Below are 206023 nucleotides of genomic sequence, written 5' to 3' on the forward strand. Positions count from 1 at the left end.
TACACGAAATAGTTCGTTTCTATGCATTCGTTTAGTTCACTTTATTTTCTCTGGTTCTTCAGTATTTAATTATTATCTAATTTATTACTAAATCCTTTTACAAATCTAAAGGCATTCGTGGCAATTTAAAACAACTCTTATTAGCAGTATTCAATTTATCGAAGATAAATCCTGAGCTTATCCTTTAATAAGCAACTTCCATTTTTACTTTTTTACCTTTCAGTTTTTCATTCTGAAGCTTTTTCAAAACAGTATTCACCTTATTTCTGGCAACCGCAACATAGGAAGTAGTGTCTTTTACTTCAATAGTACCTACATCTTCTTTTTGTAGTTCTCCTTTTTTAAGCAGATACCCTACGATATCAACTTTATTTACTTTATCTTTTTTTCCTGCGCTGATATAAATAGTCTGGAAAGGTGTTTTTTGCGGAACCTGGGTGAATCCGGCAACACTTTCTTCAGGCGTATCATTTTTGATGAACGGGAAATTTTCCTCTTCCGTCATAATCAGGTAGACAAAACCTTTAGCATTCATTCTGGCAGTACGTCCGTTTCTGTGGATGAAAGCATCTTCTTTTGGAGGAAGCTGATAATGTACGATAGATTCCACTTCAGGAATATCCAGCCCACGGGCAGCTAAATCTGTTGTGATAAGGATTCTTGCGGAATCGTTTCTGAATTTCAGTAATGCACGTTCTCTTTCATCCTGTTCCATACCGCCATGGAAGGTTTCTCTGTCAATACCCATTTGATTGAGAAGTTCAGAGATACGGTCAACAGCATCACGGTGATTACAGAAAATCAGAGTTCTTTTGTTTCCGATTTTACAAACCAGATTGAAGAGAGTATCCAGTTTTTCTTCAGAAATAGTCATTACTTTTCTTAACTGAATATCCGGTTTTACTTCATTCTCTTTAAGGAAGCTGATGATTTTTTCATCTTTCAAGCCTGTAAATGCAGGAATTTCATCCATTGCTGTTGCAGACGTTAAAATTCTTTGAGAAAGTCCTTTTAAAGAATTACAGATAAATTCCATATCATCATGGAAACCTAGCTCCAATGCCTTGTCAAATTCATCCAGAACCAATGTTTTGATCGTTTTAGGATCAAAATTATTATTTCTTACGTGATAAGTAACTCTACCCGGAGTTCCGATTAAAACAGCCGGAGCTTCAATTAAATTATTGACTTCAATTTTTTTATCATGTCCACCATAGCAAACGGAAACTTTAAAATCTGTTCCCATCGATTTGAAAACCTGTTCAATCTGTAATGCCAGTTCTCTGGCAGGAACTAATATCAATGCCTGAACTCCCTGAACATCTTTTTTCAGATTTCTGAGAACCGGAAATAGAAAAGCAAGGGTTTTTCCTGATCCGGTAGGAGAGAGCAGTACAATATCAGTATTGTTTTCAGACGCTTTATAAGTAGATTTCTGCATCTGATTCATATCCTGAATCTGCAGCTTTTGATAAATTGATTGTAGTTCCATGGCGCAAAGATAATGAATTTTAGAGTTTGAGAATGTTAGAGTTTGAGTGTTTTAGGCTGATAGAGTCATAGTCTGTGCTTCTGTCATTCTGAATGGAATGTAACGCAGTGAAGAATCTCAAAAGTAATAATGGTCTGCAACATCATCTATACTTATTGAATTATTAAGACTTTTTTCTTTCAATTATAGATGCTTCAACTTCGTTCAGCATCACAGCTCTAATGCGATGATGTTTAATTATACATTGTCAGGCTGAGCGGAGTCGAAGCCTTTTAATATAGAGGTAACAGATTTTTAAATAATAGACAATCCGCTGACTGAATAATAGACAATTCACTTGCGAAGCAAAAATTCACTATTGACGTTTTATGGGAAACCGTAACTGTTTAAGTTTTAGAGGGGATAAATTTGAAGCAACAAAACTTACTGCTATGAAACTCTATCAAACCTTAGAAAATCAAATTAAGAAAGAACCTAACTACGTTTCCGATAACGGAGAAATAAAAAAATGGGTGGTACTCAACAAAGCACAAAACTTCGATGAAGAACTGATTGGATTGTTATTAGAAGACGCAGACTTAAAGGAGAAATTTTTCGTACAAATAAAAGAGGTCTGGGTATTTAAACAAAATCTTTTCATCCAGTTTCTTGAACAGAAAAATTATCTCAACGACAGTTATACCCAGTTTAAAAATAAAGTAGGATTAACCATTGATGGCAAGCATCTGAAACAACGTAACGAAGTATCATTGGTCTGGCCATTTAAAGACTGTATTCTGGAGGGTGGTCAAAGCCGTGAAGAAGATAAAAGAGAAGAAATTTTCTTTAATGAAACTCTCGCACAGGATGAAATTACCGAATTACTGGATCCAAAAGTATTGACGAATGCCAAACGGTTTGATAAAGACGGGGAACATTCTTTTGATCAATTCAATAGAAATGAAAGTGGGATCATTACAGATAACCTGATCATCAAAGGAAACAATCTTTTGGCACTGCATTCTTTGAAAAAAGAGTTTGCGGGAAAGGTGAAGCTGATTTATATAGATCCGCCTTATAATACAGGGAATGATGGGTTTAAGTATAATGATAGTTTTAATCATTCTACTTGGTTGAGCTTTATGAAAAATAGACTTAGTATTGCACGAGAATTATTAAGAAATGATGGGCTTATTTTTATTCAGTGTGATGATAATGAACAAGCATATTTGAAAGTATTAATGGACGAAATTTTTATAAGAGAAAATTTTGTGAGTAATATTGTTTGGAAAGGTAGAGGTGGAAGGCAGGATAGCAAATTTATTGCACAGATCCATGAAACAATTATTTGCTTTTCAAAAAATATTTCTGAATTAGAACTGTTTAAAAATACTGTCGAAGATACATCTAGTTATTCATTGAAAGATGAGAAAGGTAATTATAAAATCCAATTAATTAGAAAATGGGGAAGTAATAGTAGAAGAATTGATAGACCTAACTTATATTATGGAGTTGAATTTAAAAATGAAGTTGTTTTTCCAATTATGCCTGATGGAACCGATGGTTGTTGGAGGTGGAGCCATACTAAGCTTAAAAAATCAATTGAAGATGATAATGTAATATTAATTGAAAAAGAAGGAAGAAAAGAGTTATATGAAAAAATATATGAAAAAGATGGTACAAAGCAAGTTGTCTTTAATTCTTGGATTGATGAATCATTTTCTGGACAAGGTGCAAAAACTCTTAAAGATATTTTTAGGACTAAAATATTTGATTATCCTAAACCTGAACAATTAATAGCTAAATTAATTGAAATATCTACTTTAGAAAACGACATCATTCTCGACTACCATCTCGGAAGTGGTACAACAGCATCCACAGCTCATAAAATGAACCGCCAATACATCGGAATAGAGCAGATGGATTATATAGAAACTGTCGCTGTAGAACGCTTGAAAAAAGTTATTGATGGTGAGCAAGGCGGAATTTCCAAATCCGTAAACTGGCAAGGCGGTGGCTCTTTCATCTACCTCGAACTCAAAAAATACAATCAAACCTTCATTGAAAAAATAGAAGAAGCAAAAGATGAAGAAACGCTTCTTCAGGTTTGGGAGGAAATGAAAGCAAAATCTTTTCTGAACTATAATGTAGACATTCAAAAACAGGAACAATGTATTGAAGATTTTAAATCATTAACCCTACAGGAACAGAAACAACATCTTTGCGAGCTGCTCGACAAAAATCAATTGTATGTCAATCTTTCTTCCCTTAATGATGGAGATTTTGAATGTACACCGGAAGAGCAGAGTGTAACCAGAGAATTTTATCAACTTAAAAACTAAGCAGATGGCATTTTTACACGAAATATTCAATAATCCGTTTGCCCGTAAGGCTTTGGCAGATGTTGTTTTGCCTAATGTGATTGCTGATAATCTGAAATTTGGGATTCGTCCTTATCAGGAAGAAGCCTTCAGACGTTATTTATATACCGAAAGGGAAGATTTTGATGGCAAACCTAAGAAGCCCCTGCATCTCCTTTACAATATGGCGACAGGAAGTGGGAAAACAATGGTGATGGGTGGTTTAATGCTTCATCTGTATGAAAAAGGATATCGTAATTTTCTGTTTTTTGTCAACAGTAATAATATCATTCAGAAAACGAAAGATAATTTTCTTAATCCACATACGTCCAAATATTTATTTAAGGAGAAGATTGTCGTCAATGGGAAAGAAGTTTTTTTGAAACAGATCGATAATTTTGACGAGTCAGACCATGAAAACATCAATATCAAATTTACCACAATCCAGCAGCTTCATATTGATTTAAACAATACCAAAGAAAACAGTGTGACCTATGAAGATTTCCAGGATAAAAAGATCGTTCTGATAGCTGATGAGGCCCATCATCTGAACAGTGGGACAAAGAGCGGAAACCTATTTGGAAGCTGGGAAGAGACCGTTCTGGAGATTCTGCGGCAGAATTTTGAAAATATCCTTTTGGAATTTACTGCCACCTTAGATTATGAAAGCCGGGAAATTGTGGAGAAATACAAGGATAAAGTCATTTATAAATATGATCTTGCCCAGTTCAGAACTGATAAGTTTTCCAAGGAAATTAATCTTGTTCGCTCCATGTATGATGAACAGGAAAGAATTATTCAGGCATTGATTTTAAATTTGTACCGTCAGGAATTGGCGGCCATTCATCATATTAATCTAAAGCCCGTTATTCTTTTCAAAGCTAAAAAAACGATCAAAGAATCGGAACAGAATAAAGAAAATTTCCATAAGCTGATTGATGATTTTTCTGAAAAACTGATAGAAAAGATCAGAAAAACTTCCACAGTTTCTATTATTCAAAAGGCTTTTGATTTTTTTGAAGCCAGAAATATTTCGAAACATGATATTGTAAAAAGGATACAGGCTAACTTCAGAGAAGAAAATTGTCTGAGTGCCAATAATGATTCAGAAGCAGAGAAAAACCAGATTTTACTCAATACGCTGGAAGAAGAAAATAACCCGATTCGTGCCGTATTTGCGGTCCATAAGCTCAATGAGGGCTGGGATGTTCTTAATTTATTTGATATTGTAAGATTGTATGAAGACCGCGACGGGAAAGATGGAAAGCCTGGAAAAACAACCCTTTCCGAGGCTCAGTTAATTGGTCGTGGAGCAAGATATTATCCGTTTGCTGTGGAAGAAGGAGAAGATAGATTTGTACGGAAATATGATGACGATATTTCAAATGATCTGAAGATTTTAGAGGAACTGTATTACCACACCAAAGAAGACAGCCGTTATATTTCAGAACTTAAAAAGGCATTGGTAGACTCAGGAATATACGAAGATGAGACCAATCTTGAGACAAAACAGCTAAAATTGAAACCTCTATTTAAAACCTCAGAATTATATAAAAACGGAGTGGTATTCTCTAATAGAAAAATTCCCAAAAATTTTAATCAGATAAAGTCCTTTAAGGATCTGGGAATTATTAAACCCAGGTTTAGTCATCAGTTATCTTCAGGAAGTGGAAGAACATCCAATGTCTTTTTTGAATTAGAGAAACCAGTTCCTTCTGATGAGGGAATAAAGTCTGAAGGAATCAAAATTCAGGATATTCAGAAGCATGTAGTCAGATATGCCTTAAGCCGGAATCCTTTTTACTACTTTGATCATCTTTCGCGTTATTTTCCCAATATAACATCTATCTGGGATTTTATAGTGGATGAAAAATATTTGGGCGGAATGGAAATCATATTCTATGGAACTCAAAACCGTCTCCAGGAAATTTCACATTTTGATTACCTGCAGGCACTGAACGGATTGTTGCAGAATATAGAAGCGGATATTAAGCATAATGCTCCGGATTATGAAGGGTCTTCATTCCAGGCACAGCCTATTCATGAAGTTTTCAGAGATAAAGAAATCAGGGTTAAAAAAGATAGTGAAAGAGCAAAAGGGCAGGAAAGTGTGGTTTTGGATGAACCTTGGTATGCCTATAACGCGAATTATGGAACCAATGAAGAAAAAAGATTTGTAGAATTATTTGCCAGACGCTTCAAAGGTCTAAACCAAAAGTTTCAGGATATTCATCTGATCCGTAATGAAAGGGAAGTTAAGATCTTTGATAAGTCAGGACGTGCTTTTGAACCGGACTTTATTCTGTTTTGCAGTCAGAAGAAAGATAAGCAGCTTACTTATCAGGTTTTTATAGAGCCTAAAGGGACTCATTTAATTGATTATGACAGGTGGAAAGATGATTTTTTGAAAGAAATGGGAGATGAAAAAAACACCATTACCATTCATACTGATCATTATTTAATTACCGCTGTACCATTTTACAACCATGAAACTGAAAGAGAGTTTGAACAGGCTTTGGAAAAAATATTTATGTAATCTCTGAATGTTCTTTTATTATTAAATATTGACAATCAATTGTTTGTAGAGTAAATTAGTGAATTTGAAAATATTGTTTATCTCAAATAAAATTTCTATCTTTGCACCCACTTTTGTGGCGAAAAGGTTTGAAAGGTAAATTACTTACAATTAATTACTTCCGTATTTTTTAATCCTCATTTATTCAAACCGTTAAAAAAGAAGGGATACAAATTTTATTAGAAAATGTCAAAAGAGACAAATTCAGCAGAGGTTTTATTAAACCACAACGTAGCACCAGAACAATTTGATTGGGATTCTTTCGAATCAGGTCTTGATGCAGATGCGAGAAAAGAAAAAAGCGATTTAGAAGAAATCTATAACGGATCTCTTAACAGCCTAAACGATAATGACGTTTTAGTTGGTAGAGTTGTAAGATTAACTGATAAAGAAGCTATCGTAGACATCAACTTCAAATCTGAAGGTGTTATTTCTCTTAACGAATTCCGTTACAACCAAGGCCTAAAAGTAGGTGACGAGGTAGAAGTAATGGTTGACAAAAGAGAAGACAAAACTGGTCAGTTACAATTATCTCACAGAAAAGCTAGAACGCTTAAAGCTTGGGATAAAGTAAACGAACTTCACGAAACTGGAGAAATCGTTAACGGTTTTGTTAAATCAAGAACTAAAGGTGGTATGATCGTTGACGTTCACGGAATCGAAGCATTCTTACCAGGTTCTCAAATTGACGTTAAGCCAATTAAAGATTACGATCAGTTCGTAGGAAAAACTATGGAGTTCAAAGTTGTGAAAATCAACCCTGAGTTCAAAAACGTAGTTGTATCTCACAAAGCATTGATCGAAGCAGATATCGAAGGTCAGAAAAAAGAAATCATCGCTCAGCTTGAAAAAGGTCAGGTTCTTGAAGGAACTGTTAAGAACATTACTTCTTACGGTGTATTCATTGACTTAGGAGGTGTTGATGGATTGATCCACATTACAGACCTTTCTTGGTCTAGAGTGAACCACCCATCTGAAATCCTTGAGGACGGACAAACTGTAAAAGTTGTAATCCTTGATTTCGATGATGAGAAAACAAGAATCCAGTTAGGTATGAAGCAATTAGAAGCTCATCCTTGGGATGCTCTTTCTGCTGACATGAAAGTTGGTGACAAAGTAAAAGGAAAAGTAGTAGTTCTTGCTGACTATGGTGCATTTGTAGAAATCGCTCCAGGTGTTGAAGGATTAATCCACGTTTCTGAAATGTCTTGGTCTACTCACTTAAGATCTGCTGGAGATTTCGTAAAAGTAGGTGATGAAGTAGAAGCTGAAGTATTAACTTTAGATAGAGAAGACAGAAAAATTTCTCTTGGTATCAAGCAGTTGTCTAAAGATCCATGGGAAAACATCGAAGCTAAGTATCCACTAGGATCTAAGCATGTAGGAACTGTAAGAAACTTCACTAACTTTGGTGTATTCGTAGAGTTAGAAGAAGGTATCGACGGATTAATCTACATCTCTGATCTTTCTTGGACTAAGAAAATCAAGCACCCATCTGAGTTCTGTGCAGTAGGTGATAAATTAGATGTTGTAGTTCTTGAATTAGATATCCAAGCTAGAAGATTATCTCTAGGTCACAAGCAATTGACTGAAAACCCATGGGATAAATTCGAAACTAAATATGCTGAAGGAACTATCCACGCTGGTAAAGCAGTAGAAGTTCACGATAAAGGAGCTTCTGTACAATTCGAAGATGCTGAGGTTGAAGCTTTCTGCCCTTCAAGATTATTAGAGAAAGAAGATGGATCTAAAATCAAGAAAGGTGAAGATGCTCAATTCAAAGTAATTGAATTCAACAAAGAATTCAAGAGAGTTGTAGTTTCTCATACAGGGATCTTCAGAGACGAAGAAAAGAAAAACGTTAAAGAATCTTCTTCTAGAAACGTATCTTCTTCTTCAAACAACGAAGAAAGATCTACTCTTGGAGACATCGATGCATTAGCAGAGTTGAAAAGAAAAATGGAAGAAGGTAAATAATCTTTGAACCATTTATAAATAAGGAGCCGCTCATTTGAGCGGCTTTTTTTGTGCTGTATTTTCAGGAGCTGTTTCCCGCTATCCACTCATACTCCTCGCTCCTTATCTCTCCAACGCATGCTGTGGGGTAACCGTTGCTATCGGGGCTAGGAAGAGGCCGGGTAGTGGGTGTTTGTTATTTTATATATTTACTTTGCTTTTTATTTATATTTTTCTGTTTATTATTTAATTATGTTAAAATATTTCACTAAATAAAGAAAAAGTGTTATTTTCATTACACTAAATTTAAAACTTTAACTATGAAAAAAACATGTTTATTTTTCTTCATGATATTTCTGATGTCATGGAGTAATCTTAGCGCACAGCGTGACTATATCATTATGGTGGATAATGGAGGTTCGATCAATAAACAGGATTATGTTCTAATGAGGCGCGGTGTTATTAAGTTAATAGAGCAGCTTTTAGCCTGTAATCCAGAAAACAGAGTAGCGGTAGTGCAATATGGAACCGGTATATTGGATAATGATACCGGAATATATAAGCCCTTAATTTATATTGAGTCTGATTTTACCAACGATTTTTTTACTGCACAGAATTTTGAACGCCGTTTGGATTTTGGAGATTATTTTCAGCAATCTCTGGGGTTGATTAGAAATGCTATGTTGGGGATTTCGAACCCTGATATTGTAAGCCCTCAAAAAACACTGAATATAGAAAAGGACCCTAATTTTATTGTATTTACTGATGCAGAGAGGGCGTCAGGTGGTCTCAGTTCTTATCTTGTAGATCCTGCTTATGCATCCAATTATGGTTCTTATGATGCATTTGCTGATGTGATGGATTTTAAAAAAGGACTTTCTGTAGCTTTTCCGATGAGATTTACTGTAATTCATGCGAATGTAAACAATGATGCCATTAAGGCTGCAGCATCTATTGCAGACGGTGACGGGCCGTATTCTGGCCCTCTTGAAGCGGTTCCTGGAGATCCAAGTAATGGTCATTCAAGATTGTATTTTAATAGGGATAATGGGTTTCATATGGTGCCAAGTGAAATTAATTATTGGAAGAATATTGCGGAAAAGATATGTCATTCTGGTAATATTGGAGCCTTAGATTTTCTTTACGAACCAGGGCATTGTATATACCAGGCTGGTACTATTGTTGGAAGCTATTATCTTCTGTCTGGTGCTACTTTGCAAGAGCTTAAGGTTGATATGATCAATTTGGAAACTGGTGAAGTGTATCCTGTAGATTCTCATCCTGTGTTTGAAGCGGGAAATCATTTTAAATTTTATTTGAATCTTAATAGTTTTGACAAGGCGGTAATTGCAGGTGCAACAGGCTGGTATAAGCTCAGGCTGACGATGATTTCCAATGCTTCCACTTCTCCAATATATAGCTGGAATAGATATCCGTACTTCTTTTATGATGTTGATATGGATTTAGGTATGGATTGTCCGGGACCTATGGTAGCAAAATCTTTATCAGAAGAAAAGCTCTTCAAGCTGACTCCTAATCCTACCAATGGAATAGTTAAAGTAATCCTGAATAAAGAAGTTAAATCAGGAACATTGGAAATCAGAGATCTGGTAGGAAATACAGTTTATAACAAGATATTGCGTGATGAAAAAGAAATAGAAGTAGATCTGAGCTCTCGAAAAGAAGGAGTTTATATTGTTAATGTAACAACAGGTAAAAACGAAATCTACTCAGAAAAGATCATCAAGAAATAATTAAAATTAAAACTGTCTCTCGAGGCAGTTTTAATTTTAATAAAGCAATTTATTGTAAAAATTAAATTAATTTCAATAATTATGTAAAAATTTTAAATCATTTCAATAAAATTAAATTTAAAACTTTTAACTATGAAAAAAACAATTTTATTTTTCTTCATGACATTGATGATGTCGTGGAGTACTCTTAGTGCGAAGGCTGACTATATCATTATGTTGGATAATGGAGGTTCTACAACTAAACAAGAATATATCAAAATGAGAAGAGGTGCTATTAAGTTAATAGAACAGCTTTTAGCTTGTAATCCTGAAAATAGAGTAGCGGTGGTGCAATATGGAACCGGAGTTTTTGATAATGATACCGGGGTGTATAAACCTTTGATTTATATTGAATCTGATTTTACTAACAATTTTTTTACCGCCCAGAATTTTGAACGGCGTTTGGATTTTGGAGATCATTTGCATCAGTCTTTAGGGTTGGTCAAAAATGCAATAATGGAAGTTCCGGATCCTGATATTATAAGTCCTCAAAAAACACTCAATGGGAATAATATTGAAAGGATTATAGTGTTTACTGATGCAGAGAGGGCTTCAGCTGGTCTTGATTCTTATCTTGTAGATCCTGTTTATGCATCAAATTATAATTCCTATGAGGCATTTGCCAATGTAATGGAGTTTAAAACGAATACGACAATGGGTGGCTCAATAAGATTTACTGTAATTCATTCAAATACAAATAATGATGCTATTGAGGCTGCAGCAGCTATTGCGAGCCCTGATGGGCCCTATTCCGGGCCACTTGAAACGGTTCCTGGAGATCCAAGTAATGGTTATTCAAGATCTTATTATAATAGGACTGTCGGATTTGGTTTGCGTGATTATGAAATAAATTATTGGAAAGATTTGGCTGCATATATATGTTATTCCAATAGTAGAGGAACTTTGGATTTTCTTTATGAGCCAGGGTGGTGTACATATCAAGCTTCTAATCTTATTGGGAAATATAATCTTGCGGCTGGAGTTACACTGCAGGAGCTTAAGTTGGAGTTAATCAATTTACAGACTGGTGAAATATATCCTGTGGAATCTGATCCTGTGTTTGGAGCTGGAAATTCGTTTACTTTTAATTTCTCTCCCTATAGCTTTTCTCATGTATTGAATGCAGGATCAACAGGTTTGCATAAGTTCAGGGTAACGATGGTATCCAATTCTTTAAATGGCCCTGAAGCATATAGTTGGAATGGATATCCGTATTTTGACTATGATATTAATATGGATTGTCCAGAACCAATAGGCAGAAAGTCTTTAGCAGAAGAAAAGATCTTTAAACTTACCCCTAATCCTACAAGTGGTTTGTTTAAGGTAATGTTCAATAAAGAAGTTAAATCAGGAATTATGGAGATCAGGGATTTAGTTGGAAATACAGTATGTAACAAAGTGCTTCGTGGAGAAAAAGAAATAGAAGTAGATTTGAGTTCCCACAAAGAAGGAGTGTATATAGTGAATGTAAGAACAGACAAAAACGAAACCTACTCAGAAAAAATCATCAAAAAATAAATAAAAAATTAAACTGTCCATCCGGGCAGTTTTTTTCTGAATTTATTAATGAAAAAAATAGTAATTCTCGCAAATAAGGTTGGAGAGCATGATAGCAGAATCGAATTCTCTACTTTGAGAAAAAAATAAATTATTAATTAATTTTTTTTATGCTTTGTTTATTTATTTTCAAATTTTAACATAAAATATTTGTAGATTAGCGCTTTTAATAATGGATATGAAAAATAAAACTCTACCTCTTCTGTTTGCGGTGTTTTCTGTATTTCCGGCTATTGCTTTCGGACAAGATAATGAAAAACTAATTAAGGATTATATTTCTCAGAATAAAATGAGAGAATATAAGAAGTCTGATCTTAATAACTTTATTGTTGATAATGTAGATTCGTCAAAATCATTAAATGGTAATGTTGTGAAGTTTATACAGACTTATAACGGCTTACCGGTATACAGTTCAGTAGGAACGGCACTTATTAAGGATAATAAAGTGGCATATTATACAGATAACTTTATCAAAGACTATGTGACGGTTTCTGCTAAAAATGCATCAATAAGTGAGAAAGCGGCACTTCAGAATATTGCAGCTGATCTGGAGAATAATAAAATTTCAGACCTTCCAATCATAGGTTTCTTTGAAAAAAGTGAAGCTAAATTACTTTCAGCAAAGCAAAGACTTGTCTACATCAGTAATGAAAATAAAGAGCTTCGTTTAGCCTATGAATTTGTTTTTAAAGAACCGAATGCTGTTAATTCATGGGATATCCTGATAGATGCCAATACTGGGAAGATCATCAGTAAAATGAACCTGAATCTTTCATGTAACTTCCACGACGATGCTTATGGGCATGACCATAGTAACAGTCAGGTGAATATGATGCCGCAACTGCAGGATTTTTATATCCATGATAATATCCAGAAAAAGAATATGATGTTTCTTGCTCCGGATAATGCATCATACAACGTCTTTGCCTTACCGTTGGAATCACCCACTTTTGGCTCGCGTTCTTTAGTTAATAATCCTTGGAATCTGGCTTCTTCTCCTGAAGGCTGGCATTCTAACGGAACTACTCATTATACGATTACAAGAGGTAATAACGTATATGCTTACGATGATAAAGATAATAATGAATCTACTTTCGGAACTTCACCTGATGGAGGAGCCACAAGAAATTTTAATTTTACATATGATGCCAATGCGCTAACGTATAATAATTTGCCGGCAGCAACCACCAATTTATTCTATATCAGTAATATGGTACATGATATTTTTTATAAATTCGGGTTTACGGAGTCTGCAAGAAATTTCCAAAGTAATAATTTTGGTAATGGAGGGCTAGATGATGATGAGGTTTTTGCTCAATCCCAAGATGGAGGAGGTTTTAATAATGCAAATTTTGCAACTTATATGGATAGTTATAATCCGATAATGCAAATGTACCTTTGGTTAGGTTCTAATAGAAAACTTTGGTATAATGCTCCTTCAGATGCTACTGCCAGAGTTGTAAATGCCGGAATAGCACAGTTTGGTTCTCAGCTTAATGATATAGGAATTACAGGTGATGTTAAATTATCAAGTGTTTTAGAAGGCTGTACAAGTATTCCTGCAGGTGAATTAACCGGTAAGATCGCTTTAATTCAAAGAGGAACATGTGGCTTTGCTATTAAAGTTAAAAATGCTGAGAATGCAGGAGCTATAGGAACTATTATTTATAACAATGCTGCAAACGGTGCTACAATTGGTAATATGGCAGGAGATGGAGTGGTTTCTCCAACTGTTACAATACCTTCTATATTAATTACTGAGGCTGAAGGATTGTTTATGAAAGGTAAACTTGATGCCAATACAGTAGTAAATACTACGTTGAGAGCCGATACAAAATACGATGGAAGCTTTGATAATGGTATTGTTACGCATGAATATGGTCATGGAATATCCAACAGGTTAACAGGAGATGGCTATACCTGCTTAAATGCAAGACCTTATGGTACAAATACAACCTATTCTACAGAACAAATGGGTGAAGGATGGTCTGACTTCTTTGCTTTGATGCTGACCAATAAACCAGGAGATAACTCTACTGTTGCCAGAGGGATAGGAACGTATCCAATGGGACAACCAATAACAGGTAACGGGATCAGACCTGCAAAATATTCTCCGGATTTTACTGTGAATGATTTTACTTACGGTGATACTAACGGAATGGAGTATTCTGATAATGGGACAATGGTTCCGGATTCACACTCTATTGGCTTTATCTGGGCATCTATGTTATGGGATCTTCATTGGAAGTATGTTGAGAAATATGGGTACTCATCTGATGTAATGGCGAATGCTACAAACGGAAGTTCAAGAGTATTACAATTGATTCTTAACGGACTTAAACTGCAAACTTGTGATCCTAGTTTTATTGAAGGTAGAAATGCAATATTAGCAGCTGAATTGGCAGCAACAGAAGGTCAGGATAAATGTATGATCTGGAAGGTTTTTGCAAAAAGAGGATTAGGGGTAAATGCATCAGCAGGACTTAAAACGAATATCAACGATCAGGTGCAAAACTTTGATGTACCTTCAGACTGTGCTTCACTGGGTACAGATGAGCTTACTTCAATTAAAGATAATAAGATTTCTGTTTATCCAAACCCTGCAAAAGATGAGTTTTATATTAATTTCCCAAGCAAAACCCTTGGAAAAGTAAGTGTAGAACTGTATGATATGTCTGGTAAACTGGTTTCTTCTGAAGATAAAATTTCACCTGAAAACAAAAAGGCAATCTCTACAAGCAGTTTGGTTAATGGAACTTATATTGTAAAAGTAAAAGGACTTGGTTTTGAAGCCAATTCTAAAGTGATTGTAAAAAAATAACCAATTTATATAATCAATATAATAGATCGCCGCAAGCAAAGCTTGCGGCGATCTTATTTATATATCATGATAAGACTTCAAAGTACTTTAATTTATATGTCGTAACTTTGCAGGCTGTTAAAAAAATTATGAAGAAGAAAAATATACTAAAAGGTGTTTTATTTGTAGGGATTGGTGCTAGTATATACGGTATGTTAGCCACTTTTGTGAAAATGGCTTATCATGATGGTTTTACAACGTCTGAAGTAACAACATCCCAATTTGTACTAGGTTTAACCGGACTTTTGATCCTGAATCTTATTCAAACCCTGACATCAAAAAAGAAATTATCAATGCCCAGTTCCAAAGAGGTCAGAATGCTGATGCTTGCCGGAACGTCATTGGGAGGAACAAGTTTGTTTTATTATATAGCGGTTCAGTATATCAATGTTTCCATTGCTATCGTATTGCTGATGCAGTCGGTTTGGTTTAGTGTAGTAGTAGAAAGTATTATTACCAAAAAGTTTCCGAATGCAAGGAAAATTGTTGCTGTAATGATCGTATTGCTGGGAACGGTTTTAGCGACCAATCTTATCAATATGGAAATCGATCTTGATTGGCATGGAGTCTTCTGGGGACTGATGGCGGCAGCTTCATATACATTAACGATGTTTACTTCTAATACATTGGCTACCCATTTACCTGTTTTCAGAAAAAGTATTATTATGTTGGCAGGAGGTTCCATTGTGGTTTTTGCATTCCTGTTTTTTGCACAGATAGGACCCATGTATTTTGATGGATTAAAAGCTTTTTATCTGAATTTTACAGAAAATACAGAGCATATCCACTCTTTCAATTATTCGATATTTTTAACATATGGTTTTGTTCTGGCTTTATTCGGAACTATTATTCCCCCAATTCTGTTCAATGTTGGTTTCCCGAATGCAGGATTAGGTCTGGGAAGTATTGTTTCTTCCTTGGAACTTCCGGTTTCCGTAACCATGGCCTTTGTTCTGTTAGGAGAACAAGTGTTTTTAATACAATGGGTAGGGATTGCGCTAATTCTTTTTGCAATTGTTTTAATGAATCTTCCATCCAAAAAAGAAAAAGAAGTTTCTATGGCAGAAGTATCTTAAAAGATAATATTTAACTAAAAATAACAGTTGAAAACCGTTCCTTTTGGAGCGGTTTTTTTAATTTTAAAAGCTTAAAATAAAGTACCATGAGATATTTCAGAAATATAGCCTCAGCAATAATATTCGTAGCCGGATCAGGATTATTGTTTTCACAAATAAGACCGTTGGATGCGATGCTGTCTGATTATCAATATCCTTACGAAGTTCATTTTTTAGAGTTAAAATCCCAGGATAACAATCTGAAGATGGCCTATATGGACGTAAAGCCACAAAAGGCTAATGGAAAGACAATCCTCCTTCTTCACGGAAAAAATTTTAATGGCGCTTATTGGGAGAAGACCGCCAAAGACCTTTCGGAGAAGGGATTCAGGGTGATTATTCCGGATCAGATCGGGTTTGGGAAATCATCGAAGCCTCACAGTTACCAGTTTTCCTTTTCACAATTGGCAGAAAATACAAAAGCAGTTCTGGATCAGTTGGGAATTGATAAAACCATTGTTCTGGGACATTCAATGGGAGGAATGGTGGCTGCAAGGTTTACTTTGCTTTATCCTGAAAAAGTTCAGAAGCTGATCCTTGAAAATCCTATCGGACTTGAAGACTATAAAGTATTTGCTGCTTATCAGACTATAGATCAGGTCTACCAGTCTGAGCTTAAAAATACTGCTGAAACCTATAAAAACTATCAGCTGAAATTCTATTATGACAACAAGTGGAAAGAAGAGTACCAGCCCTGGCTTGATCTTATTGCAGGATGGACTGTTCATAAAGATTATCCGCAGGTAGCTTGGGATGCAGCCCTTACTTCCGATATGATCTATAACCAACCAGTCTGTTATGAATTTAAAAATATAAAAACTCCCACCTTACTTATTATAGGAACCAGAGACAGAACAGCGATTGGAAAAGACAGAGCTCCAAAGGAACTCCAATCTAAAATGGGACAGTATCAGGAGCTGGGAAAGAAGACACAACGTGAAATTCCCGGGTCCAAACTGGTGGAAATTGAAAATGTAGGCCATCTTCCCCATATTGAAGTGTATCCCAGGTTTTTTGAAGCTTTGTATGATTTTATAAAATAATCTGATGAATCTGAAATATATCAAACGAATGATGGTTGGGAGCAGGAGTTTATTATAGGAATATACCTTTTCAAATAGAATATTGGTATAATGGCAGAGAAAAATAGATGAAGAAAATTTTTTAACTTGTAACAATGATGAAACTTGTTTTTTGTACTGTATTATTTTTTGGTTCTATCAATAGTGATGCTCAGAAGCCGCATAAAATAATAGAATATCAAAAAAATGGGCTGCAGTTTGATTTGAAATATGAGCATGCTGATTGTTCATATGAAATTTTAATCAATGATATGCCTGTGATTACTTATTTTGGTATGGGAGGAAGATCCGGGCAGACAATAGATCTTAATCCTTATATCCTGCAGCCGGGGAAGCAGGATATAACGATAAGAATGTCCCCCTCAAAAAAAGAAGAAAATGCTTTTGCTCCATTCCTCACTACAAATTCTTTTGTGAAGATAGAGCTTTCAAAAAATAAAAAGCCAATGTCTATGCTTGATCAGCTCAATGCAAAAGATAAAGGAGAGCAGTATAAATGGATGTTGCTGTCGTACCAAACGCCAGCATTGAAAAAAAATGCCTCTTATGCTGAATACAAAACCTCATTTGAAGTAGAAGCTAAAGATATTAATTGGAAAATAATAGGATGGAGTGAAAGTAAGGACCTGAAAAACGATTCGGATATAAAAAAAGAAGTTGATGCTTTTTATGAAGATTTCAAGAAAACCCTGGAAACCGGAGATGGGTCCAAATACCTTTCTATGTTGAAAAATAACATCTATGAAGAGGCTGCATCTGTTCCCTGGGATAAAACTGCTGAATCACAGATAGTTCAAAATAAGGCTGAGTACGCCGTAGAAAAAAGGAATTTCATTTATCCGTGCAGACAAACAGAGTTAAAGTTTTTTGGAAATGGAAAAGTGGTTACCCTGGTATGTACGGACAGCCTTACCTTCGGGTACTCTCCATTGATATCGAAGACATCTAAGAATATGATGCCTAAAGTACATACTTTCTATCTGCATAAACCCAAAGGAAGTGATCAATTAGAAATTATCCGATGATAAAAGATTATTTTTTTATCTCAATCTAATTTGCAAAATTCATATTCCAGGTAATATCATAAAAAACGAGTTCATTTTGAAATTACCAGAAAATAAATTTGTCGGGACAATAGGTTCCTTTACTCCGGTATTTAAATATATTGGAATTGTTTTCACGTGGATCAGTCTGATCAATGAAACAGACACTCAACCCTTTCTTACGGTTTTTGAAAAAAAGATAGGATTGGAAATATTTCTCTTATCCGCCAGTTTCTTCCTGATTGGTCTGGGACAAAATACCACTAGAAAAAAAGATGCTGCAGACTTTAAAATGTATGTTGTTCTTTTCTCTTTATTTACAATAGGTTCTGTGATTGCGGTTGGGGACAATATTCAATTATTATTATCTGTTCTTATCATTATGGTGTCTAATTTCTTAGGTTTTATAAGCCGGTCAGGTGAATATGGGGTATCTGCCAATGATATATTCATCAGTGGAAGAGGGGCTGTCTTCTGTTTTGTTTTGGCTGTAATCTATGGAATTCCTGTCGGACTGATGCTGAAACATTTTAATATATCGGGAAATACAGTTATTTTAGGAGCTGCAGTTATCGGATATTATGTGATCCTCTTATTTTTTGAAATCCGGTTTTTACTGAAATCAAGGTGATAAATAATTAAAATCTAATAATTGACGTATGTTTTATAAGTTCTCTTTAAATGATTCTTTTCTTGTTATTGAAAATACCTTTCTTTCGGAAAAAATAGATATCAACTCAATTGATGATATTGTCATTTCTAATGAATTTCCTGCCAAAAAGTATTCTTTATATATGTTTTTCACCAAGCCAATACAATATGAACCGAAGAAAGGATGGCTGAATAAAATGATCTTTTTAATCTCTAATAACAATAGTAATCCCTATGAAATCAAGAGAACCTATTATGATCATGAAATTGAACCCCTGCTTATATTGATAAAAAAAGGAGTGCCGGATGCCGATCTTCCAGAACTGAAAAATAGCTTGTTTTGGAGAACAGATGACGGAATAAATGTATTTTCCAAAATGAAAGTGATGTACAGTAGAGAAAAACGTTCTTTGACCGATATCTTTAAAAAACATGGAATGATGATGGAGTAAGTAATTGGGCTTATTCTATGAATACGGAAAATTTGTTACCTCCGGAACAAAATGAATTTACAGAGTATATCTTAAATATTATATCCATGTATTATTCAGAAGACAGGACTGTTTATAGTTAAACAGTCTTATCTTTTGAATGAAATACCAGCAAAGTCAGGACCCCAATTCCTGAAAAAATTAAACATGAGATCCCCAGATTCTGAATAAATCCTATAGTTGCCAATCCGGTTCCTATCAGTATATAGTAAATGAGACCCAACAAAGCTCCGGCACTTCCTGTTTCGTTTTTATAATGAATCAATGCAGTGCTCAGAATATTAGGAATAGCCATGCTGAAGGCCATGACGATAAAGAAGTAAGGGATCAGAAAATAAATTCCATAACCGATTAGCATCCACACAAAAACAGAAGCTATAAATGCACCTATTACACTTGAAGTCACTAAAATCTTAGGTGTAATATTCTTTAAAAGCAGAAATCTGTTAAGTTTAGCTCCTGCAAAAGTTCCGGCAGCCAGTATAATGCTGCTGTATCCGAAAATATAAGATGAATATTGCTGTTGCTTGAAAATAAAAGGAGCCAGTGAATAATAAGAAAATAAGAGCACATTAAAGCTCATGATCAATAAACAGCATCTGATGATTTCCCAGTCTTTTAGCATTCGTTTTAATAAACCGGTCAGTATTTGGAAGTTGATTTCTTTTACCGAATGATGAGTTTCAGAAATGTTTCTCCTGGAAAGAATATAAAATACAGCTGCCAGCAGATACAAAGTAATAAAAACTCCCTGGTGACCTGTTAAAGATGCCAGTACTGAGCCGGTAGTCATGCCAATGACCGGACTGATGGATAAGCCAATTCCGATCCATGAAAAGACCTTGCTGATATGGTCTTTGTCATAAGTGTCACGCAAAATAGTCTGGGTGACAATGGATCCTACGGCAATTCCAAAAGCCGAAATAATTCTGGTAGCAATCAAAACCATGAAACTAGGAGCGAAAACCGCCGCAAAAGTTCCGATTCCATACGTAATCAACCCATATTCCAGAGACTTCTTTCTTCCGATTCTGTCACATTGTATACCCCAAAATGCTACGCCTAGAGCGAAAGCAATAAAATACATACTTATCGTTAAAGTAGCAGATTCTTCATTTACCCCAAATTTTTCCTGAACCATTGGCAAAACAGGACTGTAAATGGTTTCCACAAACTGAGGAAGCATTACAAGTAACGTCAACAGCCAAAGAGGATTTGTCTTTTTCATTTTTTTCTGCAAAGGTTTGAAAAAATAAGAGTATATTTATAATGATATAAAAACAAAAAACATCAAAAATAAGACATGGCGATATTAAAACAGAATGATGAGTTTAATGCAGATGCTCTTAAAGAAAAAATTATTGGAATAGCCTCCGATATGGTTATGCATGATTCCGGATTTCATGACCATAAATTCAAGGCGCAATTGCTGTATGCACCTTCCGGTTGTATGACGGTAACTACTTCTGACAGACAGTTTGTACTACCGCCATTCAGAATGTTGTGGATACCAGCTAACGAGATTCACCGGGTGAATTTCAGGAATATTGTAGCCTACAGATCTGTTTATTTTGACAATGAATATGCTGAAAAATACATGGACTCAAGCCTTAAGGTTTTGCATGTCAACTCTTTATTGAAAGAAATTATCGAAAGAATCTGCTTCTGGGAATGGACTGCTTTGAATACTGCTCAAAAGAGTCTTTTAAACGTTTTCTGGGACGAAATAAAACAAGCTCCTGAAGAAAAATTGAAACTTAGAATGCCCACTGATAGACGTTTTAAGAGGATTGTGGAAGAGTGGACAATCCGAACTTCCATACCTCCCATGCTGAAAAATCTGGCAGAAAAAACCGGAGCTGTTGAAAAAACGATTACCCGAATTTTCAAAAAGGAAACGGGTCTTTCTTATCAGGAATGGAGGCAGCAATGGCGTCTTCAGCGGTCAATAGAACTTTTGGTAGATGGAAACTCAATAGGAGAGGTGTCCCATATCTTAGATTTCTCCTCAGACAGTGCCTTTATTGAATTTTTTAAAAAACATACCGGATCTACACCACTACAATATCTCATGAAAAACGAATAAATCTGCAAATTATTCCCAATATCCCAATTGAAGACGTAATCATTCTCCTCCGCTGGAGGGGTGTCAAAAATTCTTTGAATTTTTGACGGGGTGGTTAACTTATTGCCTTCATCCCATTTCTTACCCTATGCAAAGTCCTCTGAGAAATAATTTCCATAAAATTGTATACACCAACCAAAATAGATAATATGGAAAATTACACCAATACAATAGAAGTAAAATCTACTGCAGATAAAGCATACGAAGCTTTAACTCATCAGGTTCCGCTTTGGTGGACTGAAATGTTTGAGGGATCTTCCGTACAAACAGGAGATGTATTCACGATAAGATTTGGAGCTGCTATTCACAAAACGATGCGGGTGAAGGAATCAATCCCCAAATCAAAGATGATCTGGTATGTTGAAGATTCACTCATTGCTCTTCCTGAATTAAAGAACCAGACAGAATGGATTGGAACAGGAATCGTTTGGGAAATAACACAAATAGAAGAAAATACTCGGATAACAGTTATACATATCGGCTTGAGCCCGGAAATTGAATGTTACGATATATGCTCCAATGGCTGGATACAATTTCTGGCCAGTCTGAAACTCTTCCTGGAAACCGGAAAAGGGACTCCATACAAAGAATAATGAGTATTCAAAAATGATAATAAGCCATACTTTGAACACTTAGGATACAAAACTCCATATATAGAATATTACTGATTACTCATGTCATTAACCACAGATGACATAAATTTTCACAGATGTTTGAGAATAGAAGTAAACTGGTTCTTTAATTGACCTAGGAATTAGGAGCGTTAAGAAAATTTGAATGTAATCCGTTAAGAAATTTCCACTGTCTGAGCATGGTCTTCAATTTTGAATCAAAGCAGTATCAACTGATCCATGCGAGTTTGGAAATTTTAGGAGTACATTTGAATTTTTAGCGGATAATTCCAGTCTTGAACTTTTGTATACTTTTGTTTCAATACAAAAGTATAAGTGAGATAAAAAGAAAAATATTGTACATTAAAGGTATGACAAAACTTGTAGGAAATACAAAACCTATATATAGAATATTGCTCCTTACAGATTACCCAAAAAAAAGAAGCCGTTTACATGTAAACAGCTTCTTTTTGCATTTATTGTTGTCTGAATTATTTCTTCTTGTAAGCAGCGTCTTTAATTCTCGCTTTTTTACCTCTAAGATCTCTGAAGTAATAGATTCTAGCTCTTCTAACTCTACCTCTTCTGTCAACCTCGATTTTTTGAAGTGCAGGTAAGTTGATAGGGAATACTCTTTCTACACCTACATCACCAGACATTTTTCTGATCGTGAAAGTTTTTGTAGAACCAGTACCTCTTAATTGGATAACTGTTCCTTTGAAGAACTGAGTTCTAGTCTTTTGTCCTTCTTTAATTTCGTAATACACAGTAATTGTATCACCTGCTTTGAATTCAGGGAATTCTTTTTTCGCAATGTACTTGTCTTGAACGTACTTTAATAAATCCATTATTAATAAAATAAAATGTTAAAGCTAAGCAACTTACACGCTTATCGTCAGAGGTTGAATAACAGGTTGCAAATGTACAAAATAGTTTTTGAATACACCAAATATTTAATGTGCTAAAAACTATAATTTTTTCATTCAGGTTTTGACGAAAAATTAACAGATTCTTTAAGATTCCATCAGATTGAGTTTATACTGGAATTATACTTTTGCCCAAAGTAAAAATTCAATAAACGTTTTTCACTTATTTTTGAATTAATTATTTGTTACTTTGTGTTTAACTACTTAAAATTTAATTATATATGAAACATTATTTCTTCTTTTTTTGTTTCGCGGTCCAGATGGCATTCGGGCAGGTTTTGTTCCCATATCTGCAAAACCCGACTCAGAGTTCCATGATCGTCAATTGGAAGACAGCTTCCGATAACGAAACTACCGTAATCTACGGTGATTCCCCAACCAATCTGAATGTGACGGTAACCGGTACTACAAACATCTTTTCAGATACAGGATACAACAACAACTACTATTATCACACGGCAAAAATTGGCAACCTGCAGCCGAATACCAAATACTATTATAAGATAAAGACCGGAACTAATGAATCTGCTGTATATAATTTCAGAACGCTTCCTTTACCGGGACAGCCTGTAACAGCCAATGGAAAGATCCGTTTCCTGATCATGGGAGATAACCAGATCAAAGCAGAACCGAGATATGACAGTCTTACTTTGAATGCTTTTAAAAAATTAAAAGAAAAATTCGGAGCGACCTCAGATCCATCGGATAATATTGCCCTTACTTTCATGGTTGGAGACCAGGTGGATGTAGGAACATTGGACCATTATGAGAATGTTCACTTCAAAAAGAACATCAAATTATCACCTTACCTGCCCATCCAGACCACTGTAGGAAACCATGAGACGTATGGAACTCTTGGAATGAATTCTTACTATGCACATTTCTATATCGATGAGATTAAGTATAAAGGAATAACTTCAGGAAATGAGAATTATTATGCTCAGCAGGCAGGTAATGTACTTTTTATCAGCTTAAGTTCTGAGCATACAGGGGCTGCTCAGCAGACCTGGCTGCAACAGGTTTTAAACGAAGCCAATAATGATTCTACAGTAGACTGGATCATCTCATTAAGCCACAGACCTTATCAGGCTGAACAATATGTAGGGGATATTTCCACTTGGGTAAGAAACAATGCAGTTCCACTTTTGGTAACGTCTAACAAATACCTGATGCACGTTGGAGCCCACCATCACTTGTACCACAGGGGACAGTTGAAAAACACGCCGAATTACCAGATTATTTCAGGAGGAACAGCCTGGGATCAGTATTGGGGAATGTCTAATGAACAGGATTTTGACGATGTTCAGAAAACCCTTACAGATTGGACCTATCAGATCGTTGAAGTAGATATTCCAACCGGAAAAGTAGATATAGAATGTTACTCTATTGGTGGAAAATATACCAAGAAAAATAATGAACTGGTGGATTCATTCCACAGGTATAAAAATCAGCCAAAGCCTGCAAAACCATCTATTACCAATACATTTTCAGGTCCAACCACGTTGCCTTTAACATTGGATGGGAGTGCTTTCTCCTCATCTAATGGAGAACTTTTAAATACAACGCAGTTTCTGATCAGTAAAGCAGCCGATTTTTCTGTGATTGAAAAGGAATTCTACCGCGATTTTGAAAACTGGTTCGGAAAAGATGGAAACGGAAATCCGGATAAAGCCAAGAATTTAAATGAAGGCGTAGATATTACCAAGGCAAGTTTAGCCGCAAACTCAATTCCGAACGGAATTTATTACGTGAAAATCCGCTATAGAGACAGAAACCTGGAGTGGAGCGACTGGAGTGAGGTAAAGCAGTTTGAAATTACAGGAAGCGTGGTTTCAAACCCTACCTTTACTTTAGATAAAACGGAATATACCCCAAATGAACCTATTGTTGCTACTTATACAGGAGGTCCTGGAAATCAGCAGGATTGGGTAGGTATCTATAAAAAAGGACAGACACCAGGAGGTTCTACCACTTCACAGACCTACGTTTACACGAACGGACAAACCGCTGGAACAGCTACTTTCAATAATGGTTTGCCTAATAAAGGTCAGTATTTTGCAGGGTTTTTTGCCAACAACGGATATACAGATATTACTTCAAGAAAAAGTTTCTATGTAGGTCCGAAAGTACAATTACAGGCTACAGCAGATACCTATCCGGTGGGTGGAACAGTAACGATCAACTTTACGAATGCTCCGAGCCTTCAAAAAGACTGGATCGGAATTTATAAAATGGGACAGACTCCGGGAACAACTACTTCCATAAAATGGAGTTATGTAACTACAGCATCGGGAACTCTTAATTTTACAGGTCTTCCAAAAGGATATTATTATGCTCAGTACTTACTGGAAGATGGCTATAACGGAATTGGAGAAAAAGTATTCTTTAAAGTAGGGGATATCGCTACTGAGTTATGGATCAACAAACCTGTATATTCATTGGGAGAGAACATCACTGCTTCATGGACAGATTCTCCGGGAATTATTAAAGACTGGTTAGGAATCTATCCTCAGAACATTCAGACACCTGATGATAACTTTGTTTCATATACTTATTTTGATGGAGTAACACAAGGAACCAAAGCGATTACAGGAAATGTAAATGGCGTACCAACTACCCCAGGAAACTATTATATGGTGATGTTTACCAACGATTCTTATACTGAAGTTTCAAACAGAGTACAGTTTCAGGTAAGCTCAGGGTCTTTAGGAGTGGAAGAGGCGAAAAGTACAGAGAAAAACGTTACCCTCTATCCGAACCCTACAAAACCGGGTGAACCCACCTTTATTAAGAGTGATTATCCAATCGAAAAAATAGAACTGGTATCAGCAGCAGGAGAATTATTATATGAATCAAAAAATATTCATAACCAACGGTTCTCTTTAGTGAATGAAAGCCTTCCGAAAGGATTGTATTTTGTAAAAGTTCACGCAAGAAAACTATTTACTTTAAAACTGATTATCCAATAACAGAATAAAAATAACCATGAAGTAAACAGGCTGTCAGAAATGATAGCCTGTTTTTTTTCTTGTATTAAATTTCCCACAGATTACACAGATTTAAAATGTTACATTTAAAGCATAAAAGCTTTACGTTTGAGCCTTGTCAAGGTTTTAAAGCTTGACAAGGCTGCACCATCTGCAAAATCTACATCATCTGCGAGAACAAAATAAAAAAGCAGTTTCGAAAACTGAAACTGCTTTTTGATATTATCAAATGATCCTATTATTATTCAAAATCACTGTACAAATTATCTTCCTGAATGACAGTGTCGCTATCAGAAGAGAAGTATCCATCTCCGGTATCCATCAAAATTTTAGAATCCTGAATCAGTTTTCCCTCTATGTTATATATCTTTAACAAGATCCATTTACCACTACGTTCAAGCTCTTTTGTTCCGTTGTAGGTTTTTATTCTGATTTTTCCACTTTGAAGAATACCTTCTTTTACAGAAGATTTGTTGGTAGGTTTCCCTTTTACATACTGTACAATCTGCGCAGTGAAAGCGTAATCATCTTCACTTACTGGTTGGTTATAAGTGTATAAAATACCTCCTTTATTATCGTAGATTGTTGCATCATAAGCATTTTGTTTAGTGTTTAATTTCTTCTCAAACTTTAGCTTGTTCTCTTCATGAAATTTTCTGGTATTAATCAAAACTCCGTTTTTATAATGCATTTCGTCAAGACCATCATAGGAAATACCGTTATAAGGACTGTCTTCCTGGTAAGTTAACGTAGATTTTAGCTTTCCATCCGGAGCATAATATTTAATCTCCTGAATTGCTTCATCCTTTAGAGTTTTCTCTGTAGAAAGTTTTCCTTCTTCGTTAAATTCTTTATTCAGGATAACTGAACCATTTTTATAAACATCTATGGTTGAAATATGAGTGTAATCATAACTAAGCTGATAATCTTCACCATCCATTGGCTTATACATATCATTTTCTTTATCATATTGATAAATCAAATGGGCAATTTTCTTTCCGGATTCATCATAAGTGGTTTTGAAACCGTCCTTTTTTCCTCTCTTCTGTTCCTGTAAAAGATTGCCGTTTTTAGCATAGATAACACCTTCCTTGATGGTACCATCGCTCTTATACTTTTCAATTTTGGAAACCCTCATAGGGTTATAGTAATATTCTACCTGAATACCTTCACTGTTACCCTCTGAACTTACACTGCCAATAAATTTACCTTTATCACCATAGTATTTGTTTTCGTAGCTGCCGTTTTTACCGGTAACACTTTCTGTTCTGATTCCTTTGATATCCTCATCATAAATAATCGTCTGAGAAGGGCTGGAGTTTTCATATACGGTGATTGAGTTATAGTAATACTCGCTTTCCGGATCTTTATAAGTAAACATTTTTCCGGAAAAAGTACCATCAGCTTTATAAACCATATCTTCCATCAATCTGCCTGTAGTATCGTAAGACTGAGAGACTCCAACCTGTTTTCCGTTAGAATAAGTAACAACACTCATTGTCTTTCCTTCAGGAGTGTACCATGTTACTTTCCCATCAAAAACCTCATTGCTCGGAGTGGTATCAGAAGCAAGCCCCTCCATTTGAAGTTTCCCGTTTTTATAAAAATCTTTGATTAGGATAAGTTTACCTTTTGGGGACGTTTCACGGTAATATTCCATGTTTTCTTTGGTCGTCTTTTCCCAGTTTTCATCAAAATAAGTTTTTTCCTGTGCACATACGTTGATGCTGAGTACCAGTGCAAGCAACGCTGATATAAATAATTTTTTCATGTTTTATATTAAGTTCTGATTTTAAGTTTGTGATGATTTGCTTTTGTATACCAATAGGGTGAAAGGAAAAGGTAAAAGCGTTGAAGAGACAGCAGCTAGACTGTCAGAAATAATTTTACATTAAGATTGTGTTTATATCAATTATATCCGAAGATTAAATAATATGTGGTTTTTTTGAATTTAAGCCCCAAATATAAATCAATTTTACGAGATTTATAGAAAAAATGAACCGGTTTGTTCACTTTTAGCTGTAAAAATCTGACTATAAAAATCTTAATACATAAAATCAGGTATTCAGAATAGGATAGGCATCAGGATCTTTTTCCAGCCATAGCAGATACGATAAATTTTTATTAAATTTAGCCAACAGAAAAATCTAATATTTCATGATAGATAAAAGAGTAAAAAATGCAAAGGAAGCCATCGAAGGAATTAAAGATGGAATGACGCTGATGCTAGGCGGATTTGGACTTTGCGGAATCCCTGAAAATTCAATCAACGCCTTAGTGGAAAGTGATGTAAAAGATCTTACCTGTATTTCAAACAATGCCGGTGTAGATGATTTCGGATTAGGATTACTGCTTCACAAAAGACAAATCAAGAAGATGATCTCTTCCTATGTAGGGGAAAATGCCGAGTTTGAAAGACAAATGCTTTCAGGAGAACTGGACGTTGAACTTACTCCACAGGGAACATTAGCTGAAAAATGCAGAGCTGCTCAGGCAGGAATCCCGGCTTTTTACACCCCTGCAGGATATGGAACAGAGGTGGCGGAAGGAAAAGAAGTGAAAGAATTCCACGGAAAACCTCACATTCTGGAACATGCCTTTGAAGCAGATTTCTCAATTGTAAAAGCATGGAAAGGAGATCATGCCGGAAACCTTATTTTCAAAGGATCTGCAAGAAACTTCAATCATCCGATGGCTGGAGCAGGAAAAATTACTGTTGCTGAGGTAGAAGAACTGGTAGAACCGGGAGAGTTAGACCCCAACCAAATCCATATTCCGGGCATCATGATTCAGAGAATTTTCCAGGGTGAAAAATTTGAAAAGAGAATTGAACAAAGAACAGTAAGAACTAAAGAATAATTTCTGAAGAGATACGATTAACCATAAAAAATAAAGCGCTGAATATATTTTCAGCGCTTTATTTATTTTTATGATGGTAAAACTGTTGTTTTTCTTTCTCCGATCTGCTGTCTCCACATGGCGTAATACAGACCTTTTTCGGCAATCAGATGATCGTGGGAACCTGTTTCTACAATTTGCCCGCGTTCCAATACATAGATTTTATCTGCATGCATGATTGTACTTAATCGGTGGGCGATAAGAACTGTAATTTGCTCTCTTTCCTCTGAAATACTCTTGATTGTAGAGGTGATTTCTTCTTCGGTGATGCTGTCCAGTGCAGAAGTGGCTTCATCAAAAATCAGTAAATGAGGTTGTCTTAAAAGTGCCCTTGCAATAGCGATTCTCTGTTTTTCTCCACCACTAAGCTTCAGTCCGCCTTCACCAATGACGGTTTCTATTCCTTTTTCTGCTCTTTCCAGCAATGCAGTACAGCTCGATTTCTGTAATGCAATTCTGAGCTCCTCTTCAGTAGCGTTAGGATTCACAAAGAGAAGGTTTTCTTTGATGGTTCCTGCAAAAAGCTGAGTATCCTGTGTGACAAAGCCAATCTGATTTCTCAGCTCATCAAAATCAAATTCCTTTCCATTAATTTCATTGTAAAAAATATTCCCTTCTTGAGGTCTGTAAAGTCCAACCAATAACTTTACCAGTGTACTTTTTCCGGAACCACTCGGACCGACAAAAGCAATGGTTTCTCCATTTTTAACATCAAAAGAAATATTATTCAATGCTTTATACTGAGCCGATTGATGTTTGAAAGAAACATGTTTGAATTCCAATTCTTCAATCGCACCAATCTGTTTAGGATGAAGCGGTTTTTCTTCCACATCTTTTTTCATTAAACGGTGGAAATTCTGAAGGGATGCTTCTGCTTCTCTATAGGAAATAATAATGTTTCCTATCTCCTGCATAGGCCCGAAAATAAAGAACCCATAAAACATCAGCGAAAGGTATTGTCCCGGAGTTACAACATTTTTAAAAATTAAATACAGAAGAGTCAGGGTAATCATCTGTTGAAGAAAATTAACCATCGTCCCCTGAATAAAGCTTAAAGAGCGGATGCTTTTTACCTTTCTCAATTCAAGCCCCAGAATCTTATAAGTATTGTTGTTCAAACGGATGACTTCCTGATTCGTTAACCCTAAACTCTTAACGATTTCTATATTTCTAAGGCTTTCCGTAGTACTTCCTGCCAATGCTGTAGTTTCCGAAACAATATTCTTCTGAATACCTTTTATTCTTTTACTCAATAAATTAGTAATAAAAGCAATCAGGAAAATTCCACAGATATATACCGGCATAATAGACCAGTGCAGTCGGATAGCATACACCGAAACGAAAATAATACTTACTAAAATCCCAAAGAAAATATTAATGAAATTGGTTATAAACTTAACCGAATCCTCTCTTACTTTAGTTAAAATAGATAAGGTTTCACCACTTCTCTGATCTTCAAACTCCTGATAAGGTAAAGCCATTGAATGCTTTAAACCATCTGTGAAGATTTTAGCCCCAAATTTTTGAGTAATAACACTCACTACATAATCCTGAAAAGCTTTGGCTATTCTGCTTATCATAGCAGTTCCGATAAGTAAACCTAAGAAGTAGAAAGCGCCATGATACACTGAAGTTCCGTAAAGATATTCATCAATATCTCTTGGTAAAAGTTTTTCCTTATCGAAAAAATTGGGGTGAGTGACCAGCTGGTCCAGGATATTCCCTGTGATAGCCGGAGCAAATAAAGAGAAAACCTGATTAACGGTTGCCAGCAGTAAAGAAATGACAATCAGCCATTGGTAAGGTTTAAGATATCTTAAAAGTATTTTCATTCTGTTAAATAATGATGCAAAATTAATGATATTATTTTTACTAACGATGTTAATTATTAATGACAATGATCTGCAGTTGAGGAAGATTGGAAACCATATCCGGATATAAAGCATATGAGTAATATTAGGGTAGTATAGTCGTTCTTAGACTAAAACTCACTCCCAGCTTCCTTTTTCCAGCTCCACCTCTTAGAAATCCCTTTTGTATTCGACTGAAAATAATTAAATTGCAGTCTAAGTTTTTATTATGCTTACAAAAGAACAAATTGCCAAAAGAATTTCAAAAGAACTGAGAGACCGTTATTATGTAAACCTGGGAATCGGAATTCCTACTTTGGTTGCCAACTATGTACCGGAAGGTATTTCCGTAGAATTCCAGAGTGAAAATGGAGTACTGGGAATGGGACCTTTCCCTTTCGAAGGTGAAGAAGATGCGGATGTTATCAATGCCGGGAAGCAAACGATTACTATTTTAGATGGAGGTTCATTCTTCGATTCTGCCTTTAGTTTCGGGATGATCCGCGGACAGAAAGTAGATCTTACCATCCTTGGAGCTATGGAGGTTTCAGAAAACGGAGATATTGCCAACTGGAAGATTCCGGGAAAAATGGTAAAAGGAATGGGTGGAGCTATGGATTTAGTAGCTTCTGCAGAAAATATCATCGTTGCCATGATGCATGTGAACAAAGCAGGAGAAAGTAAGATCCTTAAAAAATGTACCCTTCCTCTGACTGGAGTAAACTGTGTGAAAAAAGTGGTTACCGAATTAGCTGTACTGGAAGTAACTCCAAAAGGATTCAAACTTCTGGAAAGAGCACCGGGAGTTTCAGTAGAAGACATCATCAAAGCAACGGAAGCAGACCTTATCATTGAAGGTGAAATTCCTGAAATGCAATTCTAAATACAATACAAACCTTGCCATCCGCAAGGTTTTTTTATTTCAATTCCCATCCTGTTCCAGGAATAAAAGAGAATTTGAATCAGGAATATTTCTGTCATTATGAATGAAGCAATGCGGAATGAAGAATCTCTTAAAACCACATTTTGATCTCGCAGATTTTTAATGCCACGAATGCACGAATAACCTTATTCTATGTGGCTATGTGGTGAAAAAAATTAAACAGCATAGGCTTGTAAAGTATCTGTAATTATTTTATTCGTGCATTGGTGGCCAAAGAAATCAAAACAGAAAAAGGTTGCTTCACCCCTGAAACAACCTTTTATATTTTATCTAAACCTGGTTTTTAATCTATCTATTCCCATCCTGAGCTCCGAAAACCTTCTGCAAGATGCTTGTAGTTCTCATTGCCGGACTATTTCTGATTCCACTTTCCTTATCAGCTACCATTTTAAATACTCCGTTAATGGTTTCTGTAGTCACATATTCATTAAGATCTGTGGTTACAGCTTGGCCTGTAAAGGTGTTGTATTTTGAAATCAGATTTTTCCAAACTGCATCAGCGCCTACTTTTCCTAGAGAAGCCTTTACTTTTGGCTGAAAGGCTGTAAATAGCTGAGATTGTGTTTTACCCTGTAAATAACTTGTTGCCGCATTATTGCTCCCTAACAGGATATTTTTAGCATCCGTGATCGTCATGGAAGTAATAGCATTGGTAAAAATTGGTGCGGCTTCAGTCACTGCATCTTCAGCAGCTCTGTTTAATAATTTTACCCCTTCATCAGCAAGGCTGCCTAATCCTACAGAACGTAATGTTGCATCAACCTTTCTTAATTTTTCAGGCATTAGGATTTTTACCGCTTCATTTTTCAAAAAACCGTCTGTTAATGCCAGTTTCTTCACTCCATCCGTTACTCCGATACTTAAAGCTTCCTTTAATCCGGAAGAAATCTGTGTTGAGGTAAGACTTCCAACATTGAGAGGAGTTGTTTTCGTCGAGGTTGGAGTCGTGGTAGTGGCAGTAGTTGTTGCTGTTGCCGTGGAACCTTTAGTTGCCTGTGGATTATTAAGATCAATTCCTGTTTTATCTTTAACTGTTGATTTTAAAATATCAAGAAGTTGTGCCTGTGTAGAAATTGAAAGGAATAATCCGGCTGCTATAAAAATGCTTTTTCTCATTGTATTTTTTAGAAATTTAGATGTTTAATCTTTTAAGTGATGTAAGCTTATCAAAAAATAAACCATATTTTTTTTTGAATTTAAAAAAGATGATATTGTAGGCTTAAGTATTTGATTTTTAATTTTATGTAAAGTTAAATAAATATTGTGCATTCATTGAGTTATTTCTGGATATTAATAAACTTTCAAAAAAATAAAATATCCTTTTTACGCAATTAAAACAATATTTTTTTATATGGTTGCAAGATAGATTCTGGATTACTTAAAAGTTTTGAAAAATAAGTATATTAGTATCAACTTAATCTGATTCCATGACCCGTATTTTATTGACTCTGCTACTGGTAATTTCGAATATTGTTTTATCTCAAAATAAATTGAATTTGATTCCTTACCCTCAAAATGTACAGCTTAGTGAAGGAAGCTTTATAATTCCTGATATCTTAAAACTTGATGCTAACTTGCCTAAAAATGAGACTGGATATTTTAAAAAGCGGTTAAATTCTACATTAAAGTTCCAGGATTCAAAGCAAAGTGAAGCCGAGTTGGTGTATGTACCGCTATCCAAAGCTCAAACGGAAAATAAAGAATTTTATAGCCTTACTATTAATTCAAAGCAGATTCTGATCCAATCGCATACTCAGCAGGGATATTTCCTTGCGCTTCAGACTTTGATCCAGTTGTTTGAAGAATATAAAGAAGTTGGGAAAATTCCTGCGATGAAGATCGAGGATCATCCAAAATTTGCCTGGCGCGGAATGCATTTGGATGTTTGCCGTCACTTCTTTACAGTAGATGAGGTGAAACAATACATTGACTATCTGGCGATGTATAAACTGAATACTTTTCACTGGCACTTAACCGATGATCAGGGGTGGAGAATTGAAATCAAAAAATATCCGAAGCTTACGCAGATTGGTTCAAAACGTAAAGAATCCATGATTGGAGCTTATGTGGATAATACCTTTGATGGAAAACCTTATGGACCGTATTTTTATACTCAGGAACAGATTAAAGATGTGGTGAAATATGCTCAGGAAAGACATATAACAGTAGTTCCGGAGATCGAAATGCCGGGGCATGCTTTGGCAGCATTATCTGCTTATCCCGAATTAGCCTGTACCAAAGGACCTTTTGAATCTGCTACCAAATGGGGTGTTTTTGATGATGTCTTCTGTCCTAAAGACGAAACATTTAAGTTTCTTGAAAATGTGCTGGATGAGGTTGTGCAGTTGTTTCCGTCTCAGTATATTCATATTGGAGGAGATGAGTGCCCTAAAACAAGATGGAAAGAATGCGCCCATTGTCAGGAATTAATCAAAAAGAATAACTTAAAGGATGAACATGGGCTGCAAAGCTATTTTATTCAAAGAATTGAAAAATATATCAATGGTAAGGGGCGTAAAATTATCGGTTGGGACGAGATTCTGGAAGGCGGATTGGCTCCTAATGCTGCTGTAATGAGCTGGACAGGGGTAAACGGAGGAATTGAAGCCGCAAAAGCGAAACATTTTGCTGTAATGACACCGGGAGCATATTGTTATTTTGACCATTATCAGGGCGATCCACAGTCTGAACCCAATGCATTCGGAGGGTTTACTCCATTGGATAAAGTGTATTCTTATAATCCGATTCCTGCTGAGTTGAATGCTGAACAAGCACAATATATCCTTGGTGTTCAGGCTAATTTATGGACAGAATATATCCTGGATTTCAAGCAGGTGCAGTATATGATTTTTCCAAGATTGATGGCACTTTCTGAAGTAGGCTGGGGAACTTCGGATCCTAAAAATTATAAAGATTTTGAAAACAGGGTCATCAGCCATTTCAAAATTCTGGACAAAATGAATGTTAATTACGCGAAAAGCATTTACAATATTTCAGGAAAAGTAATTCCTTCAAACAACGGGATTGCCTACGAACTTTCTACTTCTCAGAATCCAAACGGAATTCGGTATACACTGGATGGAAGCACTCCAACAATAAATTCAGAGATCTATCAGAATCCTGTTTCTATACCTAGCTCATTAACGATTCGATCTGCTTATTTTGAAGCGGGACAGTTGAAAAGTGCTGTTTCTTCACAGCAGTTTACCATATCAAAAACAACCGGAAAAAAAATTACCCTTGAGCAGCAGCCCAGTGAAAATTATTCATTTGGAGGAGCTTTTACGTTGGTAGACGGAATTATCGGAAACGTAAAGCAATTGGGTAAAACATGGTTGGGTTTTCAGGGAAAAGATGTAACAGCAACAATAGATCTCGGACAGAAAACCGACTTTTCAGAAGTCTATTTTAATACACTGGAAAACAAAGGAAGCTGGATTCATCTCGCAAAATCTGCAAAAATTTTTGTTTCTGATGATAATAAAGATTTTAAAATGATCAAAGAAACAGGAAAGGAGGAAATTCAAAATGCCAAAGGAAAAATAAAATTGAATCTGGGAAAAAAAAATGCAAGATACCTGAAAGTTATTATTGAAAATGCAGGAATTATCCCAGCAGGAAATCCCGGTGCAGATTCTAAAGCGTGGCTGTTTGTTGATGAAATTGGCGTAAATTAGCCCTATTCAATGTAACAAAATGCAGGATACAATACTTTCTACCGAATTCTCCTCTTCACCGGATCTGGTTGAAAAATTATACCAGTACGGAATCACTAAGAATTATCATGAGGGAGATATTATTTTAGATGAAAATGCTTCTATACGCTCTATTCCTATTGTGATGAAAGGAATGCTGAAGGTCATCAGAACAGAGGAGGATGGGCGTGAAATTCTATTGTACTATATCAAGGCAGGAGAAAGCTGCATCATGTCTTTTCTGGGCGGGATGCATAACGAAAAAAGTATTGTAAAAGCAGAAATAGAAGAAGATGCTGAGATTCTTTTCCTTCCCGTAGACAAAGTTTCTTTATTCATTAAAGAACATCCGGAATGGCTGGATTATATTTTCAGGCTTTATCATAAACGATTCGAAGAATTACTGGATATTATCAATGCAATCGCTTTCAAAAAAGTAGACGAAAGACTATTGAATCTTCTCCAGAAAAAATCAGAACTTACAGAATCTGATCTGATTACGATCACTCACGAACAGCTTGCTAACGAATTGGGAACTGCCAGAGTAGTGGTATCTAGACTTTTAAAACAATTGGAAGAAGACGGAAAGGTAAAGCTTGGAAGAAACAAAATCACCCTCCTGAAAACTACAAATTAATTCAATTTCTCCTTCTATTCAATAAAAAACGCTCATATTCCCATCCTCCGGAGGGGTGGCGAAAATTCAAAGAATTTTTGACGGGGTGGTTTAACATAAACTAAAACCACAAAAGGTTCATAATACTTAAGTGAACTAAGTGTTAGAAAAAAAACTTTTGTGATTAAAAAATAGGTAAGCATTAGCATTAAAATTCTGTTATGTAACAAAAGTAGCTGTAGTTCTGCCTAAACATTTCCATTTTTGCATCATAATAATTTGAATAATGGAAATCATAGGATATATAGCATCTGTTTTAATCGGTATTTCTTTAGGATTAATAGGCGGTGGCGGAAGTATTCTGACTGTTCCGGTATTGGTGTATCTTTTTGGGATTGATGCTTTGCTGGCAACAGAATACTCTCTTTTTATTGTTGGAGTGAGCAGCGCAGTGGGCTCAGTAACCTATTTTAAAAAAGACCTGGTTGATTTTAAAATGGCTTTGATTTTTGGAGTTCCCTCTATTATTTCAATCCTTTTAACCCGAGTCTATTTGCTGCCGTTAATTCCGGAAGAACTTCTTAAAATAAAAAACTTTACAGTTACAAAAAATATTTTTTTACTGTTGATTTTTGCTGCTTTGATGATTCTCGCTTCTTATAAGATGATTAAAAATCAGACTTCAGAAAATACAGATAGAAATGAACTGAACAGAAATAAAGCTTTGCTGGCTGCCGGAGAAGGAACGGTAATAGGTGTTTTAACCGGATTGGTAGGTGCGGGAGGAGGTTTTATGATTATTCCGGCTTTGGTAAATCTTTTAAAAGTTCCGGTAAAAAGGGCCATAGGAACTTCACTGGTCATTATTTCCTTCAACTCCCTGATCGGTTTTTCCTCTTCCATCAACAATATAAAAATAGAATGGAACCTGCTCGTTTCTATTGCGGCAATTGCCGTAGTTGGAATTATCATAGGCTCTCAAATTTCAAAAAAGATTGAGGGTAAAAAACTAAAACCTGCCTTTGGATGGTTTATTCTTGTGATGGGAATTTATATCATCACCCGGGAAATATTCCTCTAGGTTTTTATAGTAAGGTAGAAATTATGAGATAACACTTAAGTAATGATAAGTTATTATGTATGCTGTTGAAAAGGACATTTCAGTTTTTATGAAAATCTTTGATTTTCATCTTCTGTGAACTCTTCTGCAGTAATTTTTTAACTTTCTAAGTGAACTAAAGTGTTATAAAAAATAAACTTTTGTGCCTTTTGTGGTTAAAAAAAAGTAAACATTAACAATGTCTACACTCACAATGCTGTTATGTAACAAAAGTAGCGGTAGGGGAAAATAGAAATCAGGAAATTTGTATAAGAAAATCAAAAATAAATAAAATGAAAATAGAACAAATATATACAGGGTGTTTAGCCCAAGGTGCTTATTATATTACTTCAGCAGGAGAAGCTGCTATTATTGATCCTTTACGCGAAACCCAGCCTTATGTGGAAAGGTTAAAAAGAGATGGAGTACAATTAAAATATATTTTTGAAACCCATTTTCATGCTGATTTCGTCAGTGGACATGTTGACTTAAGCAAAAAAACAAATGCTCCAATTGTTTATGGACCAACTGCAAATCCTGAATTTGCTGCGATTATTGCTGAAGACAATCAGATATTTGAAGTAGGAGATATTAAAATAAAAGTTCTTCATACACCAGGGCATACCTTGGAGAGCTCATGTTATCTGTTGATTGATGAGCAGGGAAATGAAAAAGCATTATTTAGTGGAGATACTTTATTTCTGGGAGATGTTGGCCGTCCGGACCTTGCGCAGAAATCAGCTGATATGACACAGGAAGAGCTGGCAGGGTTACTGTATGATAGTTTATACAATAAAATTTTACCTTTAAATGACAGTGTTATTGTATATCCGGCCCATGGAGCAGGTTCAGCCTGTGGCAAAAATATGCAGAAGGAAACGGTTGATACATTAGGGAACCAAAAGAAAACAAATTATGCGCTTAATCAGAACGGTAAGGAAAGTTTTATTCAGGCTGTAACAGAAGGTCTTTTACCGCCGCCGGCATACTTTGGAATGAATGTAATGATGAATAAAAAGGGGAATCACAGTTTTGATGAAATATTATCAAGAGGGCTACAGGCTCTTACCCCTAAACAGTTTGAAGAGGCAGCAGAAATTTCCGGAGCTTTGATATTGGATGTGAGAAACAATAGTGAATTTGCCAAAGGATTCATTCCACAATCAGTCAATATAGGATTGGACGGTGATTTCGCGCCTTGGGTCGGCACCTTGATTGCAGATGTGAGCCAGTCCATTCTATTGGTAGCAGAACCAGAAGATGAAGAAGAAGCGGTAACCCGGTTAAGTAGGGTAGGATTCGATCATATTCTGGGGTTTTTACAAGGAGGTTTTGAAGTCTGGAAGAACAGTGGAAAGGAAACCGATTCCGTCAACCGTATTTCTGCCGGAGAGTTTGAAAAAGAAATAGAAGACAGGGAAGTTAAAATTATAGATGTAAGGAAAGAAAGTGAATATGCTGCAGAGCATGTAAATGAAGCTTACAGCAAACCTCTGGCTTATATTAATGAATGGATGGATGAGATCCTTCCGGATGAGCATTTCTATCTGCATTGTGCAGGTGGTTATAGAAGTATGATGGCTGCCAGTATCCTTCAGGCAAGAGGATACAGAAACTTCACTGAGATTGAAGGTGGTTTTAAAGCTATTATTTCTACAGAGGTTTCCAAAAGTGATTTCGTATGTCAGACTAAAATTTTAAAATAAATTAATAAAAATAGATATGTTGGAGATTATAAAACAACCGTGGCCATGGTATATAGCGGGACCTTTGATTGGATTAACTGTCCCTGCTTTGCTGATCATGGGAAATAAATCCTTTGGAATCAGTTCTTCACTGAGGCATATTTGTGCAGCCTGTATCCCCGCTAATGTTAACTTTTTTAAATATGACTGGAAAAAGGAAGCCTGGAACCTGTTTTTTGTATTGGGTATTTTCTTCGGTGGAATGATTGCTGTTCATTTGTTGCTTAATCCAGCTGAAATAACGATTAATCCCAATCTGAAAGCCGAATTGGCAGGGTATGGAATTACAGATTATTCTAACCTTGTTCCCACTCAGCTTATGAACTTTGAAAGTCTTTTGACCCTAAGAGGATTCATCATGATGGTTGTAGGTGGATTTCTGGTAGGCTTTGGAACCCGATATGCCGGTGGATGCACCAGCGGACATGCGATCATGGGGCTTTCCAATCTGCAATGGCCTTCTTTGGTGGCTACTATTTGCTTCATGATCGGTGGATTTTTAATGGCTAATGTTATCCTGCCTATGATCCTTTCCCTGTAAGTCTAATTTTTTTAAGAATCAAATCAATGATAAAAGAACAAGAAGAAAATGTAGTTTGTATCAATGAAACTAACCCGGCGCATCCATGGTATTACAATTTAAAATATCTGGCAGCAGGAATCATATTTGGAATCATCTTTGTGAAAGCTGAGGTTATCAGTTGGTTCAGAATTCAGGAAATGTTCCGTTTGCAATCATTTCATATGTACGGAATTATCGGGAGTGCAGTTTTGGTAGGGATGATTTCAGTGTGGCTGATTAAGAAATTCAATATCAGGACAATCTATGGTGAACCCATAACATTAACACCCAAAAAATTCAATAAAGGCCAGATTTATGGAGGATTGATTTTCGGTTTTGGCTGGGCCATTACCGGAGCCTGTCCCGGACCATTGTTTGCTCAGATAGGAACAGGAGCTTTGGCTGTATCTGTCACTCTTTTAAGTGCTGTTGCCGGAACCTGGGTGTATGGATATTTCAGAGATAAACTCCCACATTAAGGCTAATTTAACTGAATAAATAAAGACTGTTGATGATATTTCAGCAGTCTTTATTGAGTATAAAATTATGAAAATATGAAGTCTTTTGCACCCAGAGCCATATAAAGGTTGATGCGTTCCATTTTGTCCTGAAGCTCCAGATTGATGAGGTTCATTTCATTTTTAAGAAGATCCCGTTGCTTCCGGATCAGCACAAAACTGTTATTGGTTCCTACTTTAATTTGTTTTTGAGTAAGATTAATATTATTTTTCAGTTCATTGATGGCCTTACGGTTAAAATCGCTCTGCTTTTCAATAGAGTTCAGATTCGCTAATGATGATTCCACTTCATTCAACGCATTCAAAACTGCCTTTGAATATTCTTCTACAACCTGCTTTTGCTGAGAAGTTTTTATTTCTACATTCTTTTTCAGTTTTCCGTTATTGAAAATAGGAGAGACCAATCCACCACCGACTCTGAGCAGAGGATTGGAAAATATAGAATTGATAGATTCTACATTACTGCCTGCTGTCCCTAAGGAAGAGTTTATAGTTAGAGAGGGAAGCCTCGCTGCCTTGGCCTGCTGTACTTCATAAAAAGCTTTTTCTATCTGAAAATGATAAGCCTGTATATCCGCTCTGCTTTCCAAAAGCTCTAATGGAAAAGAAGAAGGAATAGTATGATGTACAGGATTGAAAAAGTTTTGGGTCGTCAGCTTTCCTTCAGGATATTTTCCGGTGAGAAGCTCAAGAGATCTTCTGGATTGAGTATTGGCATTTCTGATCTTTTCAAGATAACCCTCCAAAGAAATAATTTCAGCAGCAATATTAGATAAATCCAGAGCATTGGCTGTTCCTACTTTTTTCTGAACAGCATATATTTTCTCAAGCTCCTTTGTCTTCTGAATATACCCTTTAATCATATCTTCCTGAATGTTTCCGGTAATATTGAGATAATACGCCTTTGCAATCATAGCAGCTATGGATTGATGCAACAGTATGTTTTGATGTTTAGCCGAAAAATAATCGCTGGTGCTGGCCATCTGTGCTGATTTATTTTTACCCCACAAATCAATTTCCCAATTGGCTTTCAATGCAAGACGGCGAATCTGGCTTTCACTCACCAGATTATTGGATGTATTGGCAACAGCACTCACACTCGGATAAAGATTGCTTCCTGCAATTTCCATAGCCAGCTCAATCTGATTGAGCTTTTCTTTAGCGATAATAATATCTGCATTATATTGCATCCCTTCATTAATAAGAGCTTCCAGCTGAGGCGTTTTAAGATCTGTAACCCAGTCATAAGAAAGCGATCTTGCATTAGCATTCCGGTCAAAAATCCAATCATCTGGAATGGTAATGTGAGATGCCACTTCACTATTTTCCTTTAATTGGGCTATATTTTCTTTGGTAGGTTCTTTGTAGCCTATGCATGAGCTTACACTTAAAACAAGAATTCCTGCCATGATGAATCTTTTATACATATTAATGAAGTTTTGGAATCAGGAAGTTAATTTTACTGTTGATGCGTACCATTACTTTTCGGATAAGATGTAAAGGTTTAATATGATCCGAGTAAATAACAGCCGTTCCTCTGGCTCCAACAGTTAATTGTTTTTGATTGTCCTCCAGTATAAACTTGGCAATCAGTTTTCCGTCTGTTTCCGGTAATTGTCTGGCAGTATCAGGAAGTCCTGCAGTAGAGCCATTTCCTCCAAGCATTCCTCCGGCATTGTTCATGATTCCCTGGCTGGTAGCGTCAATAACGTATTCTAGTTTAGCCTTAACCACTTTTCCCGGTTCCGTTTTAAGAGCCAGCTCTACTTCATCTCCGTCTTTTACAGCTTCAAGTTCATTTTGTGCAAAGAAACCAATTACAGACTGTTGTTTCTGAATCAAAACAAAGGCAGATTTAAAAGGGGCCATTATTGCTCCTTCATTAAGCTGAACATTGGGAATAACACCATCTGTAGGAGCTAAAACAACCGTTTGCGACAGATTCCATTTTGCCTGATCCAGTTTTGCCTGAATTTCAGATACTGAAGAGTTTTCTCCATTGTAAGAGGCATTAGACTTTGTTTCAAGAGACTGTTGCTGAGACTGTGCAGCACTGATACGGGATTGTAAATCCTGAACATTGGTCATTGCCTGTTCAAGATCAAATTTGTTGGCAGCACCAGCTTCCACCAATTCTTTATATTGGCTGACTCTTTTATTAGCCAGGTCAAGCTGTGACTGCAAACCCGTAATGTTTTTTCTGGAAGCAGAAATATCTGTATTGTAAGAGCTCACCGTAGCTTTCATATTGCTGAGTTTCGCTTCCAGTGATTTAATTTCTTGAATATAAGGTTCTCTGTCCAGTACAAATAAGGTATCACCTTTCTTTACTTCCTGATTGGTCTTTACATATACCTTTTTTACCTTTCCCAGAACCTGGGTAGTAATATCTACACTTCTGTTTCCTACTTTCACATCGGAAGTGATGGGACAGTAGTAGTTAAGACTTAATATTAAAGCTATAGACCCAAAAATTGGAAGAGAGTATACCACAACCTGAGTGGTAAACGTCCATGGAATTAATTTTAATTTTTTGATAAGAAGCCAGCAAATCCCGGCATATATGGCAATGAGTAGTTCTAGCATATCGGTTAATTTTCAATTGTGTTTAGTTCTTTTTCTTCTTCAGGAATGTCAGGGTCATTTTTGGATTGCTTTTGATTGTCATAATCATAATTGGCCCAGATTAAAGCAACCGGCCATAAAAGGCCTCCAAAAACAAGGGAAAGGAGGCACATACTTTTTATGGCGTTGAGCTGAGGGTGATTCTTTTTTTCGGCTACTTTCTCCGGATAAATGTGAACTTTCCAGAAAAGATAGATCCCGGCAAAAGGTAAAACAAGTAGAATGAGCCAGGATGCACCATCAGCTATATGGTCTTCTATGCCGCCTGTAGAGGCCTGAACAAAATTGCATGAAAGTAACAGGCAGAGAAGGATGAATATTCTTTGCATAATATAATTGTATAAGGTATAATGAAATGTAAAACATGGTAACCGAGCCGTTAATCAATATCAGCCGGCTAGCTTAAAGTCCTCGTAATGTTTCTATAATAGGTAATGTTTTGTAAATGATATCTTTCTCATTTTGCTTTTAATGATTTGTGTAACAGTATTTTGAGTAAGCAAAAATAGATTGAATAAAGTGAGAAAAAGTATTCCTAAGTTATTTTTTTCTTTCGTTCCTTTTTTTATGAACCCTTGCAGTCATCCTTGAAAGTGAGTTGGGAGTAATGCCCAGAAAATTAGCAATATACTTTCTGTTGGCATTTTGAGAAGTGAAAGGACGGGTTTCCAGAAAATCTTCATATCGTGAATGAGGAGAGGTAGAGCAAAGCTGCTCGGTGCGTACCTTTAATGTGTTGATGATCTGTTTTAAAGATTTTAGATAAGCATTATAAATTCCCCTGTGTTGGAATGCCAATTCTTCAAATTCAGTTTTGTTAAATAAAAAGATCTGAGATTCTATAACAGCTTCAATCGTATATTTTCTTTCACTTTCTCCCGAAAAGGATTCCGGACTCTCCATAATGGCAACTTCTTTTTCTGAGGGTAAAAAAAGGTTAGTTTCAATACCGTTTTCGTCATCAAAGAAAAATCTCAGTAATCCGTTGGAAAGGATAAATAAGTGATTAAAAGACTGCCCGGGCTCTGCCAGTTTTTCTTTTTTTTGAAGAAGTCTGGGAGTGCTGATGCTGATCAAAACATTAATTTCCTCATCAGATAATTCCTGAAAGAAAACAATATTTCTGAAAGTCTTAAATAGGTCCATTACAGCAGTAAAGATAATTAAAAATTGAATACAGATATTCGTTAAGCCATACCAAGGTTTTCAAAGAAGTTTTTTTTAGATTTGTTGATACTATAATTTTGATATACAATGAACAATAACCGAAGAAGTTTTATCAAAAAACTGGGAATCGCAACCGCAGCATTGGCTGTAAATCCATTGGATTTAATGGCGAAAGAATTACCTGAAAACAATACAGTTGCCAATCAACCCATCGTTCTTTCTACCTGGAATTTTGGAATCAAAGCGAATGAAGAAGCCTGGACGGTCCTTGGACAAGGAGGAAAAGCTCTGGATGCTGTTGAAAAAGGAGTCCGTTTGGTAGAATTAGACCCCAAAGAAAGGAGTGTTGGTTATGGCGGACGCCCAGACAGGGATGGCAGGGTGACATTGGATGCCTGTATTATGGATGATAATTACAATATCGGTTCAGTGGCATGTCTGGAGCATATCAAAAATCCGATTTCCGTAGCCAGAGCAGTGATGGAAAAAACGCCTCACGTCATGTTGGTAGGAGACGGAGCATTACAGTTTGCCCTTTCACAAGGTTTTAAAAAAGAAAATTTATTGACTCAGGAATCCGAAAAAGAATGGAAAGAATGGCTGAAAACAAGTCAATATAAACCCATTGCCAATATCGAAAATCATGATACTATAGGAATGATCGCTCTTGACGCCCATGGAAATCTTTCCGGAGCCTGCACCACCAGCGGAATGGCTTTCAAAATGCATGGGAGAGTAGGAGATTCTCCTATTATTGGAGCTGGTTTATTTGTTGATAATGAAGTAGGAGCGGCAACAGCAACCGGACATGGTGAAGAGGTCATAAGAACCGTGGGAACACATCTTGTGGTAGAACTGATGAGACAGGGAAGAAATCCGCAGCAGGCCTGTAAGGAAGCGGTAGACAGAATTGTGAAGATCAATCAGAGAAGAAATAAAAACCTTAAGGACATTCAGGTAGGTTTTATTGCCATCAATAAAAAAGGAGAATATGGTGCTTATTGCATTCAGGACGGATTTAACTTTGCGGTATACGACCAGAAAGGAAACCGTCTTGAAACTCCAGAATTTGCAGTGAAATAATACGCAATTTTCTTATGGCCACGAATGCACTAATGAATTTATTCGTGCATTCGTGGCTGAAAAAAACAGGAAATCTTTGATTTACCTGCACCTTTATACAAACCAATAAATTGAAACTAAATATAGGTGGCACCGCCAAAAAAATAGACAGATAGAATATGAAAAGAACGATTATCGCTTCCCTGTTTTTAATAATAGGATGTAAAGAAGAAAAGAAAGAAGCAGCAACCCAACCGGAACCGGAAGTAAAGGAAAATGTAGTTCAGGAAACTAAGCCTCAGGTCAATGAAGCAGAAGAAGCGAAAAAATGGGTAGAAAAAAGTATTGAAGAGTATTTTAAATCAGATCTTGGCAATCTGGATAAGAATATGCAAAAAATAACAACCAAGGAATATTACGATTATAAAGGTGATGCCATGAGTGTTGATATGGATGTTGACGGAAGCCTTACACAAAAAGAATTCAATGATAAATGGAAAGGAAAGTTCGATACTCAAAAAGCGGGTGTAGGCGTTGGATTCTTAATCGCGGGACAGGACTGGGATAAAGTACAGGTAACCAAATGTCAGTTGATTTCTGAAAATGAAAACAATTATTTGTTTGATGTTGTTCTTAATGATAAAGCATTAAAAGCTGTATATCCTGTCAAAGTTAGGGTGAGTAAGGAAAATAACACCTTCCTGATTGCCGATGTACTGCAAGATACTCCTGAATTTAATTAAAAGATAAAAAAAGACCATGTCAAAAATAGAAATAGCATGCTTTAATCCTGAATCAGCGATCATTGCTTTTGAAAATGGAGCTGACAGAATAGAATTATGTTCCGGATTGAGCGAAGGAGGAACAACTCCTGATTTTGAATCTACAAAAAGCTTAAGAGAGAAAATAAATATTCCAATATTTGTGATGATCCGCCCAAGAGGAGGTGATTTTACCTATTCAGATACTGAATTTGAGCAGATGAAAACCGACTTAACTGCATTGAAATTATTAAATGTTGATGGTTTTGTATTCGGTATTCTGGATGAAAATGATGAGGTGAATAAAGCGCAGAATAAAATTCTCATAGAATTGGCATCCCCGCTTCCCTGTACATTCCATCGTGCCTTCGACAGAGCAAATGGTTTGGAAGAATCTTTAGAAAAAGTAATTGAGTGCGGTTTTACAACCATTCTCACATCAGGCCAGAAACCCAATGTTTCAGAGGGGAAAGAGAACCTGAAAAAATTAGTTGCTCTTTCCAATGGAAGAATTGAAATTCTTGTAGGCGGTGGTCTTCGTTCCTCAAATATTGAAGGAATCAGAGAAGCTACAAAAGCTGGATATTTCCATTCTTCAGCAATTACAGATGGCGGGTCTTTTGCAAATCCTGATGAGGTGGTAGCATTGAAGAATAAATAATCATTATATAGTTAATTTGTCATTCTGAATGGAGCAAAACTGAATGAAGAACCTCAAAACATTGCAGAGATCCCTTGTTCCTCAGAATAACAAACTTCTATTATCTTCTTTTGAAGACTAAATGGTATTAGAATTAATTTAAACGCAAAGTTTTATTGGGTATATCATTATATCTTTAAGGAAGCAAAGTAATGTGGCAATGCCGCTGAATAAGCTGTGGATAACATTCGCTTCATCATAATCGATTGCAAATCGATTCCTTCTTTGCTCACTTAAAATAATGCATTCTCAAAATAAAAACTTTGCGTTTAATAAAACACACACAAATGACCGAAAACGAATTATCTTACAAAATAATAGGTGCAGCTATAGAGGTTCATAAAAATTTAGGAGTTGGATTATTAGAAAGCGCATATGAAACAGCTTTGGCTTACGAATTAAGAACTTTAAACCTTAATGTAAAACAACAAGTTGTTTTGCCATTACAATACAAAGAAATAGCAATAGAAAATGCATATAAAATTGATCTTATTGTAGAAGACAAAGTAATTGTTGAAGTTAAATCTGTATTGGAATTACATCCAATTTTCAATGCTCAGGTATTAACTTATTTAAGGCAGACTGATCTTAAACTCGGACTTCTTATTAATTTTAACAGTGAACTCATTAAATATGGAATCCATCGAATTGTAAATAAAATCATTAATGCATAAAACTCTATTTTTTGCCTTTCTTCTCATTCAGAATGTTCTTTTTGCACAGTATGCTGAAAGAAGTCTGTCTTCTGAAAAGTGGCAGTTCAGAAATTCAAAAGATAAAAACTGGCTTCCAGCGACGATCCCGGGAACGGTACATCTGGATCTGATGAATAATAAGCTTATTCCGGATCCTTTCAAAGACGAAAATGAAAAGAAAGTTCAATGGGTGGAGAATGAAGACTGGGATTATCAGACTCATTTTGATATTTTATCCAAAGAATTTGATTTTACAAATATTGATCTTGTTTTTAACGGGTTGGATACATTTTCAGAAATCTATCTTAATGGCAAACTGCTGAAGAAAACAGATAATATGTTCAGAAAGTGGGAGATCCCGGTGAAAGAATATGTAAAGCTGGGAGATAATCTGCTACAGGTAAAGTTTAAGTCTGCTGTTCATGAAGGTAAAGAGCTGGCAAAAAAAGTTCCGTTTACGATGCCTGAATCACCACGAAGTTTTGTAAGAAAAGCTCAATATCAGTTTGGATGGGATTGGGGACCAAGATTGGTAACAGCTGGAATCTGGAAAGATGTAAAGCTGGAATTCTGGGGAAATGCAAAGGTTAAGAACATTCAGGTTCAGCAAAAATCTCTCACCAGTACATTGGCTGAGATATCATTTAATATGAACATTTTTGCTGAAGAAGAAGGCGAATATTTTACGTGGTTTAACTTAAATAGAGGAATGCATAAATTCCACCTTAATAAAGGATTTAATACCATCAAACTTCCTTATAGTATTAAGGATCCAAAGAGATGGCAGCCTAATGGAAGGGGGAAGCCTCACCAATATGCAACAAAAATTACTTTGTATAAGAAAGGAGGTCGAATTATTCGTGAGATTAAAGTTACTTATGGGCTTAAGGATATTGAACTTGTTCAGAAAAAAGACGAAAAAGGAAAATCATTCTCTTTTAAAGTCAATGGAGACCCTTTATACATCAAAGGTACAAATTGGATCCCTGCAGACAGTTTTTCTCCAAGAATCACGAAGGAAAAATACCAGCAACTGATTAAAGCAGCCAAAGAAGCCAATATGAACATGATCCGGATCTGGGGTGGTGGTATTTATGAAGACGAAGAGTTTTATAGAGCCTGCGATGAAAACGGAATTCTGGTGTGGCAGGATTTTATGTTTGCAGGAAGCTTTTATCCGGCAGACAATGAGTTTCTGGAGAATGTAAAAGAAGAAGTAAAAGATCAGGTCAACAGACTTCAGAATCATCCCTCTATCGCGCTATGGTGCGGCAATAATGAAATTGATGAAGCCATCGTCAATTGGGGATACCAGAAGCAGTTTAAATATTCAAAAGCAGATTCGCTACAGGTCTGGAAAGATTATAAAAAATTATTTCATGAAGTTATTCCCAATACATTGAAAGAAAATCTTAGTCCGGATAAAAATATATATTGGCCAAGCTCTCCGTCAATAGGATGGGGGCATAAAGAAAGTCTTACAGAAGGAGATTCCCACTATTGGGGGGTCTGGTGGGGAGAACAACCCTTTGAAATTTATAATGAAAAAGTAGGCCGTTTTATGTCTGAGTATGGTTTTCAGGGAATGCCCACTCTGGAAACTACAAAATCAATGTTTTCGGGTGTTCCGGATCTGAGCCTTAAGAACTCAACCATTAAAGCTCATGAAAAACATGCAAGAGGCTGGGAGATCATCAATAAATACATGGAAAGGGACTATAAAACCCCAGCCGATTTTGTAAAATACAACTACGTTTCCCAATTATTGCAGGCGAGAGGAATGCAGACTGCAATAGAAGCGCACCGCCGGGCAAAACCTTATAATATGGGAACTTTATATTGGCAGCTCAACGATTGCTGGCCCGTGGTTTCATGGTCTTCGGTTGATTATTCAGGAAACTGGAAGGCATTTCACTATCAGGCAAAAAGAAGTTACGAGCCTGTGTTACCATCAGTAGTAGAAACAGAGGGAACTTATGATATCTACTTTATTAATGACCTTATTGAAGAGTATGAAGGCGTTTCCGGAGCCGAATTATTTGACTTTAATGGTAAATTTCTGTGGGGAATAGATGCTCTTGACAAATTGCCAGCCAATTCGAGCGAGAAACATTTTGATATTTCGAAAAGAGAGTTTTCAGAATTCGATTTGTCAAAAACTGTATTAAAGGTTTATTTCAATAACAATTCAGCAAAGCACGAAAAGTTGTTTTTCTTTAAGAGTCCAAAAGATTTGAAACTTTCAAAACCTCAAATCACAATTAAAGAGGTATCCCCAACGGAAATTGAAGTTTCTACAGATGTTCTGGCAAAAGACGTATACCTGATTGGCGACACTCATTTCAGTGATAATTTCTTTGATCTGTTACCGGGAACATCCAAAAGAATTACCCTTTCGAAATTTTTAGATAAAGTTGAGGTAATGAGTTTATTTGATACTTTGTAAAGAAGAGAGTAAAACAAATTACCCAAAATTGGTAAATTCAATACCACGAAAGTTACCAAATTTTGATAAATTTGATGTATTAAATTTAAAATCAGAATATTATGGGGCGTAATACATCTGTTTCTTTGGGAGATTATTTTGAAGATTTTGTAGATCATAAAATTTCTGAAGGTAGGTATAAGAATGTGAGTGAGGTTATTCGTGCTGGGTTACGATTATTGGAAGAGGAAGAAATTAAACTTCAACTTCTTAAAAATGCAATTGAGGAAGGAGTTGAAAGTAGTATTTTAAAAGATTTTAACCACGAAATGTATCTTGAGCTTCTAAAGTCTAAAATGAAAAAATAAAATGAATATTTTATATATGAATTTTGGTCAGAGAAATAGGTAGATAAATACTATAGCAAATAGAATAGGATGCAATGAATGGAACTTGTGATCAAAAAGTGACACTTTTCCATTCTCACCTCAAAAATCAGCCGTAAATTTGCATCATATTTCGTTATAGTTATGGTAAATTTTGTTCTGATTGCAGTGTGCATTATTGCAGGAATGATATTCAAAGCAACAAAATCTATCCACCCGGATGCCCATAAGGGGATCAATACCTGGATTCTTTATCTTGCTCTGCCGGCAGTTTCATTTAAATACCTGCCCAAAGTACAATGGACAACGGAAATGCTTTTTCCGATTGCTGCCACCTTTTTAATTTCTGTATTCTGTTTCTTTTATGTAATGTTTTACAGTAAAAGCCGGGGATATTCAAGGCGCTCTAGGAGTACTTTGGAATTAGCCAGTGGATATAGTAATACCTCTTTCATCGGATTTCCATTAATCAGTGCTTTTTATGGTGAAGGACTTTTAAGTATCGCTATTATTTGTGACCAAACTATGTTTTTTGCCCTTTCAACATTAGGAATTATCGCTGCTGTAAAAGGTGGAAGTAAGTCCGGAAAGGTGAGTGCAGTATTTATCCTTAAGCGTTTGATTACATTTCCACCATTAATAGGCTGTATCTCTGCATTGGTGTTGTCTCAATTTATAGATTTAACTTTTGCTGAACCCCTTTTTGATAAACTGGCAGCTACCGTAAGTCCACTCGCATTGTTTTCAGTAGGATTACAGCTGAAGTTCAACGGATGGAAAAAACTGATACCTCAGATGTCTGCTTCCATGTTATATAAACTGATTCTGGCTCCTGCTATCGTTTTAGGAATGGCTTTATTATTCGGAATAAAAGGAGATGTGGCTAAAATCACAGTTTTTGAAGCAGCAATGCCAACGTTGGTGACTTCCAGTATCATTGCAGAACAGTTCAGGCTCAATACAAAGCTAACCAACCTGATTATTGGTGTCAGCATTATTGTAGGATTTTTTACCTCTGCGATGTGGTACGAGATTACGCAAATTCTATTTTAATCCTGCAATACGAAATCATACAGGAAAATGGAATCAATATTATTTTGCCATTGTTCTAAAGAAATAGCATTATTGACAACGGGTATAATAGATGTTGATGAGTATAAAGGACTTCCTTTTAATCTTATTTTAGCTTTAAAGGTCATCTTTTTACCTGTTTTCTGTATTGTTTTAAGAATGAAATACGGGGTATTCATCATTTGTGCCTCTGAAAAAATAAATTCAATGCTATTATCAGTAGTGCTATCCTTCTTAAAGTTTTTTAACAGATCCATCATATCCACTTTATCAGTAATGCTTTGTTCATCTGTAATTTCAAAATTTACTATTTTATTACCTTCTGTTTGAGGGTTCAGCATTACTTTTTTGCCAATAGGAATGGTTATTTCATTTTTCTTTATCATTATTTTTTCCTGAGCCTTAACAAAAAATGCTAAAAATAATGAGAAGATGAACAATAGCTTTTTCATGGTAGTTTAATTGTAATTGGAAAATTCCTGCTTTTCAAGGAGGGATAAAGATATAAATTTTTGCAGTTCTCTAAAGAAAAATCTAATTTTACACTTTAAATATTTCCCTTGCAATACGCTCAAATTGTTTTACCGCTGAATTTAAAAGGATCCTTTACCTATAAGGTTCCACAAGAACTGATCTCTGAAATTCAGCCGGGAATGCGGGTTCTGGTTCCATTTGGAGGAAAAAAGATCTATACCGGAATCGTTTTGGAACTTCACAATAATGCTCCGGATGATTTTGTAGCAAAGGAAGTGATCAGTATGTTGGATGAAAAGCCTATTCTTCCTGAAGAGCAGATTCGATTCTGGAACTGGCTTTCCGATTATTATCTGTGTAATCTTGGAGAAATTTACAGGTTAGCTTTTCCGTCTTCTTTAAAGCTGGAGAGTGAAACCTATTTGAAATTAAAACCGGGGATAACTGTTGATTTTGAAAATCTGGATGTCAATGAAATGTATCTTATCCAGGCACTGGAAGTAAGACAGCTGGTAAATCTTACAGATATTGAAGCCTTTATTCCCAAAAAAGAAATTATTAAAACCATCAATTCATTAATTGATCTTCAATATATAGAGATTGATGAAAAAATTGCAGAAAAATATAAGGCTAAAGAGGTAGCTTATGTAAGAATCAATGGTGAGGTTTTAAGCAATCAGAATCTTACAGAAATTCTTTTAAAATTAAATAAAGCTCCTAAACAGAAAGATCTGTTCCTTCTCATTTTGGAGAAACAAACGGAAAAACCTGATCTTCATATTAAAAAAGCCGAATTGTTTGAAGATGGCTATTTTGGAAGCTCTCATTTCAAGGCATTGGCAGACAAAGGTCTTGTGGAGGAGTATTATATGCAGAAAGACAGGATTGAAAGTTACGAAGGGGAGATTGAAGAGATTGAAGAACTTTCCGAAGAGCAGAAAATAGCAAAATCCGAAATAGATGAAGCATTTGAAGAAGGGAAAAATGTACTGCTTCATGGCGTAACATCATCGGGAAAAACCCATATTTATTTAGAGAAAATTGAAGAATGCATCAGAAACGGAAAAAACGTACTGTTTTTGCTTCCTGAAATTTCACTGACCAAACAGATTACCCAAAGACTGGAAAAAAAATATGGCAGGCAGCTAGGTTTTTATCATCAGAAACTTACAGATTTTGAAAGAGTTGAAGTATGGCGGAGAATTAAGCAGAATGATATTAGTATCCTGGTGGGAACCAGAAATGCTTTGTTTTTGCCGTATAAGAATCTGGGATTGATCGTAGTGGATGAAGAACATGATTCAGCCTATAAGCCACGAGAGGTAACCCCTTATTTTAATGCTAAAGATGCTGCACTGGTTTTGGGAGGTTTGTATAAAGCTGGAGTGATTTTGGGATCTGCAACACCTTCAGTTGACAGTTATTACCGGGCCCGAAAAGATAAAATGAAATATATTTTCCTGAATGAAAGGTTCGGGAATGTAAATCTACCTGAATATGAGTTGATTAATTTCAAAGAAGCTCAGGAATCTAAAAACGTATCCGGAAACTTTTCTTTGAAACTTATTGATGAGATCAAGAAAACAATTGATGAAAAGAAGCAGGCGATTGTTCTTCATAACAGACGTGGCTATGCCAATGTTATAGAATGTGAAACCTGTGGCTATGTTAATTATTGTTCCAATTGTGATGTGGTAATGACGTATCATAAGGCTGCCAATGAAATGAAATGCCATTACTGTGGTCAGAGAGCTTCAAAACCGAGAACCTGTCCGAAATGTAATTCTGAGAACCTGAACGAAAGAGGAGTAGGCGTAGAGCAGATTCATGAAGAAGTTTCCAAGCTGTTTCCGGAAAATGAGGTAGACAGAATGGATGTGGATTCCATGCGTAAGAAATTTGCCTACGAAAAGCTGTATGAAAAAATTGAAGATGGAGAAACTGATATTGTGGTAGGTACACAGATGATCTCCAAAGGGCTAGATTTCGATCATATAGAACTGGTAGCTATTCCTAAAGCTGATTCCTTATTATATGTACAGGATTTCAGAGCGGAAGAACGGGCATATCAATTAATTACTCAGGTTTCAGGAAGAGCAGGAAGAGTTTCCGGGAAAGGGAAAATCCTGATTCAGACCTATAATCCAGATCATTCTGTTTTCCAGTTGATTAAAATGAATAATCCGGCAAAAATCTATAAATATATCCTTACCGAACGTCAGAAATTCCACTATCCGCCGTTTACCAAGCTTATTATGATCGAACTGAAACACCGGAGGGATGATAAGGTAGACCGTGCCTCTCAGTTTCTGGGTTCAATCCTGAGAAAATATCTTCCTGAAGAATGTATTTTAGGACCGGAAAGAGCTCAGATTGCCAGGCTGAATAATTTATATCAGTTCCAGATTTTATTGAAGTTACCCCGTGGGAAAAACTATGAAAAGTTTAAAAGCCTGGTTTTAATAAGTTTGAAGGAATTTGATGAAATTACTGCTTATCAAAGCATTAAAAAAGATGTTTTTGTTGATTTTTAACAATTTTTAACAAACTTTACGGTCTTTTATAAGACGTCTGTGATCCGTTTTATAACAATAATTTCTACTTTTGGTCGTTGATTAAGTGTTTGGCTTTTTAATTGAATGATTTAACTTATCATTTTTTATAGGCTCAAACTATAGAACAAAAAAAGGATAGATGGTAAATTTCAGAAAATATATTTCAAGTGCAGCGGTGTTGGCTTCCGGTTTCTTCCTGGCTCAATCTACCGTTTCTACTGTTCTTTACTCTCAGAATTACGACAATCAGAAAAACAGCTTAAACCTTCCGTCGCCTGCAGGCTCGATGGAAAGAAGCGTTTTGTCGGCTAAAGAACTTGTAGACATTAATGTAAACACAATGATGGCGGATCCTGTGCTGAAAAATGCAACATGGGGATTCGTAGTGTATGACCCGAAAACGAAGAAAGTAATCTCTTCGTACAATGAAAGCTCGCCGTTGGTTCCAGCTTCCACTACAAAATTACTGACCACAGAAACCGCATTGAATCTACTGGGAGAAAACTACCGCTGGATCACTCAGCTGGAGTATGCCGGATCTGTAGATGAAAACGGAACGTTAAATGGTAACCTGTATGTGGTTGGAAGTGGAGATCCATCTCTGGGAACAAACAAAGCAGGAGCAGGATCTTACAGGGATATTATTTCAGACTTCATAGGTGGGCTTTCACGTGAGGGAATCCGAAAGGTAAATGGTGATATTATCATTCAGACAGCGCTTTTCAAAGGCAATATTGCAATGCTTCCGGAAAATGTTGTATGGTTAGAGAACAATAATTATTATTTGCCAGCTGGAACCACTCGTGCAATTAACCCGGCCAATGAAAAGCTGATCGTAAAGAAATCCGGTTTTTCTACAGAAAAGAAGTTTTTCTATGTTTCACCATATGCCCACCAAATGGTATATGCAGAAAAGTATGACGGAGATGGGATCTTAACAACCAAACTTCCGGAGGCACCAGCGTATCTTGCAAATTCTTTCAGAACGACGATGGTGAAAAGCGGAATTTCTGTTACCGGAAAAGTAGTCGCAAAAATGACAGATCCGACTCCGGAGAACAGAAAAATGATATCTGCCTATAAATCTCCTACATTGGCTGATATTATATATTATACCAATCAGCATAGTGATAACTCTTTAGCAGAAGCTTTATTAAGAACAGTTGGATTCCAGAGACTGGGAGATCAAACATCGGAATCCGGAAGAATTGTAGTGACAGATCACTTAAAGGATGCCGGTTTTGATATGTTAGGCCTTAACTATATAGATGGAAGCGGACTTTCAAGAAGTAATAATGTAACTCCAATTTCTCAGGTGAAGTTTCTGACTTCTTTAATGGATGAAAAATATTACAGATCTTATTTAACGTCTTTACCTATTGGCGGACAGTCCGGAACATTAAAAAGAATGTTTCTGGGAACTGGAAACGGGCAGGTTTTTGCAAAAACAGGAACTTTAAATAAGGTGAAAACATTAGCAGGATATCTGAAAACAAATTCAGGAAAAACCTTAGTTTTCTCTCTGATGGTAAATAATTATTCAGGATCAGTAGATATGGTTAAGAAAAGAATGGAAAAGATTCTTGAGCCGGCTCTGGATCTTTAAAAATAGTTTATTTTATATATTATAAAAACCTTTTAATCAATGATTAAGAGGTTTTTTTTATATTTGGGAAATACAATATCACGGCATATGAGAAAATTTTACTTTCTGATAATGAGTTTTTTGATTGTTCAGCAGCTTTACAGCCAAAAAAAGATTTCTAATATCGACATGAAAGGTCTTACCGAAAAAGAAATGAAGTCCTTCACAAAGAAAATGGGTATCGGAAGTGTGAATCCCAATACTCTGAATTACGATTTGCAGTATCAGAGAATGGATCTCAGTATAGATCCGGCATTCCATAATGTTTCGGGATCAGTGACTTCACATTTTAAGCCTAATCAGGCCATGGGAAGTATCTACTTTGATCTTACTAATCTTCTTACGGTTTCCCAGGTACAGTATCATGGGAACAGTATCCCTTTCCAGCAACTGTCTGCCAACGAAATTAAAATAGATTTTCCAGCTTCTGTTCCAGCCAATACTTTGGATTCATTAACGATTCATTATTCCGGTTCACCTGCTAACAGTACAGTTGTTGCAGGAACTCAGGGGCCCGGTATACCTGCTATTTCTACCTTAAGTGAGCCGTACGGTGCACAGGATTGGTTTCCTACCAAGCAAAGTCTTAATGATAAGATTGAAAAGTTTGATTTTAAAATTACTACCCCACCACAATATAGTGTAGCCGCCAACGGGAAATTGATGTCTGAAATAATATCACCCGTTACAGGACAAAAGCTTACTTTTTGGAGAACTATGTATCCTACTGCGGCCTATCTTATTGCATTGTCCATTACAAATTTTGCTAAACATCTTACAACCATCGGAAATCCTCCGTTCCCATTTGTAAATTATGTCTATCCCTCTACAGCGGGAGATGCTTCTTTAATATCTAATATAGAATGGACGAAAGAGGTGATGGATGTTTATGAAATCTACTTTGGAGCTTATCCTTTCCGTAATGAGAAATATGGACACATGGAATACCTTAATACCGGTGGAATGGAACATCAGACGATGTCTTCCATGAGAGGGTGGAGCAAACCGCTTATTGCCCATGAACTTGCTCACCAATGGTTTGGAGATAAAGTAACCTGTGGCGTATGGAATGATATCTGGCTGAATGAAGGTTTTGCCACCTTTGGAGAACATGTCGCCAATGAAAAACTGATTATGAACAATGCTGAGTTTATGGATTACCTTTCCGGGCAGATAGATTATATTACCAGTAGTGCAGGAGGGAGCATTTATGTTCCTGATTCAGGATTGAACAATATCTATAGAATTTTTGACAGCAGGCTGACCTATGCCAAAGGAGGCTATACTTTAAGAATGATAAAATGGATTTTAGGAGACAATGCATTTTATCAGGCACTTAAGGAATATCATGCAAGGCCTGCACTTGCTTATAATTATGTGAGAACGGCAGATTTTAAGGCCTCATTACTTCAGTCTACAGGAAAAGACTTTACAGAGTTTTTAAATGATTGGGTGTATGGAGAAGGATATCCTACCTATATGATAAAATGGAAACAGACAGGTAGTCAGTTGGTTTTTAATGTATCCCAGACACAAAGCAGTCCTGCGGTAAGCTTTTTTGAAATGCCCTTACCCGTAAAAGTTACCGGAACCGGTGGCCAGACTGCTTATTTAGTATTGAATAACAGTTTCAATAACCAATATTTTACTGAAAATATATCGTTTCCTGTAGCCAATGTCCAGTTTAATTATGAATATCAGATTCTGGAAAAGAACTCCACTGTTATGCAGGATAATACTTTAAGTGTAGCTTCTGTAGAGAAAGAGGTGTTTGATTTATATCCTAATCCTGCCAAAAATGAACTTTATTTAAAAGGAGTAGATAAGACAACAGAATTTTCTATTCATGCTATAGATGGAAAATTGGTGAGAAAGGCTGTTTATCATCCGGGAAAAGCTATACAGATTGGAGAACTAGTTCCCGGGACCTACATTTTTACACTGAAAGAAAAGAAGATTAAATTCATGAAACATTAAATAACGACTTATTTATTTACTATAAAAGCTTTCAAATCAGAAAGCTTTTTTGTTTTCTGAAAGCTTTTGCTCCTCTTTTTCTTGCTGCTCTTACCTTGTATCTGAACCATTTTTCTTTAAAGATATTTCGCATAATGTTATCAAAATTTCTTGTAATGACCAAATTCTTAAAACCACGCCATTTTTCAAGGAGACTTGAAGGCAGCGCTCTGACCGACACAGAATATCCGCCGGTTTCATATTGTATATAATGCCACCATCCGGACGGAATATAAAGTGTTTCACCCGGATGAAGGATAGCTTCATACCCTTTTAGATACAGCAGGGCAGGGTATTGGCTGTAATCAGGGGTCTTTATATTAGGCAGGCTGTGGAAATTAAAAGGAAATTTATACATAAGATCAGACTGCTCCCAGGGGAATAGCCAGATCCGTTTAATTCCCTCAAACTGGGTAATGAATACATGGGACATATCAATGTCAATATGATTTCGGGTCGCAGAACCCTGGCCCCCGAAAAACATAAAAGGTAGCCATTTTAATAGTTTGCCGTTGGTAACATCATTATAGATAATATCATTTTTCAGTTCAGGTTGTATACTCAGTAAATTAAATAAGAAAAGCCGATGTTCAGTAGGAGTGGAGTCTATAAGGTCGAGATACTCTGAGAAAGTGCTCTGTGCAATGGGCTGGCTTGCTACTCGATCCATAGAATCCAGTTCACTGCCATAGATGTCTACCTTCTGATTTCCTGCTATTTCTTTGAAATATTCATAATTCCATTTCTGAAATGCGGGGCTTTCAGCGTCTACAAAATCTTCGATAATAATAGGGATTCGAGGTTTCATGTGGTTGGCTATAAAGTTTCTTGAAATAAGTTTCTTCGTTTTCTTTACCGGGATCAATTGCATATTCAGAAATTTTAAACAAATATAAATATTATCCTACTAAATCTATAGACTAATAGCGTTAAAAATGAATCTAAAGGTCAAATTTTAGAATTAAGCTTATAAAAGGTTTTATTTTACTGCCTTTTTATTAAATTAGCACATCTAAAAAATTACTAAAAATGATTTCTGAAAAATACCTTCAACATTTACAGAACGAACTTCAAAATATTGAGAATGACGGACTTTTCAAAAGAGAAAGAATCATCACATCTCAGCAAAGTGCAGAAATTGAAGCCAACGGGAAAAAGCTTTTGAACTTCTGTGCCAATAATTACCTTGGATTATCAAACAATCCGGAGGTAATGAAAGCTTCTCAGGAAATGATCCAGTCTCATGGATATGGAATGTCTTCCGTACGTTTTATATGTGGAACTCAGGATATTCACAAAGAATTAGAGAAAAAAATTGCTGATTTCTTAGGACTTGAAGATACGATCCTTTATGCAGCTGCTTTTGATGCGAACGGGGGAGTTTTTGAACCTCTGTTCACTGAAGAGGATGCAATTATTTCTGATGAACTGAACCATGCTTCTATTATTGATGGTGTACGTCTTTGTAAAGCGGCAAGATACCGTTATAAGAACAACAATATGGCGGATCTTGAAGCACAGTTGATTGCTGCTTCAGAAAAAAATCACCGTTTCAAAATTATCGTTACCGATGGAGTATTCTCAATGGATGGTATTGTAGCAGACCTGAAAGGAGTTTGTGACCTCGCTGATAAATATGATGCGTTGGTAATGGTTGACGACTCTCATGCAACAGGATTTATCGGAAAAACAGGAAGAGGAACTCATGAAGCTAATGAAGTAATGGGTAGAGTAGATATTATTACTTCTACACTAGGAAAGGCTTTAGGTGGAGCTTTAGGAGGATTTACATCCGGTAAAAAAGAAATCATCGATATGCTGAGACAGCGTTCACGCCCTTACTTATTCTCCAATTCATTAGCGCCAGGAATTGTAGGTGCTGCTTTAAGAGTATTGGATATGATTTCTGATGATACTTCTCTTCGTGATAAAGTAATGGAAAATGCAGAATATTTCAGAACAGAAATGAAAGCTAAAGGCTTTGATATTCCGGAAGGAGATGCTGCAATTGTTCCGGTAATGCTTTATGATGCACCGCTTTCTCAGAAAATGGCGGAAAAACTGATGGACGAAGGAATCTACGTAATTGGATTCTTCTATCCGGTAGTACCAAAAGGAAAAGCAAGAATCAGAGTTCAGCTATCTGCTGCTCACACGAAAGAACATTTGGATAAAGCCATTGCTGCTTTCGAAAAGGTAGGAAAAGAATTGGGAGTGATCTCTTAATTTCTGAGTTGATTAAGATCAATGAAAATATAATCTTCGGCTCGGGGCGGCAAAGCCGCCCCGAGCCGAAGTGTTTTTATGTATACATCATGTGATAAATGTTTGAAAACAGTTAAAAGATTTATAGTTTGTAAACATTTTTGTCCATTTGTTATTTACATTATCTTTTCCCAATCAAAAGAAAATTATTTTTAAAAATTATATAATAAGCTTATCTTTGCTGTTAATTTTTTCTGAATGCTTTATACAATCATCAAAGCGCTGCACATCATTTTTATGGTAAGCTATTTTGCGGGAATTTTTTATCTCGTGAGGCTCTTCGTTTACTATAAGGATACCGATGAATTTCCTGAAGAAAAAAAGAAAATTCTGAGGGAGCAGTATACATTTATGGCCAGAAGGCTATGGAATATTATTACCGTTCCTGCCGGAGTGATCATGGCAGTATGCGGGTTGGTTATGATCTTTTTGAATCCCGGACTGATGAAGATGGGGTGGTTCCATTTAAAACTTACATTTCTGATCGGACTTGCCATTTATCATTACTGGTGCTGGAAAAAAGTGCTTAAACTGAAAGCATTAAACGGAAATACACTGGAAACGGCCAACATCAAACTTAGACAGGCCAACGAAATCGCTACGTTTATTTTATTTCTGGTCGTATTTACCGTAATTCTGAAATCTATGGCACTTGAATATTGGTGGCAATTAATTGCAGGATTTTTCGTTCTTGTATTTCTGATCATGATGACCGTAAAACTTGTTAATAAGAATAAAAAAAAGAAATAATGGTTGAAGTAGAAGGATATCATCATACTCCTTTACTCTCTACATTTTACTAAAAAACTATGATTGCAATTTTAAAGAAAGAACTTTGGAGTTACTTTGGAAACTGGAGTGCATGGGTAATCATTGCTGCTTTCAGTTTGATAGGAACCCTTTTCCTGTTCTTTTTCAACAACGATTCAAATATTTTTGAGATCGGAGCAGCTTCGCTGCAGAGCTATTTTGTGTTGGTTCCATGGCTTCTAATGTTTATTATTCCTGCACTTTCCATGAAAACTTTTGCTGAAGAGCAACAAACGGGAACATTAAATTGGTTGTTTTCACAGCCGTTAAAGGTTTCAGAATTGGTAGGAGGGAAATTTCTGTCAGTCTGGATTGTTGGGATTTTATGCCTGATACCATCATTAATTTACCTTTACACAGTGTATGTTCTTGGAGTTCCTGAAGGAAATGTTGACCTTGGGATGACCTTGGGAAGCTATATCGGACTGGTTATTTTAATCGCTGCTTTCTCAGGCGTAGGAATTTTAGCTTCTTCATTATCACAGAATCAGATCATGGCTTATCTGCTAGGTGTTTTCATGTGTTTCATCATGTATTTTGGAATCGAACAGCTGGCAAGCTATAAATTACTGGGCGGAGCAGATTTTATTCTTCAGAATATAGGTTTCTATCAGCATTTCCTGGGCTTTACAAGAGGTCTTATAGATCTGAAAGATGTTGCCTATTTTATTCTGGTGATCAGTGCGTCATTAGTATTGTCTAATCATTTTATTAACAAAAAGAAGTAGATTATGAAGAAGATCAATGCTAAATCCCCACTGGGAATTTTCTTAATGGTAATTATCCCTTTGGTAATTATCCTTATCTATTCAGGAATCAGACTGGACCTAACCAAAGAAAAAAGATACACTCTTTCAGAAAGCACTGTTAAAGTGTTGGAATCCGTTAAAAAACCTCTGACAGTAGAAGTTTATCTTGAAGGTGATTTCCCGGCGAGCTTTAAACAGCTTCAGGGGGAAACAAAGTTCATGCTGGAGGAATTCAGAAAAATTAACCCGAAGATCGATTTTAAATTCATCGACCCTATTAAAACAAAGATGTCTCAGGATACCTTGATGGCAATGGGAATGCAGCCTTCGGTTCTTCCAGATATAAAGGATGGAAAAATTTCACAGATTACCCTTTTCCCATATGCTGTTATAAAATATGATAAAGATGGAGTTTCTATTCCGTTGGTTGTACAGCAAGCAGGTATTGATGCAGACCAGCAGCTGACCAGATCCATTGAAGGACTTGAATATAATCTGGTTTCGAACATTAAGAATATTTCAGCTGCTAAAAGAAAAAAAATTGGGATCTTGGTCAATCAGGATGAACTGAGTCCAGATGAATTCCAGGGATTTGTACATCTTGCTATGGAAAATTATGACGCAGGGCCTATTATTCCTAAAAATCAGACTGAACTTAGCGCAGCAGATGTTCCATTATTAAAACAAATGAGTGCTCTCGTGATTGCAAAGCCAAGAAAAGCTTTTACAGACAACGAAAAGGTAATTCTTGACCAATATATTATGAATGGCGGGAAAACGCTCTGGATGATTGATGCAGTAAATGCTGAAATGGATACACTGACAAGATCTAAAAAAGTAATGCCTTTCCCTGTGGATATCAATATGACTGATTTTTTCTTCAACTACGGATTAAGAATCAATAATGCACTGGTAAAAGATGTGAAGAAATTTGCTTTATTAAGACTGGTAACAGGAGAAGTAAGCGGAAACCCACAGTATACAAGCTTACCATGGCCTTATTTCCCTCTTGGAATTGCTGAAAATAATAATCCAATCACTAAAAATATCAATCCTGTAAAATTCGAATTTCCTACTTCTATTGATACATTAGGGGGAAGAAAGAATATCAAAACAAAAGTTCTTTTCGAATCCAGTGAAAGAACATTACTGAAACAGGTTCCAAATTATGTTGATCTGAAAGAGATCGCCACTGTAGACAGTCTTGGACAAATGGAGAAACCAAGCACTCCGAAGATTTTCGCAGTAGCACTTGAAGGTAAATTTAATTCTGCTTATGCCTCAAGGATTGAAAGAAAATCTTATCCTGGATTTAAAGCAGAAAGTCCTGAGAATAAAATGATAGTGATTGCAGACGGAGATATAGGACGAAATAAAGTCATCAAAGGAAAACCGCTTCCATTGGGAGTAGATATGCTCACGAATGAACAGTTCGGAAATGAACAGTTCCTGAGAAACGCCTTGGATTATCTATTGGATGACAGCAATCTGATGGAATTGAGAAACAGAAACATTGAAGAAAGACTTCTCGACAGACATAGAATAGAAGACGAAAGAACCACTTGGCAATGGCTGAATTTATTGCTCCCATTGGTAATTATCGGTCTTATCGGAGGATTGTTCTTCTGGCTGAGAAAGAAGAAATTTGGATAATATAAAAGAGAAGCTTTTTAGCTTCTCTTTTATATTTGAAAATGATTGTTTATTTAGATTTCAATTTTTTATTTTCTTCTTTCAACGCTTCTACTTGTTCTTCCAGAATCTTAATATAACTCTGTAAATTTTCTATGATAGAATTAGGAATACTATGGAAGTGGTTAAAGTAACTACCGGCATTATCATTGAAAGTAGTATTGTCATGGTTGTTATGAACGATTGCTGTTTTCCTTTCTTCTTTTATCTCTTCTACAGGAACATCAAGTGCTTTTGCAAGCTTTTCCCATTCATCATCATATATTCTTACTTCGTCATTCTCTTTTCGAGAGTAGTTTGAAACATCTGTCGAGATGACTTTAGACATATATTCCTGTGTGTAACCTCTTTGCTTTCTTAGACTTTTTAGCTTTTCCATAACGACCTTTTTATTTGTGTCTTTATACAAATATAAAAAAATGGAGTAGAACTTTAAAATCTATTTACTGAATGCACTTTGATATTTTTCCAATACATTCCATATTCCATAAAAAGCATCATTCCCTTTCTTATCCGAGAAATTGGTATTGAAGATCATAATTCTTCCCAGATTATTCTTAGGATCAAAAAATAGCATAGACATTACGCCCGGATCTCCACCCGTATGGCCAATATAGCCTGTATAGCCAAATCCCATAAATATTCCCACATTATAAGATTCACTGTAAGGATTTTGAGTATTTCTTTCTGTAAAATTAGTAGCAGAAAGTTGTGGAGTGAAGTATTCCTTATAGCTTTTCCAGTTCAGAATTGTTCCTTTTCCGTTATATCCTTTAATCAGTTCAGTTAAATATTTACTAAGATCATTAATACTGGTAATAAATCCTCCATCAGGATAGGTTGCTGAAAGGTAATAGGGAAGAACAGTAGAAGGATTTTCGTAAAGCCTGGAGAATTTTGAAAACTGAATGTCTTCAAATTTCCACCCTGAGTCTTTCATCCGCAAAGGTTTCAGAATGTATTCTTTTGTAAATGTACTGAACTCCTGCCCGGTTGCCTGTTCAATAATAAATGCAGCTAAAGCAGTTCCCACATTGGAATATTTATATATTGTTCCTGGCTTATGCAATGAAAAACTATTCTTATTCCACTTTCCGTTTTCTGCCAGAACATTTTTAAGGAATGCAGCCATGGTGATGATCGAATCAGAAGTATTAAATACCTGCTCGTCATCAAAGTTAAGCTTTGCTCCATTTAGATTTTGGTTTGGTTTCAGGAAATAGTTTTTAGATAAATAAAATTCATTATCCAGAATAGAAGAAGTATGATTGGCTAGTTGACGTATAGTAATGGGTGTTTCTGGAAATTTTGGATTGATAACTTTAAATGGTAAATATTTCTGTATTGGATCATCCAAATTCAATTTTCCCAGTTCCTGAGCTTTCAGAAGAGCAATTCCAACCAATGTTTTAGAAACAGAAGCAATATTTTGAATGGTATTGATGGTGTAGGGTTTCTTTTCTTTTATATCTGAAAAGCCAAATCCTTTTTGATAAAGCGTTGTCTCATCATTAACAATAGAAACGGAAAAACCGTTAAAATTCCCCTGCTGATATATTTTATTGATATCCAGATCTAAAGAATCACTTATCTTACGGGAAGCAGAAGAGGAATTGATTTTCAAGGTTTGGCATGAAATCAACAAAAGGGGAGTCATAAAAAAGAGGAGACATTTTTTCATAAGCTTTTAATAATAAGACATTTGATAGCTGTGTTTCATTACAATATTATTAAAAAAATAATGAAAGAAATTAAGAAATTTTTCGGTCTTCCAATCAGAATTTGGTAAAATACCTGAGATGTAGAACAGTAATTTATACACCATAAAGGGATTAATTCTGTCTGACTGATTTTGTTTCAAAGATCCAATCATTGATTTGATCAACAAAAAAGAGAAGTGTAAACTTCTCTTTTTTATTGATGCGACTTTATTTATTCTTTAATAAACTTAGAACTTAAATCTCCAATTTTGTAAATATAAAGACCCTTTGCAAGATTCTGTACATTCAAAGTAATAAGGTTATCCTGACTGGTAAAAGACTGGTTGATGACCAGATTTCCTGTTGTATCAAAAACTTCTACTTTATGAGCATTGTTTTGAGGATTGCTGATTTTTAATGTAGTTTTTGCAGGAATAGGAAAAGCTGCTAATTTATTCTTTACACTCATAATCTCTTTATTGGCAAGAGTGGAAGTAGGTAGTGAATAAATTTCTGTTTGCATGGTTGTATGGTTAAGAACCTTGATCTTATTAGTGTTGTCTATTGGATCATGATAAATTTTGGTGTATTCAAACCTGTAGGTTCCCGGGAAATCTTTGATGATAGTACCGTCCTCATCAATAATTTGTAGTTTAGAAGCCTGAGTGCCACTTTTGTGGAAATATACTATAAACTCCAGTTTATCATTGGTATTGAATATGTTTTTAGAAGCCTGATAATCCAGATCAGTCATAAAAGTCATCCATTCATATCCAACAGGAATTGTCATATTAAGGGTTTTGACATAAGTGTAGCTTTGGTCGTAAATTTTAATGATAGGTTGATCCATCACTTGTGTACAATATATTAGTTGGTTACCATTGCTGTATATTGCAGCATCTTCATTAACCGGAAAAGTATGTACTAAGTTTATTTGTCCAAAGGCAAATCCTGTCGCTAACATAGCGATCGAGAATAAAATTTTTTTCATGATTAAGAATTTAATAAATATTGAAATTAATTTGTTTTGAGTTGTGTAGAATTGTAACGTAAGTAAAGATCTTTCATGATTTTAGTTTTTGCTAAAATAATAAAATAATTGGAAATTATATTAGAGTAGTAATGTCAAATAAGCTTAATGTAATTCAATTTGAGAACCTTAAATTTTTAGAAAGTAGAAAAGAAAAAATAAATAAAAAAAGAGAAACATTACAGTTCCTCTTTTTTTTCGTAGTGAAGTTGTACTCCTTCTTATTAATTGTTTTCCAGTACAGGGATAATATGTCCCCAATTCAGCTGTTTTGCATAATCCAATGCCGTTTTTCCGGTTTTGGATTGAAGGCTTTTATCAGCGCCAGCTTCCAATGCAGCCTGTACTGTGGTTAAGTTTCCGGCAATGGTTTCCCGGTGAAGAAGAGTCTGGCCGTTTTCATCTACAAGTTTAATCTCATCAGGATATTCTTGCAAAAATTTCACAAAATCTTCTTTCATATTTCTGCTCATGGGATGCTCTACAAGATTTTCAGGCTCCTCGTTCTGGTTGTTAACCAAAAGAATATCGTTGAAATCTCCGAAATCCAGCTGCCAGGCATTGTCATGATCATTTCTTTCCGGTGCTGACATGTCTGAACGCATTTTTTGAATGGTAAATCCACCGTAAGCTTTTGGAAGCGGATCTGCTGATGAAGAGAATAATTTCGAAAGACCTTTAGGTTTCTTTACATGGGGAGTAATCGCAAAAAGCCAGTCACTGATTTCAGTAAGAGGAATGTCGATATAATCACCCACCTGAACATTGCCAAGGGTATTGGGTTCATTGATCAGGTATCCGGTTACACGGTCACCATCAAAATTAACATCATTGATCCACATATGTTCAACATTGTTTTCTCCTGTTTCTGTTTCTTCCGAAAACATTACTTTTACGCATGAGACATTAAGCCCGGGGATAATTCTTCTGTATTCCCAGGATTGTTCACGCCAGAAATATTTAAAAGTTTCCTGTGCTTTCTTATAGGCTTCGATCATTTGCGGATCATCTCCATCCGCCCAAAATATAGGATTGTCTTCCATAGAATAAATTGTGGTTTGTTTGATGTATTGTAAAAATATTTCTAATCCTGATAGGCTTCTTTCGGAAGTAATGCAGCTGTTTTATAATAGGAAATATCTGTGGGAAAATGATCCTGAAGCTCATGGAATGTTTCGTAGTCATAGTGAGCCCAGTTCTGTTCATTATCAGGATCTGAAGTTTTATCAATAGCGAGTTCCAGTTTTCCGTCTTCCTGATAGCTGCACTCTATAGCTGCATATTTTTCTCCATTTTCATCAGTTGTATACCAGCATTTTACAGTTCTTTCAAGCTGGGGTTCCTGCGTTTCATTGTCAATAACCTGAGAGCATATGAAATTTTCAGGATCATCAGCTTTAAAAACAGTTTTGGAAACCAGAGGCAGATCGTCTACAGACAGTGAATAGAGTTTATTGGTGGAAATAATAAATCCGTCAGCAATTTCCTTTTTTTCGATGTCAAAGAAATCTGATTTTTCTTTTAGATATTCCAAAGTTTTCTCTTCATTGTCGCCTTCATGTAAGAAATAATTAATATTGTATATACTGTCTTCGTTGATGAATTCAATCTCTTTCAGTATATCAGAATCACTTTCGTAATAATACAGGTGATATTCGTTGAGCTTCATAGCTTTACTTTTGGAGATAACTTCTCCAAAAATGTTTTTGTACACTTTTCTCATTTTTAATCATGTTTAGTTTCATTATTAGTTTAAGTGGTATAAAGCAAAGATAGTTTTCCTTTTTATCTTGACCTAAAGTGTAAAACGGTATTTATTTCGTAATTATTTCATATGTCCTTTATAAAATCCTCATACTCGTAATAAAACCTTTCAAATCCATCCATTTTATCTACGAAGAATTCAAAAATTTCCTGCCATGTATTTCTGTTGAAAATTGAAACACCATTTTTTTCCACCCAAATCCTGCTGATGACTTTCCCATTTTCCAATGCGAAATATTCGTCTTTCTGAAAATCTCCGATGAAGTCTTTTAAAATATCTTCCAAAGACCATATTTTCTCATAATAAGCATTACGGAACACCTCGTCTTTCATTTCTATATCAAAAGAAACCTCTACTTTTTTGTTATCTGCAGAGAATTTAAATGCCATATCCTTTACCTTAGTGTCATAAAGGATCCATTTTCTTGGAAAGGATTTTCCAAAAGCTGTCCAAAATTCCTTTTTTATTTGTTGCGCTTCTTGTTTACTGAACATAGGGCAAACATAATGATTTAATAGGAAAAAGGCAAAACTGTAGAGCTGTAAAAAGGTGAAAATAAAAGTCGGTTATTAGTCTTTTTGCAATTTTGCCTTTTACCTTAAACATATTAAACAATTTTCTTATTTTTGCTGTGATGCTATCAAAAAAATCTCAATATGCGTTTAAGGCTCTTTCATATCTTGTAGAAAAAAGAAATGAAGGCCCAATTCTTATTTCCGAAATTGCGGAACACAAAAAAATACCTTTAAAGTTTTTAGAAAATATTCTGCTTGAACTGAAAAAAGCGGAGATCCTTGACAGTAAAAAAGGAAAAGGGGGTGGATATTTCCTTAAAGAAAACCCTGAGAATGTGAAACTGGCTAAAATCATCCGTCTTGTGAATGGACCCATTGCCATGCTTCCATGTGTAAGTCTGAACTTTTATGAAAAATGTGAAGACTGTAACGAAGATCACTGTGGCTTGCATGATGTACTGATTGAAGTTCGGGACGCTTCACTGAATATCCTGGAGAGTAAAACTTTAATGGATCTGGTCGATTGACCTGGTCCTTTTTTTTGAATAATTAGTCTACTTGTTTTGTAGGATAGTATTTTTATTGGATATTTGCATCACTTCAAAAGAATAAACTATGATTCCAAAAGAAGATGCAGATAATATGGAGCCATTGATGGCAGGAGGGATGCTGAGTAATACAATTATTCTGATCACCGATATAGGAAGTATTAAAGAATATAAATTTAAAATTCCGGAACTATGGTGATTTCAAGAAAGATTCAGATAAGACTCAATGTATTGTTTGTTACACTTGCTATTGTATCGGTTGCTGTTTTTTCCCTGTATGAATTGGGCTACTTTGATGAGCTGCAACAGATTCTGGCGAAAGATCATTATATTTTTTACTGGATGCTTCTTGTAGGTGTTTTTGCAGAAATTGTAGCTGGGTCAATGGGAATGGGATATGGAGTGATCTGTACAACCACACTGCTGCTCCTGAATATTCCGCCTCATATTGTAAGTGCAAGTATTCACTCCGCAGAAAGCTTTACTACAGCTGCGGGAAGCGTAAGTCATATTAAACTTAAGAATGTAAGCAAAAGCCTGGTCAAGAAATTGGCTGTTCCTGCGGTTATTGGAGCTGTTATCGGAGCGGTGAGTCTTACTTATCTCGGAGAGTACTATGCAAAAATCACCAAAACAGGTATTGCTTTCTATACTCTATATCTTGGATTTCAAATTCTTTCCAATGCTTTTAAAGAAAAACAGAGTAAAGCCCTTAAAAGAAAGACCAACCTGACAAGGCTGGGAGTGATCGGAGGATTTATAGACTCTTTTGCAGGTGGAGGATGGGGACCTTTAGTGACCGGAACCCTTATTAAAAATGCCTTTACCCCAAGATTTGCAGTAGGAAGTTCAACTGTTGCGAAGTTTATTCTGACCGTTACAGCTGCTGTTACCTTTTTCCTAACCCTTGGAATCCAGCACTGGAATATTATTCTCGGGCTTCTGATTGGAGGAATTATAACAGCTCCTTTTTCAGCCATGCTTACCGCAAAGCTTCCGGTGAAGAAAATGTTTCTTGTGATTGGAGTATTGGTAATCATGATGAGCTCTATAACTATTTATAAATCAGTGTTCAGCTAAAAATATGCTTTAATAGGTGAAAATAAAAGGGCCAAAAATAAATTTGATTTTGAAAATATTTTACTTTTACATCAATAAATATTAGAATATGAACTTACATATCATTGCACTTTTTAAGTTTAATGAAAATTATCTGATGGAAGCGGTGGAGCTTTTTCAAAACCTGGTAAAGGAAACGAGAAAAGAAGAAGGCTGCCTGCAGTACGACCTTGTTGAAGATAAAGATAACAAAGGAACATTCTTCCTGATCGAACTTTGGGAAAGTGTGGAACACCACAACAGACACAACGGGCAGGATCACCTGCTGGATTTCCGCAAGGATGCTTCCAGAATTATGGAAAGTGGAGTAGAGGTTTACAAAGGCTTTAAAATATATTAAGTAATATGAATTTGTTTAGTTTAAAGTTGGAAGCCGGAAGAAAGAGGCTGGAAGTTACTTTTAGTCATATAACTACCGATTGTCATTAAGACTTCTTAAAAAGAGGAAATCAATAGGCAGTTCTTTGTTTAAAGCCTTAGATTTCTTTAGTTTAGCTTTATACTTGGCAAAATCATGAATTTTTACCTGATCTCAGATAGAATATACAATAAAAGGCGGTTTCAGTATTCTGAAACCGCCTTTTTATTAGAAAAAATAGAAAGTATTTGAGTAAAATATTATTTCACAATAAGTTTTTTCGTTTCCGAAGTTCCTCCGTAGGTAATTTTTACCATATAATTTCCTGAAGGAAGGTGAGACAGATTCAGGTCTTCTCTGTAAAATCCGGTTTGATTGCTTAATTCAGCAGAATGTACCTTTTTTCCGGTAAGGTCATATACTTCTACACTCCCTTTATTGTTTGCCTTTTCTTTTACATCAAACAGCACGGTTACTCTTTTATCTGCCGTTGTCGGGTTAGGATAAATCCCAAAAGATGCTTTTTTGCTTACTTCAGTAATCCCTAACGTTCCTGTGATTTTTTTGTATTTGAAATACATATTTCCGGTTTGCATACCTTCATTGGAAGTGAAATACATTCTGTAGTAATCTGATCCCTGCTTAATATAGTAAACTGCATCCGTATAAACCCCGGAAGTTGGCTTCCATGAGTGTCCGATGGTTGTAATATTGCTAGAGAACGTAGCAGGTAAAGTTCCTGTTGCCACTGCCTGTGTTTCCGGTCTTACTTTTGCCACTGAAATAGTAGGGCTTTGAATGACACCAGCCATTCTGTATTTCATGGTTTGTGGATTTCCCTGTGGGTCTGTATAAGGATAATCTGTAAAATATCTGGTGAACATTAGATCCCATGAGTTTCTTGAAGGCTCCATATCAGGAACTTTTGCCCCGGAATCAAATGAGAAATAATTGAAGTAAGAATCGTCTGTCCCATTAGCTAAGGTTCTTGTTTCAGTAGGCCCCCATGCTGTACCGTTCCACTTTGAATATTTAAAAGTATACCCCATATAGGCATCTTCAATGGCAAACTTAATATAAGTTCCTGTAGCATATTTCAGAACGAAAATTGCTTTTCCTATGATATGATGCGTCAGTGGATTGTAAACTCCCCATCCTGTAGACGGAATATTAGGATTAGGAGCGGTTATAGGTCCCTGTTCAAGAGCACCAATACTCCAGTCAGTAGTCTGGTCAGGGTTATAAAGCGGCTCTCCCCATGAAGCTTCATTGCTGATGCTGATATTATCCCATTCAGCTAAGCTGGTGGCAGCTGTATATACTTCGATGTTTTTCGCATCATTAATTCTTGTTCCTGCAGTGTAAATAGAATTTCTGAAGAAAGCTATATCCCATGAATTTGCTGGTTGAGAAACGATATTCCCATTTGAAAAAGTAAAGAATGTACGGTTCTGGTATCCATTCCCCATCGTCATATTTGCCTGCGTATATCCTAATGCATCTGTCTGTGCCAAAACGGTCTGTTGAACGGTAAGAGCAAACATTAATAGTTTTGTTTTCATAATTTATTTTTTAAATTATTATTTAGAATTATTCCACAAAAGTATATAATTATTTTTAATCATTCTAAATAAAAACATGATTTTTATCTTGTTTATTTTGTAGCCGTGTAGGAGAGAGGAAATAAGGAATGCTTTAAAAATACCATGAATACTGGATTTTATATTGAATGTTGTCATTTTTTTAACTTCATCTTTTTATTTTACTTTTAGAATTGTTTTTTTGGAAAAGACAGACTAATAATTTGCTGTAAGTCCTTTCAATACTGGGATGTTTAATACAAGTATCAATTTTACTCAGCTATTTTTATTTAGAATTATTCCACTAAGTGATATATTTATTTTTACTTGTTCTAAATAAAGCTTTATATTTGTCGAAAATTTTTTACCCTTATGAAGAAGAAAGTGCTTTCCATTCTGTCATTATCCGCCGTGTTTTGGATGAATGCGCAAAAAAAGGATTCTCTTAATCAAAAGAATGTTGAAGAAGTTGTTATTACAGGACAGTATAAACAACAGGCTATCAATAAGTCTATCTACAAAGTAGATGTCATAGACGCCATACAGATCAAAAATATGGCAGCTACCAATGTTGCTGATGTTTTAAATCAAAGTCTTAACATTCAGGTTACTCCAGATTCCCGTTCAGGGAATTCTACAGCCAATATCATGGGACTTAATGGAGACTATGTGAAAGTTCTGATAGACAATATTCCGGTAGTAGGAGATACTGGACTGGGAAGTAATATTGACCTTACCAAAATTGCTCTAAGTAATATTGAGCGTATTGAAATTGTGAAGGGAAGTATGGGAGTAGAATACGGAAATGGAGCCGTAGCAGGGGTAATCAATATTATTACAAAGAAAAATAATACAAAAAAGGTTAGTGTAAGAGGCTCCCTTCAGGAAGAAACAGTAAGGGACAATTATGATCTTAAGAAAAAAGGACAAGGAAGACATATTCAGAATCTTAATGTTGATTATAATATTAATAATGAATGGTTTGCCAATGTGAATTTCAATCATAACCAATTCATGGGTTATGAAGGAAACAGTGAAGGGTATAAATATTTCGGACAGGATAATAGAAGAGGTTACGAGTGGAATCCGAAAGATCAGTACGAATCTTCTGCCCTGGTAAGATATTCCAAGAATAAAACATCATTTTTCTATAAAGTGTCTTATTTGAAAGAAAACTTCAATTTTTATAATCCAGAGGTAAACAGACGACCACTGAATGATGGATTAGGTGGAGTAGAATATGAAAGTAGGGATAGAAAATATAATACAGACCGTTGGCTTCATCAGTTCAATATACAGACAAATCTGGGACATATCCGGTATATGGGGGATTTCTCCTTCCAAAACCAGGACAGAAAATACTTTGACTACAATTATGATATTCCGAACAGAACAATCAAGAGTCAGCAGGACGAAAAATCATATTATAAAACAGATGTGATCTACTCAAGAGGAATGTTTAGTAATTTCCTGGATAGTAAAACCTTTGATTTCCAGCTTGGCTATGAATTGGATTATACCAGCGGGTATGCAGCACTGATTGCCGGAGATTTCTTTGGTGAGGCTGTAAAAAGAAAAATATTTACCTATTCCAATTTCCTTTCTGCAGAATGGAATATTTCAGACCGGTTTTCTGTGAGACCGGGGCTAAGGCTTTCTTTGAGTGAAAACTTTGATAATCAGTACAACTATTCCCTTTCTGCCAGATATAAAACTTCCGAAAATTCAAATTTGAGGGCTGTTGTAGGTTCTGCCAACCGTTTTCCTAAATATGATGAGCTGTATACCTATTTTGTAAATCTTAATCATGATATTCAGGGAAATCCAGATTTAAAACCGGAAACAGGGTTTTCAATAGGAGCATTTTGGGATCAGACCTTTAGAACGGCTAATGACTGGCGAATTGGTTATAGTGTAGATGCATTATACCTTGATGTACGTGACAGAATCGATATGATGGTCATCAAGCAACCTTCTACTTATCAATACATGAATGTCAATAAGTATAAGAATATGTTGTTATCTGCCAATGTAGACTTCAGAAAAGATCAGTTTGCTTTTTCCATAAGAGGAGCTGTGAATGGGAGATCCATCACGTTGAATGAAGTAGTAACGAATGATTCTTCGGATAAGTTCCAATACATTGTGCAGGCAGGTGCTTCTGCAACTTATAAACTTAAAAAGACAGACACCAACTTCTCACTTTACTATAAATATACCGGAGAGGATAGACTTTATGTTGCTGATACAGCAGGAGGTGTCCGTTTAGGGATAACAGACGCATTCCATATGATGGATTTTATTGTAAGTCAGCCATTCTGGAATAATCATTTTGAGATTTCTGCAGGAGTTAAAAACATTTTTGATGTGACAAGTGTAAAATCTAGTGCTGTTGCAGGTTCAGCTCATACTGCAGCCTCCGGAACAGTTAATTTATACTATGGCAGAAGCTATTTTGCAAGACTAATGTTTCAATTTTAAATAAGACTATTATGAAGTATTTAAAAATATTATCTCTCCTTTCTATTATGACAGCCACGCAGTCATGCCTTTCTGCTGATGATGATCCGGTGGCCGTTCGCCCTATGACAGGATCAGAAGTGAATGTAACACTGGGAGGCGCTACAGAACCTAACCAGGTTTGGATTGATTTAAGTGAACATGAGAATCCTAATATTAATAAAAGAACAGACTGGGACCTTGGATTTTATTCAGGAGATGATTTCAGAGTAAGTATTAACGGTTCTCTTGCGATGACCGTCATTAAAATTCCCAATGCTACAGACCTTAATAAAGTAAAGGCAAACAATGTAGAAAGTTTAAAAGAGATTGCTCAGGTAGGAACTTTCGATGCCGAAAACCTGAAGTATATTGACAATCCGAATGGTGATTTCCTGAAACAGACTACAGGAATTGATGCTATCAAGGCCAACGATGCAGATAATCCGATCTACCTGGTGAATATGGGCAGAGAAATACCGGCTGGAGGGAATGTAGCTGCAGGAACTGTTTCATTATCAGGAGATGAGAGAGGTTGGAAGAAAATGCAGATCCTGAGAGCCCCGAATGGGTACAAAATCCGTTATGCTGATCTCAATGCAGAGAACGAAAATATCAAAGAATATATTATTACCAAAGATCCTGAATATAATTTTACATTCTTTAATCTTAAAACAGGAACTCCGGTAAAAATACAACCTAAAAAGAAAAAATGGGATCTGGCGTTTACTACCTTCACCAATGAAGTATTTATGGGGGCAAACAGTGCCGGAAGTTATTTCTATGCAGACTTTATTGTAACCAATACTCTTAATGGAGTAGGAGCCTATCAGGTAAATGCTACTGGAAGTTTGGATGAAGCCTACAGTACGTTCAAACTAAAAGATGTAGATCCTTCTAAATTTGTTTTCAATGACCACAGAGCTATTGGAGATAAATGGAGAACTACTACCGGAACATCAACGAATCCTACAGCCTTTGTATACTCAGACCGTTTCTTTGTATTGAAAGATGCAGAAGGTTTCTATTTTAAGCTGAGATTCAATACAATGAAAAATAGCAAATCAGGCGAACGTGGTTTCACCAATTTTGAATTTGATCCCTTATAACAAATTCAGATAATTGTATCAGAATTAGAAAAAATAAAATATCTATCTATGAAGAAATTTATCCTTGCAGCTTCTGTTCTTGTCGCAGTGTACTCCTGCAAAAAAGAAGAAGGTGCAAAAAAAGAAAATACAACAGAAGCTTCTTCTGAAGCTCCAAAAAGCAATAATAAAATTGTAACACTAAACAGTGGAATTACAGAAATCGTAAGTGCTTTAGGGCACGAAAAAGAAATTGTAGGAACAGATGTTACCAGTACTTATCCTGCAAGCTTAAAAACGACAGCTGAAAACCTTGGACATGTAAGATCTATAACGATTGAGCCGATTATGGCAGTAAATCCTACTTTAATTCTGGCTTCAGATAAGGATATCAATCCAGAACTAATGGGGAAAATCAAATCATCCGGGATCAAAGTAGATATCTTTAAGCATGAATATACTGCCGATGGTACTAAAAAACTGATTGAAGAGGTAGCAAAAGCAATTGGAAATACAGATTTTAAGAAATTAACTGATAAAATAGATGAAGACCTGAAGCAGGTTCAGCCAATGGCTAAAAAACCTAAAGTATTATTCATCTATGCAAGAGGAAATATGCTGATGGTAGCAGGTAAAAATACCCCAATGGCATCATTGATTAATCTGGCAGGTGGAGAAAATGCAGTGAATGAATTTGAAGATTTCAAACCGTTGACGCCGGAAGCCGTGGTAAAAGCTAATCCTGATGTACTGTTCTTCTTTGAAACAGGATTACAGGGAGCAGGAGGAAACGAAGGTGCTCTTAAGATGCCGGGAGTTTCCCAGACAAACGCCGGAAAAAATAAGAAGATCATCGCAATGGATGGAGGATTAGTTTCAGGTTTTGGACCGAGACTAGGAGAAGCAGTAGTTGGATTAAACAAACTTTTAATTGAGAACACAAAGTAAATTATACTTTTACATGACAATAAGTACCATATTGCTTGTTATCATAGCAGTATGGTCTATTAATACTGGGGTTTACGATTTTGGTGGTAAATCTGCATTTAATGTTTTAGGAAAAGTAATACAGGGAGATTCTGATTTATCATTGAGTGATAAATATGTAGTTTTGGATGTAAGAGCAGCCAGAATTGTTATGGCTATTTTAATTGGAGGAATGCTTTCAGTTTCTGGAACAAGCTTGCAGGGGCTTTTCAAAAATCCTCTGGCAACAGGAGATTTAATAGGTCTTACATCGGGAGCTACGTTATTAGCTGCTATTGCTATTGTTTTAGGTGGACATTTTAAAGAGTACCTTCCTGAAGCCGTACAGTTTTCGCTGGTAGGAATAGCCGCTTTCATAGGGTCTTTTTTATCCATGATGCTGGTATACAGGATTTCAACAAGCGGAGGAAAGACCAATGTTGTTATGATGTTGTTGACAGGTGTTGCCATTACAGCAATAGGTTTTTCAATTACAGGTTTTTTAATATACATTTCAAAAGATGAACAGCTTAGAGACCTTACATTCTGGAATTTGGGAAGTTTAGCTGCAGCAACATGGACGAAGAATATTATTCTTGGGATTGTTATGATTGGAGCGTATATTATTTTACTGCCTAAAGGAAAAGCTTTGAATGCAATGATGTTAGGAGAGAAAGATGCTCAGCATTTAGGAATCAATGTAGAAAGGCTGAAGAAGCAGATTATTATCATTGTAGCATTAATGGTAGGAAGCTGCGTTGCATTTTCAGGAACAATAGGCTTTGTAGGACTTATCGTCCCTTATATTTTAAGATTGTTGTTCAAGTCCAATTATACATTCATCCTGCCTTTGTCTGCAGTATGTGGAAGTATATTACTTCTGACGGCAGATACATTCAGCAGAAGTATTGTAGAGCCCTCAGAATTACCAATAGGGATCTTGACGGCTTTAATGGGTGGACCTATTTTTATCGCTATTTTGGTTAAATTTAAAAAGGCACTGTAATGATTAAGGCACATCAGATTAATTATAAGCATAAAGAATTCCGTATTCTGGATGGGGTAGATGTCTCATTGGAATATGGCGAGTTTTTAGCAATTGTAGGGCCCAACGGAGCAGGAAAATCAAGTCTTCTAAGTGTTTTGGCTCATGAAGTGAAAACTGAAAAGCAAAAAGTCTTATTTAAAGATAAACCCATTGAAGACTGGAATGTAAAAGAACTTTCTATGCATAAAGCAAAATTTTCACAGCATAACAGTAACGATATTCCTCTTGAGGTAAAAGATGTAGTGATGATGGGAAGGTATCCTTATTTTGATGCACAACCCGGAAAAGAAGACCTTGAAGCGATGAATAATAAGATGTATGAAACAGATATTTTTCATCTAAAAGAAAGAGAATATAACTCTCTTTCAGGAGGAGAAAAACAGCGTGTACACCTTTCACGGGTAATGGGACAACTGGAAAATGATATTGCTCACAAACTGGTTTTTCTGGATGAACCTTTGAATAATCTGGATATAAAACATCAATATAAAGCACTGGAAATTATTAAAAATTTTACAAAGAAAGCAAACAGTGCGATTGTTGTTCTCCATGATCTGAATCTCGCTGCTCAGTTTGCAGATAAAATTTTATTAATGAAATCAGGGCAGGTTTCCGCTTATGGAACTCCACAGGAAGTTTTTACAGCAGAAAATATCAGCAATGCTTATAACTTTCCATGTACCATTTGTGACCACCCTATTACGAATAACCCAATGATCATTTTTGGATAACCATGGAAAAAGAAGAACTAAAAATCCTCGCACAGCATCTTGCCAATCCTCAGGGAGAAAAAGGCATAGAGATCGGTGAAATGATGAATGCAACTAACATCAGTATGACATTAGAAAGTATCAGAACTCTTTTGATAGAAGATGATGAAAATATCCTTGAAATAGGACACGGAAATGCTGATCATGTGAAGAGTATTTTAAACCTGGCTAAAGGATTGAAGTACACGGGGATTGATATTTCTGAAACCATGCATCTGGAAGCCAAAAGACTGAATCAGGGATTTGAAAAACAGGCTGATTTTGTTTTATATGAAGGATCAAAATTTCCTTTTGAGGACCAGACCTTTGATAAAATATTTACAGTTAATACCGTTTATTTCTGGGAAAAGCCGGTTGATTTTTTAAATGAAATCTTCAGAGTTTTAAAGGATAACGGAACGCTTGTTTTAACGTTCGTACAAAGACAGTCCATGGAAAAACTACCATTTACAGCCTATAATTTCACTCTTTACAGCAATGATGAAATGGAAGAATTGATTTCCAAAAGCCATTTCAAAAGAATGAGGACTTCTGAAAAAGAAGAAGAAACAAAAAGCAAAACAGAAAACGAAACAATAAAAAGAATCTATACAATTTTAACTATAAAAAAATAAAATAATGAGCATATTAGTTAATGATTTAAAGGAAAAATGGGAAGCTCTGAAAGCAGAAAATCCACATGTAAGAATAAGAAATGCTGCTGCACAGTTTGGAGTAAGCGAGGCTGAATTACTGGTAACCAGTGTAGGAGAAGGAGTAACTGTTTTGAATCCTGATTTTCCGGGAATTCTTACAGCTGCAGAGCAACTGGGAAAAGTAATGGCTCTTACCCGTAATGATGAATGTGTTCATGAAAGAAAAGGAACCTATCTGAACGGAGATTTCAGCAGCCCACATGCACAGCTTTTCGTAGGAGAAGATATTGATCTTAGAATTTTCCTTAATCACTGGAAGTTTGCCTTTTCTGTAGTAGAGGGAGATAAAAAAAGCCTTCAGTTCTTTGGAAAAGACGGATTGGCATTACATAAAATATACCTGACTAAAAAGAGTGAGGAAGCAGCTTTTGATGCTATTATTGAAAAATTTAAAGCCGAAGATCAGAATCAGACTTTCACTTTTGAAGCGGTAGCTCCTAAACAGGCTGAAAAACCAGATGCTGAAATAGATATTGAAGGATTCAAAAAAGCATGGACAGAATTAAAAGATACTCACGATTTCTTTATGATGACCAGAAAATTTGGTGTAAGCAGAACTCAGGCTTTAAGATTGGCACCGGAAGGATTTACTCAGAAAATCGATAACTCAAAAGTAGTTAACATTCTTGAAGAAGCTTCAGAAAAGAGTACACCAATCATGGTTTTCGTTGGAAACAGAGGAATTATCCAGATTCACACCGGAAACGTAAAGAAAACCCTTTGGCACCAGCAGTGGTTCAATGTAATGGATCCTGATTTTAACCTGCATCTTGATGTAACGAAAATTGCAGAAGCATGGATCGTGAAAAAACCTACTGAAGACGGAGAAGTAACTGCTATCGAAGTATTCAATAAAGAAGGTGACTTCATCGTTCAGTTCTTTGGAAAAAGAAAACCTGGAATTCCTGAACTTCAGGAGTGGAAAGATCTTGTAGCAACTCTTGAACAATAATAATTAGATGATTTTTAAGAGGGCCGTTTTGTTTGTAATATTCAAAGCGGTCTTTTTCTTTTAGATTTTGGAAACAATCATAAAGGATTGTAAAACAGTACCAAAATATTATGTAATTTGTGGTTAAATTAAAATATTAAATATAGGGAATGAAGAATATTTTCATAGCGATTTTGCTGGCAGGTTTCTGTTCACTTAATGCACAGAACTTTAAGGCATATCAGTTTTATGACCAAAAAGGAAAAGAAATAAAAACGGATAAATTGGTGAAAGAATTGGCTGATTACGATGTTGTTTTCTTTGGTGAAAATCATAACAGCTCCATCAATCACTGGCTTCAGCTTAAAATAACAGAAGCTTTATTTGAAAAGAAAAGCGGACAGCTTATCCTGGGAGCAGAAATGTTTGAAAGAGATAATCAGGCTCAGCTAAACCAATATCTGACCGGTAAGTTTGATGCAAAAACACTGAAAGATTCTGCCCGTCTGTGGAATAATTACGCAACAGATTATAAACCATTGGTAGATTTTGCTAAAAATAAAAAACTGAATTTCATAGCAACCAATATTCCGAGAAGATATGCTTCACAAACTGCAAAAGAAGGATTAGAATCTCTGAATAAGCTAAGTGATAAAGAAAAATCATATATTGCCCAGCTCCCAATTAAAGTAACATTAGATACTCCGGGATATCCGGAAATGAAGGCAATGATGGGTGATCATGCGGAAGGAACAAAAGTAATGAACTTTATTTCAGCACAGGCTACAAAGGATGCTACAATGGCAGAATCTATCCTTAAAAATATCCAGGCTGGAAAAACTTTCATCCACTATAATGGGAACTACCACAGTAAGGAATTTGGCGGGACGTATTGGTATATCAAACAGAAAAACCCAAATCTCAAAATGGCTGTAATTTCTGTTTTTGAATCTGAAGATCCTGAATTGAAAGTTCCTGCAAAAGATTATATACCAACAGAGTTCAACCTGATTATTCCTGGGGATATGACGAAGACTTTTTAATTTATTTCTCGCAGATCACACAGATATCGCAGATTTTTAATTGTGAAATGTAATTACATACAATTTTACACTAATCTTATTATTATAGGATTTAATTAACAGAATCATATCAAATTCAATAGGAACGGGCTTTAGCCCGTTCTTTTTTATATAAAAATTCCAATGGCTTTAGCCAAAACTTAATAATTGACTTATAGATATTTAACGACTAATAGTAACTTCCAGCATCCCTCTCCCAGCTTCCAGCCTTAAAACTTCAACATAATCACCCATTTTCACCTGACAATCTCTACCTTTGTATAACATTCCAGTCAATATGAAAAAACTATCCATTTTATTTATACTTTTTATAGGATTCTGTAATGCTCAAAAATTCACTCCGGATGAATTGTCCCTTATCAATAAAGGAGATATCAATGCTGCATTGCCAATCTATCAGACTACTGATGATCATCAGCATAAAACTTTGCTGAGCCTTTCCTCAGAAATCAATCCCACTGATCCTAGCACAGCTGTACTTGTAAAAAGAATGAAAGAATCCCTTCTTTCAACGGATGGTGGAGTAGGAATTGCCGCGCCACAAGTGGGAATCAACAGAAAAGTGGTTTGGGTACAGCGTTTTGATAAAGAAGGAACACCACTGGAATATTTTATCAATCCGGTGATTGTGTGGAGATCAGATCTGCAAAATCTTGGACCTGAAGGAGATTTATCAATTCCTGATTTCAGAGACCAGTTTTACAGAAGTAAAGTCATTCAGCTGGAATATGTGGATTTGAAAGGACAGAAATATTCAGAAATCGTAGAGGGCTTCACGGCTGTCATCTTTCAACACGAAATAGATCACCTCTTCGGAATTCTGATTTCTGATAAAAAAGAAAAAGAGAAAAACGATTCCTATAAAAAGGTAGACGCTTATCAGAGAAGCGATTTGAATAAAAGATAGATTCCAGATAATATAATAAGGCTACAGCACACAATGCTGTAGCCTTTTTTATTAATTACCAAATGGTTTTTGAGTGCTGCAGCTGATGTTTTTCCCAGGATCTACTCCAAAATATTGGCAAAAATAACGGTAGTATTCATAGCGGTATTGTGTTTTGGGCTGTGTGGTAGATTGCCCGCATTCGATACCTCCATTGATAATATTGACAGTAGTTCCAAAACCGGGAATTCTTTCGCTTTCTTTGTCCTTTTCTGTAGGCTGCCATTTTCCGGTCATCACATCATGACAGGAGGGTTTGGGAAATTGAGGAGTCATCCAGAACCAGATGGCAGAGGCAAAAGATAAAACATTGTTTTCAGCCAGAAGTCCGGGATTTTTTAAAAGTATATTTTTATCGCCAAACCAGGCTTCACTAAATTGTCCGTAGTTATAATTCCAGCTGAGCTGCTTAGGACCACGACCATAATAAGCTTGTCCTGCTACCGGCGGATAGTTAACCTTAGAAATATCAGTATAATTATTTCCATTTCCCTTATTGTTTTCTTCAATAAAATAAAGTCCCCATTTATAGTAACCTCCCGGAGCATTATCCCAGCCGCCACTTGTTTCCTGAGCGATATTGGCCAGAAATGCAGTAAACTCTCTTTTCTGATCTTCCTGAGTTCCTTCATTCAGAAAATTGGGGAAGTGGGCTGCTGCTTTTATAAATGCCTGATAAGAATAAAAATCCTGATGATTCCTGTTTTTATCCTGGATGTTATTTCTGTTGGGGAACAATAGATTCCACGTTTTAGCATCCAAAAGCCGGTTAATACGTGTTGCTGTTTTAGTATCATTAATCTGTTCCAAAGGGTTTTCCTTCTTTGGTGATTGTGCACAAGACCAGCTGTAAGAAGTCAAAAAAAGACTTAAGGAAAGTATTATGACTGGTAGTGTTTTCATTATTTAATGATAGTGGGTACTTTTCTGATATCTTAAAACAAAATCTTCACCATTTTCATAGTCCACCGGATTTACGAATGAAATAACCCCTATATTGGATTGTAAGACTTCTTTAAGTTTATTTAAATATTCTTCTCCCGTTTCCAGACTTGCATCCAGCGTTAAGCTCATAACTAGTTTATCATCATCAGTAATATTGGCTCCAACCATTATTTTATAACGATTATGAAGGGATTTATTCCAATAAAAAGTTTGATTTAGCCCTTTATTTTCAATAAAATAATTTATCATTTCAATTTCGGTTGTAAATACATAATCTTTATTATTGGGTGGGAAAGTATAATCCGTATTTAATTTTTCATAATCAGGAATGAATGTGTCGAGTACAAGATCAATTATATTTTTTGATTTTTCTCCTGCATAAACCTGACAAACGATATCTCTAACTATTTCCATTTTTATAAATATTAAAGTATAACCTTCACAAATTTAGTATTAAAATATATTCAATCATCTGTATTCATGAGCGAAAATCTGTGGTTAAAAATAAAAATGAGCTGTTTTGAATTTCAAAACAGCTCATTTCAAATATAATTATAAAAAAATTGGATTAATCGTTGTTCGTTACAGAAAGCTTAATCTCAATATTATTTCTTGTTGCATTAGAATAAGGGCAGATCTGATGCGCTTTTTCCGTTAAAGACTGAGCTTCCTCAATAGAAACCCCCGGAACATTAACATCCAGTTCCACAGCCAATCCAAAACCTCCGTTTTCAATCTGTCCGATACTTACCTGAGCTGTAACAGTTGTTTCACCGGTTTTTACTTTGGCTAGACTGATCACTCTGTTTAATGCACTATCGAAGCATGCAGAATATCCGGCTGCAAAAAGCATTTCAGGATTGGTGAAGTCATCATTCGCCCCTCCCAGTGCTTTTGGCATTTTTACTTCAAGATCCAAGACTCCGTTTTCACTTTTTACATGACCATTTCTTCCGCCTGTAGCAGTAACTTTTGTTGTATATAACGTTTTCATTTATTTTTCAATTTTGTTTAATATTTTTAAAACTGTTTCTTTGAGCTCCAACAGTTCTTCAGGCTGTATCCCGATTTTTTCCTGGATCTTACCCGGAATTTCGCAGGCCTTTTTCTGAAGCTGTTTTCCGGCTTCATCTAAAAATACTTCAACAACTCTCTCGTCTTCTTTTTTACGTTTTCTTGTAATAAACCCTTTTGCTTCCAGTCTTTTAAGTAGGGGAGTCAGTGTTCCGCTATCCAGAAACAGTTTTTCCCCGATATGGCTTACAGTAAGACCGTCCCCATTCCATAATATCATCATGACAAGGTATTGAGGATAAGTGATATCCAGCTCATCAAGAAAAGGACGGTATAATCCGGTGATTTCCTTGGCGATTACATACAGCGGGAAGCAGATCTGATTTTCTAGTTTGGGTGTATTTGAAAGTTCCATAAGTTTAAGTACGAAAGATTCGTGAAGGTATTACTTTTTAATGATAAATTCATCCATTGGGATACGCACTTTTTTCATAGAAGACAGCCAGTCATTGGCGTTGTCACGGTATCCAAGGTATAAAAGGCTTACACTTTTCAAGCCTAATTCTTTTAATCCCAATACTTCATCTACCACTTCATTGCTGAATCCTTCTGCCGGTGTACTGTCGATTTTAAGTTCGGCAGCCTGTGCAAGGGCAATACCTAAAGCAATATAAGTCTGGCGGGCAGTGTGGGCAAAGTGCTGCTCAGGAGTTTGTGCTCCATACATTTCTTTGATCTTATCTGTGTAGCTTCCAAAACGTCCTCTTGGAAGATCTCTTACATCGGTATGATGATCGTATACTTTATCGATTTTTTCATTGGAGTAGCTGTCCCATGCAGCAAAAACTAAAACATGAGAAGAATCTCTCATTACTTCAGGGTTTAAAGCCCCTGCAACCATCTTATCCTTTAATTCCTGATTTTCTACAACAATAATACGGAAAGGTTGCAGTCCTGATGAAGTTGGAGCCAGTCTTGCTGCTTCCAGAATGGTGTTTAAATCTTCGTTTGATACTTTTTTAGTTGGATCATAAGCTTTTACAGCATGTCTCCAGTTCAGGTTTTCTATTAATGACATTTTTTTTATTTTAAATTAAATTACTTGGCAATTATCGAGTTCCAAATTTTACTTTGTGATCAATTAACTATGCAAATATATAAACAATTAAATTGTGTGCAATTTAATTTTGAAAGATTTTATTGATGACTATTATTTATTTTATAAAATGGATAGGAATAGGTTTTATGTTTTTCGCATGTTTCGGATTTTTTTACATTATAAGGATTCCAATCTTTGCTATAGAATTTTAAACTTAAAAACAATGCAGAGATTTAAAAACAAAACAGCAATTATTACTGGCGGAACGAACGGAATGGGTCTGGCTACCGCTCAGAAATTCATAGAAGAGGGGGGAAGTGTTATTATTACCGGGCGAAGTAAAGAAACGGTTAACAATGCTTTGGAAAAATTAGGGGAGAATGCTTTTGGTATTGTTTCCAACGCAGGAAATATGAAAGACTTACTGGATTTACAGCAAGAAGTAAGAAAGTATACTGAACAGATTGATGTTATTTTTGCTAATGCAGGCTATGGGAAATTTGCCCCAGTTGAAAGTGTAGATGAAAATCTTTTTGATGAACTGTTTAATGTATTGGTAAAAGGGCCTTTTTTCACTGTTCAGCAGCTGTTGCCATTGATGAAAACAGGAAGCTCGGTCATTTTTAATACTTCTGTGGCTACGGAGATTGCGATGAATAGCTTTTCAGTATATTCTGCTGCAAAATCAGCAGTGCAGTCATTTATTAAAACATTTGCTGTAGAGCTTACAGAACGTGGAATTCGTGTGAATGGAGTAAGCCCGGGTCATATCAAAACTAATATTTTTAACAATACAGGCTTAGCTCCTGAGCAAATTGATGCTGCAGTTCAGGATATTATTCCTACAATACCTTTTAAAAGACAGGGCGATCCTGAGGAAATTGCCAATGTAGTTCTGTTTCTTGCTTCGTCTGAAGCTTCCTATATTCATGGAACAGAGATCAAGGTAGATGCCGGAATTTCTGTAATAAGACCATAGATGAAAGTTTGAAGAAGATTATTTCACTTCATTGATTTCTTTGACCATATTGGTTTTATTTTCAATACCTATATTGTAGGTTTTACCTTTTTTAAAACTTAGATTAGCCTTTTCCATCAAGGTTTTATAGTCAGAAGACTTTTTTGAAATATAAAAAACCTGAGCACTTATTCCAATAGCTACACGTACAACTTCTTCCGGTTTGTCCGGATCTTCAAGAATATTATTGATGGTAGCATTATTATACCAGGTTAATTTCTGGGATTCTGATTTAGAGGAGCAGGAAGTAATCATGGTAAACAGTAATAATAAATAAGTCCAGGTTTTCATAATAATAAAGGATTGGGTAAAAAGCTCCTGCAATATATAAATTAATGCAGGAGCTCTATAATAAAGTTAATTAGAATCCGCAATGTGCTGTACTAGGTACTGGCGCTGAACAGCCTGAAAGAGCTGAGAAAGCAGTTAATGTACAATTGGTATTTACCAGATTGTTATCATATAATAAAGAACCTGACGGACTTCTGTAATAAACGTTTCCAGCTGTATTGGCAAAAGAAGATACAGAAGTGGAACCACAGGTTGAATTGGTGCAGGCAGCTCTCCATGCAACATCCGTTATAGGTCCCGTTGAGTTTAGAGAAGGATCAATAATTCTTTTTTCAACCACGCCAGAAGCGTTTTTAAAGCTTACCAGAATAGCAACGTGATATACCCATGATACACAGCAAGTCCCGGTAGAAGCTCTTAGGTTACCATATACAAATTGTTTTTCACATTCATATCCGGCATTGTTTAAGATCTGTCTCATTTTGTGCGCTCTTGCATAGCATCCGTCTACAGGATATCTGAACGTGATACAAGGAGAAGACGCCGTAGAAGTTCCGCAAGACTGATTTTTGATCTGCGTAAAGAGACTGTTGAGAGTCGCCAGATTAGGGATAACACTGGTTAATTTTCTGGATACTTCATTACCTGATTTTTCTTCTTTTGTTAAAGTAGATTTAAAGAAACGGATGTCTTCCTGTGTCGGGCTTTCTACTTTTGCAATTTCATTAGAATTGGCTTTAAGAAAAACGTGAACAGGAGATTCGTTTTTTACAGCCTGGGTGATCATAGAAACATAAGCTTCGTTCTCCTTAGTGTCTTTAATTTCATAAGGCTGAGCAGAAAGAATAAAGGAAACTTTAAATTTTCCATCTTCTTTGTCAATTCCTACCGGAACAGTTCTGCCGAAGTCTTTCATGGTGACTTCCTTAGATTGTGAATTCATGGTTTCCTGATTCGCATTGGAATCCGAACAGGAATTGATGGATAGTACTGATACAAATACCATCATGGATAGCAAAAATTTTTTCATAGTTCTCATATTTTGGTGGTTAATGATTTTTACTAAATAGCATTTTGTTTATTCACTATTTAGTGATAATAAAATTATGAAAAATTTAAATATGAGCAAATTTTTTTTGAAAAAAATGATTTGTATTTCATTTTTATGAATGATATTCATAAAAAATCCCCATGTATTGGTTACATAGGGATAATATATTGTAGGATATTAAAACTATTTGTAGATCAATTCAGCCTGAAATACATCTGTAAAATGTTTTCTGATTTTGGCTTTTACATCTTCCATTTCTTCTGGAGTGAGCTCTCTTTCAAGCTCTCTTTTTAAAGAAGTAACCTGTTTATCTTTAATTCCACAAGGAATAATGTATTCAAAGTAACGCATATCTGTATTTACATTGAATGCAAAACCATGTAAAGTTACCCATCGGGAAGCTTTTACTCCCATTGCACAGATTTTTCTGGCATAAGGTTTTCCCACATCCAGCCATACACCGGTTTCTCCAGGAGAACGTTCCCCTTTCAATCCGTATTCACCAATAGTTCTGATGATTACTTCTTCAAGATTTCTCATATATAAATGAATATCTGTAAAGAAATTTTCAAGGTCCAGAACAGGGTAGCCGACAATCTGGCCATAGCCATGATAGGTGATATCTCCGCCACGATTGGTTTTTACATAGGTAGCTTCTATCTCCTTCAGCTTATCAATTCCGGCCAGCATATTTTCTTCGTGCCCGCTTTTCCCTAAGGTATACACATGAGGGTGCTCTACAAAAAGAAGGTGGTTTGGGGTGGTAATATGTTGTTCTTCAGGCAGGTCGCGGTTCTTTATCTTGGTATCAATAATACTCTTCATCAGTTGTTCCTGATAATCCCAAGCGGGCTGATATTCTTTAATACCTAAATCTTCAAATTCTACTGCTTTATTTTGATTTGTATTCATTTCAATTTTTGATATACAAATTTAGTGAATTTTAAGCTTTTATGGAATGGATAAAATCTATAGCACTTTTCTTCCAATCTTTATCCTGAAGCAAAACATTTACAAAGGCTGTTCCGATAATTCCGCCATCAGCTTTTTCGGTTACATTTTCAAAATCTTCCTTTGATTTTATCCCGAAACCAATCATCACCGGGTTTTTAAGAGGAAGATCAGCCAATCGTGTCAGATAGTTTTCATTCTTTAGAACAGTGTTTTCATTTCCTGTGGTAGAAGATGAGCTTACTGCATATAAGAATCCTGAACTTAAAGAATCCAGATACTGTATTCTTTCATCTGAAGTTTCCGGTGTTACCAGAAAGGTGAAATTAAGATTATATTTTTTCAGAATATGCTGATAGTTTTTCTCAAATTCGATAGGAGGAAGGTCAGGAAGGATAAGTCCTGAAACTCCACTTTCTGAGCATTCCTTACAGAATTTTTCAAAACCAAAACTCAATACAGGATTGATATAACCCATTAAGATTACCGGAACTTTTATGTTATCTTTTATGGTTTTTAACTGAGAAAGAAGTTTCTCAATAGTCATTCCATTTTGTAATGCAAGCTCATGAGCCTTTTGAATAACAGGTCCGTCTGCTACAGGATCAGAATACGGCATTCCAATCTCAATCATGTCCGCTCCTGAGTCCTGGATGAGTTTTATAATGTCCGCAGTATCTTCCAATGCTGGAATTCCTGCTGTGAAGTATATATTTAGTTTTTTCATTTCTTTATTATATTAATGTGGGAGAACTTTAAATAATGAACTGTACACTTATAAGTTTTTAAGGTAGGTTTCCATATCCTTATCTCCACGGCCACTTAAGCAGATGACAACGATATCTTCTTCGTTGAATTTTTTCTTGTCTAAAACCGCCAAAGCGTGAGAACTTTCCAGAGCAGGGATAATTCCTTCCAGTTTAGTCAGTTCAAAAGCACATTTTAAGGCTTCATCATCATTAATGCTGAAAAACTCCGCTCTTTTTTCTTGAAATAAGTTGGCATGAAAAGGCCCGATTCCCGGATAATCAAGTCCCGCAGAGATGGAATGAGGTTCAATAACCTGCCCGTCTGCAGTCTGCATCACAAGACTTTTGCTTCCATGAAGTACACCAAGCGTTCCTAAGAAAGTAGTAGCAGCAGATTTTCCAGAGTCAACTCCATGACCTCCAGCTTCAGCAGCGATAATTTTCACCTCTTTTTCATCTACAAAATGGTAAAATGTTCCGGCAGCATTGCTTCCACCGCCTACACAGGCAATTACATAATCAGGATTTTCTCTCCCGATTTTCTCTTTAAGCTGTTCTTTGATCTCCTTTGAAATGATACTCTGAAATCTTGCCACAAGATCTGGGAAAGGATGAGGTCCCACCACACTTCCAATCACATAATGGGTCGTAACAGAATTGTTGATCCAGTCTCTTAAAGCTTCATTTACGGCATCTTTCAGTGTTTTAGATCCTGAAGTGGCTGGAATAACTTCTGCACCCAGCATTTTCATTCTGGCTACATTGGGAGCTTGTCTTTGGATATCGATTTCTCCCATGTACACGATACATTCAAGACCAAGCAAAGCACAGGCTGTAGCAGTCGCCACTCCATGCTGTCCGGCTCCGGTTTCTGCAATAATTCTTGTCTTTCCAAGACGCTTTGCAAGGAGAACCTGCCCTAAAGCATTATTGATCTTGTGGGCTCCGGTATGGTTAAGATCTTCCCGTTTTAAGTAGATCTGTGTATTGTATTTGTTACTTAAGTTTTTAGCAAAGTACAATGGGGTTGCTCTGCCCACATAATTTTTAAGAAGATCCTGATATTCATTCTGAAAGTCCTCCGACTCAATGATTTCAAGATAATTCTTCTGAAGTTCTTCTACATTCGGATAAAGCATTTCGGGGATAAAAGCTCCTCCAAATTCTCCATAATATCCATGTTCATCAGGGTTTTTATAATTCATTTCTTTATTCTTTAGTAATTAAATAAGCGTTGTTTTGGGTGCTCAATATACTGAGCTGTTCTTTTTCTTTTTGAGAGATATTAAAAATTAAAATATCATCATCTTCTGAATTGATCCATTCGGAATCTTCATTCTCCTTAATGGCTTTTGCCTTATCATATAGAATCTCAATATTGCATTTTTCATAAAACGGACGAAGGTCTGCATTGCAAAAACCAATCGTTTCCATATTTCTTTGGGTAACATTTCCTTTAAAATATTGAACCAAAAGAGCTCCATATCCTTTTTTTCTATGACCGGAAACTAATCCTACAGCTTCTGCAAAGCCATATTGTTGCCCTGAAATCTCCAGCATAAAATTAAAATTAAGACGGATTACAGCCAGAATCTCTGAATGCAAATCCAACAGTAAATGAAACTCCGAATCTTTAAAAAAAGTACGGAAATAGGACGGTTTCATTGTGTTCCATACAGAAATGTCCCAAAGCTGCAGAATATGTTCAATTTCTTTGTCTGTTAATTCGTTGGCTCGTTTTATTTGATATTTCATAATTATATTAAATAATAATCAAGATTCATAATAAGTTTTAACCCTAGCAAAGGATAAAATCCTTTAGCTATTAAAATATATCAATCCCATAAAAATTTTTCATCATATTCCATTTTATGTTTTTCCAGTATTTCAATAAATTCATTTTTGAAATTTTGTTTTTGGTGATGCTGTCGTTGATTTTTAATATAGTTTGTGACAACATAAACATCTTTTTCACCTACCGAAAATGCACCATAGCCATCCTGCCAAAAGAAATTCTCATATTTTTTACCTTTTGTTTTGATCCATTTTGACGAATGTGCCTTTACTTCCTGAACCAATTTCATTAAGGCAATCTTCCTAGACAATCTACAAAGAATATGGATATGATTATCAGTTCCTCCAATCTGTAATGCATAACTTTCAAAATCTTTACATAATGTGGCGATGTAGGCATACAATTCTTTTTCTATTTTTTCATCAATAAAATCATTCCTGTATTTGGTGCTGAATACAATGTGAATGTAATTTTTGACTAATGATTGTGGCATTTGTGTGTTTTTTGGTGGTTATCATTAATATGGTTGTTATATATTAATTGGAATGTTTCCAATTCTGGGTTAAATCGTCCCGTTGGGACTCTCCTGAATAATCGTTTTAAATTTTTTTATTTTACCTACATTTTTATCACCTGGTGCTATTTCAAATTTTGAATTGATATCTATGGCAAAAGGTTTTTGATCCAATAATTCGATATTTTTGATGTTGTCTTCTGAAATGCCGCCACTTAAAAAATAGGGTAATGGAATTTCAAATTCATTCAAGACATTCCAGTCAAACTGTTGTCCTGTTCCTCCAAATGCCTTACTGTCTGTATCGAACAGGTAATAGGTGATAGGCTGCTGGTTCTGCTCTTCAATATTGTTACTGAACGTTTGATTTATTTTATTTTTGTTTTCAACTGTATCATTTCCAATTCTTATTACTTTGATTATTTTAACATCAGGAGGTAGCTGCTTTTTTAATTCAATAATCAAATCAGCATCTTCATCACCATGTAACTGAATCAGGTTAAGCTTTCCTTTCTTAGCGATTTCTATTATTTTTTCAATATTTTCATTGACGAAAACTCCAACTTTTCCCTGATGATTGATCTGTGCAATATCTTCAAGACTCAAATGATTAAGAACATATCGTGGTGATTTTTCATAGAAAATAAAGCCTAGAAAATCTATGTTCATAGTAATCAATTCCTGAACCTGATCTGGTTGTGTAAGACCACAGACTTTGAGAGCAGGAGAGAATTGTGTAAATAATGGTTGCTGGTTCATGAGAGTTAATTATTGGTTGTCAAGGGAAAAATTATTTTCAAATTGCTGTATTTTCAAATTAATAAAGAAAACTCTTCGAAAGCTTTTGCCGGATCTGCGTTTCTCATAAAATATTCTCCCATCAGGAATCCGTCAAATCCTTTTTCCTTTAAATATTTAAAATCTTCAAGACTATAAATTCCGCTTTCTGCAACAGATAAAGTGTCTTTTGGAAGCTGATCTTTTAACTGAACAGAATGTTTTAAGTCAACTTTAAAATCTTTCAGGTTTCTATTGTTAATTCCAACCAGATCAATATTAGCATTAAAATGTTTCAGTTCTTCTTCAGTATGGATTTCCAGTAACACCTCCAGATCCAGTTCATGAGCCAGTTCTGTAAACTCCTTAACCTGATTAGGTGAAAGACAGGCTGCGATCAGTAGAATAACATCTGCTCCCATGCTTTTAGCCTCATAAAACTGGTATTCATCAACCATGAAATCTTTTCGCAAAATAGGAATGTTGATATGATTCCTTACCTTCAGAATATCATCAAAGCTTCCGCCAAAAAAATCTTTATCTGTTAATATTGAAATTCCACTTGCTCCAAAATTTTCATAAGCAGAAGTAACATCCAAAGGCTGAACTTTATCATTGATGATTCCTTTGGAGGGAGATTGTCTTTTAAACTCGGCGATAATTCCGCTTTTATTTCTAATAGATTCTTTTAATGAGAAACTCTTTCTTCCAAATAATTCTGAATTTTTCAACTGATCGATGGAAATATGACTCCTTGAAGCTGAGATTTCTTCTTTTTTTCTTTCAATAATTTTATCTAGTATGGTCATGGGTGAAATGAGAGATTAAGGGGAGAATGTTATTCGTTATCAATAAGTAATTTTAATTTCCTAATTAATTAAAAGGTCAAAGGTTTTCAACGCTTTTCCACTTTCTAAGCTTTCCTGAGCCAACAGGAGGCAGTCATCATACGTACCGAATTTGTGAGTATGATAAAGGGCTACAGATGCATTGGCCAAAACTACTGAGTTTTGCTGTTCTGTTCCTTTTCCTTCCAGAATATTCATGAAAATTTTTGCTGTTTCCTTGATAGAATCTCCGGCTTTGATATCTTCTAAAGTTACAGGACTGAAGCCTAAATCTTCTGCAGAATAGATTTCTTCTCCTTTCTTAGTAATGATTTTACTGTCGTGGGTTAGGCTGATCTCATCATAACCATCCAATCCATGAACCAGAATAAACTCCTGATCCTCTTTTTGTAAAAGGTATTGATAGATTCTTGCAATTTCCAGGTTATACACTCCAATCATGGAATATTGAGGTTTTGCAGGATTTACCAGGGGTCCGAGAAGATTAAAAAAAGTTCTTAATCCTAAGGATTTTCTCAATAATCCAACTGATTGAAGAGCAGGGTGGAAGTAAGGGGCATGTAAAAAGCAGATATTTGCTCTTTCAAGATCTTCATTCAGCTGTTCTGAACTGTTCTTGAACTGATACCCGAGTTCTTCCAGTACATTGGATGAGCCTGTAGTGGTTGAAGCGCCGTAATTCCCATGTTTTGTTACCTTCTGCCCGGCTCCGGCCACCACAAAGCTGGCCAATGTTGATATATTGATTGTGTTTTTTCCGTCACCTCCGGTTCCTACAATATCAATGGCATCAGTAGTATCAATATGTACAGGAACAGCCATTTGTAGCAGGGCTTCTCTAAAGCCTTCCAGTTCTTTCAATGTGATATTCCGCATCAGGAAAACACTCATGAAAGCAGTTACTTCTGCAGCATTGAACTTATTCTGAGCAATTTCAATCATCATAGCCTTTGCCTCAGACTTCGACAAGGTATTGTGATTGAACAGGTATTGTAATATTTCTTTCATTTGAGGAGTTTTTAGGTGTGTTGTTGTTTTCATATTTGGCTTACTGCATTAAACTTTTACTGATTTAAAAAGTTTCGGATGATTACTTCTCCATCAGGGGTTAAAATACTTTCAGGGTGGAACTGTACCCCATGTACATCATATGTTTTATGCTGAAGGGCCATAATCATTCCATCTTTATCCACTGCTGTAACTTCCAAATCATCAGGGAAATTGTCAGGATTCACAGCCCAACTGTGGTATCTTCCCACTTCGAGACCTGACGCTAAATCTTTGAAAAGCTTGGTGTCTTCTTTTACCAGTTCAGTAGTGGTAGCCACTCCGTGGAAAATTTCAGACAGATTGATAAGGTTTCCACCAAAAGCTTCTGCAATGGCCTGCTGCCCTAAACATACCCCTAAAATACTTTTAGTAGAAGCATATTCTTTAATAAGATCCAATAAAATCCCAGCTTCTTCGGGAATCCCAGGACCTGGAGAAAGGATGATCTTATCGTATTTTCCAATTTCTTCCAGAGTGATCTGATCGTTTCTTACTACATCCACTTTCTGATCTAGAATTCTTTCGATGATCTGGACAAGGTTATAGGTAAAGCTGTCGTAGTTATCAAAAACGAGAACCTTAAGCTGTGATTGTTGAGTATTGATATTGTTGTTCATTTCTTTTTTGTTGAAGGTTAATTTTGTTTTTGATTTTTAGCTTTCTACAACTATTTTTTCTGCCTTTTCTACTGCTTTTTTCAGAGCATTTAATTTGTTATTGACTTCCTGCAGCTCATTTTCAGGGACAGATTTAGCAACGAGACCGGCTCCTGCCTGATAATAAAGTGTATTGTTTTTGCTTAAAAAGGTTCTGATCATAATGGCTTGATTGCAGGTTCCGTTTAAACCGACAATTCCTATACAGCCTCCATAATAGCCACGGGAGTCTTTTTCATATTGATTGATGAGTTGAAGGGCTTTATGTTTAGGAGCTCCGCTTAAGGTTCCCTGAGGGAAAGTGGCGGAGATCATATCAAGAGGATTGATTTGCTCAGGAAGGTCTGCTGTTACTTCACTTACCATGTGGATTACGTGTGAGAAAAGCTGAATTTCTTTAAGTTTGGTAACGGTTACGTTTTTGCCCAGTTTTCCAAGATCATTACGGGCAAGGTCTACCAGCATTGTATGTTCAGCATTTTCTTTAGGATCATTCTTTAATACTTCAATAGCCTGAAGGTCCGTTTCCAAATTTCCTGTTCTTTTGGAAGTTCCCGCAATCGGATGAATAATAGCTTTGTTATCTTTAATGATTAACTGGCTTTCAGGGCTTGATCCGAATAATTTATAATTTCCGTAATCAAAATAATACAGGTAAGGAGAAGGGTTGATATTCCTTAAAGCACGGTATACATTAAATTCATCACCTTTGAATTTCTGCTCAAACCTTCTGCTCAGTACCAATTGGAATACATCACCTCTCATGCAGTGTTTCTGGGCAGTTTTTACCAGTTCAATATAATCTTCATCGGTAATGTTTGAAGTTTCATAACCGTTTTTTTCAAAAGGGTAAACCGGAGTGTTTTGATTTTTAATGAGGTTCTCCAGTAAATGTAGCTCAGATTTTACCCCTTCCATTTGGTTTTCTATAATATGCATTTCATCATTAAAATGGTTGATGGCAATCACATATTGATATAATCTGTATCTGAGGATCGGAATTTTTACTTCCGGGCTTTGGGCTTTTAAACTGACATTTTCAAAGAACTGTACCGCTTCAAAACTTGTATATCCAAAAAGGCTCTGTGCGGTTTGTTCAATAGGATCATTGGTCTTTTCACAGTCAAAAACAGTGCGGAAATCTTCAAATATCTCGGTGATATTACGTTCCATCATGAATTGCTTTACTGGAGAGGAATCAGGAAATTTAATCTCAAATTCATTTAAGTTTTTTACTTCAATTCCTGCAACAGCATTGATAGCAATAAATGAAAAATTATTATCAATGCTTTTCGAATCGGAACTTTCCAGAAGGATAGTGTCTCTGAACTTGTCTCTGATCTTAAGATAAATATTCATTGGAGTATGAAGATCTCCAAGAGTTTTTTTCGAAACGGTTTTTATTTTGATTTTCTGTGTAAACATGTGCTGTTTTATTTTTTAGATTTTAGGAATAAAAAAAAGGCTTTAACGGAATCCGTCAAAGCCTTATATTGTATATTGTTTTGCTTATATCTGCTGTTTGTTTAGCAACATGACAATACCTTCAGACCCGACGAAGAGTTTGAAAGCCACCACCAATTATTATTGCTCATTGTAAACATGTGACAAATGTAGAAATTTTTTTAATACAAAAAACAAAAAATTCAAAAAAAATAAAAAACATATGATTTAAATCTTTTTATTTCAGTTGTTTAAGTTCTTCTTTAAGTTCTTCAAGCTTTACTTTATAACTTTCCTCATCATACGATGCAGTATAAGCTTCTAAAGCTATAATATATTCTGCAATAAATTCTTTATTGGTTCTGTCTGCTTCATATTTGATCCTTGCAGAGTTTACTGGAGCCAGTTTAGAGTATTTAAGAACTGCTTTTCCTTCCTCTGATTCATTATAAAGAATAACGATGTTTTTTTCATATCCCGGAATGTATTTTACTGGAAAGGCAATTTCTGTGGGAGGGATTCTGATGGAATTTTCAATGGGATATATCGCTGCGCTTGTTGTAGAGAAAAAAGTTGAAATATACTTTCCGTCCTGTTTTTTAACAACCGCTTCATAATCGTGGATGTACATATCATTCAGGGTAGAATTGGTTTCCACATCAGAGGTAATGATGGCAATACTTTTCATACCGTATTGATTCAAAAACCAGGCATTGAGAAATTGTCCACAAAATCCATTTAAAATAGAGAGAGGAAGCACAAAAATTAAAAACCATACTTTTTTAGTAAGATAGGATAGTAATCCCAAAATCAGAAGTAGAAGGATCACCGTGTAAAAGCCGTGGTGGCTGGTGAAAAACAGTATTTTTGAAATTAAAACCATCGCTCTTGCTTGTTAATCTAAAATTTATTTAAAATTATAAAAAAAATTAAAAGAACAGTGTCAATTTACGGTTAAGATAATGGATATCAGTTTATAATGACTCAATAGTTTGTAACACTAAGTTCGCAGTGCGTTTATATAGCAGTGATAAAAGGGGGACAGCGACTTTTTACTCAAGAAGGGAGTTACCTTACTGAGTGAAATAATTCTGTGGCCAGAAAAAGCAGTGCGAACTTAGCATTTTGGTAATTTAATGTACCGGCTCTGAAATTGGTAAATCAGGTGATCCGCTGTAGAAGACAATTAAAGTGGCTCCTTTATCTCCGGTTTTACCTCTGTGAGCTATGTTAACCATTTCCGGAAGTACTTCGCCTTGTCTTACCCATTTGGTTTTACCATCTTCTTTCTTTTCAATCTGTATTTCACCTTTTTCTATGTAGGCAGCATTAATCACCGGGTGTTTGTGCCAGTCTAAAGCCTTATGGGGCGGGACGGAAATTTTAAGTACAGAAATTTCCGGTTGTCCGCTCGGATAGCTGGGATATGTTGTCCCTTCCCAGGATTTTGTTGTTTTTAATAAGGTTACGGATTCTATTTTATCAGAATATTCTGAAGGTTGAACATCTGATGAAGAATTGTCACAAGACAAAAGGAGGGTAGCGAGTGCAGCAAACAGGGCTGTAGTCAATAAATTTTTTTTAGTCATAATTTCAAATTAATATGATTATTTTTGGTTTAAATAATTAAAAACACAAAAATAATATACATATTTAAATTTCCATAGTATTTGAATTATTATTTCTTATTGGCTGAATGAAAACATCCCTCACTTAAAAATATTCTTCAAAGAAACATTTGTCATAAGCTGAAACATTTATTTTTTATATTTTTGCTTTCAAATTAGAAAAAAATGAAAAAAGTATTCGCAATCGCATTTATTGGAGGTTTATTATTAGCAAGCTGCACTAAAAAAGCAGATCACTCATTACAGGACAGCAACACAATGCTTGAAGAGCCAGAAGCAACTACAGTGGTAGATTCTACAGCTAAGCCTGCTGCCCCAGCTGTTGCAACTCCAGCTGCTCCTGAAGCTGCTAAAACAGATTCTACAGCGAAGAAATAATGAAAAACTTATTTTTGGCAGGAACTTTGGGTCTTCTGATCTTTTCCTGTTCTAAAAAAGAAAATACAACAGAAGTAGCGTCTTCAGATGCTGCATCAGTGTCTGCTCCTGCACAGTCTAATCTTTCCGGTGATCAGATCATGGAAACATTAGATTGTTCAGGGTGTCACTCTGTTAATGAGAGAATGATAGGACCTTCTTATCAGGAAATAGCGGCTAAATATTCTGATAAGGATATTGAATTGCTGGCTTCCAAGATTATAGATGGCGGTAGTGGAGTTTGGGGCGGAGTCCCTATGGCTGCTCATCCACAGGTGTCTAAAGAAGATGCCAAAAAAATGGTGGAGTATATTCTAAGCCAGAAGAAATAAAATATGTCCACAGAAAAATCAAGTCTGCACACAAGAAATCTGCATCGTAATCCTTATGATTTTGATCTGCTTATTTCTTGTGTGCCAGAACTGAAACATTACGTCTTTGTGAATGTTCATGGGACAAGAACTATTAATTTCAGTATTCCCGAAGCTGTAAAATTACTCAACAAAGCTTTATTACTACATTTTTACAATATTAAGGATTGGGATATTCCCAATACCAATTTATGTCCACCTATTCCGGGACGGGCAGATTATATACATTATATTGCTGATCTTTTAGCAGAACAGAAAGGTGAAATTCCAACAGAAACTTCTGTGACAGGACTTGATGTTGGAGTAGGAGCTAACCTTGTTTATCCTTTAATTGCTCATAAATCCTATGGCTGGAAGATGCTTGGAACGGATATCAATGAAGATTCACTAAAAAATGCTCAGCATATTCTGGATCAGAATCCAGGTTTATCATCGGCAATTGAATTGGCGCATCAGCCTGACTCCAATTATATATTCAAAAATATAGTAAATCCTAAAGACCGGTTTACCTTTTCTATGTGTAATCCACCTTTTCATGATTCAAAAGAATCTATGATCAAAGGGAATCTTAGAAAAACAAAGAATTTAAATAAAGGAAAGAGACAGAAAGCGATGCTTAATTTTGGCGGACAACAGTCGGAATTATGGTGTGAAGGTGGTGAACTGGCATTCATTACCAATATGATTAATGAAAGTGCTCAATTTTCATCTCAGTTCCTATGGTTTACCTGCCTGGTTTCCAAAAAAGACAATCTATATAAGTTAACTACTCTTTTAAAGAGAGTAAAGGCTGTAGACGTTAAAACCATTGATATGGCTCAGGGACAGAAAGTAAGCAGAATCTTGGCCTGGACATTTATTCCTCAGCAGGATAGGAAAAGCTGGTTTGTTTAAATTTAAAGTTTCAAAGTTAATAACACATTAATTTATATCTAGCATCTCGATACCTCATATCCTACATCTCACCTCCATTCCGGCTGACATTTTAAAATTTCTGAAAAAATCAATTGACGGTCAACTCAAAAATGCCTAAATTTGTACGCTTTTAGAAAAATAAGAAATGCAATTATCAGAACAAGAAATCATTAGAAGAGAAAAGCTTAATAAGCTTACTGAAATGGGGATTAATGCGTTCCCTGCGGATGAGTATACCATTACAGATACTACAGAATCTATAAAACAGGACTTTTCTGAAAGTAAACAGGTGAAGATCGCTGGTAGATTAATGTCCCGCAGAATTCAAGGGAAGGCTTCTTTTGCAGAATTGCAGGATTCTAAAGGAAAAATTCAGGTTTACTTCAACAGAGATGAGATATGTCCGGGAGACGATAAAGAATTATATAACGAAGTTTACAAACACCTTTTAGATATTGGTGATATCATCGGTATTGAAGGAGAATTGTTTACCACTCAGGTAGGTGAGATGACGGTTTTAGTAAAGAACTTTACACTTCTTACTAAAGCTTTACGTCCGCTTCCTCAGGCTAAAACAGATGAAAATGGTGTTGTCCACGACGGATTTACAGATCCTGAATTAAGATACAGACAGCGTTATGTAGATTTAACGGTAAATCCACAGGTGAAAGAAATTTTCGTGAAGAGAACAAAATTGTTTAATGCGATGAGAACTTTCTTCAATGATGCAGGATATTTTGAAGTGGAAACTCCAATTCTACAGTCAATTCCTGGTGGAGCAGCGGCTAAACCTTTCATTACACACCACAATGCTTTAGATATTCCATTATATTTAAGAATTGCTAACGAATTATATCTGAAAAGATTGATCGTAGGTGGCTTTGACGGAGTATATGAGTTCTCTAAAAACTTCAGAAACGAAGGAATGGACAGAACCCACAACCCGGAATTTACAGCTATGGAAATCTATGTAGCTTATAAAGATTACAACTGGATGATGGATTTCACTGAGAAATTATTGGAATTCTGCGCGGTTCAGGTAAATGGAATTACAACAGCTACATTTGGAGAACATGAAGTAGATTTCAAGGCTCCTTATCCAAGAGTTTCTATGACGGAAGCAATCCTGAAATTCACTGGTTTCGATATCACCGGGAAAACGGAGAAGGAATTGTATGATTTCGCGAAGTCTATCGGAATTGAGGTGAATGAAACAATGGGTAAAGGAAAATTAATTGATGAGATCTTTGGTGAGAAGTGTGAAGGAAACTTCATTCAGCCGACTTTCATTACAGATTACCCGGTTGAAATGTCTCCGTTAACTAAAAAACATAGAAGCAAAGAAGGTTTAACAGAGCGTTTTGAGCTAATGGTTTGCGGTAAAGAAATCGCCAATGCTTATTCAGAGCTTAACGATCCAATCGATCAGAGAGAGCGTTTTGAAGCACAGATGGCTTTATCCGAAAGAGGGGATGATGAAGCAATGTTCATCGATCAGGACTTCTTAAGAGCGCTGGAATATGGTATGCCTCCTACATCAGGTTTAGGAATTGGTATGGATAGATTAATTATGTTCTTAACGAACAATGCTTCTATCCAGGAAGTATTATTCTTCCCTCAGATGAGACCGGAGAAAGCGGTTCCTCAAATTGAGCTGGGAGAAGATGAAAAAGTAATCCTTGAAATTCTTAATTCTCAGGAAGAAGCAATGTCTTTAGCTGAAGTAAAAGAAAGAAGCCAGTTATCCGGTAAAAAATGGGATAAAGCTTCTAAAACTTTGACAAAGAATAATATTGTGAAAGTAGAAAAAATTGACGAAGCTCTTTTGATGAAATTAACTTAAAATAAAAAATAGCAAATATAACCTCCCTGGCTTGAAGTCTTGGGAGGTTTTTTTCTGGGGTGATTTTTGCATTATTGAGATTGTTTTTGATTTATAGGTGTATTTTAGATAATTAATCTACAAAAATAGTTATATTAGAGTATAATTATAAATTAAGCGTTTAATTTTAGGTAATTATATCTAATAAGTTAAAGAGTTTATAGATAATCAGCAAAAATGATTTTGTTTTTTAACAGTATGACTATCAGTATTATAGTATTAATAACAGAATCAGTCTGTACTTTATTTTTATAGGTATTTGACTTAAGGTAAACTTGAAATACATCTTGGTTTTATTAAGTTTATTAGTTGATAATCAGCTTGTTATAATTACTGTGTTAAATTGTGTATTGTATATTTTATTTCATATTTTAATGTGTTTTTCTTTCTTTTTTTATTAACTAATTAGTTATTGTTTATTGTTATTGTTTTTTCAATGAGATAAATATAATTTATAATCTTTAAAGGTGTTCTTTTTGCTATATTTGGTAAGCAAATGGATAGGAAGATGAGAAAAACACACAAAAAAAATCCTGATAATTTTTCGAAAAGCTATGGACTTTACCAACCGGAATTTGAATTTGATTCCTGTGGGGTAGGCTTTGTTGCCAATATAAAAGGAGTTAAAAGTTATAAAATTGTAAGTGATGCTATTACTATGCTTGAAAACATGGAGCATCGTGGGGCTACCGGGTATGAAAATAATACAGGTGATGGAGCTGGTATTCAGATTCAGATTCCCCATGAGCTTTTATATGATGAGGCATTGAATTATGGAATAGACTTACCGGAACCTGGATACTATGGAGTCGGCATGCTATTTTTTTCTCAAAATAACTTTATTCGTGAAGAATGTAAGGAAGTCATTGCTCAATCCGCTGAAAAACTGAATCTTAAAATTTTAGGATACCGTCCTGTGCCAGTAAGTAATATTGATTTAGGTGCATTGGCAAAGAGTGTGGAACCTGTTATGGAAATGCTCTTTATAGAACGTCCTTTTGATACTGAAACTGAAAAGGATTTTGAAAGAAAGCTATTTGTTTTTAACAATTATATTTCGCATCAGGTTACAAGTATTACCAATAATGACCCTATAGGATTTTATGTTGCCTCTTTTTCCTGTAAAAAACTTATTTATAAAGGGCAGTTAAGAAGTATTCAGATTAGAAATTATTTTAAAGATCTTACAAATCCTAAAACCCGTTCTGCATTTGGAATGGTGCATTCCCGTTTTGCAACCAATACATCACCGACATGGAGTTTGGCACAACCTTTTAGATTCTTATCGCATAACGGGGAAATCAATACAATAGGAGGAAATCTGAATTGGCTGAAATCCTCCGAAAAGATTTTCAAAAGTCAGTTTTTTAGCCCTCAGGAAATGGATATGATTCTTCCTTTAACAAAACCAGGGCAATCTGACTCCTCTTATCTGGATAATATGGTAGAGCTCCTTTATCATTCAGGACGTTCCCTTCCTCATACAATGATGATGCTTATTCCCGAAGCATGGGATGGGCACGAACAAATGGAGCAATATAAAAAAGACTTCTATGAATTTCATGCCTGTTTGATGGAGCCCTGGGATGGGCCTGCTTCCATTTCTTTTACGGATGGAGATATTATCGGTGCAACTTTAGATAGAAATGGCCTTCGTCCTTCGCGATATTGTGTGACATCAGACGATTTGGTTATTATGGCATCCGAATCAGGAGCTTTACCTGTACATCCCAAAAAAGTTATTAAAAGAGGCCATCTTCAACCTGGGAAAATGTTTCTTGTAGATCTGAAAAAAGGAAGAATAATCAGCGATGATGAGCTGAAAAAAGAAATATGCACTTCAAAGCCATACCGTGAATGGTTAGACAATATGAGAATTAATATCAATGAATTACCTCATCCTAAAATACGGTTCAATAAACTTCAGACAGACGATATTTTCAAGTATCAGAAGGTATTTGGGTATTCAAGAGAAGATCTTGATGTGATGGTGAAAGAAATGGCTTCTCATGGAAAAGAACCTATTGGTTCTATGGGTTTTGATGTTCCATTGGCTGTTTTAAGCGAAAAGCCTCAGCATCTGAGCTCTTATTTTAAACAATTATTTGCTCAGGTAACTAATCCGCCGATAGATCCGATCAGAGAAAAACTGGTCATGTCTCTGACTACCATCATTGGAGGTAATGGAAATCTTTTGGAGGAAGATAAGAATTTTGCACATTCCATTAAATTGGAAAATCCTATCCTTAACAATAATCAGCTTGAAAAATTAAGAAGTGTTGATACGGGTAAATTTCAATCAAAAACTATTTACACTTATTTTAATGCAGCAGGAAAAGAAGGAAATTTAAAAAAAGCCATTGACAGGATTTGCAGATATGCAGTAGATGCAGTAGATGATGGGTTTGAAGTGATTATCCTCTCCGATCGGTCATTGGACTCTCAGCATGCAGCTATTCCCTCATTGCTGGCTTGTTCAGCAGTTCATCATCATTTGATAAGAAAAGGAATCCGAAGAAAAATAGGGCTGGTAATGGAGGTGGGAGATGTTTGGGAAGTTCACCACTTTGCAACACTCCTGGGGTTTGGGGCTACGGCGATTAATCCATATCTGGCTTTGGCTAGTATCCGGCAGATGTTTGATGATGGGGAATTTGGAGAGATTGAAGATTTAGAAAAACTGAGAGAGAATTATAAAAAGGCAGTCGGTGACGGACTTTTAAAGATTTTTTCCAAAATGGGAGTTTCAACGTTACAATCGTATCATGGTGCTCAGATTTTTGAAATTATAGGATTGAATAAATTAGTAGTGAATACTTGTTTTACCGGGGCTATTTCCAGAATTGAAGGAATTGGTTTTGACGAAATTGCCAAAGAAGCATTAATGAAGCATAGAGAAGCTTTTAAAGGTGATTGGGCTGAAAGCCTTTTAGATACAGGTGGTGTTTATCAGTGGAGAAACCGTAGTGAATATCATCAGTTTAACCCACAGTCGATTCATTTATTACAGCAGGCTACCTGGAGTAATAACTATGATATTTTTAAAAAATATTCAAGGTTGGTCAATCAGCAGATGGGTAAGGCTTCTTTATTAAGAGGACTTTTGGAATTTAAAAACGATAGGGCGGCTATTCCTCTGGAAGAAGTAGAGTCTGTTGAAAATATTATGAGGCGATTCGCAACAGGAGCGATGTCTTTTGGATCAATCTCATGGGAAGCGCATACGACGTTGGCGATAGCGATGAATAGAATAGGGGCAAAAAGTAATACAGGAGAAGGAGGAGAAGATGAGGCCAGATATATACTTACTGAAAATGGGGATAATTTGCGTTCATCTGTTAAACAGATTGCTTCAGGAAGGTTTGGAGTTACTGCCAGATATTTAGCCGAGGCTGATGAGATTCAAATAAAAATGGCTCAGGGAGCAAAACCTGGAGAGGGAGGTCAGTTACCGGGAGATAAAGTAGATTCATGGATTGGTAAAACACGACATTCTACACCAGGAGTTGGATTAATTTCTCCACCGCCTCATCATGATATCTATTCTATTGAAGATCTGGCTCAGCTAATTTTTGATTTAAAAAATGCGAACCGTCATGCCCGGTTATCTGTAAAATTAGTTTCAAAAGCAGGAGTAGGGACCATAGCGTCCGGAGTTGCTAAAGCTAAGGCAGATCATGTTCTGATCTCAGGATACGATGGAGGAACGGGCGCCTCTCCTTTAGGTTCTATCCGTCATACTGGATTACCCTGGGAACTTGGGTTAGCAGAGACACATCAGACTTTAATTAAAAATAAGCTCAGACAAAGAGTTACCCTGCAGGTAGACGGGCAGATAAAAACAGGGCGTGATTTGGCAATTGCTACTTTATTGGGAGCTGAAGAATGGGGAATTGCAACCTCCGCACTTATTGTTGAAGGATGTATTTTGATGAGGAAATGTCATTTGAATACCTGTCCGGTAGGAATTGCTACTCAAAATGAAGATTTGAGGAAGAATTTCAAGGGTAAGGCTGAGCATTTGGTGAATTACTTCAGGTTTCTTGCAACAGAAGTCAGGGAAATTATGGCTAACCTGGGATTCAGAACCATTGATGAGATGGTAGGACAATCTCAATGTCTGGAAAGAAAATCAGTAATTAATTTCTGGAAACATCAACATATTGATTTAAGCAGGCTTCTTCAAAAAATAGAAACAGATTTACATGTTATTAAATCAGAAGAGCAGGATGATGGCTTAGATTCTTCTGTTTCCTGGCAGATGCTTGAGGCTGCTCAGTATGCACTTCAAAATAATACAACCATGGAGGCTGAATTCAATCTGAAAAATACGGATCGTGCAGTTGGAACCATTCTCTCTCATGAATTAACCAAAATATATCAATCCGAAGGAATGAAAGAAAATTCTTTAAAGTTTAATTTTAAAGGAACCGCGGGGCAGAGTTTTGGTGCATTTTGTAACAAAGGAATTACAATGTATCTGGAGGGGGATGCTAATGATTATTTAGGAAAGGGGCTTTCCGGAGCTCAATTGATAGTTTTTCCAGACAGAGAAGCAATTATTAAAGCTAATGAAAATAGTATTGTAGGAAATGTTGCTTTATATGGTGCTACTTCCGGAAAGGTATTTGTCAATGGAATGGCTGGAGAACGTTTTGCAGTTCGTAATTCTGGGGCTACGGCAGTGGTAGAAGGAATTGGTGATCATGGATGTGAATATATGACAGGAGGAAAGGTTATTGTTCTGGGAGGTGTTGGGAGGAATTTTGGAGCGGGAATGAGTGGTGGAATTGCTTATGTGTGGGATGTTAATGAAACCTTACGATATAATTTTAATTCTGATATGGCAGATTTGGAATCTGTTACTGAAGAAGATAAAAAAATAATTTCCGCTTTGGTGAAAGAACATTTTGAAAATACAAAAAGCCAATTGGCAGAATTTATATTAAATGATTGGGATAATAGTTGTAAATATTTTACCAAAGTATATCCAAGAGAATATAGGAAAGTGATGGAAAACCTGATAAATGTTGTGAAATAATGGGAAAGATAAATGGATTTTTGATACATGAGCGGGAGCTTCCTCCTAAGTTGGAGGTTGAAAAAAGACTTCAGGATTATAAAGAATTTATCCAAAAACCGTCAGATGAACAATTGAAATGTCAGTCGGCAAGATGTATGGATTGTGGAATCCCATTTTGTCAGAGCGGTTGTCCTCTCGGAAATCTGATTCCTGAATTTAATGAAGCGGTCTACCAGAAGCAATGGGAGAAAGCCTATCGGATTTTAATTTCAACGAACAATTTTCCTGAGTTTACAGGACGGATTTGTCCGGCTCCGTGTGAGAGTGCGTGTGTACTTGGAATTAACGATCAGCCGGTTACCATTGAAGAGATAGAAAAGAATATTATAGAAATAGCTTTTGAACAAGGGTTTGCCAGACCAAAAGTACCACTGTTAAGAACCAATAAAAGAGTGGCAGTAGTAGGCTCCGGACCTGCGGGATTAGCAGCAGCATACCAGTTAAACCAGATGGGGCATTATGTAACTGTTTTTGAAAGGGATCCTGAAATAGGAGGATTGTTACGATTTGGAATTCCGGATTTTAAGCTGGATAAAAATATTGTAGAGCGCAGAGTTCAATGGATGAAAGAAGAAGGTGTTTTATTTTCTACAGGAGTTAATGTAGGGATTGATTATTCTGTGGAGCAATTAAATCGGGATTTTGAGGCTATCGTTCTTGCAACAGGAAGTACGGTTCCAAAAGAGCTCGTTATTCCTAATCATGATGCAAAAGGAATTTATTTTGCAATGGATTTTCTGAAACAAAGTAATAAAAAAGTAAGTGGAATTCCTTTTGAAGAAGAAGAAATTGATGCAAAAGGGAAAAAAGTGGTGGTAATAGGTGGAGGAGATACAGGCTCAGATTGTATCGGGACTTCTAATCGTCAGGGGGCAGAAATTGTATATCAGATTTATTATAAACCTATGCAGCCAATGGAAAGGGATGAAACAATGCCATGGCCTGCCTATCCTGCGTTATTACAGATTACTTCCTCCCATGAAGAAGGATGCGAAAGGATGTGGTCTGTGAATTCCAAAGAATTTGTGAAAGATGAAAACGGAAACTTAAAAGGAGTTCGTTTGATAGAAGCGGAATGGACTAAAGATTCCGATGATGGAAAATGGAATCTGTATACTGAAAAACCAGGATCTGAATTTATACTTGAATGTGACCTTGTCTTTATTGCGTTAGGATATACTCATGTTGAGCACAAAGGGTTGGTTGAGGGGTTAGATATTCATTTAGATCCTAAAGGAAATTTAATTGGAAATAATAAAGAATACAAAACAAACCAGGATAAAGTGTTTTCCTGTGGTGATGCAAGAAAAGGGCAAAGTCTTGTCGTTTGGGCAATTGCTGAGGGTCGGGAGTGTGCGGAGAAAGTCAATGAGTTTTTAATAAGTGAAATGTAAATTTTAGTTAAGAATTTATTTTCTCATTCTGGTCATTTTTGGTGTTGAGTTGATTATGATGGTAGATTATTTGAAAAAAGATACTGGATTTATTTTTTGAATGAAAGTATAAGGTCTTAATAGATAGGAAGATAAAGAAAGTGTTCATACCTTATAATTATCAATATTTTTATCGTGCTTTCTATATTGAAAATGGTCTTTTTAATCTGAATTAAATAGTTCATATCAAAAAGAAAATATTGTCTGTATTAGAAGAGTTGTGTCCAATGAGCGTGGGTTTTTCAGTGCTTCATTAGATCTGTTTTATAAAAAAGATATTCATAGTAATTATAAGTCTTTCCTTTAAGAAAAGATTTGTATTCTTGAAAATACTAAAGCAGTATACATTATAGTATCTAAGCAATAGAGAAGAATATGAGGTATGACTTATCAATGACTTAAAATTTATGGTTAAAGACAAATTTAAAATCTGTTCTGGTCAAATCGTTTTTCTGGATACCGTATTATAGCATTTTATTTTCTTAGTCTGCTAAATGAAAACATCAGATAAAATAAAAATGGCAAAATAAACAGTGATCCAAGCATTAAAGCCCATCCCAAAGCGGCAATCGTTTTTTCAGGAGCAATGTGAACCAGCAGTGAAAGACGCTGTCCATTCCCTAATAAAATAATATCCGGATTATGCTGATAGGTAGCTGCCACAAGGATCATTACCATCTGGAAACCCGCCAATGCTCTTACAGGAAGTAATTTTTGGGTATTCAGAGCTCTTAAAATAAGTAATAAGGCAACGGTAGCAAAAGCAATCGCCATGATTCCTAATGGCTTTGAAAATACCCACATCAAAAGCGGAATATCCGAAAGATAAGCAGTAGCGAATACAAGAATTCCTGTAACGACAACAAAGATCATCGTTTGTTTTGACTTTCTGATCATTAATAATAATTCTTCCTTACCACGGGTTTCTCTCAATGAGAAGATAGAAGCAAGATAAGCACACAATGCTACTGTAAATAATCCTACAGACACTCCGAACCAGTTTAGCCAGCTGTAAATATACAGATCCTGAAAGGTGGTTGCATCAGGATTAATAGAGTGTGATACCGTTGCGGCTGCTATTAATCCCAGGAAAAAAGGAGTTAAGAGACTGGCGTAATAAAATATCTGGGTGTACAAAACCTGCCAGTTATCCTTTACTGCATCATAATGCCTGAACGTAAATGCGGTTCCTCTTGCAATAATACCTACAAGCATTAAGACTAAAGGAATGTGAAGGTAGGTAGACATCGTGGTATAAATTTCAGGAAAGCCCACAAAGAGAATAACAATGGCAATAATCAGCCACATATGGTTTGCTTCCCAGACAGGAGCAATAGACTCGTACATAATCTCATGAGTTTTATGGCGGGCTTTTTTATTCGTAAAAAGCTCTACAATACCCGCTCCAAAGTCAGCGCCACCAAGAATAATATAAAGACAGATGGAAAGCCAGAGAAAGCCTATAACAATGTAGATCATGATTTTTTATTTTTATCGTTAAACTGTGGGTCTGTAGGGTCGTAAAGCTTCGGTACCATTTGTACCTGTCTTCTTAAAAGGAATACCAGAATCAATGATAATGATATAAAAATTGCAGTGAAGAAGTAAAATGAGTACTGTATTCCAGGCATTGGGGTTACGGCATCAATGGTTCTCATGACGCCATAAATAATCCATGGCTGTCTTCCCACTTCAGTAACAGTCCATCCTGCTTCAAGAGCAATATATCCGAAAGGTGTTGCAATTAAAAATGTTTTTAATAACCAGTTTTTAATCAGCCATTCCTTTTTAAAGAAGAAAGCATAAAGATATACAGTTCCAATACAGATCATTACCACTCCAAAGAAGATCATAATCTGAAAAGCATAATGGGTAACCGCTATCGGAGGCCATTCATCCTTTGGAAAGTCTTTAAGCCCCTTTACTTCAGCATTGAAATCATTGCTTACCAAAAAGCTTAATACTTTGGGAATTTTAATCGCATATTTTATTTCCTCTTTTTCCTCATCAGGAATTCCACCAATAACAAATGCAGCTCCTTTTTCCGTTTCAAAATGAGCTTCCATAGCAGCTAACTTGATAGGTTGTCTTTCAGCAACAGATTTTGCCGCCACATCACCACTCAAAGGCGCACCAAATGCTCCAATTAAGGCAAAGCCTACTGCGATTCTGAATGCTTTAGTATGAAACTCCACATTCTTTTTCCGCATAATTAAAAAAGCGTGAACTCCAGCTACTGCAAATCCTGTGGCACAAAAAGCAGCAACCGTCATGTGAAGAGCCTGTGGAAACCATGCATCATTGAACATGGCTTTAATTGGATCTATATTAAGGTATTGTCCGTTTATATAATCGAAGCCGGTAGGAGAGTTCATCCAGGCATTGGCTGCTACCACCAGAATACCTGATGCCAACCCACTTACTCCTACAAGAAAACCACAGAACCAGTGGAACCATTTATTGAACTTATCCCATCCATATAAAAAGAAGCCTATAGCGATTGCTTCAATAAAGAAAGCAGTACCTTCTAGTGAGAAAGGCATCCCAAAAATTGGGCCTGCATGTTTCATGAATCCGGGCCATAAAAGCCCCAGTTCAAAGGAAAGCATCGTTCCTGAAACAGCTCCTGTTGCAAATAAGATCGCAACCCCTTTGCTCCAGGCTTTGGTAAGTCCTTTATATACTTCGTTGTTGGTTTTTAAGTACTTCCAATGGGCAAATGCCATTAAGAAAGGCATTACCATTCCCACACAGGAGAATATGATATGGAAGCCCAGAGAAAGTGCCATCTGGGCACGGGCAGCTATAAAATCATCCATAATATCAACTTTTCAGTAAATAAATTTACGCATAAATTATTGATGTTAAATATGATTTAAAACAGTAAGGTTTTTTCGGATCTATTTGAAAAAACAAAAAAGCTAAAGATTTTCGCAGGTAATATATTTGAAAAATATCAATTAAATCCAGAGATGATATAATGAACTTGCCCGAATTTTTCTGATTAGAATACATTTCCAATGTGAAGATCTGGTTTTAAAAACGAATTAATAAGGATTTGAATTCATCTGACCACGCATTTATGTGTTCAATAACAATTCTTCATTTGTTCATTTTTTCATCAAAAAAAACATCTCTGGCAAATTTCTATAATTAAAATATGTTTTTAAAAAAATTCAACATAAAATGTTTATTTTTGAATTATAAACAAATCACAATTAAGGGATAAAATGCAATTAAATACCAACGGAACTTCTATTTTCCCCATTTCTCTCGGTGGAGCAGGTATTGGATCATGCAAAGAAAATATTTTTTTTAAAAGGCCTGTATCTGATAAAAAGGCGGTTGAAACTGTATTATTTGCATTGGAGAACAATATTAACCTTATTGATACCTCTCCTTTTTATGGAGATAGTGAGAGGAAAATTGGTATCGCATTACAGGAATATGGAAATCGTTCATCAATTATTCTTTCAACAAAAGCAGGGACTCATCCAATATACAAAGGTTATTCAGGAGAAAACCTCCGTAGAAGTGTCGAAAATAGTTTAAAAGTATTAAAAACAGATTATCTGGATATTTTACATATACATGATCCTTCTGATGTTGAGTTTGAAAATATGATGGAAAATGGAGGAATGGACACCTTGCTGCGCTTAAAAGAAGAGAGGGTAATTCACAATATCGGTTTGGGAGTAAGAGACCATAATCTTCATAAACAATTCATTTTATCCGGTTATGCTGATGCAATTTTACCGTATCTTGATTATAACCTGTTATCCACGAAGGCAGATGATTTGTTGGAGGTAGCTAAAAAAAATAATATCACAGTATTACTAGGTTCTGCTTTGTGCATGGGATTGCTTTCGGGTATAAACCCAACTGAAATCACGGTCCGGCATTATGCTATAGAAAAAGATGTTTCAATAGAAAAGGCTATGGAAATGTATTTATGGTGCTGTAAAAATGATGTCAATTTAATGGCTCTTAACTATCAATTTATTCTCAATAATCCTGCTGTGAGTACTATAGTGATTGGTGCTTCCTCTAAAGAAGAAGTAGAAAAAAGCATAAATGCCTATAAGGAAAACATAAGCTCATCTATCATTAAATCTTTTCTAAAGAAATTTAAACTTTCATAAAGTAATATATCATTTAAATAAAAATATGAAAAACACCTCACTAAATTACAAAGATGAAAATATCTTTAAATCAGCTGGCGGGCTGATTCCTACAGAAGTCTATCGTAGTATTCTTGACAATGTTCCTTTAATCTGTGTAGATCTTGTGATTGTAAAAGACAATAAAGCATTCCTTACTAAGCGTAAAAACAAGCCATGTAAAGATGTTTATTGGATGCAGGGGGGAAGGATGTTGAAAAATGAAGGAATAGAACAATGCGGAATAAGAAAAGCTGCATCAGAACTTAATATTCCGGAAGACAGAATAAAAATAACACAGTACCTCGGTACTTTTTCTACTGAATTCAATGATTCAGAGCAGGGAGCTTCTTCACATACTGTAAACGTTACTTTTCAGGCAGAAGTTGATCCTGCTGTTTCTTTAGGATTTGATAATGATCATTCGGATGGAAAATGGTTTGATATCAATGGCTCTATTCCTGCTGAATTAGATGGAAAATATAAGCACCATCCGTATATTGCTGAGGTTTTGCAACTGATTGAACCTGATCGTGTTATTAAAACGGATAAAATAAAAGTATTAGTAACTGGAGCAAGTGGATTTATAGGCTCTCATTTAGGGAAAAGATTGATGCAGGAAGGATACTATGTGGTTGGTGCGGACTGGAAAAGTCCTGAATTTATGCAGCCAAACGAATTCTGCCATGAGTTCCTTAGAGTAGATTTACGAACAATGAAAAACTGTATGGATGCTTGTGAAGGGATCGATTGGGTGTTTAACCTTGCTGCTGACATGGGGGGAATGGGTTTTATTCAAAGTAATCATAGTCGTATTGGATATAATAATACGATGATCAGTCTGAATATGCTGGAAGCAGCAAGGCATCACAATGTGCAGCGTTATTTCTATTCTTCAAGTGCCTGTGTTTATCCTCTGCATGTACAAGATGATTCTGAAAATACAGTCGGACTAAAAGAAAAAGATGCATGGCCGGCTTATCCACAAGATATCTATGGTTTAGAAAAGTTATATGGCGAAGAAATGGCCTTGAAATATTCGGAAGAATTTCCTCAGTTACAAATCAGAATTGCAAGGTTTCACGGAATCTACGGAGAACAAGGGACATGGAAAGGTGGAAGGGAAAAAGTACCTGCTGCATTTTGTCGTAAAGCTGCTGCTGCAGAATCGGTTTTCGAAATATGGGGAGATGGGGAACAGAAGCGCTCATTCTGTTATATTGATGATTGCGTAGAAGGGGTTATACGAATCATGAAATCTGATTATAACAAACCGCTTAATCTCGGTTCTGAGGAAATGATATCGATGAATGATTTTGCAAAGCTTGTTATGGAAAAAGCAAACAAGCACCTGCCCTTAAAGCATATCGAAGGTCCTGAAGGGGTTCGTGGAAGAAATTCTGACAATACTCTTATTGAAGAAGTACTTGGCTGGAAGCCTTCTATTCCTTTAGCGGTAGGGATAGAAAAAACATACAGGTGGGTAAAAGAACAGGTTGAGGCTGAAAGACAAATTGGTGTTAATACTTCAGCATACAGTGAATCAAAGGTGGTCATTACCGAAGCATCTGATATTAATGATTAAAAAAAACAATTACATTTGGAATAACTGGGCAGGAAATCAATCCTGCCTTTCTGAAAATTATTTTGAACCTGAGACGGAAGAACAGATTATTGAAATAGTCCGGTTTTCAGGAAAGAATAAAAAAAAGATCAAGGTTGTTGGTTCAGGACATTCTTTTTCTCCCATTGCGGTCAGTAATGAAATTTTAATTTCATTAAAAAATTATCGAAAATTGATATCAGTGGATAAAGACACTGTTACCTGTCAAGGAGGAATGTATTTATATGATTTATATGATGTGCTAATATCAAATAAGTTATCGTTTCCTGATTTTGGAGTTATTAATAAGCAAACAGTAGCTGGAGCTCTTGCAGCCGGTACTCATGGCAGCAGTTTAATGCATAAAAGTCTTTCTGCGCAGATTGAGAAACTAAGAATAATAACAGCGTCAGGAGATCCGGTAGAAATAACCAGAGAAACCAAATGGAAAATTGATGACGAAGAATTCAATCTTTGGGAAGCAGCTTCTTTTTCGCTAGGATCTTTTGGTATTGTCACAGAGGTTACTTTAAAATGTGATCCTATTTTTTATCTGAAATCTGAAGAATCTGTTATTGATTTTGATGAGTACCTGAAATGTATGGATGATTATGCCAAACGTTATGAATACTTTAAGGCTTGGTGGTTTCCGCATACGGATAAAGTGTATTTATTTAAGGCGGAAAGAATTGAAGAAGAGCAGTATCATAAAAAAGAACAATGGATAAAATACACGGAAGAACAAAGGAAACGTGATCTTCAAATTGATAAATTAACTTCTCCTTTATTTATAAAAAGTAATGATGATTCTTCTTTAATTCCAGAAATCAATTCTTTTTGTCTGGATTATTTTTTCACTCCACGTACAAGAATAGGAAACTGTTTCGAAATATTGGTGCATGATGAAACTGTACCTATGGTTGTTTCAGAATATGGATTGTCCATGTTAGATGATAATCATAAAAAGGCATTAAAGAAATTCAGGGATATTTTAGAACAGTCTCAGCATAAACTGCATTTTCCTGTAGATCTCAGGTATACCGGTGCCGAAAATTCATATCTCAGCCCTGCTTACAAGCAGGATACCTTTTATATTGGAATGTGTATAAGGGAATACGGTGAAGAAAAAATTCATCCATCAATGCAGTTGTTTTTTGATGTGATGAAAAAATATACAGCCTGTCCCAGCTGGGGAAAACTTTCAGATCTTTCAAAATCAACATGTGAGAAGGGTTTTCCGGGCTTTGAAAATTTTAAAAAATTGCGGAATATTATAGATCCTGACAGAATCTTCCTCAATGTATTTTTTGAAGGTATTTTTTGAAGCTGATGATGTCTGCAGAGGTATTTAAACAAGTGGATTAGTTCAGAAATAGAATTGTTTTAATGTAGGTGTACAGTAGAATTTCATAAAAAAGACCGTTTTCCCGAGTTGTGAGATGGTCTTTTTCAGTGGTGATTTTAAATTCTATTAAAATCTTTGTTGTTATTTTAAGTTAGATTGATAGTGATAAAAGCAAAAGGGATAGGTTGGCGTTACCCGTACCTATACCTATAACAACTGTTGAATAAGTACTCACGGATGGGAAAAAAAGTTTTGTTCAATCCTTCAAATACTCCTAGTGGCATTTGTAATGTAGCGTAGTTGTTTTCGTTATTTCCTATCATGTCGTCTGCGTTGATTATAGTACAATCATTACAAAGCCCATAAACTTGAAAATTCTGGCTGTTTACATAAACCTGCTGTGCATACATTGTTGTACTAGTAATGAGCATCAATAATAAGATCGAAATTGCCTTTCTGAGGGCGTTAATTGTTAATGAATAAGTTTTCATAAATTAAAATTTTGGGTTAGTTTTTTTCTGAATCAAGATTTTGAATATAAATTCTGAGTAAGATTTTAATAAAATCAAAAAGAGATAATTAATATTAAAAACTCTGCTGTTGGTGTTGCAGTATGATTCTTAGTAAAGCTTTCTAATGGGAAGCTGACCTATGTAGAACCGTTTGCATGGAGTGCTTTTCGATGGCTTACGGTTATAATGTTTTTCGTGAGTGGATTTTGCTAACTTTACAATATTAAATATAATAATGAATTAATAAATATCAATTTTTTGTATTTTTTAAATAAATTATAAAATAATACAATTATGAGTGGCAGTATTTAATATTTATAACGCAAAAGATGATCTCTCAATAATAAAGAAGGCGGGCTTGAATTTGGAATCATACAAAAGGATCTTGAAAAAACATTTCCTATTTTTGGTTTTATTATAATTAAAAACGTTACAAATCAGTTAATTACGTTGGGTTTGTTTCAGTATTAACTGCAGTTAAAGAACGGAGAGCTGAAATACTGAAATAGAAGAAACTAAAATTTTTAACAAAGAATCAAAAGTCAAATGGAATTGAGAAACAGTTCCTTACGGCAAATAGTAAAACATTGATGTTTATTTTGAAAAAAGAATGCCAAGCTCACTTTTTCAATTATAAAATATAAGCAGATTTCGGTCTGTTTTCTTTATACTTTTTTGACACTTTTTAACTTTCATACCTCGAAAAAAATCACGATATTTGTAAGTCTTTGCATATAGCAGGATTTTTAATATTTAATATGAGTCAAAAACAATATACAGCTAGTAGTATTCAGGCATTGGAAGGAATGGAGCACGTACGTATGCGTCCTTCAATGTACATTGGTGATGTGGGATTAAGAGGTCTTCATCATTTGGTTTATGAAGTAGTAGATAACTCTATTGACGAAGCGTTGGCAGGATACTGCGACACGATCTTCGTTGCGATTAAAGAAGGAAACGGAATTGAAGTTAGCGATAACGGTAGAGGTATTCCGGTTGACTTTCACGAAAAAGAACAAAAATCTGCTCTTGAAGTTGTAATGACAAAAATTGGAGCCGGAGGTAAGTTTGATAAAGATTCTTACAAGGTTTCAGGAGGTCTTCACGGAGTTGGGGTATCGTGTGTAAATGCACTTTCCAATGAAATGATCACTACGGTTTACAGAGACGGAAATGTTTATCAGCAGATCTATTCCAAAGGAAAAGCACAAACAGGTGTTGAAGAAATTGGAAATAGTGACAAAAGAGGGACAAAGCAGTTTTTCCAGCCGGATGATACTATTTTTACAGAATTAGTTTACAATTATGATACTTTAGCAACTCGTTTAAGAGAGCTTTCTTACCTTAATAAAGGGATTACAATTACCCTTACAGATGAAAGAGAGAAATTAGAAGACGGTTCTTTCAAGTCGGAAATTTTCCATTCTGAAGGAGGATTAAAGGAATTTGTTGCCTATATCGATGGAAACCGTGAATCTATTATGGAGCATGTGATTTTCATGGAAGGAGAAAGAGATAATATTCCGGTAGAAGTAGCGATGCGTTACAATACTTCCTTCAATGAGAACTTACACTCGTATGTAAATAACATCAATACTCATGAAGGAGGTACTCACCTGGCTGGTTTCAGAAGAGCTTTAACGAGAACTTTAAAGAAATATGCAGACGAATTGGGACTTCCGGCAAAAGAAAAAGTAGAAATTACAGGAGATGACTTCCGTGAAGGATTAACCGCTGTAATTTCTGTAAAAGTAATGGAACCTCAGTTTGAAGGACAGACCAAAACGAAATTAGGAAATTCTGAAGTTTCTGGTGCTGTAGATAAAATTGTAGGGGAGATGCTTACTAACTTTTTGGAAGAGAACCCTAATGAAGCTAAAACTATTGTTCAAAAAGTAGTTCTCGCTGCAAAAGCAAGACAGGCAGCTAAAAAAGCGCGTGAAATGGTTCAGAGAAAATCTCCTATGGGAGGTTCTGGACTTCCAGGGAAATTATCTGACTGTTCATCAAAAGACCCGGCAGAATCTGAAATCTTCCTTGTGGAGGGAGATTCCGCAGGTGGAACAGCAAAACAGGGACGTGACAGACATTTCCAGGCTATTCTTCCATTAAGAGGTAAAATTTTGAACGTAGAAAAATCTATGCTTCATAAAGTATACGATAATGAAGAAATCAGAAATATCTATACTGCCCTTGGAGTTTCTGTAGGTACAGAAGAAGACAGCAAAGCATTGAATATGGTAAAGCTAAGATATCATAAGGTTGTTATTATGACCGATGCCGATATTGATGGATCTCACATTTCTACCCTGATTCTTACTTTCTTCTTCAGATATATGAAAGAACTTATTGAGAACGGATATATTTATATCGCTCAGCCACCTTTATATCTATTGAAGAGAGGAAACAAAAAAGTGTATGCTTATAACGAGAAAGAACGTGAAGAATTTACATTAGAAATGTCTCCGGATGGTAAAGGTGTTGAAGTACAGCGTTACAAAGGTCTTGGAGAAATGAACCCTGAGCAGCTTTGGGAAACAACTCTTAATCCTGAACACAGAATTTTGAAACAGGTAACGATTGATAATGCTGTAGAAGCAGACAGTGTTTTCTCAATGTTGATGGGAGATGAAGTTCCGCCAAGGAGAGAATTTATCGAGAAAAATGCGAAATATGCAAAAATTGATGCATAAACGTTTTTAAAATATCATAAAAAAGCTTCTAATTATTTAGAAGCTTTTTCTATATTTGGGGTAACCCAAAAAAAAATAATAATATGTTAACTCTTTTACAAACGGACCCCTACAACGGGGCAGATGCGGTTTCAGGTGCAGCCGCTGCAGGATTAGGGATTGGATCAATGTTCATGAGTTTAATCGTATATCTGTTCTACGGATATTGTATGTTCAAGATCTTTAAAAAAGCAGGCAGAGAAGATGCCTGGGCTGCTTTTGTTCCAATTTACAATGCTGTTGTCATGTTGGATATTGTGAAAAAACCAATATGGTGGATCATCTTATTCTTAATTCCATTCGTAAATCTTTATGCTGCTTGGGTTGTCAATGACAGACTGGCTAAAGGTTTTGGAAAAGAAACACCCATCTACACAATCTTGCTGTTTTTCTTTGGATTTATTTTTATTCCTGTACTGGGACTTGGAAGTGATACTTACGACAGTAAAAGAATCCCGAATGATTAAAAAACAAAAACAAGACTTCAGAAATGGAGTCTTTTTTATTGGAAAGCTGTTGTCTGTAGAATTAATTGTACTCTTTTATAAAAATAATTCTACAGGTTTTGAATTATATGGAGTGTAATTTATTTTAAATTTGAAATCGCAGACAATATGAAATTTACCATTTCATATGAAAAACATTTAATCTTAAATGATTGAAAAAGAAACATACACTCAATCCGTCATTTTTGTTTGTATATAGAAAACCTTTGATTATTTACAACCTTATTTAAGGTAGATTTAGGATAATACTTTTTAAGTATTAGTAGGGGCTCCATTGTATGGAGCTTTTTTTATTTCATTAATTTGGGAATTTATATTTTTTGTAAGTTGTTTTAAATCAGATTATTATAATTTAATTTAATTAAAATCTGTTTTTATTGAGTTATTTTTTTAAGTTTTCTTTAACAGTTATTAAGAATTTGTTATTTTTGCCCCAATATTAATAAACATGATGAAAATAGTATTTCTTGGGGCGTTATCAGCTGCTTCAATGTATTTTGCTCAAACCTATCCAGCTTCTTCAATTCCTGAAAATTTAAAGAAAAATGCCAATGTTGTCATCAGAAAAGATGTTACAACAGTTCAGATCAATAAAATTGATGAAATAAAGTACCAGTATAACACAGTAACTACGGTTTTAAATAAAGACGGTAATGAAAAAGCAGTGGCTTATATTCCTTATGACAAATCAAGAAGCATTTCTGATATAAAAGTTACCATATATGATGAATCCGGGAAAAAAATAAAAAGCTATTCCAAATCGGATTTTAGTGACTTTGCCAATAATACACAAGGCGTATTTTATTCTGATAACAGAGTTATGGTATTTACATATACTCCTGTTCAGTATCCCTATACAATTGATTTTTCTTACCAGTCTGAAAATAAGAATACTGTTTTTATTCCTGATTTTGTACCATTTTATTCTACCAATACTTCTTTGGAAGACGCGCAGATGAAGATTATCAATACCTCAGGAATTGATCTTCGAACCAAGATGTATCCGTCAAAGTATAATTATGCTTCAGTAATTGAAAACAGTAATGGGAATGAAAAAACATATTCTTACAAAAATGTTCCGGCAATAGATGATGCTTTGCTTATTCCGGAACCTGTTAAAATTTTACCTCATATAAGTTTTGCACTTGCAAAATTCAATCTGGCAGGAAAACAGGGAACTTTGAACAACTGGGCAGATTTTGGAACCTGGTATTATAACAATCTTGTTGAGCCGGTAGCGGTATCTACTCCGGCGATTAAGTCTGAAGTGGCAGCTTTACAGCTTCAGGGGTCTATAGAGGAAAAAGTAAAGAAGATCTACCAGTATATGCAAACTAAAACCAGATATATATATGTAGGACTGGGAATTGGAGGTTGGCTGCCAATGATGCCTGATGAAGTGCATAAAAAAGGATATGGAGACTGTAAAGGTCTTACCAATTATATGAAAACACTGTTGAATGAAGCCGGAATTCCCTCTTATTACTGCGTCATCAATTCAGGTCCTTCACAAGTGTCTTTTGATCCGGACTTTCCTAAGATGGGTGGAAATCATGCCATTTTAATGGTTCCCACAGAAAATGGAAATATCTGGCTTGAAAATACCTCACAGCAAACGGCATTTAATCATTTGGGTTACAGTACCACAGACCGAAATGTACTTTCCGTAAAGAAAAATGGGATAGAATTGATTAATACTCCGGTATATTCTGCAGATCAGAATAAGGAAAAGCAAAATCTGAAAATAAAAATAGCCGAGGATAACAGTATTACAGGGGAAGGAAGCTTTTTCTATACAGGAAATCAGTATGATAATAATCTTGGATTTGTAAATCTTACTCCGAAAGATAAAAATGATGCACTGAAAAAAAGATTTGATGTTTTAAACTTTGAAAAAGTTGAAATGAAAAACTTTACTAATGACAAAGATAAAGCCGTTATCACTTATGATATAGATTTCAAAACCAATAATTATTGTAAAAATGCCGGGAACAGTCTTATTTTCAGAGCAGTCCCGATATTCTCAGATAACATTTACAAAACAGATGAGAATCGTGAGCTGCCTTTTGAAATCAGACAGTCTTTTGCAGATGAGTATGAAATCAGTTTTGTGATTCCCAAAGGTTATAAAACAGATGAAACCCCCAATGATACCAGTATTAATTCAGAATTTGGCCAGTATAAGCTGAGTTTTGTTAAAAACGGGGAAGAAATAAAAGTGGTAAGGAAGATCCAGATCAATAAAGGAGCATATCCAAAAGAAAAATACAATGACTATGTAGGATTCAGGAAAAAAATAATCAATATGGATAACTCAAAAATTTTAATCACAAAAATATAAATATGAAAAAAATAATAGTGCTGATCGTATGTTCAGCGAATGTAATGCTGATCAAAGCTCAGAAACATGAGTTTTTGAACCCGCCAAAGTTTTCCGATACAGATCTTTCTAAGCTCAAATCAGTATTGGATGAAAATGCACCGGCGGAAATTTTATACAAATCAGCTCATTTTATACTGGATAATTCCACCGGAAATCTGCATAAAAAATATTTTTACAGGGTTAAAGTTTATGACAAGGACAAAGCAGAAGATTGGCTGAATCTGGAAGTCCCCCTTTATCAGTCAGGTACAGATAAGGAAACATTGGGGAAGTTCAAAGCTTTTACCTATAATCTTGAAAACGTAGCTACAGTTCCTGTAAAAGTTGAGAAAAGTTCACAATATAAAAGCAAAGAAAGTAAACATATCAATATCACTAAATTTGCATTTCCCAATGTGAAAAATGGTTCCGTATTAGAATACCAGTATGAGATCATATCACCGTTTGCATATATCATTCCTGAATTTCTGATTGAAACGGATACGCCGTCTCTTTATACGGAATATGTACTTGATGCTCCTATCAATGTTGCTTATAGTATCAATTATACAGGAGCTTTGGCACCTAAACATAGAACTATTGAGGATCAGACTATTTTTGGCGCTCAGTATAAAACCTATAGATTCGGATATGAGAATTTAAAAGGTTTCAAAACCGAAAAATTTGTAAGAAACGACAGGAATTACAGAACCAAAATAAGTGCAGAGCTTCATTCTACCAATTTTAAAGAGCTTAAGCAATACTCCTCCTCCTGGGACCAGATCAGTAAAAGACTGTATGAAAATGAAGATTTTGGTGATGAACTGAAGATGACAAAGTTAGCAAAAGACAATATGCCTGCAGGAGTACTGGAGATGAAAACCAGTCTTGAAAAAGCCAATGCCATATTTTCCTATGTACAAAAAACATTCACCTGGAATAAAGAAAGAGGAATTTATACAGATAATGGTATCAAAAAGCTGCTGGAAACAAAAGTAGGAAACGCGGCGGAAATTAACCTGTATTTGGTTATGCTTCTTCGTGAGGCAGGGCTGAAGGCAGAGCCAATGGTGATTTCTACAGTAGATAACGGATTGATTAATCTGGTTTCACCTAATATCTCTAACATGAATTTTGTCCTTGCATCAGTGGGTATGGCTGAAGGGTATCATCTTTATGACGCTACTTCCAAACAGTCTTTAATAGATGAACTTCCTTTGCGAGACTGGAATCAGTATGGAGTTGTAATGACTAAGACTAAAGCGATACAGCTACAGATGGAAAACAGAAAGAAAAGCGACACTTTCCTGACTGTTGATGCAAAGCTTAATGATGACGGTAGTATTTCCGGTTCTTATTCAGATAAAGATACAGGCGCTATTGCGATGTATGTAAAAGATAATTATGATGAAAATCCTGAAAAATATAAAAAACAGTATAAAGAGAACTTCTCAGTAGATTTTACAGGGATTGATTCAAAAGTACTGGATAACGGAGATTTTGAAAGCACAATGAAGTTTTCATCCTCCAATCTGATAGACAGGATAGGGAAGAAGCTGATCATCAATTCCATGTTGTTTTTAAATAAAGCTTCCAATGAATTTGATCAGACTGAAGAAAGAAAATATTCAATTGACTTTGGTGCGCCTACCATGAAAGTCAAAAAAGTAATCCTTGAAATTCCTGAAGGGTATACGATTGAAGAAATGCCGAAAAATAAAAAGATCGTGACAGATGATAAAGAGATAGAATACAGTTATACCATCGAACAAAAAGGGAATAAGCTAGAAATAACTTCCACTACGAAAATCGCCAGTGCAGATTATCCTAAAGAATATTATCCCGCATTCAAACAAATCTGGGGGGTAGCTTCCAAGCAGGAAAATCAGGTTATCAGCTTAGTGAAGAAGTGATTATGATTGCTGTTTGGCAGGTATTTCATTAATTTGAATAAATTTTTTTAAAAACCATTCATCTTTTGAATGGTTTTTGTATTAAATACCAAAAATTAAAATTATGAAAAATACGCTTGCCGTTCTTGTACTTTCTTCATTCTTTGTTTTTACTGCCTGTAAGAAAAATGAAACGGCAGAGACATCTACGGAGAAAAATGAAAATAAAAAAGCAGAAGAATTTGTAATAGATTCAGTAATAGTAAAAGATTCCACTAAAGTTACAGATTCACTAAAACTTACTTATACTTCCAAGTTGCTGGTATTTCCCGGTATAAAAGATAAAAGCCTCTTAGACAGTATCTATTTCCAGAATAATAAAATAAAAGACTTTTCCAAGGCCGGACTTCAGGCTTACCTGGAGAATGAAAAAAATAATTATTTCAGTTCTGTAAAAAATGATAATAAAGATTGGGCTTCAGATATTGCATATGCTCAGGACTGGTATTCCAGCTCTCACATGAATCTTATATCCAATACCAATGGGTATTTACATATTCAGTATACAGGAAGCGGATATGAAGGAGGCGCACATGATAATTATGGGTTTTCAGAAAGAATCTTTGATCTTAAAAACAATAAAAAATTAGAATTAAAAGATATTACTTCCACTCCAAAAGCTAAACTTGAAGCCATGCTGATGAAAAATATCGATAACATCAACAGCGGAACAATGGATGGAGACGGAAGTGTAAAAAATTCTGAAATGTTGTTAGTAGAAAAAATTCCAGCTTCAAACAACTTCTATTTTGATGACAAAAATCTGTATTTTCACTACAGTCCGTACGAAATTGCGGCATTTGCAGCAGGAGATATCACAATTCCTATTTCATGGGAAGAGTTGAAAGGCACCTTAAATGCAGAATTTAAAGAAAGAATGAAAATTAAATAACTTAATGCTTCCGGGTTCAGGAAGCATTTTCTATTTTTGCGGTAATGGAAAAAGTAGCTTTTATCATCAATCCTTTTTCGGCCAAAAAGAATTATCAGCCGTTTTTGAATGAACTTAAAAATAAGGTTGGTAATCCTTTGTATTATGTCTCCGAATCTATTCCGGGAACAGACGAATTTATCAAAACACATTTTGATAACGTTGATATTTTTGTAGCTATCGGAGGTGATGGAACTATTTCCACCGTAGCCAAGAATCTGATATCTACAGATAAAATACTGGCAATCTTCCCGGCAGGCTCAGGAAATGGATTTTCTAATGAAACCCGTTTCAGTAAGAATCTGGATGAGCTTTTAGAGAAAATAAAGGCCAAGCAATCCAGAAAGATTGATACATTTACCGTTAATGACAGACTTTCCATTAATGTTTCGGGAACAGGTTTTGACGGGAAAGTGGTAAAAGAGTTTGAAAAGACCAGCCGCGGTTTCAAAAACTATATCAAAGTCTCATTGAAGACCTTCTTCAACTATCGACCTATCAAGGTTACTTTTTTTGATGAAGAATACAAACAGTACAACGGGAGATACCTAATGCTGAATGTCGCTAACACCCGCCAGTTTGGGAATAATGCCTATATCGCACCCAACGCAAGCAAAAGCGATGGACTGGTAGATATGGTTTTGGTTAAAAAATTTCCACTAACCTATTCTGCATTATTTGCTTTCAGAATGTTTACAAAGAGATTAAAGGATGATGAATATGTTACCTATCTTCCGGTTTCAGAAATTTCATTTAAAGTAAATACTAAAAACTGGCATCTTGATGGTGAATTTAATAAGATAGAATCACCGGTTCACGTGAAAGTACAACCGGCAAGCCTGAATATTCTGGTTTAAGTTCAAACAAAGTCTAAAATTGTAGGTGGATTATTTACCTTAGATGTTGGTTAAGTCTGTTGTTTCATTCATTATTTGTTTGTAAAGCAACACCTATTATTAGTATTTACAGGTAAAAATTACTCTTCCAGCTGTTTTTCAATTTTAGAAGGATGATCCAAACAATAGTGTAACTGATCTTTATCTAATTGTTTTTCCCAATTAGCCACAACAACAGTTGCTACAGAGTTACCGATAACATTCGTTAAGGCACGGCATTCACTCATAAATTTATCAATCCCTAGAATCAAAGTCATTCCGGCGATTGGAATTTCCGGAACTACGGCTAAAGTTGCTGCCAATGTTACAAACCCCGCTCCGGTAACACCTGCCGCACCTTTTGAACTTAACATGGCGACTAAAAGAAGCATCAGTTGTTTTTCTATTGGAAGATGAATATTGAGAGCCTGCGCAATAAATAAAGATGCAAGAGTCATATAAATATTCGTTCCATCGAGATTGAAAGAATAGCCTGTAGGAACTACAAGACCTACTATCGTTCGTGAGCAGCCTGCCTTTTCCATTTTCTCCATGATTCCCGGAAGGGCAGACTCTGAAGAACTCGTTCCCAAAACCAAAAGTAGTTCTTCTTTGAGATAAAATAGCAGTTTAAAGATATTAAACCCATTGTACCAGGCTACTGCTCCTAACACCAAAATAACAAAAAGGAAAGAGGTAATATAGAAGGTAGCTACCAGAAATATAAGATTTAACACAGAATGAAGTCCGTATTTTCCTATGGTAAATGCCATTGCTCCAAAAGCGCCTATTGGGGCAAGCTTCATCAGAATATGAACGATTTTGAATATCGGGGCAGACAGATTCTGAAGAAAATCAGTTACTTTCTGGCTTTTTTCCTTTGTTAAAACCAATGCAACCCCCATTAAAATAGCTACAAGAAGGACCTGAAGAATATTATCACCTACCAAAGGGCTGAAAAGAGTTTCAGGAATAATATTCATAATAAATCCGGTAAGCGTAGATTCGTGAGCTTTCTCCTGATATTCTGAAACATTTCCGGTAAGCGTAGCCGGGTCAATATTTAAACCATGGCCAGGTTGTAAAAGATTTCCAACCACAAGCCCGATAATAAGAGCCAGGGTAGAGAAAGTGAAGAAATAAATCATTGCTTTTACAGCAATTCTTCCTACCTTTTTGAGATCAGTCATATGGGCAATTCCCAGCGTAAGAGTAATGAAGATTACCGGAGCGATGATCATTTTTACCAATTTGATAAAGCCATCTCCTAAAGGCTTCATTTTTTCTCCTGATTCCGGATAAAAGTGTCCCAGGAGAATACCAATACTAATGGCTATAATAACCTGAAAATAAAGCTGATTGTATATCTTTTTTGCTTTCAATGAACAGTCGTTTTATTTTTAAGGGTGAAAATTAATAAATTTCATCATGAAAACTGATAAAAGTCATAAAAATTAATCTGTAGCTTTAGATGTTGGCTGATATAAAAAAAGCTTCGGCTTCATTCCATATCGATAATCTTATCTTTAGAATGAAGCCGAAGCTATATTGAAGTATGAAAAGAATAATTATTCCACTGCTACAGAATCATCTCCGCGGCCGTCTGCAACAGCATGAATATTGCCGTTCTCATCCATAACAATCATTTCAGTTTTCCCGATCTGTTTGATCTTTTCAATGGTGTAATTTTTCTTTTGCAGCTCAGCAATAGTACTTTCCGGGAAGTTGTTTTCTACTTTTATGGTTTCCGGAAGCCACTGATGATGAAACTTAGGCGCGTTTACCGAAATATTCGCGTTTAGTTTAAAATCAACAACATTTACAATAGACTGATATACTGAAGTAGGAATAGTAGTTCCTCCAGGGGTTCCCACTACCATATAGGGTTTTCCGTTCTTAAGCAGAATTGTAGGGGTCATAGAAGAAAGCATTCTTTTATTTGGCTGAATGGCGTTGGCTTCTCCGCCTACTGCTCCAAACATATTCGGAACTCCTGGTTTAATCGAGAAATCGTCCATTTCATTATTTAAAAAGAAACCGGCTCCAGAGACTAAAACTTTACTTCCATAATATCCATTCAGGGTAGTTGTTACAGAAGCGGCATTTCCATCCTTATCAAGAACCGAAATATGAGTCGTTTGGGTGGATTCTTTAGGCTGTTCTATGATTTTTCCTACTTCTGCACTTGGAGTAGCCTTATTAAAGCTGAAGCTTTTCCATCTGCCTTTTAAATATTCATTGGAGATCAGATAAGAGGTTTTATCCTGAATGAAATCCGGATCACCCATGTATTCGGCCCTGTCAGCAAAAGCTCTTCTTTCCGCTTCTGTCATGATTTGAACAGCCTGCGTAGAGTTTTGCTGGTATTTTTCAAGGTTTTCAAAACTTGCCATTCTCAACATCTGGGCAAGAAGCAGGCCTCCGCTGGAAGGTAAGGGCATTGAAACCACATTATTTCCTTTATATTCAAATTCCAGAGCTTTTCTTTCTGCAACTTTATAGTTTTTAAGGTCTTCTAAAGTAATGATTCCGTTCCCTCTCTTCATTTCTGCAATAAGGAGGTCTGCTGTTTTACCTTCATAGAATCCCCTGGCTCCCAGTTTCTGGATCAGTTTTAATGTTTCAGCAAGATCTTTCTGTATTAAAAGATCTCCTGCTTTCCATGGAGCATCCTTTACAAAAACGATAGCCGATTTATTATGTTTCTTAAAATGTTCTCTATTATTGTTAAGCATATCAGCTTCCTGTTCTGTAATGGCAAATCCCTGTTCTGCCAGATCAATAGCGGGCTGAATGATCTTTTCCATCGGAAGTTTACAGTATTTCATTGTAGCAAAGAATCCTGCGACACTTCCTGGAATACCTACCGCCAGGCGTCCGTTTTGAGACAGATCAGTGTTGGCTTTTCCGTTTTTATCCAGATACATGTCCCTGGATGCTTTTTTAGGAGCGGTTTCTCTGTAATCCAGAGTGAATTTTTCACCATTATTTTTTACTCCCACTAGAAATCCGCCACCACCAATGTTTCCGGCCTGCGGATAGACTACTGCCAGTGCGTATTGAGTAGCTGTAATGGCATCGTAGGCATTTCCACCCATTTTAAGGATTTTAGCTCCAGCTTCACTGGCTAATGGATGTGCAGATACTACCACACCTTTATTCTTAACCTTTACTTCTTTTACAATGTTGATATCTGTAAACTGAGCCCAGCTAAGCTGGCTGGCTAATATGATCGACGCAATTAAGATCTTCTTCATATGATTGTTTTCTTTATAGCAAAATTACCGATTTTTATGTAAATCATTGGTGGTGATTATCCTAATGAATATTTTTTTTGTTTTTTTCTTCTGTTTAAAATAGTAAGATATATTCATGACGAGTTTTGCTGTACACTTATAAATGCAGTAAAGTGTATTTTTTTTTAAATTTCAAATTATTTGTATTAAAATTTAAGTTAAATTAATTTTAATTTATCAAATATTGCTTTTTATTAATTTATTGTTAATTAATATTCTGATTTAATTCATAATATTTATATTTTTATGGCATTATTTGATATATTTAAAAATACAAAATGAGAAAAAAATACCAAAAAATTACTTCTTTAGGGGTGCTATTCTTTGTTTCAGCTAATGTATATGCCCAGACGGGTGATACCATAAAAGTGAAAACTGTAGATGAAGTAAAGATTACTGTGGGTTCCAGAAATAAAAGCAGAGTAGCTACAGATACACCGGTTCCCGTTGATGTTATCAATATTGGGTCACAATCTGTTCTTAGCCCACAAATGGATCTTAATCAGATCTTAAATTATGCAGCTCCCTCTTTTACTTCCAATTCTACAACTGTAGCAGATGGAACAGATCATGTAGATCCTGCTCAGTTGAGAGGATTGGGGCCGGATCAGGTGCTTGTATTGCTGAACGGAAAAAGAAGGCATACTTCATCACTCGTCAATATCAATGGTTCGCCGGGAAGAGGTTCGGTTGGAACAGACCTTAATGCAATTCCTGCTTTTGCTATTGAAAGACTTGAGGTACTGAGAGACGGTGCTTCTGCACAATACGGATCTGATGCCATAGCAGGAGTAATTAATGTCATCATGAAGAAAAATACAAATAATCTTACAGCAGCAATTACCGCTGGTGGGTTCAATTCAAAAGGAGCAAATGATCACCGTGGTGGTTGGGATGGAGGAAAATATCAGTTAGATTTGAATTATGGTGCAAAATTGGGCACAACAGGATTTTTGAATTTTACGGCAAGTTTTCTGAACAGAGGAGCAACAGGAAGAGCGGGAACAGCTACGGGAGATATTTTTAATGCTTATAATGCAATTGAGCAACGAGCTCTTGAAAACGGTGTTGATATCAATTCTTTATTTGGAAATATTGGGAATACTTCCAACACCCAGCAGATCATTAATTACATTCATCAATATGCTCCCTATGTAAATTATTTTAGCCCTGCAATGTTAACCAGCATACAGAATGCCGGAACGATTCCTGAATTACAATCGATTTTAAAAGCGGATGTCACAGGTAATGAATTAGCTTACAGAGGACTTGAAAGAAATGATTTTAATATGCGTGTAGGACAGTCTAAGTTAGGATCAGGGCAGTTTTTTGTGAATTCTGAATTTGATATTTCTCCCTCCGTTCGCGGATACGCTTTTGGAGGTCTTTCTTACAGACAGGGAAATGCGGCAGGATTTTACAGAAGGCCCAATCAGAGCCGGACACCTACTTCACTTTATCCAAACGGTTTTCTGCCGGAAATTGCTTCTGATGTGATTGATCTTTCTTTAGCGGCCGGTTTTAAGGGAAAAGTTGGGAAAGTAAGCTATGATATTAGCAATACCTTCGGACAAAATACTTTCGATTATACGATAAAAAATACGGCCAATACTTCGATGTTAGGCTCAAAAAAAAGCGAATTCAGAGCGGGAGGTTTGGGTTTTTTACAGAATACCATTAATGCAGATTTTGATACTAAGTTTGACTGGCTGAAAGGATTTAATGTAGCTTTTGGTGGAGAGGTAAGATTGGAACGGTATAAAATTGAAAGTGGAGAAGAGGCTTCATGGGCTCTTTATGATATTAATAGAAATATACAGACTCCGGGAACTCTAGCTTCGTTAAAACCAACGGATTTTATGGGGGCAACAAGACCAGGAGGGGCTCAGGTATTTCCCGGTTTCAGACCAGAGAATGCATTGAAAAAAGGGAGAAGCTCTGTAGCAGCTTATCTTGATACTGAATTAGATGTTACGGATCGTTGGTTGCTGAGTGCAGCGTTGAGATATGAGAATTATTCAGATTTTGGTTCTACATTTAATTATAAAGTAGCTACCAGATATAAGCTTACCCATAATATCAATATCAGGGCTGCTCATTCTACCGGATTCAGGGCGCCTTCCTTGCAGCAGATTTACTTTAATGCAACAGCAACTCAATTTGTTGGAGGGACAGCTTTTGAGGTAGGAACCTTTTCTAATGATTCTAATGTGGCGCAGACTTTAGGAATTCCACAACTGAAACAAGAAGAGTCGAAGAGTTTTTCAGTAGGTTTTACAGCGAAAATTCCACAGGCTAATCTGACATTTACAGTAGATGGATATTATATTAAAATAAAAAATAGAGTGGTGTTAACGGATCAATTTTCTAGGCCTGCAGGAACTTTTCCAGCTGGGAGTCCTGAAAATAATCTTCAGCAAGGTTTTGACCGGGCGAATGCTAATGCAGCAACATTCTTTGCCAATGCTATTGATACTCAAACGAAAGGTGTCGAGGGGGTGATTTCTCACAGGTTTAAAGCTTCTGAAAAAGTATCTCTGAACACTGATTTAGCAGTAACGGTATCTAAAACTAATAGAGTGGGAGATATCCATGGTTCAGATATTTTGATTAATGCCGGGCAGGTCAACCGTTATTATTCTGAGACCAGCCGTGTTTATCTTGAGGAGGCAGTGCCAAGGTTTAAAGCCTCGCTTAACAATTCTTTGGAATTTAATAATTTTAGTATTCTTCTAAGGAATGTGTATTTTGGTAAGGTTACTGATCCTAATACAACGGATGTAAATGGTGATGGAGTGGTAGACAGTAGTATTATTAATGGGCAAGTAGTGCCTACTGAGCACCCGGTATGGGCGGCTAAAATAATTACGGACCTTTCTGTTGGGTATAAATTTACAAAAGAACTTCGGGTAACTATCGGGGCGAATAACTTGTTGGATATTTATCCTGATAAAAATTATGGACCAAAATCTCTAAATACGCCATCTGTGGATGCTTCGGGGAAACCTATTAGCAGTATAGATCTCTCAAATCAGGATCAGTTTATATATTCCAGAAATGTTTCTCAGTTTGGAATGAATGGAAGATTTCTTTTTGTAAGATTGAATCTGAGTTTTTAAGGTAAGTAAATTAATGGTATTGATTGATAGTGGTTTATAATTGATTGGGAGTGTTGTTATTTGATTTCAAATACTCTCATTTAAGCTCAATCTTTATAATAATTTCCTATACAAAACCAAAGGTGTATTTTTAAATACACCTTTATTATTATGGTTGACATGTTTTTTTTACTTTTGTACAATTCTAAAAAAAATCTGAAAATGGAATCCTATACGGAAAGAATACTGATTACGGGTGCTTTGGGACAAATCGGCACCGAGCTTACCAATAGACTTGTTGAAATTCACGGAGCGGAAAATGTTGTCGCTTCAGGTCTGGACAGATGGCAGGAGGGGATTACCTCTGCGGCGCACTATGAGAGAATGGATGTTACCAATACTCAATTAGTAAGGCAGATCGTTAAAGATTATGACATTACTACAGTGTATCACTTAGCATCGCTTTTATCCGGGACATCGGAAAAGCAGCCTATTTTCGCCTGGAAACTAAATCTAGAGCCCCTTCTTCATTTTTGTGAAATGGCTAAAGAAGGACTTCTTAAAAAGATCTTCTGGCCGAGTTCTATCGCGGTGTTTGGAAAAGGAATTCCAAAGCATGATGTAGGACAGGACGTAGTACTGAATCCAACAACCGTGTACGGAATCTCAAAAATGGCAGGGGAGAAATGGTGTGAATATTATTTCGATAAACATGGAGTAGACGTAAGAAGTATCCGATACCCTGGATTGATCTCTTGGAAAACTCCGGCAGGTGGTGGAACTACTGATTATGCTGTTGAAATTTTCTACAAAGCAATTGAAGACGGAAAATATACAAGCTTCATTTCCGAGGATACAGGAATGCCAATGTTGTATATGGATGACGCAATCAATGCTACCTTAAAATTAATGGATGCTCCGAAAGAAAGTGTAACGGTTCGTTCATCTTATAATCTGGGAGGAATGTCATTTACTCCGAAAGAATTGGCTGAAGAAATCAAGAAAGAAATCCCGGATTTCAGCATTGAGTATAACCCGGATTTCAGACAGGCAATTGCAGATTCATGGCCAGCTTCCATTGATGATTCTGTAGCGAAAAAAGACTGGGGACTGACTTACGATTTCGGAATTTCTGAAATGACGAAAGACATGATCAAGAATCTTAAAGTAAAATTAGCTAAGAATTAATAATATAAAGTAATACTTTAATTGACTGTTATTTTAACTTCTGATTAATAATATATTATGTATTTTATCTAAAATTTAATTTAAATGATATTATTAACTTTTAACATCGCAAATATTGAGGCTGCTGCAAAAAACGGAGCTCATATTACTGATGAAGTAAGGTTGAAAATCACGGCAGAGAATACGAAGGCAATTCTTAGAATTTTAGATATTCATGATACGAAAGCCAGCTTTTTTGTGGAGATTTCTCTCGCTGAAAAACTGCAGAATCTTATAAAAGCAATTTCATCCCAAGGGCATGAAATTGCTTTTTATAATAAAAGCTCAAGTCTTGAGGAAATTGAAAATGCCAAGAAGAACATTCAGGACCTTCTGGAAAAACAGATCAGGGGAATTCGTCAGAAAGATGTAAAAATTTCACAGGAAAGTCTGAAGCTTTTGGAGTTCAATTATGTCTCCAATATCGACAATGCAAATATCCTTTTTCCATTCAAACGTCTGAAAAGAGATACTGAAATTACAGAAGAGGACGGATTGAGTATTGTGCCGGAAAGTATCTCACCATACAGTCAGCTGCCTTACAATGATTTTGTATTCCAGATTCTGCCGATGAAGTATTATCAGAATATGGTGTTGGAAACATTGCAGAATGAAGAATTTGTTCTGATTTATCTTAATATCTGGCAGTTTACAGATTTCAATAAACATCGTTTTGATATTCCGTTTTACAGAAGTTTATTTTCGGGCAAAAAAATGGAGGACAAACTGGAAGCTTTTCTTTCCTTTATTAATGAAAGAGAAATGGCTACTTCCCGTATGAAAGATTATATATTTTAACATTTCGAATGATGATAAAACCTGTGTTGCAATTACCCAAAACCATCCGTTTTCTTAATGAGAATGAACTTCCAGGGAACAACCTGCCTGTCTTTAAAAGATGGGAGGAGAGCAAGAATGCAAATATCGTTGAAGGGTATACTTTGACTCTTAAAGATAATAATCCTGATAATAATGCTTTGGGGTTCAGGTTTTATGCAGAGATTAATATAGATAATCCGAAGCTTTGGGCCTTGATGTTAGCATTGTCAGAAACCCTTCCTGATGAAGTTGCTTTTCTGTTTGGACATGTAGATTTTGACTTAAACTATGGGAATTATCAGGACAAAGAAGGAACGCTGGATTTTATTACCCAATATCAGTATGAATTAGCCGAAGATGCTTTTATCAATTATGGATTGATTTATAATGATGAAAAAACTCTTATTGAGGTATTTGTGGATGAAAGCAAATATGTTAAATACTGGGGAGTTGATGAAGGATGGTTCAGGGCAATAATGGAAGAATTCGGACTGAAAGAGGTAAAAGGACTTGAATTTGTAGATGAATATCCGAAAGTCCGCGAAGTTTTAACTGTTTTAGATGAAAAAGCACTTGATTCAAAGTCACTTATTGAACTGTTTGCTCAAAAGTACCTTTAAACCAAATGCTGTTATTTTTGTTGGAAATGAGAATGTATCCGTATCTTATATTCCTTTAGCTCAATTCGAAAAGAGTAATTTCCGGTAAAACGCCAACTCTTCCCGGGTATCCCAATACTCCGAATCCTCGGTTTACATACAGTAACTTTCCTTCACTTTCATAAAGGTCTGCCCATTTCGGATAGCGATACTGAACAGGTGACCATTTTACATTTTTAAGATCCAGTCCAAACTGCATCCCGTGAGTGTGCCCTGAAAGGGTCAGATGAATGTCTTTAGGGTGTTTTTTTACCACATAATCAAAATGGCTAGGGTCATGGCTCATTAAGATCTTTGTTGCGGATTCAGGAACCCCTTTTAAGGCATCATCAATTTTTCCAAACTGAGGGAAAGGTTTCAGTCCCCAGTTTTCAACCCCAAGGATGTAGATTTTTTCTCCGTTTTTCTCAATCACTCTATGTTCGTTTCTTAACATATCAAAGCCAGCCTGTTTTTCATAATCGATCAGGGTGTCAAGGTTTTTCTTTTTAGCATCAGAAGAAGGCCATGTTACGTAATCAGCATAATCGTGGTTTCCTAATACAGCAAACTTGCCGTCTTTAGCCTTAATTTGTGAAAATAAAGGAATGAAGGGTTTGAATTCATCGGCTACATTATTTACCATATCTCCGGTAAATAAAACGAGGTCAGGCTTTTGTTCATTGATAAGATCAACAGCATGTTGCAATTTGCTTGGGTCAGGAAAACTTCCACTGTGTACATCAGAGATCTGAATGATTTTATATCCCTTGAAACTTTTTGGGAGATTAGGGAATTTTACTTTCACTCTTCTTACTTTGTGACGGTATTTCCCGAATGTAATTCCGTCTATGAACAGGGCTGAAAGTACACCGCTCATTCCCAATCCTACAAGACTCAAAAATTTACGTCTTTCCGGAAAGAAGTTTTCAGAAGGTTTTGCGAATCCTATCAGATAGCCCCCGAATCTGATAATGTCATCAATCAATAAAAATAAAACTACAAAAATTTTGGGAAGAATAAAAATCAAAAATAATGAAATCATAATTTGGGCTCTTGCAGTACTTCTGTCTGATCTTTGATAATGAGTGACCTCATAAGCAAAAATCCCATATACAGCTAAAGATAGTACCCAATATCCGATTCTTATCCATGAATTATCAGTAAGAGTTCTGATAGCCTGATAAATATACACTTCCAGGAACAGGAAGATTCCGGCGATGATTAAAAAATTTTTTTGCATATTCTGATTCAAAAAAAGCACAAAAGAAGACTTCCTTTGTGCTTTTTATATATTTTAATTAAAATTATTTTTAAGGAAATCTGTAAACAATAGCATTGATGTTCATTCCGGCACCTACCGAAGTCATGACAATGTTACCATTCTCTTTAAACGAATGACCTTCCATTTTTCCTTTAATTATTAAATCATACATTGTAGGAATGGTTGCAACAGAAGTGTTTCCAAGGTTTTGAATCGTCATAGGAGAGATTGCGTGATCATATTCTTTCACATCATAAAGTCTGTGAAGTCTTTCGATCATTGCATAGTCCATTTTAGCATTAGCCTGGTGGATAAGGATTTTGTCGATATCTTCAATAGAAAGACCTGCATCTGTAATAGTGTCTTTGATCGCTACAGGTACATTTTTAAGAGCGTATTCATAGATTTTTCTACCTAACATTCTTACATATAAACGTTTTTGATCTACCTCTTTGTTGATTGAAGGTTGGTTTTCAAGATAGTTTAATTCAGGACCATTATCGCAAATTGTATTGTGAGCAATAATCCCTACATTTTCTTCATCTGTTGCTTTTACAACTACTGCACCTGCTCCGTCAGCAAAAATCATTCGGTTTCTGTCATAAGGATCAGTTACACGGCTTAATGTTTCAGCCCCAATAATAAGAATAGTTTTGGCTGCTTTAGCTTTAATCAGGTTGTCCGCTAAAATCATACCCTCTACCCATCCCGGGCAACCGAAAATCATGTCATAGGTTACACATTTTCTGTTTTTAATCCCCAGTTTATTCTTCACTCTTGCTGCCATTGTTGGCATGAAGTCTGCGTAGCCGTTCTCAGTAACTTCCCCGAAATTACTAGCGTAAATAATGTAATCCAGCTCTTCGCCGTCTACTTTTGCATCCTCAAGGGCAATTTTTGCGGCTTTATAACCGATCTGTGAGTTGGAAAGATCATCCTCAATGAATCTCCTGTTTTCGATTTCTGTAATTTCTACAAACTTCGCAATGGTTTCTTCAACAGGCTTTTCAATCTTTACTCCGTCTTCAGTGTAGAACTCGGAATTCATGAAGTAATCTCTACCAATAACTCTGTTCGGGATGTAAGATCCAGAGCCAATAATGATCGTATTCGGCATTCGTTTATATGATTTTTTAAAGATGCAAAGTTAATAATTAATATTAATAACAGAGAATTAAAAATATTATTAAATTTGCAAAAATTGTACTTTACAATCTATGAAAAACAACCCATCCTTAAAAGGCTTACTTATTGCAGGTGTGGCGTTTATCGTTGCCTTTGGGATCTACTTCCTTTTTTTAGCCAAGAAGAATTATTATGTGGTAGATAATCCTACCCCGAACACGTATTACTTTAAAATCAATAATGGTTCTGAAGGAGTTATATCAGCGGGGCAGTATGTGCATGTGGATTTGAATAAGGGAAAAAACTCTATTCAGGTTTTCGATCAGAATAAAAAAATGCTTTATGATTCAGCATTTGAAGTAAACAAACTTCGTGGTCTGCTCAACATTGCTCATCAGGATTACTACGTGAATGACCAGTACTACGGGTATAACCTTAAAAAAGATTCGTTATTAACGGCTCTTGACAAAACCGTTATTGACGGAAAGGATTACTACGGAGGAGCAAAGCGTTTCAATAAGCTTTACACAGAAGATTTTTACTACAATGTAGATGAAGATTATGACAAAGTGATCAAGAATGTCCAGCAAGTGGAATCAAGATCAAAGGTTTTCAGAAAGCAGGATTACCTAAATTATTATAAAGAATATTACAAGTTTTAAGTTTTGACAAAAGATATCACTAAAGTTACTCCCTACAATTCGGAGGCTACTAAGAAGAGCCAGGTAGAGGATATGTTCGACAATATTGCGCCGAAATATGACCTTCTGAACCGTGTTTTATCCATGAAAATTGACATTTTATGGAGAAATAAACTGGTAAAATGGATGAAAAATGATAACCCGCAGGAAGTGCTGGATGTGGCTACAGGAACGGGAGATCTGGCAATTACCATTGAAAAAGGAACCGGTTCAAAAGTAGTTGGTTTAGATTTATCACAACAAATGCTCAATGTTGGCGTTATTAAAATAAAAAAACTTAAATTAGACGGCAAAATTTCCATGCAAAAAGGAGATGCAGAAAATTTACCTTTCGAGGACAATAGATTTGATGCTGTTTCCGTTGCATTTGGAGTAAGGAATTTTGAGAACCTTCCCAAAGGTTTGGCAGAGTTAAGAAGAGTAGTTAAAGATAACAAGAGTGTTTATATACTGGAGTTTTTAAAGGTTGAGGGTTTGATGGGACCATTTTATATGTTTTATTTCAAAAATATATTACCTGCAATAGGTAGGCTGGTTTCCAAAGATAATAGGGCGTATACATACCTTCCGGATTCTGTAAATGCTTTTCCTTTCGGGGAGAAGATGAAGCAAATTCTTTTAGATACGGGATTTAAGAAAGTTGAATATAAAAAATTAAGTTTAGGTATAGCCACAATTTATAAAGCAACAAAGTAACCTATGAATAAATTTCTATTAAAAGCACTGGTTTTAACCTCAGTAAATGTTGCCGTTTTTGCAAACGCGCAATTTAGAACCCGAAACAGAATGGATAAGTTGGAAGATTTCGACGAGCAGAAATTCAGTTGGGGTTTTTATTTGAACGGGAACAAACTGGACTACCGCATCGTATTAAATTCCACTTATGGGATGGATGGTAATCAGAATCTTGTGACCAGCACTAAAGAAAGCTACAGCTTCGGTGCCGGGCTTATCGCAAAATGGAGGCTGAATGATTATCTTGACGTAAGGATAGAGCCGGGGTTACAGTTTGCACAAAGACAGTTGACTTTTAATACACAAGTCAATGATAGATTTTCAGGTGGATCTACCACCAATCCTATTTTTACACCGATCCCTTTACAGGAAAAAGATAAAATAAGAGATATTAAATCTACATTGGTTGATATTCCGGTACTTTTGGAACTTCATGGGCGAAGATGGTATAATTCAAGACCTTATGTTGCTGCAGGGGTAAACTATGTGGTGAATCTACAGTCGAACTCCAGTTCCACAGATGACAATATGCAGCAGATCTTTAGAACTACAACACATAATTTTGCATGGTCTGCAGAAATGGGAATTCAGTTTTATTTCAATAAATTTAAGCTGACACCTGCCATCAGAGGAACCTTCTTTATGAACAATGAAAAAGTAGCTGATAACGCTACTACACCTCCTTACTGGGCTTCTGCCGTTTCTACATTACAGACAAGAGCTGTGATGTTTGTACTGAAATTTGAATAAGAAATTATCATTTTAAAAATACTCAGGAGATGCTTTTGCATCTCCTTTTTTGTTGAGATACCAAAATATAGGACTTTTTATTTTTGTTAGTGTTAATATTTTTTTATTTTTGCTTCTAGTTAGAATATACAAACCTGAAATGCTTCAAGATTTAGAAAACAATTTTTCAGAATTAGAGAGAAAAATTTTGGCTCTGCAAAAGAATTACAGAAATCTTACTGAAAAGTTATCGGAATTAAGTAGTGAGCATGACGAGCTGAAGATAAGATATGATGAGGAAAGAAGAAGAAATCAGGTATTAGCAGAAGAACAAAAAAATATAAAACTTTATTCAGCAATATCAGGGAATCCTGAACACAATAGGTTAATGAAAAATCATATCAACAGATTGGTGAAAGAAATTGATTTCTGTATTGCTCAGCTTCAAAACAGTGGATTATAATGGAGGTAAGGAGAATAACCGTCAATATTGCAGGAAGAGTATATCCGCTGAACGTACCGGCAGCAGAGGAAGAAACTTTGCGTAAAGTAGGGAAGCAGATCGAGAATATGATTAAAGATTTTGAACAGAACTTCGATGTAAGAGATAAACAGGATGCTTTGGCAATGTGTGCCCTGAAACTGGGAACCAATGCAGAAGTAGTTTCTCTTAACTACGAAAAAAATATTAATTCAACCAACGAGAGATTAGAACAGATTAATCAATCGTTGAATGAAATCGGGAAATAGATTTTTTTTCCTGAACAAGCTGCCTACAATAATTCTAACACATTAAAGGTAAACTCAACGCTAAACAATTACCGAACAAATGTCCTCTGAATGGCGTGCCGGTCTTCCGGATTACAGACAGTGGAAATCAGTTCAAATCGTGTTGATTAGGAGTTTACTCTCAATCCCTGGATTATTGTGGGCTTTTTTTATTTAAAGGATATGAATACAATTAAAACTCAATATACATTATGATAGAAGTTATAGTCGGTGTTGTTTGTTTAGTAATTGGTGCAGTGGTGGGAATACTCTTCTCAAAAAGCTCTCTGAATACTAAGGCAAAATTTATTATAGATGATGCCAAGAAAAACGCCGAAAACCTTATAGAAAAAGCTAACGTACAAGCTGAATCCATAAAGAAAGAAAAGAATCTGCAGGCTAAGGAAAAATTCCTTGAGCTGAAGTCACAGCATGATGCAGACATTCAGTCCCGCGAAAAGAAAATGCAGGAAACTGAAAAAAGAACGAAGGACAAAGAGCACAAGCTGAACGACGAACTTAGCAAGACTGGAAAACTTGAAAAAGATCTTGACAGACAGATTGCAGATTACGCTAAGAAGAACGAGATTTTAGACAGAAAACAGCAGGAGTTAGATATAGCAACTACCAAGAAAGTGGAAATCCTTGAAAAGATCTCTAACTATACCGCTGATGAAGCTAAAGCTGAATTGGTAGAAACAATGAAAGCTGAAGCGAAAACAAGAGCACAGGCACATGTTCAGGGTATCATGGAGGAAGCTCAGATGAATGCTAAGAATGAAGCTAGAAAAATTGTTATTCAGACCATTCAGAGAATCGGAACAGAGCAGGCTATCGAAAACTCAGTATCAGTATTCAACATTGAATCTGATGAAGTGAAAGGTAGAATCATCGGTAGAGAAGGTAGAAACATCCGTGCTTTAGAAGCCGTAACAGGAGTTGAAATCATCGTGGATGATACGCCTGAGGCAATCCTTCTTTCATGTTTCGATCCGGTAAGAAGAGAGATCGCAAGACTATCCCTTCACAGATTGGTTACTGATGGTAGAATTCACCCGGCAAGAATCGAAGAAGTGGTGGAAAAAACAAGAAAACAAATCGAAGAGGAAATCATTGAAGTTGGTAAGAGAACAATCATTGATTTAGGAATCCACGGATTACACCCTGAATTGATCAAGATCGTAGGTAGAATGAAATACCGTTCTTCTTACGGGCAAAACTTATTACAGCACTCAAGAGAAGTTGCGAACATTGCTGCAACAATGGCTGCTGAATTAGGATTGAACGTTAAATTAGCCAAGAGAGCAGGTCTTTTACACGATATCGGTAAAGTTCCTGAGCAGGAATCAGAATTACCACACGCATTATTAGGAATGCAGTGGGCTGAGAAATACGGTGAAAACCCAGAAGTGGTAAATGCTATTGGAGCTCACCACGACGAAATTGAAATGAAGTCTCTATTATCTCCGATCATTCAGGTTGCCGATGCTATCTCAGGAGCAAGACCGGGAGCAAGAAGACAGGTATTGGAGTCTTATATCCAGAGACTGAAGGATCTTGAATCTGCAGCATTAAGCTTTGATGGAGTATCAAGCGCTTATGCAATTCAGGCAGGTAGAGAGCTTAGAGTAATGGTAGAGAGCGGAAAAGTAAACGACGAAGTAGCTTCTCAGCTGTCTTACGATATCTCAGAAAAGATTCAGAACGAACTTACTTACCCTGGACAGGTAAAAGTAACCGTAATCAGAGAAACAAGAGCCGTGAATATTGCAAGATAATAAACGGATCAAGATATTTTATAAAAACCTTTCAAGAAATTGAAAGGTTTTTTATTTTTATCAAAACTTAACAATGCAAGAATTATCTCTGTCTTCAAAACTGAAGTACATTTTCTCTATTCCCGTTATTATTTCGGCGCTTGGCTATTTCGTAGATATCTATGACCTTCTCCTGTTTGGAATTGTAAGAATTCCCAGTTTAAAAGCTTTAGGGCTTAATCCGGACGCTGATGGAACCTTTATCCTGAACTGCCAGATGGTGGGGCTGCTTATTGGAGGTGTATTCTGGGGAATTTTCGGAGATAAGAAAGGAAGGCTTTCTGTACTTTTTGGATCAATTCTGGTCTATTCTTTGGCCAATATTGCCTGTGGCTTTTTACCTTATTTTCCAAAAGACCACTTAGTGTATCAATATGCGGGTTTAAGGTTTATAGCAGGGATTGGCTTGGCCGGAGAGCTTGGAGCGGGAATTACACTGGTTTCTGAAAGCCTGCCGAAGAATTTAAGGGCAATTGGTACCTCTGTAGTAGCCGGTTTTGGATTAATGGGAGCCGTAGTCGCACAATTAACAGTAGAATTAGCCGGCGGATGGAATATTTCCTACATCATTGGCGGAATCATGGGCATACTGCTGTTGCTGCTGAGAATAAGTGTTTCGGAATCCGGAATCTATAAAAATATTGAACATAAAAGTGTTTCTAAAGGTAATTTTCTGTCCTTTTTCACCAATAAAGAAAGGTTGGTAAGATACTTAAAATGTATTGCTATAGGATTGCCTACCTGGTATTGTATAGGGATTCTGGCTGTTTTAGCTAACCAATTTGCCCCAGAATTCGGAATTAAGGATCTTAGCCCGGGAAAAGCAATTATGTGGGCGTATGTAGGTATTTCTGTTGGTGATCTGATGAGCGGTTTTATTTCCCATGCTTTGAAGTCGCGTAAAATGGCCATATTCTACATGCTTCTTTTCACGTTAGTCGGGGTGGGAATTATGCTGTTCGGAAATACCAATACCGAGACGAAATATTATCTGTTCTGTGTATGGCTGGGCTTTGGTACAGGCTATTGGGCAATGTTTGTGACGCTGGCAGCAGAGCAGTTTGGAACCAATATCAGAAATACAGCAACCACCACGGTTCCAAATATGGTCAGAGGATTAGTGCCGGTAATGATCCTGGCTTTTGATTTCTTTAAAGAAAGTTTCTCAGTATTGGAAAGTGCAGCCATCGTAGGGGTAGTGGTATTTGGTTTGGCATTTTATTCTTCACTCACGATTTCCGAAACTCACGACAGAGATCTTGAGTTCACAGAATAATAAAATAGATGATATTTTATCTGTTTTTAAATATATGAAATTGAGTTAATTAACATTTTTTTATGTGATGAATAATTTTTATTTATTTAATTTTAAAAATGAACTAACAAAATATATGTTTAATTAAAACCAAATCATCATGTCACAAAACATTTTAAAAAATGCTAAAAAGCTGGAAAGAGATACTCTTAAAGATATTGCAGGAGGTATTGGTGGTGAAATCACTCCCGATCTTTCGAAATGTGACTGTAGCTGTACAGGTGCAGTGACGGGCCCGTCATATTGTATAAAATACAAAAGATGTCTGCAGGTAATAACCTGTTAAATGAAACATTATTACATATTAAAAACCTTTTGAGAAATCAAAAGGTTTTTTTAATTAAAACTTAAGAATAACTAAGGAAGCCTATATTTCTTAGATCATTATGTTTTTATATCAGGTTTACTCTCATTCATTTTTACTGCTATTTAAGCGTATCCCGGAAGCTTTATTTTACAACTATATTTAACTTGTTTAATAAATAAAGGAGGTATTTTATGTTTTTTAATGTATTAATTTGTTTGTAATCAGTATTTTATTTAAAAATATATTAAAAAAAGTTGCATGTAATTAATATTTGTTTAACTTTGGGAGTGAACTAAAACTATATTGTTTAATCAAAAACTAAATCACATGAATATTACTAAAAACGCTAAAAAGCTAAAAAAACATGATCTTAAAAGCATTACAGGAGGAGTAAGCGGTAAGCCGGATTTATCTCTTTGCGGCTGCAGTTGCTCAGGTGCTGTAACAGGTCCTGATTATTGCTCTATATATATGGGCTGTCTGCAGGTTTATACTTGCGGAGAAGTTTAAGAAACTGTTATCAATAAACATTTCCACATTTAATAGGCAGCACCCTCCTGATTTCAGAAGGGTGCTGCTGCTTTTAGTGAATAATGTAGAGTAGGCTTCCGATACTGATGGTCACCCAAAGCAGTACAGCTGTAAGTAATGGCTTAAAACCTATTGTCTTTAAAGTCTGGATGGAAAGGGTAGAACCGATAAAAAACAAAGTAAGATTCAGTCCTGATTTGGCAAAAGAAGTAATTGCACCACTGAATTGATCCATAACAGGAAAATAAGTATTCAGCAGAATAGCCAGGATGAAATATCCGATGAACCACGGAATTTTTATTTTTGAATCTTTACTTTTAAAAATAAACATGGTAATCAGAGAAACAGGAATGATCCATAAAGCGCGGGCTAATTTAACTGTAGTTGCAATTTTTAAAGCTTCATTACCATATTTACTGGCAGCACCTACCACAGAACTTGTATCATGGATTCCGACTGCACACCATAATCCAAACTGTTCCTGAGAGAGATTAAGGAGATGTCCCATGGCAGGATACACAAATAAAGCAATGGAATTTAACGTAAAAATAATAGCAAGTGCCAATGATATCTGCTTTGTACCGGGCTTAATAATGGGTGAAATTGCAGCGATGGCACTTCCTCCACAAATTGCAGTTCCTGCAGATAGAAGGTAGGAGAGAGGTCTTTCAAGTTTAAATACTTTTCCTAAAAAATATCCAAGAACCATTACAGTGATGATGCTTACAACCGTTAGCATTAATCCCGTTTTTCCGGCATGAAAGGCTTCGTCCAGTTTTAATCCGAAACCTAATCCGACAATAGAGATCTGTAATAACAGATGAATATATTGATGTAAATGTTTTTCAAATGGATTTCCCATAAAAACAGCCAGACCAAAACCTAATGCCAGGGCAATGGGAGAAGAAATGAATGGAGTAAGGCATAACATTGCCAATCCAATAAAAATTACTTTTCGTGTTCTTTCATTTTGAATGAAATCTTTCATAGTGCGAACTTTTAAAATCTGGTTCAAAATTCGGCAATATGTTATTATAAAGTAAATCGTATTTTGTTATATTGGATAACTATAAGTTATAAAAGATAAAAGATAAAAGATAAAAGATAAAAGATAAAAGATAAAAGATCTTGTCGTTAAACAACAATTCACCTATATATCCACACGGATATCAACATCAATAGGGGCAGGCTTTAGCCCGTCCATCTAAATAAATAAAATAAAGAAATTCCATTGGCTTTAGCCAAAACCTAAAAAATCAATGCGGTTTTATTCAAAATACTAAAGATAACAGAACTTGCTGTCCTGAATAGGGTAAGAAAATTACTCTGCAAACCTCAAAAAAAGCTCTATCAATTCAGATTGTTCTCCTTTTGGAAGAATAAAATGAAAATCTCTTTCAATGCTGAAGTTTTTAATGTCAATGACAGTAAGGATATTGTTTTTCAGTTCATTCAGAATAGTGCTGATAGAAAGGAAAGCCATACAATCTGAATGAAGAAGGTAATTTTTGATACTCTCACTGCTTCCCAGTTGGATGACGGTATTCAATTCACTGAGGTTAATTTCTTTCTCCTTTAGCCGGTTCTGTATAAATTCAAGCGTTCCGGAACCCTGTTCACGGAAAATAAGGTTGAGTTGGTACAGGTCTTTTACCTGTAAAGTTTTATGAGCCAAAAGGTGGTCAGATTTGGCTGCGAGAACAATTTCATCAGGTTTAAAAGTCTTATAATCAAAATAAGAAGATTGTGATTCACCCTCAATGATACCCAGATCAATTTTTTCTTCCTTTAAAAGAGTAGAAATAGCTTCTGTATTCCCTGTAAGAAGTTCTATTTTAATGTCTTTATAATAAGCATTAAACTTGGCAAGGATCTCAGGTAAAATATACTGAGCAACCGTTGTACTTGCTCCGATAATAAGTTTTCCTTTGTGTTGCTGGTTGATCTGGCTGATTTCAAACTCCAGATCACGGTAGATATTTCTGATTTTTTCAGCATATTCATATAGGATTTTACCACTTTGTGTCAGCTGTATGGAGGTCCCTTTTCTGTCAAATAATTTAGTGCTCAGCTGAACTTCAATTTCTTTGATGTGCTTGGTAACTGCGGGCTGTGAAATGTGAAGCTCCTCAGAAGCTTTAGTAAAACTCAGCCTGGAAGCTACGGTATGGAAAACTTTTAACCTGTAATCGAACATAGCGCAAAAGTACGGATTATAGTTATATTTTGGACAGGAGTGTTCGGGGATGAAAGGGTTTTAGGTTGAATGTATTATAGTGATGAGGGTTTAAAAGCGGAAAAATGGTTCAAGTTACTGGATAAGTGGAAAACCGTAGCAATTTATCCTCAAGATTATTTATATTTTCGGACACAGGAAAATTAAAAATTTTCAACAAGATAATGATTCTTTTTTTGCAGATTATATTAAAATACAAGTATCTGTGAAATCTGCAGGAAGCTAAATTATTACCCAAAATATTTGAGTAATATCCAATTTTATCAAAGGTGGAAAATCAAATCGCTTATAAGAAATCGGAAATAGATCTGTCCTGCTGGTTCTCATACCTCCTGTTTTTTGCTTCTCCGATCTTTTGTTTAGTATAAATGCTGTTATGTCCTGAAAGAAGATAAGAAACAACACAGGCGATGGCAACATACACTCCACACTCTACACCGAATAATTCAATTCCCATCAGCATACAGGCCAATGGTGTATTGGTAGCCCCGGCAAAAACGGCAACAAATCCCATTCCCGCCAATAAACCGAAAGGCAACGGAATAAACAGAGATAATGCACTGCCCAGCGTAGCTCCAATAAAAAATAATGGAGTTACTTCACCCCCTTTGAATCCTGCGGAGAGGGTAATAATGGTAAAAATCATTTTTAGAGCAAAATCATAAATTGGGAGTTGTTTCTCAAATGACTCTACAATTACGGGAACCCCCAGACCAATATATCGTGTAGTGCCCATGAGCAGAACGGCTAAAGCGATAACAGCTCCTCCGATAACTGGACGAAGTGGCGGATATTTAATTTTTGATTTAAAGACAGAACCTGCCCAATGAATAATTTTACTGAAAGCAGCTGCACAAACTCCAAAAGCAATTCCTGCTAAAATACTGTACAGGATTGGTAAAAACTCCAGTTTGGGAATGAAATCGATGTGATAGTGAGTGTGTTTTACACTCCAGAGGTTGGTGACCCAATCTGCAAGAATAGCTGAAGCAAAGGCCGGGAATATGGCATTATACCGTATTCTTCCCATCAAAAAAACTTCAAGTCCGAAGACAGCACCTGCCAAAGGTGTTCCGAAAACAGAACCGAATCCAGCAGCAATGGCAGAGATAATTAATATTTTCCTCTCACTTTTATCAAGTTTAAAAGGCTTGCTCAGCTGATCTGCCATAGCTCCAGCCATCTGAAGTGCTGTTCCTTCACGGCCGGCTGACCCTCCGAAAAGATGAGTAACAATGGTTCCAAGGTAAACAAAAGGGGCCATTTTGAACGGGATTATCTCCTTTGGATCATGGATGTTGTCGATCAGAAGATTATTTCCTGCTTCCACATCCTTCCCGAAATAATAATATAAAAGTCCGATCAGAAAACCGGCAACCGGAAGTAAGGCAATCAGCCATATATGACTTTCCCTGAAATTCGTAGCCCATTCCAATGATTGTAGAAATCCTGCAGATGCACTTCCTGCCATTGCTCCAATGATAATACTGATAAGTAACCATTTAAAAATATAAGGCAGCGCCGGAAATTTTCTGAAGAAAACCTGAGTGTGAAAAATTGCTTTTTTACCAAGTGTTCGTTGATTTTTTGACATCATAATCCTGATTAGTTATTCATTAATAATCTCTCAATCAGGCGTCATCAGCTTTTGTAAAGCGGTTGGGGAAGGAAGAACACCATTTCCTTTGGTATTGCAAATATAGGGATTAAAGTAAAAAGTAAAAAGTAAAAAGTACTTATTGCTAAACAACAATTATCCATACGGATATCAGTATCAATAGGAGCAGGCTTTAGCCCAAACTTAAAAAGATAACATGTCTTTAAAAACAAAAACTCCGGCAAAAATCAGAGTAAGATGTAACATGTTTATCGCAGTATTAAAACCAATAAAGAATATCTTGATTATTCGTGCCAGTATAGCTGATACTCATATTTATTACTTTGGATAATGCATAGCTTTATCGATCTCAATCGGATTGTTGTATTTCCTGATGACTTCCTGCATACTTTTGGTCTGGGTATTCAGTTCATCCACATTGTGAATCTCTTTTCCGTTGATATTAATTTTCAGATTGTTATTGGCTTTGTTGAAATTATTCCGTTCAAAAGCAAAAGGATCATTATAAAATTCCATGATCAGCTTATGTTTTTGCTTTTCATTGATCGGAATTGCTTTATTTCCAAAATTGGACTCCAGAAAGTCTTCAGTAGAGTAGAGTTCCGGAAGCTCCCTGCTTTTTACAAGATGATAGATGAAGTTTTTCCCTGCATCTGATACTTCAAAGATCAAACCTGGTAATCCGCGTAGCTTAAATGGCCCTTCATTAAATGGAATATCTTTACAGAACCATGCCGTCCAGTTTCTTCCTCCAAATTTTGTTGTCGCTTTTTGCAGGGTGTAACTTTCTACCTTTTTGGTTTCATCAGTGATTGTCCAATTGATTTTATCTGTAGTTTTAAATGAATAGTATCCGTTTTTTATATTGATGAAGTTTTCGTTGTCAAAAGAATTGATTTTTCTTTTCACTACTTGGCCGGTCATATCAGTATAACTTGAATTCATTCCGAATTTTTTATTCAGTGAATCCGTAGTAGCAAGACCTCTCCCGTAGAATTTAACTTCTTTCGGGGTAATATCCAGAATCATATTCAGCTTTTCATAGCCTGACTCAGTAGAATCCATTTTATACTGAAGTTCATAAATAAATCTGTGCATCTGAGCCTGAAAAAGAATGGTTAATAGGATGCAGATAATTGTTAGGCTGTTTTTCATATTATAGTTGTAATAGATTGATACTAAATTAGATAATTCTAATATATTGTACAATAATATGATGTGTAAAGTGTATTTTTGACTTATATATTACCTCTGGAGTTTATTTTATCAAGTACGAATCATTTTCGTAAACTGTACCTCTCATAACCTTTATCCTAAAAACTTCTATAAAAAAGGCTTCATTTCATCTTCTATCTGTGTTCTCAGTTCCATCAGACGTTTAGCGTACTGTTCTTTTTGTTTGTCTTCTTCCGTTTCAGGAATCCATTTAGGGACAGGAAGCTTTTTGCCATTTTCGTCTACAGCTACAAAAACGATGATGCAGTGGGTTTTTTTATCAAAAGTAGGCTGTTTCAGGTTCCGGGAAAAAACATTGATGGAAATATGCATACTGGAAGATCCCGTATAGATGACCTGAGCATCCACTTTTACCACTTCGCCGATTTTAATAGGTTCATAAAAGCGGATCCCTCCAACATAGACTGTCACAGAATAATTTCCACTCCAGGTGGTGGCACACGCATAGCCTGCCTGATCAATCCATTTCATAACGCTTCCTCCATGCACATTTCCACCATAATTCACATCTGATGGCTCCGAAATAAACTGAAAAGTAATAGGTTTGTTCTGCATTCTTATAAATTTTGAATAAAGTTATTTAATAATTTCCAAAGTTTTGGATTAAATCCTACTTTTGAAAGACTAAATAATAATGAAGCAGAATTTTAACAAATAACAGACAAAAATAACAATGAAGAAAGTATTTCACCTGAACACCTGCGATACCTGCAGAAAAATTTTAGCACAATTTAATCTTAAAGACTGGGAACTTCGCGAGATTAAGAAGGAACCGATTACCAAAGAAGAATTAGAGGAAATGCATAAACTGACAAAGTCATATGAGGCTTTATTCAGCAAAAAATCTACTCAGATCAAGTTGAGAGAGTTAGATGTAAAGACTTTGGGAGAAAAAGATTTTAAAGAATTGATCTTGGATCACTATACATTTTTAAAACGTCCTGTTTTTATGACGGATAAGGAAATTTTCGTTGGAAACGATAAAAATAATATAGAGGCTTTAAGAACATTCTTTAGAATGGAATAATAGAATTTCTCAATACCTACAGGTTCTAGCTCCGCTTGCGGAGCTAGTTTTTTTTATTTAAAATATTGGTAAATAGTATTTTAATGTTTTTATTCTTATATTTAAATAATCAAAAACTATTATTATGAATCAAAACATTTTTAAAGCCCAGAAACTTAACAGGCTAACATTAAAAGAAATTAAAGGTGGTGGAAAAGTTATCGTACCCAATTGTTTTACACTTTGTGGTGAAGCAGGAGGTGTAGTTTCAGGACATCCGGGAAGAGGAGATATGTGCACTCCGGACAGATCACTTTGCTGCTATTGCAGATAAGAATACAGAGATTGTAAATTTTACAGTCTCTTTTTTTTTTTTGGAATAGATGTTAAAAGAAAAGAGACTATCCGAAGACAGTCTCTTATCAGTATTATTTTTTAGAACAATTATACAAAAGGAGCTTTTACCACTTTTGCAGGAATATTCTTGTTTCTTACCTGGATAAAGATCTCAGAACCTAATTTGAAGTGAGGTTTGTCTACATAAGCAAGACCTAAACCTACTTTCTTCATTGGAGACTGTGTTCCGGAAGTTACTTTTCCGATAACATTTCCTTCAGCATCTACAACAGGGTAGTCATGTCTTGGAACTCCTTTATCTGTAAGTTCAAAAGCTACCAGTTTTCTGGTAACACCTTCTTCTTTCTGTTTAGCGAAAACTTCTTTAGAAACGAAATCTTTATCAAATTTTGTGATCCATCCTAAACCTGCTTCAATGGGAGAAGTAGTATCATCAATGTCGTTTCCGTAAAGACAGAATCCTTTTTCAAGTCTTAAAGTATCTCTGGAAGCCAATCCGCAAGGAACAATTCCTTCAGCTTCACCAGCCTTCATTATTTCATCCCAAAGTTGTTCAGCGTTTTCGTTTTTGAAATAGATTTCAAAACCTCCGCTTCCTGTATATCCTGTGTTAGAGATGATTACGTCGTTCACTCCTGCAACACTTCCTACTGTAAAATTATAGTAAGGAATTTCAGAAAGGGCTACGTCAGTAAGTTTTTGAAGAATTTCAGTAGCTTTAGGACCTTGAACTGCTAATAACGACATGTCATCAGATGCGTTGGTCATTTTTGCTCCGAAAGTATTGTATTTTGAGATATGGTTCCAGTCTTTATCAATATTGGAGGCGTTTACTACTACAAAATATTTGTCATCCTCCATTTTGTAAACGATAAGATCGTCCACAATTCCTCCGTTTTCGTTGGGAAGACATGAGTACTGAGCTTTTCCGTTTTCAAGAGTATCCACATTGTTAGTCGTTACAAATTGTAAAAGATCTTTAGATCCCGGACCTTCGATGAAAAACTGTCCCATGTGGGAAACATCAAACAATCCTGCCTTTTCTCTTACTGCAAAATGCTCTTCTGTTACTCCTGAATATTGTACAGGCATTTCAAAACCTGCGAAAGGTACGATCTTAGCTCCCAATGAAACATGTTTGTCGTACAAAGCTGTTTTCTTCATATTTAATTTTTATTTCTTTATTTTAAAACTGTTAAAAGTCTCATTAAATAGGGTCATATAGTTTCCGTTCCAGAATTTCTGGCCACAGTTTATGGTTACCAGATACAAGTCTTTATCCTTTTGAAAGGCTCTTGTAATCCAGAAAAGTTTTTCTTTTTCATCAAAATATTCGTAGAAATATTCTGTATATCCTTTTTTACCTCTGTTTTCCTTTACTTTTTTTTCTTCATCTTCCGATTTATAAAGGGCCAGAATGAATTTCTTCGTTTCAGCTTTGGGAAGATTCAGATCATGATATTCGGAAATGGTAATGGCTCCGATCTCATTGGTTGGGAAAATATTGATAATGTCACTGTCATTGGTAGATTTCCAGCCTTCAGGAACATTGATAGAGTAGTTGGCACTATCATAAGTAGTTGCCTTTTGAGCAAAAAACAGACTTCCTGATAGAATGGCAGAAAAGAGAAAGAGTTTTTTCATCGTTAAAAATGGTGTTTATATTCTTCAAGAATGATTTTGAACCATTCGGTGAAATGTTCAGGGTTTTCAGAAATTTCTTTATCCAGATCTTCAGGGGAAATAAATCTTACTTCTTCTACTTCCTCTTTATTCAGGTTAAAATCAGATTCATAGTTTCCAACAAAAACATGATCAAGTTCATGCTCCCAAAGACCACCGCCTACATCTGCTTTGTAAATAAAATTGAATTTTTCTGAAAGTTCAGCCTTTATTCCCAACTCTTCTTTTAATCTTCGTTGAGCTCCGGCCAGGTAAGTTTCCCCAATTCTGGGATGTGAACAGACTGCATTGGTCCATTGATTGGGAGAATGGTATTTTCCTGACGCCCTTTTCTGAAGCAGCATTTCGCCCTTAGTATTGAATAAAAATACAGAAAAAGCACGGTGTAACAGACCATTAACGTGAGCTTGCTGTTTTTCCATCAAGCCCAAAACCACATCATCAGGATTTACTAAAACTACAAATTCTTCCATTTCTACAAATGTAAGTGTAATAAATGTATTTTGGAAATTTTTAGGAAAACATTATATCTTTTGGATGATAGGAAAAGAGAATAAAAAAAGAAAATTTTAAATCATAAGTATGATTCACTAAAAGCCAAAATATTCTCTATTTCAATATCTAAACTAAAATTAAAAAAGAAAAATTTTAACCATAAGTCATTAAATCATGAATAAAATGTTTATATTATTTATTAAATAACGATTTTTATAGTAAAATTTTAACTTAAACCAAGATTAATATAGCTAATGGTTATAAAATCCGTAACTTTGTTACTCAAATTTTCGTGATGGAATTAGAATACGTAGAACACATCAGTCCTATTCTTAAGGATGGAGTAAAAAATTATTTAATCGATATAGACGGAACCATTACGGATGACGTTCCTAATGAGGAACCCGAAAGAATGGTTACCTGTGAGCCATATCCTGATGCTTTGGAAACCATTAATAAATGGTATGACGAAGGACATCAGATCTGTTTCTTTACCTCAAGAACCGAAAACCTGAAGCAAGTCACAATTGATTGGCTGGATAAGCATGGGTTCAAGTACCACAGTGTACTTTGTGGAAAACCAAGAGGAGGAAATTATCACTGGATAGACAATCATTTGGTAAGAGCTACAAGATACAAAGGAAGGTTTACTGACCTGGTAGAAAAGCAGGTAACCATTGAAGTGTTCAAAGAAGACGAAGAATAAAATAATATAACGGAAGATTTAAAAATTGAATGGAGTGTATCCTTTAATTTTTAAATCTTTCAACTTTTAAAACATAGCTGTATTTATGAAAGTTTTAGCAAATGACGGCCTGGATCAATCTGGAATTGATGCATTAACAGAAAAGGGATTCGAGGTGATTACTGCAAAAGTTCCACAGGAGCTTTTAGTAGATTATATTAACGAGCACGAAGTTCGTACTTTATTGGTAAGAAGTGCTACACAGGTGAGGAAAGATATTATTGATGGTTGCCCATCCCTCGAAATTATCGGAAGAGGTGGGGTAGGAATGGATAATATTGATGTAGACTATGCAAGAGAAAAAGGAATTCATGTCATCAATACACCGGCAGCTTCTTCAGAATCTGTGGCTGAGCTTGTTTTTGCTCACTTATTTTCCGGAGCGAGATTTCTTCAGGATTCTAACAGAAAAATGCCTTTGGTAGGAGATACAGAGTTTGCAGGTCTTAAAAAAGCATATGCAGCAGGGATTGAATTGAGAGGAAAGACCATCGGTATCATCGGAATGGGAAGAATAGGTCAGGAAGTGGCAAGAATAGCTCTTGGACTTGGGATGAGAGTGGTTGCAGCAGATAATAATGTAGGAAGAGCAAGTATTAAAGTGAAATTCTACAATAATCAGTTCATCAACGTAGATATAGAAACAGAACCTTTACAGGAAGTGTTGAAGCATTCAGACTTTATTACCCTTCACGTTCCGGCTCAGAAAGACGGATATATGATTGGTAAGAATGAGTTTGAAATCATGAAAGATGGAGTAGCTATCGTTAACTGTTCCAGAGGAGGAGTTATTGATGAAGCTGCTTTAATTGAAGTGTTGGATTCCGGTAAAGTGAGATTTGCTGGCCTTGATGTTTTCATTAATGAACCGACACCTTCTAAAGAGATTCTTAACCATTCTAAAATCTCCCTTACGCCACACACAGGTGCTTCCACACTTGAGGCTCAGGATAGAATCGGGCTTTCTCTGGCAGATCAGATTTCAAGCATTCTGCAGATTCAGTAATTGAAGCTATCAGATAAAACAAAAGCACCTTCATCAAGAAGGTGCTTTTATATTTTAAACCGCTAGGGAACGGATTATATATTATTTTTGCTTTTCAGTAAATCTCTGATTTCAGCTAATAACTTTTGATCATCTGTAGGTCCTGTAGGGGCTGGAGCATCTTTCTTATTAACTTTATTAGCTCCTTTAATGATAAAGAAAAGAACCATAGCAATACACAGAAAGCTAATGACGGCAGAAAGGAAATTCCCATACGCAACACCATTCCAGGTAAGTTTAGCGATATTTTCTGCACCTGCTGCTTTAAGCGCAGGGTTTAAGATCAGAGGAGTAATAACGTCTTCCACTAAAGACGAAACAATTTTACCAAATGCTGCTCCAATGATTACACCGACAGCAAGATCGAGAACATTTCCTTTAAAGGCAAACTCTTTAAATTCCTTAACAAATCCCATAATTTATATTTTTTAATTAGTATATACACAAAAATATAATTAAAAAATGTAAAAAACACTACTTTTTATCGTTTTTTATTCTGAAAAAGCGGACTTTTATCCTAAATCCATAGTATCTGATTTAATAGAAATTGTAACTTTATCCTTATATTTTATCTCATTAATGATGTCCCTGTATTTTTGTTATCTGGGCTTTATCATAATGAAATATCTTTTATAATTTATTTAAAAGTCAGATTTACCTATGAAGATCTTCACTGCTGAACAAATCCGTAGCTGGGACCGGTTTACCATTTCCCGTGAGCCAATATCTTCCATTCAATTGATGGAGAGGGCTTCAATGACGGTGGCTAATTGGATATCCGAACATTGTAAAACCCATAGAAAGACAGTTTTACTTTGTGGCAACGGTAATAATGGTGGTGATGGTTTGGCAGTAGCAAGAATACTTTATCTGAAAGGATTTGATGTAGAGGTATTTGTTAAAGATCCAAAGGGTAAATTCTCAGAAGATGCCTCGGTGAATATTAAAAGGATAGAAGATATTTCAGGAATCTCTGTCCGGACCTTCAGTCAGATTACTCAATATAAGTTTGATGATGAAACTGTTATTATTGACGCGCTCTTTGGAACTGGATTGTCCAGACCTTTGGAAGGAGAATATAAAGAACTTGTTGATCAGATCAATAAAAAAGATCATATCAAAATAGCTATAGATGTTCCCTCTGGAATGTCTGCTGACAGGCTCATTGGTGGTGATTCTGTTATCTTGAAAACTGATTATACACTTACTTTTCAGTCCTGGAAGCGAAGTTTTCTTCATCCGGAAACCGGAAAGTATACCGGAAAAGTAATCGTTCTGAATATTGATTTAAATAAAGAATATGCTGAAGTAACTGAAACGAATTATTTCGCAACTGATGATCACTTTGCCGGATCCCTTTTTATACCCAGAAATGAATTTGCTCATAAAGGGAGTTATGGTAAAGCGGTAATTGTTGGTGGAAGCTATGGGAAGATCGGTGCAGCAGTCTTGGCTACAAAATCGGCCTTGAAAACAGGAGCAGGACTTACTTTTACATTAGCTCCTCAATGTGGATATGAAGTCTTGCAGACTTCCTGTCCTGAAGCTATGTTTATAGAAGGAGGGGAGCAATATATTAAAGATTTTGATATTGATAAAGGAGCAGTTATAGGAATTGGTCCCGGCTTGGGAACACATGCAGATACTCAAAAGGGACTTTTGAAGTTTCTGAAAGATAATCAGGCTCCATTAGTATTGGATGCCGATGCATTGAATATTATTTCTGAAGATAAGAAAAACCTTCAGTTAATTCCCAAAAGATCAATTATCACTCCTCATCCCAAAGAATTCGAAAGGTTATTTGGTCCAACAGAAAACTCCTTTGAACGATTGGAACTGGCAAGAAAAAAAGCTGAAGAACTTGGTGTTTATATTGTATTAAAAGATCATCATACGCAAGTAATTACTCCTGATGGGAAAGTTTACTATAATCTGACCGGAAATGCGGGACTTGCCAAGGGAGGAAGCGGTGATATTCTGACCGGTATTTTAACTTCACTATTAGCTCAGCGGTATTCGGAAAAAAATGCCTGTATTCTGGGAGTCTGGCTGCATGGAAAAGCCGCAGATCTTGCAGCTGAAAAACATTCAAAAGAGTCTATGCTTCCTACAGATGTCATTGATGAGTTAGGAAATGTTTTTATTGATTTAAATAGAAAAAAAATGAGAATTTTATGATTGTAGGGAAGGCTAAGTACATAAATCAGTAAACGTAAAAAAGGCAAATCTGTAATTAACAAATTTGCCTTTTTATATTTTAAGCCAAGATTAACCAGCTATTCTTTTCATTCCGGTTTCTCGTTTTCTACCTCCGTAATTTTAAATTTCCTGGAAACGATCATAATGATCACTCCGGCAAGCATAAAAGGAATAGAAAGAACCTGTCCCGTGTTTAGTCCTCCGATCTGAATGAATTCATCACCTTGTGGTTCTTTTAGGAATTCTACAAAGAATCTGATGGCCCACAGGATGATAAAGAATAATCCAAATAGCCATCCCTGCTGATATTTTTTATTTGTTTTTCTGTAAAGAATCCATAATAAAATGAATAATGCAACATATCCTACTGCTTCGAATAACTGACTTGGGTAACGCGGTACCGTAAGTCCATATTCACTGCTCTGTTGTGGGAAAAGTAATGCAAAAGGAGAATTGGGGTCAGCAGGTTTTCCTACGATCTCAGAATTGAAGAAGTTCCCCATTCTTACAAATGCACCACCTAAAGCTACTACAATCCCTAATCTGTCATATACCCAGAAAGGGTTTTTCCTGATAACCTTATATGAGTAATAAAGAGTGGTAAGAATCAGTGCAATAGTTGCTCCGTGACTTGCCAATCCTGAAAATCCTGTGAATTTGATCCCATTTTTGGTGCTGATCGGTAAAAATACACTCCAGAAATCCTCCTTAAACAGTTCTGGCTGATAGAAGATAACATGTCCTAATCTAGCTCCAAGAATAGTTCCTATCAATGTCCATGTGAAAAGCGGCTCCAGATATTTCTGGTTAATATTATCAATTTTAAAGATTCTTGTCATTAAAATATATCCGAAACCAAAGGCCAGTACGAACATTAAGCTATAAAAGTGCAGGGTAAATATGCCGATATTGATCCCTTTTGACGGATCCCATATTTTAAAAGAAGTTTTAAGCTCCACTTTATCAGAATCAGAAATAGGTTTTGCAGACTTTACCGCATATTTGAATGTGGTGATATTATCTTTGGAAGGAGGAGTGTTGATCAGTTTAAAATGTTTATCAAAAAACTGATATTGTGAATCTTTGAATCTTGTAAGTGCTGAAGCGTTGTAGCTGTAGTACGCAGGCTCAAAATTAGATTCGTTAAGGATGACCAGCACATTATCTTTTATCCCTCTGTCTGGAAAAGCGCTAAGATCTCCCAGTTCTGTAGTGGAATAGATTTTTACAGGAACATTATTTCCATTGATGTCTAAAGCTCCGTCAGATAGACCTCCAGGGTATTCCTGTGCAAAAAGGCACTGGGTAACCAATGCAAATATGACAAGGTAAATTCTGAAAAAAATATTACTCATTTTTCTATTGATTTAATAGTTTGTTTTATTGATGTTTATGCTTAGGGGGAACAGGGTCGTAGCCGCTTCCTCCCCATGGGTGGCATCTTAAAATTCGCCTGAACCCCATCCAGAAACCCTTAAATACACCATGAACCTGCAAGGACTCTACCATATAATGAGAGCAGGTAGGTTCGTAACGGCAATTTTTAGGAAGTAGGGGCGAGATGAACCACTGGTAAAATTTGATCAAAATTACCAAAGGAAATGTAATGATTTTATTGAATGTAAGTTTCAAAACAATGCAAAAATAGGGTAAAAAAATGAAAATTAGTTTAATTTTGTTAGAAGTTTCAGAGCGTAGAAATCTGAAATATTGATCTTAAAAAATAAAATACTTTGAATCAAAATATTCCATTAGCTGAGAAATTAAGACCTAAAACCCTGGATGAGGTGCTGGGGCAGGAACATCTTACTGGCGAGAAAGGAACGATCAGAAAAATGATCGAAAATAATTCCCTGAATTCCCTGATACTTTGGGGGCCTCCGGGAACAGGCAAGACTACACTGGCAGAGATTATTTCTGAGAGTTCCGGGAGAAAATTTTATAAACTTTCAGCGGTGTCTTCGGGAGTAAAAGATGTTCGTGATGTAATTGATGATGCTAAAAAGCAGAATTTATTTTCCGGAAAATCACCTATTTTGTTTATTGATGAGATTCACCGTTTTAATAAGTCCCAGCAGGATTCCCTGTTGCATGCAGTAGAAAAAGGCTGGATCGTTTTAATAGGAGCTACTACAGAAAATCCGAGCTTTGAAGTGGTCTCTGCTTTATTATCAAGAAGTCAGGTGTATATCCTGAAAGCACTAAGTTATGAAAAGCTTGAAGAACTTATCGATATCGCTTCTGAAAGATATAATAAAGATGAACGCTCAGACTTTAAAATTCTTGAAAAAGAGGCACTGATACAATATTCAGGAGGTGATGCCCGAAAGCTGATCAATTCTGTAGAACTGGTTTTGAATCAGTATAAAAATACAGAGACCAAAGAGATTATCAATTCAGATGTGCTGGAAGTTCTTCAGGAAACCATGGCATTGTATGATAAGAATGGTGAGCAGCATTATGATATTATCTCTGCCTTTATCAAATCCATGCGTGGGGGAGATCCTAACGGAGCTGTTTATTGGCTGGCGAGAATGATTGCCGGAGGAGAAGATATTAAGTTTATAGCAAGAAGAATGCTTATTCTGGCGGCAGAAGATATCGGGTTGGCAAATCCTAATGCGCTGGTTATTGCCAATAACTGTTTTCAGGCTATCAATGTGATTGGAAATCCCGAAGCGAGAATTATTTTAAGCGAGACGGCTGTATATCTGGCTGTTTCTCCAAAGAGTAACTCTGCGTATATGGCAATTAATGAAGCGTTAGCGTTGGTAAAACAAACCGGTAATCTTCCTGTACCACTTCATTTAAGAAACGCTCCTACCAAACTGATGAAAGATCTTGATTATGGAAAAGAATATAAATATGCTCATTCCTATGAAGGAAATTTTGTAGAGCAGGACTTCCTTCCTCAGGAAATCAGGGATGTGAAACTGTATGAACCCGGAAATAATTCAACAGAAAAGAAAATCTATGAAGAACTGAAGAAAAAGTGGGGAAAGAAATATTAAATAAAAAAGGATAGAACTCTTAGTCTATCCTTTTTTTATGGTGAAAAATTATTTCGTATGAATATATAGAGTTGGTTTCCCGTTGTACTCTTTTATCTTAGATGTTGCAGGAACCTCCGTGCTTATCATAGTTGATGAATCAGTAAATTTAAAATCATCAATAAAAACAGGATTATTGGCAGGAAGGTCTTTTTGTTTATTGAGAGATGCTAATGTTATCTTACTTAATTTTACGCCATCCAGAGATTTATACTCAGTAACTCCGTTGGTGAAAACAGAACTGAATTTTTTCAGGTTGGCAGGAAGTTCAGATCCGCTATTGTAGACTTTTACAACCTGCATACTGGTGCCTTTCGAGTTGAACAGGGCTTCTGTTCCAATCATATTATCAGCAATAGCAAGCTTTTGCTGTGCAAACAATGTTGCAGATGACAGTATTAAAAAAGAGTAGAGTAATTTTTTCATAATCAGAATATGTAACTGTTAAAAACGTGATAAATATAGTTATTTTTTACAAAATGTGAATTAAATATTGGAATGTTTTAAATTTTATTTAGAAATAAAAACTTTTAATCTAATTATAAATCCTGATTTTCTTCTTTTTTTTCTTTTGTATCGACCATATTTTTGATGATATTCTTAAAGCGCTGAAAAGTAAAGGAACTTAACAGCAGAATAATCCCAAGAGCAATAAACGCGCTGATTCTTGAAATATTATCCATTTGCCATACATCATAGGCGTATAGCTTCAATACCATTATACCAATAAGAGTAAAACCGATCTTATTGTATTCCTGAATATTTCTTTTTAATCCCATATAAATAAAAATACTGGCAAGTATCGTCCAGATGATTGGAAGATAAAGAATGTTAAAATGATTTTTTACAGCATATGAATCGGCAATATCCTTAGAGACTGTCAATACATATAGATGATGAAGCTCACAGCTAACCGAAATAATGAGTGTGAGGGCAATAAACCAATATGATATTTTCGATTGATGGAATCCTGTAGCGGGAACAATTTTTAAGCATACATATATAAAAGGTATCCATTGAAGCAGATGCCATAAATAAAATCCACTCTGAAGTTCTTTTGAAAGGATATCTTTCACAACTGATGAGGTGGAAGCAGAAATGTTAATTATAATAAGGAAAAAGAACAGATAGATCAGTGCGGTCTGAAAATCATTGGGAATATTAAGTTTATTTCTGAAAACTAATAGGATGAAAATATAACAGATACTGTATAGTAATCCTACACTGCTTATTACCGCCAAAGACATGTGACTGATATGATAAATAATTTCCAGAAGGAATGCAGTATAAATAACTCCATAACTTGCTATTGTAATAAGGTCTTCAAAAAAGGTATTGGCTTCTGTTTCTTTCCGGTTGTTTTTCAGTAAATATAAATTAATACCAGTTGAAACGATGGTCACTAGGCTGGTTAAAAATACAGGATTGAATATAATGGCGAGATTGTCTGTATTGAAATATTCACACCACGTAATAATCTGTGCAAAAATAACCATTGGGAAAAGAACATGAAAACATGTTTTAAATATTGTATGACCGGTTTTTTTCCATATGAATAGGAGTAAAGTAGCTTCTATAGCCCAGACACTTGTGATAAGATGTGCTTTAAACTGTAAAGCAACTGCTATTGTAATGAGGCTGATTGTTATCCCGGCAAAAACAGAAAAAGAAGTGCCAAAATTCCTTTTTCCATATTCTCTTAAGAAAAGGATTGCATTTACCACAGCAAAAATGAGTGGGAAGATGATGACAGGTTCGTATTGTAATTCATTGAAAATATATGTTAGTCCTATAATGCTTGAGCCGTTAACCAGAGCAAGCATTAAAATATCAGGAACAGAAAGTTCACTTTTCCTGAAATAATTGTGAAGGGCAAAAATGTAAAAAATAATATAACTGATGAGGTAGAAAGTAATGCTTAACAGTTGAGGCAAGTCAGCAGTCCAGTAAAAAAGATAGAGGCTGGTGAAAATATAAGCTGTCCATCCCACACTTTTCCAGTGCTGAAGAAAAGCGGCTGCAAGCATTCCAAGGTTTAATAAACTGAGGTAGGTGAAGAGAAACAGATAATTGCTTTCTCCTGTACTGATCATGAGAGGAGCGGCAAAACCGCCTATTAATGAAAAGATGATCAGAACCTCACTTCTGTAATAGTAGGATAGAATGATAGAAACGGCGGTAATCACCGAAGTGATGATAAAGGCCATATTCTGACTGAAAAGATGATATTCCCGAAAGGCGATAGTGGTTGTAAAATACAGGACGGCAATTCCGCCTCCGGTAATAATAGAGGCAAATGTTTTGTAGTTTTTTCTAAGGAAATGCCCTAGAACTATGATTCCGCCTCCGATGCAAAGGCCAATTCCTGCTCTTGCAGTTTCTCCGATCCAGTTTTTATCAATGGCATATTTTACAAAATAACCAATTCCGAGAACGAGGGTGAAAATACCAATAACGGTAAGAATATTCTGCTTTAAAAATTCAAATACAGGATGTAACCAATCTTTTTGAATTACCGGAGGTTGTTCTGTGTTTTCATCAGGAATGACAGCTTCTCTGTGAGATTCGACTGGTATTTGTGATTCAATAATGGTGTCTTCGATATGGGAAATCCCCTGACTGGTCTCAGGTTGTAGTATTTTTTTATTGATTTTTGAACTAAGGTCTGATACCTCTTTTTCAAGTTTCCGGATTTTAGTATTCAGGTTGTTGAAAATAATGGCAATTACTACAATAAGGATAACCGCAATATACTCATTCATTATATAGTTTTTATCAAATATAAAGAATTTTAAAATGGTGTTTAAAAATTAACCCACCGCAATAGAGGCGATGGGCTAACGGTATAGATAACTAACAATATGTTTATATTAATTGGATACTTTGTAAATATAGAATGAAGCAACACTGGAACCTGCAATTGATAGATCTAAAACATTGTTTCCTGTGAGACCGAAGCTGATTTTGTCTCCATTTTGGAAGGAGTATAGTGAATTGATACTGGCGTCAGACATGGTTAACTTGGCTACAAGTAAATCAAGACCTGAAAATGGACGGGTGTCAATAATTGTGCCTACACCATTTCTGGTTCTTGCGATCCCGATGCCATAACCGTTTACAAGAAGATTTGCTTGTAATCCGGTTCCGTAACGGAATGAATATCCTACCATGTAAACTCCTGTAGATGGAACGATGAAAGAGCCGTCTGAATCGGAAAACATACTTGCGGATCCTATTGTTCTTTCAACTGCTTGGAAATTAACAGGTTTGAAATCTGCTGGAAAAAGAGTAACGTTTACAAGGCTAATGCCAGTTATTTTTTTAGCCGCAAACATTCCTGAATTGACATTAGAAGCTCCTATTAACAATTGTGGATCCATGGCAAATACTTCTGTGCCTGCATTATCCTGAACTAAAAGCTGGTATCCGGGTACTGTAGTAGCGGTTGGTGTATTTCGAACTCTCATATTTCCATTAATATCTAATGTTGCCGTTGGGGTTGTGGTATTAATTCCTACTTGTGAAAATAATGGCAGTGCTGCACATGCCAGTATTAGGCTGTAAAGTTTAGTTTTCATGATCAAGATTTTTACTTAGTTGCAAACAAAGATACAATAAATATACATTTTATATTATGAAATTTTCATTATTAATATAAATATGATGTAATATATTTAAACGTATGTTTGTGTTTTAGAATATATTATTACATATTTTAATTACGGGTTGTTTTTATTTTATTTATTTAAGTGAGTGTTTGTGAGGGGTTTGAAAAAATAAATTATCCCTGTTGTGTGGGTTGTTATTTTGATTTATAAGGTGCTGGTCAGGCATTTATTAATAAATCACATTACTTTTTTGGTTGTTACGATATAAAAAAAACACTGTTACTTTAACAGTGTTTTTTTATTAGGGATATGTTGGCTTATTTTTAACTTTCCAAAAGGAATTCTTTATAATTTCCAAGAAAATCCACATCAGCGTTGATGGATTCAAGTTCTTTCAGGGCATTTCCGTGTAGCACATCCTTCCATGAGCCTTCTACATTAATGAAGAAGAAATAATTTCCCAATCCTGTTTTTAATGTTCTGGATTCAATTTTGCTGAGGTTCATCTTTCGCCATGCAAAAACAGACAGCACCTGATGTAGGCCTCCAGGATGATCTTCAGGTAGGGTGATTAGCATTCCTGATTTCTCACCCAATGTTTCGAGTTGACTGTTATCATATCTGTTTTGTTGCTTTGAGATAATAATAAATCGGGTATGGTTCTGTTCAAAATCCTGAATATTACGGTTGATGATCTTTAAACCATATAAATTAGCTGCAAACTGATTGGCTACTGCTGCGATCTTCAGATCTTTATTTTCCGACACATATTTGGCAGCAGCGGCGGTAGAAGAAAAATCCTGTTTGGGAATGTCTTTGTAATGTGTATCCAAAGAATGGAAGCTCTGAGCCAATGCCTGTGGATGAGAATAAATCCTTTCTATCTCCTCAATAGAATTTTCAGGATGAATCATCAGGTGGTGAGCGATAGGCATTACAGCCTCCGCTTCAATTTTAATAGACGGTGTCTTATACAAATAATCCAGCGTCATTGATACGGTGCCTTCTATGGAATTCTCCAAAGGAACAACAGCTTTGAGTGTGTTTCCGCTTTCCACTGCACTAAAACAGTCCAGAATGCTGGCTTGTGGTAAAAGCTCATCATCAGGAAAAAGCTGTGCGGCGGCAAGCTGAGTAAAGCTGGCATGAGGCCCCAAAAATGCAATCTTCATAAGTAAATATATAAGGTGTTGTTGTTATCAAAAGACAAAGGTGCGAATTATAGTTCAAAGTTCAGCGGGAGAGTTCAGGGTTTAAAGTTTAAAGTTGGTTGACTGTAGGTGTCCTGTCTCCTGTTTTCAATCTTTATAAGGTGTCCTCTGTGGTCTCTTTCCAATTGCCTTCAATCATCTTCATCAGGAAATCCGGACATTTGATAACTTTATTGGTTTGGGCATCTAAAAAGAAAAGGGTAGTGGAGGCCTCGGTAATTTTAATATGCTCTTCATTGTAAATTTCATATTCAAATTCAATTCTTACTCCGGGAATTTTTTTTACATAAGTGTGAATTTCTAATTTTTGATCATACAAAGCTGGGCGAATATACTTAATTTTGTAGTCTGAAACAGGCAGCCAAATTCCTTGGTTTTCAATTTCATCGTATGAAATTCCTATACTTCTGAAGAGTTCAACCCGGCCTACTTCAAAGTACTGGGCGTAGTTACCATAATATACATATTTCATAGGGTCTGTTTCTGCGTAACGTACTCTAATTGAGTGAGTTGTGTGTATCATTTTAGGTCTTAAATTATACATACAAATATATTTTTAAATAATCAATACCTGCAATATTTTTTTTTAAAAAGAAAATATTGGACCTTTGTCTCCCTTCTAAAAACAGTACAAACAAAAGAATAATCAGGGCATAAAAATGGATGACAATTTAATGATGATATGGCAGAAATGCCTTCAGTTTATGCGCGATAACCTGAACGCAGCTGAAGATAATTCTGACCTGAAAAAACTTGAGAAATCTTTCGATATGTTATTTGATAAGGTACAGCCACTTTCATTAGTGTCTAATAACCTTACACTTATCGTACCGAGCGATTTTTACAAGGAATATATTGAGGACAATTACCTGTCCTTACTTTCTGCTGCCCTGAAGAAAAATGTAGGAAAAGGAGTGAAGTTATGGTATTCTGTAATGGAAAACAGGCCAAAAGGTGAAGAAAAACCGGTTACCATGAACATGAAGGGACAAAGTGTTCCTACTCCAAAAACACAGGAAACAATGCCACAAGGATTCTCAGCTAATATTGTAAACCCTTTTGTGGTCCCTGGAATTAGAAAAGTAAATATTGATTCTAATCTGAAACCAGACTATTCTTTTGATAGTTATGTAGAAGGAGAAAGTAATAAATTTGCAGCTACCGTAGCAAGATCTATTGCTAAAAGACCTGGAGCTACAGCATTCAACCCATTATTCTTATACGGAGGATACGGAGTAGGAAAAACCCACTTAGGTCAGGCTGTTGGTCTTGAAGTAAAGAATCAGTTTCCAGACAAGGTAGTTCTTTATTTATCTTCAGAAAAATTCATCCAGCAGTTTATTTCAGCTGCTAAAGCACATAAGCAAACAGAATTTGCAAACTTCTATCAAATGGTAGATGTACTGATTATTGATGATATTCAGTTCTTATCAGGAAAATCAGCAACACAGGATAGCTTCTTCCACATTTTCGATCACCTGCATCAAAATGGAAAGCAGATTATCCTTACTTCAGATAAAGCACCGGCAGATATTATGGATATTCAGGACAGGATTGTTTCCCGTTTCAAATGGGGACTTTCTGCAGAGATCAAATCTCCGGATTTATCTACAAGAAGACAGATTATTGAAGATAAGCTAAGCAGAGACGGAATCGTTCTTCCTGGAGATATGCTGGATTTCCTTGCTGTTGAAACGAAAACAAACGTAAGAGAATTAATTGGGGTTATCAATTCGGTAATTGCATATTCTACAGTATATAAGAGAGATCTAAGTCTTGAATTGTTAAAGGAAACCATCAACAGAATTGCAGCCAACCAAAAGAAGGTGATCAATATTCCTTATATTCAGGAAGTGGTATGTGACTATTTTGGAATCAAAAAAGAGCAGCTTCTATCCAAAACGAGAAAAAGAGAAATCGCATTACCAAGACAATTGGCCATGTATTTCTCAAAAGAGTTTACCAACTCCACATTCACTAAAATTGGAGAAGAAATGGGCGGAAAAGACCACTCTACAGTAATGTATGCATGTGATACTATCAAGGACGTTTCGAAAATTGATAAAGAAATTAAGAAATACGTTAAGGATCTTACCGAAAGAATTAAGCAGTAAGATGATCTTAATCTAAAATATTTAAAAATGAAGAATAGTTTTATTCTTCATTTTTTATTTAGTTTTGTTACAGCAATACATTTTGATTGCCATTTAATTTATTAAATATCAGACTATGAAAATCCTGATGGTTTGCCTCGGAAATATTTGCAGAAGCCCTTTGGCAGAAGGAATTATGAAAACAAAAGTGCCGGAAAATTTTGTGGTAGACTCTGCCGGAACCATTGCTATGCATGAAGGGGAACATCCGGATAAAAGAGCCATTAAAACAGCAGCTAATCATCATATTGATATTTCCAGACAGAGATCAAGGCCTATTACCAGAGCAGATTATGAAACTTTTGATAAGATCTACTGTATGGATATAGATGTGTTTGAAGATGTTGTTTCCAAAGCTAAAAATGAAGAAGAACGCCAGAAAATATCATTGTTTCTGAAGGTATTGGGAGATCGCGAAAATGCTGAGGTTCCGGATCCGTATTGGGGAGATTTGAAAGATTTTGAAAATGTTTTCCAGCTTTTGGAAAAGGGATGTGATGCTATCAGAAAGCAAATCCTAATAACATAACCATGAAAAAACTGCTATTACTACTCATCGTAAGCTTTAATTTCTCTTTTGCTCAGACCAAAGATGAAACAGAAATCCTTAAAGTAATGAATGACTTTATGGAAAGTATTAAAACAAGAAATGAACCCAGATATCTGTCTCTATTCCAGGAACCAGTGCTCTGGACAGGAATTTATAAAGACAGAACACAGGCTAAACGTCTGGAGAAAAATCCCAAGGCAGAATATTATTTTGCCGATGATTATAAAACTTTCATCAAAGGCTTTAAAGATGATAAATCTGAAGAAAAATTTGACAATATTAAAATCGTTGAGGATGGAGGAGTAGCTTCTGCCAATTTCGATTACAGTTTTTGGTATGACGGAAAAATGGAAAACTGGGGAAAAGAAATCTGGACACTGATGAAAATCAACGGAATCTGGAAAATAACCTCTGTAACCTTTTCTATGGACCTTGCGAAATACTTCCCACAACCATCATTAAACGAAAGAACTAAAAAATAAAACAATGCTTTTTTTACTCCCTGCTTACTTATCAGAAAATACTTCAATCACTCATTTTGCACCTGTTATTAAGGAATATATCATGCAAACCGATTACTTCTTTGTGGAAAATGAGAAAACGGCCAGAAAGGTCGTTAAATTCTTTGCTCCTGAAAAGAAACAGGCAGATTTGAAGCTGTTTTTATTGGATAAGTATACAGAAAATGCAGATATTAAAGAAGCCCAGCAGCTTATGTTGAAAGGGCAGGATTTCGGATTGCTTTCAGAAGCAGGATTACCATGTATTGCAGATCCTGGAAACCTGATGGTAAAATGGTGCCATGAAAAGAATATCAGAGTAATCCCTATTTCAGGACCTTCATCCATTATTCTGGCTTTAATTTCCAGTGGTTTTAATGGACAGGAGTTTACGTTTAACGGATATCTTCCTATTGATAAAGGAGAAAAGAAGAAACAAATCCAACAGTTGGAAAGCCTGGTTCAGAAAACTGGTTATTCTCAGATCTTTATGGAAACTCCTTACAGAAATAACCAGCTTATTGAAGATCTTACAAAATTCTTATCACCTAATACCAAGTTGTGTATTGCTGCCAATATTAATGATCCGGAGCATGAATTTATTAGTACTAAAACAATAAAGGATTGGCAGAAACAAAAACCTGAACTTCATAAAGTTCCTGCTGTATTTGTACTTGGAAAATAAAAAAAATGATGAAGAATAACCCATTTCTTACTGTTTTTCTATTATTTGGTATTCAGGTATTGCTTATCAAATACCTGGATTATCTGGATCTTGAGATGGGACAAGGTTTATATCTTGCTTTTGTTTGTTTTTGTATTCCCACCATCTCTATCATTCTTAATTGGTTTACCGGAGAGTCCAGATATAAAAAATCATTCAGGTATTTTACTTTTTTTATGGTAATAGCTTCCCTCTTGGCATTTGTAGCATTGTCATATTTATAGGGGTTTTAGGAAGAGTTTATCAACATTAAAGTATGAAAAAAACGACTATAGATTATCTTAATTTTGGGTTGGCAGGCATTTTTATTGGAATGCTTATTCTCTATGGAGTTACCTTACTTCAAAAAAAGGAATTTGATAGATTAAACTGGTCGGCAAAAATCATCGGTATAAAGCCTGAGTCGGTAGATGAAAAACCAGGAATGCTGAAGATTCTTGATGCTGTTTTCATCAATAGTTTTAATAAGTATGTAACCAAATTAGATGATGTTTCTCCTCTGTTGATTTTTTCCCACGAAGAATCAGATTCTGGCTCTTTTCGGACCCAAAATGATCTCTTACCTGATTCCTTATCTGTTAAATATTTTTCTTTTGAAGATAAAAAGTTTTATCATTTAAACGCAAAGCTTTCTTTGGAAAAAATGTATAATTGTTTAGAAGATAAAGATTTAGAGGCTAACTTGAAGATAGAGATTCATCCGGGTGGAAAGATTTCTTTGAAGGTTGAACAGCCGGAATCTGAAAATTTCGGAACAAAATTAATACATAATTTTCAGGCCAAGGAAATTCCAGGAACATTAAAAATGCTGGTTGATGGTTCAGATCGGAAAGAGTATGACTTTTCTCTGATGAAGGGGTTGTCCGATTATTCGGATATTCTTACTCAAAAATATCTATGGGAAGTAAAAATTGAAACTGAAGGTTCTGAGGATATTTTAAACACTTCAGCATATAACTTTTATGGTAAATCAATAAGAACGGATAATGAAACTTTTGAAGATGTCCTGTTAAGAGATATTCCGGAAAGCATTGTGATTAAATGGGGAAATAAACAACATTATGAAATTGGTTATTCTTTTGACGGTCAGGAAATTTTAGATGCTTTTAAAGATCTCGATAAGATAAAGAGTAGTGAACCTGCAGTGATAACTTTTAAGTTATTAAAAAATTCTCTTCCAAAAGCTGAAATATCTAAAGCTGGGAAGACAATTAAGTTAAAAGATACTTACCCGAACTATCCTGCAAAAATTAATTATAGATTGGGATGTTAAATAGAAAATTCTGGAAGATCTTTTTAGAATTAATACCTGATCCCGGTCTTTTTAAGAATAAAACTTAAAAGCCATATCGGCCCAATCAGCAGAAACTGGATATCTTTAAGAAAAGACGGCTTTTTTCCTTCAATCTTATGTCCGATAAACTGGAAAATCCATGTAATCACAAAAACACCGAAGTAAAGTATCCAGGTTTGTTTGCCGAGGGTAATGTTGGTAAGATAAATACAATGTTCTGCCAAAAGCACAATCAAAATCATGGTGATTCCGATTAGTAAAGAAAGCCTTACATAATATAAACTTATCAGGGCAACAGCTACCAAACTTACAATACTGATACACCCAAAATAGGAAATGCAGAAATGAGAGGAAGGAATTAAGGAAATAAATCCAAGGATAGAACAAAAAATAAGAGGTACACAAAACCAATGAATGAACTTGTTAGTCGCATTTCTATGGCTTTTACTATATTCTGCAAATAATAAATCAACCTTTCTCATACTGACAGGAATTGGATAATTGCTAAAATAATAAAATTTTGTAATCAGTGGTAAGATTGCTTACATTTGTGTTATGTCTGCCTTAGAAAAGTTCGGAGTAGAAATATCTACGGAACGTAATATTTTTGAAAGAATTGCCGTTGATAAACCCTTTCGGCCTGAAAATCCGGCATTTATTTTTATTAAATCAGGAACCATAAAACTTCGCCAGCACTTCAGTGATCTGGAAGTTTCTGCCAATATGTTTATGGTAACAGATCCACAGACTATTTATGAAGTAGTAGCGGTAAGTGATGACTTTCAATCAAGAATGGTTTCCTATAAAAGGGATTTTATTTCGGCGCTATCGTTAAAATTCAATAGACTGATTACATACCGATATTTCAGACAGCAGATGAATAAAGGTGTTCCCTTTCCTGAGAATGAAATGGAAGTGGTCTGGAAAAGTGTCAATTTCCTGAAATTTATCCTTGATTCTGAAACTGAAATGCTGTACAAAAAAGAAATGGTAGAACATCTTTTCTCTGTTTTCTGTTATCAGATGGCCGGAATTATTTCAAAGGAAGATAATAATTCCATGAACCAGATGTCCAGACAGGAAGAAATTGTATTCGTTTTTCTTACTGATCTTTCCGAGCATCATCTCACAGAGAGAACGGTAGAGTTCTATGCCGAAAGACAATCCATTACAACCAGACATTTGTCAGCAGTAATCAAAGAGGTAACAGGGAAGTCAGCAAGCCAGATTATTGCTTTAATTGTGATTAATGAAGCAAAAGTACTTCTAAACTCTTCTAATAAACCTGTTTCTGAGATTTCTTCTATCCTTGGTTTTAGCGATCAGTATGCATTTTCTCACTTTTTTAAAAAACATCTGGAGGTAAGCCCAAGACAATACAGGCATCAGTTCGAAAGCTAAAATCTTACATTTGAACATCTTTTTCCAAAAATCAAACATTTGATTGAATTTGTTGTTGTCCTAACTTTGCATCTGTAAAACAAGGTAAAATGACAAAGAAAATAAAAACAGCACTATCAGTTCTGATAGCAGCTTTTCCTGCGCTGTTTTTTTCACAACAGATTAAACAGTTGACCGCAGGGGAGATTGCTGAACTGGCAGTTCAGAATCATCAGCAGTTGAAGGTTTCCGCTCAGAATATTGATATTGCAAAACAGAATATCAATGTTGTTAAGCTTCAGAAACTTCCAACCATCACGGCTTCTACAAGCCAATTCTATTTGGGAGATGCAGTAGCCATCGATAAAGATTTTTCAAATTCTACAAAGGTTCCTATGCCTCATTATGGAAGCTCCTATGCTGTTCAGGCAACGCAGCTGATCTTTAAAGGAGGGTTGGTAAATAAATCTATTGAAATGGCAGGGCTTCGTGAACAGCTTTCTGAACTGGATCTGGAGAAAAATAAACAGGATGTGAAATTTTTAGTAATTTCAAACTATCTGGATGTCTACAAGATTATCAATCAGGAAGACGTGTTTCAGAATAACAAAAAGTTAGCTCAGGAACGTCTTAAGAATATTCAGAAATTCTATCAGCAGGGGATGGTGACCAGAAACGAAGTGATTCGTGGTGAGCTTGCCCTTAAAAATCTGGATCAGGGTATTCTGACGCTTTCAAATAATAAAAAAATCCTTAATTATAATTTAAATATTGCTTTAGGTTTATCTTCTGATACTGAAATTGTTCCTACTGAAAATCTGGAAAATAAAGAATCAGGAATCGGAATAGATTATTATATGAATCTTGCTCACGAAAGCAATCCGGTGTTGAAGTCAGCACAGAAAAATATAGCAGTAGCCGATAAAAATATTGAAATTATTAAAACCGATAATTCACCTACTGTAGCAGGATTTGGCGGATATACTTTACAAAGACCAATTACTACGAGAAACCCTGTCTTGGATATGTATTCAGGAGGTTGGCAGACAGGTGTTTCTCTTAGTTACAATATCGATACCCTGTATAAAACAAAAGAAAAAGTAAAATTAGGTGAACTGCAGAAGAATCAGGCCAATGATGCGATGACTTTGGTTCAACAGAATGTAGATATGGGAGTGAATGCAGCGTATACCAAATATCAGGAGTCTATTCAGCAGGCAGATATTTTAAATGATTCCAAAAGGCTGGCAGAGGAAAACTATAAAATTACCGAAGCCAAATATCTGAATCAATTGGCTGTACAGGCGGAAATGATTGATGCTCAAAACCAGAAACTGCAATCGGAATTGGATTATGCCAATGCAGAGATCAATGTTTTGTATCAATATTATAACCTTTTGAAAGCTACGGGAACACTTTAATTTTTAAACTGAAATCAACACAATGGAAAACAAGGAACAAACTACTCAAAATACTACATCAACTCCCGCAAAACCAGCGGCAGACAACAAAAAAAAGCAGAATAAGAAAAATAAAATCAGAGCGATTATTTCCAATATCGTCGTTTTTCTGGTGATTGGATTCGGATTATTCTGGCTTATTCGTGAATATTTTCACATCGGAAATAAAACCTATACAGAAGCGGCTCAGGTAGAAGAATTCATTAACCCGATCAACACAAGGGTTTCTGCTTATATCAAAGAAATTAAATTTATTGAGCACCAAAGAGTTAAAAAAGGAGATACACTGGTTATTTTGGATGAACGTGAAATCATTACCCAACTGGGACAGGCAGAAGCAGCTTACCAAAATGCTATGGCTCAGAAAACAGCAACCAGCTCTTCTGTAAATACAGTTTCCAATAACGTAAATGTAATGGAATCTAATATTGCAGGGGCAAAAGCAAGACTTTGGAATGCTGAGCAGAATCTGAACAGATACAAAAACCTTTTATCTGCAGAAGCGGTAACAAGACAACAGTACGATCAGGTAAAAACTGAATATGATGCCCAGAAAGCAGCCTATGAGACGTTGGTGAACCAAAAACAATCGGCAAATCTTTCTACTACAGAAGTGAAAAGCAGATTGGGAATTAACGAGGCAGAGATTAAAAGAACAAAATCTGCACTGGATATGGCGAGAATCAACCTTTCTTATACTGTTATTACTGCTCCTTACGATGGAGTGATGGGAAGAAGAACAATTTCTGAAGGTCAATTGATTCAGCCGGGTCAGCAAGTAGCAACCATCGTATTAAACGGTCAGAAGTGGGTAACAGCCAACTTCCTTGAAAGCCAGATGCCTAATATTAAAGTAGGAGAGAAGATGATAATGACGGCAGATGCATTGGGTGGAAAGCAGTTTGAAGGAGTTGTAACCGCTGTTTCTGCTGCTACCGGATCAAGATATTCAAGTGTGCCAACCGATAATTCGACCGGTAACTTCATTAAAGTACAGCAGAGAATCCCTGTAAGAATAGAGTTCACTGCTTCCAACAAAAAAGAAGATCTGGAGAAGTTAAGTGCAGGAATGAATATGAATGTGAATATTAATAAAGACTAGAAGATGGAAGATATCAGATTCCAGGCATTATGGAGTGTAAAGAATTAAGGTTGAATATTGAAAGTCTGCCATCTGATATCTGAAATCTATTATCTACAATATGTACAACAAAGGATTATATAACGACTGGGTACCTAAACCCATACAGCTCCTGCTGATTGTATTGCTGCTTGCTGTGGTAATGCCGATTGGTGGGGTGTATACCGGGAACATTAGCTCTTTGGTGAGTGGTACCGGAGCGATGACAGAATATTTTATGTGGGCAAATTATGCAACCACTATTGGAATGGGAGCGTGTATGCCGGTTGTTATCAGAATTAAAATGAGATTTAAAGTAAGAGACAAATTGGTGCTGTTATTGGTTCTTTTAGGATTATTAAGCTACATCAATTCTACTACTTTACAGCCGATGATCTTTGTTTTTTCCGCTTTACTGATCGGATTTATGAAGATGATGGTAACTATAGAACTCTTCCTGCCATTGATGGTAATGATTGGGAACAGAGGGATTTTTTATGGAGCATTTTATACATTTGTTCTGGTGATGAATCAGGTAGCTGTGTATTATTCAGCAGAGTTTGCTCTTCTTTATAATTGGCAGCAGTATTATGTTTTTACAGCAGTTTTATGCTTTATTTTAGCTTTGATACACTGGATTTTCATGCATAACAAATACTTTGCCCTGAAAGTTCCATTGCATTATATTGACTGGCTGAGTATCCTGCTTTTCATTTCAACCTTTATGTTTTCGGCCTATGTGTATGCATTCGGAAGACAACAGGACTGGTTGAATTCAAAGAATATCATTAATGCAAGTATTGCAGCTTTTGTAAGTTTTGCATTGCTTTCCATTCGGCAGTTAACTTTAAAGAGACCTTATCTTTCTTTTAAAATTTTTACAAAAAGTAATGTACAGAACGGTTTATTTATGCTGTTCTGGCTGGGGATGTTCTTAGGAACGGCTTCCCTTCAGAATACTTTTGCTGTAGGAGTTTTAGGGTATGATCAGTTAACCAATGCGAAACTGAGCATGATGATGATTCCGGGAATCATGGTGGCTGGGGTGATTGCTATATTTTGGTTTAAAAAAGAAAAACCATTGAAAATGTATATTTTTTCAGGATTTGCAGGAATGATAGGATATGCAATTATCATGTATTTTTCCATGGTTCTGGAATTCAATTATGATAACTGGTACTTACCTATGTTTTTAAAAGGCTATGGAATGTGTTCCCTGTTTATCTCTGTGTGGTTTTATACTTTAGACAAGCTTGAAATGGATGAAATGCTGGCAGCGATCGGATTGGTATTGGTTTGGAGAACCTTCTTAGCTGTAGGTATTTTTTCAACCCTATATTCATGGTTACAGTACCGTTTTCAGGTTACCGCAATAGGAGATCTTGCTGTTTATATGGATGGCATGACGGTAACTCCGCAGAATGTGATAGCCAATATGAAAGCCATTCAGCTTAATGCGATTCTGGTAGCCACTAAAAAGATATTCGGATTTATAATTCTGATTGGTTTTGGAGTCCTTTTGTATGTGGTAACCCATCATTTCGGGGCTAAAAGATTCCAGTATTTCAAATTTATCAGAGTACTTGGCGGGAAATCTGTTATTGCAAGAAGAAGACTTCGTGAACGCAAAAGATTATTAGAAGAAATAAAAGACGCAGCAGGGCCTGCGATGTAAAGATACCTTGTTTTTCACTGTAAGATCCTGGTCCTTAGTTGGGCTGGGATCTTATTATTTTTGGTAGGGAAGTGGGAGGCTGGAAGAGGGAAGTTATGATAGACGGTTAAGATCTATATCTCAATTTTTATAGATGGAATACTGCATATTGAACTTAAGTTTTATAAGGCGGGAAGCGGGAGGCTGGAAGAGGGAAGTTATGATAGACGGTTAAAGACTGTTGCTCAGTGTAAGAAAATTATTGAAAAGTAGTTATAGCTATACTGATGACATAAATAACTTCCTGTCCCCAGCTTCCATCTTCCAGCCTTTACATCAAAAAAGTGAAAAATTTCATCTTTTCTTATTTTTATTGTTTCTAAATAAGAATTACCTTTGCCGGATTATAAAACTTTGATTTGAAGGAATGAAAAAGCAGTACGCATTCATAGGTCTATTGGCATCGGGATTACTATTTTCCCAAACTGTTAGAGATTCTGTAGCCTCTAAAGGTATAGAAGATGTTGTCATCGTAGCATCCAGAAAACCTACCAAAATATCTGAGATTCCCGGTACCGTTTGGGTTGTTCAGAAAGAAAAAATTCAGGAACAGGCCAAAAGCGGGGTTCCGATTAAGGAAATGTTATCCATTTTAATTCCAAGTATGGATATTGGTCCGCAAGGAAGAACAAACTACGGACAGAATATGAGAGGACGTTCTGCCCTGGTAATGATTGACGGAGTTTCTTTGAACAGTATCCGTGCCATCAGCCGTCAGCTGGATGCCATTGATCCGTTTAATATTGAAAGAATCGAGGTGCTTTCCGGAGCCAGCTCTGTCTACGGTGGAAATGCAACCGGTGGTATCATTAATATTATTACAAAAATACCATCCAAAAAAGGAATCAGCGGAGAAACTGAACTGGGTGTACGTACAGGATTTATGGGAAAAGATGACCATGATTTCCGTGCAGCACAATCTATTGCAGGAAAAGGAGAAAAGTTCTTCGGGAGACTGGGAATTGCTTATCAGCAGAATGGTGGAGTATATGGAGCTGATCAGAAACAGCTTTTTACAGATATTACCCAAACCGATCTTCAGTATAACCAATCTATTGATGTCCTTGCAACCGGAGGATATCAATTTAACAACAAGCATAAAATAACAGCTTCTGTTCAATATTATAACTCAAAATTCAATGGTGACAGAAGTTTATATTTAGGACAAAACCTAAGCGCATTTACCAAGAAAGACGGAAGTCTACTGGAGATGAGAGATGGGTTTTCTTCCGATAAAAATGTAGGTACAGAGCGCTATATGGCAACAGTAGCCTACAATGGAAATAATATTCTGGGTGGGCAGGGTCTTTATATTCAGCTTGCCACGAGAGGAGAAAAACTAGGATTTTATCCTTTCCCCGGAAATGTAAAGCTGGACAAAACGAGTATGGCTTATATGTCTTCTTCACAGCAGGATACTTATTATTCTGGAATTAAAGCTTTATTGTCAAAATCATGGAAGGGATTGAATGTTACTTATGGAGCTGATATAGATTTTGAAAAGTTTGAAGGAACACAATCGGTATATGATATTACTAAAACAATGTCCAGTGGCGGATTAATTAACCAGACTCAATACAGGTTAGGAAGATATCCTACTAACCATTCTCAAAGTTATGCAGGATATGTTCAGGCAAAATTTAACATTATTCCAAAGTTACAGCTTAATGCAGGAGTACGTTACCAGCACATCAACGTAAAAATGGATGATTTTGTAGGCTCTGTACAACAGACACAGATTGCTATGGGATATGGAGCCTCCGCTTCAGCCATTCCGGGAGGAGAAAGCTCATATAATGTCACATTAGCCAATGCCGGATTACTGTATAAAATCAGTGAGCAGCACCAGGCATGGGGAACATTCTCCCAAGGTGCAAGCTTAGCAGATCCTGCTAAATATTATGGAATAGGAACCTATAAACTGAACGGAACCCATTGGGATGTAGTTTCCAGTATCAATGTCAAAGAGCAGCCTTTACAGGCCATCAAAACCAATCAGTTTGAAGTAGGATACCGTATTAATAAAGGTGGGTTGAGAGCACAGGTTGCCGGATTCTTAAGTAATTCTGACAAAACTGTAGCTGTAGATAAAAATACATTCCAGATTCTTGTTAATGACCTGAAATTAAGAAATATGGGAATTGAAGCTGAGATTTCTTATTCTATGAACAACGGAGTGTATTTCGGAGCAAGTGGATTATTGATCAAATCTGAAGTAGACAATAAGGGCGAATGGCAGAAACAGGAAATTTACAATGCTTCTCCATCAAAATTAGTAACATACATTGGATATAACGTGAAAAACTGGTCGTTCAGGTTCCAGTCTTTACAGAATTTCAAGCAGAAGGATGAGCTTAATAATGTAGTGGAAGGATACAATACATCAGACCTTATGATAGGCTACCGATTCCAGTTTGGGAAGTTCAATCTTGGAATTCAGAATCTGTTCAATACGGATTACCAGACCATCTGGAGCAAGCGTTCCCAGATTTTATACTCAAGCTACGGAATTCCGGACTTGTTTAATTATAAAGGAAGAGGCAGAACATTCAACCTGTCTTATACTTTTGAATTTTAAAAAAATAAGATTAAGGTATTATGCCTTAGTCTGAATCAAATACTTTCTATAAATCCGGTTTCTGATATTGATCGGAAGCCGGATTTTAACTTAAAAATAAATTCAGTTATGGCTCAAATTTCAACAGGGCAGTTCATTGCCGAAGTTACCAGAAAAGAATACATCACCTATCATTTTATCAGAGTGTATCTGTATTCTCCCGAAGTTCATTTGTTTAAAAATACCACGATAGGAGACAATAATAAAATTGCCATTCCTCCCGTTGGATTAAACGAAGTGCATTTCCCAACTATAGAAAATGATGAATGGGTATATCCGCCAAAAGAAGTGGCTCCATCCATCAGGACATATACGCATAGGGGAATTGATCTGGAAAAGAATGAAATCTTTATTGATTTTGTAGATCATGGAGACGGAGGTCCGGCCTCAAAATGGGTAAGAGAAGCAAAAGCAGGTTCAAAGCTTGGAGTAATGATGCGTCTTGGTGAAAAAGAGCTGTATCCTGAAGCAGAATGGTATTTATTGGCAGGTGATGCTACGGCAATTCCTGTATTAAGTGCTATTTTAGAAACCCTTCCGGAAACAGCAAAAGGAATCTGTATTATCGAAGTTCACGGAAAAGAAGATGAGCAGATCTTAGAAACTAAAGCAGATATTGAGTTTAGATGGCTTCATAATTCCCAGCCTCAGGTCAGCAGTGAAATTGCTGATGTGGTAAAGAGTATAGAGATTCCTGAAACATCAAAATTTGGCTATGTAGCTTGTGAATTCTCTAGTGTTAAAGAAATACGCACTTATCTTAGAAAAGAAAAGAACTGGACCTCAAAAGAACTCTACGCTTTTTCTTACTGGAAAGCCGGTAAAGCAGAGAACGAGTCGCAGGAAGACAGGCACGAAGAGAAGGAATCAATAGCATAATGGAGTTAAGGTAAGGGACCTTTTTAATGCAGTGCCTTTGCGAACGGATAGTGATCATAGCGTTTTAAATCTATCATTTTAACGCTGAGTTTGCAAAGATTTAAAATAAAATATATAAATACGTTCGCAAAGACGTTTCACTTAGCAAAGGCTGTAATCCGGAGTCTTCGCTGAACGCAGTGCCTTTGCGAACGGAAAGCTAAGCAGGATTAAAGTTATCTTAGCTATCATAGCGTTTTAAATCTATAGTTGAACTAACGTTATCATTTTAACGCAGTGTTCGCAAAGATTTAAAATAGAATACATAAATACGTTCGCAAAGGCGTTTCACTCAGCAAAGGCGGTAATCCTGAGTCTTCGCTGAACGCAGTGCCTTTGCGAACAGAAAACTAAGTAGGATTAAAGTTATCTTAGCGATCATAGCGTTTTAAATCTATAGTTGAACTAACGTTATCCAGTGTTCACAAAGATTTAAAATAAAATATATAGATACGTTGGCAAAGGCGTTTCACTTAGCAAAGGCTGTAATCCGGAGTCTTCGCTGAACGCAGTGCCTTTGCGAACGGAAAGCTAAGCAGGATTAAAGTTATCTTAGCGATCATAGCGTTTTAAATCTATAGTTGAACTAATGTTATCATTTTAACGCAGTGTTCGCAAAGATTTAAAATAAAATATATAAATACGTTCGCAAAGGCGTTTCACTTAGCAAAGGCTGTAATCCGGAGTCTTCGCTGAACGCAGTGCCTTTGCGAACAGAAAACTAAGTAGGATTAAAGTTATCTTAGCGATCATAGCGTTTTAAATCTATAGTTGAACTAACGTTATCCAGTGTTCACAAAGATTTAAAATAGAATACATAAATACGTTTGCAAAGCTGTTTCTCTCAGCAAAGGTTGTAATCTAGCTGAATGAAATGTCTTTGTGATCTTAAAAAAGCACGGGCATCCTCAAAAATCCTTGCAATTTATTGTGTTATATTTATGTATTTAGATAAAATGTGAGCAATAGTTTTATTCCGAATTGAGGGATAAAGAGAATAAAGTTCTGTAAGGGAAAAAACAATGAGAACTTCGTAACCAGAAAACCCGAACTTCAAACTTTGAACTTTACCCTCTGAAGCCGTATCTTTGCTGCTATGAAAGATTTAATGGGCCAAGCGATCTGGGATTATTATCACGATGAAAATCCTCAAGACCTGCAAACAGAAACTTCAATTTCTGAATTGGATGAACTTCCTGTAGATTATTTATTCAGGGATTTTGAAGAGATGAATGATATTGAGCAGAAAGCTTTACAACTTTCAAAAGGTAAAGTTCTGGATATTGGAGCAGGAGCCGGTTCACATGCTTTATATCTTCAGAATGCAGCTGATCTTGATGTCACAGCGTTGGATATTTCTCCGAAATCCATTGAAGTTTGTCAGTTAAGAGGAATTAAAAAGGCTGTTTGTAAAAACATCCTTGATTTTTCAGGGGAAACGTTTGACACTGTTTTATTGTTGATGAATGGTACCGGAATCTTTGAAGGATTATCTAAAATAGATCCTTATCTTCAGAAGCTAGGAGCATTACTGAATGAGGGTGGACAAGTTCTGATCGACAGTACGGATATTCTTTATATGTTTGACCGAGATAAAGACGGCGGAGTATACATTCCTGCCGGAGGGTACTACGGAGAACTCGAGTATATTGTTCATTATAAAGGTGAATCTGAAAAACCGATCACATGGCTTTACTTAGATTTTAATACGTTGAAGAATGCTGCAGAACACAATGGCTTTAAAGTTGAAAAGATATTGAAGGACGAAGATTCTTATTTAGCAAGACTGACCAAAAAATAAATTATTTTAACGATATTCATTGGAAACGGGCTTTAGCCCGTTTTGTTTTTTATATTCTTTCCATAGGCTTTGGCCAAAACTTATTTCGGAATGATCTGCGAAATCTGTGAGATCTGTGGGAGAACACTTTTTCACCATCAAAAAAGAAAGGCTGTCTCCCATAGAAACAGCCTTTAATCTTTATAGTAAGGAAAAATTATCCGATTTCAATACCGTTTTCAACATTGCTGTCATCCGGTGTTACGAAAGATAATTTACCATCAGGTTTAGTTGTTAATAATAACATCCCCTGAGATTCAATGCCTCTGATCTTTCTTGGAGCAAGGTTTAATAAAATCATCACCTGCTTTCCAATTATTTCTTCAGGAGTAAAGCTTTCCGCAATTCCTGAAACCACAGTTCTTACATCCACTCCTGTATCTACAGTCAGTTTTAGCAATTTATCTGCTTTTTCTACTTTTTCAGCTTCTAAAATGGTGGCTGTTCTAAGATCTATTTTAGTAAAATCATCAAAAGTGATTTCTTCTTTCATTGGATTAGCGTTAGGGTTTGTTTTCTTATTGTTTTGTTTTGTGTTTTCCAGCTTCTGGATCTGAGCTTCGATTACACTGTCTTCAATTTTAGTAAATAATAAGGGTGCTTCTTCAATTTTATGCCCACTTTCAATATGGATTTCAGTATTTTGTAAATCATTCCAATTCTTCTTCTCGATATTGAAGTATCCAAATAATTTTTCTGCTGAAAACGGCATAAATGGTTCACATAACTGAGCAACAACTGCTGCAATTTGAGCTCCTACAAATAAAGATTGTGCAGCTTCTTTTGGATCGTTTTTAATCGTTTTCCAAGGCTCTGCATTCTGAAGATATAAATTACCATAGTCTACTAAGCCCATAAATGCATTTAAAGCATTTCTAAACTCATATTTTTCAAGGTAATTTTTAACATCTTCAATTGCTGTTTTAATTGCAGCTTTGCTTGTTTCATCTAAGATCCCATCTGGAACTTTACCTTCAAAATTCTTATTTGTGAAGGAAATAACTCTATTAATAAAATTACCAAATTTGTTTACTAATTCAGAATTGTTTTTCGTCTGGAAATCCTTCCATGTAAAGTTATTATCCTTTGTTTCAGGTGCTGATGAAAGAAGAGCATATCTTAAAACATCCTGTTGTCCAGGGAATTCTTCTACATATTCATGAGCCCATACTGCCCAGTTTCTTGATGTCGAGATTTTATCATTCTCAAGGTTCAGGAATTCAAAAGCAGGCACATTTTTAGGCATGATATAGTCTCCGTGAGCCTTCATCATTGCCGGGAAGATAATACAGTGGAATACGATATTATCCTTTCCGATAAAGTGTACCAGGTCACTGCTTTCACTTTGCCAGTAATCTTTCCAGTCTTTTCCGTTTTTCTCAGCCCATTCTTTAGTAAATGAAATATATCCGATTGGAGCGTCAAACCAAACATAAAGAACTTTTCCTTCTGCATTCGGAAGCGGAACCGGGACACCCCAGTTCAGGTCTCTGGTCATAGCACGGGGCTTTAAACCATCATTTAGCCATGATTTAACCTGACCATATACGTTAGGTTTCCAGTCATCTTTGTGACCTTCAATAATCCATTCGTTTAAAAAGTCTTCATATTCATTCAAAGGAAGGTACCAGTTCTTTGTATCTTTAAGAATAGGAACATTTCCACTAAGCATTGATTTCGGATTGATCAGTTCTGATGGAGAAAGGGTAGACCCACATTTCTCACATTGATCTCCATAAGCATTTTCATTACCACAATTCGGACAAGTTCCTACAATATAACGGTCAGCAAGGAATTCTCCTGCCTGCTCATCAAAATACTGTTCAGAAACCTCTTCCGTGAATTTTCCTTTTTCATAAAGAACTTTGAAGAAATCCTGACTGGTCTCATAATGTTTTGGGGAAGTGGTTCTTGAATATTCATCAAATGAAATTCCAAGATCTGAAAAAGATTTTTTAATGATCCCATGGTATTTGTCCACGATATCCTGAGGAGTAACCCCCTCTTTTTTAGCTCTTATGGTAATAGGAATACCATGCTCATCCGAACCACAGATAAACGCTACATCTTTTCCTAATCTTCTCTGAAATCTTGCGTAAACATCCGCAGGAATATAAACACCTGCCAAATGCCCTATATGAACCGGACCGTTTGCATAAGGCAAAGCTGCCGTAATCATCTTTCTGTTTGACATTTATAGTAAAGTTTTAACAGCAAAGATAAGGATTATCTCTTGAATACCGCTCTTTGTGGAGTTATTATAGTAAAAGCTACTGTTTTTTGTGCTTGAATATGAATTTAAGTTAAACGTTTGTTTAACTTTATGTTAATGTAAGATAAATATTATGCATTACATACTATCGTGTAAAATATTGAGGTGTATAATTTTAACTAAAAACGGTTTCGTAATATACATAAATTTATCATAATTTATATTAAAATTATAATAATTCTATTTTTTTTTTAAATTGCAACACTGGTATCAAGCCAGAATAAGACTGAAACGAAACTATAAAAATAAGATTGTGAAGAATTTTACAACAGTATTAAAAATAGCGCCTGCTTTCTTACTGGCAAGTACAGTAATGCACGCGCAGACTAAAGACTCTATCACCAAGGAGAAGAAAATTGAGGAAGTGGTTTTGATTGGGTATGGTGCTAAAAAGAAGTCTGATCTAACGGGTTCTGTAACTGCAGTTTCTGAAAAAGACTTTAATAAAGGAGCAATCGTATCCGCAGATCAATTAATCAATGGTAAAGCCCCGGGGGTGAGAATTACCAGCGATGGGGGAGCTCCGGATTCAAAGCCTAATATTAGGATTAGAGGAGGCGCTTCTTTAACGGCAAATAATAATCCATTAATTGTTATTGATGGTGTTCCCTTGGATTCTTCAAATCCTGCAGGAGTTTCCAATCCATTATCATTAGTAAATCCCAATGATATTGAATCCTTTTCAATACTGAAAGATGCTTCTGCAACAGCTATTTATGGTTCCAGAGCTTCAAACGGGGTTATTATTATTACCACAAAGAAAGGATCCTCTGGAAAAATGAGAATCAATTATAGTGGAAATATCTCAATAGGAAAAGTGACCAAGGCTATTGATGTTATGGATGGGCCTACTTTTGAAAAATTTATGAGGGAATATAACAATAAACCTGAATATATTGACATGTTGGGCGTGAAAGAAAACGGAAAGCAGGTCATGTACAATACCAATTGGCAAGATGCAATTTTTAGAACTTCTGTTTCTACAGACCATAACCTGAGCATCAGATCTAATCTGTTTAAATCAATCCCTGCCAGATTTTCATTAGGATATAATAATACACAGGGGATCGTAAAGACCAATGATTATGACAGGTACACCGCGTCAATGAAGTTAACACCAACTTTATTTGATAACCACCTGAAAATTGATATTAATGTAAAGAATATTTTTTCTAATAAAAATACGATTGACGCAGATGGAGCAATTGGAGCTGCAATAACCGCAGATCCTACAAAACCGATATATAATCCGGATGGAAGTTATTATCAAAGTTTTAACGGATATGTAATGACAGGAGCAAGAAATCCTGTAGCGATCCTGATGCAGCGTACAAGACCGGAGAAAGTACAGAAATTCCTTGGAAATATTGAACTTGATTATAAAATGCATTTTCTGCCGGACTTAAGAGCAGTTGTAAACTTAGGGGCAGAATCTTCTTATGCAAAAATCCGTGAAGTGTATGCTGAGAATTCTTTACAGTCGTACAGAACTGTTTATCAAAATAGTACTGCGGTTGGTGGGGTTTATAATCCTGGACTGAATTATGGAGAAGAACAAAATATCTTCAATAAACTTTTAGATGCTTATTTAGTATACAGTAAGAAGTATGATGATAAGTTTATTTCAAAGTTTGATGTTCAGGGAGGCTATTCCTATCAGAATTTTGATAATAAAGGAAAGAAGCAGTTCTTTAATATGGATAACCCGTCAGGGATCCGTGAAGAAACTCCATATAATAAATATATTAATGATTACAGGAATGTACTGAACATTCAGTCGTTCTTTGGAAGAGCAAACATTGATATCAAGAATAAATATTTATTCACTCTGAGTTATCGTGCAGATGGTTCGTCATTATTTCCTACCAATAAAAGATGGGGACATTTCCCGGCAGCAGCTTTTGCTTGGAAGCTTAATGATGAAAAATGGATGAAAAATTCCGGGTTTTCAGAGTTGAAATTAAGATTAGGCTGGGGTAAAACAGGACAGCAGGATATAACAGGATCTGCAGGTTTCTATCCTTATAGCCCCCTATATCAGATTGGGGATGTTAGATATTTCTATTTCCCAAGAACAATTTTACCGGATGGCACTATTATTCCTGAATTGTATACTGCACTGGCTTATAATCCATATCTGACATGGGAAAAAACAACTACCTATAATGCTGGAATAGACTTTAGTACTAAAAACAGAAGAATATCCGGATCTATTGAATATTACCAAAGAAAAACAACCGATTTATTGGCTCAGGTTTCTTTCCCTCCCGGACAGATGCTTTCAAATGAGTTCATTGATAACGTAGGAAGTCTTACAAATAAAGGTTTTGAAGCGTCTTTTAATGTAAATCCTGTGAAAACTCAGGATCTGAACTGGGATCTGAATGCAAACGTTGCTTATAATATAGGAACGGTGGATGATTTGAGAGGAAGAGACAAAGTAGGAGCTAATGAATCTTCTCTGGCTTTTTCTGGAACAGGAGTTATTTTGGCATATCATGCTGTTGGGCAGCAGCCTTATTCCGCATGGGTATACCAACAGGCTTATGACAATGATGGAAGAGTAGTTCCAGGAGCATTTGTAGATAAAAATGGAGATGGAATCATCAGTGATGCTGATAAATCTTTTGTTCCCCTTAGACCTAAATGGACATTTGGATTCGGAACATCAGTGAATTATAAGAACTTCGATTTATCAGCTAGCTTCAGAGGACAGCTTGGAGGAAAAGTTTATTATGCTGCAAGAGTAAACAGAGGATTTACAGAAGCTTCTAATCCTGTAAACAGTAATAGTCTTTATAATGTTCTTAATTTTTATGATGGGGCAGCAGATCCAAGATTTAAAGCAAAAGGAGATGCAGAAGGACTGTCAGATTATAACTTACATGATGCTACTTTCTTACGTTGTGAGAACATTACATTAGGATATAAATTTGATAAACTGTTTAAGGGTACTACTTTAAGAGTTTATGGTGCCGTAAATAACGCATTTATTATTACTAATAATTACGTAGGTCAGGATCCTGAAAACTTCAATGCGATAGATGCCAACTTCTATCCAAGACCTAGAATATACACTTTTGGAGTAAATCTTGATTTTTAAAAATTGACACACAATGAAACTTAATAAATTAAAAATAATACTTTTATCATTCGCTTTAGTTTCCACAACTTCTTGCCTGAATGAATTAAATACAGAACCTGAATATCTTTTAACTCTGGATCAGCTTCTTCAGTCTCAGCCTAATGCTGCCAATGGCCTTTTAGCAAAGGTTTATGCTTCTTTATCCATGTCAAGTGCAAAAGGGCCGGGTGAAGCAGATATCACAGGAGATGATAAAGGAGAAACCGTATTTCTGAGAGGGATTATCAATCTTGAAGACTTTACGGCAGACGGAATGAAAAACAGATGGGGTGATAATGGGCTGGACCAGTTAACAACAACAACGAAATGGACTTCTGATAACAAGTTTTTCAGATACCTGTTTGATAGAGTGTACTATACGGTGCCTCAGGCAAATGCGTTGATTGAGGCTTTTGGAAAGGCTAATATCAATAATAAAGAACAATACATCGGCGAGTTAAGATTCATCAGAGCCTTTGCTTATTTCTATATGATCGACTGTTTTGGAAAGGGAGTAATTGTTACAGAAAAAGACCTTGCCAATCCAACACCTAAAGAGCAGGCATCCAGAATAGAATTGTTTAAGTATGTTGAAAGTGAATTGTTGGCAATAGAACCTACTATCGCCAGTAAAACTGAGTACGGTCACGTAAACAAAGCAACAGTACAGATGCTGTTGTCAAGACTGTATCTTAATGCTCAGGTATATACAGGTACAGCAAGATGGAATGATGCTGCTACTTATGCCAAAAAAGTAATTGATGAAGGAGGATATACTTTAGATACCAATTTTGTGAGAATGTTCTCTGCAGACAATAATACTTCTCCTGAAATCATTTTTCCATTAATTGCTGACCCAATCGGAACACAGAGTTATGGTAACTCTACTTATATCATTAATGGAAGTACCGGAGGAGCTCCTTCTACCTTAAATCCGGCTCTGCTTGGAATTAAAGGAGACGGATGGGGAGGTCACAGAGCTTCAAAAGCCTGGTATGGTCTGTTTGGAAACAGTCTTACTGATTATAGCGGTGGTAGTGCAAGTGCTTTAGCAGCTACTCAGGATCAGAGAGGGAAGCTATTCTGGCAGACAGGTCATGAATATGAAATGACTGACTATAAAACATGGGCAGACGGTTATCCTTCAACAAAGTTCAGAAACTTAAGAACATCAGGTTCTTCTGAAACTACAGATTTCTCAGGATCAGATTTTCCTGTATTCAGGTTATCAGAAGCATATCTTACTTATGCAGAATGTGCAATCAGAGGCGCTTCTACTGCAAACCTGGGACAGGCTTTAATCTATATGAATGAATTGAGAGGAAAAAGAACTGCTTCTCAAATCAATACAGGTAATCTTACTTTAGATTTTATTTTAGCAGAAAGAGCAAGAGAATTCAACCTGGAAGGGCAAAGAAGAACAGACTTGATCAGATTTGATAAATTTACAGGCGGTTCATACCTATGGCCATGGAAAGGAGGTGTAAAAGATGGAACTGCAATTTCATCCAATTATAATGTATTCCCTATTCCGAATACAGCCTTGTCCTCCAACCCGAATTTAACACAAAATCCAGGGTATTAATTTTTAAAACTGAAACTGAAAATGAAACATTTTTTTAAAATATTCACAATAGCCGTTCTCGGGATTTTGGTTGCTTCATGTAAAGATGAAGATCAGGCAATAATGAACGAAACAGGACAGAGTAAAATTACATCTGATAAAGCAACTATTGTTTTAGATAAAGCTCATTTAGACGATGCAGCAGTTAATTTTACATGGGCAAAATCAACTTTCGATCTGTCTGTGGTTTCTGCTCCGAAAATTGAAATAGGGCTTAAAGGAAGTAATTTTAAAGACGCTAAGTCTTTGGATGTTGTAACCTCACCTTATTCAATGACAAATAAACAGTTGAACACATTGTTATTGAGTTTAGGAGCAACTCCCAATGAAGCTAACCAGGTAGAAGTAAGGTTAAGAACAGTAGTGGGAACAGCATCTTTTTATTCCAATGTAATTACACTAGCTGTAACACCTTATATTTTAGGACCAATATATAATTATACAGATCTTTACCTTATAGGAGATGCTACCGCAGGAGGTTGGGATAATTCTGCAACTAATGCAAAATTATATCCTTTACAAAAAGCAGCTACAGCTGGAGTATATTCTTATACCGGATATTTTGCAGTGGGAGGGGTGAAATTTATTCAAACTCCCGGATCCTGGGATAATCAATATGGGCTTGGTGCTTCTGCAGGATCTTTACTTGCTGGAGGAGGATCTTCAAATATTTCGATAGCTACAGCAGGATATTATAAACTTACAGTTGATGTAAATGCTTTAAAGTATACTTTAACATCCATTAGCGACCCGACAACGTCATATACTGTTGTTTCCATGATTGGTTCAGCTTCAGCAGGTTGGGATACTGATGTAGATATGGAAAAATCAACTTTTGATCCTCATGTTTGGGTGAAGAAAAAAATTGCTTTAAGCTCAGGTGAGTTTAAATTCAGAGCAAATCACGATTGGGGAACAAACTGGGGTGTTGCTAAAGAGTTCTTTGGAGTGGCAGATCTTGGAGGTGGAAATATTCCTGTAAGTGAATCTTTCAATTATGATGTGTATTTCAATGATATTACAGGAGAATTTTCAGTAATTCCCGTATTCTAAATCAATAAAAATCAAGTTAAAATCAAGCAAAGTGCTGCTTTACTGCAGCACTTTATCTATTTTTTTAAGTTAATAAATAGTCATTATGAAGAAAATTACAGTTGGAGCGCTCTTGCTCTCAATGATGTTTACAGGTGTGAAAGCACAATCTTTAAAATCGCCGGACGGTAAATTTGAAATGAACTTCCAATTGAAAGATGGAGTCCCTTTCTATAACCTGAAATACAACGGTGCGGTGGTAGTTGAAGATTCAAAATTGGGATTGAGATTATTTAAAGACACAGCCATAAAATTTGCTTCTGAAATAGCCAAACCGGAAGACGCAAAATATGACCTTAACAACGGTTTTGCGAAGGTAGATGAAAAAAGAGACTCCAAAAACGAAACCTGGCAGCCGGTTCTTGGAGAAAAGAAAAATTATATCAACAACTACAATGAATTAGCGGTAACTCTAAATCAGGCTTCTACAGACAGAAGTATTGTGGTAAAATTCAGATTATTCAACGATGGACTTGGATTCAGATATGAATTCCCGCAACAGAAAAACCTTAATTATTTCGTCATCAGAGAAGAAGATTCTGAAATCGATTTCCCAACTGATATGAAAGCCTGGTGGATTGTAGCAGATTATGATTCTCAGGAATATCAGTACCAGGAAACAAAAGTATCTGAAATTCCGGCAAAATGGGACAAAGCATATGATGCCAACGCCTCTCAGAGTTTAGTGAAAAATGCAGTTCAGTCTCCGTTAATGCTTAAAAAAGAAGGGAAATCACCTTTATACATCAATGTTGCAGAAGCTGCTGTATTGGATTACCCAGCTTCACATCTGGAAGTTGATGCCCAGAATTTTAAGTTCAAGACCCACTTAACAGCTGACAGGCAGGGAGCGAAAGGATATATCCAGACCCCATCAGTAACCCCTTGGAGAACGATCATCGTGGCACCAAAGGCAGAAGAGGTAATGGATTCCAAAATGATCTTTAACCTGAACGAACCTACGAAATATACTGATACGTCTTATATCCACCCAACAAAATACATGGGAGTATGGTGGGAAATGATCATCGGAAAATCACAGTGGGCTTATTCTACAGCTGAAAATGTTCATTTGGATAAAACAGACTTTGCAAAATTGACTCCAAACGGAAAACATGCAGCTAATAATACGAAAGTTAAAGAATACATAGACTTTGCTGCTGAAAATGGATTCCAGGGATTATTGATCGAAGGCTGGAATATTGGTTGGGAAGACTGGTTCGGACACTCTAAAGAATTTGTTTTCGACTTCGTTACCCCTTACCCCGATTTCGATATCAAAATGCTGAATGATTATGCCCATTCAAAAGGAATCAAACTGATCATGCACCACGAAACTTCAGGTTCAGCAACGAACTACGAAAGATGGGCAGATAAAGCATTCCAGACAATGAACAAATATGGGTATGATGCTGTAAAAACAGGATATGTGGGAGATATCATCCCAAGAGGTGAACATCACTATTCTCAATGGACAATCAACCATTATTATAGAATTGCTGAAAAGGCAAACGACTATAAAATTATGATAAACTCTCACGAGTCTGTTCGTCCTACAGGAGAAAGCCGTACCTACCCGAACTACATCTCTGCAGAAGCTGCACGTGGAACAGAGTATGAAGCATTTGGAGGAAACAAGCCGGATCACCAGACCGTACTTCCGTTCACAAGATGGATGGGTGGTTCTATGGATTATACGCCAGGAATTTTCCAGACGAAGTTAGATTATTATTTCCCTGGAGATCAGCGTTTCGTAAAAACTACGTTGGCAAAACAGCTTGCTTTATACGTAACGATGTATATGCCGCTTCAGATGGCTGCCGATCTTCCTGAAAACTATAAAAAGCATATGGATGCTTTCCAGTTTATCAAAGATGTAGCTGCTGATTGGGATGACACGAAGATCTTATCTGCTGAACCGGGAGATTATGTAATCACTGCAAGAAAAGCAAAAGGTACAGAAAACTGGTTTGTAGGAGGAATTACCGATGAGAACAAACGTGAGTACACGGTAGACTTCTCATTCCTGGATAAAGGGAAGAAATATGAAGCAACAATCTATGAAGATGGAAAAGATGCTGATTATATAGACAACCCTCAAAGCTATAATATCTATAAGAAAGAGATTAACAGCAAATCGAAAATTAATTTTAAAATGGTAAGAAGTGGAGGTTTTGCGATCTCTATCAAACCAGTAAAATAAAAATTTCTTAATTTTATAATCCTTAAAGGCTAACCCTTTAAGGATTTTTTTATTTCTTAATCTTGTATTGTAATGCTGATGGCTAAAGTTTTTAATAAACAGAATGTTTTTCTTTTCCTGCTGATGGGGATGGTTGTAATGGGTAAACTGATCCCTTTTGATAAATCCTACAATCAGTATTTCAATCTTTCCGCCTTTATAGATTGGGGAATTGCTGCGATTTTTTTATTGTATGGACTTAAGCTTAATCTCAAAGAAGTAGTAAAAGATATCTCAAACTGGAAGCTGCATTTGTTGATTCAGTCCGGAACATTTATTCTTTTTCCGTTATTGGTATTGATCTTTTACCCTCTGGTGAAAGGAACAGAATATTATGAAATCTGGCTTTCCATATTTTTCCTGGCCACTTTGCCTTCTACCGTTTCATCGTCTGTAGTAATGGTGTCTATAGCAAAAGGAAATGTGACTTCCGCAATTTTCAATGCTTCTATTTCAGGGTTGATAGGGATTGTGATGACGCCTCTTCTGATGAGCTTTTTCTTAACTTCACAATCAGGTTCAGGAGATCAGGGTGAAGTGATGCAACAACTTTTGATGAAAGTTTTGTTACCCATTGTTTTAGGAATTATATTCAATCCTGTTTTCAAAAAATGGGTGACAAAATATTCAAATATCATTGCAGAATTCGACAAACTTATTATTCTGTTAATTGTTTATGAAAGTTTTTCAACAGCATTTATAGAAAATATTTTCAGTTCTGTTCCACCAGTTATATTTTTAATACTGGCTTTCAGTGTGGTTTTCCTGTTTTTTGCAGTTTACAATATCCTTAAATTGATTTCAGGAAAGATGAAGTTCAATGCTAAAGATACTATTACAGTCACTTTCTGTGGCTCAAAAAAATCACTTGTTCATGGAAGCCTTTTTCTATTGGTTTTGAATATTCCTGATGACAAAAAAGTATTATTTCTGCTTCCGGTAATGGTGTACCATAGTTTTCAATTGTTTTATGTGAGCTGGCTGGCCAGTAAAATTGCAGAAAGATCAATAGGTAATAAAGAATAAAATCTTAATAATTAAGATAAACCACTATGGCTATTGTGCTCTGTTGTTCTGAATGCAAACTGAAGGTTTGCGAACGTAGTTTATGAAGTGAAATGAAAAATGATGCTCCTCTTTTGTCAGATTAACAACAGTGTAAAATTATATATAAGCACATAATAAAAAACCCCAGGCTAAGTAGCTTGGGGTTTTTATATTCTAATTCGGAGTGTATTCCGGTTCTGTAGCTTCCGTATGCTCATTCTGAACAGGTAGCGGCTTATTTTTTATTTTCTCTTTGTATTCCCTCTGGAACTGCTTCACTGTTTTTCCGGTACCGTCATGTCTCCATCCCGGTGAGTAGAAGAGGTATTTCAGACGATCTTTGAAAGAAAGTCCTGGTTGCTTAAGGTCCTTCCCAATTCTTCTCCATTCATAAAACAGTACTGTAGCAGGATCTTTAGACTTCATTTTAGGATAGATCCCATATTTTACAGGCACTTCCGGATCTTCCTTTTCAAAAGTTCCGAAGATTTTGTCCCAGATAATCAATCCCATTCCCATATTACGGTCCAGGTATTTGATGTTACAGGCATGATGCACACGATGGTGAGAAGGTGTTACCAAAATGTATTCCAGGAAGCCCATGCTTTTGATAGATTGCGTATGTACAAAGGTTCCATAAATCTGAATAGCAGAATAAGCTACCATTACATGAAGCGGATGGAATCCCACTAATGCCAGAGGGGAAAAGAACAGATATCTGTACAGCGGCTGAAATACAGGACTTCTGAATCCTGTGGTGATATTGAAATAATCAGAATTGTGATGGGTAATGTGTACCGCCCAGAAGACACGGGAATGATGGTCTACATAATGGTGGACATAATAAGCAAAATCCTGGGCCAGGAATACTGCAATCCAGTACCAGATCCCAACTTCCCAATCAAAAATACGATGATAGTAAAAGAACATCATAACGAGCATAGAAAACCCTTTCATAATGATATCCAGGCTATAATTTAAAAGCGCTAAAAGCACATTGGTTGCCACATCTTTAGTCTCGTAAAGCTTATCTTTATTGAAGTGACTATATGCCATTTCTATAAAGATGATACCCGCAAACATAGGTATGGCCCAAGGATAAACAATATCCGGTCCATCACTTTCAAACATTTTACTAAAATCAAACATTTTTTCTGTAAAATTAAGCATTAAACGGATAAAATGGGAATTTTTTAGATTTAATATTGGATTTAATACATGTTTTAATGGAAATTTAATAAAAAATATAATGGAAATTGTGAAATATTCCGATTTATCCTTTACAATAAAGCGTAATAATGGGCAGAGAGTCTGTTTAAATTTTATCAAGTCAAAGAATCCTATAGGACTCATAAATAAAAGAAAATTCTGCTGATCATTTTATAATAACTCTAAAAATTTTTCGTAATTTGCTGCTAAGTTGTTCATACTTAAATTGTTGTATTGTTTGGTGTAACTTGTTGGTTTTCAAAATAATCAATAGTATTCTTAACGACATTTTATAGTACACAGCTGATGGTTACATGGAAGATTAAGACTAAGCTATGAGAAGAATATATACTATTTTTGCCCTTTCAGCTGCCACAATCGCTTTTTCCCAATCCAAAACATTGGAAAAAGTAGAACCGGCTTTCTGGTGGAAGGGAATGAAAAATCCTGAACTTCAGATCCTTGTTTATGGAAAAGGAATTGCCAATCATGAGATTTCACTTTCAGATGGAGTAAAGATTAAAGACATTCAGAAAGTTGAAAGTCCGAACTATGTTTTTATTACAGTTAACACCAATGAAATCAACGTTCCGAAGTTTACAATCAACATTGGAAAAGATAAAAAGAATCTTGGTTCTTACACCTACGAACTGAAGCAGAGAAATTCTGGGTCTGCAGACCGGGAATCTTATACTTCAAAAGATGTAATGTACCTCATAATGCCTGATCGTTTTGCCAACGGAAATGAAAAAAATGATTCCGTTCCCGACTTAACTGAAAAAGGAGATCGTAATTTGCCTAATGGAAGGCATGGTGGTGACCTTCAGGGAATCATCAATAACCTGGACTATATTCAGAATCTGGGAGCAACGGCTGTTTGGCTAACACCAGTGAATGAGGATAATGAAAAAGTATACTCTTATCACGGATATGCCCAAACTGACCTTTATAAAATTGATGCCCGCTACGGAACCAATGAAGATTACAAAAAGCTTTCCCAGGAGCTCAATAAAAGGAATATGAAACTGGTAATGGATTATGTTACCAATCATTGGGGTGTTTCCCATTGGATGATAAAAGATTTGCCAACCAAAGATTGGATTCACCTGTTCAAAGAAGGTGAAAATGGGTTTAAAAGATCCAATTATAAAATTTCCACTCAGTTTGATACCAATGCTTCAGAAATAGATAAAAAATATGCTTTGGATGGGTGGTTTGATAAAACAATGCCGGATATTAACCAGAAAAATCCGCTGGTTTTAAAATACCTGACCCAAAATGCTATCTGGTGGATCGAATATGCTGAATTAGGTGGTTTCCGTGTAGATACTTATCCTTACAATGATAAGGAAGCTATGGCGAAATGGGCAAAAGCTATTACTGATGAATATCCTAAGTTCAATATCGTAGGAGAAACATGGCTTGGGACCGCAGGACAGATTTCAGCCTGGCAGAAAAATTCTAAGACAGGTGAAGCAGCGGGATACAATTCAAACCTGCCATCTGTAATGGATTTTATGCTGTTTGGAGAGATGCCGAATGCTTTTAAAGAAAAAGAAAGCTGGAACAAAGGATTGATAAAGCTTTACGAATCTTTGAGTAGCGATTTCCTTTATCCGGATATCAATAATGTCATGGTCTTTTTTGAAAATCACGACACTGAAAGATGGAATGAAATCTTCAATGCAGATCCTAATGCCTACAAAATGGGATTAACCCTGATCTCAACTGTTCGCGGAATTCCTCAGATCTATTATGGCTCAGAAGTAGGAATGCGTGGAAATAAAGAGAAAGGAGGGGATGCAGATATCCGCAGAGACTTTCCTGGTGGCTGGAAAACTGATAAACAGAATGCATTCAATCCTGCAACGCAAACCTCTGAACAAAAAGAATTCTATCAGTTTACTCAGAAATTATTGAACTGGAGAAAAGGAAAAGAAGTCATTCATACTGGAAAAACGAAAAATTTTGTTCCAAAGGATGATATTTTTACTTATTTCAGATATAATGATAAGGAAAGTGTGATGATGGTCATCAACAATAATACAAAAGATCAGACGTTAGACTTAAAATATTTTGAAGAATCATTAAAAGGATTTTCCAAAGGAAAAGAGGTGATCTCAGGAAAAGAATTCTCATTACAGAATACTTTGACAATTCCTGCCAAAACACCATTGATTATTGAACTTGAAAAATAAATAATACCTATGAAAAAATTAATAGCCGTTCATACACTCATCCTGTTTTTATTCGGATTTACAATGTTGTCTGCACAGTCAAACAAAACATTTGAAAAAGAAAAATCAGAAATCAGCACTATGCTTGATGCTTTTAACGTAGCAGCTGCTAAAGCTGATTATACGGGGTATTTCAATTTTTTTGCTGATGAATCTACCTTTATCGGAACAGATGCCACAGAGATCTGGAATAAAAAAGAATTTATGGTTTGGGCAAAGCCTCATTTCGATAAAAAGAGAACCTGGAATTTTACCGCATTGAAAAGAAATATCCACTTCAGTAAGGACGGAAAACTGGCTTGGTTTGATGAATTACTGGATACTCAGATGAAAATCTGCCGTGGTTCAGGAATTGTGGAAAAGATCAATGGACAATGGAAAGTAAAACAGTACGTCCTTTCTATGACGGTTCCTAACGATGTTGTAGATAAAGTGGTAGCTGAAAAAGCTGCTCTTGAAGATGTTTTGATTAAAGAATTAAAAACAAAATAAGCATAAAAATAGCAATGGCTGGAAAAATGAAACCGGAACTTTCACTTACTCAGATCATCAATATGAGTATGGGATTCCTGGGAATCCAAATGGCATTCGGATTACAGAATGGAAATGCAAGCCGTATTCTTGCCAATTTAGGAGCAGACGTTCACGAACTGTCGTGGTTCTGGCTGGTAGCTCCAATCACAGGACTTATTGTTCAGCCTATTATTGGTCATATGGGGGATAATACCTGGAGTCCGTTGGGAAGAAGAAAACCTTATTTCCTGATTGGAGCCATTTTGTGTTCCATTGGATTGGTCTTACTCCCTAATGCAGCTTCTGTAACTCAGATGTTTGCAGCCAATGCCCTTTTACTGGCAGTAATCTTTCTTGCAATGATGGATGCTTCCGTGAATGTTGCCATGGAGCCTTTCAGAGCTTTAGTGGGAGATATGCTTCCGAAACATCAGGGAACGATAGGTTTTTCAGTACAAACCATTCTGATTGGATTTGGAGCAGTGCTGGGTTCTTATTTACCGGATTGGCTGACGAAATTGGGAGTTTCCAATGTAGCACCTAAAGGTTTTGTTGCTGACAATGTGATCTATTCCTTTTATGTAGGAGCGGTACTGCTGATCATATCTATTTTGTATACCATCATTACTACTAAAGAATATTCTCCGGAAGAATTTGCTGCATTTGAAGACGGCAAAGAAATAGAATATGAAAAATCTAAATTTTCAGACATTTTTAAAGATTTTGCAGCCATTCCTGCACAGATGAAAAATCTGGGAATTGTTCAGTTTTTTTCGTGGTTTGCCTTATTTACGATGTGGGTATTTACAACCAGTGCACTGGCAACTCATCATTTGGGGCTTTCTCCTGAAGATACTCACTCGAAGGCATTCAATGATGCTGGAGATTTAACGGGTAAACTCTTTGGGATGTATAACCTTTGGGCAATCCCATTCGCATTTCTCTTAACACCTATTGCTAAATGGATTGGTAAAAAACAAACCCACGCCTTAGCTTTGCTGTGCGGAGGATTAGGATTGATCTCCATGTACTTCATCAAAGAGGTAGATAATCTATGGATTTCTATGATCGGTTTAGGATTTGCCTGGGCAAGTATTTTGGCAATGCCTTACGCTATGCTGATTGAAGTGATTCCACAGAGAAAAATGGGTGTTTATATGGGAATATTCAACTTCTTTATTGTGATTCCACAGATCATCAACGGTCTGTTTGGAGGACCTATTGTGAGCGGTATTTTCGGAAAGCAGGCCATGGATTATGTAGTGGTAGGAGGTGTATGTATGTTAATTGGTGCTGTGGTAACTATGATCTTCGTTAAATCTGAAGATGAAACCCCTAAAGAAATCGAAGAAGAAATTAAACAGGTACATTTTTAATGAGAAATTAAGTCAGACATTGACTTATGAAGAAGAATATATCATATTTATAAATTGTATACGATAAATAATAAGATTAAAATTCAATAGAAGCGGGCTTTAGCCCGCTTTCATATTTTAGATACCTTCCATTGGCTTTAGCCAAAACTTAACGGTAGTCTCTATCGGTATTTATTATGCTAAAACCGTTTCAATCTCTGCAACTGTTTTTGATAAATTTTCCTCTCTTATTTCGGGAAGAGACATTCCCTCACTTCTGAATACCTCAATATCTGTAATCCCGATAAACCCCAATAAGGTTCTTAAATAAGATTCCATCTGATCAATGATACCTTTATCTTCGTACACTCCGCCGATTGCAAAATTCAGATATACCTTTTTGTTTTTTAAAAGACCTTTCAAAACACCGCCAGCATAGGAAAATGTTTTCCCCGGAATCGAAATATGGTCAATCCATGACTTTAAAGTTGAAGGGAAACTGAAATTATAAAAAGGAACTCCAATAACAAGAATATCTGCCTCTTCAATTTCTTTTAAAGCCTGATCGGAATACTTTGAAGCTTCTTTCTGTTCATTATTTCTTTCTTCATGAGGGATTTCAAAAGATAAAAAATGCGTGGTTTGCATATGAGGAATAGGATCTGATGCCAGATCACGAACCATAACTTTACTGTCAGGATGTATTTCTAATAATTGATTGATAACAACTTCAGAAAGTTGATTGCTAGCAGAGTTTTCTCCGTTGATGCTTGTTTTAATATTTAAAATGGTAGTCATTTTTTGAATTTTTTGTTTTTACTGATGACAAAATTATTGTAAATTCACTTTCCAAAGTATAGCAGTTACCTAAAGGAAAGTGAAAATGGAAAAACAGAACAATCATAAAGAATGTTTACAGATCTTGAAACCAGTCCGTGATACACTGGATGTGATAAGCGGAAAATGGAAATTACTTATCATCGTTTCATTAAATGCAGGAAACAAACGTTTTACTGAAATTGAAAGGAGTATTCCGAAACTGACATCAAAAGTGTTGGCAAAAGAACTAAAAGAGCTTGAACAAAACGGTTTGGTGGAAAGAATCGTAAAAGACACCTATCCGGTGAGTATAGAATATTATATCACGACCCATGCAGAAACATTAACAACAGTGGTAGAATCTTTAAAAGACTGGGGTGAAAATCACCGTAAACATATCTTTGGAAGCCCTTTGGTAGCGAAGAATGAGGGATGATGACAGATTAAAAAAATGAAATTTAATATTTTAAAGAAATTTTTTTTATCGAAAAAAGAAAAAACAGTAGATCGGGCCCTATCTTCTTTCTTATCCTATATCAACTTTTTTCACTCTCACATCCCGTACATTTGTACCATAAATAATCACAGAAATGAAAACAGTATATCATAAAGCAGATTCAAGAGGCCATGCTAATCATGGTTGGTTAAACTCTTACCACACATTCAGTTTTGCAAACTATCAGAACAATGACAGAATGAACTTTGGAGTATTAAGAGTATTGAACGACGATACCGTGTCTCAGGGGATGGGATTCGGGACACACCCACACAGAGATATGGAAATTATTTCCATTCCTTTAGAAGGTGATTTGGAACACAAAGATTCAATGGGGACTACTGCGGTCATCAAAAAAGGCGAAATTCAGGTAATGAGTGCCGGAACCGGAGTGCAACATAGTGAATACAACAAAAATAAAGACGAAGAGGTAAAATTCTTACAGATCTGGGTTTTCCCAAAAGAGGTGGGTGTAGAGCCGAGATATGACCAGAAAAGCATCAAAGAAGGTGAGAAAATGAATGGATTCCAACAGATTCTATCTCCTAATAAAAATGATGACGGAGTCTGGATTCATCAGGACGCATGGTTTAACCTGGCGAACTTTAAAAAAGGAAACGGGAAAAACTATATGCTGAATAAAAAAGGAAACGGAGTTTACGCATTTGTTTTAAAAGGAAGTGCAAAAGTAGGAGACCGTGTACTTAATGAAAGAGACGGATTGGGAATCTGGGATACGCAAAGCTTTAATATCGAAGCAGTAGAAGATGCAGAAATATTATTGATGGAAGTCCCAATGGAATTACCGTCTTATCTTAAATAAAAAACTAAATTTGTATCCTTAAAAATTAAAAATAATATAGAAGCATCATTGGGAAATCCGGGTGATGCTTCTGTATAACTTAAAAATAAATACGATATATGAAGATCTTAGCAATAGCAGGAAGTAACTCAGAAGTTTCAATGAACAAGCAGTTGGTAGCTTATGCATCAACATTATTTGATAAAGCAGAAGTAGAAGTAATTGATTTAAATCCTTTCGAAATGCCAATCTATAAACATGAAAGAGAATTAGCAGGTGGAGTTCCTCAGGAAGCTCATGATTTTGCAGCAAAAATTGATGGAGCAGATCTACTGTTGGTTTCTTTAGGGGAACACAATGGTACGTATTCTACAGCATTCAAAAATGTGTTCGACTGGGTATCAAGAATCAAAGACAGAACTGTATGGAATGAAGTACCAATGCTATTGATGGCTACATCACCTGGAGGTAGAGGTGGAGCTGGAGTTTTGGAAGCAGCATCCAAGCGTTTCCCTTTTCACGGTGGAAATGTGGTGGAAACATTCTCGCTTCCTTTCTTCAATGATAACTTTGATAAATCTGTGCAAAAGATTTCTAATGCAGAGAAAGACAGTGAATTAAAAGAAAAAGTAAAGAAGATTGCGGCTATTGAAACCATCCTTGAAAAATAGAATTTGAATATTCATTTAAAATTACTATTTTTGCAAAAAGAAAAGAGATGAAAATTCAGACCTCCTATAAACAATGTTTTTCTCATAAAGGGAAAATTGTGGGCTCTGAAATTCTGAGATAAAATAACGGCCGATAATCTGAAAAGATTGTCGGCTTTTTTGTTTTCTAAATTTGAAATAAAAAGTAAATTGAAATATAAAAGATAGTAAGGTGACAGACACCGGATCATCAATAGTCTGAGATCTGAAACATATTATCTAAAAAATCTAAGCAGACATGAGCAACACTTACAAATCAGCAGGAGTAGACAAAGAAGAAGGATACAAAACGGTTGACAAGATTAAAAAAGCAGTGGGTGAAACCCATAATTCCAATGTATTGAACCATTTGGGAAGCTTTGGTGCTTTCTACGAAATCGGTGGATACAAAAACCCAGTTCTTGTTTCAGGAACAGACGGGGTAGGAACTAAGCTGAAAGTAGCTTTGGATACCAAAAAATATGACTCTATCGGAGTAGACTGTTTCGCAATGTGTGCTAACGATATTCTTTGTCACGGGGCAAAACCTTTGTTCTTCTTAGATTATTTAGCTTGTGGAAAGCTGGATTCTGAAATTGCAGCAGAAATCGTTTTAGGAATGGTGAATGCCTGTAAAGATAACAACTGTGCACTAATCGGTGGGGAAACTGCTGAAATGCCGGGAATGTACCAGCCGGGTGATTATGATGTTGCAGGATTCTGTGTAGGAATCGTAGAAAAAGATCAGATCATTGATGGTTCAAACATTAAGGCAGGTAATAAAATTATCGCATTGCCAAGCTCAGGATTCCATTCTAACGGATTCTCTTTAGTAAGAAAAGTATTCCCGAACTTCGAAGAGGAGTTTGAAGGAAAACCATTATACGAAACCCTTTTAGTACCAACAAGACTATATTTCAAAGATATTCATAAAGTATTGGAAGAAGTAAAAGTAGGTGGAATTGCTCACATTACAGGTGGTGGATTATACGAAAACGTTCCAAGAATCATTCCTGAAGGACTTTGTGCTTCTATTGACGGTTCCAAAATCAGAATTCCAAGTGTAATGCTTGAACTGGAGAAGAGAGGTGGAATTGCTCGTGAAGAAATGCACGGTACTTTCAACATGGGTGTAGGAATGGTAATCGTAGTAGATGCTGAACATGCTGAAAAAGTATTACACCTTTTAGATGATGCTTACGAAATCGGAGAAATCACTGAAGGAGCAGAAAAAATCAATTTATCACTATAACAATCTAACAATTAAAATCGTCGTTATATTGTTAGGCTGTTACCTTATAAAATGAAGAACCCCATCCGTTATTGTCTCATAATAATAGTACTCCTGGGAGTCGGATATTGGGGATTTAATAGCTGGAAACATAAAACATCTTTAGGAGAACTTATCATCATCGAAGCTACATTTATGCAATATGTCTGCGGAGACGAAAATGATGACGCCAAAGTTGAAAAAGTAAGCGATTCACGATATAACTTTTTATTAGGAAAAGATATAAATCCTGAAACAGAAAATAGTCTTGATCCCATCGATTTTAAAGATTATTTTTATGATAATCGGACCGATCAATATTACATGACATATAGATTGAAAGGTAGTTTGGAACAGAATTCAAGATCAGGATGCAGTGATTCCGCTCCCAGATTTTATGTGGAGGAAATAGAAAGATTAGACGGAACTCACCGGGTAGTAAAAAAATAAATTGAATAGATATCAGACAGGAAACTGAAAGATGTATTTAAAATAAAGCCTTGTCAAGGTTTTAAACCTTGACAAGGCTGCCAAAAAAATATGAAGAACATTGTTGTACTTGTATCCGGTTCAGGAAGTAATCTCCAAAGAATCATTGATACCATCGAAGCCGGAGAGATCCAAAACGCAAAAGTGGTTTTAGTGGTGGCAGACAGAGAATGCTACGGATTGGAAAGAGCGAAGAATCATAATATAGAAAGCATACTTATTCCAAGAGGAAAGAACTTCAGCAGTGAATTGGCTAACGTAATCCCACAAGATACGGATCTTATCGTATTGGCAGGATTCCTATCCATTTTAAAACCTGAATTCTGTGAAAACTGGAATGGTAAAATAATCAATATTCATCCGGCATTGCTTCCGAAATTCGGAGGAAAAGGAATGTGGGGAATGAACGTTCATAATGCAGTGATTGAGGCTAAAGAAGTAGAGAGTGGGGCAACAGTGCATTTTGTAACTCCGGGTATTGATGAAGGAGAAGCTATTCTTCAGAAATCTTTTGAAGTAACAGCAGAAGATACTCCTGAAACATTAGCTCAGAAAGTTCACAAGATTGAATATGAAATATTTCCGCTAGCGATAAATAAGGTCTTAGGGAATTAATAATGAGTAAAATTCCCCTCCTCTGGAAGGGTGTCAAAAATTTTTAATTTTTGACGGGATGGTTAAAAATCTAAGTAAAATAAAAAGTAATCCGGAGGTGAAAGACCCGGATACAGTTTGAAATAACTGTGAAAAGTAAAAATTGAAAGTAATGAGTAAAAAGAGAGTTTTAATCAGTGTTTCTGACAAAAGTGGATTAATTGAATTCGCACAGTTTTTGGAAGCTCAGAATTATGAGTTGATCTCCACAGGAGGAACGTTCAAACATTTGAAAGACGCTGGTTTAAATCCAATTCAGATTGATGAGGTAACCAATTTTCCTGAAATGTTGGACGGTAGAGTAAAAACTTTACACCCAAAAGTTCACGGTGGATTGTTAGCGGTTCGTACCAACGAAGAGCACATGAAAACCGTTCAGGAACACGGAATTGGTCTGATTGACATGGTAATCGTAAACCTTTATCCTTTCTTCGAAAACGTGAACAAAGACATTTCGTTACACGAGAAAGTAGAGTTTATCGATATCGGTGGTCCGTCTATGCTTCGTTCTGCAGCAAAAAACTTTGATTCTGTTACGGTAATTACTGATGTAGAAGATTATACAACGGTAAAAATTGAAATGGAACAAAACGGGGATACTTACATTGAAACCCGTAAGAAGCTTGCAGGAAAAGTATTCAACCTTACATCAGCTTATGATGCTGCTATTTCAAGAATGCTTTTAGATGAGGAATATCCAACGTATTTAAATGCATCTTACAAAAAAGTTTCTGATCTTAGATACGGTGAAAACCCTCACCAGTCGGCAGCTTACTATGTTTCTACTTTCGAGAACGGAGCAATGAAAGACTTCGAGCAGCTTGGAGGTAAAGAACTTTCTTTCAACAACCTTCGTGATATGGACCTTTGCTGGAAAGTAGTCACTGAGTTCAAAGAAGAAATGGCTTGTTGTGCCGTAAAACACTCTACCCCTTGTGGAGTTGCGATAGGTACATCAGCATTGGAAACATACCAAAAAACTTTCGAATGTGATCCGGTTTCCATCTTTGGCGGAATTGTTGCAATGAACTACAAGATTGATGCTGCAACAGCTGAAGAGCTAAACAAAACTTTCCTTGAGATTGTAATGGCTCCGGATTTCGACGAAGAAGCTCTTGAAGTTTTAAGAAAAAAGAAAAACCTGAGAATCATCAAAATCGTAAACCCTGTTTCTGATAAAAAGACTTGGGTAAAAGTAGATGGTGGTATCCTGGTTCAGGATAATGATTTACATTTCTCTGATGATATCAAAGTAGTAACTGAAACTCAGCCTACAGAAGAACAGAAAAAAGCATTGCTTTTCTCTCAGAGAGTAGTAAAATATGTGAAATCTAATGCTATTGTTGTTTCCAATGGAATCCAGGCTTTCGGAATCGGAGGTGGACAGGTTAACAGAATCTGGGCTACACAGCAGGCAATCGAAAGAGCAAAAGAAAAATTCACAGGAGATTTAGTATTGGCATCTGATGCATTTTTCCCTTTCCGTGACGTAGTAGATTTCTGCGCTCAGGAAGGTATCAAAGCAATCATCCAGCCAGGAGGAAGTGTAAAAGATCAGGACAGCATTGAAGCTGCTAATGAGCACAAAATCCCAATGATGTTTACTGGGGTTAGACACTTTTTCCACTAATTAAAATAGAGTTAAAAAATAATTTTGGATGGTAATTTTAACATCCAAAATTATATATTTGTAGAATAAGACTAGATAATAAATAAAGTATGAGAATATTAATCATAGGTGAAGGCGGTAGAGAATCTGCTTTAGCAGCAAAGCTTCAGAATGACCCGAGAATTTCTAAAATGTTTTTTGCTAACGGGAATGCTACTACCGATGCAATAGGGAAAAATGTTCATTTATCAGAAATCAAAGAACTTAGAGATTTCGCTATTAAAGAAAAGGTTGATTTAACGATCGTTGGACCGGAAGCACCATTGGTAGCTGGGATCAAAGATGAGTTTAAAAAACATGACCTTAAGGTTTTCGGACCTACTCAGAAAGTAGCAAGCCTGGAAGGAAGCAAGGCTTTTTCTAAGAAATTTATGCAGACCTATGATATCAAAACAGCTAAAGCGGTAGTATTTGATTCATATAACGATGCTAAAGAATATGTACAAACACAGCAATATCCTTTAGTGATCAAGGCAAGTGGGTTAGCAGGTGGAAAAGGAGTTGTTATCTGTGATACCCTTGAAGAAGCTGAAGCTACTATCCACGACTTCATGATCAGAAGAATCTATGGAGATGCAGGAATCCGTTTGGTGATTGAAGAATATTTACAAGGTTTTGAAGCTTCTATCATTGCTTTCTCTAATGGTGAAAAACTTTTCCCATGTGTAGCTGCAAAAGATTATAAAAAAGCAGGAAACGGAGATACAGGACCCAATACAGGAGGGATGGGTTCAGTGGCACCAAGCCCAGAGTTTACTCAGGAGCACTACGCTGATTTTGAACAAAATATTTTAGAACCTACTATTAAAGGTCTTAAAGCAGAAGGATTCAGTTTCAAAGGAATCATTTTCTTCGGATTAATGGTAACTAAGAACGGAGCTTATCTTCTTGAATACAACATGAGATTCGGAGATCCTGAAACTCAGGTATTGATGGCGCTTATGGAAAACAATCTTTTAGATGTGATCCAGGACTGTATGGACGGAAAAGACATTGAGCTTAAGTTTAAAGACGAAAAAGCAGTTTGTCTTGTCATGTGTTCAGGTGGCTATCCAAGAAACATTGAAACAGGTTTCGAAATTACAGGAGAAGACAAAGTAAAACATAGTAAACTATTATATGCAGGAGCTATCAAAAAAGGAGACAAAGTGGTTTCCAATGGAGGTAGAGTATTGAACATTGTAGCTACCGGAGCTACTTTCGATGATGCCCGCAAAAAAGTTTACGAAGACGCAGGACATGTACATTTCGATTACGGCTTCTACAGAGAAGACATCGGAAAGTTTTAATAAAAATCACGAGAAAAGATTTGGAGTCATTCCAAGTCTTTTTTTGTAAAACAGTTAATATTAGAAATAAGAGTTCAGATGCCAGATTCCAGACTTCAGACCCCAAATCTGATATCTGTTGTCTGAAATCTGATATCTTTCAAACAAATCAATTATCAAAAATGAACAACGGTATTATTATTTTAGATTTCGGATCCCAGTACAACCAGCTTATCGGAAGAAGAATCCGTGAGATGGGCGTGTACTCTGAAATCTTACCTTTCAATACACCTTTACAAGATATTTTAGCAAAACAGCCAAAAGGAATTATCCTTTCCGGAGGACCAAGTTCTGTAAACGCAGAAAATGCTCACCTGGTTGAAAAAGAATTGTATGAGCAGGGAGTTCCGGTTTTAGGAATTTGTTACGGAATGCAGATGACTGCTCACCTTTTAGGCGGAAAAGTAAATAAAGGAGAAAAAGGAGAATACGGAAAAGCCAGCCTTGAAATCGTTAAAGAAAGCTCTTTATTAAAAGGCGTAACTCAGAACTCTGTAGTTTGGATGAGCCACTTTGATGAAGTAGGTGAGTTACCTGCAGGTTTTGAATTAAACGCAAAATCAGGAGTTATTGCTTCCATTTCTAATGAAGACAAAAAAATATTCTGCGTTCAGTTTCACCCGGAAGTTTCCCATACGGAAGAAGGAGGAAAAATGCTTGAGAACTTCGTATTTGGAATCTGTAATTCAGAGAAAAACTGGAAACTGACGAACTATATTGAGAAAACAGTAGAAGAAATCCGTGAAAAAGTAGGGGATAACAAAGTGATCCTTGGTCTTTCAGGAGGTGTTGACTCTTCTGTCGCTGCAGTTTTGATCCATAAAGCAATCGGAGATCAGTTAACTTGTATTTTCGTAGATACAGGATTATTGAGAAAGGATGAAGGTAAGAAAGTAATGGATCAGTATGGAGAGCATTTCCATATGAACATTAAAATGGTGGATGCCAGAGAAAGATTCCTTTCAAAATTAGCTGGAGTAGATGATCCTGAAGCGAAGAGAAAAGCTATCGGAAATGAGTTTATCCATGTATTTGATGAAGAATCTCACAAAATTGAAGGGGCTAAATTCTTGGCTCAGGGAACCATTTACCCTGACGTTATCGAAAGCCAGTCTGTAAACGGACCATCTGCAGTAATCAAGTCTCACCATAACGTGGGCGGACTTCCTGAAGATATGGAATTCGAATTGTTAGAGCCATTAAGAGAGCTTTTCAAAGACGAAGTGAGAAGAGTAGGAGAAGAATTAGGAATTCCTCACCACATGGTATACAGACACCCTTTCCCAGGACCTGGATTAGGAATCAGAGTATTGGGGGCTGTAGATGCAGAAAAAGTAAGAATCCTTCAGGAAGCTGATGATATCTTCATCGAAGAACTATACAAAAACGACCTTTACGAAAAAGTATCCCAGGCTTTCGTAGTATTGCTTCCTGTAAAATCTGTAGGAGTAATGGGTGATGAAAGAACTTACGAATACACAGCGGTAGTTCGTTCTGCTAATACCATCGACTTTATGACGGCAACATGGAGCAGACTTCCTTATGAGTTCTTAGATACTGTGTCAAGCAGAATCATCAACGAAGTAAGAGGAATCAATAGAGTAGCTTACGATATTTCAAGCAAACCACCTGCAACGATTGAGTGGGAATAATTTTTGACTTGAATTTTAGATATAAATCCTGCCCGTTTGGACTGCCCCCAAAAAGTTAGACACTTTTTAGGGGCATTTTTTTATGTATAGAAAAGAAAAATTTAGCGTTGCTTTCAAATTAGAATGTATTAACCTT

At 35.9% G+C, this 206023-nt stretch carries 179 protein-coding genes and 1 riboswitch; of the genes, 115 read left to right on the top strand and 64 right to left on the bottom strand.

The features are described 5' to 3' along the window. Window positions 1-184 precede the first annotated feature (184 nt). Window positions 185-1492 carry a DEAD/DEAH box helicase gene (locus DRF65_RS11805; RefSeq protein WP_115970965.1) on the bottom strand — a complete coding sequence of 436 codons (1308 nt, stop codon included), beginning with the start codon at window positions 1490-1492 and terminating at the stop codon, window positions 185-187. 431 nt (window positions 1493-1923) lie between these two features. Here DRF65_RS11805 and DRF65_RS11810 point away from each other — a divergent pair, with 431 nt between their 5' ends. The 11 genes from DRF65_RS11810 to DRF65_RS11860 all read left to right on the top strand — a co-directional run bounded on the left by DRF65_RS11810 (window position 1924) and on the right by DRF65_RS11860 (window position 18915). Next, window positions 1924-3813 (top strand): DNA methyltransferase, encoded by a 1890-nt coding sequence (locus DRF65_RS11810; protein WP_115971130.1) that lies wholly within the window; start codon window positions 1924-1926, stop codon window positions 3811-3813. 4 nt (window positions 3814-3817) lie between these two features. After that, on the top strand, window positions 3818-6367 hold the full coding sequence (locus DRF65_RS11815; RefSeq protein WP_115970966.1) for a DEAD/DEAH box helicase family protein: 2550 nt from the start codon (window positions 3818-3820) through the stop codon (window positions 6365-6367). A gap of 225 nt (window positions 6368-6592) precedes the next feature. After that, window positions 6593-8383 carry a 30S ribosomal protein S1 gene (rpsA, locus tag DRF65_RS11820; protein WP_115970967.1) on the top strand — a complete coding sequence of 597 codons (1791 nt, stop codon included), beginning with the start codon at window positions 6593-6595 and terminating at the stop codon, window positions 8381-8383. Between the two features lie 299 nt (window positions 8384-8682). Continuing rightward, window positions 8683-10116 (top strand): T9SS type A sorting domain-containing protein, encoded by a 1434-nt coding sequence (locus tag DRF65_RS11825; RefSeq protein ID WP_115970968.1) that lies wholly within the window; start codon window positions 8683-8685, stop codon window positions 10114-10116. Window positions 10117-10248: 132 nt separating this feature from the next. After that, window positions 10249-11673 (top strand): T9SS type A sorting domain-containing protein, encoded by a 1425-nt coding sequence (locus DRF65_RS11830; RefSeq protein ID WP_115970969.1) that lies wholly within the window; start codon window positions 10249-10251, stop codon window positions 11671-11673. Window positions 11674-11890: 217 nt separating this feature from the next. After that, on the top strand, window positions 11891-14533 hold the full coding sequence (locus DRF65_RS11835; protein ID WP_228438656.1) for a T9SS-dependent M36 family metallopeptidase: 2643 nt from the start codon (window positions 11891-11893) through the stop codon (window positions 14531-14533). Window positions 14534-14661: 128 nt separating this feature from the next. After that, entirely contained in the window at window positions 14662-15648 is a 987-nt protein-coding gene (locus tag DRF65_RS11840; RefSeq protein WP_115970971.1) for an EamA family transporter, read from the top strand. 86 nt (window positions 15649-15734) lie between these two features. Then, window positions 15735-16730, top strand: coding sequence for an alpha/beta fold hydrolase (locus DRF65_RS11845; protein WP_115970972.1), 996 nt, complete (start codon window positions 15735-15737; stop codon window positions 16728-16730). A 134-nt stretch (window positions 16731-16864) separates the two neighbouring features. Further along, on the top strand, window positions 16865-17794 hold the full coding sequence (locus tag DRF65_RS11850) for a hypothetical protein (protein WP_115970973.1): 930 nt from the start codon (window positions 16865-16867) through the stop codon (window positions 17792-17794). Window positions 17795-17870: 76 nt separating this feature from the next. After that, window positions 17871-18443: a hypothetical protein gene (locus tag DRF65_RS11855; protein WP_115970974.1), complete on the top strand. Its 573-nt coding sequence runs from the start codon at window positions 17871-17873 to the stop codon at window positions 18441-18443. A gap of 28 nt (window positions 18444-18471) precedes the next feature. Beyond that, window positions 18472-18915, top strand: a complete 444-nt coding sequence (locus DRF65_RS11860) for a hypothetical protein (RefSeq protein ID WP_115970975.1) — start codon at window positions 18472-18474, stop codon at window positions 18913-18915. Between the two features lie 118 nt (window positions 18916-19033). Here the strand turns inward: DRF65_RS11860 and DRF65_RS11865 are convergent, their stop codons facing one another. Continuing rightward, window positions 19034-20182 carry an MFS transporter gene (locus DRF65_RS11865; protein ID WP_115970976.1) on the bottom strand — a complete coding sequence of 383 codons (1149 nt, stop codon included), beginning with the start codon at window positions 20180-20182 and terminating at the stop codon, window positions 19034-19036. A 75-nt stretch (window positions 20183-20257) separates the two neighbouring features. Between DRF65_RS11865 and DRF65_RS11870 the strand changes: the two genes are divergently transcribed. Together DRF65_RS11870 and DRF65_RS11875 are read left to right on the top strand one after the other, a co-directional pair. Continuing rightward, window positions 20258-21040, top strand: coding sequence for an AraC family transcriptional regulator (locus tag DRF65_RS11870; RefSeq protein ID WP_115970977.1), 783 nt, complete (start codon window positions 20258-20260; stop codon window positions 21038-21040). Window positions 21041-21228: 188 nt separating this feature from the next. Then, on the top strand, window positions 21229-21672 hold the full coding sequence (locus DRF65_RS11875; protein WP_115970978.1) for an SRPBCC family protein: 444 nt from the start codon (window positions 21229-21231) through the stop codon (window positions 21670-21672). 509 nt (window positions 21673-22181) lie between these two features. Here DRF65_RS11875 and rplS read toward each other — a convergent pair. Continuing rightward, the gene (rplS, locus tag DRF65_RS11880) at window positions 22182-22538 is read right to left on the bottom strand and encodes a 50S ribosomal protein L19 (protein WP_068942389.1); all 357 of its coding nucleotides are present in this window, start codon (window positions 22536-22538) and stop codon (window positions 22182-22184) included. Window positions 22539-22837: 299 nt separating this feature from the next. Here rplS and DRF65_RS11885 point away from each other — a divergent pair, with 299 nt between their 5' ends. Then, complete coding sequence (locus DRF65_RS11885; protein ID WP_115970979.1) at window positions 22838-25585, top strand: fibronectin type III domain-containing protein; 2748 nt, start codon at window positions 22838-22840, stop codon at window positions 25583-25585. A 259-nt stretch (window positions 25586-25844) separates the two neighbouring features. On the opposite strand, the gene DRF65_RS11890 is transcribed toward DRF65_RS11885, so the two are convergent. Next, window positions 25845-27374, bottom strand: a complete 1530-nt coding sequence (locus DRF65_RS11890; protein WP_115970980.1) for a toxin-antitoxin system YwqK family antitoxin — start codon at window positions 27372-27374, stop codon at window positions 25845-25847. Between the two features lie 386 nt (window positions 27375-27760). On the opposite strand from DRF65_RS11890, the gene DRF65_RS11895 reads away from it, so the two are divergent. Continuing rightward, window positions 27761-28462: a CoA transferase subunit A gene (locus DRF65_RS11895; RefSeq protein ID WP_115970981.1), complete on the top strand. Its 702-nt coding sequence runs from the start codon at window positions 27761-27763 to the stop codon at window positions 28460-28462. A gap of 68 nt (window positions 28463-28530) precedes the next feature. On the opposite strand, the gene DRF65_RS11900 is transcribed toward DRF65_RS11895, so the two are convergent. Beyond that, entirely contained in the window at window positions 28531-30333 is a 1803-nt protein-coding gene (locus tag DRF65_RS11900) for an ABC transporter ATP-binding protein (RefSeq protein WP_115970982.1), read from the bottom strand. Window positions 30334-30580: 247 nt separating this feature from the next. Here DRF65_RS11900 and DRF65_RS11905 point away from each other — a divergent pair, with 247 nt between their 5' ends. Then, entirely contained in the window at window positions 30581-31234 is a 654-nt protein-coding gene (locus DRF65_RS11905; RefSeq protein WP_115970983.1) for a CoA transferase subunit B, read from the top strand. Window positions 31235-31582: 348 nt separating this feature from the next. Here the strand turns inward: DRF65_RS11905 and DRF65_RS11910 are convergent, their stop codons facing one another. Then, window positions 31583-32410: a DUF4197 domain-containing protein gene (locus DRF65_RS11910; RefSeq protein WP_185148463.1), complete on the bottom strand. Its 828-nt coding sequence runs from the start codon at window positions 32408-32410 to the stop codon at window positions 31583-31585. Between the two features lie 311 nt (window positions 32411-32721). On the opposite strand from DRF65_RS11910, the gene DRF65_RS11915 reads away from it, so the two are divergent. The 6 genes from DRF65_RS11915 to DRF65_RS11940 all read left to right on the top strand — a co-directional run bounded on the left by DRF65_RS11915 (window position 32722) and on the right by DRF65_RS11940 (window position 39490). After that, window positions 32722-34971, top strand: coding sequence for a glycoside hydrolase family 20 protein (locus DRF65_RS11915; protein ID WP_115970984.1), 2250 nt, complete (start codon window positions 32722-32724; stop codon window positions 34969-34971). Window positions 34972-34990: 19 nt separating this feature from the next. Further along, window positions 34991-35626, top strand: a complete 636-nt coding sequence (locus DRF65_RS11920; RefSeq protein ID WP_115970985.1) for a Crp/Fnr family transcriptional regulator — start codon at window positions 34991-34993, stop codon at window positions 35624-35626. Between the two features lie 265 nt (window positions 35627-35891). Continuing rightward, window positions 35892-36686, top strand: coding sequence for a sulfite exporter TauE/SafE family protein (locus DRF65_RS11925; RefSeq protein WP_115970986.1), 795 nt, complete (start codon window positions 35892-35894; stop codon window positions 36684-36686). A 311-nt stretch (window positions 36687-36997) separates the two neighbouring features. After that, window positions 36998-38410 (top strand): MBL fold metallo-hydrolase, encoded by a 1413-nt coding sequence (locus DRF65_RS11930; protein ID WP_115970987.1) that lies wholly within the window; start codon window positions 36998-37000, stop codon window positions 38408-38410. Between the two features lie 16 nt (window positions 38411-38426). Continuing rightward, on the top strand, window positions 38427-38990 hold the full coding sequence (locus tag DRF65_RS11935) for a YeeE/YedE family protein (protein WP_115970988.1): 564 nt from the start codon (window positions 38427-38429) through the stop codon (window positions 38988-38990). 26 nt (window positions 38991-39016) lie between these two features. Continuing rightward, complete coding sequence (locus tag DRF65_RS11940) at window positions 39017-39490, top strand: DUF6691 family protein (protein ID WP_115970989.1); 474 nt, start codon at window positions 39017-39019, stop codon at window positions 39488-39490. A 65-nt stretch (window positions 39491-39555) separates the two neighbouring features. On the opposite strand, the gene DRF65_RS11945 is transcribed toward DRF65_RS11940, so the two are convergent. The 4 genes from DRF65_RS11945 to DRF65_RS11960 form a co-directional block, all read right to left on the bottom strand. After that, window positions 39556-40956, bottom strand: coding sequence for an efflux transporter outer membrane subunit (locus tag DRF65_RS11945; protein WP_115970990.1), 1401 nt, complete (start codon window positions 40954-40956; stop codon window positions 39556-39558). Between the two features lies 1 nt (window position 40957). Next, complete coding sequence (locus DRF65_RS11950; protein ID WP_115970991.1) at window positions 40958-42115, bottom strand: HlyD family secretion protein; 1158 nt, start codon at window positions 42113-42115, stop codon at window positions 40958-40960. Between the two features lie 5 nt (window positions 42116-42120). Continuing rightward, window positions 42121-42483, bottom strand: coding sequence for a DUF3302 domain-containing protein (locus tag DRF65_RS11955; RefSeq protein WP_115970992.1), 363 nt, complete (start codon window positions 42481-42483; stop codon window positions 42121-42123). 211 nt (window positions 42484-42694) lie between these two features. Further along, window positions 42695-43300: a Crp/Fnr family transcriptional regulator gene (locus tag DRF65_RS11960; protein ID WP_123319807.1), complete on the bottom strand. Its 606-nt coding sequence runs from the start codon at window positions 43298-43300 to the stop codon at window positions 42695-42697. A gap of 108 nt (window positions 43301-43408) precedes the next feature. Here DRF65_RS11960 and DRF65_RS11965 point away from each other — a divergent pair, with 108 nt between their 5' ends. From DRF65_RS11965 to DRF65_RS11995, 7 genes are all read left to right on the top strand, one after another. Next, entirely contained in the window at window positions 43409-44404 is a 996-nt protein-coding gene (locus tag DRF65_RS11965; RefSeq protein ID WP_115970993.1) for an isoaspartyl peptidase/L-asparaginase family protein, read from the top strand. 158 nt (window positions 44405-44562) lie between these two features. Next, on the top strand, window positions 44563-45126 hold the full coding sequence (locus DRF65_RS11970) for a hypothetical protein (protein ID WP_115970994.1): 564 nt from the start codon (window positions 44563-44565) through the stop codon (window positions 45124-45126). A 16-nt stretch (window positions 45127-45142) separates the two neighbouring features. Next, window positions 45143-45805: a copper homeostasis protein CutC gene (locus DRF65_RS11975; RefSeq protein WP_115970995.1), complete on the top strand. Its 663-nt coding sequence runs from the start codon at window positions 45143-45145 to the stop codon at window positions 45803-45805. A 326-nt stretch (window positions 45806-46131) separates the two neighbouring features. Then, the gene (locus tag DRF65_RS11980; protein ID WP_115970996.1) at window positions 46132-46518 is read left to right on the top strand and encodes a GxxExxY protein; all 387 of its coding nucleotides are present in this window, start codon (window positions 46132-46134) and stop codon (window positions 46516-46518) included. Beyond that, complete coding sequence (locus DRF65_RS11985) at window positions 46511-48985, top strand: beta-mannosidase (protein WP_115970997.1); 2475 nt, start codon at window positions 46511-46513, stop codon at window positions 48983-48985. Before DRF65_RS11980 ends, DRF65_RS11985 begins: the two co-directional genes overlap by 8 nt. A 101-nt stretch (window positions 48986-49086) precedes the next feature. Further along, the gene (locus DRF65_RS11990; protein WP_115970998.1) at window positions 49087-49332 is read left to right on the top strand and encodes a type II toxin-antitoxin system ParD family antitoxin; all 246 of its coding nucleotides are present in this window, start codon (window positions 49087-49089) and stop codon (window positions 49330-49332) included. 162 nt (window positions 49333-49494) lie between these two features. Continuing rightward, on the top strand, window positions 49495-50403 hold the full coding sequence (locus DRF65_RS11995) for an AEC family transporter (protein ID WP_115970999.1): 909 nt from the start codon (window positions 49495-49497) through the stop codon (window positions 50401-50403). On the opposite strand, the gene DRF65_RS12000 is transcribed toward DRF65_RS11995, so the two are convergent. After that, entirely contained in the window at window positions 50400-50873 is a 474-nt protein-coding gene (locus DRF65_RS12000; RefSeq protein WP_115971000.1) for a hypothetical protein, read from the bottom strand. The genes DRF65_RS11995 and DRF65_RS12000 overlap by 4 nt on opposite strands. A 108-nt stretch (window positions 50874-50981) precedes the next feature. Between DRF65_RS12000 and priA the strand changes: the two genes are divergently transcribed. The 3 genes from priA to DRF65_RS12015 all read left to right on the top strand — a co-directional run bounded on the left by priA (window position 50982) and on the right by DRF65_RS12015 (window position 57072). After that, window positions 50982-53429, top strand: a complete 2448-nt coding sequence (priA, locus tag DRF65_RS12005) for a replication restart helicase PriA (protein ID WP_115971001.1) — start codon at window positions 50982-50984, stop codon at window positions 53427-53429. Window positions 53430-53589: 160 nt separating this feature from the next. Beyond that, window positions 53590-55056, top strand: a complete 1467-nt coding sequence (gene dacB / locus DRF65_RS12010) for a D-alanyl-D-alanine carboxypeptidase/D-alanyl-D-alanine endopeptidase (protein ID WP_115971002.1) — start codon at window positions 53590-53592, stop codon at window positions 55054-55056. A gap of 87 nt (window positions 55057-55143) precedes the next feature. After that, window positions 55144-57072, top strand: a complete 1929-nt coding sequence (locus tag DRF65_RS12015; RefSeq protein ID WP_115971003.1) for a M1 family aminopeptidase — start codon at window positions 55144-55146, stop codon at window positions 57070-57072. A gap of 31 nt (window positions 57073-57103) precedes the next feature. On the opposite strand, the gene DRF65_RS12020 is transcribed toward DRF65_RS12015, so the two are convergent. Next, window positions 57104-57982, bottom strand: a complete 879-nt coding sequence (locus tag DRF65_RS12020; protein WP_115971004.1) for a cupin-like domain-containing protein — start codon at window positions 57980-57982, stop codon at window positions 57104-57106. A 158-nt stretch (window positions 57983-58140) separates the two neighbouring features. On the opposite strand from DRF65_RS12020, the gene kbl reads away from it, so the two are divergent. The 4 genes from kbl (at window position 58141) to gldG (ending at window position 62588) form a co-directional block, all read left to right on the top strand. Next, window positions 58141-59337, top strand: coding sequence for a glycine C-acetyltransferase (gene kbl, locus DRF65_RS12025; protein ID WP_115971005.1), 1197 nt, complete (start codon window positions 58141-58143; stop codon window positions 59335-59337). Between the two features lie 237 nt (window positions 59338-59574). Next, a complete protein-coding gene (locus DRF65_RS12030; protein WP_115971006.1) occupies window positions 59575-60126 on the top strand; it encodes a CopD family protein in 552 nt (183 codons plus the stop codon). Between the two features lie 59 nt (window positions 60127-60185). Beyond that, window positions 60186-60914, top strand: coding sequence for an ABC transporter permease (locus DRF65_RS12035; RefSeq protein ID WP_115971007.1), 729 nt, complete (start codon window positions 60186-60188; stop codon window positions 60912-60914). 3 nt (window positions 60915-60917) lie between these two features. Further along, on the top strand, window positions 60918-62588 hold the full coding sequence (gene gldG, locus DRF65_RS12040; RefSeq protein WP_115971008.1) for a gliding motility-associated ABC transporter substrate-binding protein GldG: 1671 nt from the start codon (window positions 60918-60920) through the stop codon (window positions 62586-62588). Window positions 62589-62637: 49 nt separating this feature from the next. Here the strand turns inward: gldG and DRF65_RS12045 are convergent, their stop codons facing one another. The 6 genes from DRF65_RS12045 to DRF65_RS12075 all read right to left on the bottom strand — a co-directional run bounded on the left by DRF65_RS12045 (window position 62638) and on the right by DRF65_RS12075 (window position 67616). Further along, the gene (locus tag DRF65_RS12045) at window positions 62638-63006 is read right to left on the bottom strand and encodes a helix-turn-helix domain-containing protein (protein ID WP_115971009.1); all 369 of its coding nucleotides are present in this window, start codon (window positions 63004-63006) and stop codon (window positions 62638-62640) included. A gap of 60 nt (window positions 63007-63066) precedes the next feature. Beyond that, a complete protein-coding gene (locus tag DRF65_RS12050) occupies window positions 63067-64251 on the bottom strand; it encodes a serine hydrolase domain-containing protein (protein WP_228438658.1) in 1185 nt (394 codons plus the stop codon). A 308-nt stretch (window positions 64252-64559) separates the two neighbouring features. Further along, entirely contained in the window at window positions 64560-65318 is a 759-nt protein-coding gene (locus DRF65_RS12060) for a T9SS type A sorting domain-containing protein (protein ID WP_115971012.1), read from the bottom strand. A 263-nt stretch (window positions 65319-65581) separates the two neighbouring features. Next, complete coding sequence (locus DRF65_RS12065) at window positions 65582-66400, bottom strand: DUF2314 domain-containing protein (protein WP_115971013.1); 819 nt, start codon at window positions 66398-66400, stop codon at window positions 65582-65584. 41 nt (window positions 66401-66441) lie between these two features. Further along, a complete protein-coding gene (locus DRF65_RS12070; protein WP_115971014.1) occupies window positions 66442-67080 on the bottom strand; it encodes a hypothetical protein in 639 nt (212 codons plus the stop codon). A gap of 107 nt (window positions 67081-67187) precedes the next feature. After that, window positions 67188-67616 carry a DUF4268 domain-containing protein gene (locus tag DRF65_RS12075; RefSeq protein WP_115971015.1) on the bottom strand — a complete coding sequence of 143 codons (429 nt, stop codon included), beginning with the start codon at window positions 67614-67616 and terminating at the stop codon, window positions 67188-67190. 140 nt (window positions 67617-67756) lie between these two features. On the opposite strand from DRF65_RS12075, the gene DRF65_RS12080 reads away from it, so the two are divergent. From DRF65_RS12080 to DRF65_RS12090, 4 genes are all read left to right on the top strand, one after another. Further along, window positions 67757-68164, top strand: coding sequence for an RrF2 family transcriptional regulator (locus tag DRF65_RS12080; protein WP_114820611.1), 408 nt, complete (start codon window positions 67757-67759; stop codon window positions 68162-68164). Window positions 68165-68252: 88 nt separating this feature from the next. Continuing rightward, window positions 68253-68384, top strand: a complete 132-nt coding sequence (locus tag DRF65_RS29110) for a hypothetical protein (RefSeq protein WP_259080688.1) — start codon at window positions 68253-68255, stop codon at window positions 68382-68384. Next, entirely contained in the window at window positions 68378-69265 is an 888-nt protein-coding gene (locus tag DRF65_RS12085; protein ID WP_115971016.1) for a sulfite exporter TauE/SafE family protein, read from the top strand. The genes DRF65_RS29110 and DRF65_RS12085 overlap by 7 nt, the downstream gene beginning before the upstream one ends. 88 nt (window positions 69266-69353) lie before the next feature. Then, window positions 69354-69644: a putative quinol monooxygenase gene (locus DRF65_RS12090; protein ID WP_115971017.1), complete on the top strand. Its 291-nt coding sequence runs from the start codon at window positions 69354-69356 to the stop codon at window positions 69642-69644. 278 nt (window positions 69645-69922) lie between these two features. Here DRF65_RS12090 and DRF65_RS12095 read toward each other — a convergent pair whose 3' ends face one another. Next, window positions 69923-71224, bottom strand: coding sequence for a T9SS type A sorting domain-containing protein (locus tag DRF65_RS12095; protein ID WP_115971018.1), 1302 nt, complete (start codon window positions 71222-71224; stop codon window positions 69923-69925). A 390-nt stretch (window positions 71225-71614) separates the two neighbouring features. Here DRF65_RS12095 and DRF65_RS12100 point away from each other — a divergent pair, with 390 nt between their 5' ends. The 9 genes from DRF65_RS12100 to DRF65_RS12140 all read left to right on the top strand — a co-directional run bounded on the left by DRF65_RS12100 (window position 71615) and on the right by DRF65_RS12140 (window position 81228). Beyond that, complete coding sequence (locus DRF65_RS12100; RefSeq protein ID WP_115971019.1) at window positions 71615-73723, top strand: TonB-dependent receptor plug domain-containing protein; 2109 nt, start codon at window positions 71615-71617, stop codon at window positions 73721-73723. A gap of 11 nt (window positions 73724-73734) precedes the next feature. Then, entirely contained in the window at window positions 73735-74850 is a 1116-nt protein-coding gene (locus DRF65_RS12105) for an HmuY family protein (RefSeq protein WP_165852217.1), read from the top strand. 48 nt (window positions 74851-74898) lie between these two features. Then, window positions 74899-75777: a heme/hemin ABC transporter substrate-binding protein gene (locus DRF65_RS12110; protein ID WP_115971021.1), complete on the top strand. Its 879-nt coding sequence runs from the start codon at window positions 74899-74901 to the stop codon at window positions 75775-75777. Further along, window positions 75761-76801, top strand: coding sequence for a FecCD family ABC transporter permease (locus tag DRF65_RS12115; RefSeq protein WP_115971022.1), 1041 nt, complete (start codon window positions 75761-75763; stop codon window positions 76799-76801). The genes DRF65_RS12110 and DRF65_RS12115 overlap by 17 nt, the downstream gene beginning before the upstream one ends. Next, complete coding sequence (locus DRF65_RS12120; protein WP_115971023.1) at window positions 76801-77574, top strand: heme ABC transporter ATP-binding protein; 774 nt, start codon at window positions 76801-76803, stop codon at window positions 77572-77574. Before DRF65_RS12115 ends, DRF65_RS12120 begins: the two co-directional genes overlap by 1 nt. A gap of 2 nt (window positions 77575-77576) precedes the next feature. Then, window positions 77577-78227 carry a class I SAM-dependent methyltransferase gene (locus DRF65_RS12125; RefSeq protein WP_115971024.1) on the top strand — a complete coding sequence of 217 codons (651 nt, stop codon included), beginning with the start codon at window positions 77577-77579 and terminating at the stop codon, window positions 78225-78227. Between the two features lie 4 nt (window positions 78228-78231). Beyond that, on the top strand, window positions 78232-79260 hold the full coding sequence (locus DRF65_RS12130) for a hemin-degrading factor (protein WP_115971025.1): 1029 nt from the start codon (window positions 78232-78234) through the stop codon (window positions 79258-79260). A gap of 149 nt (window positions 79261-79409) precedes the next feature. Continuing rightward, complete coding sequence (locus DRF65_RS12135; RefSeq protein ID WP_115971026.1) at window positions 79410-80282, top strand: ChaN family lipoprotein; 873 nt, start codon at window positions 79410-79412, stop codon at window positions 80280-80282. Window positions 80283-80598: 316 nt separating this feature from the next. Continuing rightward, the gene (locus DRF65_RS12140; RefSeq protein WP_115971027.1) at window positions 80599-81228 is read left to right on the top strand and encodes a peptide deformylase; all 630 of its coding nucleotides are present in this window, start codon (window positions 80599-80601) and stop codon (window positions 81226-81228) included. A 51-nt stretch (window positions 81229-81279) separates the two neighbouring features. Here the strand turns inward: DRF65_RS12140 and DRF65_RS12145 are convergent, their stop codons facing one another. The 5 genes from DRF65_RS12145 to DRF65_RS12165 form a co-directional block, all read right to left on the bottom strand. Continuing rightward, window positions 81280-82170, bottom strand: a complete 891-nt coding sequence (locus tag DRF65_RS12145; protein WP_115971028.1) for a chitinase — start codon at window positions 82168-82170, stop codon at window positions 81280-81282. Between the two features lie 3 nt (window positions 82171-82173). Further along, window positions 82174-82626: a hypothetical protein gene (locus DRF65_RS12150; protein WP_115971029.1), complete on the bottom strand. Its 453-nt coding sequence runs from the start codon at window positions 82624-82626 to the stop codon at window positions 82174-82176. A 154-nt stretch (window positions 82627-82780) separates the two neighbouring features. Next, a complete protein-coding gene (locus DRF65_RS12155) occupies window positions 82781-83206 on the bottom strand; it encodes an organic hydroperoxide resistance protein (protein ID WP_115971030.1) in 426 nt (141 codons plus the stop codon). Continuing rightward, entirely contained in the window at window positions 83207-83641 is a 435-nt protein-coding gene (locus DRF65_RS12160; protein ID WP_115971031.1) for a MarR family winged helix-turn-helix transcriptional regulator, read from the bottom strand. Window positions 83642-83671: 30 nt separating this feature from the next. After that, on the bottom strand, window positions 83672-84304 hold the full coding sequence (locus DRF65_RS12165; protein WP_115971032.1) for an NAD(P)H-dependent oxidoreductase: 633 nt from the start codon (window positions 84302-84304) through the stop codon (window positions 83672-83674). Between the two features lie 244 nt (window positions 84305-84548). On the opposite strand from DRF65_RS12165, the gene DRF65_RS12170 reads away from it, so the two are divergent. Then, entirely contained in the window at window positions 84549-85304 is a 756-nt protein-coding gene (locus DRF65_RS12170; RefSeq protein WP_115971033.1) for an SDR family oxidoreductase, read from the top strand. 18 nt (window positions 85305-85322) lie between these two features. Here the strand turns inward: DRF65_RS12170 and DRF65_RS12175 are convergent, their stop codons facing one another. The 14 genes from DRF65_RS12175 to DRF65_RS12240 all read right to left on the bottom strand — a co-directional run bounded on the left by DRF65_RS12175 (window position 85323) and on the right by DRF65_RS12240 (window position 97057). Beyond that, entirely contained in the window at window positions 85323-85634 is a 312-nt protein-coding gene (locus DRF65_RS12175) for a hypothetical protein (protein ID WP_115971034.1), read from the bottom strand. 70 nt (window positions 85635-85704) lie between these two features. After that, on the bottom strand, window positions 85705-86664 hold the full coding sequence (locus tag DRF65_RS12180) for a protein-glutamine glutaminase (protein ID WP_123947332.1): 960 nt from the start codon (window positions 86662-86664) through the stop codon (window positions 85705-85707). Window positions 86665-86868: 204 nt separating this feature from the next. Then, window positions 86869-87597 (bottom strand): lipoyl(octanoyl) transferase LipB, encoded by a 729-nt coding sequence (lipB, locus tag DRF65_RS12185; RefSeq protein ID WP_115971036.1) that lies wholly within the window; start codon window positions 87595-87597, stop codon window positions 86869-86871. Window positions 87598-87628: 31 nt separating this feature from the next. After that, window positions 87629-88363 (bottom strand): tryptophan synthase subunit alpha, encoded by a 735-nt coding sequence (trpA, locus tag DRF65_RS12190; RefSeq protein ID WP_115971037.1) that lies wholly within the window; start codon window positions 88361-88363, stop codon window positions 87629-87631. Window positions 88364-88411: 48 nt separating this feature from the next. Beyond that, a complete protein-coding gene (gene trpB / locus DRF65_RS12195; protein WP_115971038.1) occupies window positions 88412-89590 on the bottom strand; it encodes a tryptophan synthase subunit beta in 1179 nt (392 codons plus the stop codon). A gap of 4 nt (window positions 89591-89594) precedes the next feature. Continuing rightward, window positions 89595-90140: a GNAT family N-acetyltransferase gene (locus DRF65_RS12200; RefSeq protein WP_115971039.1), complete on the bottom strand. Its 546-nt coding sequence runs from the start codon at window positions 90138-90140 to the stop codon at window positions 89595-89597. Window positions 90141-90220: 80 nt separating this feature from the next. Further along, window positions 90221-90673, bottom strand: coding sequence for an IS200/IS605 family transposase (gene tnpA, locus DRF65_RS12205; RefSeq protein WP_115971040.1), 453 nt, complete (start codon window positions 90671-90673; stop codon window positions 90221-90223). A gap of 69 nt (window positions 90674-90742) precedes the next feature. Continuing rightward, a complete protein-coding gene (locus DRF65_RS12210; protein ID WP_115971041.1) occupies window positions 90743-91453 on the bottom strand; it encodes a phosphoribosylanthranilate isomerase in 711 nt (236 codons plus the stop codon). A gap of 53 nt (window positions 91454-91506) precedes the next feature. Continuing rightward, entirely contained in the window at window positions 91507-92280 is a 774-nt protein-coding gene (gene trpC, locus DRF65_RS12215) for an indole-3-glycerol phosphate synthase TrpC (protein ID WP_115971042.1), read from the bottom strand. Between the two features lie 60 nt (window positions 92281-92340). Next, a complete protein-coding gene (gene trpD / locus DRF65_RS12220; RefSeq protein ID WP_115971132.1) occupies window positions 92341-93327 on the bottom strand; it encodes an anthranilate phosphoribosyltransferase in 987 nt (328 codons plus the stop codon). A 56-nt stretch (window positions 93328-93383) separates the two neighbouring features. Beyond that, window positions 93384-93986 (bottom strand): anthranilate synthase component II, encoded by a 603-nt coding sequence (locus tag DRF65_RS12225; protein ID WP_115971043.1) that lies wholly within the window; start codon window positions 93984-93986, stop codon window positions 93384-93386. Window positions 93987-94022: 36 nt separating this feature from the next. Then, window positions 94023-95450 carry an anthranilate synthase component I family protein gene (locus DRF65_RS12230; protein WP_115971044.1) on the bottom strand — a complete coding sequence of 476 codons (1428 nt, stop codon included), beginning with the start codon at window positions 95448-95450 and terminating at the stop codon, window positions 94023-94025. A gap of 256 nt (window positions 95451-95706) precedes the next feature. Then, the gene (locus tag DRF65_RS12235) at window positions 95707-96351 is read right to left on the bottom strand and encodes a hypothetical protein (RefSeq protein WP_115971045.1); all 645 of its coding nucleotides are present in this window, start codon (window positions 96349-96351) and stop codon (window positions 95707-95709) included. Window positions 96352-96601: 250 nt separating this feature from the next. Continuing rightward, entirely contained in the window at window positions 96602-97057 is a 456-nt protein-coding gene (locus DRF65_RS12240; protein WP_115971046.1) for a cupin domain-containing protein, read from the bottom strand. 204 nt (window positions 97058-97261) lie between these two features. Between DRF65_RS12240 and DRF65_RS12245 the strand changes: the two genes are divergently transcribed. The 6 genes from DRF65_RS12245 to DRF65_RS12270 all read left to right on the top strand — a co-directional run bounded on the left by DRF65_RS12245 (window position 97262) and on the right by DRF65_RS12270 (window position 107158). Beyond that, window positions 97262-97474, top strand: coding sequence for a hypothetical protein (locus DRF65_RS12245; RefSeq protein WP_115971047.1), 213 nt, complete (start codon window positions 97262-97264; stop codon window positions 97472-97474). Then, entirely contained in the window at window positions 97474-97845 is a 372-nt protein-coding gene (locus DRF65_RS12250) for a c-type cytochrome (protein WP_115971048.1), read from the top strand. The genes DRF65_RS12245 and DRF65_RS12250 overlap by 1 nt, the downstream gene beginning before the upstream one ends. A 3-nt stretch (window positions 97846-97848) precedes the next feature. Beyond that, window positions 97849-98778 (top strand): 23S rRNA (adenine(1618)-N(6))-methyltransferase RlmF, encoded by a 930-nt coding sequence (gene rlmF / locus DRF65_RS12255; RefSeq protein ID WP_115971049.1) that lies wholly within the window; start codon window positions 97849-97851, stop codon window positions 98776-98778. A gap of 166 nt (window positions 98779-98944) precedes the next feature. After that, complete coding sequence (lysS, locus tag DRF65_RS12260) at window positions 98945-100642, top strand: lysine--tRNA ligase (RefSeq protein WP_115971050.1); 1698 nt, start codon at window positions 98945-98947, stop codon at window positions 100640-100642. 547 nt (window positions 100643-101189) lie between these two features. Next, the gene (gltB, locus tag DRF65_RS12265) at window positions 101190-105722 is read left to right on the top strand and encodes a glutamate synthase large subunit (RefSeq protein WP_115971051.1); all 4533 of its coding nucleotides are present in this window, start codon (window positions 101190-101192) and stop codon (window positions 105720-105722) included. Further along, complete coding sequence (locus tag DRF65_RS12270; RefSeq protein WP_115971052.1) at window positions 105722-107158, top strand: glutamate synthase subunit beta; 1437 nt, start codon at window positions 105722-105724, stop codon at window positions 107156-107158. The genes gltB and DRF65_RS12270 overlap by 1 nt, the downstream gene beginning before the upstream one ends. Before the next feature lie 513 nt (window positions 107159-107671). Here DRF65_RS12270 and DRF65_RS12275 read toward each other — a convergent pair. Both DRF65_RS12275 and DRF65_RS12280 read right to left on the bottom strand, forming a co-directional pair. Beyond that, a complete protein-coding gene (locus tag DRF65_RS12275; protein WP_115971053.1) occupies window positions 107672-108676 on the bottom strand; it encodes a cytochrome d ubiquinol oxidase subunit II in 1005 nt (334 codons plus the stop codon). Continuing rightward, entirely contained in the window at window positions 108673-110016 is a 1344-nt protein-coding gene (locus DRF65_RS12280; protein ID WP_115971054.1) for a cytochrome ubiquinol oxidase subunit I, read from the bottom strand. The genes DRF65_RS12275 and DRF65_RS12280 overlap by 4 nt, the downstream gene beginning before the upstream one ends. 411 nt (window positions 110017-110427) lie before the next feature. Between DRF65_RS12280 and DRF65_RS12285 the strand changes: the two genes are divergently transcribed. From DRF65_RS12285 to DRF65_RS12325, 10 genes are all read left to right on the top strand, one after another. Beyond that, entirely contained in the window at window positions 110428-111339 is a 912-nt protein-coding gene (locus DRF65_RS12285; RefSeq protein WP_115971055.1) for an aldo/keto reductase, read from the top strand. 25 nt (window positions 111340-111364) lie between these two features. Continuing rightward, a complete protein-coding gene (locus DRF65_RS12290; protein WP_115971056.1) occupies window positions 111365-112942 on the top strand; it encodes an NAD-dependent epimerase/dehydratase family protein in 1578 nt (525 codons plus the stop codon). Further along, a complete protein-coding gene (locus DRF65_RS12295) occupies window positions 112935-114284 on the top strand; it encodes a D-arabinono-1,4-lactone oxidase (protein WP_115971057.1) in 1350 nt (449 codons plus the stop codon). The genes DRF65_RS12290 and DRF65_RS12295 overlap by 8 nt, the downstream gene beginning before the upstream one ends. A gap of 1291 nt (window positions 114285-115575) precedes the next feature. After that, a complete protein-coding gene (gene gyrB / locus DRF65_RS12300) occupies window positions 115576-117510 on the top strand; it encodes a DNA topoisomerase (ATP-hydrolyzing) subunit B (protein WP_115971058.1) in 1935 nt (644 codons plus the stop codon). Between the two features lie 83 nt (window positions 117511-117593). After that, a complete protein-coding gene (locus DRF65_RS12305; protein WP_115971059.1) occupies window positions 117594-118016 on the top strand; it encodes a DUF5684 domain-containing protein in 423 nt (140 codons plus the stop codon). Next, window positions 118009-118134: a hypothetical protein gene (locus DRF65_RS29115; RefSeq protein WP_262511436.1), complete on the top strand. Its 126-nt coding sequence runs from the start codon at window positions 118009-118011 to the stop codon at window positions 118132-118134. Before DRF65_RS12305 ends, DRF65_RS29115 begins: the two co-directional genes overlap by 8 nt. Window positions 118135-118503: 369 nt before the next feature. After that, complete coding sequence (locus DRF65_RS12310) at window positions 118504-120396, top strand: DUF3857 domain-containing transglutaminase family protein (RefSeq protein WP_115971060.1); 1893 nt, start codon at window positions 118504-118506, stop codon at window positions 120394-120396. A gap of 2 nt (window positions 120397-120398) precedes the next feature. After that, window positions 120399-122330: a transglutaminase-like domain-containing protein gene (locus DRF65_RS12315; RefSeq protein ID WP_115971061.1), complete on the top strand. Its 1932-nt coding sequence runs from the start codon at window positions 120399-120401 to the stop codon at window positions 122328-122330. Window positions 122331-122433: 103 nt separating this feature from the next. Beyond that, entirely contained in the window at window positions 122434-123261 is an 828-nt protein-coding gene (locus DRF65_RS12320; RefSeq protein ID WP_115971062.1) for a DUF3298 and DUF4163 domain-containing protein, read from the top strand. Between the two features lie 44 nt (window positions 123262-123305). Next, window positions 123306-124157, top strand: a complete 852-nt coding sequence (locus DRF65_RS12325; protein WP_115971063.1) for a diacylglycerol/lipid kinase family protein — start codon at window positions 123306-123308, stop codon at window positions 124155-124157. 119 nt (window positions 124158-124276) lie between these two features. Here the strand turns inward: DRF65_RS12325 and DRF65_RS12330 are convergent, their stop codons facing one another. Then, on the bottom strand, window positions 124277-125557 hold the full coding sequence (locus tag DRF65_RS12330) for a dicarboxylate/amino acid:cation symporter (RefSeq protein WP_115971064.1): 1281 nt from the start codon (window positions 125555-125557) through the stop codon (window positions 124277-124279). 186 nt (window positions 125558-125743) lie between these two features. Then, window positions 125744-127432 (bottom strand): gamma-glutamyltransferase, encoded by a 1689-nt coding sequence (ggt, locus tag DRF65_RS12335; protein WP_115971065.1) that lies wholly within the window; start codon window positions 127430-127432, stop codon window positions 125744-125746. A gap of 317 nt (window positions 127433-127749) precedes the next feature. Between ggt and DRF65_RS12340 the strand changes: the two genes are divergently transcribed. The 4 genes from DRF65_RS12340 (at window position 127750) to DRF65_RS12355 (ending at window position 133235) form a co-directional block, all read left to right on the top strand. Then, complete coding sequence (locus DRF65_RS12340; RefSeq protein WP_115971066.1) at window positions 127750-130590, top strand: TonB-dependent receptor plug domain-containing protein; 2841 nt, start codon at window positions 127750-127752, stop codon at window positions 130588-130590. Between the two features lie 201 nt (window positions 130591-130791). Further along, complete coding sequence (locus tag DRF65_RS12345) at window positions 130792-131757, top strand: NAD-dependent epimerase/dehydratase family protein (RefSeq protein WP_115971133.1); 966 nt, start codon at window positions 130792-130794, stop codon at window positions 131755-131757. An 84-nt stretch (window positions 131758-131841) separates the two neighbouring features. Beyond that, on the top strand, window positions 131842-132594 hold the full coding sequence (locus DRF65_RS12350; RefSeq protein ID WP_115971067.1) for a polysaccharide deacetylase family protein: 753 nt from the start codon (window positions 131842-131844) through the stop codon (window positions 132592-132594). Window positions 132595-132602: 8 nt separating this feature from the next. Beyond that, window positions 132603-133235 carry a hypothetical protein gene (locus DRF65_RS12355; protein ID WP_123947333.1) on the top strand — a complete coding sequence of 211 codons (633 nt, stop codon included), beginning with the start codon at window positions 132603-132605 and terminating at the stop codon, window positions 133233-133235. A 55-nt stretch (window positions 133236-133290) separates the two neighbouring features. Here the strand turns inward: DRF65_RS12355 and DRF65_RS12360 are convergent, their stop codons facing one another. Beyond that, entirely contained in the window at window positions 133291-134496 is a 1206-nt protein-coding gene (locus tag DRF65_RS12360) for a metallophosphoesterase (RefSeq protein WP_115971069.1), read from the bottom strand. A gap of 70 nt (window positions 134497-134566) precedes the next feature. Further along, a complete protein-coding gene (locus DRF65_RS12365; RefSeq protein WP_115971070.1) occupies window positions 134567-135634 on the bottom strand; it encodes a 3-oxoacyl-ACP synthase III family protein in 1068 nt (355 codons plus the stop codon). A gap of 100 nt (window positions 135635-135734) precedes the next feature. On the opposite strand from DRF65_RS12365, the gene DRF65_RS12370 reads away from it, so the two are divergent. From DRF65_RS12370 to DRF65_RS12410, 9 genes are all read left to right on the top strand, one after another. Further along, window positions 135735-136304: a hypothetical protein gene (locus DRF65_RS12370; protein WP_115971071.1), complete on the top strand. Its 570-nt coding sequence runs from the start codon at window positions 135735-135737 to the stop codon at window positions 136302-136304. Between the two features lie 3 nt (window positions 136305-136307). Beyond that, window positions 136308-137039 (top strand): bifunctional demethylmenaquinone methyltransferase/2-methoxy-6-polyprenyl-1,4-benzoquinol methylase UbiE, encoded by a 732-nt coding sequence (gene ubiE, locus DRF65_RS12375; RefSeq protein WP_115971072.1) that lies wholly within the window; start codon window positions 136308-136310, stop codon window positions 137037-137039. 3 nt (window positions 137040-137042) lie between these two features. Next, the gene (gene porT / locus DRF65_RS12380) at window positions 137043-137828 is read left to right on the top strand and encodes a type IX secretion/gliding motility protein PorT/SprT (protein WP_115971073.1); all 786 of its coding nucleotides are present in this window, start codon (window positions 137043-137045) and stop codon (window positions 137826-137828) included. Between the two features lie 139 nt (window positions 137829-137967). Beyond that, on the top strand, window positions 137968-138270 hold the full coding sequence (locus DRF65_RS12385; RefSeq protein ID WP_115971074.1) for a hypothetical protein: 303 nt from the start codon (window positions 137968-137970) through the stop codon (window positions 138268-138270). Beyond that, window positions 138270-138557 carry a cell division protein ZapA gene (locus tag DRF65_RS12390; protein WP_089733225.1) on the top strand — a complete coding sequence of 96 codons (288 nt, stop codon included), beginning with the start codon at window positions 138270-138272 and terminating at the stop codon, window positions 138555-138557. The genes DRF65_RS12385 and DRF65_RS12390 overlap by 1 nt, the downstream gene beginning before the upstream one ends. A gap of 230 nt (window positions 138558-138787) precedes the next feature. Further along, window positions 138788-140353 (top strand): ribonuclease Y, encoded by a 1566-nt coding sequence (rny, locus tag DRF65_RS12395; protein WP_185018824.1) that lies wholly within the window; start codon window positions 138788-138790, stop codon window positions 140351-140353. Window positions 140354-140426: 73 nt separating this feature from the next. Then, window positions 140427-141668, top strand: coding sequence for an MFS transporter (locus DRF65_RS12400; protein ID WP_115971076.1), 1242 nt, complete (start codon window positions 140427-140429; stop codon window positions 141666-141668). A gap of 139 nt (window positions 141669-141807) precedes the next feature. Continuing rightward, complete coding sequence (locus DRF65_RS12405) at window positions 141808-141993, top strand: hypothetical protein (protein ID WP_115971077.1); 186 nt, start codon at window positions 141808-141810, stop codon at window positions 141991-141993. Between the two features lie 348 nt (window positions 141994-142341). Beyond that, complete coding sequence (locus DRF65_RS12410; protein ID WP_115971078.1) at window positions 142342-142524, top strand: hypothetical protein; 183 nt, start codon at window positions 142342-142344, stop codon at window positions 142522-142524. A gap of 73 nt (window positions 142525-142597) precedes the next feature. Here the strand turns inward: DRF65_RS12410 and DRF65_RS12415 are convergent, their stop codons facing one another. The 5 genes from DRF65_RS12415 to DRF65_RS12435 form a co-directional block, all read right to left on the bottom strand. Next, entirely contained in the window at window positions 142598-143533 is a 936-nt protein-coding gene (locus DRF65_RS12415) for a YeiH family protein (RefSeq protein WP_115971079.1), read from the bottom strand. A 333-nt stretch (window positions 143534-143866) separates the two neighbouring features. Next, entirely contained in the window at window positions 143867-144742 is an 876-nt protein-coding gene (locus DRF65_RS12420) for a LysR substrate-binding domain-containing protein (protein WP_115971080.1), read from the bottom strand. A 325-nt stretch (window positions 144743-145067) separates the two neighbouring features. Further along, on the bottom strand, window positions 145068-146375 hold the full coding sequence (locus tag DRF65_RS12425) for a voltage-gated chloride channel family protein (protein WP_185148464.1): 1308 nt from the start codon (window positions 146373-146375) through the stop codon (window positions 145068-145070). A gap of 31 nt (window positions 146376-146406) precedes the next feature. Continuing rightward, window positions 146407-146474: riboswitch (Fluoride riboswitch) on the bottom strand. Window positions 146475-146717: 243 nt separating this feature from the next. Next, window positions 146718-147554, bottom strand: coding sequence for a GLPGLI family protein (locus tag DRF65_RS12430; protein WP_115971081.1), 837 nt, complete (start codon window positions 147552-147554; stop codon window positions 146718-146720). 168 nt (window positions 147555-147722) lie between these two features. Continuing rightward, on the bottom strand, window positions 147723-148190 hold the full coding sequence (locus DRF65_RS12435; protein WP_115971082.1) for an acyl-CoA thioesterase: 468 nt from the start codon (window positions 148188-148190) through the stop codon (window positions 147723-147725). Between the two features lie 118 nt (window positions 148191-148308). Here DRF65_RS12435 and DRF65_RS12440 point away from each other — a divergent pair, with 118 nt between their 5' ends. Continuing rightward, a complete protein-coding gene (locus DRF65_RS12440; RefSeq protein WP_115971083.1) occupies window positions 148309-148662 on the top strand; it encodes an arsenate reductase family protein in 354 nt (117 codons plus the stop codon). A 124-nt stretch (window positions 148663-148786) separates the two neighbouring features. Then, a complete protein-coding gene (locus DRF65_RS12445) occupies window positions 148787-148975 on the top strand; it encodes a hypothetical protein (protein ID WP_115971084.1) in 189 nt (62 codons plus the stop codon). Window positions 148976-149085: 110 nt separating this feature from the next. Here DRF65_RS12445 and gcvT read toward each other — a convergent pair whose 3' ends face one another. The 3 genes from gcvT to idi are packed head-to-tail and all read right to left on the bottom strand — an operon-like array spanning window position 149086 to window position 151154. Beyond that, a complete protein-coding gene (gene gcvT / locus DRF65_RS12450) occupies window positions 149086-150162 on the bottom strand; it encodes a glycine cleavage system aminomethyltransferase GcvT (RefSeq protein WP_115971085.1) in 1077 nt (358 codons plus the stop codon). Window positions 150163-150171: 9 nt separating this feature from the next. Beyond that, window positions 150172-150642 carry a hypothetical protein gene (locus DRF65_RS12455; RefSeq protein ID WP_115971086.1) on the bottom strand — a complete coding sequence of 157 codons (471 nt, stop codon included), beginning with the start codon at window positions 150640-150642 and terminating at the stop codon, window positions 150172-150174. 2 nt (window positions 150643-150644) lie between these two features. Then, a complete protein-coding gene (idi, locus tag DRF65_RS12460) occupies window positions 150645-151154 on the bottom strand; it encodes an isopentenyl-diphosphate Delta-isomerase (protein WP_115971087.1) in 510 nt (169 codons plus the stop codon). A gap of 317 nt (window positions 151155-151471) precedes the next feature. Between idi and DRF65_RS12465 the strand changes: the two genes are divergently transcribed. Together DRF65_RS12465 and DRF65_RS12470 are read left to right on the top strand one after the other, a co-directional pair. Then, window positions 151472-151882 (top strand): LNS2 domain-containing protein, encoded by a 411-nt coding sequence (locus tag DRF65_RS12465; protein WP_115971088.1) that lies wholly within the window; start codon window positions 151472-151474, stop codon window positions 151880-151882. Between the two features lie 85 nt (window positions 151883-151967). After that, the gene (locus DRF65_RS12470; RefSeq protein ID WP_115971089.1) at window positions 151968-152927 is read left to right on the top strand and encodes a D-2-hydroxyacid dehydrogenase; all 960 of its coding nucleotides are present in this window, start codon (window positions 151968-151970) and stop codon (window positions 152925-152927) included. A 74-nt stretch (window positions 152928-153001) separates the two neighbouring features. Here the strand turns inward: DRF65_RS12470 and mscL are convergent, their stop codons facing one another. Beyond that, window positions 153002-153382: a large conductance mechanosensitive channel protein MscL gene (mscL, locus tag DRF65_RS12475; RefSeq protein ID WP_115971090.1), complete on the bottom strand. Its 381-nt coding sequence runs from the start codon at window positions 153380-153382 to the stop codon at window positions 153002-153004. Between the two features lie 244 nt (window positions 153383-153626). On the opposite strand from mscL, the gene DRF65_RS12480 reads away from it, so the two are divergent. Continuing rightward, window positions 153627-155144 carry an NAD(P)H-hydrate dehydratase gene (locus tag DRF65_RS12480; RefSeq protein WP_115971091.1) on the top strand — a complete coding sequence of 506 codons (1518 nt, stop codon included), beginning with the start codon at window positions 153627-153629 and terminating at the stop codon, window positions 155142-155144. A gap of 107 nt (window positions 155145-155251) precedes the next feature. Here DRF65_RS12480 and lgt read toward each other — a convergent pair whose 3' ends face one another. Both lgt and yidD read right to left on the bottom strand, forming a co-directional pair. Continuing rightward, window positions 155252-156124: a prolipoprotein diacylglyceryl transferase gene (lgt, locus tag DRF65_RS12485; RefSeq protein ID WP_185148465.1), complete on the bottom strand. Its 873-nt coding sequence runs from the start codon at window positions 156122-156124 to the stop codon at window positions 155252-155254. A gap of 421 nt (window positions 156125-156545) precedes the next feature. Further along, window positions 156546-156797, bottom strand: a complete 252-nt coding sequence (gene yidD, locus DRF65_RS12490) for a membrane protein insertion efficiency factor YidD (RefSeq protein ID WP_185018822.1) — start codon at window positions 156795-156797, stop codon at window positions 156546-156548. A gap of 101 nt (window positions 156798-156898) precedes the next feature. On the opposite strand from yidD, the gene DRF65_RS12495 reads away from it, so the two are divergent. Then, the gene (locus DRF65_RS12495; protein ID WP_115971092.1) at window positions 156899-158176 is read left to right on the top strand and encodes a replication-associated recombination protein A; all 1278 of its coding nucleotides are present in this window, start codon (window positions 156899-156901) and stop codon (window positions 158174-158176) included. 48 nt (window positions 158177-158224) lie between these two features. On the opposite strand, the gene DRF65_RS12500 is transcribed toward DRF65_RS12495, so the two are convergent. The 5 genes from DRF65_RS12500 to DRF65_RS12520 form a co-directional block, all read right to left on the bottom strand. Further along, entirely contained in the window at window positions 158225-158641 is a 417-nt protein-coding gene (locus DRF65_RS12500) for a hypothetical protein (protein ID WP_115971093.1), read from the bottom strand. Window positions 158642-158754: 113 nt separating this feature from the next. After that, a complete protein-coding gene (locus DRF65_RS12505) occupies window positions 158755-160977 on the bottom strand; it encodes a DUF2339 domain-containing protein (RefSeq protein ID WP_115971094.1) in 2223 nt (740 codons plus the stop codon). Between the two features lie 108 nt (window positions 160978-161085). After that, window positions 161086-161793, bottom strand: coding sequence for a hypothetical protein (locus DRF65_RS12510; protein ID WP_115971095.1), 708 nt, complete (start codon window positions 161791-161793; stop codon window positions 161086-161088). 353 nt (window positions 161794-162146) lie between these two features. Continuing rightward, window positions 162147-162995 carry a prephenate dehydratase gene (gene pheA / locus DRF65_RS12515; RefSeq protein ID WP_115971096.1) on the bottom strand — a complete coding sequence of 283 codons (849 nt, stop codon included), beginning with the start codon at window positions 162993-162995 and terminating at the stop codon, window positions 162147-162149. Between the two features lie 133 nt (window positions 162996-163128). Continuing rightward, complete coding sequence (locus tag DRF65_RS12520; protein ID WP_115971097.1) at window positions 163129-163557, bottom strand: acyl-CoA thioesterase; 429 nt, start codon at window positions 163555-163557, stop codon at window positions 163129-163131. Window positions 163558-163693: 136 nt separating this feature from the next. Between DRF65_RS12520 and dnaA the strand changes: the two genes are divergently transcribed. The 6 genes from dnaA to DRF65_RS12550 all read left to right on the top strand — a co-directional run bounded on the left by dnaA (window position 163694) and on the right by DRF65_RS12550 (window position 168234). Then, complete coding sequence (gene dnaA, locus DRF65_RS12525) at window positions 163694-165148, top strand: chromosomal replication initiator protein DnaA (RefSeq protein WP_045495212.1); 1455 nt, start codon at window positions 163694-163696, stop codon at window positions 165146-165148. 115 nt (window positions 165149-165263) lie between these two features. After that, window positions 165264-165716: a low molecular weight protein-tyrosine-phosphatase gene (locus DRF65_RS12530; RefSeq protein ID WP_115971098.1), complete on the top strand. Its 453-nt coding sequence runs from the start codon at window positions 165264-165266 to the stop codon at window positions 165714-165716. A gap of 2 nt (window positions 165717-165718) precedes the next feature. After that, window positions 165719-166219, top strand: a complete 501-nt coding sequence (locus DRF65_RS12535; protein WP_115971099.1) for a nuclear transport factor 2 family protein — start codon at window positions 165719-165721, stop codon at window positions 166217-166219. A gap of 4 nt (window positions 166220-166223) precedes the next feature. Continuing rightward, window positions 166224-166922: an SAM-dependent methyltransferase gene (locus DRF65_RS12540; protein WP_115971100.1), complete on the top strand. Its 699-nt coding sequence runs from the start codon at window positions 166224-166226 to the stop codon at window positions 166920-166922. 5 nt (window positions 166923-166927) lie between these two features. Beyond that, window positions 166928-167185, top strand: coding sequence for a hypothetical protein (locus DRF65_RS12545; RefSeq protein WP_115971101.1), 258 nt, complete (start codon window positions 166928-166930; stop codon window positions 167183-167185). 32 nt (window positions 167186-167217) lie between these two features. After that, a complete protein-coding gene (locus DRF65_RS12550; RefSeq protein ID WP_115971102.1) occupies window positions 167218-168234 on the top strand; it encodes a hypothetical protein in 1017 nt (338 codons plus the stop codon). 29 nt (window positions 168235-168263) lie between these two features. On the opposite strand, the gene DRF65_RS12555 is transcribed toward DRF65_RS12550, so the two are convergent. Next, on the bottom strand, window positions 168264-168737 hold the full coding sequence (locus tag DRF65_RS12555; protein WP_115971103.1) for an Mpo1 family 2-hydroxy fatty acid dioxygenase: 474 nt from the start codon (window positions 168735-168737) through the stop codon (window positions 168264-168266). A gap of 73 nt (window positions 168738-168810) precedes the next feature. Between DRF65_RS12555 and DRF65_RS12560 the strand changes: the two genes are divergently transcribed. The 7 genes from DRF65_RS12560 to DRF65_RS12590 all read left to right on the top strand — a co-directional run bounded on the left by DRF65_RS12560 (window position 168811) and on the right by DRF65_RS12590 (window position 179265). After that, entirely contained in the window at window positions 168811-169656 is an 846-nt protein-coding gene (locus DRF65_RS12560) for a helix-turn-helix domain-containing protein (protein ID WP_115971104.1), read from the top strand. A gap of 89 nt (window positions 169657-169745) precedes the next feature. After that, window positions 169746-171056 carry a TolC family protein gene (locus DRF65_RS12565; RefSeq protein WP_115971105.1) on the top strand — a complete coding sequence of 437 codons (1311 nt, stop codon included), beginning with the start codon at window positions 169746-169748 and terminating at the stop codon, window positions 171054-171056. Window positions 171057-171078: 22 nt separating this feature from the next. After that, complete coding sequence (locus DRF65_RS12570; protein ID WP_115971106.1) at window positions 171079-172197, top strand: HlyD family secretion protein; 1119 nt, start codon at window positions 171079-171081, stop codon at window positions 172195-172197. 100 nt (window positions 172198-172297) lie between these two features. Further along, window positions 172298-173890 carry an MFS transporter gene (locus DRF65_RS12575; RefSeq protein WP_115971107.1) on the top strand — a complete coding sequence of 531 codons (1593 nt, stop codon included), beginning with the start codon at window positions 172298-172300 and terminating at the stop codon, window positions 173888-173890. A gap of 406 nt (window positions 173891-174296) precedes the next feature. Beyond that, the gene (locus DRF65_RS12580) at window positions 174297-176507 is read left to right on the top strand and encodes a TonB-dependent receptor (RefSeq protein ID WP_115971108.1); all 2211 of its coding nucleotides are present in this window, start codon (window positions 174297-174299) and stop codon (window positions 176505-176507) included. A 108-nt stretch (window positions 176508-176615) separates the two neighbouring features. Next, window positions 176616-177425 (top strand): siderophore-interacting protein, encoded by an 810-nt coding sequence (locus DRF65_RS12585; RefSeq protein ID WP_115971109.1) that lies wholly within the window; start codon window positions 176616-176618, stop codon window positions 177423-177425. A gap of 1135 nt (window positions 177426-178560) precedes the next feature. Then, window positions 178561-179265 (top strand): class I SAM-dependent methyltransferase, encoded by a 705-nt coding sequence (locus tag DRF65_RS12590; RefSeq protein WP_115971110.1) that lies wholly within the window; start codon window positions 178561-178563, stop codon window positions 179263-179265. A gap of 196 nt (window positions 179266-179461) precedes the next feature. On the opposite strand, the gene metG is transcribed toward DRF65_RS12590, so the two are convergent. After that, window positions 179462-181498 carry a methionine--tRNA ligase gene (metG, locus tag DRF65_RS12595; protein WP_115971111.1) on the bottom strand — a complete coding sequence of 679 codons (2037 nt, stop codon included), beginning with the start codon at window positions 181496-181498 and terminating at the stop codon, window positions 179462-179464. 331 nt (window positions 181499-181829) lie between these two features. Between metG and DRF65_RS12600 the strand changes: the two genes are divergently transcribed. The 5 genes from DRF65_RS12600 (at window position 181830) to DRF65_RS12620 (ending at window position 190684) form a co-directional block, all read left to right on the top strand. Next, entirely contained in the window at window positions 181830-184679 is a 2850-nt protein-coding gene (locus DRF65_RS12600; protein ID WP_123947334.1) for a SusC/RagA family TonB-linked outer membrane protein, read from the top strand. Window positions 184680-184692: 13 nt separating this feature from the next. Then, window positions 184693-186285 (top strand): RagB/SusD family nutrient uptake outer membrane protein, encoded by a 1593-nt coding sequence (locus DRF65_RS12605; RefSeq protein WP_115971113.1) that lies wholly within the window; start codon window positions 184693-184695, stop codon window positions 186283-186285. Window positions 186286-186306: 21 nt separating this feature from the next. Beyond that, the gene (locus tag DRF65_RS12610; RefSeq protein ID WP_115971114.1) at window positions 186307-187377 is read left to right on the top strand and encodes a SusF/SusE family outer membrane protein; all 1071 of its coding nucleotides are present in this window, start codon (window positions 186307-186309) and stop codon (window positions 187375-187377) included. 85 nt (window positions 187378-187462) lie between these two features. Continuing rightward, window positions 187463-189619 (top strand): glycoside hydrolase family 97 protein, encoded by a 2157-nt coding sequence (locus DRF65_RS12615; RefSeq protein WP_115971115.1) that lies wholly within the window; start codon window positions 187463-187465, stop codon window positions 189617-189619. A 78-nt stretch (window positions 189620-189697) separates the two neighbouring features. Continuing rightward, window positions 189698-190684 (top strand): bile acid:sodium symporter family protein, encoded by a 987-nt coding sequence (locus DRF65_RS12620; RefSeq protein WP_115971137.1) that lies wholly within the window; start codon window positions 189698-189700, stop codon window positions 190682-190684. Between the two features lie 195 nt (window positions 190685-190879). Here the strand turns inward: DRF65_RS12620 and DRF65_RS12625 are convergent, their stop codons facing one another. Next, window positions 190880-191854 (bottom strand): sterol desaturase family protein, encoded by a 975-nt coding sequence (locus DRF65_RS12625; RefSeq protein ID WP_115971138.1) that lies wholly within the window; start codon window positions 191852-191854, stop codon window positions 190880-190882. 395 nt (window positions 191855-192249) lie between these two features. Between DRF65_RS12625 and DRF65_RS12630 the strand changes: the two genes are divergently transcribed. The 3 genes from DRF65_RS12630 to DRF65_RS12640 are packed head-to-tail and all read left to right on the top strand — an operon-like array spanning window position 192250 to window position 196040. Continuing rightward, window positions 192250-194112, top strand: a complete 1863-nt coding sequence (locus tag DRF65_RS12630; RefSeq protein WP_115971116.1) for a glycoside hydrolase family 13 protein — start codon at window positions 192250-192252, stop codon at window positions 194110-194112. 9 nt (window positions 194113-194121) lie between these two features. After that, complete coding sequence (locus tag DRF65_RS12635; protein WP_115971117.1) at window positions 194122-194643, top strand: nuclear transport factor 2 family protein; 522 nt, start codon at window positions 194122-194124, stop codon at window positions 194641-194643. A gap of 14 nt (window positions 194644-194657) precedes the next feature. Then, window positions 194658-196040, top strand: coding sequence for an MFS transporter (locus DRF65_RS12640; protein ID WP_115971118.1), 1383 nt, complete (start codon window positions 194658-194660; stop codon window positions 196038-196040). A gap of 174 nt (window positions 196041-196214) precedes the next feature. Here DRF65_RS12640 and DRF65_RS12645 read toward each other — a convergent pair whose 3' ends face one another. Next, window positions 196215-196817: an FMN-dependent NADH-azoreductase gene (locus DRF65_RS12645; protein ID WP_115971119.1), complete on the bottom strand. Its 603-nt coding sequence runs from the start codon at window positions 196815-196817 to the stop codon at window positions 196215-196217. A gap of 85 nt (window positions 196818-196902) precedes the next feature. On the opposite strand from DRF65_RS12645, the gene DRF65_RS12650 reads away from it, so the two are divergent. The 9 genes from DRF65_RS12650 (at window position 196903) to guaA (ending at window position 205887) form a co-directional block, all read left to right on the top strand. Further along, window positions 196903-197274, top strand: coding sequence for a winged helix-turn-helix transcriptional regulator (locus DRF65_RS12650; protein ID WP_115971120.1), 372 nt, complete (start codon window positions 196903-196905; stop codon window positions 197272-197274). 154 nt (window positions 197275-197428) lie between these two features. Further along, complete coding sequence (locus tag DRF65_RS12655) at window positions 197429-198157, top strand: pirin family protein (RefSeq protein WP_115971121.1); 729 nt, start codon at window positions 197429-197431, stop codon at window positions 198155-198157. Between the two features lie 98 nt (window positions 198158-198255). Then, window positions 198256-198807, top strand: a complete 552-nt coding sequence (locus tag DRF65_RS12660) for an NADPH-dependent FMN reductase (protein ID WP_115971122.1) — start codon at window positions 198256-198258, stop codon at window positions 198805-198807. A 277-nt stretch (window positions 198808-199084) separates the two neighbouring features. Continuing rightward, entirely contained in the window at window positions 199085-200077 is a 993-nt protein-coding gene (gene purM, locus DRF65_RS12670) for a phosphoribosylformylglycinamidine cyclo-ligase (protein WP_115971124.1), read from the top strand. 51 nt (window positions 200078-200128) lie between these two features. Continuing rightward, a complete protein-coding gene (locus tag DRF65_RS12675; RefSeq protein ID WP_115971125.1) occupies window positions 200129-200545 on the top strand; it encodes a hypothetical protein in 417 nt (138 codons plus the stop codon). A gap of 90 nt (window positions 200546-200635) precedes the next feature. Continuing rightward, the gene (gene purN, locus DRF65_RS12680; protein ID WP_115971126.1) at window positions 200636-201199 is read left to right on the top strand and encodes a phosphoribosylglycinamide formyltransferase; all 564 of its coding nucleotides are present in this window, start codon (window positions 200636-200638) and stop codon (window positions 201197-201199) included. Window positions 201200-201350: 151 nt separating this feature from the next. Beyond that, on the top strand, window positions 201351-202868 hold the full coding sequence (gene purH, locus DRF65_RS12685) for a bifunctional phosphoribosylaminoimidazolecarboxamide formyltransferase/IMP cyclohydrolase (protein WP_115971127.1): 1518 nt from the start codon (window positions 201351-201353) through the stop codon (window positions 202866-202868). 89 nt (window positions 202869-202957) lie between these two features. Then, complete coding sequence (purD, locus tag DRF65_RS12690) at window positions 202958-204196, top strand: phosphoribosylamine--glycine ligase (RefSeq protein WP_115971128.1); 1239 nt, start codon at window positions 202958-202960, stop codon at window positions 204194-204196. 161 nt (window positions 204197-204357) lie between these two features. Next, window positions 204358-205887 (top strand): glutamine-hydrolyzing GMP synthase, encoded by a 1530-nt coding sequence (guaA, locus tag DRF65_RS12695; RefSeq protein WP_115971129.1) that lies wholly within the window; start codon window positions 204358-204360, stop codon window positions 205885-205887. Window positions 205888-206023: the final 136 nt, after the last annotated feature.

Source organism: Chryseobacterium pennae, from assembly GCF_003385515.1.
Classification (GTDB): domain Bacteria; phylum Bacteroidota; class Bacteroidia; order Flavobacteriales; family Weeksellaceae; genus Chryseobacterium; species Chryseobacterium pennae.

Excerpts from the sequence above, each read along its gene's own strand:
- DRF65_RS12645 (WP_115971119.1), bottom strand. The coding sequence starts at position 196,817 with ATGACTACCATTTTAAATATTAAAACAAGCATCAACGGAGAAAACTCT.
- gldG (WP_115971008.1), top strand. The coding sequence starts at position 60,918 with ATGAAGAAGATCAATGCTAAATCCCCACTGGGAATTTTCTTAATGGTA.
- DRF65_RS12390 (WP_089733225.1), top strand. The coding sequence starts at position 138,270 with ATGGAGGTAAGGAGAATAACCGTCAATATTGCAGGAAGAGTATATCCG.
- DRF65_RS12155 (WP_115971030.1), bottom strand. The coding sequence starts at position 83,206 with ATGAAAACGTTATATACAACAAAAGTTACTGCTACAGGCGGAAGAAAT.
- DRF65_RS12675 (WP_115971125.1), top strand. The coding sequence starts at position 200,129 with ATGAAGAACCCCATCCGTTATTGTCTCATAATAATAGTACTCCTGGGA.
- DRF65_RS12235 (WP_115971045.1), bottom strand. The coding sequence starts at position 96,351 with ATGGTTTTAATTTCAAAAATACTGTTTTTCACCAGCCACCACGGCTTT.
- DRF65_RS12095 (WP_115971018.1), bottom strand. The coding sequence starts at position 71,224 with ATGAAAACAAAACTATTAATGTTTGCTCTTACCGTTCAACAGACCGTT.
- DRF65_RS29110 (WP_259080688.1), top strand. The coding sequence starts at position 68,253 with ATGATTCCAAAAGAAGATGCAGATAATATGGAGCCATTGATGGCAGGA.
- tnpA (WP_115971040.1), bottom strand. The coding sequence starts at position 90,673 with ATGCCACAATCATTAGTCAAAAATTACATTCACATTGTATTCAGCACC.
- DRF65_RS11815 (WP_115970966.1), top strand. The coding sequence starts at position 3,818 with ATGGCATTTTTACACGAAATATTCAATAATCCGTTTGCCCGTAAGGCT.
- DRF65_RS12510 (WP_115971095.1), bottom strand. The coding sequence starts at position 161,793 with ATGAAAACTAAACTTTACAGCCTAATACTGGCATGTGCAGCACTGCCA.
- DRF65_RS12325 (WP_115971063.1), top strand. The coding sequence starts at position 123,306 with ATGGAAAAAGTAGCTTTTATCATCAATCCTTTTTCGGCCAAAAAGAAT.
- DRF65_RS11835 (WP_228438656.1), top strand. The coding sequence starts at position 11,891 with ATGAAAAATAAAACTCTACCTCTTCTGTTTGCGGTGTTTTCTGTATTT.
- DRF65_RS11810 (WP_115971130.1), top strand. The coding sequence starts at position 1,924 with ATGAAACTCTATCAAACCTTAGAAAATCAAATTAAGAAAGAACCTAAC.
- DRF65_RS12415 (WP_115971079.1), bottom strand. The coding sequence starts at position 143,533 with ATGAAAGATTTCATTCAAAATGAAAGAACACGAAAAGTAATTTTTATT.
- DRF65_RS12200 (WP_115971039.1), bottom strand. The coding sequence starts at position 90,140 with ATGAAATATCAAATAAAACGAGCCAACGAATTAACAGACAAAGAAATT.
- gcvT (WP_115971085.1), bottom strand. The coding sequence starts at position 150,162 with ATGAAGAAAACAGCTTTGTACGACAAACATGTTTCATTGGGAGCTAAG.
- DRF65_RS11915 (WP_115970984.1), top strand. The coding sequence starts at position 32,722 with ATGACCCGTATTTTATTGACTCTGCTACTGGTAATTTCGAATATTGTT.
- pheA (WP_115971096.1), bottom strand. The coding sequence starts at position 162,995 with ATGAAGATTGCATTTTTGGGGCCTCATGCCAGCTTTACTCAGCTTGCC.
- DRF65_RS11905 (WP_115970983.1), top strand. The coding sequence starts at position 30,581 with ATGCTTACAAAAGAACAAATTGCCAAAAGAATTTCAAAAGAACTGAGA.
- purD (WP_115971128.1), top strand. The coding sequence starts at position 202,958 with ATGAGAATATTAATCATAGGTGAAGGCGGTAGAGAATCTGCTTTAGCA.
- rpsA (WP_115970967.1), top strand. The coding sequence starts at position 6,593 with ATGTCAAAAGAGACAAATTCAGCAGAGGTTTTATTAAACCACAACGTA.
- porT (WP_115971073.1), top strand. The coding sequence starts at position 137,043 with ATGAATAAATTTCTATTAAAAGCACTGGTTTTAACCTCAGTAAATGTT.
- DRF65_RS12520 (WP_115971097.1), bottom strand. The coding sequence starts at position 163,557 with ATGATACACACAACTCACTCAATTAGAGTACGTTACGCAGAAACAGAC.
- DRF65_RS12355 (WP_123947333.1), top strand. The coding sequence starts at position 132,603 with ATGATGATAAAACCTGTGTTGCAATTACCCAAAACCATCCGTTTTCTT.
- DRF65_RS11945 (WP_115970990.1), bottom strand. The coding sequence starts at position 40,956 with ATGTATAAAAGATTCATCATGGCAGGAATTCTTGTTTTAAGTGTAAGC.
- DRF65_RS12240 (WP_115971046.1), bottom strand. The coding sequence starts at position 97,057 with ATGACTAAAAAAAATTTATTGACTACAGCCCTGTTTGCTGCACTCGCT.
- DRF65_RS11910 (WP_185148463.1), bottom strand. The coding sequence starts at position 32,410 with ATGAGAAAAAGCATTTTTATAGCAGCCGGATTATTCCTTTCAATTTCT.
- lipB (WP_115971036.1), bottom strand. The coding sequence starts at position 87,597 with ATGAATACAAATCAAAATAAAGCAGTAGAATTTGAAGATTTAGGTATT.
- DRF65_RS12170 (WP_115971033.1), top strand. The coding sequence starts at position 84,549 with ATGCAGAGATTTAAAAACAAAACAGCAATTATTACTGGCGGAACGAAC.
- lysS (WP_115971050.1), top strand. The coding sequence starts at position 98,945 with ATGCAATTATCAGAACAAGAAATCATTAGAAGAGAAAAGCTTAATAAG.
- DRF65_RS12075 (WP_115971015.1), bottom strand. The coding sequence starts at position 67,616 with ATGTTCAGTAAACAAGAAGCGCAACAAATAAAAAAGGAATTTTGGACA.
- DRF65_RS12500 (WP_115971093.1), bottom strand. The coding sequence starts at position 158,641 with ATGAAAAAATTACTCTACTCTTTTTTAATACTGTCATCTGCAACATTG.
- DRF65_RS12400 (WP_115971076.1), top strand. The coding sequence starts at position 140,427 with ATGCAAGAATTATCTCTGTCTTCAAAACTGAAGTACATTTTCTCTATT.
- DRF65_RS11955 (WP_115970992.1), bottom strand. The coding sequence starts at position 42,483 with ATGCAAAGAATATTCATCCTTCTCTGCCTGTTACTTTCATGCAATTTT.
- trpD (WP_115971132.1), bottom strand. The coding sequence starts at position 93,327 with ATGAAAGAAATATTACAATACCTGTTCAATCACAATACCTTGTCGAAG.
- DRF65_RS12165 (WP_115971032.1), bottom strand. The coding sequence starts at position 84,304 with ATGTCATTAATAGAAAACCTGAACTGGAGACATGCTGTAAAAGCTTAT.
- DRF65_RS12410 (WP_115971078.1), top strand. The coding sequence starts at position 142,342 with ATGAATATTACTAAAAACGCTAAAAAGCTAAAAAAACATGATCTTAAA.
- DRF65_RS12575 (WP_115971107.1), top strand. The coding sequence starts at position 172,298 with ATGTACAACAAAGGATTATATAACGACTGGGTACCTAAACCCATACAG.
- idi (WP_115971087.1), bottom strand. The coding sequence starts at position 151,154 with ATGGAAGAATTTGTAGTTTTAGTAAATCCTGATGATGTGGTTTTGGGC.
- DRF65_RS11970 (WP_115970994.1), top strand. The coding sequence starts at position 44,563 with ATGAAAAGAACGATTATCGCTTCCCTGTTTTTAATAATAGGATGTAAA.
- DRF65_RS12585 (WP_115971109.1), top strand. The coding sequence starts at position 176,616 with ATGGCTCAAATTTCAACAGGGCAGTTCATTGCCGAAGTTACCAGAAAA.
- DRF65_RS12615 (WP_115971115.1), top strand. The coding sequence starts at position 187,463 with ATGAAGAAAATTACAGTTGGAGCGCTCTTGCTCTCAATGATGTTTACA.
- DRF65_RS11870 (WP_115970977.1), top strand. The coding sequence starts at position 20,258 with ATGGCGATATTAAAACAGAATGATGAGTTTAATGCAGATGCTCTTAAA.
- DRF65_RS12045 (WP_115971009.1), bottom strand. The coding sequence starts at position 63,006 with ATGGAAAAGCTAAAAAGTCTAAGAAAGCAAAGAGGTTACACACAGGAA.
- DRF65_RS12605 (WP_115971113.1), top strand. The coding sequence starts at position 184,693 with ATGAAACTTAATAAATTAAAAATAATACTTTTATCATTCGCTTTAGTT.
- ggt (WP_115971065.1), bottom strand. The coding sequence starts at position 127,432 with ATGAAGAAGATCTTAATTGCGTCGATCATATTAGCCAGCCAGCTTAGC.
- DRF65_RS12110 (WP_115971021.1), top strand. The coding sequence starts at position 74,899 with ATGAAGAAATTTATCCTTGCAGCTTCTGTTCTTGTCGCAGTGTACTCC.
- DRF65_RS11885 (WP_115970979.1), top strand. The coding sequence starts at position 22,838 with ATGAAACATTATTTCTTCTTTTTTTGTTTCGCGGTCCAGATGGCATTC.
- DRF65_RS12425 (WP_185148464.1), bottom strand. The coding sequence starts at position 146,375 with ATGTCAAAAAATCAACGAACACTTGGTAAAAAAGCAATTTTTCACACT.
- DRF65_RS11845 (WP_115970972.1), top strand. The coding sequence starts at position 15,735 with ATGAGATATTTCAGAAATATAGCCTCAGCAATAATATTCGTAGCCGGA.
- DRF65_RS12650 (WP_115971120.1), top strand. The coding sequence starts at position 196,903 with ATGGAAAAACAGAACAATCATAAAGAATGTTTACAGATCTTGAAACCA.
- DRF65_RS12305 (WP_115971059.1), top strand. The coding sequence starts at position 117,594 with ATGTTAACTCTTTTACAAACGGACCCCTACAACGGGGCAGATGCGGTT.
- purN (WP_115971126.1), top strand. The coding sequence starts at position 200,636 with ATGAAGAACATTGTTGTACTTGTATCCGGTTCAGGAAGTAATCTCCAA.
- DRF65_RS12175 (WP_115971034.1), bottom strand. The coding sequence starts at position 85,634 with ATGAAAACCTGGACTTATTTATTATTACTGTTTACCATGATTACTTCC.
- DRF65_RS11850 (WP_115970973.1), top strand. The coding sequence starts at position 16,865 with ATGATGAAACTTGTTTTTTGTACTGTATTATTTTTTGGTTCTATCAAT.
- DRF65_RS11980 (WP_115970996.1), top strand. The coding sequence starts at position 46,132 with ATGACCGAAAACGAATTATCTTACAAAATAATAGGTGCAGCTATAGAG.
- rplS (WP_068942389.1), bottom strand. The coding sequence starts at position 22,538 with ATGGATTTATTAAAGTACGTTCAAGACAAGTACATTGCGAAAAAAGAA.
- DRF65_RS12270 (WP_115971052.1), top strand. The coding sequence starts at position 105,722 with ATGGGAAAGATAAATGGATTTTTGATACATGAGCGGGAGCTTCCTCCT.
- DRF65_RS12030 (WP_115971006.1), top strand. The coding sequence starts at position 59,575 with ATGCTTTATACAATCATCAAAGCGCTGCACATCATTTTTATGGTAAGC.
- DRF65_RS11940 (WP_115970989.1), top strand. The coding sequence starts at position 39,017 with ATGATAAAAGAACAAGAAGAAAATGTAGTTTGTATCAATGAAACTAAC.
- DRF65_RS12340 (WP_115971066.1), top strand. The coding sequence starts at position 127,750 with ATGAGAAAAAAATACCAAAAAATTACTTCTTTAGGGGTGCTATTCTTT.
- DRF65_RS12620 (WP_115971137.1), top strand. The coding sequence starts at position 189,698 with ATGGCTAAAGTTTTTAATAAACAGAATGTTTTTCTTTTCCTGCTGATG.
- DRF65_RS12130 (WP_115971025.1), top strand. The coding sequence starts at position 78,232 with ATGAGCATATTAGTTAATGATTTAAAGGAAAAATGGGAAGCTCTGAAA.
- DRF65_RS12535 (WP_115971099.1), top strand. The coding sequence starts at position 165,719 with ATGAAAAAACTGCTATTACTACTCATCGTAAGCTTTAATTTCTCTTTT.
- DRF65_RS12635 (WP_115971117.1), top strand. The coding sequence starts at position 194,122 with ATGAAAAAATTAATAGCCGTTCATACACTCATCCTGTTTTTATTCGGA.
- gltB (WP_115971051.1), top strand. The coding sequence starts at position 101,190 with ATGAGAAAAACACACAAAAAAAATCCTGATAATTTTTCGAAAAGCTAT.
- DRF65_RS11985 (WP_115970997.1), top strand. The coding sequence starts at position 46,511 with ATGCATAAAACTCTATTTTTTGCCTTTCTTCTCATTCAGAATGTTCTT.
- DRF65_RS12210 (WP_115971041.1), bottom strand. The coding sequence starts at position 91,453 with ATGAACCAGCAACCATTATTTACACAATTCTCTCCTGCTCTCAAAGTC.
- DRF65_RS12290 (WP_115971056.1), top strand. The coding sequence starts at position 111,365 with ATGAAAAACACCTCACTAAATTACAAAGATGAAAATATCTTTAAATCA.
- DRF65_RS11925 (WP_115970986.1), top strand. The coding sequence starts at position 35,892 with ATGGAAATCATAGGATATATAGCATCTGTTTTAATCGGTATTTCTTTA.
- DRF65_RS12065 (WP_115971013.1), bottom strand. The coding sequence starts at position 66,400 with ATGGAAGACAATCCTATATTTTGGGCGGATGGAGATGATCCGCAAATG.
- rlmF (WP_115971049.1), top strand. The coding sequence starts at position 97,849 with ATGTCCACAGAAAAATCAAGTCTGCACACAAGAAATCTGCATCGTAAT.
- DRF65_RS12570 (WP_115971106.1), top strand. The coding sequence starts at position 171,079 with ATGGAAAACAAGGAACAAACTACTCAAAATACTACATCAACTCCCGCA.
- DRF65_RS12000 (WP_115971000.1), bottom strand. The coding sequence starts at position 50,873 with ATGAAAAAGCTATTGTTCATCTTCTCATTATTTTTAGCATTTTTTGTT.
- DRF65_RS12295 (WP_115971057.1), top strand. The coding sequence starts at position 112,935 with ATGATTAAAAAAAACAATTACATTTGGAATAACTGGGCAGGAAATCAA.
- rny (WP_185018824.1), top strand. The coding sequence starts at position 138,788 with ATGATAGAAGTTATAGTCGGTGTTGTTTGTTTAGTAATTGGTGCAGTG.
- DRF65_RS12090 (WP_115971017.1), top strand. The coding sequence starts at position 69,354 with ATGAACTTACATATCATTGCACTTTTTAAGTTTAATGAAAATTATCTG.
- DRF65_RS12225 (WP_115971043.1), bottom strand. The coding sequence starts at position 93,986 with ATGAACAACAATATCAATACTCAACAATCACAGCTTAAGGTTCTCGTT.
- DRF65_RS11890 (WP_115970980.1), bottom strand. The coding sequence starts at position 27,374 with ATGAAAAAATTATTTATATCAGCGTTGCTTGCACTGGTACTCAGCATC.
- DRF65_RS12125 (WP_115971024.1), top strand. The coding sequence starts at position 77,577 with ATGGAAAAAGAAGAACTAAAAATCCTCGCACAGCATCTTGCCAATCCT.
- DRF65_RS12020 (WP_115971004.1), bottom strand. The coding sequence starts at position 57,982 with ATGCAATTGATCCCGGTAAAGAAAACGAAGAAACTTATTTCAAGAAAC.
- gyrB (WP_115971058.1), top strand. The coding sequence starts at position 115,576 with ATGAGTCAAAAACAATATACAGCTAGTAGTATTCAGGCATTGGAAGGA.
- DRF65_RS12100 (WP_115971019.1), top strand. The coding sequence starts at position 71,615 with ATGAAGAAGAAAGTGCTTTCCATTCTGTCATTATCCGCCGTGTTTTGG.
- DRF65_RS12135 (WP_115971026.1), top strand. The coding sequence starts at position 79,410 with ATGAAGAATATTTTCATAGCGATTTTGCTGGCAGGTTTCTGTTCACTT.
- DRF65_RS12580 (WP_115971108.1), top strand. The coding sequence starts at position 174,297 with ATGAAAAAGCAGTACGCATTCATAGGTCTATTGGCATCGGGATTACTA.
- DRF65_RS12470 (WP_115971089.1), top strand. The coding sequence starts at position 151,968 with ATGAAAGTTTTAGCAAATGACGGCCTGGATCAATCTGGAATTGATGCA.
- DRF65_RS11995 (WP_115970999.1), top strand. The coding sequence starts at position 49,495 with ATGGTAAATTTTGTTCTGATTGCAGTGTGCATTATTGCAGGAATGATA.
- DRF65_RS12560 (WP_115971104.1), top strand. The coding sequence starts at position 168,811 with ATGTCTGCCTTAGAAAAGTTCGGAGTAGAAATATCTACGGAACGTAAT.
- DRF65_RS29115 (WP_262511436.1), top strand. The coding sequence starts at position 118,009 with ATGATTAAAAAACAAAAACAAGACTTCAGAAATGGAGTCTTTTTTATT.
- metG (WP_115971111.1), bottom strand. The coding sequence starts at position 181,498 with ATGTCAAACAGAAAGATGATTACGGCAGCTTTGCCTTATGCAAACGGT.
- DRF65_RS12285 (WP_115971055.1), top strand. The coding sequence starts at position 110,428 with ATGCAATTAAATACCAACGGAACTTCTATTTTCCCCATTTCTCTCGGT.
- DRF65_RS12455 (WP_115971086.1), bottom strand. The coding sequence starts at position 150,642 with ATGAAAAAACTCTTTCTCTTTTCTGCCATTCTATCAGGAAGTCTGTTT.
- DRF65_RS12610 (WP_115971114.1), top strand. The coding sequence starts at position 186,307 with ATGAAACATTTTTTTAAAATATTCACAATAGCCGTTCTCGGGATTTTG.
- DRF65_RS12565 (WP_115971105.1), top strand. The coding sequence starts at position 169,746 with ATGACAAAGAAAATAAAAACAGCACTATCAGTTCTGATAGCAGCTTTT.
- DRF65_RS12140 (WP_115971027.1), top strand. The coding sequence starts at position 80,599 with ATGAAAAAACTATCCATTTTATTTATACTTTTTATAGGATTCTGTAAT.
- DRF65_RS12420 (WP_115971080.1), bottom strand. The coding sequence starts at position 144,742 with ATGTTCGATTACAGGTTAAAAGTTTTCCATACCGTAGCTTCCAGGCTG.
- DRF65_RS12245 (WP_115971047.1), top strand. The coding sequence starts at position 97,262 with ATGAAAAAAGTATTCGCAATCGCATTTATTGGAGGTTTATTATTAGCA.
- DRF65_RS11900 (WP_115970982.1), bottom strand. The coding sequence starts at position 30,333 with ATGAAAATACTTTTAAGATATCTTAAACCTTACCAATGGCTGATTGTC.
- DRF65_RS12590 (WP_115971110.1), top strand. The coding sequence starts at position 178,561 with ATGAAAGATTTAATGGGCCAAGCGATCTGGGATTATTATCACGATGAA.
- dnaA (WP_045495212.1), top strand. The coding sequence starts at position 163,694 with ATGGATGACAATTTAATGATGATATGGCAGAAATGCCTTCAGTTTATG.
- DRF65_RS12530 (WP_115971098.1), top strand. The coding sequence starts at position 165,264 with ATGAAAATCCTGATGGTTTGCCTCGGAAATATTTGCAGAAGCCCTTTG.
- DRF65_RS12035 (WP_115971007.1), top strand. The coding sequence starts at position 60,186 with ATGATTGCAATTTTAAAGAAAGAACTTTGGAGTTACTTTGGAAACTGG.
- DRF65_RS12655 (WP_115971121.1), top strand. The coding sequence starts at position 197,429 with ATGAAAACAGTATATCATAAAGCAGATTCAAGAGGCCATGCTAATCAT.
- DRF65_RS12310 (WP_115971060.1), top strand. The coding sequence starts at position 118,504 with ATGATGAAAATAGTATTTCTTGGGGCGTTATCAGCTGCTTCAATGTAT.
- DRF65_RS11975 (WP_115970995.1), top strand. The coding sequence starts at position 45,143 with ATGTCAAAAATAGAAATAGCATGCTTTAATCCTGAATCAGCGATCATT.
- DRF65_RS12445 (WP_115971084.1), top strand. The coding sequence starts at position 148,787 with ATGAATCAAAACATTTTTAAAGCCCAGAAACTTAACAGGCTAACATTA.
- DRF65_RS12370 (WP_115971071.1), top strand. The coding sequence starts at position 135,735 with ATGAAAAACAACCCATCCTTAAAAGGCTTACTTATTGCAGGTGTGGCG.
- DRF65_RS11920 (WP_115970985.1), top strand. The coding sequence starts at position 34,991 with ATGCAGGATACAATACTTTCTACCGAATTCTCCTCTTCACCGGATCTG.
- DRF65_RS12640 (WP_115971118.1), top strand. The coding sequence starts at position 194,658 with ATGGCTGGAAAAATGAAACCGGAACTTTCACTTACTCAGATCATCAAT.
- DRF65_RS12350 (WP_115971067.1), top strand. The coding sequence starts at position 131,842 with ATGATATTATTAACTTTTAACATCGCAAATATTGAGGCTGCTGCAAAA.
- DRF65_RS11930 (WP_115970987.1), top strand. The coding sequence starts at position 36,998 with ATGAAAATAGAACAAATATATACAGGGTGTTTAGCCCAAGGTGCTTAT.
- DRF65_RS12405 (WP_115971077.1), top strand. The coding sequence starts at position 141,808 with ATGTCACAAAACATTTTAAAAAATGCTAAAAAGCTGGAAAGAGATACT.
- DRF65_RS12630 (WP_115971116.1), top strand. The coding sequence starts at position 192,250 with ATGAGAAGAATATATACTATTTTTGCCCTTTCAGCTGCCACAATCGCT.
- guaA (WP_115971129.1), top strand. The coding sequence starts at position 204,358 with ATGAACAACGGTATTATTATTTTAGATTTCGGATCCCAGTACAACCAG.
- purM (WP_115971124.1), top strand. The coding sequence starts at position 199,085 with ATGAGCAACACTTACAAATCAGCAGGAGTAGACAAAGAAGAAGGATAC.
- DRF65_RS12160 (WP_115971031.1), bottom strand. The coding sequence starts at position 83,641 with ATGGAACTTTCAAATACACCCAAACTAGAAAATCAGATCTGCTTCCCG.
- DRF65_RS12275 (WP_115971053.1), bottom strand. The coding sequence starts at position 108,676 with ATGATCTACATTGTTATAGGCTTTCTCTGGCTTTCCATCTGTCTTTAT.
- DRF65_RS12545 (WP_115971101.1), top strand. The coding sequence starts at position 166,928 with ATGATGAAGAATAACCCATTTCTTACTGTTTTTCTATTATTTGGTATT.
- DRF65_RS12230 (WP_115971044.1), bottom strand. The coding sequence starts at position 95,450 with ATGTTTACACAGAAAATCAAAATAAAAACCGTTTCGAAAAAAACTCTT.
- DRF65_RS11860 (WP_115970975.1), top strand. The coding sequence starts at position 18,472 with ATGTTTTATAAGTTCTCTTTAAATGATTCTTTTCTTGTTATTGAAAAT.
- trpC (WP_115971042.1), bottom strand. The coding sequence starts at position 92,280 with ATGACCATACTAGATAAAATTATTGAAAGAAAAAAAGAAGAAATCTCA.
- DRF65_RS12105 (WP_165852217.1), top strand. The coding sequence starts at position 73,735 with ATGAAGTATTTAAAAATATTATCTCTCCTTTCTATTATGACAGCCACG.
- DRF65_RS12120 (WP_115971023.1), top strand. The coding sequence starts at position 76,801 with ATGATTAAGGCACATCAGATTAATTATAAGCATAAAGAATTCCGTATT.
- DRF65_RS12430 (WP_115971081.1), bottom strand. The coding sequence starts at position 147,554 with ATGAAAAACAGCCTAACAATTATCTGCATCCTATTAACCATTCTTTTT.
- DRF65_RS12345 (WP_115971133.1), top strand. The coding sequence starts at position 130,792 with ATGGAATCCTATACGGAAAGAATACTGATTACGGGTGCTTTGGGACAA.
- DRF65_RS12315 (WP_115971061.1), top strand. The coding sequence starts at position 120,399 with ATGAAAAAAATAATAGTGCTGATCGTATGTTCAGCGAATGTAATGCTG.
- DRF65_RS12550 (WP_115971102.1), top strand. The coding sequence starts at position 167,218 with ATGAAAAAAACGACTATAGATTATCTTAATTTTGGGTTGGCAGGCATT.
- DRF65_RS12180 (WP_123947332.1), bottom strand. The coding sequence starts at position 86,664 with ATGAAAAAATTTTTGCTATCCATGATGGTATTTGTATCAGTACTATCC.
- DRF65_RS12280 (WP_115971054.1), bottom strand. The coding sequence starts at position 110,016 with ATGGATGATTTTATAGCTGCCCGTGCCCAGATGGCACTTTCTCTGGGC.
- DRF65_RS11965 (WP_115970993.1), top strand. The coding sequence starts at position 43,409 with ATGAACAATAACCGAAGAAGTTTTATCAAAAAACTGGGAATCGCAACC.
- DRF65_RS12320 (WP_115971062.1), top strand. The coding sequence starts at position 122,434 with ATGAAAAATACGCTTGCCGTTCTTGTACTTTCTTCATTCTTTGTTTTT.
- DRF65_RS11840 (WP_115970971.1), top strand. The coding sequence starts at position 14,662 with ATGAAGAAGAAAAATATACTAAAAGGTGTTTTATTTGTAGGGATTGGT.
- DRF65_RS11960 (WP_123319807.1), bottom strand. The coding sequence starts at position 43,300 with ATGGACCTATTTAAGACTTTCAGAAATATTGTTTTCTTTCAGGAATTA.
- DRF65_RS12540 (WP_115971100.1), top strand. The coding sequence starts at position 166,224 with ATGCTTTTTTTACTCCCTGCTTACTTATCAGAAAATACTTCAATCACT.
- DRF65_RS12625 (WP_115971138.1), bottom strand. The coding sequence starts at position 191,854 with ATGTTTGATTTTAGTAAAATGTTTGAAAGTGATGGACCGGATATTGTT.
- DRF65_RS12435 (WP_115971082.1), bottom strand. The coding sequence starts at position 148,190 with ATGCAGAACAAACCTATTACTTTTCAGTTTATTTCGGAGCCATCAGAT.
- DRF65_RS12015 (WP_115971003.1), top strand. The coding sequence starts at position 55,144 with ATGAGAAAATTTTACTTTCTGATAATGAGTTTTTTGATTGTTCAGCAG.
- DRF65_RS12505 (WP_115971094.1), bottom strand. The coding sequence starts at position 160,977 with ATGAATGAGTATATTGCGGTTATCCTTATTGTAGTAATTGCCATTATT.
- DRF65_RS12480 (WP_115971091.1), top strand. The coding sequence starts at position 153,627 with ATGAAGATCTTCACTGCTGAACAAATCCGTAGCTGGGACCGGTTTACC.
- mscL (WP_115971090.1), bottom strand. The coding sequence starts at position 153,382 with ATGGGATTTGTTAAGGAATTTAAAGAGTTTGCCTTTAAAGGAAATGTT.
- DRF65_RS11935 (WP_115970988.1), top strand. The coding sequence starts at position 38,427 with ATGTTGGAGATTATAAAACAACCGTGGCCATGGTATATAGCGGGACCT.
- DRF65_RS12150 (WP_115971029.1), bottom strand. The coding sequence starts at position 82,626 with ATGGAAATAGTTAGAGATATCGTTTGTCAGGTTTATGCAGGAGAAAAA.
- purH (WP_115971127.1), top strand. The coding sequence starts at position 201,351 with ATGAGTAAAAAGAGAGTTTTAATCAGTGTTTCTGACAAAAGTGGATTA.
- trpB (WP_115971038.1), bottom strand. The coding sequence starts at position 89,590 with ATGAATTATAAAAACCCTGATGAACATGGATATTATGGAGAATTTGGA.
- DRF65_RS12440 (WP_115971083.1), top strand. The coding sequence starts at position 148,309 with ATGAAGAAAGTATTTCACCTGAACACCTGCGATACCTGCAGAAAAATT.
- DRF65_RS12070 (WP_115971014.1), bottom strand. The coding sequence starts at position 67,080 with ATGAGAAAAGTGTACAAAAACATTTTTGGAGAAGTTATCTCCAAAAGT.
- DRF65_RS12365 (WP_115971070.1), bottom strand. The coding sequence starts at position 135,634 with ATGCCGAATACGATCATTATTGGCTCTGGATCTTACATCCCGAACAGA.
- DRF65_RS11825 (WP_115970968.1), top strand. The coding sequence starts at position 8,683 with ATGAAAAAAACATGTTTATTTTTCTTCATGATATTTCTGATGTCATGG.
- DRF65_RS12250 (WP_115971048.1), top strand. The coding sequence starts at position 97,474 with ATGAAAAACTTATTTTTGGCAGGAACTTTGGGTCTTCTGATCTTTTCC.
- trpA (WP_115971037.1), bottom strand. The coding sequence starts at position 88,363 with ATGAAAAAACTAAATATATACTTCACAGCAGGAATTCCAGCATTGGAA.
- DRF65_RS11895 (WP_115970981.1), top strand. The coding sequence starts at position 27,761 with ATGATAGATAAAAGAGTAAAAAATGCAAAGGAAGCCATCGAAGGAATT.
- DRF65_RS11875 (WP_115970978.1), top strand. The coding sequence starts at position 21,229 with ATGGAAAATTACACCAATACAATAGAAGTAAAATCTACTGCAGATAAA.
- DRF65_RS11950 (WP_115970991.1), bottom strand. The coding sequence starts at position 42,115 with ATGCTAGAACTACTCATTGCCATATATGCCGGGATTTGCTGGCTTCTT.
- DRF65_RS12060 (WP_115971012.1), bottom strand. The coding sequence starts at position 65,318 with ATGAAAAAAATTTTATTCTCGATCGCTATGTTAGCGACAGGATTTGCC.
- DRF65_RS12555 (WP_115971103.1), bottom strand. The coding sequence starts at position 168,737 with ATGAGAAAGGTTGATTTATTATTTGCAGAATATAGTAAAAGCCATAGA.
- DRF65_RS12660 (WP_115971122.1), top strand. The coding sequence starts at position 198,256 with ATGAAGATCTTAGCAATAGCAGGAAGTAACTCAGAAGTTTCAATGAAC.
- DRF65_RS12085 (WP_115971016.1), top strand. The coding sequence starts at position 68,378 with ATGGTGATTTCAAGAAAGATTCAGATAAGACTCAATGTATTGTTTGTT.
- DRF65_RS11865 (WP_115970976.1), bottom strand. The coding sequence starts at position 20,182 with ATGAAAAAGACAAATCCTCTTTGGCTGTTGACGTTACTTGTAATGCTT.
- DRF65_RS11990 (WP_115970998.1), top strand. The coding sequence starts at position 49,087 with ATGGGGCGTAATACATCTGTTTCTTTGGGAGATTATTTTGAAGATTTT.
- DRF65_RS12360 (WP_115971069.1), bottom strand. The coding sequence starts at position 134,496 with ATGCAAAAAAATTTTTTAATCATCGCCGGAATCTTCCTGTTCCTGGAA.
- DRF65_RS12465 (WP_115971088.1), top strand. The coding sequence starts at position 151,472 with ATGGAATTAGAATACGTAGAACACATCAGTCCTATTCTTAAGGATGGA.
- DRF65_RS11830 (WP_115970969.1), top strand. The coding sequence starts at position 10,249 with ATGAAAAAAACAATTTTATTTTTCTTCATGACATTGATGATGTCGTGG.
- kbl (WP_115971005.1), top strand. The coding sequence starts at position 58,141 with ATGATTTCTGAAAAATACCTTCAACATTTACAGAACGAACTTCAAAAT.
- DRF65_RS12385 (WP_115971074.1), top strand. The coding sequence starts at position 137,968 with ATGCTTCAAGATTTAGAAAACAATTTTTCAGAATTAGAGAGAAAAATT.
- dacB (WP_115971002.1), top strand. The coding sequence starts at position 53,590 with ATGGTAAATTTCAGAAAATATATTTCAAGTGCAGCGGTGTTGGCTTCC.
- DRF65_RS12145 (WP_115971028.1), bottom strand. The coding sequence starts at position 82,170 with ATGAAAACACTACCAGTCATAATACTTTCCTTAAGTCTTTTTTTGACT.
- DRF65_RS11805 (WP_115970965.1), bottom strand. The coding sequence starts at position 1,492 with ATGGAACTACAATCAATTTATCAAAAGCTGCAGATTCAGGATATGAAT.
- DRF65_RS12080 (WP_114820611.1), top strand. The coding sequence starts at position 67,757 with ATGCTATCAAAAAAATCTCAATATGCGTTTAAGGCTCTTTCATATCTT.